Annotated in this window: 195 protein-coding genes and 1 tRNA gene (1 of these 196 cut by a window edge); 118 read left to right on the forward strand and 78 right to left on the reverse strand. The window is 43.9% G+C overall.

Annotation, left to right across the window (positions count from 1 at the left end; genetic code table 11):
* Positions 1-55: 55 nt before the first annotated feature.
* The 4 genes from OO016_RS08150 to OO016_RS08165 all read right to left on the reverse strand — a co-directional run bounded on the left by OO016_RS08150 (position 56) and on the right by OO016_RS08165 (position 3,100).
* Entirely contained in the window at positions 56-427 is a 372-nt protein-coding gene (locus OO016_RS08150; protein ID WP_266012298.1) for a VOC family protein, read from the reverse strand.
* Positions 428-470: 43 nt separating this feature from the next.
* Complete coding sequence (locus OO016_RS08155; RefSeq protein WP_266012300.1) at positions 471-1,997, reverse strand: zinc-binding metallopeptidase family protein; 1,527 nt, start codon at positions 1,995-1,997, stop codon at positions 471-473.
* Positions 1,998-2,161: 164 nt separating this feature from the next.
* Positions 2,162-2,674, reverse strand: a complete 513-nt coding sequence (locus OO016_RS08160; protein ID WP_266012301.1) for a GNAT family N-acetyltransferase — start codon at positions 2,672-2,674, stop codon at positions 2,162-2,164.
* A 57-nt stretch (positions 2,675-2,731) separates the two neighbouring features.
* Entirely contained in the window at positions 2,732-3,100 is a 369-nt protein-coding gene (locus tag OO016_RS08165) for a DUF2200 domain-containing protein (RefSeq protein WP_266012303.1), read from the reverse strand.
* Positions 3,101-3,243: 143 nt separating this feature from the next.
* Here OO016_RS08165 and OO016_RS08170 point away from each other — a divergent pair, with 143 nt between their 5' ends.
* On the forward strand, positions 3,244-4,017 hold the full coding sequence (locus tag OO016_RS08170; protein WP_266012305.1) for a hypothetical protein: 774 nt from the start codon (positions 3,244-3,246) through the stop codon (positions 4,015-4,017).
* A gap of 70 nt (positions 4,018-4,087) precedes the next feature.
* Here the strand turns inward: OO016_RS08170 and OO016_RS08175 are convergent, their stop codons facing one another.
* The gene (locus OO016_RS08175) at positions 4,088-4,603 is read right to left on the reverse strand and encodes a RidA family protein (protein ID WP_266012307.1); all 516 of its coding nucleotides are present in this window, start codon (positions 4,601-4,603) and stop codon (positions 4,088-4,090) included.
* Between the two features lie 181 nt (positions 4,604-4,784).
* Between OO016_RS08175 and OO016_RS08180 the strand changes: the two genes are divergently transcribed.
* Positions 4,785-5,588 (forward strand): sugar-binding protein, encoded by an 804-nt coding sequence (locus OO016_RS08180; protein WP_266012308.1) that lies wholly within the window; start codon positions 4,785-4,787, stop codon positions 5,586-5,588.
* An 83-nt stretch (positions 5,589-5,671) separates the two neighbouring features.
* Positions 5,672-6,556, forward strand: a complete 885-nt coding sequence (locus tag OO016_RS08185; RefSeq protein ID WP_266012309.1) for a DUF72 domain-containing protein — start codon at positions 5,672-5,674, stop codon at positions 6,554-6,556.
* A gap of 34 nt (positions 6,557-6,590) precedes the next feature.
* Here the strand turns inward: OO016_RS08185 and OO016_RS08190 are convergent, their stop codons facing one another.
* Both OO016_RS08190 and OO016_RS08195 read right to left on the reverse strand, forming a co-directional pair.
* Complete coding sequence (locus OO016_RS08190) at positions 6,591-6,764, reverse strand: hypothetical protein (RefSeq protein ID WP_266012310.1); 174 nt, start codon at positions 6,762-6,764, stop codon at positions 6,591-6,593.
* Between the two features lie 195 nt (positions 6,765-6,959).
* A complete protein-coding gene (locus tag OO016_RS08195; RefSeq protein ID WP_266012311.1) occupies positions 6,960-8,246 on the reverse strand; it encodes a dipeptidase in 1,287 nt (428 codons plus the stop codon).
* Positions 8,247-8,434: 188 nt separating this feature from the next.
* Between OO016_RS08195 and OO016_RS08200 the strand changes: the two genes are divergently transcribed.
* The 6 genes from OO016_RS08200 to OO016_RS08225 are packed head-to-tail and all read left to right on the forward strand — an operon-like array spanning position 8,435 to position 17,860.
* Positions 8,435-10,168 (forward strand): ATP-binding protein, encoded by a 1,734-nt coding sequence (locus tag OO016_RS08200; RefSeq protein WP_266012312.1) that lies wholly within the window; start codon positions 8,435-8,437, stop codon positions 10,166-10,168.
* 7 nt (positions 10,169-10,175) lie between these two features.
* Positions 10,176-10,547: a response regulator transcription factor gene (locus OO016_RS08205; RefSeq protein ID WP_266012313.1), complete on the forward strand. Its 372-nt coding sequence runs from the start codon at positions 10,176-10,178 to the stop codon at positions 10,545-10,547.
* 3 nt (positions 10,548-10,550) lie between these two features.
* Positions 10,551-12,830, forward strand: a complete 2,280-nt coding sequence (locus OO016_RS08210) for a HEAT repeat domain-containing protein (protein ID WP_266012314.1) — start codon at positions 10,551-10,553, stop codon at positions 12,828-12,830.
* Positions 12,823-14,250 (forward strand): glycosyltransferase family 2 protein, encoded by a 1,428-nt coding sequence (locus OO016_RS08215; RefSeq protein WP_266012315.1) that lies wholly within the window; start codon positions 12,823-12,825, stop codon positions 14,248-14,250. Before OO016_RS08210 ends, OO016_RS08215 begins: the two co-directional genes overlap by 8 nt.
* 2 nt (positions 14,251-14,252) lie before the next feature.
* The gene (locus tag OO016_RS08220) at positions 14,253-16,640 is read left to right on the forward strand and encodes a sulfatase-like hydrolase/transferase (RefSeq protein ID WP_266012316.1); all 2,388 of its coding nucleotides are present in this window, start codon (positions 14,253-14,255) and stop codon (positions 16,638-16,640) included.
* Positions 16,637-17,860, forward strand: coding sequence for a YaiO family outer membrane beta-barrel protein (locus OO016_RS08225; RefSeq protein ID WP_266012317.1), 1,224 nt, complete (start codon positions 16,637-16,639; stop codon positions 17,858-17,860). Before OO016_RS08220 ends, OO016_RS08225 begins: the two co-directional genes overlap by 4 nt.
* Before the next feature lie 442 nt (positions 17,861-18,302).
* On the opposite strand, the gene OO016_RS08230 is transcribed toward OO016_RS08225, so the two are convergent.
* The gene (locus OO016_RS08230; RefSeq protein ID WP_266012318.1) at positions 18,303-19,166 is read right to left on the reverse strand and encodes a sigma-70 family RNA polymerase sigma factor; all 864 of its coding nucleotides are present in this window, start codon (positions 19,164-19,166) and stop codon (positions 18,303-18,305) included.
* A 183-nt stretch (positions 19,167-19,349) separates the two neighbouring features.
* Here OO016_RS08230 and OO016_RS08235 point away from each other — a divergent pair, with 183 nt between their 5' ends.
* The 5 genes from OO016_RS08235 to OO016_RS08255 all read left to right on the forward strand — a co-directional run bounded on the left by OO016_RS08235 (position 19,350) and on the right by OO016_RS08255 (position 24,596).
* Positions 19,350-19,865: a DUF6155 family protein gene (locus tag OO016_RS08235; RefSeq protein WP_266012320.1), complete on the forward strand. Its 516-nt coding sequence runs from the start codon at positions 19,350-19,352 to the stop codon at positions 19,863-19,865.
* A 20-nt stretch (positions 19,866-19,885) separates the two neighbouring features.
* A complete protein-coding gene (locus OO016_RS08240; protein WP_266012322.1) occupies positions 19,886-20,815 on the forward strand; it encodes a 2-hydroxyacid dehydrogenase in 930 nt (309 codons plus the stop codon).
* Between the two features lie 118 nt (positions 20,816-20,933).
* On the forward strand, positions 20,934-22,445 hold the full coding sequence (locus OO016_RS08245) for a DEAD/DEAH box helicase (protein WP_266012324.1): 1,512 nt from the start codon (positions 20,934-20,936) through the stop codon (positions 22,443-22,445).
* Positions 22,429-23,712, forward strand: coding sequence for a glycosyltransferase (locus OO016_RS08250; RefSeq protein WP_266012326.1), 1,284 nt, complete (start codon positions 22,429-22,431; stop codon positions 23,710-23,712). Before OO016_RS08245 ends, OO016_RS08250 begins: the two co-directional genes overlap by 17 nt.
* Positions 23,713-23,756: 44 nt before the next feature.
* Positions 23,757-24,596 (forward strand): 1,4-dihydroxy-2-naphthoyl-CoA synthase, encoded by an 840-nt coding sequence (locus OO016_RS08255; protein WP_266012328.1) that lies wholly within the window; start codon positions 23,757-23,759, stop codon positions 24,594-24,596.
* Between the two features lie 211 nt (positions 24,597-24,807).
* On the opposite strand, the gene OO016_RS08260 is transcribed toward OO016_RS08255, so the two are convergent.
* Entirely contained in the window at positions 24,808-26,142 is a 1,335-nt protein-coding gene (locus OO016_RS08260) for a serine hydrolase domain-containing protein (RefSeq protein WP_266012330.1), read from the reverse strand.
* 91 nt (positions 26,143-26,233) lie between these two features.
* On the opposite strand from OO016_RS08260, the gene OO016_RS08265 reads away from it, so the two are divergent.
* From OO016_RS08265 to OO016_RS08275, 3 genes are read left to right on the forward strand one after another with little or no spacing between them, the layout of a single operon-like run.
* Entirely contained in the window at positions 26,234-29,764 is a 3,531-nt protein-coding gene (locus OO016_RS08265) for a VCBS repeat-containing protein (protein ID WP_266012332.1), read from the forward strand.
* Complete coding sequence (locus tag OO016_RS08270) at positions 29,761-30,423, forward strand: N-acetylmuramoyl-L-alanine amidase (RefSeq protein WP_266012334.1); 663 nt, start codon at positions 29,761-29,763, stop codon at positions 30,421-30,423. Before OO016_RS08265 ends, OO016_RS08270 begins: the two co-directional genes overlap by 4 nt.
* 8 nt (positions 30,424-30,431) lie before the next feature.
* On the forward strand, positions 30,432-31,919 hold the full coding sequence (locus OO016_RS08275; RefSeq protein WP_266012336.1) for a M14 family metallopeptidase: 1,488 nt from the start codon (positions 30,432-30,434) through the stop codon (positions 31,917-31,919).
* A gap of 396 nt (positions 31,920-32,315) precedes the next feature.
* On the opposite strand, the gene OO016_RS08280 is transcribed toward OO016_RS08275, so the two are convergent.
* Positions 32,316-33,401, reverse strand: coding sequence for a vWA domain-containing protein (locus OO016_RS08280; protein ID WP_266012338.1), 1,086 nt, complete (start codon positions 33,399-33,401; stop codon positions 32,316-32,318).
* Positions 33,402-33,541: 140 nt separating this feature from the next.
* Between OO016_RS08280 and OO016_RS08285 the strand changes: the two genes are divergently transcribed.
* The 18 genes from OO016_RS08285 (at position 33,542) to OO016_RS08370 (ending at position 54,928) form a co-directional block, all read left to right on the forward strand.
* The gene (locus tag OO016_RS08285) at positions 33,542-34,477 is read left to right on the forward strand and encodes a polysaccharide deacetylase family protein (RefSeq protein WP_266012340.1); all 936 of its coding nucleotides are present in this window, start codon (positions 33,542-33,544) and stop codon (positions 34,475-34,477) included.
* 106 nt (positions 34,478-34,583) lie between these two features.
* On the forward strand, positions 34,584-35,045 hold the full coding sequence (locus OO016_RS08290) for a (2Fe-2S)-binding protein (protein WP_266012342.1): 462 nt from the start codon (positions 34,584-34,586) through the stop codon (positions 35,043-35,045).
* Positions 35,046-35,065: 20 nt separating this feature from the next.
* Entirely contained in the window at positions 35,066-37,297 is a 2,232-nt protein-coding gene (locus OO016_RS08295; RefSeq protein ID WP_266012344.1) for a xanthine dehydrogenase family protein molybdopterin-binding subunit, read from the forward strand.
* Positions 37,298-37,543 carry a MoaD/ThiS family protein gene (locus OO016_RS08300; protein ID WP_266012346.1) on the forward strand — a complete coding sequence of 82 codons (246 nt, stop codon included), beginning with the start codon at positions 37,298-37,300 and terminating at the stop codon, positions 37,541-37,543.
* A 13-nt stretch (positions 37,544-37,556) separates the two neighbouring features.
* Entirely contained in the window at positions 37,557-38,540 is a 984-nt protein-coding gene (gene moaA, locus OO016_RS08305) for a GTP 3',8-cyclase MoaA (RefSeq protein WP_266012348.1), read from the forward strand.
* Between the two features lie 19 nt (positions 38,541-38,559).
* On the forward strand, positions 38,560-39,168 hold the full coding sequence (locus tag OO016_RS08310; protein WP_266012350.1) for an NTP transferase domain-containing protein: 609 nt from the start codon (positions 38,560-38,562) through the stop codon (positions 39,166-39,168).
* The gene (locus tag OO016_RS08315) at positions 39,165-40,238 is read left to right on the forward strand and encodes a HesA/MoeB/ThiF family protein (RefSeq protein ID WP_266012351.1); all 1,074 of its coding nucleotides are present in this window, start codon (positions 39,165-39,167) and stop codon (positions 40,236-40,238) included. The genes OO016_RS08310 and OO016_RS08315 overlap by 4 nt, the downstream gene beginning before the upstream one ends.
* A 20-nt stretch (positions 40,239-40,258) precedes the next feature.
* Complete coding sequence (locus OO016_RS08320) at positions 40,259-41,446, forward strand: molybdopterin molybdotransferase MoeA (protein ID WP_266012353.1); 1,188 nt, start codon at positions 40,259-40,261, stop codon at positions 41,444-41,446.
* Positions 41,447-41,457: 11 nt separating this feature from the next.
* Positions 41,458-42,468 carry an XdhC family protein gene (locus OO016_RS08325; RefSeq protein WP_266012355.1) on the forward strand — a complete coding sequence of 337 codons (1,011 nt, stop codon included), beginning with the start codon at positions 41,458-41,460 and terminating at the stop codon, positions 42,466-42,468.
* Positions 42,468-43,064, forward strand: coding sequence for a nucleotidyltransferase family protein (locus OO016_RS08330; RefSeq protein ID WP_266012357.1), 597 nt, complete (start codon positions 42,468-42,470; stop codon positions 43,062-43,064). The genes OO016_RS08325 and OO016_RS08330 overlap by 1 nt, the downstream gene beginning before the upstream one ends.
* A 131-nt stretch (positions 43,065-43,195) precedes the next feature.
* On the forward strand, positions 43,196-44,284 hold the full coding sequence (locus OO016_RS08335; RefSeq protein WP_266012359.1) for an amidohydrolase family protein: 1,089 nt from the start codon (positions 43,196-43,198) through the stop codon (positions 44,282-44,284).
* Positions 44,285-44,400: 116 nt separating this feature from the next.
* Positions 44,401-46,569 carry a carbohydrate binding family 9 domain-containing protein gene (locus tag OO016_RS08340; RefSeq protein WP_266012361.1) on the forward strand — a complete coding sequence of 723 codons (2,169 nt, stop codon included), beginning with the start codon at positions 44,401-44,403 and terminating at the stop codon, positions 46,567-46,569.
* Positions 46,570-46,662: 93 nt separating this feature from the next.
* Entirely contained in the window at positions 46,663-48,546 is a 1,884-nt protein-coding gene (locus OO016_RS08345) for a CocE/NonD family hydrolase (RefSeq protein ID WP_266012363.1), read from the forward strand.
* Positions 48,547-48,610: 64 nt separating this feature from the next.
* Positions 48,611-49,258 (forward strand): class I SAM-dependent methyltransferase, encoded by a 648-nt coding sequence (locus OO016_RS08350; RefSeq protein WP_266012365.1) that lies wholly within the window; start codon positions 48,611-48,613, stop codon positions 49,256-49,258.
* Positions 49,259-49,343: 85 nt separating this feature from the next.
* Positions 49,344-50,039, forward strand: a complete 696-nt coding sequence (locus tag OO016_RS08355; protein ID WP_266012367.1) for a protein-L-isoaspartate(D-aspartate) O-methyltransferase — start codon at positions 49,344-49,346, stop codon at positions 50,037-50,039.
* 942 nt (positions 50,040-50,981) lie between these two features.
* The gene (locus OO016_RS08360) at positions 50,982-53,087 is read left to right on the forward strand and encodes an elongation factor G (RefSeq protein ID WP_266012369.1); all 2,106 of its coding nucleotides are present in this window, start codon (positions 50,982-50,984) and stop codon (positions 53,085-53,087) included.
* Positions 53,088-53,155: 68 nt separating this feature from the next.
* A complete protein-coding gene (locus OO016_RS08365) occupies positions 53,156-54,637 on the forward strand; it encodes a membrane dipeptidase (protein WP_266012371.1) in 1,482 nt (493 codons plus the stop codon).
* Positions 54,638-54,706: 69 nt separating this feature from the next.
* Positions 54,707-54,928, forward strand: coding sequence for a hypothetical protein (locus tag OO016_RS08370; protein ID WP_266012373.1), 222 nt, complete (start codon positions 54,707-54,709; stop codon positions 54,926-54,928).
* Between the two features lie 21 nt (positions 54,929-54,949).
* Here the strand turns inward: OO016_RS08370 and OO016_RS08375 are convergent, their stop codons facing one another.
* Positions 54,950-56,212, reverse strand: coding sequence for a mechanosensitive ion channel family protein (locus OO016_RS08375; RefSeq protein WP_266012375.1), 1,263 nt, complete (start codon positions 56,210-56,212; stop codon positions 54,950-54,952).
* 209 nt (positions 56,213-56,421) lie between these two features.
* On the opposite strand from OO016_RS08375, the gene OO016_RS08380 reads away from it, so the two are divergent.
* From OO016_RS08380 to OO016_RS08400, 5 genes are all read left to right on the forward strand, one after another.
* Positions 56,422-56,943: a hypothetical protein gene (locus OO016_RS08380; protein ID WP_266012377.1), complete on the forward strand. Its 522-nt coding sequence runs from the start codon at positions 56,422-56,424 to the stop codon at positions 56,941-56,943.
* A gap of 10 nt (positions 56,944-56,953) precedes the next feature.
* A complete protein-coding gene (locus OO016_RS08385) occupies positions 56,954-57,322 on the forward strand; it encodes a GerW family sporulation protein (RefSeq protein ID WP_266012379.1) in 369 nt (122 codons plus the stop codon).
* A 145-nt stretch (positions 57,323-57,467) separates the two neighbouring features.
* Complete coding sequence (locus OO016_RS08390; RefSeq protein ID WP_266012381.1) at positions 57,468-58,220, forward strand: SDR family NAD(P)-dependent oxidoreductase; 753 nt, start codon at positions 57,468-57,470, stop codon at positions 58,218-58,220.
* A gap of 83 nt (positions 58,221-58,303) precedes the next feature.
* A complete protein-coding gene (locus tag OO016_RS08395; protein WP_266012383.1) occupies positions 58,304-61,093 on the forward strand; it encodes an alpha/beta hydrolase family protein in 2,790 nt (929 codons plus the stop codon).
* A 226-nt stretch (positions 61,094-61,319) separates the two neighbouring features.
* Positions 61,320-62,240: a nuclear transport factor 2 family protein gene (locus OO016_RS08400; protein ID WP_266012386.1), complete on the forward strand. Its 921-nt coding sequence runs from the start codon at positions 61,320-61,322 to the stop codon at positions 62,238-62,240.
* A 50-nt stretch (positions 62,241-62,290) separates the two neighbouring features.
* Here the strand turns inward: OO016_RS08400 and OO016_RS08405 are convergent, their stop codons facing one another.
* Complete coding sequence (locus OO016_RS08405) at positions 62,291-64,483, reverse strand: amino acid permease (protein ID WP_266012388.1); 2,193 nt, start codon at positions 64,481-64,483, stop codon at positions 62,291-62,293.
* Between the two features lie 218 nt (positions 64,484-64,701).
* Between OO016_RS08405 and OO016_RS08410 the strand changes: the two genes are divergently transcribed.
* Together OO016_RS08410 and OO016_RS08415 are read left to right on the forward strand one after the other, a co-directional pair.
* Positions 64,702-65,607: a DUF4382 domain-containing protein gene (locus OO016_RS08410; protein WP_266012390.1), complete on the forward strand. Its 906-nt coding sequence runs from the start codon at positions 64,702-64,704 to the stop codon at positions 65,605-65,607.
* 494 nt (positions 65,608-66,101) lie between these two features.
* Entirely contained in the window at positions 66,102-67,145 is a 1,044-nt protein-coding gene (locus tag OO016_RS08415; protein ID WP_266012392.1) for a zinc-dependent alcohol dehydrogenase family protein, read from the forward strand.
* Positions 67,146-67,147: 2 nt separating this feature from the next.
* Here the strand turns inward: OO016_RS08415 and OO016_RS08420 are convergent, their stop codons facing one another.
* Positions 67,148-67,672 carry a 5' nucleotidase, NT5C type gene (locus OO016_RS08420; protein WP_266012394.1) on the reverse strand — a complete coding sequence of 175 codons (525 nt, stop codon included), beginning with the start codon at positions 67,670-67,672 and terminating at the stop codon, positions 67,148-67,150.
* A gap of 354 nt (positions 67,673-68,026) precedes the next feature.
* Between OO016_RS08420 and OO016_RS08425 the strand changes: the two genes are divergently transcribed.
* The 9 genes from OO016_RS08425 to OO016_RS08465 all read left to right on the forward strand — a co-directional run bounded on the left by OO016_RS08425 (position 68,027) and on the right by OO016_RS08465 (position 78,227).
* Positions 68,027-69,211, forward strand: coding sequence for a PQQ-dependent sugar dehydrogenase (locus tag OO016_RS08425; protein WP_266012396.1), 1,185 nt, complete (start codon positions 68,027-68,029; stop codon positions 69,209-69,211).
* Positions 69,212-69,245: 34 nt separating this feature from the next.
* Positions 69,246-71,051 carry a glycoside hydrolase family 2 protein gene (locus tag OO016_RS08430; protein WP_266012398.1) on the forward strand — a complete coding sequence of 602 codons (1,806 nt, stop codon included), beginning with the start codon at positions 69,246-69,248 and terminating at the stop codon, positions 71,049-71,051.
* A gap of 190 nt (positions 71,052-71,241) precedes the next feature.
* Positions 71,242-71,433: a cold-shock protein gene (locus OO016_RS08435; RefSeq protein WP_266012400.1), complete on the forward strand. Its 192-nt coding sequence runs from the start codon at positions 71,242-71,244 to the stop codon at positions 71,431-71,433.
* A gap of 97 nt (positions 71,434-71,530) precedes the next feature.
* On the forward strand, positions 71,531-71,980 hold the full coding sequence (locus OO016_RS08440; RefSeq protein WP_266012402.1) for a cold-shock protein: 450 nt from the start codon (positions 71,531-71,533) through the stop codon (positions 71,978-71,980).
* A 275-nt stretch (positions 71,981-72,255) separates the two neighbouring features.
* On the forward strand, positions 72,256-73,320 hold the full coding sequence (locus OO016_RS14465; RefSeq protein WP_266012404.1) for a helix-turn-helix domain-containing protein: 1,065 nt from the start codon (positions 72,256-72,258) through the stop codon (positions 73,318-73,320).
* Between the two features lie 91 nt (positions 73,321-73,411).
* Entirely contained in the window at positions 73,412-74,689 is a 1,278-nt protein-coding gene (locus OO016_RS08450) for a pepsin/retropepsin-like aspartic protease family protein (RefSeq protein WP_266012406.1), read from the forward strand.
* 283 nt (positions 74,690-74,972) lie between these two features.
* Positions 74,973-76,433 carry a PQQ-dependent sugar dehydrogenase gene (locus tag OO016_RS08455; protein WP_266012408.1) on the forward strand — a complete coding sequence of 487 codons (1,461 nt, stop codon included), beginning with the start codon at positions 74,973-74,975 and terminating at the stop codon, positions 76,431-76,433.
* Positions 76,434-76,704: 271 nt separating this feature from the next.
* Positions 76,705-77,574: an alpha/beta fold hydrolase gene (locus tag OO016_RS08460; RefSeq protein WP_266012410.1), complete on the forward strand. Its 870-nt coding sequence runs from the start codon at positions 76,705-76,707 to the stop codon at positions 77,572-77,574.
* Positions 77,575-77,768: 194 nt separating this feature from the next.
* Positions 77,769-78,227, forward strand: coding sequence for a hypothetical protein (locus tag OO016_RS08465; RefSeq protein ID WP_266012412.1), 459 nt, complete (start codon positions 77,769-77,771; stop codon positions 78,225-78,227).
* Between the two features lie 11 nt (positions 78,228-78,238).
* On the opposite strand, the gene OO016_RS08470 is transcribed toward OO016_RS08465, so the two are convergent.
* Positions 78,239-78,814: a DUF4251 domain-containing protein gene (locus tag OO016_RS08470; RefSeq protein ID WP_266012414.1), complete on the reverse strand. Its 576-nt coding sequence runs from the start codon at positions 78,812-78,814 to the stop codon at positions 78,239-78,241.
* A 168-nt stretch (positions 78,815-78,982) separates the two neighbouring features.
* On the opposite strand from OO016_RS08470, the gene OO016_RS08475 reads away from it, so the two are divergent.
* A complete protein-coding gene (locus tag OO016_RS08475; RefSeq protein WP_266012416.1) occupies positions 78,983-79,177 on the forward strand; it encodes a hypothetical protein in 195 nt (64 codons plus the stop codon).
* On the opposite strand, the gene OO016_RS08480 is transcribed toward OO016_RS08475, so the two are convergent.
* Both OO016_RS08480 and OO016_RS08485 read right to left on the reverse strand, forming a co-directional pair.
* Positions 79,171-81,495: an FdhF/YdeP family oxidoreductase gene (locus OO016_RS08480; RefSeq protein ID WP_266012418.1), complete on the reverse strand. Its 2,325-nt coding sequence runs from the start codon at positions 81,493-81,495 to the stop codon at positions 79,171-79,173. The genes OO016_RS08475 and OO016_RS08480 overlap by 7 nt on opposite strands.
* 4 nt (positions 81,496-81,499) lie before the next feature.
* Positions 81,500-81,868, reverse strand: a complete 369-nt coding sequence (locus OO016_RS08485; protein WP_266012420.1) for a DUF7009 family protein — start codon at positions 81,866-81,868, stop codon at positions 81,500-81,502.
* Between the two features lie 306 nt (positions 81,869-82,174).
* Between OO016_RS08485 and OO016_RS08490 the strand changes: the two genes are divergently transcribed.
* Positions 82,175-83,386 carry a multidrug effflux MFS transporter gene (locus tag OO016_RS08490; RefSeq protein ID WP_266012422.1) on the forward strand — a complete coding sequence of 404 codons (1,212 nt, stop codon included), beginning with the start codon at positions 82,175-82,177 and terminating at the stop codon, positions 83,384-83,386.
* A gap of 6 nt (positions 83,387-83,392) precedes the next feature.
* On the opposite strand, the gene OO016_RS08495 is transcribed toward OO016_RS08490, so the two are convergent.
* Positions 83,393-85,063 carry a S41 family peptidase gene (locus tag OO016_RS08495; protein ID WP_266012424.1) on the reverse strand — a complete coding sequence of 557 codons (1,671 nt, stop codon included), beginning with the start codon at positions 85,061-85,063 and terminating at the stop codon, positions 83,393-83,395.
* A gap of 169 nt (positions 85,064-85,232) precedes the next feature.
* On the opposite strand from OO016_RS08495, the gene OO016_RS08500 reads away from it, so the two are divergent.
* Together OO016_RS08500 and OO016_RS08505 are read left to right on the forward strand one after the other, a co-directional pair.
* On the forward strand, positions 85,233-86,183 hold the full coding sequence (locus tag OO016_RS08500) for a TerC family protein (protein WP_266012425.1): 951 nt from the start codon (positions 85,233-85,235) through the stop codon (positions 86,181-86,183).
* Positions 86,184-86,263: 80 nt separating this feature from the next.
* A complete protein-coding gene (locus OO016_RS08505; RefSeq protein ID WP_266012428.1) occupies positions 86,264-86,770 on the forward strand; it encodes a YceI family protein in 507 nt (168 codons plus the stop codon).
* A 4-nt stretch (positions 86,771-86,774) separates the two neighbouring features.
* Here OO016_RS08505 and OO016_RS08510 read toward each other — a convergent pair whose 3' ends face one another.
* The 11 genes from OO016_RS08510 to OO016_RS08560 form a co-directional block, all read right to left on the reverse strand.
* On the reverse strand, positions 86,775-87,218 hold the full coding sequence (locus tag OO016_RS08510) for a hypothetical protein (RefSeq protein ID WP_266012430.1): 444 nt from the start codon (positions 87,216-87,218) through the stop codon (positions 86,775-86,777).
* Positions 87,218-87,472: an acyl carrier protein gene (locus tag OO016_RS08515; protein ID WP_266012433.1), complete on the reverse strand. Its 255-nt coding sequence runs from the start codon at positions 87,470-87,472 to the stop codon at positions 87,218-87,220. The genes OO016_RS08510 and OO016_RS08515 overlap by 1 nt, the downstream gene beginning before the upstream one ends.
* Before the next feature lie 5 nt (positions 87,473-87,477).
* Positions 87,478-88,752, reverse strand: coding sequence for a beta-ketoacyl-[acyl-carrier-protein] synthase family protein (locus tag OO016_RS08520; protein ID WP_266012436.1), 1,275 nt, complete (start codon positions 88,750-88,752; stop codon positions 87,478-87,480).
* The gene (locus OO016_RS08525) at positions 88,745-89,191 is read right to left on the reverse strand and encodes a 3-hydroxyacyl-ACP dehydratase FabZ family protein (protein ID WP_266012439.1); all 447 of its coding nucleotides are present in this window, start codon (positions 89,189-89,191) and stop codon (positions 88,745-88,747) included. The genes OO016_RS08520 and OO016_RS08525 overlap by 8 nt, the downstream gene beginning before the upstream one ends.
* 2 nt (positions 89,192-89,193) lie before the next feature.
* Positions 89,194-89,988, reverse strand: a complete 795-nt coding sequence (locus OO016_RS08530; protein ID WP_266012442.1) for an SDR family oxidoreductase — start codon at positions 89,986-89,988, stop codon at positions 89,194-89,196.
* Between the two features lie 19 nt (positions 89,989-90,007).
* Positions 90,008-91,063, reverse strand: coding sequence for a type III polyketide synthase (locus OO016_RS08535; protein WP_266012444.1), 1,056 nt, complete (start codon positions 91,061-91,063; stop codon positions 90,008-90,010).
* Position 91,064: 1 nt separating this feature from the next.
* Positions 91,065-91,781, reverse strand: a complete 717-nt coding sequence (locus OO016_RS08540; protein WP_266012448.1) for a methyltransferase domain-containing protein — start codon at positions 91,779-91,781, stop codon at positions 91,065-91,067.
* Positions 91,778-92,899, reverse strand: coding sequence for an NAD(P)/FAD-dependent oxidoreductase (locus tag OO016_RS08545; RefSeq protein WP_266012450.1), 1,122 nt, complete (start codon positions 92,897-92,899; stop codon positions 91,778-91,780). Before OO016_RS08545 ends, OO016_RS08540 begins: the two co-directional genes overlap by 4 nt.
* Positions 92,900-92,972: 73 nt before the next feature.
* Complete coding sequence (locus OO016_RS08550; protein ID WP_439649317.1) at positions 92,973-93,659, reverse strand: YiaD family glycine zipper/OmpA-like lipoprotein; 687 nt, start codon at positions 93,657-93,659, stop codon at positions 92,973-92,975.
* Between the two features lie 14 nt (positions 93,660-93,673).
* Positions 93,674-94,156, reverse strand: coding sequence for a lipocalin-like domain-containing protein (locus OO016_RS08555; protein WP_266012454.1), 483 nt, complete (start codon positions 94,154-94,156; stop codon positions 93,674-93,676).
* A gap of 103 nt (positions 94,157-94,259) precedes the next feature.
* Positions 94,260-96,236, reverse strand: coding sequence for an alpha-ketoacid dehydrogenase subunit alpha/beta (locus tag OO016_RS08560; protein WP_266012962.1), 1,977 nt, complete (start codon positions 96,234-96,236; stop codon positions 94,260-94,262).
* A gap of 123 nt (positions 96,237-96,359) precedes the next feature.
* Here OO016_RS08560 and OO016_RS08565 point away from each other — a divergent pair, with 123 nt between their 5' ends.
* From OO016_RS08565 to OO016_RS08585, 5 genes are all read left to right on the forward strand, one after another.
* Entirely contained in the window at positions 96,360-97,310 is a 951-nt protein-coding gene (locus tag OO016_RS08565) for an isopenicillin N synthase family dioxygenase (protein WP_266012456.1), read from the forward strand.
* 2 nt (positions 97,311-97,312) lie between these two features.
* Positions 97,313-97,645, forward strand: coding sequence for a translation initiation factor (locus tag OO016_RS08570; protein ID WP_266012458.1), 333 nt, complete (start codon positions 97,313-97,315; stop codon positions 97,643-97,645).
* A 141-nt stretch (positions 97,646-97,786) separates the two neighbouring features.
* Positions 97,787-98,719 carry a DUF1835 domain-containing protein gene (locus OO016_RS08575; protein ID WP_266012460.1) on the forward strand — a complete coding sequence of 311 codons (933 nt, stop codon included), beginning with the start codon at positions 97,787-97,789 and terminating at the stop codon, positions 98,717-98,719.
* Position 98,720: 1 nt separating this feature from the next.
* The gene (locus tag OO016_RS08580) at positions 98,721-99,593 is read left to right on the forward strand and encodes a nucleoside phosphorylase (RefSeq protein WP_266012462.1); all 873 of its coding nucleotides are present in this window, start codon (positions 98,721-98,723) and stop codon (positions 99,591-99,593) included.
* Positions 99,590-100,438, forward strand: coding sequence for a substrate-binding domain-containing protein (locus OO016_RS08585; protein ID WP_266012464.1), 849 nt, complete (start codon positions 99,590-99,592; stop codon positions 100,436-100,438). Before OO016_RS08580 ends, OO016_RS08585 begins: the two co-directional genes overlap by 4 nt.
* Here OO016_RS08585 and OO016_RS08590 read toward each other — a convergent pair.
* From OO016_RS08590 to OO016_RS08600, 3 genes are all read right to left on the reverse strand, one after another.
* On the reverse strand, positions 100,428-101,093 hold the full coding sequence (locus OO016_RS08590) for a uracil-DNA glycosylase (protein WP_266012467.1): 666 nt from the start codon (positions 101,091-101,093) through the stop codon (positions 100,428-100,430). The two genes, OO016_RS08585 and OO016_RS08590, sit on opposite strands and share 11 nt — an antisense overlap.
* Before the next feature lie 83 nt (positions 101,094-101,176).
* Positions 101,177-102,238 (reverse strand): DUF6340 family protein, encoded by a 1,062-nt coding sequence (locus OO016_RS08595; protein WP_266012470.1) that lies wholly within the window; start codon positions 102,236-102,238, stop codon positions 101,177-101,179.
* Positions 102,239-102,257: 19 nt separating this feature from the next.
* On the reverse strand, positions 102,258-103,307 hold the full coding sequence (locus tag OO016_RS08600) for a DUF6340 family protein (RefSeq protein ID WP_266012473.1): 1,050 nt from the start codon (positions 103,305-103,307) through the stop codon (positions 102,258-102,260).
* 226 nt (positions 103,308-103,533) lie between these two features.
* Here OO016_RS08600 and OO016_RS08605 point away from each other — a divergent pair, with 226 nt between their 5' ends.
* Positions 103,534-105,705 carry an endonuclease MutS2 gene (locus tag OO016_RS08605; protein WP_266012476.1) on the forward strand — a complete coding sequence of 724 codons (2,172 nt, stop codon included), beginning with the start codon at positions 103,534-103,536 and terminating at the stop codon, positions 105,703-105,705.
* Positions 105,702-106,109: a thiol-disulfide oxidoreductase DCC family protein gene (locus tag OO016_RS08610; RefSeq protein ID WP_266012478.1), complete on the forward strand. Its 408-nt coding sequence runs from the start codon at positions 105,702-105,704 to the stop codon at positions 106,107-106,109. Before OO016_RS08605 ends, OO016_RS08610 begins: the two co-directional genes overlap by 4 nt.
* Here the strand turns inward: OO016_RS08610 and OO016_RS08615 are convergent, their stop codons facing one another.
* Genes OO016_RS08615 through aroC form a run of 5 tightly spaced genes read right to left on the reverse strand, consistent with a single transcriptional unit; the run spans position 106,110 to position 111,593 of the window.
* Positions 106,110-107,282: a peptidase MATCAP family protein gene (locus OO016_RS08615; protein ID WP_266012481.1), complete on the reverse strand. Its 1,173-nt coding sequence runs from the start codon at positions 107,280-107,282 to the stop codon at positions 106,110-106,112.
* The gene (locus tag OO016_RS08620; RefSeq protein ID WP_266012484.1) at positions 107,279-108,106 is read right to left on the reverse strand and encodes an N-formylglutamate amidohydrolase; all 828 of its coding nucleotides are present in this window, start codon (positions 108,104-108,106) and stop codon (positions 107,279-107,281) included. Before OO016_RS08620 ends, OO016_RS08615 begins: the two co-directional genes overlap by 4 nt.
* Positions 108,099-109,130 (reverse strand): glutathione synthase, encoded by a 1,032-nt coding sequence (gene gshB / locus OO016_RS08625; RefSeq protein ID WP_266012486.1) that lies wholly within the window; start codon positions 109,128-109,130, stop codon positions 108,099-108,101. Before gshB ends, OO016_RS08620 begins: the two co-directional genes overlap by 8 nt.
* A gap of 15 nt (positions 109,131-109,145) precedes the next feature.
* On the reverse strand, positions 109,146-110,468 hold the full coding sequence (locus tag OO016_RS08630) for a dicarboxylate/amino acid:cation symporter (RefSeq protein ID WP_266012488.1): 1,323 nt from the start codon (positions 110,466-110,468) through the stop codon (positions 109,146-109,148).
* Between the two features lie 60 nt (positions 110,469-110,528).
* Positions 110,529-111,593, reverse strand: coding sequence for a chorismate synthase (gene aroC, locus OO016_RS08635; protein WP_266012490.1), 1,065 nt, complete (start codon positions 111,591-111,593; stop codon positions 110,529-110,531).
* Between the two features lie 232 nt (positions 111,594-111,825).
* Between aroC and OO016_RS08640 the strand changes: the two genes are divergently transcribed.
* Positions 111,826-112,698 carry a UDP-2,3-diacylglucosamine diphosphatase gene (locus OO016_RS08640; RefSeq protein ID WP_266012492.1) on the forward strand — a complete coding sequence of 291 codons (873 nt, stop codon included), beginning with the start codon at positions 111,826-111,828 and terminating at the stop codon, positions 112,696-112,698.
* Here OO016_RS08640 and OO016_RS08645 read toward each other — a convergent pair.
* A complete protein-coding gene (locus OO016_RS08645; protein ID WP_266012494.1) occupies positions 112,684-115,593 on the reverse strand; it encodes an FAD-binding and (Fe-S)-binding domain-containing protein in 2,910 nt (969 codons plus the stop codon). The two genes, OO016_RS08640 and OO016_RS08645, sit on opposite strands and share 15 nt — an antisense overlap.
* A gap of 87 nt (positions 115,594-115,680) precedes the next feature.
* On the opposite strand from OO016_RS08645, the gene OO016_RS08650 reads away from it, so the two are divergent.
* Both OO016_RS08650 and OO016_RS08655 read left to right on the forward strand, forming a co-directional pair.
* On the forward strand, positions 115,681-116,175 hold the full coding sequence (locus tag OO016_RS08650) for a hypothetical protein (protein WP_266012496.1): 495 nt from the start codon (positions 115,681-115,683) through the stop codon (positions 116,173-116,175).
* 100 nt (positions 116,176-116,275) lie between these two features.
* Entirely contained in the window at positions 116,276-117,382 is a 1,107-nt protein-coding gene (locus tag OO016_RS08655; protein ID WP_266012498.1) for a TlpA disulfide reductase family protein, read from the forward strand.
* 38 nt (positions 117,383-117,420) lie between these two features.
* On the opposite strand, the gene OO016_RS08660 is transcribed toward OO016_RS08655, so the two are convergent.
* Together OO016_RS08660 and OO016_RS08665 are read right to left on the reverse strand one after the other, a co-directional pair.
* Positions 117,421-119,067 (reverse strand): hypothetical protein, encoded by a 1,647-nt coding sequence (locus tag OO016_RS08660; RefSeq protein WP_266012500.1) that lies wholly within the window; start codon positions 119,065-119,067, stop codon positions 117,421-117,423.
* 108 nt (positions 119,068-119,175) lie between these two features.
* Positions 119,176-119,823 (reverse strand): rhomboid family intramembrane serine protease, encoded by a 648-nt coding sequence (locus OO016_RS08665; RefSeq protein ID WP_266012502.1) that lies wholly within the window; start codon positions 119,821-119,823, stop codon positions 119,176-119,178.
* 59 nt (positions 119,824-119,882) lie between these two features.
* Here OO016_RS08665 and OO016_RS08670 point away from each other — a divergent pair, with 59 nt between their 5' ends.
* On the forward strand, positions 119,883-120,779 hold the full coding sequence (locus tag OO016_RS08670) for a lysophospholipid acyltransferase family protein (RefSeq protein ID WP_266012504.1): 897 nt from the start codon (positions 119,883-119,885) through the stop codon (positions 120,777-120,779).
* A gap of 12 nt (positions 120,780-120,791) precedes the next feature.
* Here the strand turns inward: OO016_RS08670 and glmM are convergent, their stop codons facing one another.
* Positions 120,792-122,174: a phosphoglucosamine mutase gene (glmM, locus tag OO016_RS08675; protein ID WP_266012505.1), complete on the reverse strand. Its 1,383-nt coding sequence runs from the start codon at positions 122,172-122,174 to the stop codon at positions 120,792-120,794.
* Between the two features lie 99 nt (positions 122,175-122,273).
* Between glmM and OO016_RS08680 the strand changes: the two genes are divergently transcribed.
* Positions 122,274-122,867 carry an acyl carrier protein phosphodiesterase gene (locus OO016_RS08680; RefSeq protein WP_266012507.1) on the forward strand — a complete coding sequence of 198 codons (594 nt, stop codon included), beginning with the start codon at positions 122,274-122,276 and terminating at the stop codon, positions 122,865-122,867.
* Positions 122,855-124,537 (forward strand): gamma-glutamyltransferase, encoded by a 1,683-nt coding sequence (ggt, locus tag OO016_RS08685; RefSeq protein ID WP_266012509.1) that lies wholly within the window; start codon positions 122,855-122,857, stop codon positions 124,535-124,537. Before OO016_RS08680 ends, ggt begins: the two co-directional genes overlap by 13 nt.
* Before the next feature lie 4 nt (positions 124,538-124,541).
* Here the strand turns inward: ggt and OO016_RS08690 are convergent, their stop codons facing one another.
* Positions 124,542-125,294 (reverse strand): XRE family transcriptional regulator, encoded by a 753-nt coding sequence (locus tag OO016_RS08690; RefSeq protein ID WP_266012511.1) that lies wholly within the window; start codon positions 125,292-125,294, stop codon positions 124,542-124,544.
* Between the two features lie 178 nt (positions 125,295-125,472).
* Between OO016_RS08690 and OO016_RS08695 the strand changes: the two genes are divergently transcribed.
* From OO016_RS08695 to OO016_RS08725, 7 genes are all read left to right on the forward strand, one after another.
* A complete protein-coding gene (locus tag OO016_RS08695; RefSeq protein WP_266012513.1) occupies positions 125,473-126,090 on the forward strand; it encodes a DUF4130 domain-containing protein in 618 nt (205 codons plus the stop codon).
* Between the two features lie 175 nt (positions 126,091-126,265).
* Entirely contained in the window at positions 126,266-129,127 is a 2,862-nt protein-coding gene (uvrA, locus tag OO016_RS08700; RefSeq protein WP_266012515.1) for an excinuclease ABC subunit UvrA, read from the forward strand.
* A gap of 50 nt (positions 129,128-129,177) precedes the next feature.
* Positions 129,178-129,864 (forward strand): LOG family protein, encoded by a 687-nt coding sequence (locus OO016_RS08705; RefSeq protein ID WP_266012517.1) that lies wholly within the window; start codon positions 129,178-129,180, stop codon positions 129,862-129,864.
* Between the two features lie 7 nt (positions 129,865-129,871).
* Positions 129,872-132,712, forward strand: coding sequence for a gluzincin family metallopeptidase (locus OO016_RS08710; protein WP_266012519.1), 2,841 nt, complete (start codon positions 129,872-129,874; stop codon positions 132,710-132,712).
* A 156-nt stretch (positions 132,713-132,868) separates the two neighbouring features.
* Positions 132,869-135,280 carry an alpha-ketoacid dehydrogenase subunit alpha/beta gene (locus tag OO016_RS08715; protein ID WP_266012521.1) on the forward strand — a complete coding sequence of 804 codons (2,412 nt, stop codon included), beginning with the start codon at positions 132,869-132,871 and terminating at the stop codon, positions 135,278-135,280.
* A 96-nt stretch (positions 135,281-135,376) separates the two neighbouring features.
* Positions 135,377-137,632, forward strand: coding sequence for an aminotransferase class III-fold pyridoxal phosphate-dependent enzyme (locus OO016_RS08720; RefSeq protein WP_266012523.1), 2,256 nt, complete (start codon positions 135,377-135,379; stop codon positions 137,630-137,632).
* 45 nt (positions 137,633-137,677) lie between these two features.
* Complete coding sequence (locus OO016_RS08725) at positions 137,678-138,061, forward strand: DoxX family protein (protein ID WP_266012526.1); 384 nt, start codon at positions 137,678-137,680, stop codon at positions 138,059-138,061.
* Here OO016_RS08725 and holA read toward each other — a convergent pair.
* Positions 138,056-139,060, reverse strand: a complete 1,005-nt coding sequence (gene holA, locus OO016_RS08730) for a DNA polymerase III subunit delta (protein ID WP_266012529.1) — start codon at positions 139,058-139,060, stop codon at positions 138,056-138,058. The genes OO016_RS08725 and holA overlap by 6 nt on opposite strands.
* 27 nt (positions 139,061-139,087) lie before the next feature.
* Here holA and OO016_RS08735 point away from each other — a divergent pair, with 27 nt between their 5' ends.
* The 3 genes from OO016_RS08735 (at position 139,088) to OO016_RS08745 (ending at position 141,514) form a co-directional block, all read left to right on the forward strand.
* Positions 139,088-139,534, forward strand: a complete 447-nt coding sequence (locus OO016_RS08735) for a type I restriction enzyme HsdR N-terminal domain-containing protein (RefSeq protein WP_266012532.1) — start codon at positions 139,088-139,090, stop codon at positions 139,532-139,534.
* Positions 139,535-139,546: 12 nt separating this feature from the next.
* Positions 139,547-140,548, forward strand: a complete 1,002-nt coding sequence (locus OO016_RS08740; protein ID WP_266012533.1) for a glycosyltransferase family 2 protein — start codon at positions 139,547-139,549, stop codon at positions 140,546-140,548.
* Between the two features lie 99 nt (positions 140,549-140,647).
* Entirely contained in the window at positions 140,648-141,514 is an 867-nt protein-coding gene (locus OO016_RS08745; protein ID WP_266012535.1) for an OmpA family protein, read from the forward strand.
* Positions 141,515-141,564: 50 nt separating this feature from the next.
* On the opposite strand, the gene OO016_RS08750 is transcribed toward OO016_RS08745, so the two are convergent.
* Complete coding sequence (locus OO016_RS08750; RefSeq protein ID WP_266012537.1) at positions 141,565-142,188, reverse strand: L-threonylcarbamoyladenylate synthase; 624 nt, start codon at positions 142,186-142,188, stop codon at positions 141,565-141,567.
* 45 nt (positions 142,189-142,233) lie between these two features.
* Entirely contained in the window at positions 142,234-144,570 is a 2,337-nt protein-coding gene (locus OO016_RS08755; protein WP_266012539.1) for an ATP-dependent helicase, read from the reverse strand.
* A 204-nt stretch (positions 144,571-144,774) separates the two neighbouring features.
* Between OO016_RS08755 and OO016_RS08760 the strand changes: the two genes are divergently transcribed.
* From OO016_RS08760 to OO016_RS08770, 3 genes are all read left to right on the forward strand, one after another.
* Positions 144,775-146,052, forward strand: coding sequence for an amidohydrolase (locus tag OO016_RS08760; protein WP_266012542.1), 1,278 nt, complete (start codon positions 144,775-144,777; stop codon positions 146,050-146,052).
* A 107-nt stretch (positions 146,053-146,159) separates the two neighbouring features.
* Complete coding sequence (locus tag OO016_RS08765) at positions 146,160-146,930, forward strand: hypothetical protein (protein ID WP_266012545.1); 771 nt, start codon at positions 146,160-146,162, stop codon at positions 146,928-146,930.
* An 85-nt stretch (positions 146,931-147,015) separates the two neighbouring features.
* The gene (locus tag OO016_RS08770; protein WP_266012546.1) at positions 147,016-147,543 is read left to right on the forward strand and encodes a DUF7935 family protein; all 528 of its coding nucleotides are present in this window, start codon (positions 147,016-147,018) and stop codon (positions 147,541-147,543) included.
* 6 nt (positions 147,544-147,549) lie between these two features.
* Here the strand turns inward: OO016_RS08770 and OO016_RS08775 are convergent, their stop codons facing one another.
* Positions 147,550-148,464, reverse strand: coding sequence for a patatin-like phospholipase family protein (locus OO016_RS08775; RefSeq protein WP_266012549.1), 915 nt, complete (start codon positions 148,462-148,464; stop codon positions 147,550-147,552).
* Positions 148,461-150,554 carry a M1 family metallopeptidase gene (locus OO016_RS08780; RefSeq protein ID WP_266012552.1) on the reverse strand — a complete coding sequence of 698 codons (2,094 nt, stop codon included), beginning with the start codon at positions 150,552-150,554 and terminating at the stop codon, positions 148,461-148,463. Before OO016_RS08780 ends, OO016_RS08775 begins: the two co-directional genes overlap by 4 nt.
* 72 nt (positions 150,555-150,626) lie before the next feature.
* On the opposite strand from OO016_RS08780, the gene recG reads away from it, so the two are divergent.
* The 5 genes from recG (at position 150,627) to leuB (ending at position 157,639) form a co-directional block, all read left to right on the forward strand.
* On the forward strand, positions 150,627-152,732 hold the full coding sequence (gene recG / locus OO016_RS08785; RefSeq protein WP_266012555.1) for an ATP-dependent DNA helicase RecG: 2,106 nt from the start codon (positions 150,627-150,629) through the stop codon (positions 152,730-152,732).
* A gap of 246 nt (positions 152,733-152,978) precedes the next feature.
* Positions 152,979-154,388 carry a 3-isopropylmalate dehydratase large subunit gene (gene leuC / locus OO016_RS08790; RefSeq protein WP_266012558.1) on the forward strand — a complete coding sequence of 470 codons (1,410 nt, stop codon included), beginning with the start codon at positions 152,979-152,981 and terminating at the stop codon, positions 154,386-154,388.
* 10 nt (positions 154,389-154,398) lie between these two features.
* Complete coding sequence (gene leuD, locus OO016_RS08795; RefSeq protein WP_266012561.1) at positions 154,399-154,995, forward strand: 3-isopropylmalate dehydratase small subunit; 597 nt, start codon at positions 154,399-154,401, stop codon at positions 154,993-154,995.
* Positions 154,996-155,046: 51 nt separating this feature from the next.
* Positions 155,047-156,564, forward strand: a complete 1,518-nt coding sequence (locus OO016_RS08800; protein WP_266012564.1) for a hydroxymethylglutaryl-CoA lyase-like TIM-barrel protein — start codon at positions 155,047-155,049, stop codon at positions 156,562-156,564.
* A 19-nt stretch (positions 156,565-156,583) separates the two neighbouring features.
* Positions 156,584-157,639: a 3-isopropylmalate dehydrogenase gene (gene leuB, locus OO016_RS08805; protein WP_266012566.1), complete on the forward strand. Its 1,056-nt coding sequence runs from the start codon at positions 156,584-156,586 to the stop codon at positions 157,637-157,639.
* 5 nt (positions 157,640-157,644) lie between these two features.
* On the opposite strand, the gene OO016_RS08810 is transcribed toward leuB, so the two are convergent.
* The 5 genes from OO016_RS08810 to ilvD are packed head-to-tail and all read right to left on the reverse strand — an operon-like array spanning position 157,645 to position 164,785.
* Complete coding sequence (locus tag OO016_RS08810) at positions 157,645-159,237, reverse strand: NADP-dependent glyceraldehyde-3-phosphate dehydrogenase (protein WP_266012567.1); 1,593 nt, start codon at positions 159,235-159,237, stop codon at positions 157,645-157,647.
* A gap of 51 nt (positions 159,238-159,288) precedes the next feature.
* A complete protein-coding gene (gene ilvC, locus OO016_RS08815; RefSeq protein WP_266012569.1) occupies positions 159,289-160,764 on the reverse strand; it encodes a ketol-acid reductoisomerase in 1,476 nt (491 codons plus the stop codon).
* 27 nt (positions 160,765-160,791) lie between these two features.
* On the reverse strand, positions 160,792-161,319 hold the full coding sequence (gene ilvN, locus OO016_RS08820; RefSeq protein WP_266012571.1) for an acetolactate synthase small subunit: 528 nt from the start codon (positions 161,317-161,319) through the stop codon (positions 160,792-160,794).
* A gap of 4 nt (positions 161,320-161,323) precedes the next feature.
* Positions 161,324-163,057: a biosynthetic-type acetolactate synthase large subunit gene (gene ilvB, locus OO016_RS08825; RefSeq protein ID WP_266012573.1), complete on the reverse strand. Its 1,734-nt coding sequence runs from the start codon at positions 163,055-163,057 to the stop codon at positions 161,324-161,326.
* Between the two features lie 51 nt (positions 163,058-163,108).
* Complete coding sequence (gene ilvD, locus OO016_RS08830) at positions 163,109-164,785, reverse strand: dihydroxy-acid dehydratase (protein WP_266012575.1); 1,677 nt, start codon at positions 164,783-164,785, stop codon at positions 163,109-163,111.
* Between the two features lie 281 nt (positions 164,786-165,066).
* On the opposite strand from ilvD, the gene OO016_RS08835 reads away from it, so the two are divergent.
* Complete coding sequence (locus tag OO016_RS08835; protein WP_266012577.1) at positions 165,067-165,792, forward strand: nitroreductase family protein; 726 nt, start codon at positions 165,067-165,069, stop codon at positions 165,790-165,792.
* A gap of 3 nt (positions 165,793-165,795) precedes the next feature.
* Here OO016_RS08835 and OO016_RS08840 read toward each other — a convergent pair whose 3' ends face one another.
* From OO016_RS08840 to OO016_RS08855, 4 genes are read right to left on the reverse strand one after another with little or no spacing between them, the layout of a single operon-like run.
* Positions 165,796-166,638 carry a 5-oxoprolinase subunit C family protein gene (locus tag OO016_RS08840; RefSeq protein ID WP_266012582.1) on the reverse strand — a complete coding sequence of 281 codons (843 nt, stop codon included), beginning with the start codon at positions 166,636-166,638 and terminating at the stop codon, positions 165,796-165,798.
* Complete coding sequence (gene pxpB / locus OO016_RS08845; protein ID WP_266012585.1) at positions 166,631-167,368, reverse strand: 5-oxoprolinase subunit PxpB; 738 nt, start codon at positions 167,366-167,368, stop codon at positions 166,631-166,633. Before pxpB ends, OO016_RS08840 begins: the two co-directional genes overlap by 8 nt.
* Positions 167,368-168,102, reverse strand: a complete 735-nt coding sequence (gene pxpA / locus OO016_RS08850; RefSeq protein ID WP_266012588.1) for a 5-oxoprolinase subunit PxpA — start codon at positions 168,100-168,102, stop codon at positions 167,368-167,370. The genes pxpB and pxpA overlap by 1 nt, the downstream gene beginning before the upstream one ends.
* A gap of 5 nt (positions 168,103-168,107) precedes the next feature.
* Entirely contained in the window at positions 168,108-169,304 is a 1,197-nt protein-coding gene (locus OO016_RS08855; protein WP_266012591.1) for an Nramp family divalent metal transporter, read from the reverse strand.
* Between the two features lie 213 nt (positions 169,305-169,517).
* Here OO016_RS08855 and OO016_RS08860 point away from each other — a divergent pair, with 213 nt between their 5' ends.
* The 4 genes from OO016_RS08860 (at position 169,518) to OO016_RS08875 (ending at position 173,699) form a co-directional block, all read left to right on the forward strand.
* A complete protein-coding gene (locus OO016_RS08860; RefSeq protein ID WP_266012593.1) occupies positions 169,518-169,961 on the forward strand; it encodes a hypothetical protein in 444 nt (147 codons plus the stop codon).
* 24 nt (positions 169,962-169,985) lie between these two features.
* A complete protein-coding gene (locus OO016_RS08865; RefSeq protein ID WP_266012595.1) occupies positions 169,986-170,282 on the forward strand; it encodes a hypothetical protein in 297 nt (98 codons plus the stop codon).
* A gap of 105 nt (positions 170,283-170,387) precedes the next feature.
* A complete protein-coding gene (locus tag OO016_RS08870) occupies positions 170,388-171,500 on the forward strand; it encodes a pyridoxal phosphate-dependent aminotransferase (protein WP_266012597.1) in 1,113 nt (370 codons plus the stop codon).
* Between the two features lie 474 nt (positions 171,501-171,974).
* Entirely contained in the window at positions 171,975-173,699 is a 1,725-nt protein-coding gene (locus OO016_RS08875) for an energy transducer TonB (protein ID WP_266012599.1), read from the forward strand.
* 30 nt (positions 173,700-173,729) lie between these two features.
* On the opposite strand, the gene OO016_RS08880 is transcribed toward OO016_RS08875, so the two are convergent.
* Entirely contained in the window at positions 173,730-174,785 is a 1,056-nt protein-coding gene (locus OO016_RS08880; RefSeq protein ID WP_266012603.1) for a class I SAM-dependent methyltransferase, read from the reverse strand.
* A 248-nt stretch (positions 174,786-175,033) separates the two neighbouring features.
* Between OO016_RS08880 and OO016_RS08885 the strand changes: the two genes are divergently transcribed.
* Positions 175,034-176,167, forward strand: a complete 1,134-nt coding sequence (locus tag OO016_RS08885) for a DUF819 family protein (RefSeq protein WP_266012606.1) — start codon at positions 175,034-175,036, stop codon at positions 176,165-176,167.
* Between the two features lie 34 nt (positions 176,168-176,201).
* Here the strand turns inward: OO016_RS08885 and OO016_RS08890 are convergent, their stop codons facing one another.
* Entirely contained in the window at positions 176,202-176,618 is a 417-nt protein-coding gene (locus OO016_RS08890) for a hypothetical protein (protein WP_266012610.1), read from the reverse strand.
* A 294-nt stretch (positions 176,619-176,912) separates the two neighbouring features.
* Between OO016_RS08890 and OO016_RS08895 the strand changes: the two genes are divergently transcribed.
* Together OO016_RS08895 and OO016_RS08900 are read left to right on the forward strand one after the other, a co-directional pair.
* A complete protein-coding gene (locus OO016_RS08895; protein WP_266012613.1) occupies positions 176,913-177,428 on the forward strand; it encodes a hypothetical protein in 516 nt (171 codons plus the stop codon).
* A 132-nt stretch (positions 177,429-177,560) separates the two neighbouring features.
* Positions 177,561-179,261, forward strand: a complete 1,701-nt coding sequence (locus OO016_RS08900) for an AMP-binding protein (RefSeq protein WP_266012616.1) — start codon at positions 177,561-177,563, stop codon at positions 179,259-179,261.
* 49 nt (positions 179,262-179,310) lie between these two features.
* Here the strand turns inward: OO016_RS08900 and OO016_RS08905 are convergent, their stop codons facing one another.
* The 4 genes from OO016_RS08905 to OO016_RS08920 form a co-directional block, all read right to left on the reverse strand.
* Positions 179,311-179,685 (reverse strand): hypothetical protein, encoded by a 375-nt coding sequence (locus OO016_RS08905; protein ID WP_266012619.1) that lies wholly within the window; start codon positions 179,683-179,685, stop codon positions 179,311-179,313.
* 10 nt (positions 179,686-179,695) lie between these two features.
* Positions 179,696-180,058 (reverse strand): InlB B-repeat-containing protein, encoded by a 363-nt coding sequence (locus OO016_RS08910; protein WP_266012622.1) that lies wholly within the window; start codon positions 180,056-180,058, stop codon positions 179,696-179,698.
* 111 nt (positions 180,059-180,169) lie between these two features.
* On the reverse strand, positions 180,170-180,529 hold the full coding sequence (locus tag OO016_RS08915; RefSeq protein ID WP_266012625.1) for a hypothetical protein: 360 nt from the start codon (positions 180,527-180,529) through the stop codon (positions 180,170-180,172).
* Positions 180,530-180,632: 103 nt separating this feature from the next.
* Positions 180,633-181,925: a serine hydrolase domain-containing protein gene (locus OO016_RS08920; RefSeq protein WP_266012628.1), complete on the reverse strand. Its 1,293-nt coding sequence runs from the start codon at positions 181,923-181,925 to the stop codon at positions 180,633-180,635.
* A gap of 620 nt (positions 181,926-182,545) precedes the next feature.
* Between OO016_RS08920 and OO016_RS08925 the strand changes: the two genes are divergently transcribed.
* A complete protein-coding gene (locus OO016_RS08925; RefSeq protein ID WP_266012631.1) occupies positions 182,546-183,349 on the forward strand; it encodes a LuxR C-terminal-related transcriptional regulator in 804 nt (267 codons plus the stop codon).
* Positions 183,303-186,344: an outer membrane beta-barrel protein gene (locus OO016_RS08930; protein WP_266012634.1), complete on the forward strand. Its 3,042-nt coding sequence runs from the start codon at positions 183,303-183,305 to the stop codon at positions 186,342-186,344. Before OO016_RS08925 ends, OO016_RS08930 begins: the two co-directional genes overlap by 47 nt.
* 98 nt (positions 186,345-186,442) lie before the next feature.
* Here OO016_RS08930 and OO016_RS08935 read toward each other — a convergent pair whose 3' ends face one another.
* Complete coding sequence (locus OO016_RS08935) at positions 186,443-186,793, reverse strand: hypothetical protein (protein WP_266012637.1); 351 nt, start codon at positions 186,791-186,793, stop codon at positions 186,443-186,445.
* 324 nt (positions 186,794-187,117) lie between these two features.
* Between OO016_RS08935 and OO016_RS08940 the strand changes: the two genes are divergently transcribed.
* The gene (locus OO016_RS08940) at positions 187,118-187,516 is read left to right on the forward strand and encodes a hypothetical protein (RefSeq protein WP_266012640.1); all 399 of its coding nucleotides are present in this window, start codon (positions 187,118-187,120) and stop codon (positions 187,514-187,516) included.
* A 156-nt stretch (positions 187,517-187,672) separates the two neighbouring features.
* Entirely contained in the window at positions 187,673-190,354 is a 2,682-nt protein-coding gene (locus tag OO016_RS08945; RefSeq protein WP_266012644.1) for an outer membrane beta-barrel protein, read from the forward strand.
* A gap of 98 nt (positions 190,355-190,452) precedes the next feature.
* Here the strand turns inward: OO016_RS08945 and OO016_RS08950 are convergent, their stop codons facing one another.
* The 5 genes from OO016_RS08950 to OO016_RS08970 all read right to left on the reverse strand — a co-directional run bounded on the left by OO016_RS08950 (position 190,453) and on the right by OO016_RS08970 (position 198,400).
* Positions 190,453-191,991 carry a YifB family Mg chelatase-like AAA ATPase gene (locus OO016_RS08950; RefSeq protein ID WP_266012647.1) on the reverse strand — a complete coding sequence of 513 codons (1,539 nt, stop codon included), beginning with the start codon at positions 191,989-191,991 and terminating at the stop codon, positions 190,453-190,455.
* A 75-nt stretch (positions 191,992-192,066) separates the two neighbouring features.
* Entirely contained in the window at positions 192,067-194,457 is a 2,391-nt protein-coding gene (locus OO016_RS08955; protein WP_266012649.1) for a penicillin acylase family protein, read from the reverse strand.
* 42 nt (positions 194,458-194,499) lie between these two features.
* Positions 194,500-196,506: a protein-disulfide reductase DsbD family protein gene (locus OO016_RS08960; RefSeq protein WP_266012652.1), complete on the reverse strand. Its 2,007-nt coding sequence runs from the start codon at positions 196,504-196,506 to the stop codon at positions 194,500-194,502.
* Positions 196,503-197,813, reverse strand: a complete 1,311-nt coding sequence (gene tilS / locus OO016_RS08965) for a tRNA lysidine(34) synthetase TilS (protein WP_266012655.1) — start codon at positions 197,811-197,813, stop codon at positions 196,503-196,505. The genes OO016_RS08960 and tilS overlap by 4 nt, the downstream gene beginning before the upstream one ends.
* A gap of 50 nt (positions 197,814-197,863) precedes the next feature.
* On the reverse strand, positions 197,864-198,400 hold the full coding sequence (locus OO016_RS08970) for an NADPH-dependent FMN reductase (protein ID WP_266012665.1): 537 nt from the start codon (positions 198,398-198,400) through the stop codon (positions 197,864-197,866).
* A gap of 114 nt (positions 198,401-198,514) precedes the next feature.
* On the opposite strand from OO016_RS08970, the gene OO016_RS08975 reads away from it, so the two are divergent.
* Positions 198,515-199,678, forward strand: coding sequence for an acyltransferase family protein (locus OO016_RS08975; RefSeq protein WP_266012668.1), 1,164 nt, complete (start codon positions 198,515-198,517; stop codon positions 199,676-199,678).
* 3 nt (positions 199,679-199,681) lie between these two features.
* Here the strand turns inward: OO016_RS08975 and lpdA are convergent, their stop codons facing one another.
* Both lpdA and OO016_RS08985 read right to left on the reverse strand, forming a co-directional pair.
* Positions 199,682-201,085: a dihydrolipoyl dehydrogenase gene (gene lpdA / locus OO016_RS08980; protein ID WP_266012671.1), complete on the reverse strand. Its 1,404-nt coding sequence runs from the start codon at positions 201,083-201,085 to the stop codon at positions 199,682-199,684.
* 133 nt (positions 201,086-201,218) lie between these two features.
* Complete coding sequence (locus OO016_RS08985) at positions 201,219-201,677, reverse strand: Lrp/AsnC family transcriptional regulator (protein WP_266012674.1); 459 nt, start codon at positions 201,675-201,677, stop codon at positions 201,219-201,221.
* Between the two features lie 150 nt (positions 201,678-201,827).
* Here OO016_RS08985 and OO016_RS08990 point away from each other — a divergent pair, with 150 nt between their 5' ends.
* The 8 genes from OO016_RS08990 to ribB all read left to right on the forward strand — a co-directional run bounded on the left by OO016_RS08990 (position 201,828) and on the right by ribB (position 211,278).
* Complete coding sequence (locus OO016_RS08990) at positions 201,828-203,048, forward strand: aminotransferase class I/II-fold pyridoxal phosphate-dependent enzyme (RefSeq protein ID WP_266012677.1); 1,221 nt, start codon at positions 201,828-201,830, stop codon at positions 203,046-203,048.
* A gap of 76 nt (positions 203,049-203,124) precedes the next feature.
* Positions 203,125-204,609, forward strand: a complete 1,485-nt coding sequence (nhaC, locus tag OO016_RS08995; protein WP_266012679.1) for a Na+/H+ antiporter NhaC — start codon at positions 203,125-203,127, stop codon at positions 204,607-204,609.
* An 88-nt stretch (positions 204,610-204,697) separates the two neighbouring features.
* The gene (gene tpx / locus OO016_RS09000; protein WP_266012682.1) at positions 204,698-205,204 is read left to right on the forward strand and encodes a thiol peroxidase; all 507 of its coding nucleotides are present in this window, start codon (positions 204,698-204,700) and stop codon (positions 205,202-205,204) included.
* On the forward strand, positions 205,197-205,562 hold the full coding sequence (locus OO016_RS09005) for a diacylglycerol kinase family protein (RefSeq protein ID WP_266012685.1): 366 nt from the start codon (positions 205,197-205,199) through the stop codon (positions 205,560-205,562). The genes tpx and OO016_RS09005 overlap by 8 nt, the downstream gene beginning before the upstream one ends.
* Before the next feature lie 64 nt (positions 205,563-205,626).
* On the forward strand, positions 205,627-207,987 hold the full coding sequence (locus OO016_RS09010; RefSeq protein ID WP_266012688.1) for an FtsK/SpoIIIE family DNA translocase: 2,361 nt from the start codon (positions 205,627-205,629) through the stop codon (positions 207,985-207,987).
* Positions 207,984-208,628, forward strand: coding sequence for an outer membrane lipoprotein periplasmic chaperone LolA1 (gene lolA1 / locus OO016_RS09015; protein ID WP_266012690.1), 645 nt, complete (start codon positions 207,984-207,986; stop codon positions 208,626-208,628). Before OO016_RS09010 ends, lolA1 begins: the two co-directional genes overlap by 4 nt.
* Positions 208,629-208,700: 72 nt before the next feature.
* A complete protein-coding gene (locus OO016_RS09020; RefSeq protein WP_439649312.1) occupies positions 208,701-210,149 on the forward strand; it encodes an LptF/LptG family permease in 1,449 nt (482 codons plus the stop codon).
* Positions 210,136-211,278 carry a 3,4-dihydroxy-2-butanone-4-phosphate synthase gene (gene ribB, locus OO016_RS09025; RefSeq protein ID WP_266012692.1) on the forward strand — a complete coding sequence of 381 codons (1,143 nt, stop codon included), beginning with the start codon at positions 210,136-210,138 and terminating at the stop codon, positions 211,276-211,278. Before OO016_RS09020 ends, ribB begins: the two co-directional genes overlap by 14 nt.
* An 11-nt stretch (positions 211,279-211,289) precedes the next feature.
* Here the strand turns inward: ribB and OO016_RS09030 are convergent, their stop codons facing one another.
* The 7 genes from OO016_RS09030 to OO016_RS09060 form a co-directional block, all read right to left on the reverse strand.
* A complete protein-coding gene (locus OO016_RS09030; protein WP_266012694.1) occupies positions 211,290-212,480 on the reverse strand; it encodes a DegT/DnrJ/EryC1/StrS family aminotransferase in 1,191 nt (396 codons plus the stop codon).
* 8 nt (positions 212,481-212,488) lie between these two features.
* Complete coding sequence (locus OO016_RS09035; RefSeq protein ID WP_266012696.1) at positions 212,489-213,133, reverse strand: NAD(P)H-dependent oxidoreductase; 645 nt, start codon at positions 213,131-213,133, stop codon at positions 212,489-212,491.
* A gap of 203 nt (positions 213,134-213,336) precedes the next feature.
* Entirely contained in the window at positions 213,337-213,966 is a 630-nt protein-coding gene (locus tag OO016_RS09040) for a response regulator transcription factor (RefSeq protein ID WP_266012701.1), read from the reverse strand.
* A gap of 233 nt (positions 213,967-214,199) precedes the next feature.
* Entirely contained in the window at positions 214,200-214,346 is a 147-nt protein-coding gene (locus OO016_RS09045; RefSeq protein ID WP_266012703.1) for a hypothetical protein, read from the reverse strand.
* Positions 214,347-214,577: 231 nt separating this feature from the next.
* Positions 214,578-216,233 carry a PorP/SprF family type IX secretion system membrane protein gene (locus OO016_RS09050; protein ID WP_266012705.1) on the reverse strand — a complete coding sequence of 552 codons (1,656 nt, stop codon included), beginning with the start codon at positions 216,231-216,233 and terminating at the stop codon, positions 214,578-214,580.
* 143 nt (positions 216,234-216,376) lie between these two features.
* Complete coding sequence (locus tag OO016_RS09055) at positions 216,377-217,636, reverse strand: TolB family protein (protein WP_266012708.1); 1,260 nt, start codon at positions 217,634-217,636, stop codon at positions 216,377-216,379.
* 315 nt (positions 217,637-217,951) lie between these two features.
* The gene (locus tag OO016_RS09060) at positions 217,952-218,704 is read right to left on the reverse strand and encodes a sulfite exporter TauE/SafE family protein (protein WP_266012711.1); all 753 of its coding nucleotides are present in this window, start codon (positions 218,702-218,704) and stop codon (positions 217,952-217,954) included.
* Between the two features lie 107 nt (positions 218,705-218,811).
* On the opposite strand from OO016_RS09060, the gene OO016_RS09065 reads away from it, so the two are divergent.
* The 4 genes from OO016_RS09065 (at position 218,812) to OO016_RS09080 (ending at position 221,280) form a co-directional block, all read left to right on the forward strand.
* Positions 218,812-218,899 (forward strand) — tRNA-Ser (locus OO016_RS09065).
* Between the two features lie 485 nt (positions 218,900-219,384).
* Positions 219,385-220,140 (forward strand): DUF6090 family protein, encoded by a 756-nt coding sequence (locus tag OO016_RS09070; protein ID WP_266012713.1) that lies wholly within the window; start codon positions 219,385-219,387, stop codon positions 220,138-220,140.
* Positions 220,141-220,156: 16 nt separating this feature from the next.
* A complete protein-coding gene (locus tag OO016_RS09075) occupies positions 220,157-220,291 on the forward strand; it encodes a hypothetical protein (RefSeq protein WP_266012715.1) in 135 nt (44 codons plus the stop codon).
* Positions 220,292-220,350: 59 nt separating this feature from the next.
* On the forward strand, positions 220,351-221,280 hold the full coding sequence (locus tag OO016_RS09080) for a TolB-like translocation protein (protein ID WP_266012718.1): 930 nt from the start codon (positions 220,351-220,353) through the stop codon (positions 221,278-221,280).
* Positions 221,281-221,422: 142 nt separating this feature from the next.
* Here the strand turns inward: OO016_RS09080 and OO016_RS09085 are convergent, their stop codons facing one another.
* On the reverse strand, positions 221,423-223,219 hold the full coding sequence (locus OO016_RS09085) for a pectate lyase-like domain-containing protein (protein ID WP_266012720.1): 1,797 nt from the start codon (positions 223,217-223,219) through the stop codon (positions 221,423-221,425).
* A gap of 389 nt (positions 223,220-223,608) precedes the next feature.
* Between OO016_RS09085 and OO016_RS09090 the strand changes: the two genes are divergently transcribed.
* The 7 genes from OO016_RS09090 (at position 223,609) to OO016_RS09120 (ending at position 228,651) form a co-directional block, all read left to right on the forward strand.
* Positions 223,609-224,001 (forward strand): DUF302 domain-containing protein, encoded by a 393-nt coding sequence (locus OO016_RS09090; protein ID WP_266012723.1) that lies wholly within the window; start codon positions 223,609-223,611, stop codon positions 223,999-224,001.
* A gap of 219 nt (positions 224,002-224,220) precedes the next feature.
* On the forward strand, positions 224,221-225,231 hold the full coding sequence (locus OO016_RS09095) for a cyclase family protein (protein WP_266012726.1): 1,011 nt from the start codon (positions 224,221-224,223) through the stop codon (positions 225,229-225,231).
* 38 nt (positions 225,232-225,269) lie between these two features.
* The gene (locus OO016_RS09100) at positions 225,270-225,776 is read left to right on the forward strand and encodes a hypothetical protein (RefSeq protein WP_266012729.1); all 507 of its coding nucleotides are present in this window, start codon (positions 225,270-225,272) and stop codon (positions 225,774-225,776) included.
* 94 nt (positions 225,777-225,870) lie between these two features.
* The gene (locus tag OO016_RS09105) at positions 225,871-226,341 is read left to right on the forward strand and encodes a YybH family protein (RefSeq protein ID WP_266012730.1); all 471 of its coding nucleotides are present in this window, start codon (positions 225,871-225,873) and stop codon (positions 226,339-226,341) included.
* A gap of 137 nt (positions 226,342-226,478) precedes the next feature.
* On the forward strand, positions 226,479-227,912 hold the full coding sequence (locus OO016_RS09110) for a YfcC family protein (RefSeq protein ID WP_266012732.1): 1,434 nt from the start codon (positions 226,479-226,481) through the stop codon (positions 227,910-227,912).
* Between the two features lie 8 nt (positions 227,913-227,920).
* Positions 227,921-228,172, forward strand: a complete 252-nt coding sequence (locus OO016_RS09115) for a DUF6090 family protein (RefSeq protein WP_266012735.1) — start codon at positions 227,921-227,923, stop codon at positions 228,170-228,172.
* Between the two features lie 14 nt (positions 228,173-228,186).
* A complete protein-coding gene (locus OO016_RS09120; protein WP_266012738.1) occupies positions 228,187-228,651 on the forward strand; it encodes a hypothetical protein in 465 nt (154 codons plus the stop codon).
* A 73-nt stretch (positions 228,652-228,724) separates the two neighbouring features.
* On the opposite strand, the gene OO016_RS09125 is transcribed toward OO016_RS09120, so the two are convergent.
* Positions 228,725-230,686: the 3' portion of a WD40/YVTN/BNR-like repeat-containing protein gene (locus OO016_RS09125; protein ID WP_266012741.1), read on the reverse strand. It continues 1,323 nt past the right edge of the window; 1,962 of the gene's 3,285 nt are visible here — the last part of the coding sequence; the start codon falls outside the window, past its right edge; its stop codon occupies positions 228,725-228,727.

A 230,686-nucleotide genomic window follows, 5' to 3' on the forward strand; every position in this document is an offset into this window, starting at 1 on the left:
GTATTGTGCCTTAGAAATTCCAGTGGATTCCCCTCAAATTCTTTCGAGTAACCCCCTAGACGTGCTGGTCAATCAAAATGGGATTGCCATCGGGATCCTGTAGCACTATACTGCCAGGTCCTTCAGTATCAGGAACAACCTCAGTTGTTATGGGTACACCCTGTGATTTCAGAGCCGACTGAATTTCCCGTACATCAGTAAAGCTATCCAGGTTTTGGGCAATGGCATCCCATCCTGGATTGAATGTAAGCATGTTTTTTTCAAACATGCCCTGGAATAGCCCCAGGGTGCAGTTGCCGTTTTTAAGGATCAGCCAGTTCTGTTCAATATCCCCGTGAAATTTGGTAAAACCCAGTTTCTGATAAAACGCCAGGGAGGCATGAATATCCTTTACAGTTAAACTGAGCGAAAAAGTTCCGAGTTCCATGTTGTTAGTTATTTGTTGTTAGTTAATGGTCCTTGATTAATGGTTACATGCCCTCACTTGTATTCTTGTCCACCCTTAACGTGGGGTATTCTATTCCCAGTTGTTCCAGGTAGGAGTCGTACTTCTTTTCGTTATAGTAAAAGGGCTTCAATTTTGGGGCATATTCCTCCATGATATCTGCATTCAGGTAGGTAGCGGGCTTATCACTTTCCGAGATCATGGGTTCATAAGTCTGGTTGGCTGTCTGTACATTTTTATAATAGTCCCAGGACTGGTTAACCAGTTCGGGCTTAAGAAGAAAATCCAGTATAGTCATGGCCTCCACCTTTGCTCCCGCAACAACACCTTTATGGGCAATGGGGGTGGCCATAGCAATGGCATTGGACCAGTGGTGCCCCTGTAGGCCAGGAATGTTAGAAGGGAACCGAAGGGTTATGGTAGGTACTTTCCAGCTGATATCACCAATATCGTCAGACCCTCCACTTACCGGGTTTTTAACCGGTAAACCAATAGTATCCAGTTTTACTTTTAGGCCCGAGGTGTCTCGTTGGGAATTAACCTCCCGCTGAACTGCTTTCGCAAGGGTCTGATCTGCCTCACTCCATTGGGGCAGGCCAACCGTTTTGATGTTTTCGTACATGGTTTCGGCCATTACCTTGTTGAAGTGCCTGGGCCAGGCTGTACCCAGTATGCGTTTGCTCATCTTGGTGCGGGTCATCATGGCAGCCGCTTCCGCAATTTCGTTGCCGCGCTCATAGGTAGCCATGATCTTGGGATATGTAATTTCCCGGAAATAGTACCAGATGGATGCCTTTGAAGGTACCACATTGGGCTGGTCGCCCCCGTAATTGATTATGGAATGCGATCGGCCCAGCGGGTGCATATGTTCACGTGCGTAATTCCAGCCTATATTCATCAATTCTACAGCATCAGCGGCGCTGCGACCCCTCCAGGGGGAGCCTGCAGAATGTGCTGATTCGCCTTCAAAAGTATATTCTACAGAGATCAGTCCGGTACCGCTTGCCTGGCCGTAAGACACATTCATGTTGCTGCTTACGTGGGTAAAGATGCACATATCTACTTCGTTGAAGTAGCCATCTCTGGTGTAATAGGCCTTGGTTGCCACCAACTCTTCGGCTACGCCGGGCCACAGGATGAGGGTGCCCGAAAGTTTTTCACGCTTCATGATGTTTTTTACGGCCAGGGCAGCCATTACGTTCAGCGGGACCCCGGCATTATGCCCTTCCCCATGCCCCGGTGCCCCTTCTACAATGGGGTCGTGGTACGCAACTCCCGGTTTTTGGGAAGCTCGTGGTATGCAGTCTACGTCACTACCTATAGCGATAACCGGTTTGCCGCTTCCCCAACTGGCCCACCATGCAGTTGGCACGCCTGAGATGCCGTGTTCTATTTTAAAACCGTTCTTCTCCAGTATACCGGTGATGTATTTGGCGGTTTCTTTTTCATGGAAGCCCAGCTCGGCAAAACTGAATACCTTGTCTACCATTACCTGGGCCATTTTGGCGTTTTTGTCAATTTCCTGCTGCACTTCCGTTTTTAAGGCTTGCAAACGCTCCTCGGAGGTTTGAGAGAAGATCAATGTTGAGGGTAGTAGGCATGTTAGAATTAAACAGAGAGTAGTGTAGTGTTTCATATAGCGTTAGTTAGCGGATCATTAAATGTAGCAAAAACCATTGTGGATAGAAAGCACGGTAATTCTAATTCAGTAATTGGTTAAATAACTATGGCATAATGATGTTCATCATGGATTTGCCCGTTTTTTATTACAGCCTTTCGCTTTATTCCTTCCTTGAGATATCCGTTTTTCTCCAGAACCCTCATGGAAGCCTGGTTAAAATCGAAGACACCGGCGTAGATACGATGTAATTGCAACTGTTCAAATCCGTATTTCGTGATCAGAGCTACGGCTTGACTAGCAATGCCCCGACCCCAGTAAGCTTCCCCAATCCAATAGCCCAGCTCGGAACCGATGCGGTAAATCCCTTCATTGGGCATAAGGCTGATAACCCCGCAAAGCTGGTCTTCCGGGTTAACTATGGCAAAGGTATGTGCCGGGTCCTCTTCCTCAGTCCTCCTGATAAAAGACTGCGCATCTTCAAGGGTATAGGGATGCGGAAAGAGGTCGCGGACGCAATCCCAGATCTTTTTGTTATTAGCCAGGAGGGAGAGGGTTTCTGCATCGCCATGCCGTAATTTTCTCAGTGAGATTTCAGAAGTACTACGCATTAACGCTTTTGTTTTTGAAGAGTTTATGGGCACATAATTTCTTAAGGAAAACCTGGATTAGCTCTCTGAACGCAATATCTTTTCCATCTTGCGCCCCCTGGCCAGCTCTTCAACAAGCTTATCCATGTATCGCACTTTCTGTGTCAGCGGGTTTTCAATATCCTCTATGCGATATCCACAAATCACGCCCTTGATTAAGTGGGCATTGGGATTCAGTTTAGCTTTTTGAAAGAACTCTTCGAAGCTGGCCTTCAACCTCAGTTGTTCTTTAAGCTGTTCCTCATCAAATCCGGTTAACCATTCTATTACCTCATTCAATTCCTCTTTAGTGCGACCCTTCTTTTCCACTTTGCTAATGTAATGTGGGTAAACAGAAGCAAAGGACATCTTTGCAATGCGCTCATCGTGGTGATTTGTAGATTTCATGATAAAATTTGTTTTTGCTTGAAGGTTGATTGTTTTAGGGAAGATAACGGCTGTATTAATGCCTTCCTAAGATAAGGAAAGGATCTAAACTTAAGGCAATAGTTTTTAGGTAGTTACGTTTCTATAGGACAAACCTGCTTATCATGAAACCAAAGACCAATCTTATCATTTTACTTCTGTTCCTGGGAGTACTAGTTACATCAACCGCTTCCGTCAATGAGCCTGAACCCTGTTCCGGCTATGAAAGGGGTACAATAACCCTGAAAAATGGAAAGACCCTGGAGGCTTATATCTACATAGATTATTGCAACTCCCACCTGTTTCAAATGGCCCTTCGTACCATAGATGAAAAGACCTATAAGAAGTATGCCAAAGGCAAAAAAATCAAGAAAAAGGCAATTGAGAAATATAAGGTAAAGGAGATAAGAGGCTTTGTTCTGGAGAGTGGTAAGGAGTTCCGACAGGTGAAATACGCTAACCTGTTTTCCCAGAAGAATACCGATAAACTCCCGAGAAGGCAGCTTCTCGAGGTGGTGGCCGATGGTAAGATAACCATATTCAAAAGGGGTTATCGCACCCAAAACGGTTTTATCTACAAACCTGTAATGGACGCTGTTCTCGCGGGAGGGCCCGAGCATGTGGAGTTTATGCGAAATAACTTTGAGATCCTCTACCAGAAGGACAGGTCTAAAAACCCGAAAAATATCCGTAACGCCAATTTGAAAAACCTCTTTGGCGATAACCCGGAGGTGTTGCAGAAGTTCCAGAATGGGGACTACTCCTTCCGAATAGAATTCCAGAGGGAGGCCAGCTTTTCTGCGAATTGCGACAGAGCATTTTTAGATGCTTTACTGGAAATGGTTCAGGATTACAACGGTACAACTCAGGAAGTCCTGGTAAGCTACTATCAAAATTAGATGGCAAGAAGATAAAAAATCAAAGGCCGCTTCAGAACTCTGAGACGGCCTTTTTTAGTTTTCTTTTCTGTTACTCCGATTTATGGACTTCCAGTTCAATCTCGATCATAAACTCAGGCAACGCTAGTTCCTTTACCCCTAGCCAGGATCCTGTAGGGAATTGTTTGGTGTAAATTTCAGTGCGATAACCGGCATTTTCCAGGAATTGTGGCATATCGGTTGTAAAAATATTCTCCACAACAACATCGTCAAAGGTGCAGCCATAATGGGCTAAAACCTTTTCCAGGTCTGCATAGCAGTTCTTCATCTGCTGGGCCAGATCGCCCACAGCAGTCGGGTTTCCTTCGTCGTCCATGCTTACCGCTCCGGATACTTTAATACTATTTCCAATCTTTACGGCATGGGAATAGCCATAAGCCTTTTCCACTTCAGGGCGGAGCAGGAAATATTCAGGCGTTTCGGCTTGGATAACTATTTCTTCTTCTATCTCCTCCGTTGTATCTTTTACCTTTTGTTGGCAACTGTGGTATGTAAAGGCTATTGCCAAAAGCATAGTAATGAGCGAAAGGTTGGTTAGGTTTTTCATGTGATGTATACTAAGTTAGATTATTCATGGTCGATTTACTGATAACCAAGATAGGGATTTGATGATTTTTAATTGATAGTTTATAGTGTTTTGTTTAATCTAAATGATAAAATGGTCAATATTCCTGTTATGTCATAGAACATTGTTTTATTTTAGAAATATGAACTTTTCAAGAACAAATTTGACTCAACTGCTATTTATCACCCTGCTATTGGGGATCACAGCTTGTAAGGATAAAAAAACCACGCAGCCAAGATCGGATAGTGCTTTGGTTTCCTGCCAGTCGGACTTCGGCCCATCTAAAGTGATTGACAGGGAGGAAGGGAATTTTAAGGCCTTTAAGACACCAACTCCTATTGAAATTGATGGATGTAGTTTGGATGCCATTTGGGATAAACTGGATTGGTTCGGAATGAATTACACATGGATGGGAGATGTTGCAGATTCCACGGATTACCAGGGTAAATTCAAACTGGCCTGGGACAGAAATTACTTATATGTCCTGGTTTCGGTGGTGGATGAGCATCTGCAACCCACCCTGGCAGACGGCCAGGAAAATTACTGGAAGGGAGATTATGTGGAAGTGTTTATAGATGAGGATCAATCCGGAGGTAACCACCAGTATAACCACCAGGCATTTGCCTATCATGTTTCTACTGAAGGCCATGCTATTGATAAAAGCACTACTGAGGACACCGTATTTTTTGACGACCATATTCAGGTAGCACGTTCTCAGGAAGGGAACCACTACCTATGGGAATTGGCCATAAAACTTTACGACAACACGTTTGACGAAAATGCCATGGACAACACCTCAATTGAGATTCTTCCCGGGAAACGCATTGGGTTTTCAATTGCTTATGGCGACAATGATGGCAAGGCTAGTCGTGAAAATTTTATGGGATCAAAAAAGAGGCATGGGATTAATAATGATGAAGGCTATGTGAATGCCGATGTATTTGGGAGTTTGACATTTTTGGAGTAGGGAAATGGCGTATTTGCCTGTTGGTGGTTGACCGCGTTGTTTGTTGCGTTGGAGATTGAATTAATCCTTAATTTCGCCCAGCTATGAAGTTTGGGAAAGTAGAACATCCGGAGTTAATTGATTTTACCCTGCCCCCGGACCATTCAGGAACCACAGTGCTCCTGGAACATCTCAAACCACAGGATCCCTTGATAATACATGTTGGTGCGGCTAAATGGAGCAGGCAGGCGCTGAAGAATTTTTATCCAAAGGGCACCAGGGAAGAACTGGTTTACTACGCCTCCCAGTTTAACAGCATAGAACTCAACGCAACCTTTTACCGGATCTTTCCCTCGGAACAATACGATACCTGGTATCGTTCCGTCCCGGATAATTTCCGTTTCTTTCCCAAGGTGGTACAAAATGTAAGCCATTTGAGGCGCCTCAACGATATGGCCTATCCTGTTCTGGAAAATTTTCTGCTGGCTACAGCCGGTTTTCAGGACAAACTGGGGACTTTATTTTTGCAGATGCATCCCAATTTCAGCCCCAAAAACTGGGATCGTGTTGTTCGTTTTGTGGAATACTGGCCTAAAGAGTTCCCTTTGGCACTGGAATTCCGCCATTCAGATTGGTATAAAGATGTTAAGGTGTCCGGAGAACTGTTTCATTTGCTGGCAGCTCATAGGGTGGCCAATATACTTACGGATACGCCCGGCCGTCGAGACATGCTGCATATGCGATTGACCAATGATGAGGCCTTTATTCGTTTTGTAGCAGCCAACCACTCTTGTGATTACGACAGAATAGACGACTGGGTGGCAAGGATACGTTTATGGCACAAGCAAGGGCTGAGAAAGGTCAATTTCTTTGTGCATCAACAGATGACAAGTGATGATCCTTTACTGGCGAGCTATCTAATTGACAAATTGAATAAAGGTCTGGGTTTGCATCTACATGTGCCAAAAACCCTGGCCAAAAGCAAATGAACCCATTTTCTAGCTGAACCCCTGTTCATATGCGCTATGAACAGCGTGTAAACCGGTACTCCAGCATAACCTTCTGAGCTGGAGCTTTCTGAACCTCTTTCTGAGGTTGGTATGCATGGTGTTTTTGATTTTCTGATTCTGAATCTCCGACGAAGTTGGTGACTAAAACAAGGAGGAAGGCAACGAAGTAACGACTGAGTGTTTGCATGATGAATTGGATTAGGTTACCTCTAAGCTATCCCAATTAAATCTTTAACCCAAGGCCCTTAAGAAAAGTTTAGGGGAAGATTAACAACCCTTATTAAAACATTGATATACTCTTAACATTAACCGCTGTCAGAGCCCATATCATGCGAAAACACAATTAGTATTGATGCTAAAGTCAGCAATACCAACAGTATCCTCAGGATCCCTGAAGTGTTTTGGCAACAGCCTCTACCTCATCCAGGACACGAAGCAGGTTGCCACCCCAGAGCTTTGCGATTTCTTCCTGGTTATATCCCCGCTTAACCAGTTCAAGGGTAACATTAAAGGTTTCCGAGGCATCGGACCAGCCTTCAATGCCACCTCCTCCGTCAAAATCAGAGCTGATACCTACATGATCAATTCCGATCAGTTTTACCATATAATCTATATGGTCTACAAAATCAGAAACGTTTGTAGGTTCTGGCGCATCTGTTCGGTTGGCTGCAAGTTGATTTCCCAGAGCCCTTATCTTAGGCCTGTTTTCCATGTATTCCTGCTGTTGCTCTCCGGTCAGGCTACGGAATTGGGAACGATCGTAATAGGTAAGGCCCAACGAATCTGCTGCCTGCATGTATATATCCCTCATATAGTCCTGTCTTGCCTTGCTCTTTTCCTCACTAACATAAGCAGCCAGGGCAACAGTCTGAACTACCCCGCCATTTTGCTTGATGGCGAGTAGTTGTTCATCATCCAGGTTCCGGCTGTGGTTACATAAGGCACGTGCAGACGAGTGGGAGGCTATAACAGGGGCTTCTGATATTGCTAAAGTCTGCATGATAGATTTTTTGGAAGGGTGGGAGATGTCTATCATTATTCCAAGTCTATTCATCTCTTTTACAGCTTCTTTACCTAGTTTACTTAAACCATTATGTAACCAAATACTATCACGCTCACCTGTATTAGAATCACTGAACTGGCTATGTCCGTTATGTGCCAGGGAAATATACCGGGCACCAAGCTCATGGTATTTTTCAAAGAGGGAAAGATCCTCCCCGATGGGATAGGCATTTTCTACCCCGATCATGGCTGCTTTTTTTCCGGATTTCGATATGCGTCTTACATCATCAGAATTCCTGGCAAGTTCTATCCGATCCGGGGCAATCTCCTCACAAAGCCTGTGGATGGCATCGAACTTAGCCATGGCATTTTCACTTGCTTTTTCATATCCGGCAGCAGTAAGGGAGTCCTGACCAGTGTAGACAATAAACCAGGCCACGTCCAGTCCGCCCTCTTCCATTTTTGGCAAATTCACCTGTGTGTCCAGGTTTTGGGTGTAGTTGACGCTATCTGTGAAGTTCCTGACATTGATATCGTTGTGGGTATCAATGGTAATGACTTCCCGATGGATCTTGCGTGCTTTTTCCTCAAGAGACAACACCTCCTTTTTGGAATCAGCACAGGAAAACAAGCATATAGAGATAAAAAGTAATACGAAATAGCGCATTTGGTTCAAATTTTTAGACCTACAAATAAAGCATTTTGACAACAGAATCCATAGGGTAGGTAACATTTAATTGTCCGATCAACGGGAAATAAGGAGTTTTAATCGATTATGAACCTTTCAGCGGAATACCAACCGGAAAGGAAATCCAAAGAAACTAAACCGTACAAGTAACCTCAAAACCAGACTCGTTGGACTCTAAGAAATTACTATCCAAACTTACTGACATTGAAGCCTATCTCGACGATTTCTCATATGAAGAACTTAGCGTAGCTGCGGCCTCTGAACTTAAAAAATCCTTTGAGAGTTTTAAAAAACAACTCGAAGGAAGCCTGTGGGAAGAACCTCAGGGGAGTTTGCCGGAATCTTCCAAAAAAACGTCTTCAGATCGTACTGAGGAAATGCTTATAGCTACTGTAAGCCATGAGATCAGGACGCCTTTGAGCGGTATTATCGGCTTTACTGACCTGCTGCGGGAGAGTGACCTGAACGAAGAGCAACGCTACCAGGTCAATGCCATCCAATCGGCTTCAAATGCCCTGATGGATATCATTAATGAATTGCTGGAATACTCCAAATTATCAGCCGGGCTGGAGCTCTTTGAAGAAGTGGATTTCAATTTCTACAGCATTATCCAGGATGTCTCGTACCTCTGCAAAACCCTGATGCTGGGGAAGGATGTTGAACTGGATGTTGATCTGGACCCTGATATTCCCATTGATTTACTTGGGGACCCCTCTAAACTGACCCAGGTGTTGCTTAACCTCCTTGGCAATTCCATCAAGTTTGTGGAAAAGGGTAAAATATTACTCAAAGTAAAATGTCTTCAGGATGGCAGGAATGATGTTTTGCTGCAATTTGAAATTGCAGATACAGGCATTGGGATTTCAGAAAACGACCTGAAACACATTTTTAACTCCTTTAAGCAGGCCAATCAGCACACTTTCTCTAAGTACGGGGGTACTGGTCTTGGCCTGAGTATAGTAAAACAAATAATCCAAAAACTGGGAGGTGAAATCCAGGTTAGGAGTCAGCTTGGCAAGGGTACCACATTTACTTTTTCCATACCATACAGGAAAGGCAAGGCAACTAATAAGAACATAGACGGCGGTATGATCCTTTCGCCTGAAAAGGTCAAAGGCATGCGCATTCTCATTTTTGAGGATAACCCGATGAACCAGCGGCTGATTGAGCAACGATTGCAATCCTGGGGTTGCAGGGCATATATTACCGAAAATGCTTCTTATGGTCTCCGGATACTGGAAACCAAGGTTGTGGATATGGTGCTCATGGACCTGAGAATGCCACTTATGAACGGTTTCGAAATTACCCGTATCATCAGGGAACACAAAAGTGAGGCCATCAGAAGTTTACCAGTAATTGCCCTGACCGCCGATTTTACAGCTGAAGACAAGGTAGAATGCGATCAGGAAGGCATTAACGATTACATACTCAAACCCTACACTCCGGAAGAGCTGCTTCAAAAAATAATCATCAATAAAAAAGCAGAGCAAAGGACTTCGGCTGTTATTCTTGAACCCAATTGCAATCAGGTAAAAAGCACTGCTGAGAATTTTGACCTTGGTCAGGTGCTGAACAGAGAATGCATGGGGGATATCGGCATGCTGGAAGAACTCATAGCGCTTTATCATAAAAACGCCCTGGAGTTTATTGGCAAGGTAAGACTTCATTTAAAGGGTGAGAATTATGAGCAAATAGCCTTCGCCGCTCATAAAATCAAATGCGGACTCAAAATGCTAAAAACGTATCAATTATGCACACTGGTAGAGGAATTGTACGATTTGGCAAAGCAACAACGCAACCCTGGACGGATGAACGACCTGTACGATAAGTTCGTCATGACCTATACCCAGGTAGAAACAAAACTTAATGAGGCGCTGGAAGAACTAAAGAGTGGCAGATAAAAAGATCATGGTTAAAAAACACCTTTTACTCGCAGAAGACGATGAATTACTGGCCTCATTGCTGGAATACCGCTTAAAACTGGCGGGTTTCGAAGTAATCCTGGCCCAGGATGGAAAAGAAGTAAAGGAGTACCTGTCAAAAGAAACCCCTGATATTATTGTTAGTGATATCATGATGCCCTATTTCTCAGGGATAGAACTGGTCGATTTTTTGCGCAATACCCTGCATTCCCAAATACCGGTTATTGTTATTTCTACAGCGGGCAACGAGGAAAATGTACTGAGCGCCTTTGAACTTGGAGCAAACGACTTTATTGCCAAGCCGGTGAATCCATCAGAATTGTTGGTGCGCGTAAACAGAGAACTGAATAAAGCTTAAACATTGTATAAGGTACTGAGCACATATACCGGCCCTCTTCAATGGAACACAACTACTGTTCCTGAGGATCTTCTTTGGTATATGACGGCAACATTCCTGTTCCTTACGCTGGCATACCTGAGTTCTGTATTTTATTTCCGTAACCGCATAAATAACAAAACATCCCGGGAAGCCGGGCGAAAAAAGGAGCTCGCTCCTATGATCAGTAAATTCCTGTTCTACACCGAAGAGGATCCGCTTGAGGCCAGACAGGAGTATGTTCAGCTCAAAATCCAGATTCGGCAGTTGCTCAAGGATGGACTAACCCGAACCGTATTGAGCGAGGTATTGCGGGATTTGAAAAAAGATGTCTCCGGTAGTGCACGAAAGGAACTGCTGAATCTTTATTCAGACCTGGGGCTACAGGAAAATGCCATTAAGAGGCTAAGGAGTAGCAAGTGGCAAGTCTTGTCCGGAGCTATACTGGAACTTACCCAAATGGAGATAAAGGAAGCTTATGGCCTCATAAAAAAGCACATTAACCACCGAAGGAGCGTTGTCCGAAAGCAAGCCCAGATTGCCACGGTATCCTTGAAAAATGAAGGCATTAACTACTTCCTGGATTCCAACAGATACCCCATTTCAGAATGGCAGCAATTGAAATTACTGGATGTGATACGCCATTTGGAAGGGTTTGAGCCCCCTAAATTCAAGAACTGGCTTACCTCAAAAAATACTGATGTGGTGCTATTTGCACTTCGGCTAATCAAATACTACAAGCAGAATGATGCCGCAAAGGCGATTATCCGGCTGGTAAACCATAAGAACCAGCATATCAGAATAGAAGCTATACAGTGCATAAGGGAATTCAATTTACAGGAAGCTGTAGATACACTTAAAAAGGCCTTTTCCAAAGGGAATGAAGAAGTAAAGCTCTTAATACTCGATTCGATTGGATTGCTCGGAGACCTGAGCGATATTCATTTTTTGCAAAACATTGCAAATAATAGCTCTACCCATATCATCTCCGGTAAAGCATTAAGCGTTATAAATACATTAAAACCAGAAACAATCCTTCCCGATGAAGGCATTGAAACCACTAAAGAAATTATAAACACCGCACCCCAGGACAAACCTGAAAACATGAAGCAAAAGGAAAAAGAAGCACTTTCTGTGCATCTCCCAAAACCGGATCTTCCAAAAAACCCCGAACAATGGGAGGATTTTCTGGACCCGGATTTTGAAGACGAGCTAATCTTTAGTCAATGTTGCCTGGAAGAATTCCGGGACCTCATTCAGGAAATTGGAGAACCCTTGTTGAAATCTGGTGATCCCGGTACACTTCCCCTAGATTTCCTGCCCCTGGTTATTTCCGAGGCAAAAGAAGAAATACAGGAAACTGCCACACCAAAACAACCAACAACCGAAAACTCATCAGGGCCCACTTATAATTGTGATTACCCGCTGCATGCTGAAGAACGCATTACCCGCGAAATTGAGGCATTGCTAGAAATAGAAATCGAAGGCAAACCAGAACAGGAAGAAGATGACGCTTTTAACCTGAATTTCCTTCCCATTCTTGTTGATGATCCCGGTATACCGGAAGAGGAAGACATGGGTGATCCTGATTTAAGATCTATTGAGGTCATTGCTGAGACACTCAGGTACAAGGTTCCGGAAGCATTTGACAGAGCAGACAAACCAACTGAAAACTATAGCCTTCAGGTACCACCTGAAGAGTCCTTTGAAGCGGTGAAGGCCATAGACTGGTCCGCTATTGCAAGCAAGAACCTGGAGGTTAGCATGGAGAAAAAGGAAAAAGCTGTGATAAGCGGGAAGCTTGAAGATCAGGAAGAACTTTACGGGTTTAGCATTTTCCAGGAACTTTTCCGCACTGCCGATACAGAATCCAAGCTCATACTTTTAGATGAAGTGCTGGCTGTAGGGGACGAAAAGGAGGTGTACTTTCTGAAAACTTTATCGGACGACCCCTCAGAGCTCGTACAAAAAAAAGCCTCAAAAATTCTTGCAGATTTAAGTAAACAACTGGAACAGCAGAAATCAAAAGAAGAACCGGTAGTGGTCAGTGGAGCCCGGGTAAATGAGCAGGCTGTTCCCGATGTCCTGTTTGAGCTTAGCTTTGAGCCGGAAGAGGATTGTTTCCGGGACCCTGATGAAGATGAACCAGAACTTATAGCAAGGCGATCCAAACAGCCGGTAGAGAAAAAAGCTGAAAATCCGGGAAATTTTCTTGGCAACTTTATCTCCCTAACGCATAAAATATTGGAAAAAGTCTATGGATAGCGGGATGTTCCATATGATCCTGGATTACATCAATATTGTATTTCTGATATTCAGTATCATGCTGGTATTGCTATTTACCGGCATGGCCTACCTGTCTACTCTCAATTCTATACATTACCGAAAGAAGAACAGCTTTGGTGATTTTTCTAAAGTAATGGCTTCGCCTATTTCACCTGGTATTACCATAATAGCCCCGGCCTACAATGAAGCACTGACCATAGTGGAAAATATCAGGTCTTTACTATCACTGCAGTATGTGAATTACGAAGTGATGGTAGTCAATGACGGAAGCAGGGACGATACCCTGAAAAAAATGATCGACGCTTACGATCTGGTGAAGGTTGATAAGAGCATTGACCCCAACTGGCCTTGCAAACCCATCAAAGGTATCTATAAATCACGCCAGCGTTCCTTTTCCAGGCTCACCGTTATTGATAAAGTTAATGGGGGTAAATCTGACGCCCTTAATACAGGGATGCGACTTTCTGAAAACAGGTATGTTGGATGTATCGATGTAGATTGCCTCTTATTGCCAGAGGCCTTGCTTCATGTGGTAAAGGCATTTTATCAGCGTTCAGAAAAACGAGTGATAGCTGTGGGAGGCGTTATTCGTATTGCTAATAGCTGTAAAATATCAGGGGGACAACTGGAGAAGATCCGACTTCCAAAGAACTGGCTGGCTAAATTTCAATTGCTCGAGTACACGAGGTCCTTTCTTCTGGGAAGGATGGCCTGGGGACGCCTTGACAGTCTCCTGATCATTTCGGGAGCATTTGGTTTTTTTGACCGGGAAATTGCCCTGGCTGCAGGCGGCTATAATACCAAAACAGTAGGGGAGGACATGGAGATTGTATTTCGAATGAGGCGCTATATGCACGACCGAGATCTTCCTTACACCGTTGAATACATTCCGGATCCACTTTGCTGGACAGAGGTGCCCGAAAGTACCAAAATATTAATCAATCAGCGCGATCGATGGGCTCGCGGTAACCTGGAGACCCTGTACCAGCACAAGGACATGTTCTTCAACCCACGCTATGGCCGACTGGGTATGATGAGCTATCCGTACTGGTTTTTTTATGAATGGCTGGCTCCCATACTGGAATTCTTCGGATTCATTTCAATCCTGCTCTTTTATTACCTGGGTATTCTGAACTTAGAATTCTTCATCGCCATTACGCTGACCATTTATACCTTCTCAGTAATGTTTTCGCTTTATGCTATACTTTGGGAGGTATATACCTATAACCAGTATACCCGTATCAGGGACCTTGTAACCCTAATATTTTGTGCTTTGGTTGAACCCTTTGTTTTTCATCCCATAGTGGTCTGGTCATCTATTCGAGGAAACTACAAGAAATTATTTAAGATTAATGCCGGCTGGGGATCCCAGGTGCGTAAAGGCTTTGTAAAAGGATAGTAATGGGTTTTACAGGTCAAATAAAAGTGAAAAATGGTAAAACAGGGCTGAAGGAGTATATTCAGTTGGCCTTGGCTTTTTTCCTCACGCTATCCCTGCTGTCCCTTTATCAAAATGTTCGTTTATTCAGTGAAGGTGTACTGGATGGGATATTCACTAAAAGCCTGTTCCTGTCATTCTTGCATCATTCCGGATTTGCATCCCTGGTAGCCCTGATCGGGGTTGTTGTCTTTAATCTCTACAGAAAAAGCAAGCCTGAAAAAGGATTTAGGCTTATGGGCTATGCCTTCTGGGTTTTGCTGGTGATTGAAGGTTTGCTGATGGAGTTTTATCTGCAGCATTACGAAATACTAGAGTCCGGGTTCTGGGGACGCTATTTCACCTTAACGTCTTTAGGCAACTTTATGCTATTGCTACTGGCATATACCATTGCATCTGCCATATGGTTTCACCTTTTTTACCGCCTGACTTCTTCTGTATATCGGGCAATTAGCAGGATGTACCCTTTTACCATCATTCTGCTCAGCTTGTTCCTGGCCACGCTGGCCACAAACAAAAAGCCTGTCAACGAAAATAAAACACAACACCTGCTTGCTGCAGTCATCAATGAAGCATTTAGCTGGGATGAGTATGAAGGGGAAGAAGAATATCCCCTGTCCAGGCCATTTGTTCCGCTGGACGGACTTGGGGATTATTTCAATTTACTTGGCGAAAAACCCAACCTGGTATTTATAGTTGTAGATGGCCTGGGTGCTGAATTTATAGGGCATAATGCCATTTATGAAGGATTTACGCCTTTCCTTAATTCCCTTGCACATAATTCGCTTTTCTGGCCCAATCATTTGAGCAATACCGGAGAGAGTCATGCGGCTTTACCAACAATACTGGGCTCCCTTCCCTTTGGGGAAAATGGTTTTACCAAGCTTGAAAACCCCGTTAACCGGCATACCTTGTTTGGTGTCCTCAAAAAGAGCGGTTATCATACTTCTTTCTATTATGGGGGCAATACTGCTCTGCATCAGCTGGACAGGTTCCTGTTTGAAGAACATGTGGACCTGGTTGTGGATCAGAAAAATTTCGGGGATAATTTCACCCGACAGGAAGAAGACAGAGCTGGAATTTCCCTGGGATACCCAGATAAGGAACTTTTCCGGAACTGGGCCTCCATGCAGAAACCAGCTGCAAAGCCTCGTATCGAGGTTTTCCTGAATCTGAGTTCTCAAAGTCCCTACCTGATCCCGGAGAGCCTGAAATATCAATCCCGGGTAGACGAAATTCTGAAAAAGGAAAAATTTCCTGATCAAATCGCCAGGAGGATCAGGAAAAGCAAATCTCTTTTTGCGAGTTTATTATATACAGATGAAGCCATAAAAGAACTGATACGCAATTATAGCAGGCTACCTGAATACCAACGCACCCTTTTTGTGATTACCGGAAGCCATAATGTAACTGAATTGCCTGGTGCTGACGAACTGAACCGCTATAGGGTGCCTTTGTTCATTTACAGCCCTATGGTAAGGGAGCCAAAGACAATGAAACCTCTTGTTTCACATGCTGATATTGCTCCTGCGTTGTTACAGATGCTCCATAAACACTATGCCGTAAAACTACCGGAACAGGTTTCCTGGCTGGGAAATCAGCTCACGGGGAATCGGGTATTTGATGCCGAGAAAACGGTGCCCCTGTATCGATACGGGAAGGGAATCAAGGACTTCATTTCCGGCAGATACTTTCTTTCAGGTAACAAATTATTCAGTCTGGATGGAGCCTTACGTCCAATACAGGTTAAAGACGGAGAATTGAAGGATTCTATCCGTGAGAAACTAGATTACTTCCGGTCCGTAAACAAATACGTCACCCGGGAAAATAAATTAATACCAGAGGCTTATTGCTTGTTTGCTAATAAAATTGATCCTCCTTCGGCAGAGGAACAGGTTTGGATCAACAGTGTATTCCACGGTAAGGATTATGACAATGCCTACGAAACCGCAAGAGACCTGGCTCTGGATGGAGACAGGGAAAGAGCATTGCTCTTATGCAGATACATCCTGAATAAGGTACCCGGGCATGTGGATACAGAAGTCCTCATGGGTCGTGTTTATGGATGGCAGGGTCAGTATAGCAAAGCGGTAGAATTGCTGGAGCGTACAGTGCAGAAGTACCCGGTATATACCGATGCTTATTCTGCCTTGCTCGATATTTACTTCTGGTCTGGACAGAACAACAAAGTCCCCTTATTGGAACGGCAGATTGAACTTCATGGACTAAAGTCTACTCAGCTAAAGATCAAAATAAAAAGGGCATATAACCGGTTAAAGGAACAGTCCGGGCTAAGGGCAATGATAGAAGGTAATGGACCAGTAAGCCAAAATGATAAAACAGAACCATGAAGAACTGGGTTTACATAATTATTACAGTAATGTTCAGTTGTTTTGGTCTGATTGCCCAGGAGTACGCCTTTGATGGAGATCCGGACAAATCCTTCTCCATAGCGCGGGAGATGGCTTTTTCAGGAGACCATCAGGGTGCCAGGGATACCCTGCAGTCTATTTTGAAAACCTATCCCGAATATACTGATGTGCGAAGCCTCCTGGCGAAGACTTATACCTGGGATGGGGCTTATTCGGAGGCAAGAGCTCAATTCAACCGCATCACTTCAAGGGAACGGGAAAACAGAGAAGTCTGGATGGCAGCGGTAAAAAATGAGATCTATGCCGAAAATGAGCATATTGCTCTGGGCCTTGTAAACAAGGCATTAGTATACCTGCCTGATGAAGCCACATTGATCAGTCTTAAGTCTGATATCATTCACCGCATGAAACGAAAGCAAAAAGCTGCGAGTATCCGGTCTGAAGCAGAAAAGGAAACCGATGTAAACATTGCCAAAAACAGCATGGAATTTGGCAATGCTGTAGACGTGTTTGACGCCTTTTACGAGCCCATGGTTTACGCCTCCGTTGCCTATACTCGACAGACAAAAATTGGTAAACTTATCCCCCGGATCAACTATAGTAACAGATTCAATACTAACGGCTTACAATATGAAATTGATGTTTACCCCAGATTGTCCAAAAAACTTCACGGGTATATAAACTATGGCTATTCTGCCGATGTGATCTACCCCACACACAGGGCAGGAGCAGAGCTCTATTTGAATTTGCCCAGCGCCCTGGAATTATCAGCAGGTATGCGTTACCTCGGTTTTACTAACAGCTCCACGACCATCCTTACGGGTTCTGTTGGGTTGTACCGGGGAGATTATTATTTCTCACTAAGGCCATACATTACCCCTACAAACAGACAAACCGGATTTTCGGGTAATTTACTGGGCAGGAAGTATTTAAGGAATAAATACCATTACCTGGGTGTTAATTTGGGAATAGGCTATGCGCCGGAACTCAGGCAGCTGAGTGCCAATAACATCTTACTGGCAGAAACACTGTTTTTTATTGAAAGTCAGCAGCTTCTGCTGGAATACCAGTTTACTTCCCGGGATGAGGCGCATCGCTACAGGGCTAACCTGGGAATTACAAGGCAGGAGTATGTTCCGTCTCCGGGTAATTTCTTCTGGGCTTTATCTGCTGGCATGACCTATCAGGTGGCATTTTAGCTAATTTTTCATCACATTATAGCAAACCACAAAAAAGCCAGCGTACACCACATTTTTTTGTAGCCACATACTAAGAAGCTTAAGTTTAAGTTATGTAATAGGAGATTTCTCCTAAAGCATACCTAAACCCAGACTTATCATGTTATACGATACCTACGGGGAGGAGTACTTGAATTTCCTCCGCGAATTGAATGAAATTTTAAGTTTAAACGAATTAGCTGAGTTGGACTACCTGTAGTCCAACCGGCTATTTCCAATTCCAAATCTTATGGCGACACACAACGACAATGCCGATTACGTAAACTTTATTGAAAGATTGAACGAGATCCTTATGGATTACGATATTAGCCGTTTAAACTATTCTTAGCGGTTTATTTAGTGTACAAATGAAATGGTAATGCCCCGGAGTCCGGGGCATTATTTTTTATGAGTACTGTGGGGATTATCCCAGGTAGTTTTTCAACAATTTACTCCTGGAATTGTGCCTTAGTTTGCGTATGGCTTTTTCACGAATTTGCCTCACTCTCTCCCGGGTCAGATCAAATGTCTGGCCAATTTCTGCCAGTGTCATGGAGGGCTGATCACCTATACCGTAATATAGTTTAACCACATCTGCCTCCCTTGGCGACAGTGTGTCCAGGGCACGGTTGATTTCCGTATTCAGCGATTGCTGCATTAAGCCGCGGTCTGGCCTTGGAGATTCGGCCGAATTCATCACGTCATAAAGGTTCACGTCTTCACCTTCCTTAAGCGGTGCATCCATGGATATGTGCCGACCGGAATTCTTAAGCGATTGTTTTACCTCTGTCAGGGTCATGTCCAGTTCCTGGGCAATTTCCTCAGCTGAAGGAGGGCGTTGATGCGCCTGCTCCAGGTAGGAAAAAGTCTTTTTGATCTTATTAATGGATCCGATTTTGTTGAGGGGTAGCCTCACAACCCTGGATTGCTCTGCCAGTGCCTGCAATATGGATTGTCGAATCCACCAGACGGCGTAGGAGATAAACTTGAATCCCCGTGTTTCATCAAACCGTTTGGCAGCCTTTACAAGACCCACATTCCCTTCATTGATAAGGTCGGGTAATTTAAGGCCTTGATTCTGATATTGTTTGGCAACGGAAACCACAAATCTTAAGTTGGCATTGGTTAGTTTTTCCAGGGCGGCCTGATCTCCCTCTCTTATGCGCTGGGCAAGTTCAACTTCTTCTGCAGCCGTGATCAATTCAATTTTACTGATGTCCTGCAGATATTTGTCTAAAGATTTGGATTCCCGGTTTGTTACCTGCTTGACGATCTTAAGTTGCCTCATATGTATATCTTGGAGTTAAAGGTTACAAGCATTCATTATACACTTTTATTATTATTTTTCCAAAAGGAATTGAAATTTCTTATACATGAGTTATAAGAAAGGTATCCAGAGCCCTAGGTTACCCTTGTCCTGTTCTCGATTGTTTTACATGCTGACCTTTCCAGATATGCGTATATTCGTTGTGTGAGTAAAAGGGCCCTCAAAAAATATCTGGCCAGTCTTCCCAAACCAGCCCTGGAGGAACAGGTTATGGACCTGTATGAGCGCTTTGCTCCAGTCAAGAAGTACTATGATTTTGCTTTTAATCCAAAGGAGGATAAATTGATTCAGGAGGCTAAATCCCGTATTTCCAACGAATATTTTCCAGTTAAGCGAAGGCGACCCAGGGCGCGCAGGTCTGTAGCTCAGAAATATATCAGGCAGTTTCGCACCCTTGGTATGGCACCTTTCCTTATCGCCGACCTCATGCTGTTCAACCTGGAGATAGCACAGACCTTTTCCCGGGAAAAAAAGGTTCCTGAGGCTTTTTACAGGAGTATGTTGAATTCTTTTACAGAAGCTACACAGTATTTGGTACAGGAGGCACTTTTATCCGATTTTAAGGATCGAATTCTTTCTATTTATGAAGAAATCAGTATTCAGGAATGGCCACTAAAAGATGGTTTTAACAGGGCTATTGATATCCTGGACCTGGATTAATAAATAAAATAAATCGTTTTATGCCTATTGTAATTATTCGGAACGATCACAAAACCATGGCCTGGAAAGAAGCCCTTTTAAAGGCAGACCCGGAGCTGGAAATATATGCCCATGACGAGGAGCATGATCCCGAAAGAATAACCATGGCCATAGTTTGGAAACCTCCCCATGGGGTATTATCACATTACCCCAATCTTGGAGCCATAGCTTCATTTGGAGCAGGAGTGGATTTCCTGTTTGAAGAAAACAGCTTACCAGAAGGTGTGCCTATTACCCGTGTTGTTGATCCGGTTCTGGCAGCCGATATGTCTGAATTTGTGACTGCGGTTATCCTGGCACAGCTGAAAAACTTACTGGTCTTTAAACATATTCAGCCCAATAAAAAATGGTTGCCTATGGAATACAGGCGTATAAGCGAAGTTTCCGTAGGCATTATGGGATTGGGAGAATTGGGTTGCCGACTGGCTGTAGATCTGGTTAGATTTGGTTTTAAGGTCAGGGGATGGGCCCGTTCGGAAAAAGATATTGACAAGGTTTCCTGCTTTGCTGGTGAACAGGGCTTGACCTCGTTTTTGTCGGGCACGGATTTGCTGGTTTGCCTGTTGCCACTTACCCCTGATACGCGTGGAATACTGAACAAAGGACTTTTTATGAAGTTGCCCGAGGGAGCCTATGTTATCAATGTGGCCAGGGGCGGTCATTTGGAAGAGGATGATTTGCTTGAGGTGCTGGAACAGGGACACCTTTCCGGTGCTTTCCTGGATGTATTTTCCCGTGAACCACTTCCTGAAGATCATCCTTTCTGGCAACATCCGAAAATAGATATGAGTCCTCATGTTGCCAGTGTATCAGATGTCAATTCAGTAGTTCCTCAGTTGCTGGACAACTATTATCGCCTGCAAGAAGGGCAGCCCCTGAAAAATCAGGTATCCACATCCCGTGGATATTAATTGATAACTTTAAGAATCGAAATTTCGTTAACGGACAAAAATCGGCTAGTTTTGCAAAATTGGAGCGGTGAGAGCTCTGCAAATCACGTATTAACTTAACCCTACAAGTCGGCATTTTTTGCGAGTTCAGACGGAAAATATAGAAAAAAAGCTGTACGATTATCAGCTGCAGGATCTCAATGCCATCTTCAAGGTCCTTGAAGAATCACCAGAGAACTTAAACCTTTTATACCAATTGCCCACCGGCGGTGGAAAGACAGTAGTTTTTTCTGAGATTACGAGAAGGTATATCGCCCAGAAAAAGAAAAAGGTAGTGGTCCTCACGCATCGCATTGAGCTCAGTAGGCAAACCTCCCGTATGCTGGATGGATTTGGAGTGCAAAACCTGATCATCAACAGTGATGTTAAAGAATTGCGCGATCAGGATGAATATCAGTGTTTTGTGGCTATGGTGGAAACCCTGAACAACAGGCTGCAGGAGGAAATGGTGGAATTAAAGAACGTGGGGCTCGTTATCATCGATGAGGCGCATTACAATTCCTTTCGAAAACTCTTTAAATACTTTGAAGAAGCCAATATCCTTGGAGTAACCGCCACCCCACTGAGTTCCAATATCAAGCTCCCCATGAAGGATCACTATAAAAAGCTGATCGTAGGGGAGTCCATTGCCTCATTAATTGAAAAGAAATACCTGGCCAGGGCCAAGGTCTATTCCTATGATGTAAGCCTGAGGTCGCTAAAACTGGGTATTAGCGGAGATTATACGGTAAAGTCCTCTGACGAGCTCTACAGCACCCAGAATATGCTCGGCAAGCTGATGGAGGCTTATGAGGAAATAGCCAAAGGCACTAAAACACTGATATTCAACAATGGTATCAGTACGTCCCGCTATGTATACGAGGTGTTTAAAAAAGCGGGATACGATATACGGCACCTGGATAACAAGAATACCCCATCCGAACGACAGGAAATATTGAAATGGTTTTCGGAAACCCCGGATGCCATTCTGACTTCTGTGAGTATACTCACCACCGGTTTTGATGAACCAACGGTTGAAACCATTATCCTGAACCGTGCTACACGCTCTCTTACGCTTTATTTCCAAATGATAGGAAGAGGCTCACGCATACTTCCCAATAAGGATGAGTTTACGGTGGTAGACCTTGGGAACAATATGGCGCGTTTTGGAAAGTGGGATGCTCCCATAGATTGGCAGGAAATATTCCACTTCCCTGATTTCTTCCTGGAAAACATCAAAAACGACGAGGAAATTGAGCGGGAATTCGTCTATGAAATGCCACCCGAGCTTAGGGATGAGTTTGCCAAATCGGAGTCAATAGACTTCGATATAAAAGAAGAATATAAGGCGGCTTTCGCCAAAGGTATCAAAAGTAAAACCGTCCTGGAGCGGAGTATAGAACAGCATGCCCGGATTTGTGTGGAAAACAGCGAAGATGTTTTCGACGCCCGCATCCTTGCCAAGAAACTCAAAGAAGAAATATCTTATCGCGTGAGGCAATATTGCTACTGCATCATGAACAACACCAAGAACTACAAGGATTGGTTGGAGGAAGATTACGAAAGGAAATTGCGGCTTAAAATCTCCCAAATGTTTGCCGCCCGGATGTAATGAAGATATGGGCAGGCAAAAACTACTGATTATAGGGCATTCCTGGCCAGAACCAAAGGCAACTGCAGCAGGGGTCCGAATGATGCAGCTCATCGATTATTTTTTAGAATTAAAATGGGAGCTGACCTTTGCGTGTACTTCCGCAAAATCAGACAAGGCAGCAGACCTCAATGCCCTGGGTGTAAGTTTTGTACCCATCGGGCTGAACGATGAGCAGTTTGATGTTTTTCTAAAGAACCTTAATCCTGATGTGGCCCTGTTTGATCGTTACATCACAGAAGAACAATTTGGCTGGAGAGTAGCAGAAACGCTGCCTCATTGTGTTCGTGTTTTGGATACAGAGGATTTGCATTCTCTGAGGATAGCAAGGGAAAAGGCTGTGAAAGCTGACCGGGCATTTGCTTTAGCCGACTGGTTTAAACTGGATCAGACCAAAAGGGAACTTGCCAGTATCTACCGCTGTGATTTATCCCTCATCATTTCAGAAGTGGAGATGCAGCTGCTGCAGGAGCAGGCTGGTGTCCCATCAGAGCTATTGCTTTACCTGCCATTTTGGATCAATAGAGAAAGGCAATCTGCTGTGGAGCGCCCCGGATACGCATCCCGGCAGGGCTTTATGTTTATAGGCAATGGCAGGCATCAGCCCAATACAGATGCTATTGCATATCTGAAGGGCAATATTTGGCCAATTATCAGGGAACTTATGCCTTTTGCCCATATTGATATATACGGAGCCTATCTGCCGGATAAAATTTTGGCACTTCACCAACCCAAAGAAGGCTTTCTAGTAAAAGGGTATGTTGAAGACGCGAACAGGGCAATGCAACAGGTCCGGGTTAATCTTGTACCACTCCGGTATGGGGCCGGTCTGAAAGGAAAATTACTCCTGGCACTGGAGAATGGAACGCCCTCTGTGTCCACAACAGCCGGGGTAGAGGGATACTGGGATCCCAATGATGCTCCTGGATTTACCTTTGATGAACCCCGGGAATTTGCCAAAGAAGCCGTTCGGCTATACACCAATGAAAGTGACTGGACATCAAAACAGCTTGAGGGAGATAAACTTTTAGTCAGAAAATTCAGAGGCGATAGCTTGCGAATGGAATTATCAAAAACCCTGAAAAACCTGATAAATCAGCTTGAAGCGCATCGTTTGCGGAATATCTTGGGAGCCATGTTGCATCATCACAGCATGCAGAGCACCAAATATTTATCGAAATGGATTACTTTAAAAAACCAGCTAAAAAGTCAGCATCCAGGAACCTGAAAACAGCATAAGTCAATATCTTTAACGGCATAAAATAAAATATAATGAAAGCGGATTGGAAAACGGTAAAGGAATTTGAAGATATAACCTACAGAAAAAGCAACGGGGTGGCCCGTATAGCGTTTAACAGGCCAGAGGTACGCAATGCCTTCCGACCCAAAACAACCAGTGAGCTTTACGAGGCATTTTATGATGCTCAGGAAGATACCAGCATTGGCGTGGTATTGCTTTCCGCCGAAGGACCTTCCCCTAAGGACGGCGTATACGCCTTTTGTAGCGGAGGGGATCAGAAAGCAAGGGGACATAAGGGATATGTTGGCGAGGATGGCTATCACCGGCTGAATATACTGGAAGTACAGAGGCTCATAAGGTTTATGCCCAAGGTGGTTATTGCCGTGGTTCCCGGCTGGGCCGTTGGGGGAGGTCATAGCCTGCATGTAGTATGTGATCTAACACTTGCCAGTAAGGAACACGCCATCTTCAAACAAACAGACGCCGATGTAACTAGTTTTGATGGAGGTTATGGATCTGCCTACCTTGCCAAGATGGTAGGACAAAAGAAAGCGCGCGAGATCTTTTTCCTGGGCAGGAATTATTCCGCTGATGATGCTTATGAAATGGGCATGGTCAACGCCGTTATTCCCCACGATGACTTGGAGGAAACTGCTTACCAGTGGGCTCAGGAGATCCTTGAAAAATCCCCAACATCCATAAAAATGCTGAAATTCGCCATGAACCTCACCGATGACGGGATGGTTGGGCAGCAGGTATTTGCCGGCGAGGCAACTCGTTTGGCTTATATGACCGATGAGGCCGTTGAAGGCAGGAATGCGTTCCTGGAGAAACGCAAACCCAGCTTCGGCAAGGACAAATGGATTCCTTAGGAGCGGGCAGAGGGGTCTGAAACTAAAAAGAGCCCTGTCTTTTACGATCAGGACCCTTTTACGAGAACACTATATGAAAATGAAAAAATTAACTCCTTGATTAAATACATAGTAAACTTACCCGCTTTAATCAGGGAAAGGAAATTATTGTTGTCAGCAGGGCCTTTTTTGTGGTGAAGCACCTATTTTCTGTTATTAGTTCCTTTTTCAACTAGGGAAAGGCTGCTACTATTTCTGCAAGGAAGGTATGTAAATCAAATTCCGGGTATTCTGCCAGCCCGGTTCTGACGATCACAAGGTCCTTGGAAGGAATGATAAAGACATGCTGCCCCTGGTAACCGTTGGCCATATATAGGTCGCGAGGTACTCCGGCGTACATGCCACCAGCATTTAACCAGAAATGCGCTCCATAGGTTCCATCTGAGTGATCTGTAGGCCTGGTAATGTATTCCACCCAGGTTTCATCGAACAGTTGCTCTCCATTCCAGTTTCCATTGTGCAGATAGAGCAGACCGAACTTACCCCAGTCCCGGGTACTGGCCCAGGCATAAGAGGAACCCACAAAATTGCCGGCCTTGTCTGTTTCGATCAGCATGCTGTGCATCCCTATTTTATCTGCCAGTTCGCGATAAGGCAAATTGAGGTACTCCTGGTAACTGCCAGAATGCTTCCTAAGTATGCCGGAGAGCAGGTTAGTAGTGCCGGAGGAATAGTTCCAGATATCACCGGGTTTGCCCAGGGGTTCTTTGGTTTCCTGGGATTGGGACATATCCTCAGACATAAAAAGCATGCGGTTTACATCGGAAAGGGAATTGTAATCTTCATCCCAGGCCAGACTACTTTGCATACGAAGCAGATGGTTCAGGGTAATGTTTTTACGACTGTCCTGCTGCCAGCTCATTATGGGTGCAGGACTGTTCAGCTCAATCCTACCCTGGTACTCCAGTATTCCATACAGGGTGGCCAGAACACTTTTGGACATTGACCAGCCCAATACAGGCGTATCCGGTCCAAAACCATCCACATAACGCTCTGCAACAACGTGATCCTTGTAAATTACCAACATTGTCCTGGTTTTTTGTATTTCGGGATCTTTAAAAGCCAGGTCTACAGCAGCCTCCAGTTTTGGGTAATCTATTTCTGAAAAGAGAGAATCCTTTTCTGGCAAATGACCCAGAGGATAGGGTAGGGAATCAAATTTTATGTCCCGAATGGGCTTCGGGTAATCATCCTCCAGTTCATAATCATCATTAAGGAGCAGCCCTCCCAAACCATCCCTGAATATGGCTCTGCGCTTCTTCAGTCCAAAAACACTTGCCTCAGCACCTTTGCTATCCAGGTCAATTTCTGCATTGGCAAGTTTAATCAAGGGAACACTAAGGTCTGCTGCTTTCACGGATTCGGCCTGTCTTCCGGAAATAAAAACCTGTGAAACCAGGTATTTGGATGAATATCCGGAAATGATGTTCAGTTTGGGGTATTGGAAAAATACGGTAATTGCTAAGATAGCCAGTAGAACCAGCAGGGTAATTTTTAGCTTTTTCATATGATGATGTTTATTTGCAACCAAAAGGTGTTTTGTAGCTTCCCTACAACGAATTTTTAAAGGTATATTTGGAAATCGAGAAACAAAAATAATGGCAAAAAATATTGGTGGAAATGTAATGGCTGACAAGAAAAGCCTGCATCCTGTATTTACTTTTTTACTTCTTGGCCTGTTATTCTCCTGTGCTAAACCCAAGCAGGACCAATTGTTCCGGGAAGTTTTACCTAAAGATAGCGGCATAGTTTTTACTAATACCCTTACGGAAAGCTACGCACATAATATGCTGATGTTTTCCAATTTTTATACCGGTGCTGGAGTAGGTGTTCTTGATGTAAACAATGATGGATTGCAGGATCTGCTCTTCGGTGGAAATCAGGTAAGTAGTAAATTGTTTCTCAATAAAGGAGGTCTGCGTTTTCAGGACATCACTCAAAACGCAGGGCTGGAAACAGATCGCTGGATCACTGGAATCTCTGTCGTTGATATTAATGCAGACGGCTATGACGATATCTATCTTTCGGTTTCGGGATTTATAAATTCGGGCAATACGGAAAACCTCTTGTTTGTCAACAATAAAGACAACACTTTTACGGAAAAGGCTGCTGTCTATGGATTAAATGAAAAAGCGCAAACTACGCATACCAGCTTTTTCGATTATGACCGGGATGGAGATTTGGATGCCTTTATGGCCATTAACCCTACAGATTTTACACTCTATTATATGAACCGGGTTAAAAAACCGGCTGTAAACGGGGAGGCCACAAGCACTGACAGGCTTTACGAAAACCTTGGAAATGGAAAATTCAGGGAGGTGTCCAGGAAAGCCGGAATTCTCTTTGAAGGTTATAGTTTGGGACTCAACACCTCAGACTTCAATGGAGATGGCTGGATAGATATATATGTTACAAACGATTTTATCACGAACGATATCCTTTACCTCAATAAAGGCGATGGCACCTTTGAAAATGTATTGAAAACGTCCTTAGATGTGACCAGTTACGCTAGCATGGGCAATGATGTTGCCGACATTAACAACGATGGTTTGCTGGATCTTTATACATTGGATATGCTTCCTGAAGATAGCTACAGGGAGAAGACACTGGTAACAACTACCAATTACAACTTCTACCAGATGGTCCTGAATATGGGATATCATCCGCAGTTTAGCCGAAACGTTCTTCAGCTCAATAATGGTGATGGGACATTTTCTGAAATAGGGCACCTGGCAGGAATTTCCAGGACCGACTGGAGCTGGAGCCCGCTTTTTGTTGATTTTGACAATGACGGTTTAAAGGATTTGTATGTCACTAACGGTTTCAGGCGTGAACTGGGTAACCTGGATTACATTAATTATGACGAGTTTTCCCCCTTTGTTAACCCTGGATCAGACATCAAAAGACAAATTGAAGAGATCAACAACACCCCTGGCATCCCATTAGCCAACTATTCCTTCAAAAACCAGGGTGATCTTAACTTTGTGAATACCACTAAGGAATGGGGGTTCGACAAGCCAACATACAGTAACGGTAGTGCTGTTGGGGATTTCGACAATGATGGGGATATGGACCTGGTGATTAGCAACATTGACATGCCGGCTATGTTCTATGAAAATCTGAGTAACGGTAAAGACAATCATTTTGTCAAGGTGAAGCTGCAGTATCAGGGTGAAAATTTAAATGGAATAGGTGCCAGGGTCTATCTGGAGGGCAAAGATGATCAACAACTAGTGGAACTAAATCCGTACCGTGGTTACCTCTCATCCTGCGAACGAACTATACATTTTGGATTAGGCACCGCTAAAGGGGAAAAGAGGTTAAAAGTTGTTTGGCCTAATTCAGAAATCAGCTATCATGAAATTTCCCAGGCAGATAGCTTGTTGTTCATCGCCTATAGCGACATTGTCCCGGTTATGGAGCAGAAGGAATTACCTCTGACTGAGCCCCTTTTCACAGATATTACCGATGCTTCCGGCCTAAATTTTGTCCACAGTGAAAACACCCAGGTAGATTTCCATCAACAATTTCTGTTGCCACATCAGCATTCCAAACTGGGTCCGGGTCTTGCCGTTGCCGACGTTAATGGAGATGGCATTGAGGATTGCTTCATTGGAGGTGCTAAAGGGCAGTCGGGCAGGCTTTTCCTGCAACAGCGGGACGGCACCTTTAAAAATGCAGGAAATAGCTTTGATATCCAATATGAAGATATGGGCTGCCTGTTCTTTGATTTTGATGGAGACGGCGATCAGGATCTTTATGTGGCCTCCGGTGGTGCTTCAGCTCAGGGGGAATCCGATAGGTTCCAGGACAGGCTCTATGAAAATGATGGAGCCGGGAATTTCAAAAGACATCAAACTGCCCTCCCTGAATTCAACTTCAGTACGGCTGCTGTAAATGCTGCTGATTTTGATGAGGACGGAGACCTGGACCTGTTTGTTGGAGGTCGTGTTATACCAGGTTCATATCCGCTTACACCTCCAAGTTTTATTTTGGTAAACGAAGATGGCAGATTCATTGATAGAACAAGCGAAGTGGCACCGGAATTATCAGAAATAGGTATGGTTAGCCAGGGGATTTGGTCTGATTTTGATGCAGACAATGATCTGGATCTGATTGTGGTAGGGGAATGGATGCCCGTTACGGTTATGGAAAACAGGGATGGGAAATTTGTCAATAAAACAGAAGAGCTGCAATTGGGTAAGACCAATGGGTTTTGGAATAGCATTACGCCATCGGACCTGAATGCCGATGGCCGAATTGATTATCTTCTCGGAAATCTTGGCGCTAACAATCAATACAAAATTGATGAGGATACACCCCTGGTTCTAAAAGCCAAAGATTTTGATCAGAACGGTTCTGTAGACCCAATTCTATTCAAACAATACATAGACGGTTTTCGCCCTGTACCATCCAGAGATGCATTTCTGAGTCAATTGCCGAATATGCGCCTAAAATATCCCAATTACGAAAGTTATGCCCTTGTTGATCAGGAAAACCTGTTCGAAGACCCGGAAGCCTGGGAAGCCGATATGGAATTAAAGTCCTACACCGCTCATCATTCGGTTTTGCTCAATCATGGTATGGATAGCCTAATACTCAGCAAACTTCCCAACAATTCGCAGTTTGCTCCCCTGTTCGGAGCATTGGCAATAGACGTCAATGCAGATGCTTCAGATGAGCTATTTATGACAGGGAACCTATTCTCTAACAATGTTATAGATGGTCCTTTTTGCAGTTTTATAGGCGCCTACATGGAATACAGCAGTGATGAGATAAAGGTACATCGCGGCAACACTAAAAATGGATTTGTGCTTAAAGGCGATCGAAAGGCCCTTGGATTAATACAAATGGCAAATGGCAGCCTGGCAGTGATTTCAACCCGCAATGACGACAGTTTAAACTTGTTGCAGATAAATGTGCCTTTCAATACGCGAAAATTTCGCCCTGAGGAATCTAAAGCAATTATCAGGCTGGCCAATGGTAAGGAAATTGTAAGGGAGGCCTATTACGGATCCGGCTATCTTTCCCATAGCAGCCGCGTATTGCTGTTACCTGAATCATGGGTGGAAATCCGCTTTTTTTCAAGAGAGGGTCTTACCCGTACAATTAATAGAGAAGACTCATGAAAGAAAACTTCTTTCTTGTACTTTGTTTTTTGCTGATTAGTTTTTCCTGTGCAACTCCAAAAAGAATAATAGTTGACAAACCTATTTTATTCAACTCTGAGAGGGAGGCACTAACCCTGGAGTACCTGAAAAATCGTTATGGCCTTGATCAGGATACCCCTGATATAGCCCCCAGGATGATTGTGCTGCACTGGACGGCTATACCAACTTTGAAAGAATCCTTCGATACCTTTAATTCCTCTCAATTGCCGGGGGCGCGTTCGGATGTACAGCAGGCCGGTTCCCTGAATGTGTCTTCCCATTTTATGGTAGACCGGGATGGAACTATCTACCGCCTTATGCCCGAGACTACCATGGCCAGGCATGTCATTGGCCTGAACCATTGTGCGATAGGAGTGGAGAATGTGGGAGGTACAGCCGATACACCCATGACCAAAGCACAAATTAGTGCTAATATCTTCCTGGTTAATTACCTGGCTAATAAATATGATATTGAGTACCTCATAGGCCATCACGAATACACCCGCTTTGAAGGGCATGAGTTATGGCTGGAAAAAGATGCCGGCTACCGCACCGAGAAGGAAGATCCGGGACCTGATTTTATGCGGAAAGTTCGCCAGGCTACCAAAAATTTAAATTTCAAACCGATACCGAATTAAATCGTCTTATGAGAAAAATAACAGTATTGTTTTGCCTGAGTTTGGGTCTTAACCTCTCCTGGGGACAAAATGAAGCATTTACTTCCTCCCTGTACGAAACCTATGAAGAGTTTAAGGAACCTACCCTCGATAAAAGGAGAATAAAGCACAGGGACATTCAGCCCTTGATATCTAAATGGAAATCAGATCCAGCTATTAATGTTACACAGGTAGGTGCCTCCATAGAGGGCAGGTCCTTACAACTGATCAGTATGGGAACTGGAACTACAGATGTTTTCCTCTGGTCTCAAATGCACGGAAATGAACCCACAGCTACCCAGGCGATCTTCGATATATTGAATTTTTTCGCAGGATCTTCCTTTGAGGCTGAAAAACGGGATATCCTGTCCCAATTGAAAATCCATTTCCTGCCTATGCTCAATCCGGATGGGGCCGAGGTATTCCAACGGAGAAATACCCTGGGTATAGACATTAACAGGGATGCACTGAGGTTGCAATCGCCAGAAGGACAAACCCTGAAACGAGTGCGTGATAGCCTGGAAGCGGATTTTGGATTTAACTTGCACGACCAAAGTACGTATTACAATGCAGAACGTACGGAAAAACCGGCGACCATATCTTACCTGGCACCTCCATTTAATTACGAGAGGGATGTGAACGAGAGCAGGGGGGCAGCCATGCAGGTAATCGTCTATATGAATAACATCATACAGAAATACGCCCCGGGTCAGGTTGGTCGGTATAGCGATGAGTTTGAACCTCGGGCCTTTGGGGATAATATCCAGAAATGGGGCACAAGCACCATTCTGATCGAATCAGGGGGTTATCCATCAGACCGCGAAAAACAAGAGATACGGAAATTGAACTATGTCTCCATAATTTCCGCACTCTATACCATTGCCAAAGGCAATTACAAGGATATCCCACTGGAGGATTACGAAAAGATCCCTGAAAACGACAGGAAACTGTTCGACCTGAAAATTGAAAACGTGACCTATCCTTTATTGGGTAATGATTATATCATGGATATTGGGATCCACCGACTGGAAGTAGACCTGGAAGGCCACGATGATTTCTGGTACAGCAGTCGGATTATAGACCAGGGCGATCTATCGACGTATTATGGTTATGAAACTTTTGATGGTGAGGGGTATACCATTGTTCCGGGCAAGGTTTACCCGGAAGTGATGACAGCTAATAACTGGTCTACAAAAAATGTATTAAATTATTTAAAGCAAGGGTATACCTACATCAAGGTTAAAAGAACGGATGCAGACCAATTGTATTCCATGCTACCATTGCATATGGTCAAAGAAGGCTATGAACTTCCTGAATTCCGGCTGGAAGTAGGTCGAAATCCAACTTTTATACTCGAAAAAGAGGGTAAACCGGCTTATGCGGTGGTAAACGGATTTTTGATAGATCTATCCCTGGATACTACGAGACTGTTTATCCGCTGGAAAGCAGGCAAGGCCAATGCAATGATTTTTCGTTAATTAAATTAAAAAAAAGGCACCGGACTAGAGATGGCGCCTTTATTTATTCCTTACTAATTTTACTTACTAATAGCCAAAGCTAAAGTGGAGGTCATGCGCATTTTTCAACATGAATACCAGCATGGCAAAAAGGGTCAGTACAATTGATGAGAATAAAGAAAGTATTATACTTTTTGACATTTTCGACAAGGACCCTATCGGACTCTGTTTGATTATTTCGTTTAAAACATCCATAGCGATTTTTTTATTTGTTAAACAATTCTCTTTTTTAGGATGTATATAGTTGTTTTGTTTTGTTGTTGTGTATATAAAACAACGCACAAATAAAAAACCCTACTTCAAAAAATAAAAACAGGAGGCTATAAACCTCCTGTTATCCGTGCAAAACTTTGATGTTTATTCGCAGCCCGAAGTAAATCCTGTGGCGTCGAATTTGGTTTGAACAGCTCCCTGCAGATTGTTGTTGCTCACCTGTATAGCCAGGTTGTTTTCACCGCTGCCATCGCGTTTTGGGCTGCAGTATTCAAAGAGGTAAAAGCTATTAGCCTGTTCAGATACCCGCTGTGAAATATCATTAAAGGTGGTTTCCAGTTCTTCCTTATTCCCGGCAAAAACGCTGAATGTTTTGCCTATGTCGGTCAGCACCTCTGTGTCTATTTCAGCCCCCAGGCCGATGCTAAAAAAGGATATGTTTGGATCTGCCCGGTTTACCTTGTCAAGCGCGGCACTTTTGGAATACCTTGAAGCCTGATCCGTTCCATCCGTGAACAGCACCACGGACGCAGCGCTGATGAGATCTTCTGATTGTCCGTCTGCCAGCAGGTCTTCAGCAATATCAGTAGACTTGATTACGGCTCCGTAGAGGTCAGTGGAAGGATCATTGCTGATATCCGGGGTTATACCGTTGACTGCGCTGATCAGCTCCGCTGTGGAATTGGTGAGTGGATTCAGCAAATGCAACTTATCTTCCCCATCAAACCAGTAAATGGCCATATTGAAGGAAGGAGAAGCGACCGATGGCATTACGTTTTCAATAAAGCTGATGGAAGCCTGTTTCAATTCATCCAGGCTGTTGCTCAATACACTATTGCTGAGGTCCAGTACCAGCAAAGTGTTATTTCGGAATACCTGGGAATTAGGCGATATCCTGGCGAAGGATTCCGAGGATGAAATTGTATTGAAACAATCGTCATTTCTGCCCTGCTCATAAATGGTGAATTGCGATGCCTGTAATCCGGACACCGGATTTCCATTGGTGTCTGACACTTTAAAGAGTATGGATACCTTGCCCGGAAGTGTTGTAAATTGTTCCTGTATGGATAGGATGAGTTGATTGTCGCCCAGGTTCAGGCATTCATCAACAGGCTGTCCCTTGCCGAGTCCATCCAGGTTAATGTCAAACCGCACATCGTCATCGGCGTTGCTGCAGGAAAATAAAAGGAATATACAAAGCGTAATGCTGAGGGAAAGGATAGATTTCATTTTCTTAGGTTTTCGTTTCTTCCAACAGAACGCCCGAAATCCCATTTAAGTATGAGGGAGGAAAACTTTATATAATTTCCTGCTGCTGATCTTTAAATTGTCGTAAATTGGAAAGGCACTATCACTAATTTACATAGACTATGGGTTACAGAATCATGATGTTGGTTGCTGTTTTTTCAGCAACCTTGCTTTCCCTTCAGGCACAGGATAAACTTCTCGCAAGACTGGGATATCCCGAAGGCACTCGCCTGTTGATTGTCCATGCCGATGACCTGGGGGTATCGCATTCGGAGAATATGGCAAGCATTAAAGCTCTGGAAGGGGGAATTGTCAATTCGGCCAGTATAATGGTACCCTGTCCCTGGTTTCCTGAAATTGCATCCTATGCAGGCCAGAACTCCGAAGTAGACCTGGGGCTGCATCTCACCCTGAACAGTGAATGGAATTCCTATAAATGGGGACCCGTTTCCTCAAAGGACTTGGTCCCCAGCCTACTTAATGACAAAGGGTATTTTTATTCATCGGTAGACAGCCTCATGGCCGCTGGACAACCTGATGAAGTGGAATTAGAACTCACCAACCAGGTAAAGAAAGCCCTTGAAGCCGGAATTGATGTAACCCACCTGGATGCACATATGGGCGCAGCGGTGAGTAAACCAGAGTTCCTTGTGGCTTATATGCGCGTTGGGCGTGCTTTTGAGCTACCCGTGCTTTTGGATAAAAGGGTTTATGAGTCCGGGATTCCGGAAGTCCAAAACCTGATTGATGAGAATACTGTGATAGTAGATAATATATTCACCATGGGACCTCAGGATTTCGAAGCCGGCGTGGCTAGCTACTATAACAGAATACTCAGGGAATTACCTTCGGGCCTTAATTGCCTGCTGATTCATTTGGCTTACGATAACGAGGAAATGAAAGCAATGACTACCGGACATAGGTACTGGGCTTCAGACTGGAGGCAGGCAGATTTCGATTATTTTACCAGTGAGGCCTATAGGAAGCTTCTGGAAGAGGAGAATATCAAACTCATTACCTGGCGGGAATTAAGGGACAGGATAACCAGCAATAAATAGGAATTTTAACAATAGATTTTCACAAATCCCTGAGGCAGAGCGCTTTTTTTTTGATAATTTTAAAGGGAATCTGTGATTGTATATCTTTCATCTAAAATCAACACTTATGCCAACTTATCAATTAACGGTCAATGGAAAGTCACATTCTGTTGATGTCAGTGAAGATACCCCCCTGTTGTGGGTATTGAGAGATCATCTGGATCTTGTGGGAACAAAGTATGGATGCGGCATCGCACAATGCGGTACTTGCACCGTTCATGTGGATGGTACTGCCGTGCTTAGCTGTGCGCTTAAAATAGATCAGGTAGGGGGAAAGTCTGTAACTACTATTGAAGGGCTTTCCGAAGATGGATCCCATCCGGTACAACAAGCCTGGAAGGAAGTTGACGTACCTCAGTGCGGATACTGCCAGGCAGGTCAGATCATGAAGGCTTCTGCCTTTTTAGAAAAAAACCCTGACCCGAGTGAGGAAGATATTAAGAGAGCCATGAACGGCAACCTATGCCGTTGTGCCACCTACAATAGAATTTACAAGGCTGTTGAAATAGCAGCTGAAAAAATGAAATAAACCTTTTAAAAATAAGAACAATGGCAAATCAAAAACCTTCTTTACAATTTAGTAGAAGAGCATTCATGCGCACCAGTTCTTTGGCCGGTGGAGGCCTTTTAATTGGTTTTAACCTTTTCCAGGCTTGCAAACCAGAAGCAAAAGCACCAATGAACCTTGCAGCACTGGATTATAGTAATTTCAATGCATTTATAAAAATCGCAGAGAACGGGGCGATCACTATCTTCTCACCAAACCCTGAAATAGGGCAGGGGGTTAAGACCTCAATGCCAATGATCATCGCCGAGGAACTGGATGTGGCCTGGGATATGGTCCATGTGGAACAGGGCATTCTGGATACTGAAAATTATACCCGCCAGGTAGCTGGAGGAAGCCAGTCTATCCGACTGGGTTGGGAACCGCTGAGGCAAACAGGGGCAACTGCCCGTCAAATGCTCGTCAATGCCGCAGCTGCCCGTTGGGGTGTGGAACCATCAGAATGCACCACTAGCGAAGGTGTGATCACCAGTCCTTCTGGTGAAACCCTGGGATACGGTGATGTTGTAAATGAGGCTGCACAGCTTGAAGTTCCTGAAGAAGTGACATTAAAAGACGTAAAAGACTTTACCATTATTGGAACGGATGCCAGCAATGTGGATATAGATGAGATTATCACAGGCAAGCCATTATTTGGCCTGGATTACAAAGTGGACGGAATGGTTTATGCTGCCGTGGTCAGGCCTCCTGCTTTCGGTCTGAAGCTGAGTTCCTTTAACGCAGATAAGGCTAAGGCCATGCCGGGGGTGCTCGACGTAATTACTATTGGAGAAAAGGCCAGGAAATTAATAGGTGAAAATCCGGGAATTGCTGCTATTCTGAATGGTACCGACAAAGTTGTGGTAATTGCAGAAACAACCTGGCAGGCCATGAAAGCCAAAGAAACTATTGAAGCCGATTGGGCAGAGGACACCAAACTTGAGAGCACTGAAGAGCACGATAAGATACTGAGTGACCTTCTGGATGGGAATAAGTTTAACACCATGCGCTCTGATGGTAACATCAAAAAGGCCTTTGCTGAGGCCGATGAGATCCTGGAGCGAACCTATGAATCGCCTTTCCTGCCGCATAACACTATGGAACCCATGAACTTCTTTGCGGATATCAGTGATACAAAAGTTCATCTGGTTGGTCCTGTCCAGACACCGGAATGGAAAGCAGGGGCAGTTGCTCAAATGCTTGGAAGGGAACCTTCTGAGATATTGCTTGAGATGACACGACAGGGGGGTGGTTTTGGGCGCAGGCTTTATGGTGATTTTGTACTTGAAGTGGCCGAAATAGCCGATGCGATCCGTAAACCTGTTAAAGTGGTATATACTCGTGATGATGATATGGCTGATGGCATTTACCGTATGGCTATCAAATATCGCATTAAGGCCGGGGTTAAAGATGGCAAATTAACCGCCTACCACCTCAAGGAGGCTGCGGTGAATTCAAACATGTATGGATTGATACCCAACTTTTTCCCAGCCGGGGCCATCGAAAACTATCAGGTGGACGTAGCCAAATACGATTCTAATATTACTACCGGTGCCTGGAGGGCACCATACACTAACTTCCTTGCCTATGCAGAGCAAAGCTTCTTCGATGAGCTGGCGGAGATGATGGAAGTAGACCGCGTAAAGCTGCGATTAGACCTCTTGCAGAAAGTTAAGGGAACTACAGACGACAGGATTCAGTATTCCCCGGAACGCATGGAGAAAGTAATCAATACCGCTGTGGAGAAATCGGGCTGGGGCAAACAACCCGAAGGTGTATACCAGGGATTTGTTAATTATTATTGCCATAACAGCCATGTGGCAGAGGTTGCCGATGTAGTCATCGAAAATGGCACTCCGGTAGTTAAAAAAGTAACATGTGTAGTGGATTGCGGTATCGTTATCAATCCCCTAGGAGCCAAAAACCAGGCTGAAGGTGGCGTAATAGACGGTATTGGGCATGCAATGTACGGAGAACTGGCGTTTGAAAATGGACGGCCTACGGCTACCAATTTCAACAATTACCGGCTGATTCGCATGATGGAAGCACCTGATGTTGAAGTGCATTTTATCAAGAATGATTTTGCACCTACAGGATTGGGAGAGCCTACATTACCTCCTGCTGGTGGAGCCATAGCCAATGCATTCAAGGCTGCAACCGGAAATAGAATTTACAAACAGCCCTTTAGCAAATTCCCCGAACTGCTGAAGGTGCCTGAAAAGGAAATTTTAGGATAAATGACCATTTTATTGTTTGGAATAACCAAGGACATTGTAGGACAGCCTACTTTGTCCTTGTCTCATTCTGAGGCACAAGGCTTGCATACTGCAGGTGAACTCAAGGAATTCCTGAAGGATAATTATCCCGATATGAAGAAACTTAGTTCTCTTGCCGTGGCTGTGAATAGTGAATATGCACAGGATGAACATGCTATAAAAGAGGAAGATGAAATTGCTATTATCCCTCCTGTAAGCGGAGGATAAAGAAAAATGGACTATGCTTATTGATAATCACAATCGGGTTATAAATTACCTGCGTCTGGCCGTAACCGATCGCTGTAACCTGCGCTGTAACTACTGCATGCCTTCTGAAGGTATTGACTTCGCAAAACGTGAAGACCTGCTAACCATTGAGGAACTCAAAGCAGTAGGCCGCTCGATGGCAAGTATGGGAATTGATAAAATCCGGATTACCGGGGGAGAGCCTTTCGTGAGGAAAAACCTGATGGACCTCCTGCGTTCGCTCGCTGAAATCGATACATTAAAGGACATTTCCGTTACTACCAATGCTACCCTGATCGGACCCTATATAGACGAGCTCAAGACCCTGGGAATTACCAACGTTAATGTGAGCATGGATGCTATTAACAGGGAGACCTTTGAGCGCATTACGAGAAGAGATGCCTATGATACCGTACACGGAAATCTTATCAGGCTGATCACGGAAGGATTTAATGTTCGCATTAATTTTATAGTCCTTGAAAATCAGAATATACAGGATATTATTCCTATGCTCGAATTGCAAAAACGCTATAATGTCTCCGTTCGCTTCCTGGAAGAAATGCCGTTCAATGGTGGCACAAAGGGCTTCCAAAGCCTTAAATGGAATTATAAGGGCATCCTGGACTACATTAAAAACCACTATCCTGAGGTGCAAAAGCTGGTCGATCCTCCAACCTCTACCTCCCTTAATTACAAAATTCCGGGCCACAAGGGTAGTTTCGGGATAATCCCTTCGTTCAGTCGAACCTTCTGCGGAAGTTGCAACCGCTTGCGCATAACGGCCACCGGTGATGTAATTACCTGCCTCTATGGTAAGCCAATGATGAACCTGAGGGGCATTTTGCGAAATCCGGGACTCGATACAGATATGGAAACGGCTATCCGTGATGTAATCGGGAAACGGGCTAAGACTGGCCATGAAGCACAACAGGAATACAGCAAAGTATTCTCCAATTCCATGACCTCCATAGGGGGATAATCAGTAATTTTTTCGCACTATGGAGAATAAATCGAACTCTAATATTCCGCCACTTTATGGTTTGGTGCTGGCAGGAGGCAAAAGCACCCGGATGGGTCAGGATAAAAGCCTGCTGGAGTATCATGGCATACCTCAGGCCGACTATCTGTATTCCCTGCTGGAAAAAATATGTAACAAGACCTTTATGAGCCTCAGGGCTGATCAGCAAAATGGCAATAAGGGTGTAAATGCTATTCTGGATGAGGATCGTTACCGCGGGCCGTTTAATGGAATTCTAAGTGCGCATAACAGCCACCCTGAAGCGGCCTGGCTGGTTCTTGCCTGTGATTTGCCACTGATAGACGAAGCCAGCTTAAACCAGCTCATTGAAGCGAGGGATCCTGAGTTCGTTGCTACTGCTATGGCAACCCGAAAAAGTGGACTTCCGGAACCTTTGGTGGCCATTTGGGAGCCCAGGGGGCTCAATGCAGCCAGGGAATATTTGAAAACGGCCGAAAGTAGTTGCCCTAGAAAGTTCCTTATTCGCAATAATAGCAAGCTGGTCAACCCGGAAAAAGACCAGGTCCTGCTTAATGCCAATAATCCGGAAGAATATCAGGAAGCTTTAACCATAATTCAATCTATTTGAAATCGAACCGATACATACGGCAGACACAACTCAGGGAATTCGGCCCCCTTGCCCAGGAGAAACTGCAAAATGCTTCTGTTTTGGTAGTGGGCCTTGGCGGACTTGGTATTCCTGTTTTGCAGTACCTGAATGCAATGGGTATAGGCCGACTCGGATTGGTGGACAATGATATAATAGACGAGACTAACCTGCACAGACAGGTGCTGTACAATGAGGCAGAAATAGGGCAATCCAAAATAGAAGTGTGTCTGGCCAGATTAAAAGAGCAGAATAGCCAGACAATAATAGATGTGCATGAAACTTTTTTAAACAGGGATAACGCTCTGGGGATCATAGGAAATTACGACCTGGTTGTTGATGCATCCGATAATTTTCCAACCCGCTACCTGATTAACGATGCCTGCATAATTCAGAATAAACCCTTTGTGTATGGTGCACTTCACGGTTTTGAAGGCCAGGTTTCTGTTTTTAACTACAAGGGTGGACCCACTTATCGCTGTTTGTTCCCTGTAATGCCCGCTGCGTCGGAATTGCCCAGCTGTGATGAAAATGGTGTCCTTGGCGTTCTTCCCGGTATTATTGGGAATTTACAGGCACTGGAAGTGGTTAAAATGATTGCCGGAATAGGGGAGGTATTATCTGGTCGTTTGCTGGTATATAACGGTTTGAATACTACCATGCATAATATTCGATTTTCTAAAAATCCAAAGCATAGTAATATCTGCATTCTCCAGGAATCCTACCAGGTGCCATGCAGTAGTGATCTGGAAATAGATGCACTTAAATTGCAGGACCTGCTGCAGACTGATCAGCCACATTTGTTAATAGATGTCAGGGAACCCGGAGAATTTATGGAAGACCGTCTTGAGTCTGCCGTGAACATACCAATAGGTGAGTTAGAGGACAGGCAGATAGTATTTGATAATACCGATAAGGTTTTCCTGATTTGTCAGAGCGGTATACGGAGTATGCAGGGAAAATACATACTTCAAAAACGCTTTCCCGACGTAAAATTTATAAATGTACATGGTGGACTGAACCGCATTCGTGCTTCAGAACCCCTGGTATAAGAGAAAAGGCTTTAACTAAGATGATTCATTACAGCGAAGCTCTTGAACTGGTACTGCAGCATGCCCGAGACTACGGAATAGAGCGTGTACACCTGAAAAAGGCAGTTGGCCGGGTGCTGGCTGAAAACATCCAAGCAGACCGGGACTTTCCTCCATTTAACAGGGCAACCAAGGATGGCATTGTCCTGAATTATTCAGCTGTCGAAAATGGTAGAAGGGTATTTGAAATTAGCGGGATTTTGCCTGCTGGGACACCTGCTTCAGTACTGGAAGACCAGGAAACATGCATGGAAATTATGACTGGAGCTGTGGTTCCCTTTGATGCTGATACGGTTGTGATGTACGAACGCCTGCAAGTGGAAAATGGAATCGCTACTTTGCAATCCACACCAGAAAAAGGACAGAATATCCACTATCGTGGTAGTGATATAGGTAAGGGAGATGTTATACTCGAAGCAAACAAACGTATTACTGCTTCTGTAATTGGTGTACTTGCTTCTGTTGGTGTCTATGAAGTTCCTGTCAAAAAACTTCCGCGTGTAGCGGTCATCTCCACCGGGAATGAGCTCGTAGAAGTGGATATTATTCCGGAGGCACATCAAATCAGGAAATCTAATTCGTATGCATTGCATGCGGCACTGTCATCAGAAAAGATTGAACCGATGATGCTTCATTTGCAGGACGATAAGGATATTATCCGGCAGAAACTTAACTATCTGGTAGATGAGTTTGATGTCCTTTTGCTTAGTGGAGGAGTTTCAAGAGGTAAATACGATTTTATACCAGATGTCCTCCAGGAAATCGGGATTGAAAAAAGTTTTCACAGGGTATTGCAACGACCAGGAAAGCCATTCTGGTTTGGGATTCACCCCGAAAAAGGCACTGTGGTTTTTTCTTTTCCGGGGAATCCGGTTTCTACTTTTGCAAACTACCATTTGTATTTCAAACCGTGGCTGTTTAAGGGAATGGGACTTCCTGGGCAAACCAGGACTGTGGTACTAGGCCAGGCTATGGAAAATACGGGCCCACTTACCCTTTTTATAAAGGTCTCCGTATATTGGGAAGATGGTGTATTGAAAGCTACACCGGTTAAAACAAATGGATCCGGGGACTTGGTTTCCCTGGCCAAGGCAGATGGCCTGGTAGAACTCCAATCAAAAGCAAATGGCTTTAAGGAAGGCGAAGTGGTCCCGTATCATCCAATTTAAAATAATGAAATATGACACATGAACTTAAGAGAATAGTAAAGGCATTTGAAGAAGCGAATGGCAATAAAAAAAAGACCGTTCTTGCCACTGTGGTTCATGTGGATGGCTCTTCTTACAGGAAACCCGGGGTTCAGATGTTGATTGAGGAAGATGGAACAATGACCGGAGCTGTTAGTGGAGGGTGTGTGGAAAAAGAGGTTAATCGCCAGGCACAGGAAGTTTTCCTAACCGGTATTCCTAAAATCATGACATATGACGGTAGATACCGTTTGGGTTGTGAAGGTATTCTCTATATCCTCATTGAGCCCTTTATGCCCGATGATATTTGGATAGGGGAATTCTGGAAAACGATCTCAGAAAGGAAAAGTATGGGTTTCAATTGCTATTATCAGCTCAAAGAAGGAACACATCACTCTTACGGAAGCACCTTAAGGTTTCCTTTCGGTGATAGGGAACTTAGGCCTGGTTTTGCTGTTTCTGAAAGTTTAGAACATTTTGAATTTGCCTTAAAGCCCTGTTTCAAATTGCTCATAGTTGGCACAGAACACGATGCCGTAAAATTATGCGCTTTTGCCTCTCTGATGGGCTGGGAAGTCACTGTTGTTGCTGCTCCATCCGAACAGAAGTCCGTTCGGGATTTCCAGGGAGCTGGCCAGTTTTTGAACACAGTGCCGGAGGAGTTTAAGACCGATGCTATAGATTCTGAGACGGCAGTAATTTTGATGACACATAATTTTGCCAAAGACCTGGCTTACCTGCTGGCACTTAAAGATACAAAGCCAGCTTACCTGGGCCTCCTGGGGCCCGCTAACCGGCGTGAAAAATTGATGGAAGCCCTTATCGAGCGTTATCCGGAGGTTTCCGAATCTTACCTGGATCGAATCTGTGGCCCGGCTGGGTTGAATATTGGAAGTGAAACTCCGGAGGAGATCAGTGTTTCCATACTGTCTGAGATTCTGGCTGTTGTTCGCAAAAAAGATCCTATCCTGCTGAAAAATAAAAAAGGGACCATTCACAGCTGATGTCGCCAAGTATTCAAATCCTCATACTTGCAGCTGGCAGGGGCAGCCGTATGGGCAGCACAAAACAATTGCTCCCCTATTTGGACCGCACCCTTTTGGGTAGTGTAGTTGAGCGCGCCAATTCACTTTCCCTTGGTAAACCCATGGTTATTCTGGGGAATAAGGCAGATAAAATCAAAAAGTATTTAGCTGAGGAACAGGCAGATTTGGTAGTTAATAGCAGTTGGGAAAGAGGGATGGGCAATACCCTATCATATGGTGTAAAAAAAGCCGCTGCTACTAAACCTGAATTACAGGCTGTGCTTATAATGCTGGGAGATCAGCCTAAAATTAGCAAGACCCATTTATTGCAATTAATTCAGGAGTACAAGAATAAGAAATCACCCATAATTGCTACAGCTTATGCCCATGGTGGAGGTGTTCCGGCAATATTCGATAAAGCTGTATTTCCCGATCTCATTGATCTGGATGGAGATCGCGGAGCCCATAAAATAATCAGGAATTACCCCGCTACAAGACTATTGGTCCCTGATAAAAAAGAAGTATGGGATATAGACTCCCCGGAAGACTACCAGAGATTGCTGGACGGGGAATAGTGTCTTGAACATAGTTTGCAATTTCTTGTGGCAGATCAGCATAATCCCTTCATGAATCGGCATTATTGTTTTTGAAATAACGTACATTTATTATAGGGATTAACCTTTAGCAGAGTATAAAACTAAACTATATGCACTTTAGAATCCGCTTTTACGTACTGCTCTACTTCTTTACAGCTATTGGATTTGGACAGGAAATGTCCTTTGAAGAATACAACCCGCCCAGTACGCTGGTAGTGCCAGGTAAGGAAGTGCCCCGGGCCAAATACCCCTTTGTGGATATCCATAGCCATCAATTCAGGATGGCCACACAAGACCTGTCTGCCCTGGTCGGTGATATGGACCGGATAAATATGGCGGTTATGGTTAACCTCAGCGGACGCTCAGGGGAACAGCTTAAACAGGCTGTTGATAATGTGAGGCAAAACTATCCCAATAGGTTTGTGGTTTTTGCCAATGTTGATTTTGATGGTATTGGCAATCCCGGATGGACGGAAAATGCGGTACGCCAATTAGAAGCAGACGTAAGAAATGGTGCCAGGGGCTTGAAGATATATAAAAGCCTTGGCCTGAGATACAAGGATGTAAATGGAAAAAGAGTAGCGGTAGACGACCCACGCATAGATCCCATCTGGGCCAGGTGCGGTGAACTGGGGATTCCGGTCTTGATCCATTCTGCCGATCCCAAATCATTTTGGGACCCGATGGACAGCAATAATGAAAGGTGGCTCGAATTGAAGACCAGGCCCGGTCGCAAACGATCCGATACAGATCCGGCTCCATGGCAGCAAATCATTGACGAACAACACCGCATGTTTAGAAAACACCCGGGAACAAAATTCATCAATGCCCATATGGGCTGGCACGCCAACAACCTGGGAAAACTTTCCGATTTTATGGAAGAAATGCCTAATATGTATGTAGGCATAGGGGCTATTATAGCCGAACTGGGAAGACAACCCAAAAATGCACGCAAATTCTTTATAAAGTATCAGGACAGGATACTTTTTGGTAAAGACGCCTGGAACCCGAGTGAATTCCCAACTTATTTTCGGGTTCTGGAAAGTGATGATGAATACTTTCCCTATTACAAGAAATACCATGCTTTCTGGGCCATGTATGGGATGGATTTACCCGACGAAGTACTCCGCAAGGTCTATTATAAAAATGCATTAAGCCTACTACCTGGAATTGATAAGAGCCTTTTTCCAGAAGAATAAGGCAATATTTTATTCAGCCCAGAATATAACGGAGTATTAATGAAATTGGAATCCTGCTACAACAGCCTGTCAAAACCTGTATTCAGGTTTGATGGTGCACTTGCAACCAATAAAGCATGCAAAAAATACTTTGTCTAATACTATTTTTTGGTCTCCTGGGGACAGCAATTGCCCAAAAAAAGAATGCTGACTTCAGGCTTCACATAAGGAAAACCAACAGCCCCATTGTTATTGATGGTGTTGCCAATGACAAAGCCTGGCAGGATACCGATACTGCGGATGATTTCTATATGGTTTTACCCATGGATACCGGTAAGGCTACTCAGAAAAGCGAAATTCGCATGACCTATGATGAGGAATTCATTTATCTGGTAGCAACCTTTTACAATAATACTCCGGGTCCTAACTACGTGGAATCCCTCAGGCGTGACTTTGAATTTGGGAAGAATGACAATTTCCTTCTTTTTCTGGATCCGTTTAATAACCAGACCACAGGATTTACCTTTGGTTCCAATGCAGCCGGCGCCCAGTGGGATGGGACCATGTTCGCAGGAAGTTCGGTAGATCTCAGTTGGGATAGCAAGTGGATCTCTGCGGTAACCAGGGATGAAGAGAAATGGGTTTTTGAAATGGCCCTGCCCTTCAAATCTATTCGTTATGAGAAAGGGGTGAAAGAATGGGGGATCAACTTTAGCAGGCTGGACCTGAAAACCAGTGAGAAATCCAGTTGGACCCCCATTCCCCGACAATTTCCCACCGCTTCGCTGGCACTGGCAGGAGTACTGGTTTGGGATCAGCCTCCACCAGCCCCCAAAGTTAACCTCTCGGTAATACCCTATATACTTGCCGAAAGATCACAGGATATTGCCGATGTAAATAGTACGGATATAAAGGCTGGTGGTGACATAAAATTCAGCCTTTCTTCGTCTCTGAATCTGGATCTCACCATAAACCCTGATTTTTCACAGGTGGAAGTGGACAGGCAGGTGACCAATCTGGATCGATTTGAACTCTTTTTTCCCGAAAGGAGACAGTTTTTCCTTGAGAATGCCGACCTGTTTGCCAATTTCGGTTATGACAGGATAAGACCTTTCTTTTCGCGCAGGATAGGGCTTGGTGTACCTATAGATGCCGGTGCGAGGGTAAGCGGTAACCTAGACGAAAACTGGAGGCTGGGCATAATGGACATTCAAACAGCTTCTGTAACCGGGACAGGGAGACCAGCCCAGAATTTCGGCGTTATATCCCTTCAGCGTAAAGTGTTCAGCAGGTCTAACATAGGCCTGATGTTTGTGAACAAAGAATCTTTCCGTTATCCCGAGGAGAACGATTCGTTAAGGACCGTTTTCCCAAAGTTTAACCGGAACCTGGGGCTGGAATACAACCTGGCCTCAGCAGACAACCTGTGGTCCGGCAAAGCCTTCGTGCTGCAATCCTTTGCCCCAAATGAGGAGGATCGGGGCCTGACCCAGGCTGCGAACATCACCTATCAGAACAGGCAATGGTCATGGGGAATACAGGAAGAATCCGTAGCCAGTACCTATTCGGCTGAAGTGGGTTTTGTTCCCAGGGACAGCTATATACGGTTGAGTGGCTTTGGGGGGTACCTGTTTTTTCCTAAGAAAGGCCCAATAGTAAGCCATGGACCTAAAATAAGTGTGAGTCACTATTTTAATCCGAATTTCCGTAGCACTGATTATCAGAATACCGTAGGATATTCCCTCAATTATACCAATAGAAGTGTTCTGACCCTTGAAGTAATCAATGAATTTGTTGAATTGCTGGCGCCTTTTGATCCTACACAAACTGGGAAGGACTCCCTGCAGACAGGTACCAGGGGAAGGTGGAATACATTGAAATTGAGCTATGGCTCCAAACCACAGGCATTGTTCAGGTATTCCTTCGATTCCAGTTTAGGTGGTTACTATGAGGATGGCACAAGATTCAACTTTACTTCTGAAATGGGATATCGGTTTCAACCCTATGTCAGCTTGAGTTCTAATATCAGCTATAATAACATCAGGCTTCCGGCTCCATGGAATACAACAGAATTTTGGCTGATTGGGTCCAAAGTTGATGTTACACTGACCAATAAGCTCTTTTTTGCCACCCTGTTCCAGTATAATGAACAATCGCGGAATTTTAATTTAAACTCCCGCTTGCAATGGCGCTATAAACCGGCTTCTGACCTTTTCTTAGTCTTCACAAGGAATCAGCGAATAACGCCTTTTATAGGTGACATATGGTCGCTGACGCTCAAACTGACCTACTGGTTCAATCCCTGACCTAAGGAAAATTGACCGGAAATCATAGCAGGGCCATACAAAGAACCTAATATTTGAATATTTTTAGGAACAAATCAAATTAAACACACTTAGATGAAAATCGGTTTTAAATTTTTCGCATTATTTCTAATTGCCCTATCTATCAACCCTCTTCTTGCACAGCGGGATATACTTGCCGAGCTGGAAGAAATTGCCATAGTGGACCAGAAGGTAATGATGCCTATGAGGGATGGGATTCGATTGGCAACGGATATCTACCGGCCCAAAACGGATAAACCTGTTCCGATCATTTTTTCCAGAACCCCGTATAATTTTAATTCATGGGGAGACGGAGAGCGTCGAACGCGAACTGCCCGCAGGGCCTATGAAGCCGTTAAACGAGGTTATGCCTATGTTGTTCAGAATGAACGCGGCAGGTATTATTCGGAAGGGGAGTGGGATATACTTGGAACACCACTTACCGACGGATACGACGCTTTTTCCTGGATGAAGGACCAGCCCTGGTCCAATGGAAAAATTGGTCTGATTGGATGTTCATCCACTGCAGAATGGCAGATGGCAGTGGCCGCACTTGATCATCCTTCCCTGGCAGCTATGGTGCCTCAGGGTTTTGGTGCAGGTGTAGGCCGGGTTGGTGACTACTTTGAACAAGGTAACTGGTACCGGGGAGGTGCCGAACAGCTTTTATTCTTTGCCTGGCTTTACGGAGTAGAGCACGATAAATTCAAGCCCCGGATCCCCAAAGGAGCTACACAGGAAGACCTTATCCGGATTTCCAGGTTTTATGACCTGGCACCAGAGAATCCCCCTGTTGACATGTCCGAGGCACTTGCCCATCTACCGATACAGGATATTCTGAAGAATATTAACGGGAAAAGGGAAATATTTGATAAAATGGTAAGGCGTACACCCAATCATGAGGATTGGTATAAAGGCGGACTGTATCATGACAATATGGAGATACCTGTTCCCAGCTTTTGGTTTGCTTCCTGGTATGATGTTTCCATAAGTCCAAATCTGGCCTTGTTCAATCATGTACGTAATAATGCAAAAGACCCTGAGGTAAGGGATAACCAATACCTGGTCATTGCACCCACGTTGCATTGTGCCTATACCCGGGCCTCCGAAAACACCATCGTTGGGGAACGAAGTGTAGGGGATGCCCGCCTAAACTACGATGAGCAGATCTATGCCTGGTTTGACCTTTGGTTAAAGGGCGTCCAAAATGATTTTAAGGAAAAAACACCCCGTGTGCAGTACTACACCATGGGAATCAATAAATGGCAATCTTCGGAAACCTGGCCTCCAGAGGGAGTTCAGAACAAAACCTTTTACCTGAGCAGTGAGGGAAAGGCAAACAGCCTGTACGGTGATGGGAAGCTGGAAACAAGAAAGCCCGGAAAGATTGATGCTCCTGATGGGTTCACCTATGATCCCATGAATCCCGTGACCAGTTATGGAGGTAATGTTTGTTGCACAGGCAATGCCGTTAAAGGTGGGTCCTTTGATCAGCAGGTTATGGAAACCCGCAACGATATCCTGGTATATACCTCGGAGCCACTGGAGGAGGGGATTGAAGTATCCGGGTTTATTGAATCTACTCTTTATGTGAGCTCGGATGCAAAAGACACGGATTTCACCATCAAACTGATTGATGTATACCCTGATGGCAGGGCTTATAACCTGGATGAAACCATACAGCGTGTGCGCTACAGGGAGGGGTATGATAAGGAGGTCTTTATGGAAGAGGGAGAAGTTTACGAAGTTGAGCTTACCCCTATGGCTACCAGCAATTACTTTAAAAAAGGACATCGCATCAGGATTGAAGTATCCAGCAGCAATTTTCCAAGGTTTGCCAGGAATTTAAATACCGGTGGACGTAATTACGATGAAAAGGAAGGAGTGGTTGCCCATAATAAGGTACATCACTCCAGGAAATATCCTTCCCACATTGTTATCCCTGTGGTGAGGAAGTGAGAAAGATCATATAATTATGAAAACATTAAGGCCCTGCAAAGGGCCTTATTAGTATCTTAAGATCATGAAATATTCCTCAAAGACATTGCTAATACTATTACTGCTTTGCACAATTGCCAGTGGGCAATACCAGGAAGCGGACTGGGACTACCGTGACCAATGGATGGATGTGGACAGGATCTTCAGAATGGCTGGTATTACTCCTGGAGATCACGTTGCAGATATTGGATGTCACGAGGGCTATCTCAGTATGCATTTGGCCAGGACTGTGGGAAAATCAGGCCAGGTTTACTCGGTGGATGTAAGGCAGGACAGACTGGAAACCCTTGAGGAAAATGCTCGTAGCAGAGACCTCACGAATATACGGACCATACTGGGTGATTATGACAATCCGCATTTGCCAAAAGCAATCCTTGATGTTGTTTTGATTGTAGACACCTACCATGAAATGAAATCCTATATGACCGTACTGGAGCATGTAAAAAAGGCCCTGAAACCGGAAGGGCGCATACTGATTCTTGAAAAGCTTAAAGCCCATGCCCGGAATAAAAGCAGGGAAGAGCAGGTTCGCTCACATACGCTGTCCAGCAAGTATGTAAAGCGGGAGCTTAAAGAAGCGGGATTTGAAATTGTAACCGAAATCGGGGATCTGGGTAAGTGGGAGGAAGAAAATGATAAGACCATGTGGCTGGTGGTTGCTTCAAAAATGTGACGGTTGTAAACCCCACTGATCAGGATCATTGTAAAATAGTACTTAATACTGCATTTTAGGCTTATTGATCAACAAATTAAAAGATATGTTGCTGCGCCTGTTTGCCATAAGCCTTCTCTTTTGTCTGCCTTGCCTTAATGCGCAGGAAGACTATACACGATTGCGTGAATCCATGGTTAATACCCAGTTAAAGTCGCGCGACATCCACCAGAAAGCGACCCTGGACGCCATGTTAAAGGTTCCCAGGCATGCCTTTGTGCCTGATAATGTAAAACCATATGCTTATACAGATGGTCCGCTTGGTATAGGGGAGGGGCAGACCATATCACAACCTTACATCGTGGCCTTTATGACCCAGGCACTAAAACTGAAAAAGGAAAGCAGAGTATTGGAAGTGGGCACGGGATCCGGTTACCAGGCAGCTGTACTTGGGGAAATAGTAGATTCTGTTTTCACTATTGAAATTGTGGAGCCCCTGGGATTAAGGGCAAAAAGTACATTGGAAAATCTAGGATATTCCAACGTTGTGGTGCGCATTGGAGATGGGTACAACGGATGGAAGGAGAAATCTCCCTTCGATGCTATTATGGTTACTGCCGGGGCTGAAGAGATACCGGGACCGTTGCTGGAACAGCTTAAGGACGGGGGCAGCATGATAATACCTGTTGGACCGCACAGGGGAGTGAGACAACTGGTTTTAATAGAGAAAAAGGGCGATAAGCTTAAACGCAGAAACTTGATGGCCGTGCGTTTTGTTCCATTTACGCGTGCTGAGGAATAAAAAAAGAGCAACGATCGTTGCTCTTTTCTACAAATCATCCGGATTCCTGTTTCACGGATCGTATCGTTTAGTAAACGTACTGTCTGTTAGCGGTCCAATATACCCGCTTGCTGTCTTTGAATTGCGAGAAGTAAGAAACCCGTCTGGATGTAGTTGGTAGTTGGTTGCTATGATTTTTCATGTACTTGGTTTATTAATTGGTTTATCGACATTTACTTTTTAGTGAACATATTGCCGTACTTCTGTCCATTTTACTCGCTTGCTATCCCTGAAATTGGAAAAAAAGCTGAATCTTCTTGTTTCCGTAGGTGTTCGTTTCAATAATGCTTTCATGATTGTTCGTTTTTTGATTGATGATGGGGCCGTTTAATGATTGATGATTGATGTTTTCTAGTGGACGTAATGTCTAACTTCTGCCCATTTTACACGTTTGGTATCCTTAAAATTGGAAAATAATGTGTGTCTTCTTGATTCTGTCGGTGTGTGATTAGCAAAAATTCTCATGTCTGATATTTTATAGTTGTTACTTTATTTTTTGTAAAGTCAATCCTGGTTTCTTATTCTTTTCTTTTTGTTCTTGTTGGTTGTGAAACCGTGTTTTGTAATTGACTTACACTTAATAGACGCCTCAGAATTATTTTTGTTACAGTACCTTGTATAAAAAGGTACCGTTTTATGCATTTTTTAACAATTGTAGAAATAGCCTATTACACTATTACATTGTATATCAGTGTAATAAAGGATATCAGTGGTAAATGTTAAAATTATAAGGAATAAAGAAAAACAGTGATTTATATGTTTTTTACTTGCTAATTACATATAAGCAAATAGTAAAAAGGGTAGTAAATTGACAACAGGATTATTTTATAAAAACTGACAAATATCGTATTTTAGAAGACTATGCCTGCATAGCTTTACAAACAATCTGATAAAACCTAACTCATGAAAGTATACGACGATAAACACATAAAAAATGTGGTATTTGTAGGGGCGCACAACAGTGGCAAAACCACTTTGGCCGAAACCATGTTATTTGAAGCAGGATTAATTAATAGAAGGGGTACTGTTGAAAACAAGAATACAGTATCGGACCACCATGAGATTGAACATGAAAGAGGCACTTCCGTTTTTGCCACACCACTGCACACAGAATGGCGCAACTACAAGATCAATATAATAGATACTCCGGGGCTGGATGATTATGTAGGGGAAATTATATCATCTATAAGAGTTGCAGACACCATTGCTGTTGTTGTAAATGCACAGAATGGGGTAGAGGTAGGTACTGAAATAATATGGAATTACATTGACACTTACCATAAGCCTACCTTGTTTGTGGTTAACCAGATCGATCATATGAATGCCAGCTGGGAAGATAGCATTAAGAGTATTAAAAGTCTTGTGGGCAATAATATGGTGCTGGTACAATATCCTTTAAAGATAGATGGAGCACAGTGCATCATAGATGTCCTGAAAATGAAATGCTATAAGTTTGGAAAGGATGGGGGAAAACCTGAAAAACTTGAAATTCCAGAAGATCAGAAAGAACTGGCAGACCACCTTCATAATGAACTGGTTGAAAAGGCTGCAGAGAACGACGAGGAACTGATGGAGCTATATTTCGACAAAGGCACACTCAATGAAAATGAAATGCGACAGGGAATCAGGGCAGGTATGCTGAACCACGACCTTTTCCCTGTTTTCTGCGTTTCCGCACTTATGGATATGGGTAGTGGCCGGCTTATGGGATTTATTGATAATGTAGCTCCTGCTGCGGCTGACCTGCGTCCGGAACAAACCGTGGAAGGCGATATTCTGGTAAGGGAAAGCAATGCACCTACGGCACTCTTTGTATTCAAAACGCTGTACCAGCCAAGCCTGGGCCAGATCACCTTCTTTAAGGTTAAATCCGGTGAGGTAAACTTAAACGACAAACTCGTTAATTCCCGCAATGGTGAAACTGAGGTGCTCAACCAGCTGTTCATCATGGATGGAAAAAAACGGGAACCCGTTTCCAAACTGGAAGTAGGCGATATCGGCGCTACCCTAAAACTCAAGCATACTGAAACCAATGACACGCTTCATGAGGAGGGCAAAAAGATTACCATAAAGCCCATAAAATATCCACAATCGAGGACTCGAAAGGCCGTTAACGCAGTTAACCAGAAAGATGAGGAAAAACTCAATGATGCACTGCGCAAGATCCACAGCCAGGATCCAACGGTGGAGATGGAATTTTCCAACGAACTGAAACAACTCATCATTGGGTGCCAGGGAGAGCTGCACCTGGCCACCATAGACTGGACCCTTAAAAACATCTATGGTGTGGAAGCAGAGTTTAAGGAACCAAAAATAGCTTACCGGGAAACCATACAGCGGTCATCAACTGCCAACTACAGGCATAAGAAACAGTCCGGTGGTGCCGGACAATTTGGTGAAGTACATATGAAAATTGAACCCTGGTATGAAGGGATACCAGAACCGGAAGGTTTTAATATCCGTGGCAAGGAAGAAGTAGACCTGCCCTGGGGCGGTAAACTGGTTTTCTACAATTGTATTGTAGGTGGCGTAATTGACGCCAGATACCTACCATCCATCAAAAAAGGAATCCTGGAGGTTATGGAAGAAGGACCGCTTACCGGTTCTTACATACGTGACGTACGGGTAATGGTTTACGATGGCAAAATGCACTCTGTGGATTCCAATGATATTTCATTTAAAATAGCAGGGGCTCATGCGTTTAAGGAGGCCTTTTTGAACGCCAAACCCAAACTACTGGAACCCATAGAAGAACTAACGGTGAAGGTTCCGGAGGAAATGGTAGGTAATGTGATGACCGATCTGCAATCCAGGCGCTCTGTAATTCAGGGCATAGACAGCGAAGATCATTTCCAGATACTGCGTTGTTCCGTGCCGCAGGCAGAACTTGCCGGGTACTCTACCAACCTGAGGTCCCTCACTCAGGGCAAAGGAACGTTTGTATCGGCATTTTCTTCTTTCCAGGCTGTTCCCCGAAACGTACAGGAAACCCTGGTAAGCAGCAACTAATAAATACAACTGTTAACTGAGGGCCACTTAATAATCATTATTGGGTGGCCCTTACTTATATCCATTGCATGAATCACCGGGACCAATATGTAGACCTTCACTGCCATCCTTCCCTTAAGCCTTTTGGTAAAAGCTTTAATTTCGACCCTCCTGGCATACAGGCTGGCCGCAGGAGCAGTAAAAGAAACCTCTGGTATTATGACCCTCCATCCGTCCTGGATAAATTGCTGAACTATTTCACCGGATTAACCAAATTTTCCCAAAGCAACTTTAGTAGTCTGTCCAGAGGTGATGTAGGGATTGTATGTGTATCCCTCTATCCTCTGGAAAAATGGTTTGTGCGAAATAAAATAAAGAATGAGCTCATCCTGGACCTGGCATCAAATTTTGCCCTTGGGATAGGGGATAAGCGAATAGATTATATACAGGGAATAGAAGACTATTACACGGATCTGGAAAACCAGTATCAATTCTATCTTCAACTGGACGGGAAGGAAGTTAGTCTGCCGGAAGGAAGGTTTCGCTACAAGCTCGTCCGGAATTATCAGGAGATCGAGGATATTCAGGAATCAGAACAAGAGGGAAGGGGCAACAGAACCATATGTGTGGTAGTATCTATTGAAGGGCTGCATGTATTAAATACCGGGCTGGGAAAAGCCCATGATGAAAGTGAGGTGCTGGCTAACCTGGAGAAGATCAGGAACTGGGAATACCGTCCATTCTTCGTAACCTTTGCACATCATTTCTGGAACCATCTCTGCGGGCATGCAGAAAGCCTGTCTGGCATAATCCTTAAATACGCAGACCAGTCGGAAGGTCTGGATACAGGCTTTACCCCGCTGGGGCTAAAGGTGCTGGAACGTTTACTTGATAATAATGAGGGCAAAAGGATACATATAGATATTAAACATATGAGCCCTGTTGCAAGACGGGAGTATTATGCATTACTGGATTCAGGCAATTCTGCTTATCAGGGTGTTCCACTTATTATCAGTCATGGTGCCTGCAACGGGCTCGCCTCACATATGAATCAAACCATTTCCTTTGAAGAGACCGGTTCCAGGCTAAATCCGGTTAGGATTAACTTCTATGATGATGAAATCGTCCGTTTGGCCAGAAGTGGCGGGATCATTGGGCTGCAACTGGATGAAAGGCGAATAGCCCATCCTGAAACACTTAAGGCCACTAAGAAGTCCGTAAAAAGAAGTAAGATAATGCATTATCGTTCTGCTTTGCTCTGGAACCAGATCGAACACATTGCTACCCTCCTCGATTCAAATGGGTTGTTTGCCTGGGATTGCATGGGAATTGGTTCTGATTTTGATGGTATAATTGATTCTCTCAACGGATTCTGGACGGCCCGGGAGCTTCCATTTTTAGCAGATTTCCTGGAAAGGCATGCATACAACTACATGCAGAACCCCGAATTGAAACTTCCGAATAACCTAATTGACGCCGATGAGATTGTCGCCCGCATTTGGGCGGAAATGCCATTTCCTTTATGCAGAAGTTCTTCAGATGATTTAATCTATAGTGTATCTAACATTTAAACTTTAGTTAAATATGTGGTATAAGAGAGCCCGATATGTATATTAGGGGTTTAAAAGACAAATCTCATAATGGATCTACTTAAAAGAGCAGAACAATTTGAAAGTCGTAAATGGTCTAACCTGACAACCAGTGACAGGATAGAAGCCAGTCGTGAAGCTAAAGATTTAATACTCTCGATAAACGAAGTCTATAAAAAAACCAATGATTCTTCATTGATGGACCTGATGAAGCGCCTTACCTTACTAAAACAAAAGGTAGAGAAGCGACTCAAGGGCAGGCCCATGGTTTAAAACAGGCTGAACGGACAACTATTAAGTTGTATTGCCGGCTTTGCTGAAACCTAGGGAAGAAGGCAGTTCAAATATCTCCAGTCCAAAATACGGCACTGCAGAAATGAGATGGTCAAATATATCGGCCATTATAAATTCGTAATTCTGCCACCTCTTATCCTTGCTGAAAACATAGATCTCAAGTGGAATACCCTGGGGAGTTGGTGCTAGCTGCCTGGTCATCATAGTCATTTCCTTATTGACCGCCGTGTGGTTTTCCAGGTAAGTCTCCACATATTTGCGAAATACCCCAAGATTGGTCATGTTGCGCCCGTTTATCATCAGCGATTTATTGGCATTCTGCTCCTCATTGTACTTGTTGATCTTCTCGCTGCGATCTATCAGGTAGTTTTTGATCAGGTCTATTTCCTTAAGGTTTTCAATTTCCGATTCATTCAGAAAATGTACCGATTCCTGCTTCAGGATTAGAGCACGCTTGATACGCCTTCCGCCACTTTCCTGCATTCCCCTCCAGTTTTTGAAGGAATCGGCTATGAGTGCGTAGGTGGGTATGGTAGTAATGGTCTTGTCCCAGTTCTGCACCTTTACCGTTGCAAGGTTGATCTCGATAACGTCACCATCTGCGCCATACTTATCAAAACTGATCCAATCTCCAATTCGGACCATATCGTTAGCACTAACCTGAATGCTGGCCACAAGACCTAATATAGTATCCTTGAATATAAGTAAGACTACAGCCGATGCAGCACCTAAGGCAGTCAGGAATTTCCAAATGGTAGTATCTGTAATGATGGCAAAAATGGTCATGATCCCCGCCAGCCATGCAAATATCATAAACACCTGAATGAAGCTGTCAACAGGTTTGTCTTTAAAGCGAGGCAGGGTTTTAAGGTAGTCCTTGATACTCAGCAGTAGGCTTTTGGATATACGAATAACCAGTATTACCGCAACGATCAATACCGTTTTAGTGGAAATTGTTTGAGCGTATTCAAAATCCGTGAAGACCCAGGGCAGCAATTCGTAGATCAGCAGCAAAGGGACTATGTGCGCAAGCTTTCGAGGTACCCTGTTGGTAATCAGTATATCGTCGAAATTGGTCCTTGTAGAGCGCGCCATTCGCGTGGAAACCACCCGTAAAATACGCCAGAGGACAAAGTCGACCAGAAAAGCAATCAATAGCATTGCCATGAAAAGCGTTCCGAAGTTCAGGTATGCTGCAGTGGTATCAGGAATACCAAGGCCAACAAAATAATCGTACAGGCCGTGATTGGATTCAGGATTCATAATGTTCATTTTCAATACAAAAATACGCCTTGTTAACCTATTTTCTCCATGAAAATGCCTTCACAGACTTAAACAATTCAAGTATACAGAAACCTTAACGGTAATAAGCCGGGTATTCATGTTATCCTAACATTAATTATACCTTGTTATGATCTTCGTCATTGCGTTCGTTACATGGCTGGATGACCTTTGCAGAAATTATCAATAAAATGCTCTGGATTACACTCGGCTTACTGGCCCTGATTGTTCTTTACGTCCTTTTTGTACCGCTGATCCTTTACATCGATACAGACGAAAGAAGGGCATACCTCCAGATTAAAGGCCTGGCAAAGGCCAGTATTGAGGCTCATGAAACAGAATTGATCCGGATAAGGCTCGATACATTGTTTACGCATTTTTACTTCTATCCCATTAGAAAAATCTTTGAGTCTAAAGAGGGGGAAAAAACAAAAGCAAAGGACAAAAAAAGGAATAGATCAAAGAAAGACACCTCAGATTGGATGCGCTACGGGAAGATCGGCAGGAGATTACTACAATCCTTCCAGGTCCGGAAGTTCAGGGTGGCTATTGATACGGGCGACTGTATTCAGAATGCACGTTTGTTTCCTGTTGCGGCCTTTGTAGACCGGTATTTGTTTGATTTTCAAGTGAACTACCAGGATCGTAATTATCTAGGTGTACACCTGGCAAACAGACCAGTAAACATTTTAAAAGCATTTATTAACCCATAAAAAATTTATAATGGAATTACACTTTGAAGAATTGTTGACCAGAATCACAGACTTTATGAAAACCGAGGCCAAAACTGAAACAGTTGTTGGCGAACCTTTTGAGTTGGGAGCATTTAAATGTGTACCGGTAATTAAAGTAGGAATGGGATTTGGATCCGGAGGAGGTGAAGGAACTGAAGCCAAAACCCGAAAAGGAGAAGGCCTTGGTGCCGGAGCCGGAATGGGTATAGAGCCTATTGGATTCCTGGTGACCAAAGGGGATGAAATTTCCTTCCTGGAAGCCGGGAAAGCACATGGCCTTGCAGCCGCTTTTGAAAAAGTACCCGAATTGATCGATAAGTTCTGGGAATCACGCAAAAAAGAAGAAGAACTGGTATAGCCTACTAGTTATTCAAAGCCAATTTGATTGGTGACTGAGTGGGGCCGGCTAAGCTGAGTGTTATGGCCCTGCTCAGTTTTTGTATTTGGAAGAATATTGCAATTCTGGCAAATTCTCGCTACTTTTTAACAAACGATATTAACCCATGGACCTGAAAGGACAATGTATACTGCTTACAGGGGCTTCCCGGGGTATAGGTGCTGCTATTGCACGTGACTTGTTAAAGAAGGGAGCTACAGTTGCACTGCATTACAATAGAAACCCGGAATCGGTAAAACAACTGGAGTCCAAGTATCCCGATAATACGAGGGGGTTTAAAGCCAACCTGGAATTTCCTGAAGACACTATCCGGCTTGTAAAGGAAGTAATCAATACCATGGGGCCAGTGCATAGTATCATCCTTAATGCAGGGGTCTTTATCCCTCATCCGGTTGACCTGCCCGAAGAAGAATGGCTTGATATTTGGCGTAAGATCATTGCTATAAACCTGGAATCCTGTGGACTTATGACAAAAATGGGAATCGCACATTTCCGGGATAATGGAGGGGGCCGGTTTATTTATATAGGAAGCAGGGCAGCTTTCCGGGGAGAAACCCAGGAGTATCTTGCCTATGCTGCATCTAAGGGCGGACTAACTTCTCTGGCGCGTTCGGTGGCCAGGTCATTTGGCAAGGACAATATTAAGTCTTTCGTAGTGGCTCCTGGTTTTACCCGTACTGAAATGGCCGAGGAATTCATTGCCAAATACGGGGAGGAAAAAGTATTAAAGGAAATCGCACTTCCGGAACTGACCAGACCAGAGGATATTGCACCTCTGGTAGCCCTAATGTGTTCCGGTCAAATGGACCATGCAACGGGGACTACCATTGATGTCAATGCCGGGAGCCATATCCGGTAAATAGCCTGCTAAAAGCTCGGAATTCCATATTGACAAATCCCCTTATATATGGTATCTTCGACCGACTTTCTAAAATCCAATTCATGAGATATTCTATTCTTACCGCAGTAATGTTTTGCGTTACTGCAATAACTGCGCAAAAGAAAATTCTGGATCACGGCGATTTTGATATCTGGAATACCATAGAAAATGAAACCATAAGTACTGACGGTGCCTACGTGATGTATGATCTGGAACGAGGGGAAGCAGACCATTTCCTCAAACTCCGGAATACAAATGGCAATCTCATATTTTCCTATGACAGGGCTGAAGGCGGTGTTTTTACCTACGATTCAAAATATGCAATTTTTAAAATTAAGGCGTGGAAAGACAGCGTGATAGAAATGAAGAGGCGAAAAGTCAAGAAAAACAAGCTTCCTAAAGACAGCATCGGCATTTATCATATTGAGACCGGTAAACTGCAAAAGATTGCCGGACTTAAATCCATGAAGCTCCCTGAAAAATGGTCGGGTTTTCTGGCCTATCAGATTGAAACTTCCCCGAATAAGGAGAAATCAAAGGATACCACCTCCAATAAGAAATCCAAAGCAATTAAGAAAGAAAGCAAGAAAAATGGCTACCACTTGATATTGCGTGAGCTCGCTACAGCTCAACAGGACACCTTCAAATTTGTTACCGATTATTCCTTTGCCAGGAAAGGCCGCGTACTCGCGTTCACAACAACAGGAAAGAATAAGGAAGATGACGCAGGGGTATATGTACTGGACCTGCAAACCCGATCCCTGAAAAAGGTTCATCAAGCCAAAAAAGCCAAATATAGTCAGCTAGCGCTGAGCGAATCCGGAAGCAAACTGGGGTTCATTGTAGATCCGGATACCACCAAGGCACAGGTAAGGCCTACGGAATTATACTTCTGGAACAAGGGGATGCAAATGGCAGAGGCTTTAATTGATAAGGCAACCTCCATTAATAGCCTGAGGCCTTCTTCCTATGCCAGCATAGACTTTTCAAAAGACGAGAGCAAGATGTTCTTTGGCCTTGCCAAGCCTAAGGTTATCAGGGATACTTCACTTTTAAAGGAAGAGATTGTCAACGTAGAGGTGTGGACTTATGATGAACCACGGCTTTATACGGTACAGGAAATGCAGTTAAAAAATGACACCGTGAAGGCTTACACTTCAATTGTGCATCTTGATAAGGATAACACAATAATGCAGCTGGCCAATATGGATTATCCCGAAATACAGATGACTGAGGACATGAATTCTAATTTTGCCCTGGTTAGCAATGGGGAGCCCTATATGCTGGAGTCTCAATGGACGGGAAGGCGCGCGAGGGATTATGCTGTTATGAATGTAAATACAGGACAAACAGAGGAAGTAGCAAAAAAGCTAAGCGGCAGGGTTAGGCTTAATCCAGACGGAAATTTTGTGTATGGCTATGATAGCATGGACCGCAGCTGGTTCATTTATTCAATGGCAACTAATGAATACAAGCCCCTTACCAAAGGCAAGGTATTCTATAATGAACGCCACGATTCCCCCAGTCAACCATCTCCTTATGGTGTAGCCGGATGGACAAAGGATAACAGGCATCTGCTGATCTACGACCGTTATGATATCTGGGCTTTTGACCCCAACACAGGTAACTCGGAAAGGCTTACCCGGGGAAGGGAAAATAGGATAGTATATCGCTATCTGGATTTGGATAGGGAAGAAGAATACATCGATACCAAAGAAAACTGGCTGCTGTCTATGTTTGATGAAAAGGACAAGAGCAGTGGGTATGCTTCCTTCAATTTCCGGAGGAAGAAGTTAAACACACTCCTCTCCGGCCCATACCGCTATTCAACTCCGGTGAAAGCAGAGAAAGCAGATCAGCTTCTCTTTACCCGTCAGTCTTTCCAGGAGTTTCCAGACCTCAGGACTGCTCGTTTAAACTTCAAGAATCAGAAGAAAATCAGCAATGCGAATCCCCAGCAGGCAGAATACAACTGGGGTACAATAGAAAAGTTCACCTGGACTTCCCTGGACGGGATTGAGCTGGAAGGGATGCTTGTAAAGCCAGAAAATTTCGATCCCAACAAGAAGTACCCTATGATTGTCAACTTCTACGAAAAAAGCGCAGATGGCCTTCACAGGCACAGGGCACCATCACCGGGCAGGTCTACCATCAACTACAGCTTTTACGCGAGCAGAGGGTATCTTATTTTCAATCCGGATGTGCATTATCGTATAGGATATCCTGGCGAAAGTGCCTTTAATTGTGTGATTCCGGGAGTAACAGCCCTGATAGAAAAAGGATTCGTGGATAAGGATAATATAGGCGTACAGGGCCATAGCTGGGGGGGCTATCAGATAGCTTACCTGGTAACTAAAACAGACATCTTCAAGGCAGCAGAATCCGGAGCACCTGTTCCGAACATGATCAGTGCCTATGGTGGTATTCGCTGGTGGACCGGCCTTAGCAGGCAGTTCCAGTATGAGTACACCCAGAGCAGGATAGGAGGAACCCCATGGGAATATCCTGCCCGTTTTATTGAAAATTCTCCAATATTTAACATAGACAAGATAAACACCCCATTGTTGATTATGCATAACGATGCCGACGGACATGTGCCGTGGTACCAGGGGATAGAATTCTTCGTAAGCCTGAGGCGCTTGGGCAAGCCTTCCTGGTTCCTTAATTATAACGGAGAACCCCACTGGCCGCTAAAACGCCAAAACCGTGTGGATTTCAATATCCGCATGGCCCAGTTCTTTGACTACTATTTGAAAGGCGCTCCTATGCCAGCCTGGATGGACAGGGGGGTACCGGCAATGGAAAAGGGTATCAATCTGGGTTATGAGCTCTTATCCGGAGACAGGGAATAGGCTTCGGAATTCTATTAAGAGTATTCTTACATTTTAAAAGGGGTGATATCACCCCTCTTTTTTGTTGATTTCATTATCCGAAAAATAATCCTGTACCTTGGGACAGTTTTAAGGCACTTTCATCCTTTTTTGGTTGATCATTACTATCAAAGCCTCGTACTTAACCCATTACTATTTCCTGTGTAGGGAAACCTGTTAAACACGTAATCAACCTAAACTATTTAAAATGAAAAAATTATTTCTTTTTGCCTGCCTGATGGGTATGGCAGCTTCCTTTGGACAAACCAAGAAAAACGGAACTATCTTTCAGGAGCACCCTGCAATCACTACGGTTAACTCGATGACTGAGGCCTTTGTGGCCGGCGACAGTGAAAAAGTGGGAAGCTACCTGCATGAAGATTTCAGGGGATACAATGGTTCTGATCCCAACAAAGATGCGGAAGGCAGTACAAAAGAGCAGTTTATGAACCAGGTTAATTTCTGGAAAAACAATATTTCCTACCTGAGCATTGAGCCATCACCTGGTGCTTACCCGGATGCCTTAGAATATAAAGATGGACAAATATGGGTGCAGACCTGGAACCATCTGCGTGGAGTACACAATACTACTGGAGTAAAAATAGACGTTCCAGTCCACCGTATGTATCGTTTTAAAGACGGAAAAATAGATATGATGGTGAGCTACCACAACGAACGTGTCTATTGGGAGATTGGCCAGAGTTTTGAGGATAGGGAGAACGGCACTATTTATAACCATCACGACAATATCAACAGCGTAAGGAGGCTTATGCATGCCTTTGAGCACGGTGATATGGAGACTGCCTACAGTTTTTTTGATGAGAACTGCAGATTTAATAACCTGGAAATGGCAAGAGGTGAAAGCCTTTCTCTGGACGAAGTAAAGAGCCGCAACCAGGAAATGATGGATAATTTTGAAATCAACAGCATAGACGTTGTAGGTTATCCGGATTACCTGGAGTATGATCTAAGGGATGGCAAAACCGTACAAAGCTGGTGGAATATCCGCTTAACGAGGAAATCTGACAAAAAGAAAATCGTTATGCCTGCCCTTTACATACATGATTTTAATGATGACGGCAAGATCATAAGGTCAAGTGCGTACGTAAGCTCAAAGTGGTTGGATTAGCATTTTTAAGGAAATCACTATAAAAGGGGGTGTCCATGACATCCCTTTTTTTATGCCAGTATACTTTCATGCCCCGAATCCTTTACGAACAGGCAGGAGCTACCAGTCTTTTCAGTCATTTCCTGAACGAACTCAAATCTAAGGTCTCCATCCATTCCAAATATATTGAGGTCTGCCGGCGGGGCTTTGGATACCACCGAATGAAAATCTTCTACATAAACTGCAGTAAGTGTTTGCGGCAACCGTGCCAGGCTAATCAGCGAATCCAGGAATTCCCGTGCATTTTGTTCTTCCTGGGGATCCCTGATGGCAATAATCAACCGAATAGTGGCCTGCCAGTTGCGCTTCAGCTTGTAGGCAATTAAAGTAGATAAGTCAAGGTTGCCAATATCCCAGCCCAGGTTCCAGTTGTTGCTGCGATCACTTACCCACACGTTGATCATGTTGCGTTTTCCAAGAAGAGCCGTGGGGTGTGCGGAATATAACAAAACACCGATCTCAAGGCGAATGCATTCCCGGATAACAGGACGAATCTCGGTTTCATAGTTATCGTGTTGCTGCAGGTTCAGGAAAACTATGTTGGGTTTAAAGAAAGCCCCACGGAGGGCCTGGTTGCCATAATTTACTCCCTGAGCAAAATCTTCACTGTGAATGATGGTCCATGAAGAAAACACTCCCTGATTGCGAAAGGCCTCGGATAATGTATCCAGATCCTGTACAAGGGGAGAATTTTCCACGAAGGGTTCAATGCCCAGCAACTTGATGGAACCTTTGGGACGTGCAATATTTCTCAGAAACTGGAAATTACCCTTAGCTCCATGAATATCCCGGATAGGTACCATAAGGTTAGGTTTCCACGCACGTTGCTGCATGCTTTTCATACCCCAGGTATGCTTTGCAGCCCATTCTGCAAAGGAAACAAACAGACCGGAACGTACATCTTCAAAAGGAGTTTCAATATTTGCCCGTGAAAGGAACCAGTAGACTATAAAAACAATACTGAAAGAGGCCAGGCTTATGGTGGGGTTGATGATGAACATGGCGAGAACAGATGAGACCAGTCCTACCCAGGGAATCCAGCGATTTACCTTAAAGATGGGTCTGTAGCTGATAAGACCCAGGTTTTGTTCAATTATAACCACAATATTGATCATAGCATAGGTGATCAGGAAAAACAAGGTTACCAAAGGAGCCACGGCATTTAGGTCGCGCAACAGCATGGTAATAAAGATCATGATACCAGTAACGATCATAGCATTCCGGGGCTGTCCGTTTGCACTGGTTCCCGCCAGGAATTTTCCATAGGGCAGCACCCGGTGTTCTCCCATGGCATAAAGAATGCGAGATGAACCGATGATGGAGGCCAGGGCAGAGGAGAATGTTGCGCCAAGGATTCCCGCAATAACCAGGGGTCCAAAATAAGCCTTGTCTATCAGAATATTGTAGTTGGATATAAGTTCTGCCTCACTTGCACTTCGGGCGATCCAGAAGGCCAGGAGAATATAGATCACAAAGCTCACCCCGATTGCCCACAAGGTTCCAACGGGAATACTTTTTCGGGGTTCCTTTAATTCACCGGACATATTAGCCCCTGCCATAATACCTGTCGATGCCGGGAAGAACACTGCAAATACCAACCAGAAGTTGCTTCCGCCGAAATTGTTTTCGGGCGAGCCCTTAAAGGTTCCCCATTTCAAGGCTTCATCGGTAGGGATGTACATTGAACCGTAATAGGCAGCCATCACGATCGAGATCAGGGACAGGATGATAATACCCATAATAATGTATTGGGTCTTAATAGCCAGGTCCGCACTGATATAGGCAATACCGATCAGCACGGTAAAGACTATGATATCCACAAGGAAGGGATTGTGATCCGGAAATATGCCTAGCCAGCCTTCCCTGAAACCAAAAATATACATGGTTACCGCCAGGCCTTGAGACACATACCTGGGAATGCCCAAACTTCCACCCACCTCGAGTCCCAGTGCCTGGGAGATAATCGCATAAGCACCTCCGGCACCGATGCGGATATTCGTGGTAATCGCACTCATGGACAAAGCGGTGGTAAGCGTGATAAGAAAAGATATAGCAATAATGAGCCATGCTCCTAAAAGTCCTGCATTGCCAACTACCCATCCCATACGCAGGTACATGATCACGCCGAGTATGGTGAGCAGAGTAGGGGTAAATACCCCACCAAAGGTGCCAAATTTTTTTAGGTTGTTGGTTGGATTTGCCATGCTCAAGTTAAAGCTAGAAAAAAAATGTGAAATCCTGCCATCTTGGAAAAAATGAAAGTAATGTCTGACAAATAAGTCCCGGGTACAATAGCTTATATGCAGTTCATCGAAAAAACCGCATCTTATTTCTAATAAAGCAGGGTAATAATGATCTTAGAGGCTTGTATTACACGTATAACTAATATGTTACGATAATCAATCTTGTAAATTGGATAAATATGAAAACGAAATTAACAGCAATTTTCCTGGTATTAATGGGAATCATCCTATGGAATTGTACCGATGAACCCGGCACAAGTGAAAATGGCCGCATGCGCTTGCAACTTACGGATGCTCCTTTTGCCTACGACCTCATTTCAGAAGCTAATGTTACTATTTACAAAATAGAGGCTCGATATGCAGGTGAAGATGACGATAATATGGACGATGGGATGGATTCCCGTCCATCCGGAGATGATGATGACGATGGTAAATCCTTTGTAACGCTTTTTGAAGAAGAACTGGACGTTAACCTTCTGGATCTGACCAACGGTGTAACAGAGACTTTAGTGGATACTGAAGTACCGGCCGGAGAATACGATCTGATCCGGGTTTATGTGAAGGGAGTAAATGTTGTTATGAAGGACAGCACGGTTTTTGACCTGAAGGTTCCCAGTGGGGAACAGACCGGGATCAAGGTTTTTATAGATCCTCCTTTGGTAGTGGCCGGAGGGCTTTCAGCTGACTTGCTGCTTGATTTTGATGTAAGCAGATCTTTTGTGGCCCGTGGGAATATCAGAAAGCCTGGTTTCAATGGATTTATCTTCAAACCTGTGATCAAGGTCAGTAACCTAACTACTGCAGGGACCCTGGCTGGTAATGTATTTACTACTGTCACAGACAGTACAGGAACTACTACAACACCAGGACTGGAAGGTGCGCAGGTGGCCTTGATTGTGGCAGATACGGTGAATACTTCGACTTTAACAGATGCTGATGGAAACTATATGGTCATGGGACTTGAACCAGGTGCCTACAACGTGGAGGTACAACTTGAGGGCTATGAAACACAGACCGCGGAAGGTGTAACTATAGTGGTGGGAAACAAGACCATTCAGGACTTTGAATTAGTGCCTAATCCATAAGGGCATACAAGAATATAAAATCATAAAAGCAGGTCTTAAAGGGCCTGCTTTTTTTTATTGTAATTACAAAAAAAGCGTCTATTATTTTACTAAAATGGACTCATTTGCCAGCTTTCTGAGTTAATGGTTTGGCTGATGGGTATTTCAACGATCAGCCGTTAGCAGAATGGTAGCTCATCGACCAAAAGCCCAGTAAATACAAGGGTTTTCAAAGGTGTAGTTCATCGAAAAATTCAGATATTTAATCGGTATTTTTCAGAAAATAAGCATATTGCAGTCCCAAATCGATTCTAGTTCTAGTTTTTAGGACGGTTATTTTAAGTGTAATGTAACCAATATGGCGGGGAATAATTTTCATGTAGTTGATTTGGTTCCTGTGCCATAAGGAACTGTGGAGTTAAATCCGACAAAGCAGGGTAGTAATACCCTGCTTTTTTTGTTTATATAAACACCAACATTTCCCTACTTTCGTAATAATAATTTGAATCTTTCCTTTGAGAGCGGTTTATTACGAACAGTTTAGAGGTCCTATTTCCATAAGGGAAGTACAAGACCCTGTGCCTGGAGAACAGTCAGTAGTAATCCAGGTTGAAGCCAGCGGCCTCTGTTTATCCGACTGGCACGGCTGGATGGGGCATGACCCTGATATATTACTCCCTCATGTTCCAGGTCATGAACTGGCCGGTACCGTAGTGGAAGCAGGGAAGGGGGTAAGGAAATGGAAAACGGGCGATCGGGTTACCGTTCCATTCGTTGGGGGATGTGGTAAATGCAAGTATTGCACTGAAGGCAACCCCCAGGTATGTGACCATCAATTCCAGCCCGGATTTACTGCTTGGGGTTCTTTCGCAGAATATGTTGCCATTGACTATGCCGATCAGAACCTGGCCTTATTGCCGGAAGATATGCCATTTGAAGAGGCGGCTAGCCTCGGTTGCCGTTTTATTACCGCCTTCCGCGGTGTAGTCCTTCAGGGCAGGGTAGAGGCTGGTCAAAGCATTGCAGTCTTTGGTTGCGGTGGTGTGGGCTTGTCGGCCATACAAATAGCCGGTGCAATGGGAGCAAAGGTCTTTGCAGTAGATATTACGGACGATAAGTGCAACCTGGCCAAAAACTTAGGGGCAGATTTTACTATAAATGCCAGCCGGGAAGATCCGGTTGCCGCCATTCGGGAATACAGCAAAGGAGGTGTTCACATCAGCGTGGATGCACTGGGGCATGTGGATACCTGCTTGCAGGCAATCCATAGCTTGCGCAAACGTGGGAGACATGTTCAGCTTGGCCTCATGACCGGCAAAAACGCTAATACTGCCATCCCTATGGATAAGGTAATCGCCCATGAACTTGAAATACTGGGAAGCCACGGCATGCAGGCAGCGAAGTATACTGAGTTGTTCCGTTTTATAGAAGAAAGGGAAATTGATCTCAATAAGATGATCGGTAGAAGAATATCGCTTTCCCAGGTGCCCGATCTGCTACCCCGGCTAAATAATACGGCACAAGCCGGCATTACTATTATTGATAATTTTAAACAGTGATATTAAAGGAACTTGGCAGCGATATCTTCCCAATCCATTGCCCGTTCAAAACCATTAGTATGCACATTGTGGGGGGAGGTAAAGAGTAATGGCCTTTCTCCAGTAAAGCGTTGTAGATTATAGCTCCTGTCGTCAATAAGCACATCGCCCTTAAGGATATGCTTTTCCCCGCACAGGATTCGGTTCTTCCAGTGAATAAAAGGGAAATGTTCATCAAGCCAATCCGATTTTTCCTGCAGGGAATTGGGAAACTGCATAGCGGCAGAGGCGATAAATACCTCATATTTATTATTCAATTCTTTCAAAACTTCCCGGCTGTTGGCAATAGGATCGAGAGTTCTGAAGAATCCGGGGCGAGTAGCATGCAGGCGTACGCTTTGCTGGTGTTTCTCAGGCACCATTTGCCAAACCTCTTTCCCATGGCATTCTTCCAGAGTCAAGGCAGCATTAAAATCCTTGTTGTACCATTCCACGTGGGCGCCATAAGTATCGGCGATCACTTCATCCATATCAACAAATAGGGTCATTGCATTATTTTTTGCGAAGTACGCAAAAAGAATGGGATTTCAGAAATGCGCTGTCAATTGATAAATACATGGCAACCTGCCATTAACTATTTACTTGACCATGTATTCCCTCTTCATGGACAAACCTCGGTCCTCATTGTAATAAAGGCTTCGGGTGTTGTATTTCATTTTTAGTGTTCTCATGATTGATGTTGGTTTATTAATAAGACGAAATTTTGAAAGGGTTGTTACAATTGTCATTGTGCGAAACGAAACGGGGATATCTGATACGACTTACCTGTTCTGAAACAAAATAAGCAGTTGTACTTGCCATTAAAAAGGGGTATATTTCTATAAATAAAAATCAGAGTAAATATGAAAATTACGGTATCCAATTCACTACATCAGATAATTCTCATTTTATTAACATCACTTTTCGTATTCTCCTGCAAGCAGGCCAAACAAGAGAAAAAAGAAATCACTGCAATGGAATCAGCGGTTGAAGATTCCACCCGTCTGCCCATTGAACGACTGAATCTTCCGGAAGGATTCAAAATCAATCTTTACGCTGAAGGTATAGACAACGCCCGATCCATGGCTATGGGTGATAACGGCACCTTATTTGTCGGAAACCGCCGGGGTAAGCGGGTATATGCTATACAGGATACGGACGGGGATTACAAGGCAGATAATATTATTGTACTGGATACCACTTTCCAGGTTCCTAATGGGATAGCCTTTCGGGATGGATCACTTTACGTTGCCGAAGTGAACAGGCTCTTACGCTATGATGATATAGAAGCCAATCTCAATAATCCACCCGAACCGGTAGTTGTTTATGACGATTACCCTACGGAATTCCACCACGGGTGGAAGTATATCGCTTTTGGTCCGGATGGGAAACTTTATGTGCCTGTGGGTGCGCCCTGTAATATTTGTGAAAGTGAGGACGAACGTTTCGCCAGTATAACACGAATGGACCCGGATGGCTCCAACAGGGAGATCTATGCCAGGGGTGTACGTAATACCGTTGGATTTACCTGGCATCCGGATACCGGAGAACTCTGGTTTACTGACAATGGCAGGGATATGATGGGAGATGACATCCCCCCCTGTGAATTGAACCGGGTAACGGAGGCTGGTCAACACTTTGGATACCCCTACTGCCACGGAGGAACTATCAAGGATCCGGAATTTGGGGATAAATTTCCCTGTGAAGACTTCGTTTCTCCTGCCCAGAACCTGGGACCTCATACAGCGCCCCTGGGAGTAAAATTCTACACAGGCACTATGTTCCCCGAAGAATACCGTGGACATGCCTTTATTGCCGAGCACGGCTCCTGGAACCGTTCCTCCAAAATTGGTTACCGGATTAGCCTGGTAAAAGTGGAAGACAATAAGGCTGTTAGTTATGAGACATTTCTAGATGGATGGCTTGATGAAGCTTCACAGGAAGTGTTCGGACGGCCTGTGGACCTCCTTCTCCTGGATGATGGCTCTATGTTAATATCTGATGATTTTGGCAATGCCATATACCGGGTGAGTTATGAAAAGAGTTAAATTCCTGACCTGATAAAAATTGCCTTATACTTCATTGAATAATTTAAAACTCAAAAAAGCACTTTTAGTTTTCCTGCTGTTGCCGGCTTATATGGGAACGGCCCAAATAGAGGAGGGGTTATTCCTGCAAAATGTCAATGCACGAAAAGTGGAAAAACTTGATGGACTCTGGCAGGTAATTGTAGATCCCCTGGAAAATGGGTATTACAACCACCGGTATCAACCCAGGGATGATGGATATTTCAAAAATTCAAAAATGAAATCGCCTTCAGACCTCATTGAATATGATTTTGATACAGACCTGGAATTAATGGTTCCGGGCGACTGGAACACCCAATCGGATAAATTGTACTATTATGAAGGCACGGTATGGTACAAGAGAGATTTTGATTATTTGCCAGAAGAAGGCCAACGGGTCTATGTGCATTTTGCAGGAGTAAATTATGAGGCCAGGGTTTATCTCAATGGGGAGTATCTGGGGAAACACACGGGTGGATTTACATCCTTTATGTTTGAAATAACGGATATAGTCAGGGAGAAAGATAATTTCCTGGTTGTAAAAGTAGATAATACGAGGAAACGTGAGGGCATTCCAACGGTAAATACAGATTGGTGGAATTACGGCGGCATAACGCGTTCGGTGCAGTTGGTCAGCGTGCCTCGCAAGCATATTGTGGACTATAATGTCAGCCTTTCCAAGGTTTCAAAGGGGACAATAGAAGGCTGGGTCAAAGTGAGCAGTGCAGGAGAGGAAGAACGGGTAAAGCTCACTATCCCGGAGCTGAGCATCAGCCAAAGCTTTGCACTGAACTCTCAGGGTGTAGCCCAATTTCGAATTAAGGCAGATCCCAGGCTATGGTCGCCTTCATATCCCAAGAGATATGAAGTTCAATTTACCTTTTTCTCGGACAGTATTGAGGATCAAATCGGCTTCAGGAAGATAGAAACCAGAGGGGACAAAATTCTATTAAACGGAAAGGAGATCTTCCTGAAGGGCATTAGTATACATGAGGAAGCACCTTTTAAAACAGGCCGTGTCACCTCTCGGGAAGAGTGCATTACCTTGCTTAACTGGGCCAAAGAACTGGGTTGCAATTTTATCCGATTAGCCCATTACCCACATAGTGAACAAATGGTTCAGGAGGCTGAAAGGATGGGCTTGATGGTATGGTCCGAAATCCCTGTGTACTGGACCATTCAATATGACAATAAGTACACCTACACACTTGCCGAACAGCAACTTACAGAGATGATCTCGAGAGATAGGAACAGGGCTGGAATAGTGCTATGGTCCATTGCTAATGAAACACCGGTCAGCTTTATGCGGAATGATTTTCTTAAGAAGCTGGCCAAAAAGGCAAGGGAACTGGATGACGGTCGGCTTATAACAGCCGCTTTAGACACCCATTCAGGCGACCAGGGGGTTAGGGTAATTGATGATCCTCTGGGTGAAATAGTTGATGTTATCGGGATTAACAACTATTGTGGGTGGTACAGCCAGGAAACAAAGAGCTGTGCGGCCATTAGATGGAAGAATAGCTATGGCAAACCTGTGATCGTCAGTGAATTTGGAGCCGGGGCCTTGCAGGGATACCACGGCAATGCCAACGAACGCTGGACGGAGGAATACCAGGATGCGGTTTATAACTACAATATTGAAATGCTGAAGAATATGGATTTCCTGGGCGGCGTATCTCCCTGGATATTAATGGATTTCCGGTCGCCAAGGCGCCATTTAAAGAAAATACAGAAAGATTTTAACCGCAAAGGCCTGATATCCGAACAGGGACGAAAGAAAAAGGCTTTTTATACCTTACAATCATATTACAACAAGGGATAAGGTAGCTAGTACAAGAAACTGATCCTAAATAAGAATATGAGAATCATTACCCCATCATATATATAAAGACTGTATTGGAGATGTCTGAGTAGTCTTTTGCTAAATATTTGAAAATAAATGAAATAAATAGTCCAAAAACCAATTAATAGCACCACCTTTGCCACAATTAGTAATATTTAAACAATTTAAAATGAGTATTGGAACAGTAAAGTTCTTTAACAGCACCAAGGGATTTGGATTTATTGCTGAAGAAGGTGAGGAAAAAGAACATTTTGTACATGTTTCTGGATTGATTGACGAAATTCGCGATGGTGATGAAGTTGAGTTTGATTTAGAACAAGGAAGAAAAGGATTAAATGCAGTAAACGTAAAAGTTATATAAGACATTATTTTTCTTAATGAAAACCCATCTCAAAAGGATGGGTTTTTTTGTACCCCTGATTAGGGAGTTTTTTAAAAGTAACACCTAACATAAATCTATGGCGAGATCGCAAGAATCATATAGTAAGCGAGAGAAAGAAAAGAAACGATTAAAAAAACGGGAAGAAAAACAAAAGAAGAAAGAGGCCCGAAAGGAGGAAGCTAAAGAAGGGGGTGGGGGAATCCCATTTGCCTATGTGGATAAATTTGGGAATTTGACCGAAACCCCTCAGGATCCTGAGGAAAAAGAGGAAATCGACGCCTCAGAAATTGTACTGGAAGTACCCAAAAGGGAAAAGGCGGAATATGATCCGGTGCGGAAAGGGAAAGTATCTTTTTTTGATTATTCCAAGGGTTTTGGATTTATAGTGGATCAAGAAAACCAGGAAAAATACTTTTGTCATATCAGCGGCTTGCTTGATGAAATCAATGAAAACGACAAGGTTAGTTTTGAACTTGAAAAAGGCCTTAAAGGACTAAATGCTGTTAGGGTGAAACTACTGGATTAAACTAATACATTGTTGTATTCAACCCTACCAAACACTTTAGGTAAAGCGCTTTTTTTCAATGTGTTGTATTTATTCATTATCTTTCATATGATATATAACAGCCAAAATTGTTACTCAGGGGATGCAAAACCGGTCCTGTCACTGCCATTTAAAGTAAACTCCATATTAATAAGCTTTTTATAACTTACGTGCTTACTACAAAAGTTAAAAGTGTGGTTTAAATATTCCGATCTCATTGTAAGTTACTTTAGGCTATGCTTATAAAGTACATTCTGGTGATTACAATTGTTCAGGCATGGTACTTTTCAGGTACAATCTGGCTGGCCAATAAAAATAAGAAAACCTCAGATCTTATTATGATAGGGTGGTTACTGGTTATCGGTATTCATGCGCTATTTAGTTTTTTACAAATCAGTGATTTTAGAGTAAATACCTATATTTCTTTTATTAATTCATCCATTCCGTTCCTGCAGGGGCCATTTTTATTTCTTTATATATGTGCCCATAGAAATGAAGCTTTTACACTGAAATGGAGTCATGCGTTACACGCAATCCCATTTGTGGGTTTATTTGCCTATCAATCTTACTCGTATATCAAAACACTTATTGCAGCTCAGGGCGAGGAACAGATTGTTTATGTGCACTTTCTGGAAGGGATCAATTATATTCAATTGTTCTTCGTGGGACTTCTGACCATCTATTTGGTCTCCAGTTATATCCTGACCAGGGATAAACAATTTTACGCGAAGAATAAGTTAACCTGGATACGCACTTTTATTGCTTTTGTTGGCAGCATATGGCTGCTTGCCCTGTTGTCTATATTTACCCCATCATCTGTAGATCACTCTATTCAATCAGGATTGTCTCTGGGGATATTTGTGATGCTGACGGGTGTAGTATATCTTTCCAGTTATTTCGGGATCCGGGAATCTGTGAAAACAGATGTGCCAAAAGTCTTTGCTCCTAAATACGAAAAATCTTTATTGTCAACAGAAGAGAGCCTGGAGGTATGGACTAAGTTAGAAGGTCATATGCATAAAACAAAGGCGTTCATCAATCAGGAACTTTCGCTAAATGATCTTTCTGTACAGCTTAATATACCTGTTAATAAATTGTCTCAAGCGATAAACAGGCATGCCGAAATGAAGTATACTGATTATATAAACAGATACCGCGTAGACCAGGTTAAAGAGCTTATGTCTGATCCTAAATATGGGCACCTCAGTATATTAGGAATGGCATTGGAATCCGGTTTTACCTCCAAAGCCACATTCAATCGGGCTTTTAAAAAGTTCACTAACGAAACACCATCGCAATATATGAGTTCTATCAATTTGTAAATCCAAGTGGTATCATCCTGAAGGATGAGTCGATTTACATTGATTATATCCTGATGTTTGAGCTAATTATTAATCAAATAAATCAAACATCATGAAACTCAAAAATCAAATCAGCCTGATCTTACTTTCTTTAGGATTAGTATTATTTGTTCAGTGTCAGGAAAGAACTACTTCAGCTTCTGCTGATCAAACCGTGGCTATTCTGGTAAAAACGGTCAACACCAGAGATTTTTCAAAAATTGAAGACTTACTTGCAGATAATTATCAGTACCAGGAATATGGCAATCCCATGGCCTCGAATATTTTAAAACAAGTTATCATCCAATATCCTGAAATCAGAGACTATGAAATAATTTCAACCTCGTATAGGGATAATGAGATAGGGGTAGAGGTTAATTTCACTACCGAAAAAGGAAGGGAAAAGAAACTAATACAACTGGACAAGGATCATAAACTGTTAAGGGCAGATATTGCCAGTATTACTTTAGCGGGTCATCCTGAAAAAAAGGATAATCAATCGTCTTCAGAGAACATTTCAAAAGAGCCCTTTGAAGAAATATCATTTCAACTCACTGGAACAGGTCATATGATCGTTGAAGCATCTGTTAATGGTAGAAAGGCAAATTTTATTGTGGATAGCGGTACAGCTGGTCAGCTTATGCTTAATGCTGAGTATTATGATATGGCGGGGAGCACCAGCCAAAACATGCCCATGGGGGTGACCGGTAAGATGCAGGGTGTCCGGGAACTAATCGTTGATCAATTCGTCTGGAATAATATGGAATTCAAAGAATTAGATGCACACATAGCAGAAATTTCACACCTGGGGAGGAATATAGGAGTTGAAAATTTTGGCGGCACAATAGGTTACGGCATACTGAAAGATTTTGCAATGGATCTTGACTATAAACAGGGCATCCTGAAATTATGGAGGGATACAGAGGCGATGCGCGGTACTTATGGTATTACGAAAGATCGTACTCTGCCAATGAGTATGGCAATGCATATTCCGATAATTGAAGTTAATATTGCTGATAAGATTGTCAAACTTGGTATCGACAGTGGTGCGGAGGGTAATATGCTGAATAAAGAATGGGAAGTAAAATTAAATGGTTCCTATAATAATATCCGCAAGGACAAACTTGGTGGTGCCGAAAATAATTATGTAACCGTAACCAAGGTCTCTCTCAATGATATACAGATATGTAAAAATGAATATGAAATGGACTTTATTTTCGCTGATTTATTTGGAGGAAACCACAAGGTAAACCTTCTGGATGGACTGATTGGCTATCCATTCCTTTCTGCTCAGCAAACTATACTTAATCTAAAGGATAATGAGATCTGTTTATTGAATAAACCCCTCTAGCACCTAAGTTTTAAATTCTTTATAAAGATTCTGATTTTCTTTTTTAATATTGAAAATTGGGCTCAATATAAAAGGACGAAAAATGTGGTCAAACATTAATTACTGTTTATTTTTGCTATAATTTTCCAACGTTAGGCTTCTTAGTTTTGATACCGAATACCCCGTCGAATTTTCAACCTAATAATTTATTAAAAAAAACAACGTTAATTTATTTAGCGTTGATGTACACTTTGTTATGGCCCCAATCACTTCAATTCAGTTTGCTCATTTAAATTTCAATCTAATGCAAGCCTTCAAATGGTTTAAAACAACCCAATTTTTGTTGCTGCCTTTAATATTCATACTGTTAGGCTGTAACAATGCAATGGATCCTGAGTCGCCCGAAGAAGGAATTGATTCAGAAAATGAAATTGTTGATCCTGAAAATATAGCCCTAACGTATCGAAATGAATGTGGAGGCTGTCATGGACAGGACTTGTCCTCCTTTGTTGAACGCGACTGGGTTTATGGCAATTCTCTGGAAGATGTTATAGAATCTATAACTAATGGATATCCAGGCAATGGAATGCCAGCTTATGGTTCTATGTTGAGTGAGAAGGAAATAGAGGATCTGGCCAACTATATACTTACCGATATTGAAGGAAAAACCAAAGAGATGTTGGAAGAGGACAACCCCGATTTGTCTGGTTTGATCTCATCCGATGACCTGAATTTCCGATTGGAAACCATTACCGATGAGATTCCCGGAATTCCCTGGGGGATTGAGCAACTACCCAATGGTGAAATTTTGGTGACCGAGCGTGGAGGACGACTGTTTTTAGTAAGTACCGATAAGCAATTGACGGAAATTACCGGTGTTCCAGACGTTGTTTCACTAGGGCAGGGTGGATTGTTGGATGTACTTATACATCCAGATTTTGAAAACAATGCATTTGTTTATTTGTCTTATTCCCGTGCCAACCCCAATAATGCATCTGAATACACCACAGCAGTGGCAAGAGCCAGGCTTGAGGGAAACAGTTTGGTCGATGTGGAGAACATATTTACGGCACTTCCCTATCTCAGCAGCTCCAAACATTATGGATCCAGACTGTTGTTTGATGGTAATGGCTTCCTGTATGTTTCCGTTGGTGATCGCACATTTAGGGATGTTTACCCTCAGGAATTGGACAATGCACTAGGAAAAATACACCGTATCCATGACGACGGTCAAGTTCCTGCTGACAATCCATTTTATAACACATCTGGAGCGGTTAATTCAATTTTTACATACGGAACACGCAATCCTCAAGGAATGAGCCTGCATCCAGAAACTGGAATGGTTTGGGAAGGCGAGCATGGACCTCGGGGTGGTGATGAAATCAATATCTTGGAAGCAGGGAACAACAATGGTTGGCCTGTGATTTCATATGGTATTAATTATGATGGAACTACATTTACGGACCTTACCGAGGCGGATGGTATGGAACAACCAGTATATTACTGGACCCCTTCCATTGCTCCCTGTGGAATGACATTTGTGTCCAGCGATTTTTATGGAAATTGGAAAAATGACCTCTTCGTCGGTTCACTTAAATTTGAATACCTCCATCGTTTAAAGATGAATGGCAACCAGGTCGTTGGCCATGAAACACTATTGGAGGGAATCGGCAGGGTTCGTGACGCCCAAATGGGTACAGACGGTTATCTTTACATTGCGGTTGAGGGCCCCGGCAGACTTATACGCCTTGTGCCTGAGCAATAGTGCCATACTTTATTTAAAGTAAGAGTCAAATTAATTAGTACAGAAAGGTAATTTAACTTTAAGGTGATTTCCAATATAATTTTACATAGGGACTCATCGGCTATCCATTCCTTTCTGCCCAGCAAACTATATTTAATCTAAAGGATAATGAGATCTGTTTATTGAATTAACCTCTTTAACAATACAATTTATAATATACTTTATATCAATATGTTAGCCCATTTTATCCATTAATTTGCTATCTTACATGTGAATAACAAAAAGCATTAGGATGAAAGCAATTTATGAACGATTTAGCCCTTTGATTTTCCTCTTATTTTTCCTTATTGGCGGATGCAAAAGTGAGCCTGTCACTGTTATAGATTCTTACGATGGGGTGAGCATCCGCTTTGATAACGAGGGTAGTGGAGAAATCACCCTAATACTGGTTCATGGGTGGGCTAATGACCGAAGCATCTGGGATGCCCAGGTAGCACACTTTTCTGAAAATTATCGGGTAATAGCAGTCGATATGCCGGGTTTTGGTGAATCCGGCAACAATCGTTCTGATTGGACAATTTCTTCTTATAGTCGGGATATTTCTGAAATTATTAAGCAGTTGGATCTTAATAATGTAGTACTGGTAGGATTTTCAATGGGTGCGCCAATTGTTGTGGAAGCGGCAGCTTTGGCTCAGGATCAGGTCAGCGGTGTAGTACTGGTTGATGCATTGCAGGAAGTTGAATTGAAATATCCTCCTGAAACTGCCAAGTTTATGGATAGTGTAATGATGGACCTGGTAAATAACCCAACAAAGGAAAAGTTAGTAGCAGGAGGTTTTTTTAAAAAGAATATCGATTCCGCCCATCAACGCGTTATGTCTTTTCTAGAAGGAAGCTCACAAAAAGGTTGGAGAGAATCGTTAAACGGGGTTATGAATTGGCAAAATGAGCGATGTATTGAGGTGCTTCGTGCGGTTAATACTCCCATTATAGCCATAAATTCTGATATGCAACCGACGAATGTTGAATCCTTTAGAAAATATGCTCCTGATTACAAAGTCAAAATTGTGCAGAATGTTGGTCACGTTATTATGTGGGATAAGCCCGAAACTTTTAATCTATTGATGGAAGAAAGTATACAGGAGTTTAGAGCCGATTAATTGTACTTCATGTTTTACATCAAATTATATAGCAATACAGAATAATCTACATTTGTTCTATAATTTATATTATGTAAAATAGAATACGCCTAGCCACATGATAATGGTCATAATATACCCTATTTAAAATTTCTTTATTGCTAAAACTATTTTAGCGAAAATATCCCTAACTAAATTCCCTAACTAATCTCTAAATGAAGCAGCTAAAGCATTCTTTGAAGTTTATGATGATATTATCCACTCTCCTTTTAATGCAAAGTTGTTATGTATCAAAACCGGTTTCTGCTTCAGAATTAAGGTATTCATACAGATCTAGCAGTATTTCCATGGGGAAAACTAGTAAACCTGTGAAAATTATTTACGATTCCAATAAATACATATTCAGATACTTAATCAATGTAGATGGAACCATTTATGGAGTTGCAGGTAAAGAATCTAAAACGGCAAAACTACTCTCAAAACAAATTGTAAATTCCAAGAGTTTCATTAACAGCAGGTTAATTAGAAGGAATGAAATAGCGATACTACTTACTGAAGAACAGGCAAATGAGGTGTATCCTCACTCATATATAAAATCTGTTATAGTTGCACTGCCAATTGCATTTGGTGTAGCTTATGGCCTTTTTTATTTAACTATCATCAATAATATTTGAGTAATGTTTTTCTATTCCGATTGCGGATTCTCCGCTACTCCTTCGTAACGTATGGGATTTCTCTGTGTGCTATAGAACATTAATACAGCCTTTTGACCGGGAAATAATTTAACCATTATATCAAACCGCTCTGTTCCAAAAGATGCATCAAAATTGATTCGGTATGAACCCTCTTTATCTAAGAATTCAGATTTGTAATTTTCCATGGGTGCTTTAAAATCAATTCCGCTGACTCCCGGATATCCGGAAACTATCCTTCTTTCCCCATAATACGGAAGGTCGGCATAAATAGTATCCCCACGGATTTCGAATGAATTAGGGGTCTGCATAAGGTTTATGCGTGAAACATTGCTGCCAGGTGGCAATAAACCAGAATTGTACACACTTGCCATAGCAGTTGTTGTGAGGGGAATTGCCCACTCTGCCCTTACCTTTATACTGCGGGAATCTGCCTGCTGTTTTAGTTCCTTTATGGTTTCATCGCTCACAGCTTTTTTAGTACCGCTGCAACTACCCAGGGCCCATATGATCCCGGCGATCCAAAGGGCATAAAAAAGCACAAACCTGATGTGTTTTTTCGTTCTCATATACCTATAACTCAAGATACTACATTTGAGTACTCCCATTTTCCCAAAAAATCCCTAAAATGTCACAAAGTTTTCTCAAAAATCAAGTGCCAAATAAAAGCTTATCCTGATAAAAATCATTTTTGTTAACCCCTGCCCTGCAGATATTTGTCTGTAAATAAAGGGAATATGACAACTACTAATCCTTCAACCCGTACAACACACGTTTCCAATGCCGTATATGGCCTGGGGTTAATCGGGGCTGCCGTTTATTATATCCAGGTAGCAACAGGCTTCTGGGCGGGTATAATTGGCTTGCTCAAAGCCATTGTATGGCCGGCATTCCTGGTATATGAAGTGCTACAACACCTGGCCGTTCAATAAAGATGGTCTTCATGAGCATATTTTCGATGTACGCGTATCCTCAAAGACTTACTAATGGGTGTCCTGCTTTTGTCGGCAAAGTTGTTATGCGGAACTAAAACGTTTGTCTCCGGAAAATATGCAGCCGTATTGCCTCTTGGTATTTTATAGGAAATTACCCTGAAATTATCTGCCTTTCGGGTAACCCCATCATAGCTGCTGCTCAGATCCACAATTTCGCGGTTTTTCAAACCTCTATCAGCCATATCTTTTTTATTCATCAATAAGACCCTCCTTTCACCGTAAATACCACGGTAACGGTCGTCCATACCATAAATGGTAGTATTAAACTGATCATGAGAACGAATGGTCATCAACATCAATTCATCTTCGGCCAATTCATGGTCAGGAAGTTTATTCAGGCTAATCTTTGCTCTTCCTTTTGGTAATTTGCTGAAATCCCCTGCTCGTGCGTTGTTTGGCAAATAATATCCGGTTCCTTTTGAACGCTCCTCCGTATTTTCAAAACCTCTTGCGACCAGGTCTATAAGTTCGCGTATAGCCCTGTAGTCCTCCCCCAGTGATTTCCAGGGAACAACGTGGTCCTTTCCAAAATAAGCCTCTCCCAAGTTTCCAATGATCTCAGGTTCACTCATAAGGTCAGCAGAGGCAGGTTTTAAAATGCCTTTAGACCAGCGTACCCTTCCCATGCTGTTCTCGGTAGTAACAAACCGGGATTTACCGTTTTTGGTATCCTTTTCCGAACGACCATAAGTTGGCAGGATCAGGGCTTTTTTGCCCGTTACCAAATGGGATCGGTTGAGTTTGGTGCTCACTTGCACTGTTAATTCACAATTCTGAAGGGCCCTACCTGTGTAGCGCGTATCTGAAGCAGCCATTAAAAAGTTCCCCCCTAAGGCTACAAATACCCTGGCCTTTCCCTTGTGCATGGCTTCCGTGGCCCCTACCACATCCACTCCTGGGATATCCGGCGCTTTAATACCCATATACCTGTCTAGACGTTCGTTGTATTCCTCATCCACATAATGCATGATACCCACACTGCGATCGCCCTGAACATTGCTATGCCCACGAACCGGGCAGGTTCCCGAATTAGGTTTTCCAAGAGCACCCTTAAGGAGGAGCAGGTTTACATATTCCCGAATCGTTTCCACCCCGTTCTTATGTTGAGTAAGGCCCATTGCCCAGCATATAATGATTTTTCTGGCCCGCGTGAGGTAGTCCACCGCTGCATTGATTTTTGCCTCCTCTACTCCCGTTAATTCAAGCAAATGGTCTTCTGAATACTGCTCAAGATCCATCATCAGTTTTTCATATCCCTCCGTTTTGGTGGATATGAATTCCCGATCAAAAACCCCTCCCGTCTCCGCCTCTTTCTGGGCTAGCTTCCTCATGATAAGTTTTAACAGGGGGATATCCTGGTTGATTTTTACCGGAAGGTGCAAGTCGGCCATAGGCTCCCCTTTTCCAATCCAACCCTTAGTTCTCTGGGGATTTCTGAAGTTAACAAGACCCGCCTCTTCCAGTGGATTTATGCTGATTATACGTCCCCCGTTTTCCTTGCATTTTTCCAGGGCAGACAGCATACGGGGGTGGTTAGTGCCGGGATTTTGACCGGCAACAATGATTACTTCAGCGCCATATAGATCCTCGAGGGTAACACTCCCCTTCCCTATTCCCAGGGTTTCCGAAAGTGCTACACCACTGGATTCATGACACATGTTTGAACAATCCGGAAGGTTATTGGTGCCTAATGCCCGGGCAAATGAACCGTATAAAAAAGCAGCTTCGTTGCTGGAACGACCGGAGGTATAAAATATAGCTTCGTTAGGATCTTTTAATGCCCTGAGCTCTTCAGCAATAACCTCAAAAGCTCCTTCCCAGCTTACAGGCTCATAGTGACTACTGTCTTCCCGAAGGACCATGGGCTCTGTAAGCCGACCCAACTGATTCAATTCAAGATCCGACCAGTGCGAGAGTACCTCTACCGAGTGTTCTTTAAAAAAATCCGTATTTAAATGATTCCTTGTAGCCTCATCTGCCAGGGCCTTAGCACCGTTTTCACAGTACTCCCCTACTCTTGAGGGATTTTCCGGGTCTGGCCAGGCACAACTGGGACAATCGAATCCCTGCTTCTGATTAATTTTCAGCAGGGAAGTTGTAGACCGTAAAACACCCATTTCCTTCAGGCTGTGCTTCAGTGTGCTAAATACTCCCGGCACACCGGCAGCATAAGAAGATGCTTCCCTGGTTTTTAGATCTGATAAATGAACAGGACCTTCGTAAGAAACATTTCTTTTGTAATGTTTTTTGCTCATTTATTTAAAGTAAAGCTTTAGGGTTAGGATACTGGTCCGATTCGTCTTCAGAGCGTGCTTCAAGACACTGAAAATCCTTTTCCAGAAGCAGGTGTAATGTAGAATCATTTGTCAAGGGCAACCATTCTTCAAAGCCAACCGTTTCATTGTCGGGCCAGTTCTCAGAAAGCTTCCGGGGAAGGTAAAAACAGATACTATTATCTTCTAAAGCGGCATTCAGGGTATTGTGCACTTCCGAAATCATCACCTCATATCTGAACAAGCCCGACGGAAATCGGGTGGTTTCCCTAATAAAACCTTTTGTACACAAATCAGCTACTTCATTACGAGTTAAGCGTAAGCGGATGGAATTTCCTTTGATCCTTATTTTCATAGGGTTTACCTTTCTTATTCTTAAAAATACGACTTCTATGGGAATGTCTTGGGATTTTATCAGACTCACCGTGAACAGCCAAAATTTTAGTTAGCTTTAGCAGATCAAAGAAACTAATCACGAAAAACCTGGTTCGTGCAGTTGTAGCGGCCATTGGGGCTAAAAAAATAGGAGGGGGACGTTGTGGATGCATCGGCACGGTATTCGTTTTCATTATCCCCTATTGGCTTTTGGGCTACGTTTTTGAACTGTTTTAGTATTGCCTGCCCCTCTATTAATATGGGCTGAATACCCTACTTTTGCCGAATGTCTGTTTCGCGTAGCTCCCAGATCGAATTTGTAGCCCTGATGGCTGCTCTTATGTCCATTGCCGCACTGGCCCTGGATGCATTGCTACCTGCCCTGGAACCTATTGGGCAAACCATTCAATCCCGTTCAGCGGCAGACAACCAGCTTTTAATTACCCTTTTCTTTCTCGGTTTGGGTGTAGGTCCTCTGGTTTTTGGCCCTATTTCCGATAGTATCGGGCGCAAACCTGTAGTTTACATGGGATTTGGCTTGTTTATTCTATCGAGCATGATATGTGTTTTTGCGCGTAGTGTGGAAGTTATGATCATCGGCCGAATACTTCAGGGTATTTCCCTGTCGGCCCCTAGAACCATTAGCGTAGCTATGATCCGGGATACTTACAGCGGGGATTATATGGCCCGGGTGATGTCTTTTGTCACAGTGGTTTTCATCCTGGTTCCGGTAGTGGCTCCGGCGCTAGGCAAGTATATTCTGGACCGGATGGGCTGGCAGGCTATTTTTCATGTGCAGGTAGGATTCAGCATACTTGTGTGCTGGTGGTTCTGGAAGCGTCAGGCCGAAACTCTTCCGCAAATACGTCGTAATAGTTTCAGGGGCCGCATTTTCATCGATGGCTTTAAGGAGTTGCTGAATTACCGCCAGACCGTCGCATTTACCTTTATCTGGGGATTTATTACCGGATCTTTTCTGGTTTATTTAAGCACTTCACAGCAGGTCTTTGAGCAACAATACGGATTGCCGGACGCATTTCCCTACCTGTTTGCTGCCCTTGCCATAACCATAGGGGCTGCCACACTGCTCAATGGCACCCTTGTAGTTAGATTGGGTATGCTGCGACTGGTAACGGCAGCCATTATCCTTTATGTACTCACTTCTCTCGTTTATATTTTGCTTTACTTCAATAGTGGTAATCCGCCAGTTATTGTGCTTATGATATTTTTTGCTGTCCAGTTTTTTGCAGTGGGATTCATTTTCGGAAACCTGAGATCCCTGGCCATGGAGCCCCTGGGTCATATTGCGGGCATTGGCGCAGCCATAACCGGTTTTGTAGCTACAGTAATGGCCGTTCCCATCAGTTCCTTCATTGGTAAATTTGTTCTGAACTCGGTACTCCCCATGTTTGTAGGATTCCTCGTTTGCGGGACTATTTCCTGCCTTATCCTGGGCTATTACTACTTCACCAAGAGCGGTATCAGGAATCGATACTAAAAAGGATTATTCACCGGATTCTATCCGCTTTAACATCCGCATGGAGTTTGCAGCAACGTTGCCTTCAATATCCAGCGATATTGCCTTTTTGTAATATTCTTTGGCCTTGTCCAGAGCTCCTGATTTCCAGTAGGCTTCTGCCAGGCTGTCCCAGGCATTCGCAGACTCCGGAAATAACTGAGTATTCATGCTGAAAACATAAATGGCTTCCTCAATCCGATTCCCTTTGAGAAGATCGTAACCAGCTGAATCAAATTCCCCTTCGAAATCAAAGAACCGGTAAGTCGGATCCTGCATCATGCGCACAACTTCGGATTGAAGCTTTTCAACTTCTCCGGATACAAAAAGATTCCGGAAATAATTCATTGGGTCCAGTACAAAATTATCATCAGAAAAGTCCAGGGCGGCCTGTAAAACAGGATCTTCGTTGTTGCGATACTGTTCAAAACTCATGTCTACCGCAATGTGCGGTGTAGTCCAGTCCGCATTCTCCCATTGTGGTTTATCCTGCCACCAGGCAAACGATAAATAGGCATTTATCTGGGTGTTGGGTAATTGTACAGGGCGATTATCCCCGTAGAAGTTTATGTTCTCTCCGGTTGGCTCCCCAACGAATACTGCGTTGGTATAGTTACTCAGCTCATTTACAAGGTTCTGGCAGGCAGAGAATGTACGCCTGCCGATTATGACCATGAACTTGCCTGGTTTATTGATCTTTTCTGATTTGATGATGCCGGTAACTATGGGTTTGTTTTTGTAGTTATTGCCCCCTCCGTTCAGCCTTACATCCAGGATTAGCTTCTCCACATCATTCTTTTCGATGAAATCAAAAACTTCGGCATAAAATGCAGGGATATCCTGTCCTTCCTGATCCTGGATCTGGCTATGCCTTACGTAAACGGTTTTCGAATCCGGGAGATATTCATAGAAATATATCCTGTCCAGGTTTTTTAAATAAAGTGGTGTTTTGCTCAGGTCTCTGGACTCTAACCAGGTTTCACTGGGCACTACCATTCCATAGCGCCTGGGGAAGCGTTCGGCCTTTACTGCCTGTATTGTTTTTTCAAATTGACGTCCTTCTTTTTCCAGTGTAAGGCTAATGTTATTCTTCAACACAGGCATCACTTTCTGGGCATGCAGGAATTCCGGATGGGTCAGGTAGTTAACGAGATAGGCTTTTACAAATTGATCATTCTCAGCAGGAACCACAGGTCTCATCAGTTCCAGCACCTCCGCGATGGGTTTCCCTTCAATTGCAACAACTTTTGCTCCAAGTATGTCCTTATAATCTTTATGGGCCCCCTGGATAAAAATCCCATCATTGAAATTATAAAGAACTACAGGTAATTGATGATAAGGTATAATACCTTCCCAGAATCCAAAAACAGTGTGCCCATATTCTATGGATGATACAATGCGGGCAAATCCAACCATAATCTCATGTTCCTGTAATTGAGGGATTTGTTTATATAAGTTGTTCACAGAGGCATCGAAATCCTCAGCTGTAATTTTCTTAAAAAGAAAGGGGTAGTCCTCGTGGATAGTTTTTTGTAGAAAACGAAGGTCCTCCTGCCATTGCTCAGAGGTAAATTTCGATTGCGCCTGAAGGCTGCAGGCACAAACGAATAACAAACATATCAACAGGGCTTTTAAAGTTGCGGGAAATAAGGATTTCATCAGATCAGATTTTGCTTAATGGATGATTTTGCTTTTATATGACGTGGTTTTAATTTGTTTGTTACTCTTTTATTAAAAAATGCGATTAATAATTCTAAAACAAAGTGCCTGCAAAGTAATATGCCGCTTTTGGCAAACGATGCTTATCTTAGCATAAAAACTGCCTTTGATGCTGATTTGGGCAACCTACCTCCTTCTTATCGGATTTTTTCTGGCCCTGGACCTGGGGATACTCAACAGGCGGGATCATGTTATCCGGTCCCGGGAAGCCGCCTTGTGGACCTCGCTCTGGGTTAGTGTAGCCCTGGCATTTAGTTTTGTCATTCACTGGCTCTTTACCTCTGGATTGATCGATAATCCCACGGAGCTAACACCGGGCAATGCGGTTTTAAAATACATCACCGGATACCTTATAGAACTGTCGCTCAGCATTGATAATGTTTTTGTGATAGCAGTGATTTTCGGAGCTTTTGGCATTCCGCCCAAATACCAGCACCGGGTTCTTTTTTGGGGAATACTTGGGGCCATTTTCTTCCGTGCATTTATGATACTTTTCGGGGTTACCCTAATCAATCATTTCGACTGGATTATTTATGTTTTCGGGATTTTCCTTTTGTACACTGCATACAAGATGCTGAAATCGGATGAAATCAAATACGATCCCGAAAAATCCTTCGTATTCCGGCAAATAAAAAAGATCTATCCGTTAACAACACGGATTGACGGCAACCAGTTTTTCATTAAAAGGATGGGAATTACAGCAGCCACTCCCCTATTTATCGCCCTTATTGTGATAGAACTGACAGACATCCTTTTTGCCCTGGACAGCATTCCTGCTATCCTGGCGATTACTGCAGATCCATTTATTGTATTCAGCTCCAATATTATGGCTATTCTAGGGCTAAGGTCGATGTATTTCCTGATTTCCCGAATGCTGGCCAAGTTCCGTTTTATCAATTACAGCCTGGTAGTGATCCTTGCTTTTGTAGGTATAAAGATGTTGATGTCCCACTATGTTGATTTTCCGGAATGGCTTTCCTTATCGGTAATTGTTGTGTCTCTTTTGTCCGGGGTACTGGCATCCCTCTTTATACCGGAAAAGGATAAAACGGTAGAATAAGTTTATTAATACTTTTATTCAAAAGGATTAATAAATTACCATACAATATTACTTACGTTGTTAATAAAACCATAATATAAATGTTATATAGAATAATATTCATTGCTTTATTTAGCCTCCTTCCAGTTATTTCCTATGGACAATCGAAGCTGATCTTGAAAGAAATCAGCTTTGTGTTCCAATACAAAGATGTCTCCGGAACTGTGGGGGATTTTCGTTCCTCCTCGGAAGTAAACCTTGAAGATCCCAGCACTTCTTATTTTGAAGGGTCTGTTGGAGTAAGCAGCCTGAAAACCGGAAATTTCCTCAGGGACTGGGCTTTAAAAGGGCGTAAGTATTTCAATGAAGATGCATACCCGCGGATCTATTTTAAGAGTGATGAAGTGGAGGATTTAGGGGAAGGAATTCGGGTAAAGGGTCAGCTTACTATTAAGGGCACCACCAACCCCCTTATTATCAATTTTAAGACAACAGAAAGGGGTCTTTCCGGTAAGACCGAGCTTTATACTTCTGACTACGGGATCTTCATCAAAAAAAATCGCGAGGAAAACAAAGTATTAATCAGTATGGTATTTGAGCTGGAATAAAAGGTCAATCCTTCACGCTAAAAATGGTCCTGTATATCTTCTCAACCAGCCAGTTTCCCAAAGGAAAATAGAGCGCAAAGAACAAAGACATAGCAAGACTGAAATTGCGTATCCCAAGCCATTGGTCCAAAATATTACCCGGATAGGCATAGGATGTTTCCAAAAGATAACCCCAAAATTCTAGGAATGCCATAGCCACGAGACCGTAGGCATACTGTTTAAAGAATGGATAGGGCCTCAATACCAGCGAAACAGGCACCATATATAGCAAATAGACCGTTATAACCTGCCACCAGTACGTAAAGCGTGCAATTTCAAGTGTTTTGCCAACCTCATTCATGCCTACACCCCACAGGAAGTAAACGATAAGATAAATGGCTAAAAGGCGCTTATCTGCCTTTAAACGGGATTTTATGCGGGCTAATATAGAACTGTCCGGAGCGCACATCAGGCCTTCCCTTCCAGTTTATTGTTAATTATGGCCAGAGCGTCTGATACGGTCTGCATATTCTCCATGTCCTCGTTTTCCAGGACAATATCATAGGCATCCTCCACATCCAGAATAATATCCACCAGGTTGGCAGAATTGATGTTCAGTTCATTGATAAAATGACTGTCTTCTTTAATGTCCTCCACCGTTACGTCTTCGGGGAGGTAGGGCTTGATTATCTCCTGCAATCGGGTGTAATGTTCTGCTGGCATTGGTATTATGGGTTATATTGACTAAAAATAACACAAGCATTGACATCGCCAAAACCGAAACTTGCTTTTGCAATTATTTTTGGAGGGTAATCCACGCTTTTTGATGGTACTTTTTCGGGATCCACAACTGCTCCTATATCCGGATGAAGGTCTTCACAGTTGATATTCCCATAAATTTGCCGGTCCCTGAATTGCAAAATTGTCCCTACACTTTCCAGGGCACCTCCCGCGGCAAGGCAATGGCCCATATGACCTTTAAACGCATTTACATAAGGAAATTCAGAACCTTTCAATCCAAGAGCAACACTCCAGTTATGAATTTCCACGGGATCCTTGGATGTTGCGGTAAGGTGTCCGTTAATCGCATCAATTTCTTCTGGCATGATAGCAGCATTGCTTACGGTCTTGCTTATACAGCGCTGAACAGCCTTGCTGTTTGGGGCAGTCATGCTGCCTCCATTTCGATGTCCGCCACTATTTACAAATCCTCCAAGTATTTCGGCATAAATCCTGGCACCTCTTGAAAGGGCAGATTCCAGTGATTCCAGTACCAGCGCCCCTGCCCCACTCCCGGGAACAAATCCCGATGCACTAGCGCTCATGGGCCTGCTGGCTTTTTCAGGATCGGTATTGTATTTACGGGGAAGTATTCTCATGGCATCAAATCCACCCCAAACATAAGGTCCGCTATCGCTGGCGCTTCCCACCAGAATGCGTTCGGCTTTGTTGGCCTGGATCCGATCGCAGGCCATCATCAGTCCTTCCGTGCCGGTGGTGCATGCAGAGGAATTGGTTGTTACCTGGTTGCCACATCCCAGTTTTCCACCCAGATAGGCGCTAATGCCACTTGCCATGGTCTGTATGACCGTAGTGCTTCCCAGTCGCCTTACCTGCTGTTCATCTACCTTGTAAATAGCATCCCTGAACTTGTCCACACCAAGTATTCCCGCCCCAAAAATGATACCGCTATCCCAGTCGGGTTCGTCTTTTTCGTCAACCTTCAAACCTGCATCTTTCCAGGCTTCACAACCTGCGATTACACCGTAAACCAGGCCAGTAGCTTTTAAATCCCTAAGCTCTAAAGAAGTGAAGTATTTATTTAATAATTCATCATTAACTATTGGTTTTCCAGCTATTTGACATCCAAAATTTAGATCAGATAAAAGTGGTTGAAAGCGTATTCCGCTTACACCGTTCTGCAAGGCTCCGGCAAAAGTATCCAGGTCATTCCCAATAGGAGAACAAACCCCCATACCCGTGATCACTACCCTTCTACTCATTGCCCTTACAGGTTAACATGCCGGCTATCTCTCCTTTACAAACCAATTGTTCTTTTTCATTGTATAGATAGACTTTGCATTTGAGTTTCTGGAATCGAAAATAGATTTTCTCTGACTTTACAGTAACTGTTTCACCGGGATAAATCGGAAGTAAAAATTCCATACTGGAACTGCTCAGGGCAACCTGTGTGTCTCTAAGGCTGTTATCCTTGCGCATCAGGAATATACCCAGGCAAACCAGGCCTATTTGCGCACAGCATTCAGTCAATAATACCCCAGGGGTTACCGGGAAGGATTTAAAATGTCCTTCATAAAAGTGGAGATCTTCGGAAAACGTATAGCTTCCGGTTACACCATCCTCGTCTACATGCTCAAGGCTGTCCACAAACAGGAAAGGCATGGAATAAGGCAATTGGCTGATGATATACTGATACTCCATAATTATCTCAAACTTTCTCCTCCATCTGCTTTTATTACAGTTCCTGTTATCCAGGCAGCTTCCTTCCTGGAAAGCAGGTAAACTACATTGCCTACATCCTCTGCCCGGGTTATCCTCCTATTGGGGTTGCGCTTCCTTGCCGCCTCAATAAGTTTTTCACTACCCGGGATCATTCGCAATGACGGGGTGTCTGTTACACCAGCCTGAATACAGTTGCATCGGATTCCCAAAGGAGCAAATTCAACTGCCATTTGTCTTACCAGGGATTCCAGGGCTACTTTAGCTGCTGATACCGCTCCATAGCCTTCCCATACTCTGGTATTTCCTTCACTGGTAAACGCAAGTACTCGCGTATCTGAATCTAACAGATCCGCAGCGATCAGGTCCTTTATCCAGTCATAGAGGCTTAACGCCATGGAATTAATGGTTACCTGGAGGTCTGATGTGCTCAGACTATCTCCGGTACCGCCCATAGGCTTTAAGTTGCCCCTGGCTATGCTGTGAACCACTACGCTGATCTTTTGATCACTCCTGAGGCGATCTGCAAGCTTTGCCACCAATTCTTTTCTGTTTACTTCCTGAATAGCGTCCTGATTAAAGCTGATCAGGGGGCATCCTGTAGCTTTAATGGATTCAAAAGCATCCTCAATACCTGGCATATCGGCCCTCCGGTCCCTGTGCACTAATAACAAGCCATAACCCTCGCTGCCCATTTTTTTCGCTGTAGCAAGCCCAAGACCTGAACTCGCCCCAAGGATGAGGCACCAGTTTTTCTTGTTGGAATTTTGATCAGACATATTCAAACTTCAAGACTAATTACCACTCCAGTAGTACCCTTTGGGCAGAGAAACCTGGGCCAAAACTAAGGATCAAGCCCTGGGTGCCGGCATCAGTTTCCTTATTCATAAAGCGTTCCAGCACATAAAGCACGGTAACACTACTCATATTTCCATATAATCGTAAGGTTTCCCGGGTATCATCTATATTTTTTCCCAGCTCCCCGAAAAGAGATTCCACGGTCTGTACGATCTTCCTGCCTCCCGGATGAAAGATCAGGTAATCTATATTTTCTATTTGTGTTTGATATTTTTCCAGAAAGGGGTGGATAATTTCAGGAAAATGATTTGAAATGGTTTCGGGAACTGAAGGGTCCAGAATCATTTTCAGGCCTGTATTGGTGAGATCGAATCCCATTAGATGCGTAGCATCCTTAAAATGGTACATTTCCTCACCCAGTACTTGGGGGCCGTTATCTGTGCTTTCCGAGCTCATGAGGACACAGGCTGCTCCGTCACCGAATATGGCTGCACTGACCATGTTGGCCATGGAAAAATCATTTAATTGAAAGGTGGCGGTGGGACTTTCAACCGCAATAATAGCCGCCCTTTTTCCCGGTTGCGCCCTCAAGAACTGGGAAGCGTAAATAATACCAGAGACTCCGGCTGCACAGCCCATTTCAGTAACGGGAAGCCTGATTACATCTGGCCTCAAACCCATTTCGTTTATAATATAAGCATCCAGTGAAGGTATCATTATACCCGTACAGCTAACAGTTATAATGATGTCAAGGTCTTCCGGGTTCCAGTCGGCTTGCTTTAAAGCTTTCTTCAGGACCTTATTTCCTAATCTTTTGGATTCCCTGGAATAGATTGCGTTCTTTTCCTCAAAGCTGCTAGCAGTAAAGACTTCTTCAATATCCATTATGCCATAGCGTTTATCCACGCCGGCACCTTCAAAAATTTTAATCACCTTTCTCTGAAATCGCTCTTCCTGTCCACTAAGCCATAGTGAAACCACCGGCAGAATTTCTTCCGTTTTACGGGAATAATCCGGAAGTTGCCTGGCAACTGTAACTATTCGGGCTTCACTCATTTTATATACGATCAGCTGGGGCTAATATCAGTAAATAGCGAAAAGCCCACTTCCATTTAATTTCTGGGATAAATGCGGGAACCTGCCTGGAAAACGCCATTAACTCACTACGTTTAAACCCCCTTTTTATGGAGACCAGGCCATCGTGCCTAGCAATTTTTGTTTTAATAAAAATAGCACTAAAGAACTTAAATAAACAATATGCCAGGGGGCTTCTTTGCAAATCGTTCACCACCACTGCTTTACGGGCCATAGCCGCCAGGCTTTTTATAAATTGAGGTATTTGACCAGAGGGTATGTGGTGCAAGGTAAGCGTGCATAAAACAATGTCTGAAGAAAAACCATGGTTAGGATCTTTCATGACATCTGCCGTATGGTAGGTGATTTCAGGAAAATCCCGGCTATTTTCCTGCGCAAGACGTATTGCCATTTCATTAATATCCAGGCCTATAAACTTTACCCTGTATTTCATATTTCTGCATATTACGGCCAGTTGCCTGAGCATTGCTCCATCACCACAACCCACATCCGTAATGCTGTAGTCACGGTCCTGCTCACTCCTGAGGATACTAAAGACAGCCTTCCGGGTTATCCGATCTCCCCCCAAAAGCCTGTTGGCCCTGCTTACATCCCGGAGTACCTTATCCAATATAGCAGAATCCAGGGATAGGTCGTCCATGAGTTCTGCTTCCGTGCTCCTGTTCTTAAATACCATCATACAGCAATGGGCTTACCGTGGGTTTTTTGAATTATTCTGCGGGCAAGTGAAGGAAAGCGGGAAAGTCCAGCCATCAGCGCTCCGGAAATGTTTTCACGAAGTAAAAGGTGCTGAAGCTTTCTCCCCAGACGCATACGTTGTTCAAAGTGCTGTTGCCAGTTTTTTTGGTACTCCTGCTCCAGGGAAACCCTGTCAAAACCTGAAACATTGTAATACCTTATAATGCCCTCTGCAGCCATTTTGGCGCTGTGAATGGCCATAGCCATGCCATTGCCACATAAAGGATGTATCAGTCCTGCAGTATCTCCACAGAAAAGTATGTGATTGGTAACTACGTTCTTTTTTTCAAAGGACACCTGTGCAATGCTTAGCGGACTTTTCCAAAGGGGTTGGGCTTCTTTGAGGAAATCCGAAAGGAAAGGATTCCTGCTCAGCACATTTTGGTTAAATTCCTCAATATTACGGTACTTGCTAAAGTTGCTGTATGAGGCGAGATAACACATGTTGACCGCCCCAGTTTCGGTTTTGGACAACCCGCAATATCCACCTTCAAAATTGTGCAGCGCCACCTGATTGTCAGGGAAATCTGGAAAGGTGTAATGCGCTTTAACGGCCAGCCATGGAGATTTTTGATAAGCAAAGGGGCGTTTAAGGGATTTGTCCAGGTTGCTGCGCTTGCCATAAGCGGCAATAACAAATTGAGAGCGATGTGAGGAACCGTTCGTTCTTTTAACTTCAAACTGACCCCCGAGATAATCCAGTCCGATAGCAGTATCAAAAATAAACCCCACCCCTTCTTCAACACACCTCTGGTATAGTAAATGATCCAGGGCATACCTGCTAATCCCTATACCTCCAAGCGGTAATTGGAAAGAAAAGGAACGCCCTTTTTGCGTACTAAGCACAAAGTGATCAATAAACACCCCTTTGTCAAGCGCTACTCCAAGATCCTTCAGGTAGGGAACCACCTCTCTTGAAACATACTCTCCGCATACCTTATGTCGCGGATATGCTGTTTTTTCTATTACCGTCACCGCTACGCCGTTTAGCGACAATTCCAGAGCCGCAGTTAATCCGGCCAGCCCGCCTCCTAACACTAAGACATTACAATCGCTCACCTGCTCAAGTTAGTACTTTAGAAATAAAAAAACCCGGCTTAAGAGGCCGGGTTTTTATTCAATAGCACGCTACTTATCCTTTGGTATTCTGAATTGCTTCTTCTTTCAGGGCCTCGCTGGCAATGATCCCTAATTCTACCCTTCTGTTCTTTGCCTTTCCTTCTGCAGTGGCATTGTCTGCTTTAGGCTGACTTTCCCCATACCACCTGGTGGTAAATCGATCAGCGGAAATTCCCTGGCTAATCAGGTAGTTGGTCACTGACTCAGCGCGCTGTTGTGACAATTTCATATTGTACTCATCAGATCCGGCACTGTCTGTATGCCCTTCGATCAGTATAACCGATTTGGGATATTCCCTGAATATTTCTGCCAGGCGGTTTAGGGTCTCAGCCGATGTGCCTTTAACGTTGGATTTATTGGTGTCAAAATAGACGCCGGCTTCTTCATTAAAGGTTACGTTAATCCCCTCTCCAACTCGTGTTACTTCAGCCCCTGGGATCTCCTCTTCAATACGTTCTGCCTGACGATCCATCCTATCGCCTATATAACCTCCGGCTACTCCGCCTATGGCACCGCCAATTATGGCACCAAGCACCGTGTTCCCTTTTCCAACATTATTGCCAATTACTCCGCCTATCACAGCCCCTCCGGCTGTTCCTATTACTGCACCTTTTTGCTTGTTATTGGCATTTCTTATAGCTGAGCACCCGGAAAGAAGTGCAGCAACCATGATCAGTATCGAAAATTGTTTTATTGTCATTTTCATCAGTGCTCTTATTTTTTTACAAATTCATAAACAATGGTAATGGGTGAACCATCTACAGATACATTTGAACGAAGTATCATTTCTCCTTCGGTAAGGCTGCTTATTTCGAGGCGATAACCCAGTCCGGAGTCAAGGTCCTTAAATTTTTCATCAATAAATTTAAATTGCAACTGGGATTTATAGTTCTCAGGGCGCTCTACAACCGACCATCGGATAAAGCGATCACCTCCATCACAAAGGCTACCGCTTTTAATGGTGTATCTGCCCGTGCTGTTGTTATCCCTGAAAAACCAATCGCTTCCTTCAAAGCAAACTGCTGTAGCATCATTGAACAGTACCGCATTAAAAGTACCTGTATTGTTCTCGTATTTAATATTTTCAAGTGACCAGGTTCCACTTATGAGGTTTCGCTGGCTCCTTACGGATTTAGTAACTGAGCAGGCGCTCAAAGCAAAGAAGATCGCAAGGTAAAAAAGTGCTTTACTTTTCATATAGCAGGTGAATTGTTTACTGTTGGTATATACGTGAAAATTGATCCTTTGGTTTCCCTGATTGCACAATATTTAAGGATTTTGCTAACAAAAAAACATCTTTCTAGTATGCCAGAAGCTCGTTAAGTGCTATCACAAATCTTTCCTTTGGCAGGAAGTGATTTTCCAGGCTTCTGGCAAAGGGAACCGGGGTTTCCAGGCTTGCCACCCTTCTTACTGGTGCATCCAGGGATTCAAAGCATTGCTCACCCACCAGGGCGGCAATATCGCTGGCTATTCCGCCAAACAAAGTGTCCTCCTGAAGTACAAGCAGTTTTCCGGTTTTACATACGGACTTGTATACGGCCTCCATATCCAAGGGCTGAAGCGTCCGGAGATCCAGCAGGTCTGCCTTAATTTCGGGCTGGTTTTCCAGGGCATCCAAAGCCCAGTGTACCCCAGCTCCATAGGTGACTATGGTAACATCATTACCTTCTTTTAGTAATGAAGCCTTGCCCAAAGGAAGTGTATAATAGTCTTTGGGAACATCTTGATAGATGCTCCTGTAAAGTGCCTTGTGCTCAAAAAACATAACGGGGTTGGGATCCTCGATGGATGTGGCAAGCAATCCTTTGGCATCATAAGGAAACGCCGGGTAAACAACCTTTAACCCTGGTGTTTTCGTAAACCATGCTTCATTTGTCTGGGAATGGAAGGGCCCGGCTCCTACTCCTGCCCCACAGGGCATCCTAATGACTACATCTGCCTTTTCGTTCCATCGATAATGCACCTTGGCGAGATAGTTAACAATAGGGTTAAATCCGCTGCTGACAAAGTCGCCGAATTGCATTTCCATGACCGCTTTCATCCCGTTTAAGGACAACCCCATTGCCGCAGAAACCACAGCCGATTCACAAATGGGGGTGTTACGCACACGCTCCTTGCCAAAAAGTCCGGCAAAGCCATCTGTAATCTTAAATACTCCACCGTATTCTGCAATATCCTGCCCCAGAATTACCAGGTTATCATGCCGCTCCATACACTGCCTTAACCCTTCTGAAATAGCATCTACCAATCGGACATTATGATCATCACCTTTAGGTATAACTTCTTGATATAAATTTTTTTGATAAACATCTCCTAATTCAATACTTTCAGTAAAATCAACTTCCCCTTCTTCAAAGGCAAGTTTCAGGTTATCATCAATTTCGTGTATGTATTCCTTTTTAATAGCTACCTCCTCCTGTTCCAGCAAAAAGCCCTGTTCATGGAGGTAAGCCAGGTAGTTTTGAATAGGATCCTTTTCAGCCCATTCTTCCAGAAGTTTTTTGGGAACGTATTTTGTACCGCTAGCCTCTTCATGCCCCCGCATCCTGAAGGTTTTGAATTCAACCAGTACAGGCCTGGGATCTTTACGCATGCTCTTGCAAAGGGAATTTACCTTCCGGTATACTTCCAGGATATTATTGCCATCAACTATATGTGATTCGATGCCATAACCCACGCCTTTATCAGCGATATGCTCACATCGATACTGTTCGCTTACTGGTGTGGATAGCCCGTAACCATTGTTCTCTACACAAAAAAGAACCGGCAGGTCCCAGACTGCAGCCAGATTAAGTGCCTCATGGAAATCCCCTTCACTGGTTGCCCCTTCCCCGGTAAATACTGCCGTAACCCGTTTTTCCTTTCTCAGTTTATGTGCCAGTGCAATACCATCGGCCACCCCCAACTGTGGCCCCAGATGGGAAATCATACCCACTATACGGTATTCCTGAGTACCAAAATGGAAACTCCTGTCTCGGCCCTTGGTAAAGCCGCTGGCTTTGCCCTGCCATTGAGAAAACAACCTGTTCAATGGGATTCCCCTGCTGGTAAAAACTCCAAGGTTGCGGTGCATGGGAAGAATATATTCATCGTCCATGAGTGCAGAAACAACGCCAACAGCTATTGCTTCCTGCCCCATGCCGCTAAACCATTTGGAAATTTTCCCCTGGCGCAGGAGAATGAGCATTTTCTCCTCTATCATCCTGGATTTCAGCATCCGCCTGAACAATTCCAGCTGCATTTCTACTGAAATGCCCTCACCGTTATATTTCATGTACGATACGCTATCCATATATACCGGATGTAAATGTAACAAAATTGGAATCACCCCTTTCAGGAATCTGTATTCGTACCTCCAATTTTTTTACCTTTGGCTTAATAAAACACAAATAACAATATGAGTGGCATACCCAGTGTGGATTTAAGGGATTTTATCTCCGGGGATGAAGTCAGAAAGCAAAAATTTGTTCGTGAAATTGGAAGGGCATTTGAAGAAATTGGTTTCGTTGCGCTTAGTGGTCATTTCCTTTCGGATGAGCTTGTAGAGGAATTGTACGCTGAAGTCAAGGCCTTTTTTGAATTGCCGCAGGAGACTAAAGATTCTTATGAAATTCCAGGAATAGGCGGACAGCGTGGCTATACTTCTTTCGGAAAAGAGCACGCAAAGGGAAGAAAAGAAGGAGATCTTAAGGAATTCTGGCATTTCGGACAGTACGTAGAGGACAACCCCGAACTGGAGGCAGAATATCCGGCCAATGTACTGGTCGAAGAATTGCCCAGGTTTAATGAAGTAGGCAAAGAGACCTATAAAATGCTTGAAAAAACGGCTCAATATGTCCTGCGTGCCCTCGCGCTTCACCTGGATCTGGAAGAGCAGTATTTTGACGAGTTTATAAAGAACGGAAATTCCATACTAAGGCCCATACATTATCCCCCTATAACTGAGGAACCTAAGAACGCAGTGCGTGCAGCCGCCCATGGAGACATCAATTTGATTACCCTGCTCATGGGTGCCCATGGAAAAGGGTTACAGGTTCAAAATCACGAAGGGCAATGGATCGATGCCATAGCCAAACCAGATCAACTAATGATCAACGTTGGGGATATGCTATCTCGTTTAACGAATAATAAACTCAAGTCCACCATTCACCAGGTAGTCAATCCCCCAAGGGAATTATGGGGTACTTCTCGTTATTCCATACCGTTTTTCATGCACCCTATAAGTGAAATGCCCCTGAATTGCCTTGAAAATTGTATTGATCAGGAACATCCAAAGGGGTTTGAAGATGCCACAGCAGGGGAATATCTCAACGAACGTCTCATTGAACTGGGCTTAATTAAAAAATAGCAGTGGATTTACAGGATCAGCTAAAGAAGCTTTTTCCGGACCATGAACCGGAGAAAACAATGAATGAAAACAATTCCAAAAAACCAGATTTCTGGTTGCAGGATGCTCCAATACTGTGCAAGTATGAAAAACGCAAAGGCAAACCGGTAACGCTACTGGAAGGTTATACTGGTGCAACGGAAGATTTTAAAAAACTGACCGGTCTCCTGAAAAACAAATTACAGGTTGGTGGATCTTTTAAAAACGACATTATACTGATCCAGGGCAACAACCGGGACAGGATTATGGAATTGCTCAAAGAACTGGGTTTTAGCACTAAACGCGTTGGTGGCTGATGTGAAATCTAAATTGTTGAGTTACTGATTTCTAAGTAAATTTTCACTTCTTTTGTTGATATTTTAGCTGTTAAAATGTTTTTGTTTTTTTCGATAAAACGTTACTTTTAAACGTTATAACCTAATCAACACACCTAAATAATGAGTTCCCTACTACATATTACGAACGGTGATAGTTTTACCCAGAGGTTAACGAAACTTAAGTTAAACGGGGATATTATTACCTGGCGGGAAATGCTCTGTGAAGGAAAAACTGAGACTGATGTTGGGAGCGAATCTTTCTGGAAAACACGTTTCGATTTTTTACACAAAAACTATAACGTAAGCAAATCCTGGTTCGTTGAAAAGACCCTCAAGGAATACAGATCTTTATGCAACCACAAACAGCAGGATCAGATAGTTCTCTGGTTTGAATACGACTTGTTTTGCCAGATCAATATGCTTGCAGTCATCAGCTGGCTGAAAAGTCACCGGCGTTATGCAGACATATCCCTTGTCTGCAGTGGCAACGAAGATGAGACTGACAAAATGTACAGTCTTAATGAATTAACGGACGAACAACTGCTTGATCTTTATAAAAATCGCGTTCATTTATCCCAGAACGATATTGAATATGCCGATTATGTATGGCAACTTTATTGCAGTGATAACCCAATCCGTCTGGAAAACCTGATGGATTTTGAGAATTATCAGTATGAATACCTGTCAGATGCCATAAAAGTACACCTCAAAAGGTTCCCTACCATCAAAAATGGCCTGAATGAAATTGAGAACAAGGTACTGGAATTGTCATATAATGAGAAGCCTGCTTCTAAAAAAGCCCTGCTGGGCGCGGTTATGAAAAACCAGGGGTATTACGGTTTTGGGGACAGCCAGTTCCAAAGGGTAATCACAAACCTCAAACCACTGTTCAGCGGATTTAATCCTGTAAAGCTAACCAAAAAGGGAAAGGAAATCCTGGATGGTCAAACCAGCTATTACGCTGAGCTGAGGGACGAATCGGCTTATCTTGGAGGTGCCTTGAAATATAACTTCCTTTATAACACGGAATCTGATCGTATCCTAAAATTGTAGTATGCCCCTGAAGGCTTCTGAATTAATCCTGAACGCCGACCAGAGCATTTACCATCTCAACCTGTTGCCGGAAGACCTGGCTCCTATCGTAATTGTGGTTGGTGATCAGAACCGTGTAGCGCGGGTTTCTCAGCATTTTGATGAAATTGAGGTCCAAAAATCCAGAAGGGAGTTCATCACGCACACAGGCCGCTTAAGAGGAAAACGTATTTCTGTGGTTTCTACAGGAATTGGCACGGACAACATTGATATTGTCCTGAATGAGTTGGATGCTCTTGTGAACATAGACTTCACCACCAAAAGCATTAAAGAGGATATAACTCAATTAGATATAGTTCGGATAGGTACTTCAGGGGCAGTACAGGCAGATATACCCATAGATTCCATGGTTTTAAGCGATTATGCTATTGGATTTGACAATGTGCTGCATTTTTATCACAACAAAGGCCTGGGAAATTCAGAAATTGAAAGGGCTTTCATTACTCACACCCAATGGCCAGCCCACAGGTCCAGACCTTATGTAATTGCTGCCAGTACAGCACTGGCAGACAGCCTTCATTCCCCTGGGGTGATACGTGGCTTTACAGGTACCAATACCGGATTTTATGGTCCTCAGGGTCGCCAATTGCGTTTGAAGCTGGGAGATCCACAGCATAATGAAAAACTCACCTCATTTGATTACAACGGATTAAAACTCACCAATCTGGAAATGGAATCTTCAGCTATATACGGACTTTCCAGGTTAATGGGTCATCGTGCAGCTTCCATGAATTGCATACTTGCCAACAGGGTTACCGGTGAGTTTTCGGCAAATCCTGCAGCTGCTGTTGATCGGTTAATTGAATATACCCTCAGTAAAATAGTCTCCATATGATTGAAGTCCGCATTGCAGGGGTGCCTGAACATTTTAATTTACCCTGGCATATGGCTATAGAAGAAGGCGCCTTTGCCGATAAGGGAATAGATCTGCAGTGGGAAGACGTGCCGGAAGGAACAGGTAGAATGTGCAATATGCTGGCCAATGAACAAACTGACCTGGCTATCACTCTTACTGAAGGTATTGTCAAAAGCATAGCGGAAGGGAATAAGGTTCGGGTTTTACAGGAGTACATCTCCACTCCCCTACTGTGGGGAGTCCACGTAGCCTATAATAGCCCTTTTACAGACCCCTCTGAACTGGAAGGAGGCAAAGTGGCTATCAGCAGGTATGGCAGTGGAAGCCATCTTATGGCTTTTGTGCATGCCAGGGAGAAGGGATGGGATACAGAGGACCTTCAGTTTGAGGTGGTCAACACACTGGACGGCGCAGTCGATTCCTTGCAATCCGGATGGGCAGATTACTTTATGTGGGAACATTTTACCACCAAGCCGCTGGTTGATAATAATACGTTTAGGAGGCTGGAAGATTGTCCTACCCCCTGGCCCTGTTTTGTCATTGCGGTACGACAGTCCTTCCTTAATAAAAACGAGCAGCTGGTGAAGGAAATCCTGAATACAATTAACGGCTACAGCAGGGAATTCAAACAAATACCCAGTATAGACAGGACTCTTGCTAACCGCTACGGGCAACAACTGGACGATATCAGGGAATGGCTTTCCAAAACCAGATGGAGTCAAAAACAATTAGACGTCCTTACAGTTGATAATGTGATAGATACCTTATTTGGTCTTAACTTAATATCTAACAAGATAAAACCAGGAGATATCCTCACCAATTGATCGGTTCATGCCCGTTTTGGCTTAAGATTTCATTGGTTTTACTGAAGTGTTTGTTTCCAAACCAAAGTCCGCGGTTAGCGCTGAGGGGTGATGGGTGCCCCGAAGTTAGAATGTAGTGCCTGCTTTCATCTATCAGGGCAGCTTTCTTTTTGGCAAAACCTCCCCAAAGAAGAAAAACAAGACCCTCCCGTTTTACTGATAATTGCCTGATCACCGCATTGGTAAATACCTCCCAACCTTTGTTCTGGTGGCTTCCCGCCTGTTTTGCACGAACAGTAAGGGTAGCATTCAGTAAAAGGACACCCTGGTCTGCCCAGGGAGTAAGATCCCCGCTTTCAGGGTAAGGCTTGTCCAGGTCTGATTGTATTTCCTTGAATATGTTGATCAATGAAGGGGGATGTGCTACTCCTGCCCTAACAGAGAAGCACAAGCCATGTGCCTGTCCCGGTCCATGGTAGGGGTCCTGACCAATTATAACAACCCTGGTCTTTTCAAATGGACTATGTTCAAATGCATTGAAAATATCTTTACCCCTGGGGTAACAGGTATTTTTCGAGTATTCCTCTTTTACAAAAGCAGCCAATTGAGCAAAATAAGGCTTATCGAACTCTGGTTGCATCTGCTCCTTCCAACTGGGATGTATATCTACGTTCATGAAACTGCTACCTGGGCATGGAAGACAAAAATAACCATTCGTTTTAGCAGGGCAATAAGGAAATTGACACGAAATGTGGAGGATCAGCGACCGAGGAAAGATAGTTGTTCTGCAACTTCAAGATTTTGAACAATACGCTGCTCAAGTTCACTGATATAGTCCCGGGACTTTTTACCGGGCTTATACTCGTATGCTTTTTCTGCCCATGACCTGGCTTCCTCAAGATCATCCAGGTATTCATATACCACTGCAAGATTATGGCAGGACATAGCTTTTAGCTTTTTCTTTATGTTGCCGAGCTCTTCTTTCCAAAGCACAATAGCACCTTCCCAGTCCTCTTCCTGTATCTTTTTTTGGGCAGCAACAAAAGCTTCGGATCCTGTGGAGTAATAGCTCCGATAAATGGTTCTTTCAGATGGTTGTAATCGCGAACCCAGTGCATCACCAGATCCCCTGCTTTTTACAACAAGGGAGTCCCGTAGGGTACCTATGCTATGATATGCCCTTATAGGACTGCTTCCTGTTCCACGGGCAATAATCTGGTCTTTGAAGTAAAATTCATCCAATACTAGCTCTTGAAAGGGATCATATATCTTCCAGCCGTTTTCTATAAGGGTTTCCAATGTAAGCTCATGGCCTTTTTTAGCGACCTCTGCGCGCATCAGGTCACGTTCGTGGATTCTGGTCTTTCTTAATGTTAATCGTGTGTCTGCCTGATAATAGTCCAGGGAGAACAGAGCATCCAGCCCAAAGCGTTCACAAAAAGAACGAATATTATCCCAGGAGGCTTCGGTTGGCTTACCACCATCTAACATAATAAACTCACCGATTTGAGGAAGTCTGAGAATAGTATCGAACCTGGGGTCTTCCAGGAGTTTATTCAAAAGTCCGTCCATGGCGGCATCCACACCTTTTTCAGTGAGAAAATCATCATCCCTGGAAACAAGCTTTGCAATACCGGAGGAAAATGCCTCCTCCTCAGACAAAGAGGAAATGCTCTTAACCACCCCTATTCGTTTCATATTCTGAGGCACCTGAACCCGGGCTGGTTCAACAACACCTATAGCCAGTTGTTTTGTACTACTGCAACTCATCAACATAGAGACAAGCAGACATGAAACAAATATGAGTTTTAAACTTTTCAAATTGAAAATAGATTATTTATCACCTGGAATTCAGTTGCTCTTCAAGCAGGTTGTTCTGCCTCTGCCTGAACCTGAGGATGTTCAGGTAACGCAGCGCGTCATTAATCCTGTAATCTATATAAGATCTGGAGGCCCACTCAACTGCTGCATCCAGGTTGCCATTGATCTCATTGATTATAGCCATATTGTAACAGGCCCTTCCGGCGATCTTTGGCTTGGGATTTCCTACCTCGAGTTCCCACAATTCGGCAGCACCCTGCCAGTCACCGGCCTGGGCCCTACGTTTTGCTATTTCAAAGTTACCACTGCCCCGGACGAAGTAATCCCTGGCAATTCTTCTTCTTGTCGGTATCAAGCGGTTACTGTAGTTTTCCCCGAGCACTGCGCTACGATCCATTATAGCTTCTTTCCTGTTTAAAATAGCTTCATATGCCTTAACAGGGTTAATGCCCTTGCCCGAAACCATCACCTGACCCTCGCATAAGAATTCATCCGCCAGGAACTGATCCCTTGCATCATAAATTCTCCATCCATTGCGGATGAGAGTGTTCAGGTGCAGTTCATGCGCAGGAACGTTAACCTTTATGCCCAGATCATTTGGAAGTTGCAGTGTAGTCATATTGTAAGAAACCCTGGTATCTGTGTCATACAGGGCCAGGGAGAATATGGCATCTACCTGCTGTTCTTCACAAAGCCTGTCTATTTCGTCCCAGGAAAGCGCAGCCGGAAGTACGGCAAGGCCTTTCTTAACTGCCTCATCATCTATGATCTTGATTTCATCGAAAGTAACATGTCGGTCCAATGCCCTGAACAGGGCATCCACAGCAGCCTGAGCTCCCTCCTTGTCAAGCATTTTCCCCTCCGCTGATAGAATCTGGTCTATTTTATCGACGTTCTTGTTTTTCTCTGAAGGAAGGCTCCGGTTTATGATACCTATTCTTTTGACATCAGGAGAAAGTGAAACAATAGCTGGTTCTGTAATCCCCATGCTCAGCCGGTTAGTAGCACTACAGCTAACCACCAAACTGGCCAGTACCGAACTTAAGAAGAGTATTTGCAATCTTTTCATGGGCAGCAATTTTAGTTTTAACCATAAACTTCCCATTTTCAAGACCAGGTTCCCTTCTACAAAACACTTATATGGACCGATTATTGCCCTTTATCACGAAATTCACAGTGCGAGCAATACCCGTTTCAGGCTACTAATATGTCCGATTACGCTCACTGATTTGTGGAATAAAGCAGGTTTTGGGTATCCCGGCTATTGACTACCTTTGCTGGGCAATAAAATTCCCATGAGCGGTATACTCAAAAAAACCTTGCAGGATCTGGAATTCCCCCTGGTATTGGAACAGGTTTCGGCCTATTGTAATACGGAACTGGGAAAGGAAATGGTATTGCAAATCAGTCCTGTAATGAAAAATGATGAGTTAACCTTTAGCCTGGGAAAAACTTCGGAATATTTATCGTCATTCAGCAATGAGAACCGCATCCCAAATCACGGTTTCGATTCAATTGCGCAGGAGCTGCAACTACTTGGGATTGAAAATACCGTGCTGGAAATTGCCGGGTTTCGCAAGATTGCCGACATCTGTGGGTCCATAAGCACCCATAAAAAGTTCTACAAAAAATTCGAGGAGTACTACCCATTGCTACACCAATCGGCTGATGTGATTCTTGAAAACAAGGAGATCCCTGAGCAAATCGGACAGGTTATTGACCGGTTTGGGGAGGTGAAGGACCGGGCTTCCGAAGCACTTTTTCGAATAAGGCGTGAGATCAACCAGGTAAGGGGAAAGATTAACCAAAGCTTTAACGCGGCCCTTAATCGTTATCACGCCTCTGAATTTCTTGACGAAATACGGGAATCTGTTGTTGAAAATCGCAGGGTACTTGCTGTTAAGGCCATGCATCGTAAAAAGGTGAAAGGTACTGTGATGGGCAATTCAAAGACCGGTAGCATTGTATATATTGAGCCTGAGGCAGCCCTCCGATATAGCAGGGAGCTTAATAACCTTGAGTTTGAAGAGCGGGATGAAATACAGCGAATCTTACGTGAATTGACGGCTACCATAAGGCCTTACCGCGAATTGCTCAGTATCTATCAGGGTTTTCTCGCAGACATTGACCTAACTGCTGCAAAGGCAAAATATGCAAGGGAAATAAATGCCTTGCTGCCTGAAATCAACAATGAACAAAGGCTGTATTTGCGCGATGCCTACCATCCGCTTTTGTTTTTGAGCAACAAGAAACTCAAACAAAAAACCTGGCCGCAAACCATTGAACTCAGTCCGGAAAACAGAATAATTGTCATTTCCGGACCCAATGCCGGGGGAAAGAGCATTACCCTCAAAACAATTGGGCTGTTGCAATTAATGCTGCAATCCGGTTTGCTAATACCCGTCCATGAACGCAGTAGTCTCTGCCTTTTCTCCAAGATCCTTACGGACATAGGAGATAACCAGTCCATTGAAAATCATTTAAGTACTTATAGCTACAGGCTTAAAAATATGAATAGCTTCCTGAAAAAATGTGATGCCAATACCCTCTTCCTGATAGATGAGTTCGGAACCGGTAGTGATCCCGAGCTGGGAGGCGCACTGGCCGAAATATTCCTGGAAGTATTCTATGAAGCCCATTCCTTTGGGGTAATAACCACCCACTACGCCAATCTCAAAGCCCTGGCAAACGAATTACCGCATGCTGCCAACGCGAACATGCTCTTTAATTCCAGGACTTTGCAGCCCACCTTTCAGCTCGAAATGGGGCAACCCGGAAGCTCCTTTACCTTTGAGGTAGCGCAGAAAAATGGAATTCCGTATAGCCTTATTAACCGGGCCAAGAAAAAAGTTTCCCGTGGAAAAGTCCGTTTTGATGCCACCATTGCCAAGCTTCAGAAAGAACGCTCTAAAATGGCCGAAACGGGGAGTAGACTCCAGGAAGAGGAGGTTAAAGCAAGAGATGAAGCCAAGAAGCATAAAACCCTTAGTGCTAAGCTTAAAAGCAAACTGGAAAATTATCAGGAATTGTATGATCACAACCAGCGGATGATTCATCTTGGAAACAAGGTGAACACCGTTGCAGAAAGGTACTTCCAGGATAAGAAGAAAAGGGTTTTGGTTTCAGAACTGCTTCGGATCGTTGAGACTGAAAACAGTAAGCGTAAAAAGAAAACAGCAAAAGAAGCCAAGGCTGACAGGGAAAGAAAAACAAAGGTCGCTCAGGAGCTGCAGGAAGAAGTTAAGGTGGTCAGGAAAGCGAAAAAGGAGGCCCTGAAAATTGCTGAACAGACTGAAAAGAAAAACCCCCGCCCTGTTTTTAAAGTTGGAGACAGAGTACGGTTATTTGATGGTAAGGCAGTGGGTAGCATTGACAGTCTTGAAAAAGGAAAGGCTGTAGTAAATTACGGGGTCTTTACGACTAAGGTGAGCGTGGAACAGCTGGAACTGGTAGAGAAGCATAAATGAACGGCGGGCATGATATCATATTATTCGATGGGGTATGCAATTTATGCAACTCAGCGGTGCGATTTATAATTAAGCGTGATAAGTCAGATCGTTATCGTTTCGCAGCCTTGCAGAGTTCCCTGGGCAAAAAGCTTACTACCGAAAGAAATATAGACACAAATAAAATCGATTCCATTGTCCTTATAGAACCCGGCAGGGCCTATTTTATCAAGGCTCCTGCAGCATTGAGGATTGGCAAGCAATTTGGAGGTTTCTGGAAATTACTCGCTGTATTTGAATGGGTTCCACCGGTAATCAGCAACTGGGTTTACGATATTGTGGCAAAAAACCGGTATCGGTGGTTTGGACGGAGGGATCAATGCATGATACCGACTGCAGAGCTAAAGGAAAAATTTATCGACTGATTACTTCAGGTTATCCAGGATGAAGTCCAGGGTCTGATCATGGCTATGCTTCTTCAGGAAGGCGTCGTTGCCATAGGTAATCTTATTGGCCAGGCCAAGTTCATACAGATACTCCACCATTTCTTCATATTCAAGAGCCACCTTTCCGGTCAGCAATACGTCCATGGGTTTCCCTTCACTGTAGCGGCGGTAAATCTTGCGCAATCCACTAAGATAAAGACGATCCTTGGTAAAACCCCCTCCTCGATGCGCCCTCAGGGTTATGGAAAAGGCGTCGTGCTTATTTAGCTTGTGCTGGTTATGGATGAGGTCAAAGGTGTCAGAAAAACTATAGCCTTTGATCAGGCTGTCTGATGCAATAACACGGTAAGCCAGTTCTTTAAGCCGCTTCAAGGTAAGGGCCCCACTCATGTACTCACTAAAGACTGCCAACCCTTCCTGGGTTTCAACATTTTTAGGGAAACCATGAGAAAAGATCTTCAACGGCTGTAGGAGTCCATTAAAAGTGGTTACCAAATGAACCCCAATCTCATGGTTGGCCAAAGTGAGCAATTGGTTTTTACTAAACAGCGCATTGCGCTTAATAAGCAAGGTCTGGGTGGCATTGCTCACCATAGCGTCAGCTGCTATGTGGGTAGAGAACCTGATATTCAGGGGAAAATCGTATTTGCTGGAAAAATCTTCAAAATAATCCCGTGCATCTTTAGCAGTAAACACCTTTTCCATTTCACTGGAAGGGTTTTCATCTGAAAAATGGAGGATGAATTTGGCATTTTCAACATCCCGTTCCCTGGGGGTACCATAAATTCGAAGTGAATTGTAGTAAAACTCCCTGCCCCGGCCAATGGTTTCAATGCTTTGAACCATATTGGCATAATGGTATAGTACATCCCTGAACAACTGATAAAGTCTGGGGTCTGTAATCTTTTCCAATGGCTGTGCGAAAAACAACCGATGCAACTTATACGGGTTGAATTTCAGCTTGGGATATTTAAAAACAGGTTCGTACAGGTATTTTGAGGCGAAAAACCGTTGCTTTTCCTTTTCAACATTGAGGGGGTTGACATAGCTGAGCAATTCAATGCGGCGAACCAAATGGTCCAGGTTCCTGTCTATTTCAAATAAGGCGGGGTGCTTATCCTGCTGTACGGCCAGTAGCTCTTTTCTGCTCATAATTCGGCTTTCACAAATTCCTCAGCCTGCAAAGGTATTAATTCTTTTAGTTGCGTTTCCACTGCCCTTACTACTTCCGGGAAAATTATCGCGGCATACTCGTCACAGTACACCTTGGCTATCTCCGTTGCCAGGACAAGAGTATTGGGGAAGGTGGTTGTTATGTATTTCAGAAAAAAGCCATTGCCCTGAAATGTGTCGTTTATCAGGGAGGTGGATTTGATCCCATGCGGCAAAACCATTTCACTGAGTTTCCCGCGCCATGATTCTACTATGGTCCCAAAGCGGTCATTGTCTATGTTTGCAGTTCCCAGGTTCCATGTTGGCACCTCACGATCCCAGCGTTTCCAGTTATAGCTGTGCATATCAAACACAATAACCTTCCGGTGCAACTCTTCCAGCTTTCCTATCAGAGCATGGACAACTTCGTAAAAAGCGGTGTGCTTCTGCAGACTATGGTCGTATTCTTCTTTGGGCAGGGGTTCTCTCCAGAGCTTTTTCCCCCAGGCATCGGAATAGATGGCACCATCGGGAGCCCGGTTCAGGTCGTATTCAAACCTACTGTCGCAACCCGCAATTACTATGGGATGCGAGGCAACCATTTCCCTGGTGCAGGGATCTTCTTCATACCACCTTTCGTACTCGGTATGCAGGCAATTATCCCATAAAGACTGGCGAAATTGATGGCCGTCGTGTACGGCACCACAAACATATGGGACATACGCATCAATTTTAAGGGTAAAGGAGTAATCTTCGGCAACGGCTTCAAAGACCGCTTCCTTTTCTATGAGATCAATTATTTCCGAAACTGAAAGCCTAAGCATTTTCTACTTCATTGCGCAGGCGTGACCTGCGGTCAAAGGCCTGAAGCTTGTCTAAAACCTTGCTCTCAATAAAATCGATGACCCTGGATTGAATTTTGGTTTTGTAAACCTTGTTCATGTAGGTAATCCCTCCGGGCGACATTACATTCACTTCAACCAGTTTACCACCAATAACGTCTATACCGACAAAATACAACCCGTCATTGACCAGTTTTGGTCCAATTTGTTTACAAAGGGCTTTTTCTTCCTTGCTCAGCTGATGTCTGGCTACGGAACCTCCCGCAGAAACATTGGAGCGATGGTCATCTGACCCGGGAATCCTTCTCATGGCACCGATAGGCTCTCCATTCAGGAGCAGTATCCTTACATCTCCCTTATCTGCCCCTTCAATATAGTCCTGGAGGATTACATAGTTTGATGATCCATCAGCATTAGTTATGTAGAAATCGAGCAATGACTTAATATTAGACATGGCGTTCTTTTCAATCAGGATCACGCCAGAACCTCCAAAACCGTTCAGCGGTTTCAGGATCATTTTCTCGGCCTTGGATTCCTTTATCATGCGAACCAGGTAGTTTTTATTCTTGGATACATGAGTAGCCGGGATAATATTGTTGTGGCTGTCACCAAAAGCGGCAGTGTACAGCTTATTGTTAGCCTCCCTCAAGCCCTGCAGGGAATTGATGATAAAAACATCGTCCTTTACGGAATCCAGGAAGTTGAGCATAATAGGGTCCAAAGGTGGATTGGCCCGCATAAACAATACATCAAAACCGGCCAAAGGGAGCATATCTTCACGCAACTCGGCTTTTTTATAAAAGGTCTTGAGATTAGAAGGCACCTTTTCCATCCTTTTAATAACCGTGCAAAACGCATTGGTTACACTGTTCCGGATGGTCAGGTTTGCTGGAGAGCACAGGGCCACACCATGGTTGCGTTTAACACATTCATGGATCAGGGCTAAACTTGTATCGTTTTCGGGATCAATTTGCTCCCAGGGATACATGAGAAAACAAATATTCATGAGAAATGTCTTTTATTATTTAACTTCATCGTAGTGATCGTCCCACTCTTCAATGTGAGGCTCACCCAATTTACCCACGGATTTTGCCACCACCATGGAAACGGTTGCATCGCCAGTAACATTTATAATGGTCCTGCACATATCAAGAGGGCGGTCTACCGCAAAAATGAGCGCCAATCCTATCGCCAGTTTTTCCGGCGGGAACCCAATAGATTCCAGTACAATAACCAGCATAACCATACCTGCCCCAGGTACCGCTGCAGATCCAATGGAAGCCAGCAATGCCGTAAGAACAATTTTAAGCTGGTCTACCAGAGCCAGGTCAAAGGCCAGAGCCTGAGCAATAAAAACTGCCGCAACTCCCTGATAAAGACTTGTGCCATCCATATTTATTGTCGCCCCTACAGGAAGCACAAAACTGGACACTTCCTTATCCACCCCAATATGCTCCTCCACACGCTCCATTGTTACGGGTAGTGTTGCCGCACTGGAACTCGTTGAAAATGCAAGCAACTGGGCCGGGCTTATCTCCTTTAGAAACCAAAAGGCGTTCTTTTTGGTATAGGAAGATACTACAAGACCGTAAAAAATGATCATCAGGAAGAGGCCTAGTACCACTACTCCGGCATATTTAAGCAGGGCCAGCAAAAGATCCGGATCACCTGATGAAGCAACCACATTCGCCAGAAGGGCAAATACGGCATAAGGTGCAGTAAGCATTATCAGGTCTACCATTTTAAGGACAACAAAATTCAAAGAGTCAAAGAAGTGTTTGAGGGGTTTGGCCCGTTCCTCCCCTATTAACAGCATGGAAATACCCAGGAAAATGGTAAAAAAGATTACCTGTAGCATGAGGCTGTTATCGCTCATAGCCCCGATAGCATTGTCCGGTACCATGTCTTCCAGGAAGCCCAATGGCCTTTCTTTCTGTTTGGAGGCCTCCTCAATCTTGGAAACTACACCGGAGTCTGAAGCATAGGTCTGTGTTAGTTTGGCAATGGTATCATCTGATATCCCTTCCCCGGGTTGCAGTATATTGACCAGCACCAGACCAATGGTAATGGCGACAACGGTAGTGCATACGTATATCAGGATAGTCCTGAGCCCAATCCTTCTGAACTTGGAAATATCTTTTAAATCTGAAATTCCCTTTATCAGGGAAGCCAGGATTAAGGGTATAGCAATGAGTTTAAGCAGCTTTACGAATATGGTGCCGAAGGGGTTGATCCAGTCCTGGACAAAGCCTCTTCCTCCCGAAACATAAGTCATGGCAAACCCGAAAAGAAGCCCCAGGATCATACCGATCAAAATCTTCCAGTGTAAATCCAGTTTCTTCATGAAAAAGTTCTTGATTTTGTGAGTAAGATAAGGCTTTGTATGCAGATCGCCCAAAAGAATCTACCCCATCTTATTGGTTCGGGCAAGTAAGCTGAAATCGGCCAGTACCAGGGCGGCCATGGCTTCCACAATTGGCACTGCTCTGGGCACTACACAGGGATCGTGCCTGCCTTTACCCTGAACTTCTACTGTATTGCCTTCCTTATCGATGGTTTCATACGCCTGTATAAGTGTGGCTACTGGCTTAAAGGCAACTTTGAAATAGATATCCATCCCATTGCTGATCCCGCCCTGCACGCCACCACTGAAGTTGGTTCGGGTAGTTCCATCGGAGTTATAGCGATCATTGTGTTCGCTTCCCATCATGGTTACACCCTGGAACCCTGATCCATATTCAAAACCTTTTACCGCATTGATCGATAGCATTGCTTTACCCAGTTCTGCATGGAGCTTATCAAAAACGGGTTCACCAAGACCTGGCGGAACATTCTGTATCACGCAGCTGACAACACCCCCAATGGTATCGCCCTGTTTACGGACCTTTCTGATAAGTTCCTCCATTTTTTCTGCTGTATCCGAATCAGGACATCTGACCGGGTTGGATTCGGTCTTACCGAAGTCTATGTCACTGGGGGGCGTTTCAAGGGCTACATCCCCTACCTGTGAAACAAAAGCATTTATTCCAATATTCTTTAAGAACTGTTTGGCTATAGCGCCGCCCACAACCCTGCAAGCCGTCTCGCGGGCAGAACTTCGCCCACCACCTCGATAATCCCTGAAACCATATTTCTGGTCGTATACATAGTCTGCATGGGAAGGGCGATAGGAATCCTTGATGTGTCCGTAATCCTTTGATTTCTGATTGGTGTTTTCAATAACAAAGCCTATGGGTGTTCCTGTAGTGCGACCTTCAAATATCCCGGAATGGAAGACTACCTTATCTGCCTCTTTGCGTTGTGTTACAATGGCCGACTGGCCGGGCTTTCGCCTGTCCATCTCATACTGAATTGCATCCATATCCAGTTCCAGTCCGGCAGGACAGCCTTCCAGGATACCACCGATGGCCAGGCCATGCGATTCTCCGTATGTGGTGAGTTTAAATAATTTTCCAAAGGTGTTTCCCATAACTAAAGCAATAAACGTAATCAGAAGTAAGGATTTGCCCTGTTTTATCTGAGCCCGATCAAAGGTAAACGGAATTACTTAGCACACCAAAAACAGCTCGCTTAATGTTAGCTTAACAAATAACCACCCCTATTAATCAAAGCTTAACCATCCGGTCAATAATTGATGACGTCAGCATAATCTTTTTATTATACCTATGGGTTTAATTTTGCTCCATACAATTCCTGTCCACTTGAAAAAAAGAAAAATAGACATTGCGGTTATTTCGGATGTACACCTGGGAACCCATGGATGCCATGCAGATGAACTGATTGCCTACCTCAGTAGTATCAGGCCAACGAAGCTTATTCTAAATGGCGATATTGTAGATATTTGGCAGTTTAGCAAACGCTACTTCCCAACCTCCCACCTGAGGGTCATCAAAAAAATTATCAGCATGGCCTCCAACGGTACAGAGGTCTACTACATAACCGGGAACCACGATGAAACGCTTCGCAAATTTGCGGGTACATCCGTAGGGAATTTCCATGTCATGAATAAGCTGGTTTTGGAACTGGATGGAAGGAAAGCCTGGTTTTTCCATGGAGATGTTTTTGATGTATCCATCCAAAAGGCCCGCATTCTGGCGAAACTTGGAGGTTATGGCTATGACTTGCTAATCCTGATTAACCGTTTTATAAACTGGTGCCTGAACAAGATGGGCAGGGAAAAATATTCCATTTCCAGGCGCATAAAAAATGGGGTTAAAAGTGCCGTCAGGTATATAAATGATTTTGAACGAACAGCTGCTGACCTCGCCATCGAGAATGGCTACGATTATGTAATTTGCGGTCATATCCATCAACCCAAAAAAGAGATATATCAGAATAAGAATGGGAAAACCATTTACCTCAATTCCGGTGATTGGGTAGAAAACCTCACCGCTCTCGAATACTCCTTCAAGAGGTGGAAAATATATCGCTACAACCATGACAAGCTCTCTCCTTTCTTTGCGGATGAAGAGCTTAAATCCATGAATATGAACGAATTGATTTCCTCCATAATCGATCTGAAACAGGAAAAGGCAGATACCAGGGAAAAGGACGAGGAATCAATCGGAGATTAAGGCTTCCCTGAGGATGCTTACAGGATGCTTTGCTTCTCTGCCGGTTCCATCCTTTATCTGATGCCTGCAACTGGTACCGTTTGCCGCTATCACGGCATCAGCTGAATTGCGTATTGCGGGGAACAGCTTCAATTCTCCTGTTTTCATACTCACCTCATAATGCTCTTCCTCATAACCGAAAGAACCAGCCATTCCACAACATCCTGAACTAATAATGCTTACCTCGTAATTTTCCGGAAGGTTCAGGATATCAAAAGTGACTTTTTGATTGGACAATGCCTTTTGATGACAGTGGTTGTGGATCTTTATCTGCTTGCTTTCCCTGGTGAAGGAGCCGGAATCTATACGGCCAGCAATGATTTCCTCTGCCAGAAACTCCTCGATCAGGAAAGCTTTTGAAGCCAATTTGCCAACCTTCTCCTGATCCATACCCATGCGCTTGTATTCATCTCGGAATGTTAATACGGCGGAAGGCTCGAGGCCCAGTACAGACATGTCTCTGCTTACATACGGGTATAAGCCTTCAAGATTCTTTATGGCGAGTTTTTTCACCTGCTTCAGGAATCCTTTGGAAAGCTGAGCCCTTCCGCTCTGGCCAAAAAACAAGTGCACCTTGTAACCAAGACCATGTAAAAGATCGATAGCATCCTTTCCTATTTGAGCATCCATATTCTCTGTAAACTCATCAATAAAAAGAACCACATCAGAAATTATATCCTCTTTATTATCAAGACTTTTAAGATGCTTTTTGTAATTAAAGCTTGAAACTTCCGGCAAACTTCTTTCCCGGGCAACCCCAGAAATCTTTTTTATCAGATTTCCGGTAATGGGATTGGCATACAACCAGTTTGTTAACCCCGGTACCATGCTACCCCATTTGTTAAGGGTATAATTATTTGCAAACAAACGGCTCCGAAATGAATATCCGTGTGTTTCCTGATACTGATATAAAAACTCAGCCTTCATAGAAGCGATATCCACATTGCTCGGGCATTCTCTGCTGCAGGCCTTACAACTCAGGCAAAGGTCCAAAACGGTCTTAAGCTCATCAGAGTCGAAAGGGTTTTCCCTTGAATTGTGCGTTAGTATTTCCCTCAGGGTATTTGCGCGGGCGCGGGTAGTATCCCGCTCATTTCGGGTAGCCTGGTAACTGGGGCACATGGTCCCGGCAACATTGTGTGTTTTCCTGCAATCCCCACTTCCATTGCATTGTTCCGCTGCACGCAGGATTCCCTGCGTATCCGAAAAGTCCATTAAGGTAGCTATAACCGGCTCTTCACGATCGGTTTCGTAGCGAAGCGATTTATCCATGGGAAAGGCATCTACTATCTTCCCCGGGTTGAATATATGCTGAGGGTCAAAATAGCCTTTGATGCGCCTGAGCAATCCGTAATTCTTGTTTCCAATCATCATGGGTATGAACTCAGCCCTGACTATTCCATCGCCATGCTCTCCGCTAAAAGAACCCCTGTATTTTTTGGTAAGCCTGGCCACATCTGTGGTGATCTCCCTGAAAAGGGAAACGTCCCCGGACTTTTTCAAGTCCAGTATGGGCCTGAGATGCAGTTCCCCGGCCCCGGCATGTGCATAATATACCGCCTTCTGATCATATCCTTTCATAATGGCTGTGAATTCCCCTATAAAATCTTTGAGGTCTTCCAGAGCAACGGCAGTATCCTCTATGCAGGCAACTGCCTTTTTATCGCCCACCATATTACCCAGTAGGCCGAGTCCGGCTTTTCTGAGTTCTATGGCTTTGTTGATATCTTCCCCATACAAAACGGGATGTGCATAGCTAAAACCTGATTTGCCTATGGTTTGAATCAAATCCGCAATCTGCCTTTCCAACCCCTCCCGGTTACTGTCACTGAGCTGTAACATCAGAAGGGCTTCCGGATCACCCTGAACAAAAAACCGGTTGGCTAGCTGCTGACGATTGCTTTTTGTACAGTCCAGGATCACCTTATCCATCATCTCACACATCTGTAGATTGTGGCGCATAACCGGTACCACGTCAGACAGGCAGTTTTCCAGGCTGCTGTAATGGGTTACTACCATTGCTGATAATGGTGGAGGCAGATCATCCAGTTGCAGGGTAATTTCCGTTGTAAATGCCAGGGTTCCTTCACTTCCACAAAGCAATTTACCCAGGTTAATATCCCTTTCATGACCCCCGAAAATTGAACTTTTAAGCAATTCATCAACCGCATAACCCGTATTCCTCCGGTGTATAGTGGGTTTTGGAAAACCGGAACGAATTTCTTCTCTTATTTCTTCCTGGGAAAGCTCATCAAAAAGATTACTGTATAATTTTCCTTCCAGCGTAGGCAGCTTGCATTTTTCAATAAATTCCTCCTCATATAGTGCCTTGAATTCCACTTCAGATCCGTCTGACAGAACTGTTTTCAGGGCCACAACCTTATCGCGGGTTACGCCATATTGAATGGATGTGGTGCCACTGGAGTTATTACCCACCATTCCACCTATCATACAACGGTTAGAGGTAGAGGTATTAGGTCCAAAATAAAGTCCGTAAGGAGCAAGGTACTGATTGAGTTCGTCCCGGATAACGCCGGGTTGGACCCTTATCTGTTTCTTATCCAGGTCAAGATCCAGGATACTTGTCATATGCCTTGAGACATCGACCACTATACCTTCGCCAACACATTGTCCGGCCAGTGAAGTTCCGGCGGTCCTGGGTATCAGACCTATCTTATGTTCGGAAGCAAAATGGACCAGCAACTGAATATCGGCCACTGATTTAGGATAAGCAACTGCCTCAGGGACCATCCTGTATACCGAAGCATCTGTGGCGTAAAGTTTCCTGCTAAGATCATCCCAATGGATTGTGCCTTCGAGCGCATTGCTTACCTTTGTGAATAAATTTTTTTGCAAACTGAGACAATTTTGACCCCTAAATTAAGTTTTTATTGACTGTATACTTAGCAGAGGTTAAGTAATAATTGTAAACTTTTAGAACCTATGAAAATTTTAAGATTAATTCCCGTACTTTTTTGTTTTGTTACGGTATCCATGAGTGCACAGGATATTTCAGAGCATGCCTTAGGCCTCAGGTTAGGAGATAGTGACGGTTTCGGCGCCGAAATCTCGTATCAAAAATCAATTGCAAGGTATAACCGACTGGAAGTCAACCTGGGTTGGCGGGACAATCGGAACTACGACGCATTCAAACTCGCCGGAGTCTATCAGTGGATACATGTACTCGATGGCAATTTCAACTGGTATTACGGTGTAGGTGGTGGATTGGGAAGTGTTGATTTTGAACCAATTCCAGATGGGGATCCTGATGGCGGACTGTTTATTTTCGGAGCCGGTAATATAGGTGTTGAATACAACTTTGACATCCCCCTGCTACTTTCGCTCGATTTTCGTCCTGAAATTGGCCTGGTGGGCTATGACGATTTTTCGGATAATTTTGACTTTGATATTGCACTGGGAATACGTTACCAGTTCTGATAATCAGCATAAACCCTTAGTAGCCCTTAGCATAAGAAATGTTAAGGGCTTTTTTTATTATGTGTGATATGAGTATTTTTGAACTTTCAAACAAACAGATATGAAGAAAATAGTTGCTGCCTTAATTACTGCAGTTGTGATCATGAGCTGCTCCCAGAAGCAGGAAGGATTTGAAATTCAGGGAACCCTGAACGGAGAGTTGGAATCTGGTGTACAGGCATTTCTCAGGAAAAGAAGTGAAGAAGGACGGTTTTTTACCCTGGATACCACCATTGTAGTTGATGGAAAATACAGTTTTAGCGGACAACAGGTAGACCCTGAAATCTACTACATATTCTTCGATGTAACCCGTGGTAATATTCCTGTTATTATTGAAAACGGGACTATTGAAGTAACTGCACAGAAAGATAGCCTTCAATATTTTAAATTAAAGGGGACCCTGCAAAACGAACTTTTCCAGGATTTCCTTGATGGATCCAGGACCATGAGCTACCGGGCAAGGGCCATGAACGCTGACATGCGAAAGGCTTCAGCAGATATGGACACGGTACAGATGAATTCCCTGAGGCAGGAATATACCGAACTACAGGAGGAAGCCAAGAATTTTGAATTGAATTACATCAAAGAGAATCCCAATGCTTACATATCTGCCTTGATTGTAGAAAAAGTACAGCAACAAAAACTATTACCAGAAGGAGAAATCAAAAATCTGTTCGAGACATTGACTCCTGAAGTGCAGAATTCTAATATCGGAAAAAGGATAAAGGAAAGGATTGAAAAAAGTGAGAACGTCACTATTGGATCAAGGGCCCCTAATTTCTCTGCGCCTACCCCTGCAGGTGAAGAACTTGCACTCAATGATGTGCTTGGAAAAGTTACCATAGTTGACTTCTGGGCAGCCTGGTGCCGTCCCTGCCGGGCAGAGAATCCTAATGTGGTTAGGATCTATAACAAGTATAAGGATCAGGGTTTAAGCATTCTTGGGGTATCCCTAGACCGTAAAGCTGAGGATTGGAAACAGGCCATTGCTGATGACGGCCTGGAGTGGAACCATGTATCCAACGTGGAATATTTTGATGAAATTGCCGAGCTTTACAACGTAGATGCCATTCCTGCCACTTTTATTTTGGATGAAACCGGGACTATAGTAGCCAAAAACCTCAGAGGTCCGGCTCTGGAAGAAAAAATTGTAGAGCTTCTTCAATAGGCTAAAGCACAAGTCACGTCAAATCACGGTTTATTTAATCAGAACTTGTTTCGAACATCTTCGAAACTGCCACTGATCTGTACATTAGCTCCCCGTATTACCTGACCGAATATATTTGCGCGGGAAGCATCTCCCAGGAATTCAAGGCTGGCACCATCTTCCAGGATAAGGTCCCCATAAATAGTAAGGCTACCCTCCACCCTTAAGGTAGCATTTTGACCTACCCTAACCTCTTTACGAGCGCTGTTCTGACCTGTAAACAAATGCCCTCGATATTCAAACAGTCCACCTTCATTGATACTAACATTGTTTAGTACTGTCCAAGTTCCGCAGAGCAGCAGACTGCCACTGACGTTTATATTGTTAAACCTTTTAGCTCCTTTGTATTCTAATTGCTGTCCTTCAGGAACAAACAATTTAGAACTTCCGGAATACATAGGAAGGTCGGAACATCGGCTCTCCAGGCTTTCAGAGGGTCTGTTTAGTTTGATAATCTGCAAACCTTCCCTCCCGGAAGCGGCAATGATATAATCGCCCTTGGATTGTACATAATTAATGGAGCCTTCCAGTTGTACTACTCCATAAGGCCTTAGCGCTCCATCCTTTTCTTCGTTCAGACAAAGACCGGCACCCCCATTGGCCATAAGAACAACATTTTCATTGGAAACCACAGCATTGGTTACGCGTTCATCAGCTGTGATTCCATCCGGGTTTATGGCAATCGGCAGGTACTCTATTAAATTACCTGTAGATTCACTATACACCCCTGCTCCTTTACCTGCTTCTGCTACAATAATCCGGTCGCCCTGGAAATCAATGGTCTTTTTTGAAGCCAGCCCAAGGTCAGTGCTAATAGGGATCTCTTTTATCAACTGAAATGATGCATCGAGAATTTTTAGTCCGGAACCGGCGTCCAGCAGTGCTACTCTGTCTTCACTAAGCGCAATTGAACGCAGGTCGAAATATGGAAACTCGTTGACTATGCTTAAGTCTGATTTATTGTAAATGGTCAGCGAACCTTCCTTTCCACTGGTTACCAGGAGCTTATCTCCACTAATCCGCAGGTCATTGGCATTGAATCCTTGTTGAAACCCATAGGTTATCCCTGCGCTGACATCAATCTTTCCATTGGGTGCTGGTATTTTAGCCACAAAGGAATTGGAAGTTGCAGTTACAGATACTTCGGCATCCAAACCTCCGGCAGCATAGACGTAACCATTTTCCGAAATGAGTGCATTAATATCTGCATTTGGAAACAATAGCCTGGAAACCAGCCTGGGTTTGGCAGGGTCTTTAATATTTATGATATCAACGGCACCAAAATATTCTTCCCCTACTGTATTGTACGAAACAAGGGCATAATCATTCTCAACAAACACATGGGAGGAGGTTAAAGGACCTCGCGAAGGATCATCAGGGGGCCTCACCTGCGCTACCAGATTCAAGGGGTAATCACCTGCCTGTTCCTCACGGCCGGCCGAAGCAGCTTTGGAGCCAAGCCCTGAGTCCTCATAGATATCAAGCACCCCGGATGAAGCAAATGAAATACTGCTGCTAAGCGCATCTTCGCTATTTTCTACCCAAAGGTCTTGCTGTAAATCGTCATTGAAGATGGTGGTTTCATCGCTACACGAAGTAGCCAGTAGCATTGCGAACAGCAACACTGTTAACCCTTTGCGGTACATAGGTAGGTAGTTAAACGTTAAATTGGATTATTATAACGATAAAAACCGCTAAATCTTATACTTAAAGAGATACCTTTTCCAATAACCCAGAAGTGTAGAATAGCAACTCTAGAGTTTTCCCAGTTTTTCCATCACAAAGAGAATAACAATTGGGATAGCCAGCAGAATAACCATGAGGGTTTCTGTAACGAAAAGATCCGGTTTAAACAGCAAGCTTACGATATAGCCTCCAACTGCCCCTCCAAAGTGTGCTGTATGCCCAATATTTCCCAATCTCTTTTTCATTCCGTAAATGGAATAAAGCATGTAGGCAATTCCCAGGATATAAGCAGGTATGGGAATAGGGATAAACATAATGCCTAATTGCATATTTGGCTGTAGTAATATGGCCGAATAAAGGATTCCCGTCACAGCCCCACTTGCCCCAACAGCACTGTAAAAGGGTTCCTGTCGGTGAAAAAACAGTGCAAGCAAGCTTCCCGAAACCAGGCTAACCAAATAGATTATCAAAAATTTAACGGGCGCAAACCAGCTGATCACCACCGGGGCGAAAAAATAGAGGGTGAACATGTTCAGAAAAAGGTGCGGGAAATCCACGTGGAGGAATCCGGAGGTAAACATGCGGTCCTTCTGACCGGCCTGTATGGCACCAATGCCGAATTTGTATCGTTCAAAAAAATGGATATCATTAAAGCCGCGCAATGAAACGACGACATTTGCCGCAATAATTGCCAGGGTAGCCCAATGTATATTCATGCGGAATCTGCTTATTATACCTGCCAAATATAGCTATATTTGCGCTTAGTATTTTCACCATGCAGCTGCTTGTTTACGTACTGACCTACCCGATTCTAAGGCTGGTTTCCTTCCTTCCGTTTCCACTGCTTTATTTGGTGTCGGACTTTGTCTTTTTCCTGGTATACCGGGTTTTTGGCTACCGAAAAAAAGTTGTCAGGGACAATCTGGAACTTGTCTTCCCTGAAAAATCAACAGAAGAGCTCAGGACTATCGAAAGGATCTTTTACGGACATATGTGCGATATGTTTCTGGAAATGGTCAAAACAATGAGTATATCTGTTCCTGAAATCCAAAAACGCTATTCCTTCACCAATATTGACGAACTACTACAATTCGAAAAGAATAATCAGTCTGTGATGCTGATGCTTCCCCACTACGCAAGCTGGGAATGGGTGTTTTCATTAAATATGGAGATCACAGCCAGGGCTTTCGGGATATATCAGCCAATAAATAACAAGTATTTCGACAGGCTTGTCCGCTCCATACGGGCTAAGTGGGGTACCACACTGATCACCACCAAGGAAATCTGGGATGTTGCCGATAAAAACAACAAGGAGGGAAAGCTAGCTATTTACGGGATAATCAGCGATCAATCGCCCATGATCAAAAAAGCTCATTATTGGGCGCCATTTATGGGCATTACGGTCCCCATGCATACCGGGGCGGAATATCTGTGCAAAAAGTTTGATCTGCCCGTCGTTTATCTTAAAGTTGAAAAAGTGAAAAGGGGTTATTACCAGGGAACCTTTACAGTCCTGGCTACCAAGCCAAATGACCATCCGGATTACGAACTTACAGATGCGTATTTCAGGGAAGTAGAGCGATCCATTTATGAATCTCCGGAATATTACTTCTGGACGCATAAACGTTGGAAACACCGTAACAATGTTCCCCGGAAATTCCGGGAATCCTGAATTTTAAGGGCATTATACTATAGCCGCTATCTCGTCTATGATTTTTTGTGCCAGTTGGTCCGCAGCCTCCTGTGAACCTGCCTCCGTATAAATCCGTATAATGGGTTCCGTGTTTGATTTGCGCAAATGAACCCAGCTGTCCTCAAAATCGATTTTGACCCCATCAATGGTTGATGGGTTGTAATCCGCATACTTGGCAGCCATAGCTTCCAATAGCGCATCCACATTGAGTTCCGGGGTGAGCTGCATCTTTTTCTTGCTCATAAAGTAAGCCGGATAGGAATCCCGCAATTGCTTAACGCTGCCTCCGTTTTCAGAGAGCAGCATCAGGAACAGAGCTGTACCTACGAGAGCGTCTCTTCCATAATGACTCTCAGGGTAAATAATCCCACCGTTGCCTTCTCCTCCAATAATAGCCCGGGTTGCCTTCATTTTGGAAACCACATTTACCTCACCTACAGCAGCAGCCTCATAAGTGCCACCATGCTTGTTGGTTATATCCCGCAAGGCCCGGGTAGAAGACAAGTTGGAAACCGTATTTCCAGGGGTTTTGGAAAGTACATAGTCTGCACAGGCCACCAGAGTATATTCTTCACCAAACATAGACCCATCATTGCTGATAAAAGCCAGACGGTCTACGTCAGGGTCTACTACAATACCAAAATCTGCACCGGATTCCGGGACTAATCTGCTGATCTCTTCAAGATGCTCCTTCAGCGGTTCAGGATTGTGAGGGAAATGTCCCGTAGGATCACAATACAGTTTAACCACTTCCACACCAAGGGCCTCCAGCAACTTAGGTATGGCCAGTCCGCCTGTGGAATTCACCGCATCTAACACCACCTTGAACTTTCCTGCACGGATCTTCTCTGCATCTACCAGCCGCAGATTGAGTACTTCCTGTACATGAATATCCAGGTAGTTATCATTCTTTGTAATGGTTCCGAGCTCATCTACCTCAGAAAATGTAAAATCTTCTTTTTCCGCCAGCTCGAGGATAATAGCTCCTTCCTCCGCATTAAGGAATTCCCCATCTGCGTTAAGCAGTTTAAGAGCATTCCATTGCTTGGGGTTATGGCTTGCCGTGAGGATAATACCCCCATCGGCCTGCTCTTTAGGAACGGCGATCTCAACAGTTGGGGTTGTGGAAAGGCCCAGGTCCAGGACATCAATTCCTAGACCGCTAAGCGTGGACATAACCAGGTTTTGAACCATTTCGCCTGATATGCGGGCATCCCGGCCTATTACCACGGTTAATTTTGTTTTTTGGGTTTGTGATTTGAGCCAACTACCGTAGGCCGCTGCAAATTTAACTACATCAAGTGGGGTTAGGTTATCTCCGGTTTTACCTCCTATGGTCCCCCGTATTCCGGAAATGGATTTAATTAGTGTCATTTTACTCTTGAACTATTTTAGTGCAAATATAATGGACTTGCCCTTTTCCCTGCCGTGGCAATTTGTATTTTAGTTGCTCACAATGACCATAAGGCATATATGAATTTTTTAGCACATATTTATCTTTCCTTTGGTGATGATGAAGTGTCTATTGGCAATTTTATTGCAGACAGTATCCGAAGCCAGCAATTTACCCACCTGCCGGATCGAATCCAGAAAGGGATACAGTTACATAGGGCTATTGATACCTACACAGATTCCCATAAGCTCCATAAACAAAGCAGTAAAAGGCTATACCCTACCTACAGTCATTACAGCAGGGTGATTATCGACATCTTTTACGATCATTTTCTGGCCAAGAACTGGCTTCAATATTCCGATACCCCGCTGGAGGTTTACGTTGATGATTTTTACAGTCTTCTGGAAAGGAATTATCGGCTATTGCCCAGGGGTGTTCAGCGTATGATGCCGTATATGATCACTGACAACTGGTTACTGAACTACAGTAATATTGAAGGGATCTCAAAAGTCCTGGATGGGATGAACCGAAGGACCCAGAATAAAAGCAAAATGAATCTGGCGATTTTTGAGCTCGAAAGTTATTATTTGGATTTCGAGGATGATTTCACCCTCTTTTTTGATGATTTAATATTCTTTTCCAAAAAGAAATACGCCATGTTATGCGAAGATTGATTCTCATATTTGCGGCTTTGCCTCTATTCCATTGCAGACAAGCTCCTGCACCTCCCACAGGTCTGGTAACAGATAATGCCATGGTGGTCTCGGCTCGAAAGGAAGCCTCGGAAATTGGTGTTGCCATAATGCAAAACGGAGGAAATGCCTTTGACGCTATGGTAGGTACGGAGCTGGCCCTTGCCGTGGCTTATCCGTTCGCCGGTAATCTTGGAGGGGGTGGCTTTATGGTATACCGGATGAACAATGGCGATGTGGGCGCCCTTGATTACAGGGAAAAGGCACCGCTGGCAGCACATAAGGATATGTACCTCGATTCATTGGGAAACGTCATTCCCGGTATGAGCACAATAGGAGCTACAAGTGTGGGGGTTCCGGGGACTATCGCAGGTATTTTTGAAGTCCATGAAAAGTTCGGTGCCCTACCCATAGAAGACATCATCGCGCGGGTTATTGAACTGGTTGACCAGGGTGTGGAAGTTACAGAAAAACAATCTCGCAGGCTGGATGCCTACTGGGACCAGATCGTAGAGGTAAATGGAGACCAGACACTCTTTTACAACAAATGCATGCCGGGAGATACCCTGAGATATCCTGCACTGGCCAATACCCTTCAGCGTATTGCTAAAAACGGTCGGGATGAATTTTACAAAGGTGAAACAGCAAAAATTCTGTCACGGTTCATTCAGGAAAAAGGCGGCTTTGTGACCGAAGAAGACCTGGCCAGGTATGAGGCGAAGTGGCGGCAACCGATTATTTTCCGATACAAGGACCTTAAGATCATCTCTATGAGTCCGCCAAGTAGCGGTGGTGTTACCATCAACCAGATCTTTAAAATGATCGAACCTTATGATATAGGACAATACCATCATAATTCGGCTGAAGCTGTGCAATTGTTTACCGAGGCTGCCAGAAGGGCCTATGCAGACCGTAATTATTACCTGGGTGACCCTGATTTTGTTGACATACCGTTGGATGTGCTTTTAAGCAGAGAGTATGTGAAAGGACGGATGGAATCCTTTTCATTTAATGAAGCCACCACTTCATCGGATATTGAGCGGGGCACGGTAGAAATTTTGGAAAGTTCCGAAACCACACATTACTCCATAGTCGATGCGGAGGGGAATGCCGTTTCCGTAACCACTACTCTGAACGGGGCTTATGGGTCCAAACTCTATTGTGATGAACTTGGATTTTTTCTTAACAACGAAATGGACGATTTCAGTGCGAAGACCGGCGTTCCCAATATGTTTGGCTTAACTGGGGCAGAAGCTAACAGTATAGCTGCAGAAAAACGTATGCTCAGCAGTATGACACCTACTATAGTTGAAAAGGACGACAGGCTCTGGCTGGTTGTGGGCACTCCCGGCGGTTCAACTATTATTACAGCAGTAGCGCAAACAATTTTAAACGTTTATGAGTTTGACATGAGTATGCAGGAGGCGGTCAATGCTGCAAGATTTCATCACCAATGGCTTCCGGATAATATCCGGTTTGAACCAGAAGGCTTTTCGGAAGAGCTTAAACAGCAATTAAAGAGCAAAGGATATCGGATAAATGAAGGACGCAATGGGTTTATTGGAATGGTAGACGCCATACGCGTGCTTGAAGATGGTCGATTGGAAGGGGGCGCCGACAAGCGCGGGGATGATACAGCCGTTGGATTTTAGACGTTTAGCTCTGGATTTGCCGCTTTAGATCTTCCATGGATTCTTGTAATTGCCTTAATAATCCTTTTTCCGTGGTGGCATCCACCCCAAAGGTAAGTTTACTGCTAACCATCCACATTTCCTGGATATCTTCCGGACTTATTTCATAGGGAGGGTAGTTTTCATTGAGTGAAATGAGGATCAACCTGCCTGAATTTGGGTGTCGTTCTATTTTCTTAACCAGTACCGCATCCTGAAGTACAATAACATACATCTTATTGGGGCTTACGTCGTCCAGGTCTTCTACCGCACGGGCGAGCACCCAGTCGCCCGGTTTTAAATTGGGCAACATACTATCTCCTTCAACCTGGAAACCCCGGTAGGTAGCATTTCTGAATTCCGGAATTGGCAGGTCAAATGCCGGTAATTGCCTATACCAGCTGGTGTCATGAATATTCTGGGGATAGCCCGCTGCAGCTTTAGCATTTACCAGCACCATATTTTCACGGTCTGCCGTATCCACAGTCACTACTTTTGGTATAACGCTGGTAGTGGAGGGTTCCAGGTATTTAGTATCACTTGCCCCATATAACCACAAGGGATTTATTTTGAATTGCCGAAGCAACTCCATAACGAGTTTACCGGAAAGTTTGGTCCTCCCCCTTTCTATATCCGCAGTAGTATTGGCAACGCCCAGTAATTGGGCAAATTCGGTTTGTGTGAATCCCAGATCCCTGCGAACTTCAATAAAACGTTTGATTGTTTTCTGCTGTTCCATCCGTCTTTTTCTTTTGTCCGGGCCCTTAGCTAAAAGCAAACTTGCTTATCAGGCTCGCAATCAAATATACAAAAATTGGATTATTTCCAAAATATTATTGGATATATTCCATTTTTAGGATATTTTCCATATATTTGGAAATAATACATATAGCGATCTAATTGAAATTGGAAATATTATGGAACATGGTGTAACTTTAATTTATGATGGGAGCTTTAATGGTTTTTTATGCGCTGTATATAAAGCCTATGAAAGCAAGCTCTTCGTTACCGGTATTTTAAAAGAAGATCAATATCAGGAAGACATGTTTTCAAACGCCATTGTAACAAAAACAGAGCTTAACAAGGCCAAAAGAGTTTGGTATAAATTACAGGACAAACACTATGAAGCCCTGAAGAACATCTACTTTGCCTTCCTTAGCGAAACCCCGGGTATTGAAATCCGGTTATATCGCCAGATCGTGAGGCGTCTAGGGCGACTGCCTATTACCAGTGATGACGATGTTCAGAATGGGTTTAATTACCTGGAAGGAATAGTGAGCAGGGTATCCCGTGAGAAAAGAAAATGGGAAGCTTCTATAAACCTGAATTTTGCTCAGGGTAAACCTGCTATAGTAAGGATCAGACCAAAATACAACATCCTGCCCCTGATCTCAAGGTTCTTCAGGCTGACCCATCACAGCAATCCTTGGATTATTTTTGATCAGCAACGGAATTACGGTATTTATTTTGATGGGGACGTTACCCAAATGGTTACGGAAATCCCCCGCCAATTCAATTGGGTTGATGCTGCCTGATACTTTCGCATATACTAAACAGGGCCTATGTGATTAGTTTTCCTTACATGCCATTTTAGTTATTTTAAATGGCTTATATAGTACTGATAAATAATCCCTTTAGTGCTCTTTTGTTAATATAGTCGACTTCCTTATTACTCGCCAAAGCCTTACCTTTGCCACTTTCTTCTGCAGGATGATAGATTTCGAGGAAAACATACAGGTTCAGGGCGCCAGGGTTCACAACCTCAAGAATATTGACCTGACTATCCCCCGGGAAAAGCTGGTGGTTGTCACAGGCCTGTCTGGCAGCGGTAAATCATCACTGGCATTCGATACTATTTATGCCGAGGGTCAACGGCGCTACATAGAGACCTTTTCTGCCTATGCACGCCAATTTCTTGGAGGACTGGAGCGTCCGGATGTTGATAAAATAGACGGGCTTTCACCGGTTATTGCTATTGAACAGAAGACTACCTCCAAATCTCCGAGATCTACTGTAGGGACAATCACCGAGGTTTATGATTTCCTGCGACTGCTTTTTGCCAGGGCCGGGGAAGCCTATAGCTACAAGACAGGGGAAAAAATGGTGAGCTATAGCGATGAACAAATTAAAAATCTGATCCTTACCTCATTTGCCGATAAGAAGATCAACATCCTTGCACCGGTGGTTAAATCGCGAAAGGGACACTACAGGGAACTCTTTGAGCAGATAGCCAAACAAGGGTTTGTAAAGGTCCGGGTAGATGGCGAAATCCGGGATATCATACAGGGGATGAAGGTAGACCGTTATAAGACTCATGATATTGAGATCGTTGTAGACCGTTTACTGGTTTCTGAAGGAGAGGAAACCGAAAAGAGGCTTGCTGAATCCATCAATACAGCCATGTACAGTGGCAGCAATGTGCTAATGGTACTTGAAGAAGGGCAGGAAGAGCCGCGCTATTTTAGTCGGGATCTTATGTGCCCAAGTTCAGGAATATCCTATCCCGTGCCAGAACCTAACACTTTTTCTTTTAATTCCCCCAAAGGCATGTGCCCGGATTGTCACGGACTGGGTCATGTTTATGAGATTAACGAGCAAAAGATTTTCCCGAATAAAAAGCTATCCATCAAAGCCGGGGGTATTGCTCCATTGGGCGAATACAAGAAATCCTGGGCATTCCGACAGCTGGAAACTATAGCCCGGCGCTACGATTTTGACCTGAATGATCCTATAGCAACCCTACCAGAAGATGCGATGGAGGTAATTCTGTACGGCGGTGAAGAAAATTTCGAAGTAGACTCCAAAACCCTTGGGGTAAGACGTGAATATAAAATAGATTACGAAGGCATAGCCAATTTCATAAAGGCACAGCATAAGGAAGCAGACTCCAGCAGCATCAGGAGATGGGCACGGGAATATATGGACCGTATTAGTTGTCCGAGTTGTAAGGGATCCCGACTTAAGATATCCTCCCTGTACTTTCGGATTAATAACAAGAATATAGCCGAACTCTCCGAGATGGACATTGGTGATCTGGCTGCCTTTTTCAGGGAACTAAAGCAGGTACTGAAAGGTGACCAGAAGAAAATTGCCGAAGAAGTAGTCAAGGAAATCGGTACGCGTTTGCAGTTTCTTTTAGATGTAGGACTGGACTACCTGTCCCTGAACAGGAGCTCCAAATCCCTGTCCGGAGGGGAAGCGCAGCGCATAAGGCTGGCCACCCAAATTGGCTCACAACTGGTAGGGGTCCTCTATATTCTGGACGAACCCAGTATTGGATTGCACCAGAGGGACAATAACCGACTCATACACTCACTTGAGTCATTGAGGGATATAGGAAACTCTGTAATTGTGGTAGAGCACGATCGTGATATGATCGAGCATGCAGACCATGTGATCGACATCGGGCCAAGGGCGGGCAAGCATGGGGGCGAGATTATCTCAGAAGGTCCTCCGAGCGAATTAGTTGGTCATCATACTCTAACCGCAGACTACATCTCCGGCATAAAATCTATTCCCGTACCCAAGAAAAGGCGGAAAGGAAATGGAAAATCCTTATTGCTCAAGGGTTGCACAGGAAATAATTTGAAAAATGTGGATGCACTTTTCCCTTTGGGCAAAATGATTGGCGTTACCGGGGTTTCCGGCAGTGGCAAATCAACTCTTATCAATGAGACCCTCTACCCTATTCTAAACGCCTACTTTTTCAATGGTGTCAGGAAGCCCATGCCATACAAAGACATCAAAGGCTTACAACATATAGACAAGGTAATAGATATTAACCAGTCGCCCATAGGCCGAACACCACGTTCCAATCCGGCTACGTATACTGGAGTGTTCAGCGAGATTCGTTCCCTGTTTTCCAAAACACCAGAGGCCTCTATTCGCGGATATAAACCCGGACGTTTTAGTTTTAATGTGAAGGGCGGGAGATGCGAGACTTGCCAGGGAGGCGGTTTGCGCGTTATTGAAATGAACTTTCTGCCCGATGTTTATGTTGAATGCGAAACCTGCAATGGGAAACGTTTCAATCGGGAAACTCTTGAAATCCGTTATAAGGGAAAATCCATTGCCGATGTGCTGGAAATGACTATGGATGAAGCCGTAGCCTTTTTTGAGCATATTCCAAAGATTTATCGAAAACTTAAGACCATACAGGAAGTGGGCCTGGGATACATTTCGCTGGGTCAGCAATCCACTACCCTATCCGGTGGGGAAGCACAGCGGGTGAAACTGGCCACCGAACTTTCCAAAAGGGATACCGGGAACACCTTTTACATTCTGGATGAACCCACTACAGGACTGCATTTTGAAGATATCCGTGTGCTTATGGAAGTGCTCAACAAGCTGGTAGACAAAGGAAATACCGTACTGGTCATCGAACACAACATGGATGTGATTAAAATGGTTGATCATATCATAGATATTGGATATGAAGGAGGGCGTGGAGGTGGAATGATTGTTGCGGAAGGAACTCCGGAGGAAGTGGCAAGGGACGAACGAAGCTATACTGCTCAATTCTTAAAACGGGAACTTCCGGAATATTCGGATGATTTTCAAAGTAGTAATTGAAAATATTAAGTGATGAGTATACGTTACTCATTTGGGTTAAATATAATTCCATGAGAAAAGAGAAACATCCAAAAGGCTGGAATGAAATTAAAACCAATGATTCCTGGGCAATCTTCAAGATTATGGGGGAATTTGTAAATGGTTTCGAAAAAATGAGTGCCATTGGGCCCTGTGTTACTATTTTCGGCTCTGCTCGTACAAAGCAGGAAAATGAGTACTATGAACTTACCGTTAATATAGCAAGGAAAATTGCCGAAGCCGGTTATGGAATTATTACAGGGGGTGGTCCTGGAATAATGGAGGCCGGGAACAGGGGAGCACACCTGGCAGGTGGCACCTCGGTAGGACTAAATATCGATTTGCCTTTCGAACAACACGATAACCCCTACATAGATGATGATAAAAGTCTGGACTTCGACTACTTTTTTGTCAGGAAGGTCATGTTCGTTAAATATTCGCAGGGGTTTGTGGTTATGCCTGGTGGTTTTGGCACCCTGGATGAATTATTCGAAGCAATTACTCTTATTCAAACAAATAAAATAGGTAGGTTTCCAATAATCCTGGTGGGATCCCGGTTCTGGAAAGGCCTGATAGACTGGATAAAGGAAACTATGCTTGGAGCCGGAAATATAAGTGCCGGCGACCTGGATCTTATTCGTATTGTAGACTCGGCTGAAGAAGTAGTTGAACTTATTGATGCCTTCTATAAAGGCCATACCCTGAGCCCCAATTTCTAATACAGCAATGCCGCAAAATAAACGTATTTCGCTCATATTCGCCTTTCTGGTCTGCATCTGTTTGCTGCAATCATCCTATTTAAAGGCTCAGCACGACAATACTTTAAAGGCTACACTTGAACGGGGAACCAGCACTGTAAATATCCAGCAGGAATTCACTTACAAGAACTCCTCCGCAGACACCCTGTCTGTTTTATACTTTAATGACTGGGCACATGCTTATTCGGATAAAAACACTGCTCTCGCCAGGAGATTTGCCGAAGATTTCAAAAAGGCACTCCACCTGGCCAAGGATAGCAACCGCGGATCCACAGAAGTATTAAGTATGCTAGACGAAGATTTTCGTTCCCTGACCTGGAAACGAAAAGAGGGGCAAATAGACCTCATAAGAATTGAGCTCAACGAACCTATACCCCCTGGTGGAGAGCAGCGTTTTATATTTACATACACGGTTAAGCTTCCGCCTAACCGTTATACTCCTTTTGGATACGGTGCAGATGGGGGATTTTATTTGAAGGACTGGTATCTGACCCCTGCTGTTTACGATGGAGAATGGCATTTATACTCCAATAAAAACCTGGAAGATCTTTATACCGACAACACCGATACAAATATCTTCTTTACCTATCCGGCAGGGCTGGATATGGGCACTAACTTTAACGAGGTTAATATCATGCCCTTCCCGGATAAGAACTATGCCACCCTGAGCGGTGTAAATCGCAAATCCTGTGATATAATACTCAATGCTCAATGGGAATTTATCAAGCATGTGACTTCTAATCTTGTAGTGGCAACGGACATCCGGTCTAATAAATACGACAACATTTCCCAGGGAGTATCCATTAACCGAATTACCGACTTTATTACTGAAAACCTCGGCAAATTCCCTTATGAACAGCTCCTTGTGAGTGAAATTGATTTCAATAAGAACCCGCTTTACGGCCTTAGTCAGCTGCCTTCCTTTGTGCGTCCTTACAAGGAACAGTTCCAGTTTGAATTGAAATTTCTCAAAACCGCGTTGCGAAGTTACATGAGGGAAACCATTTTTGTAGATCCCAGAAAGGAGCAATGGCTCACCGACGCATTGGTCAATTACATGATGATCAAGTATGTTGACACATTTTATCCTGATCAGAAATTATTAGGTAAGCTATCAAGTATTTGGGGGGTTCGCAACTACCATCTGGCTGAAATGGGATTCAACGAGCAGTATGCCTTCTTTAATATGCTCACTGCCAGGAAGAACCTCGATCAGGCACTGACTACCCCCAACGATTCCCTGATTAAGTTCAACCAGAAAATAGCAAACACCTACAAGGCCGGGCTCGGGCTGGCCTATCTGGCAGATTACCTGGGGAATACAGTAGTTGATAAAAGTGTTTCGGAGTTTTATGAGGAGTACAGCCTTAAACAGGTTAGTCCCCTGGATTTTATCCGGATTCTGGAACAAAACACGGAAAAAGACATCAGCTGGTTTTATGATACATATGTCAGTTCGGACAAGCGTATTGACTTCAAGATATCCAATGTAGTCAAAGCCCAGGATTCGCTTTACGTTACCATCAAAAACAAGACGGGAACAAACGTGCCCATCTCCTTATTCGGAATCAGAAATGATACCGTGGTATCCGAATATTGGTTAACTAATATTGAGGATGAACGGGAATTTGCTTTACCCAGGAATACGGAGAATCGATTGGTTCTAAATTACGATCAGAAAATCCCTGAATTCAATCAAAGGGATAACTGGAAAACACTCAAAGGATGGTTTTCCAGCAATAAAAAACTCAAGCTCCAATTTTTTAAGGACTCTGAGGATCCCTATTACAACCAGATTTTTTACATGCCTGTTGCTAACTTCAATGTGTACGACGGACTTAGCCCGGGCATCCGATTTACCAACAAGACTTTGCTGGAAAGGCCTTTTATTTACGATTTTTCACCCAGCTACGCCATGCGTGAAAAATCAATGGTGGGCTTTGCCAAGCTCAATTACAGGCAGTACCTGCAAAAAAGTGGTCTGTACGTTATCAATTATGCAATGCGTGCCTCTACGGCACATTTCCAGACCAACTCCCGCTACAGCACCATCACCCCTTCTGTTGGCATTGGCTGGAGGCCAGCTGACCTGATTGCTAATAAGAGGAGTTCTTTGGTTTTCCGCTATGTCAATGTTTTTAGGGATATAGATCCCTCATTAGACCTGCAAACCGATCCGGATTACAGTGTATTTAACCTGCGGTTTAATAGTATTAATAACGGGATTATCGATTACTTCTCCTGGTTTGCAGATGCGCAGCATTCCGCTGATTTCACCAAATTGGCGTTAAATATGGAATACCGTAAATTATTCCAGAACAATACCCAGGTAAACCTCAGGTTCTTCGCCGGCAAGTTCATCAGGAATCAAACCAATTCCGATTTTTTCAGTTTTGCCCTTGACCGCCCGACAGACTATCTGTTTGACTATAATTACCTGGGTAGATCCGAGGATTCAGGCATAACAAGTCAGCAGATCATAATAGCAGAAGGAGGGTTTAAATCGCAGTTGGAGAACCCGTTTGCCAATGACTGGATAGTGACTACCAACGCTAGTTTCAATCTATGGAAATGGATTGAGCTTTACGGAGATGCAGGGTTTATCAAAAATAAAAACACCAATTCACGCTTTGTATACGATTCGGGAATCAGGTTAAATCTGGTAACGGATTACTTTGAATTGTATTTCCCGCTCTACTCCAATAACGGCTGGGAAATAGGCCAGCCGAATTATGAGGAGCGTATTCGTTTTCTGGTCACACTAAGCCCCAGAACACTTATCGGCTTGTTTACCCGCAAGTGGTTTTAATTGCATTATTCGTAATTTAAAGCTGTTATTTTGATAAACCTTAAATTTAACTCCATAATACATCACATTTTTTATTAAATACTTAATAAAAATCACGGGTTGAGATTGCAAAATTCAACTGTAATTGATATTTTTGCGTTAAATCCATAGTGCCTGATGAGCGTAAAGTACCAGACTAGTAACGACATATCTTTTGAGGATTTTAAGGCACAAATTCTATTTGATTATAAAATAGCGCTAACCAGCCGGGAATGCAGTCTTCTGGGAAGGAGAGAAGTGCTTACCGGTAAGGCTAAGTTTGGCATTTTCGGCGATGGGAAGGAATTGCCGCAGCTAGCAATGGCGAGAGCATTCAAGGATGGTGATTTCAGAAGTGGATATTATCGCGATCAGACATTCATGATGGCCATTGGCGAACTGACTGCCAAGGATTTCTTTCACGGACTTTACGCCACTACAGACCTGGAAAAGGAGCCCATGAGCGCCGGCAGGCAAATGGGCGGGCACTTCGGCACGTACAGCCTTAACGAAGACGGTAGCTGGAAAGATCTAACCAAACAAAAGAACAGTAGCCCGGATATATCTCCTACAGCTGGGCAGATGCCAAGGCTTTTAGGACTGGCACAGGCTTCCAAGATTTACCGTCATGTTGAAGGGATCAAATCTGCCAAGTTTAGTCATGATGGCAATGAAGTGGCCTGGGGAACCATCGGGAACGCGAGTACAAGTGAGGGTCATTTTTTTGAAACTATAAACGCTGCAGGCGTACTACAGGTACCTATGATCGTTAGTGTCTGGGATGATGAATACGGCATATCGGTTCCTGCCAAATATCAGACCACCAAGGAAGATATTTCAAAAATTCTGGAAGGTTTTAAAAGGGAGAAAGATTCACCTGGCTATGAGATACTGAAGGTTAAAGGATGGGATTATACTGCACTGATCCATACCTATGAAAATGCCTCGGATATGGCGCGTGAAGAACATGTGCCTATTATAATCCATGTGGTGGAACTGACCCAGCCACAGGGACATTCAACATCCGGCTCTCATGAGCGTTATAAAAGTGAAGCGCGCCTGGAATGGGAAAGGGAGCACGACTGCAACAAACGCTTCCGGGAGTGGATCCTGGCCAACAATATAACAGAGGAAGACACACTTGCTGAAATGGAGAAATCCATTAAACGCGAAGTACGTGCTGCGAAAAAAGAAGCCTGGGAAGAGTTTCTCGCACCTCACAGGGAAGCTAAGCGCGCCCTAATTTCCTTAATGGACCAGGCAGCTAACCATAGCCCTAATAAGGCATTTATAACAAAAGTGAAGAATGACCTTATTGCTATTGAGGAACCCCTTAAAAAGGATGTTGCTTCCAAAGGAAGAAAAGCATTGCGGTATTTGCTAGGTGAAAGCACTCCACAAAAACAGGCTCTCTTGCAGTGGGTGAACCAATTCCTGCAGGAGTGTGAGCCAAAATTCAGCTCTCACCTCTACAGTGAACTTCCTCAGAATGCTCTGACTGTTCCGGAAATAAAACCTACGTATTCCGACAAGTCTGAAAAGGTAGACGGAAGGATTGTTTTACGAGATAATTTTGACCAGATATTCGGCAATTATCCAGAGGCCCTCATCTTTGGTGAGGATTCAGGTGCAATAGGCGATGTAAACCAGGGGCTGGAAGGATTACAAAGCAAATACGGTGAACTGCGAATCGCGGACACAGGGATACGGGAAGCCACTATCATTGGGCAGGGCATAGGGCTCGCACTGCGAGGTCTCAGACCCATCGCAGAGATACAGTACCTCGATTACCTTATGTATGGCCTGCAAACCTTAAGCGACGATCTAAGCACATTGCTTTATCGTACCGTAGGTAAACAAAAAGCGCCATTAATTGTAAGGACTCGCGGACATCGCCTGGAAGGAATTTGGCATTCCGGATCTCAGATGGGTGCTTTAGTACACCTTTTAAGAGGGATGTACATACTCGTTCCCAGGAACATGACCAAGGCGGCTGGATTTTACAATACCCTGCTCAAAAGTGATGAACCGGCACTTGTGGTAGAGAGCCTTAACGGATATCGGCTTAAGGAACCCTTGCCCAATAACCTGGGCGAATTCTGTACTCCTATTGGTGTAGTAGAAACAGTAAAAGAAGGCACTGATATTACTCTTGTTTCCTACGGATCAACCCTTCGAATTGTAATGGAAGTGGCTCAGGAACTAAAAGAAGTGGGCATTGATGCTGAAGTAATCGACGCACAAACACTGCTTCCTTTCGATAGAAGGCAGGATGTTCTGCAGAGCGTAAAGAAAACCAACCGTCTTTTGGTTATTGATGAAGATGTACCAGGCGGTTGCGCAGCCTATCTTATGCAGGAAATCGTGGAAAAACAGGGTGGTTACCAATATCTGGACAGTCCTCCTCAGACACTTACCGCCAGGGCGCACAGACCTGCCTACGCCAGTGATGGGGATTATTTCTCCAAACCAAACGCCGAGGATATTTTTGAAAAAGTGTACGACATAATGCACGAAACTAACCCGGCTGACTTTCCGAAATTAAGGTAGTCCTCACCACTGCTTGCATTTAACACCAGAACACTTACCGGATATCCCTGATATCATCAGCAAATACATTAAGTTTACAGGGAGAACATTAGAGGCATGGACATTCCGGGATTGCTGCAATCACATTTTGGACTGGAAGCTGAGGAAATCAAAACCCTGGAGGGTTATGGCAGTTCTAATTTCCAGATAGACACTACCGAGGGGCGCTATGTGCTGAAATGCTATGAGGACACTACATCGAGGCAAGGCCTGTTAGCGGTGGAAAGCAAAGTTCTGGCCGCGCTAGCCAATCTATCGCCCTATTATTTCCCAGTTGTAATGACCGGCCTGCGGAAAGAAGACATAGTCCGGTCTGATGGTAAAATATTTCGCCTGCACAAATTCGTTTATGGTGATTTCCTGGCCGAAGTCCCGCATACTAATTTGCTTTTGCAATCTTTTGGCAGATTACTGGGTGAAATGGATGTGAAAATGGGACTTATAGATCCCCATCAACTCGGGATCAGGGAAATCCAATGGGACCTTCGACACTTTTTAGACAACCGGGAGTTGCTCTCCTATATTGAGCAGCCCGAAAAAAGGAGCCTGGCAGATTATTTTTTCCTTCAATACGAGGAACAGGTTCTTCCCATCGCCCATACACTAAGGAAATCACTCATTCATAACGATGCTAATGACTGGAACGTACTTACAAAGAATGGTCTGGTTACGGGAATAATAGACTTTGGGGATATGTGTTACAGTTGGCTTATTAATGAGCTGGCTGTGGCCATCACCTATGTAATGATGGGAAAAGATGATCCTCTTGAAGCAGCCTCCCAGGTGATCTCAGGGTACCAGAGTGTTCAGAAAATGTACAAGGAAGAACTGGATATTTTGTATTACCTGGTAGCTGCAAGGCTGTGTACCAGCGTTTGTAATTCGGCTTACTCCAAAACCCAAATTCCGGATTCGGATTATATCACCATAAGCGAAAAGCCGGCATGGGCATTGCTAGATAAATGGATATCCATTAACCCCTTAAGGGTTGCGCAAAAGTTCCGCCAGGCAGCAGGTTATGCAGCTATAAAATTTCCTTCCAGGGATCAACAGATCAAAAGGAGAAATGCTGTCCTTAGTAAGTCGCTTTCCGTTTCATACCAGGAACCAATACAGATGTATCGGTCGGCATTCCAGTACATGTACGACACAGAAGGCAATACTTATCTGGATGCCTACAACAATATTATGCTCGCTGGCCACAGCCATCCGTATATTGTCCGCGCCGGTCAGCAAACCCTGGCCCGCCTTAACACCAATACCCGATATCTTTACGATGAAATTCTTTCGTATTCCGAGCGTCTCCTGAAAACTTTTCCAAAAACGCTCAACAAGATCTTCCTTCTGAATTCAGGGAGTTCGGCCACTGACCTGGCAATCCGGTTGTCCAGGTCATTTAATTCACGAGAGAAGATTGCAGTTCTTGAGCATGGATACCATGGAAACACTCAGATCGGGATTGGGATCAGCCACTATAAATATTCAGACAAACAAGGAATAGGCAAACCCGAATCTGTAATTGAGCTTCCCCTGCCAAAAGCGTTCGGATCCGGATACTCAGACAATGGTTCGGCCGGTGCTTACTTTGCTGAGCAAGCTATAGCCCTGCTTAAACCCTATGAACAGGAAATTGCTGCTTTTATTGCTGAACCTATTGTTGGCTGTGGCGGACAGGTACCCCTGGCAAAAAATTACCTGAAGGACATTTATCCCGTTATACGACAACAAGGTGGGGTGTGCATAAGTGATGAAACTCAGGTTGGTTTCGGTAGATTGGGCAGGCACTTCTGGGGGTTTGAAATGCACGGGGTAGTCCCGGATATCGTTATCCTGGGTAAACCGATGGGCAATGGGCATCCAATTGGTGCAGTAATCACCACGGAGCATATTGCTGAAAAGTTTGAACAAGGTCCCGAATTCTTCAGTTCGTTTGGGGGCAACCCCGTATCCTGTGCTATTGGTCAGGCAGTCCTTGAAGTAATTGAGCGGGAAGATTTACAGCGTAAAGCACAGGAGGTAGGAGATTATCTGTGTGAGCGTTTAAGGGAATTGCAAAGCCAATTTAAATGCCTGGCAGATGTCAGGGGAACAGGGCTTTTTATTGGTGTTGAATTTCAGGATCATAAGGGGGGTCCCGGCACTCAACTTGCCAGCAGGATCAAAAACCAACTAAGGCAAGAACATATACTTGTCAGCACCGATGGTCCCTTTGAGGAAGTCATAAAGATTAAGCCACCCCTTTATTTCAACAGGGAGGATGCAGACATCCTATGTGCGGCCATGCATGGTATACTGGCAAGAGAATGGCCTTGATTCCAAAAAAAAACCTAACTTTACCATGCACCAATCTTGTTATGAATGTCTAAAAAGCTTCGCATAAACGCGGGCATCGCCCTGCTGCGCATATTTGCCTCTGCCATGATGATGGTTCATGGCTTCTCCAAATTGCAGAAACTGATTAATGGTGATTTCCAGTTTGCCAACCCTATAGGTATTGGGGAAACACCTTCCTTATTCCTTACGGTTATCGGTGAGTTTATCTGTCCGGTATTTATTATTATCGGCTTTAAAACCCGATGGGCTTCTGCCATAACGGCTATAACCATGGGTGTTGCCGGATTTATTCATCACAGGGCAGATCCTTTCTCAGACAAAGAACTGTCCCTGGTGTATTTTACAGTATTTGTTGCCCTGGCATTAGTTGGCCCGGGTAAATACAGCGTGGATAAGTCTGCCTTATAAAATTCTTGCGAGAAGCTCCTTCAGGAGTTCACCCTGGGGCATATTGCTGGCTCCTACTCCTTTACCCTTTAAATCCAGTTCACGAAGTGCTGAAATAATCTGGCTTGCCCTTTTCATAGGATAGTTACGGGCAGCCGTCTGGAATTCACCCACAAAATAAGGGTTGATGCGCAAGGCACTGGCCACGTTCTTAGGGGAATGATCCTTTAGCCCGTGGTACTGCAACAACTGAGAGAAAAAGGTATGTAAAAGTGTTACTGTAACTACAAAGGGGTTATCCCTGGGGTTGCGCGTAAAGTAATTGATGATCTGGGTAGCCTTTTTTACGTCCTTCTCCCCAATGGCTTTTTTAAGTTCAAAGTTGTTGTAATCCTTGCTGATGCCAATATGTTGTTCAATGTGGTCTGGCGTGATCTGGCTGCTTTGGGGCAGGACCAATTTTAGTTTTTCCAGTTCGTTGCTAATCCTGCTCAGGTCAGTGCCCAGAAACTCAACAAGTAAAATGCTCGCTTTATGGGAGATGGTATACCCCTGGCTCTTGAGGGTCTTCCTTATCCATTCCGTTACCTGATTCTCATAGAGTTTTTTGCTTTCAAAAATTACCGCATTAGATGAAAGGAGGGATTTGTACAGCTTTTTGCGTTTGTCCAGCTTTTTGTACTTATAACACAGCACCAGGACAGTTGAAGGCTGAGGGTTGTCTGCATAAGCGGCAAATTGATCTATGGTGCGGGACAGGTGCTGAGCCTCCTTTACAATGACCACCTGCTTATCTGCCATCATAGGGTAACGTTTGGCCTGTGAAACAACATCGTCTACCGCCACTTCTTTACCATACAGGACTACCTGGTTAAAGCCTTTCTCCTCCTCTGTAAGTACTGTATCACTGATGAAGTCTGCAATCCGGTCAATATAATAGGTTTCATCTCCCATAAGGAAATAAATGGGCCTGGGTTGCCCCTTTCTAATCTCCTCAACGATCTGTTTTACTTCATCCATAGGAAAATTTTTGTCACTTTTGCAGGTATGAAGCCTTTATGCTTTCCGCAATACGATTTTCGATTTAAAAGTAGCGAAAATACACGCTACATTTTTGATGTCATCCGTAAAAAGTTTGTGGTTTTACAACCGGAAGAATGGGTGAGACAGCATCTGGTTCACTACCTGATTAAAGATAAGGGATATCCCAAAAGCCTTATCAATGTGGAAAAGATTATTCGTATGCACGGCTTGAGCAAAAGGTATGACCTGGTTGTATTTTCGCCCCTGGGGGAGATCGTTTTGTTGGCCGAATGCAAGGCCCCGAATATCCCGATTACGCAAGAGACCTTCGACCAGATAGCCCGTTATAATATGGCGCTGCAATCCAGGTTGCTTGTCTTAACCAACGGTGCGAAGTTGTACTGCTGTGAAATGGACTTCGATAAGGAAAAATATATTTTTTTAGAACAAATTCCTGAATTTAGCCGTTAATTTGCAAGCGTTTTGAGACTTGCTGTTGTTATACTTAACTGGAACGGACAATCCCTCCTTGAAAGATATCTCCCCGGTGTTCTGGAACATTCCCGGGGTGCGGAAGTTTATGTGGCCGATAATGCCTCCACAGACAATTCTATAGACTACCTGAAAGCCAGCTACCCCGAGGTAAAAATCGTTTGCAATGCAGAAAACTGGGGTTTTGCCAGGGGTTACAACGAGGCGCTGAAGGCGGTAGATGCCGATCTGCTTTGCCTGCTAAACTCGGATGTGGAAGTAACCCCGGGATGGCTCGAACCTGTTCTTCAATTTTTTGAGGACCACCCGGAAGTGGCCATTGTTCAACCCAAGATTCTCGACTTATTGAAAAAGGACCACTTTGAATATGCGGGGGCTGCCGGGGGTTTTCTCGACCAGTTGGGGTATCCGTTTTGCAGGGGGCGTATCTTCCAGTCATTGGAAAAAGACGAAGGGCAATATAATGAGGCCTCCGAAATATTTTGGGCAACCGGTGCATGTATGTTTATCAGGCGCGAGGTTTTTCAAGAACTCGGCGGATTTGATGAAGATTATTTCGCACACCAGGAAGAAGTAGACCTGTGTTGGAGAGCTCACAACAAAGGACACAAGGTCTACTATGTTCCAGATTCCCATGTATTTCATCTGGGAGGTTCTACGCTCAGCAATATGAACCCGAAAAAGACTTACCTCAATTTCAGGAATTCGTTGTTCTCCATTACCAAGAATTTGCCCAGAAGAGTTGCTTTTCTCATTATTTTTTGTAGATTATTACTGGACGGAATAGCCGCTCTGCGGTTTGTATTCCAATTGAAATTCAAGCATTGTATAGCTGTTCTGAGAGCGCATCTGAGTTTTTACAGACGTTTTAGTTCCATGTACAGCAAACGTGAGAAGACGGAATTTGTAACAAAGTACTATGCTACAAAATCCATTGTATGGTCTCACTACGTAAATCATATTAAGAAATACACTGATTTAGTAAAACATTAACTAATTTTGGAATAACAAGGAATTACGATTCCATAATTTTGTTAAATACGATCATTACGATTTCATTTGTTCACTATATAATCTTAGCATTTAATTATTATGAAAAGAATTGTTTTATTAGGCACGTTGGGAATGATGGTTCTGCTTTCCTCCTGCGTATCTCAGAAAAAATACGCTGAATTAGAAGCAAAGCACAAGGAAACCCAGGATTTGCTCAACTCCGCAACGGTAAAATTAAATAGCTGTCTGGAAGACAAAGCAACAGCTATGGCGCAACTCAAGACCCTGGAAGATCAAAACGCCTTCTTAAAGGCCAACAACCAGGAGCTTATCAACAACATGGGTAACCTGACCACCCTTACAACCAAGGGAGCTGAAAACCTAGAAAAATCCCTGGAAAGCCTTCAGGAAAAAGACCTTACCATCCGCAAACTTCAGGATGCTATTACCAGAAGAGATTCTGTAAACCTTGCCCTGGTGCAAAGCCTTAAAGGTGTGCTGGGCAACCTGGATGATGAGGATATTGAAATTAGTGTTGAAAAAGGTGTTGTTTTTGTATCTATTTCGGACAAACTATTGTTCCGAAGCGGAAGTTACACCGTAACCAATGCCGCCAAGCAGGTACTGGGCAAAGTTGCCAAAGTGGTTAACAACAAACCTGATTTCGAATTCATGGTAGAAGGCCATACAGACAATGTACCTTACAGAAGTGGTGTGTTGCTGGATAACTGGGACCTGAGCGCCAAGAGGGCTACATCTATTGTACGCATCCTACAAAATGATTTTGGTGTAGATCCAGCAAGAATGACCGCTGCAGGAAGAAGCTACTACGTTCCATTGATGGATAATAATTCAGCTGCCAACCGCGCTAAAAACCGCAGGACACGAATTGTTGTTTTACCAAAACTGGATCAGTTCTACTCAATGATCGAAGAAGGAATGAAAGATCCTGCAATCAACGATTAGGGAAAGCTTTCATCGACAGTATAAAACCGCAGCCAAAAGCTGCGGTTTTTTTATAGTATGTCCAGGGAACCCTTCCCTTCGCGCAGGATTACGGGTTCTTCCTGAGAAAGATCGATTACCGTGGAAGGTATATTTCCCCCATATCCACCATGGACCACAACGTCTACCAGATCTTTCCATTTCTCATAGATTAGTTCCGGATCTGTAGTATATTCCAACAGGTCATCATCATCCTTGATGGAGGTAGACACAATTGGATTGCCCAGTTGCCTTACGAGTTCCTGGGCAGTTCCATGATCCGGCACCCTTATACCCACTGTCTTCTTTTTCTTAAAATCCTTGGGAAGGTTCCGATTGCCCGGGAGTACAAAGGTATACGGACCTGGAAGGGCCCGCTTAAGCAATTTAAATGTAGTAGAATCTATTTGCCTAACATAATCCGAAAGGTTGCTTAGATCGGCACAGATAAAAGACCAGTTGATCTTATCCAGTTTAACCCCTTTTATTCTCGCGAGACGGTGCATGGCTTTGGAGTTGGTGATATCACAGCCCATTCCATAGACGGTATCGGTGGGATAAATAATGATGCCTCCTCTTTTGAGAACTTCAACTACCCTACTTACCTCCCTTGGATTGGGGTTTTCCTCGTAAATCCGAATAAATTCTGCCGCCATGTCTTTTTCTTTATTAGCATGCCTTAGAAGAAGATGCTCCCTCTGTTAATCCAAAACCTCAAGCTTGGCAAAGCGCAGTAATAGTTTTTTTACTTCTCCGCGTTCAAAACGCACTTCTGCTTTCTTATCCACCCCTGTCCCTTCTATTTTAAGCACAGTACCCCTGCCAAAACGGGAATGATTTACTGTTGTGCCTTCGCTCACATCGAGATTTATTTCAGCCCCGGGGGTGCTGGGAGTACCCAGGTTGGGCTTAAGCCTGCGCAGTTTTTTTAACTCGGAAGACCTGGCCTTTCCAAGGCTTTGCAACTTATTTTTCTGTGGTTGTGTGCGGGTGCCCCTGGATGGAGTTGCTTCTCCAAAAATATCCGTATTGATCAGAGGCTTAAATCTATAATTGTCCTTTGGGGTGAGGTCCTCTATAAAGGACTCATCAATCTCTTCTATAAACCTGCTGGGTTCTGCATCTATCAGTTTTCCCCATCGGTATCTATTCTGCGTATAAGTTAGGTAGGCTTGCTTTTCAGCCCTGGTCAGGGCAACATAGAACAGCCTTCGCTCCTCTTCCAGTTCACTTCTGGTATTCATGCTCATGGCTGAGGGGAATAGATCTTCCTCAAGCCCCACAATATATACATAGGGAAACTCCAGGCCTTTGGCCAGGTGTATGGTCATAAGGGCGACCCTGTTCTTATCTCCCTTTTCATTATCCAGATCCGTAGCAAGGGCCACGTCTTCCAAAAATTCCGTGAGATCTCCTTTGGCATCTGCCAGTTCCTTCTGGCCCTCTACAAAATCCTGAATCCCATTGAGCAATTCCTCAATATTTTCCATGCGGGCGATTCCCTCCGGGGTACCATCTTTCTTGAATTCCATTAGGATACCGGTTTTCTTGGCCACATGTTCAGCTACAGTAAAGGCATCACTTTCCCCGTTCAGTATCTCAAAGCTTTTAATCATGTTGACAAAATCCTCAAGTTTAGATTTGGTTCCCGAATTGATCTTAAGCTCTACCTTGTCCAGGTTTTCCATGATCTCAAAAACCGAACGCTTGTAATGGTTGGCCGCTACGGTAAGTTTGTCTACCGTGGTCTGTCCTATGCCCCGCGCGGGGAAATTTATTACCCGCTTCAGGGCTTCCTCGTCCTTTGGGTTTATGATTAACCTCAGGTATGAAAGTAAATCCTTGATCTCCTTGCGCTGGTAGAAAGAAACACCCCCGTAAATCCGGTAGGGAATATCCCGTTTCCTCAGGGCGTCTTCTATGGAACGCGATTGGGAATTGGTACGGTACAAAACAGCAAAATCGGAGTGTTTCAGCTGCAACTGCATGGTGTTCTCGAATATAGAACCGGCTACATAGCGGCCCTCATCTGCATCTGTGGGACTCCTGTGCAATTTGATCTTAGGACCTTCTTCATTAGCGGTCCAGACAACTTTCTTGAGCTGGTCTTTATTGTTAGCTATTATGGAATTAGCCGCATTGACGATGTTCTTGGTGGAACGGTAATTCTGTTCCAGGCGGTAGACTGCGGCATCGTCATAGTCTCTCTGGAAATTGAGTATATTAGAGATATTGGCCCCTCGAAAAGAGTAAATACTCTGAGCATCGTCCCCTACCACGCAAATATTGTGGTACCGGTCTGCCAGTGCCCTGACAATCAGATACTGGGAATGATTGGTGTCCTGATACTCGTCAACCAGAATATAACGGAAACGGTCCTGATACTTCATTAGTACGTCAGGAAATCTGCTAAGCAATTCATTGGTGCGCAGCAACAAATCGTCAAAATCCATTGCACCAGCTTTAAAACATCGGTCTACGTAGTTTTGGTAGATCTCACCCATTCGGGGGCGTCTGGCCATAGCGTCTGCCTCCATAAGCTCCGGATTCTGCAAATAGGCCTTGACCGTAATCAGGCTGTTTTTATAGGCAGATATCCTGCTCTGTACCTGTTTGTACTTATATACATCTTTATCAAGCCCCATTTCCTTAATAATGGAAGCAATAAGCCTCTGGGAATCCTGGGTGTCGTAAATAGTAAAATTACTGGGGTAGCCTAACTTCTGACCATCAAATCGAAGCAGACGGGCAAAGACCGAATGGAATGTACCCATCCATAGGTTCTTGGCTTCAGCACCTCCTACCAATTGTTCAATCCGTGCTTTCATTTCCCGGGCAGCCTTGTTTGTGAAGGTAAGGGCCAGAATATTAAAAGGATCTATACCCTGTTTCATCAGGTGAGCAATGCGATAGGTAAGTACACGGGTTTTCCCGGAGCCAGCACCGGCGATAACCATGAGTGGCCCTTCTTTATGCACAACGGGGGCTCTCTGCGCTTCATTCAACTCCCCCAGAAAAGTATTCAATTCACTAGACATTTTCGAAGCGTGAAGTTAGCCATATTTCAGGTCCGGAAAAAGACCCCTCTGAAATATTATGAACATCCTGAAGCCTATTAGTACATTTTGGATATATTTAGGGGCCAAAATTGGGAAGAAGCAGCAGTACAAAATAAGTTTGATAACTGTATTGTTGCTTCAAATATTTGGATTAACCAGCGAATTGAAATTATTATAGTCTTTATGAAAAAGTTTTTTGTTTTCTCCATATTACTGAGCAGTCTAACCGTATTTGGACAGGGGTACGATCTGAGTTCTGATTACGAGGCCATAGAAGATAAGGTAATCACCTGGAGGAGAGATATTCACAGGAACCCGGAGCTGTCTAACCGCGAATTCAAAACAGCTGAAAAAATAGCAAAACACCTGAATTCACTTGGTATGGAAGTACAAACCGGGGTAGCCCATACCGGAGTGGTTGGGGTATTAAAAGGCGACCTTCCAGGTAAAGTGGTAGCCCTAAGGGCAGACATTGACGCCTTGCCGGTTACGGAGCGAAATGACCTCCCTTTCAAATCTGAGGTAACTTCGGAATTCCTTGGTGAAAAAGTCGGGGTTATGCACGCCTGTGGTCATGATACCCATACGGCCATACTCATGGGCGTTGCTGAAATCCTGTCCAACAACAAGGATAAGATTCGGGGTACCGTTAAGTTTATCTTTCAACCTGCAGAAGAAGGTCCGCCGCCCGGGGAAGAAGGAGGGGCATTCCTCATGGTCAAGGAAGGCGTGCTCAAAAACCCCGATGTCTCAGCGATCTTTGGTCTTCATATCAATTCCGAGACTCCTGTTGGGGTAATACGATATAAGTCCGGTGGTACAATGGCTGCAGCTCAGGAGTTCAATATCAAAGTGAAGGGAAAGCAATCTCATGGCTCCCAGCCCTGGTCTGGTGTGGATCCCATATTAATCAGTGCTAAAATCATTGACGGTTTACAAACCATAATCAGCAGGGAAGCCAAGCTAACCCAGGAAGCTGCAGTAATTACTGTAGGAAAAATAAAAAGTGGAGTGCGCTTCAATATTATCCCGGAAAGTGCCGAGATGATCGGTACAATCAGGACCCTTGATTATGGTATGAAAGACCAAATCAACAAAAGGATGATGGAAATGGTGCCCACTATTGCCAAAGCATACGGGGGTGAAGCTGTGATTACAATCAAAGATGCGACTGACATTACCTTTAACGATCCGGAATTAGTGACCCAGATGTTGCCTACCCTGGAACGTGTAGCCGGTAACTCCAATGTTCAAACGCAAAAAGCAGTCACCGGTGCAGAAGATTTTTCATATTACCAGCGGGATGTCCCCGGATTTTTCTTTTTCCTTGGAGGGATGACCCCTGGTAACAATGAGGCCTTTCCACATCATACGCCGGACTTCCTGATAGACGACAGTGGTTTAATTCTTGGTGTTAAAGCATTGACCGAAATGAGCCTGGATTACCTTAACAGAAGTTAAAACAAGATATTCCATTCATAATGGAAGCATAAAAGGCCGAATGTGAATGTTCCGGAATCAGGAATTCAATTATTTTTGTTCCGAAATTGATCAATAAATACCTCTACATGAAGAAATCTTTACTATTGCTTGTATTGATTGCCCTATCATACTCCCTGAATGCGCAGAGCAAGAGGGAGCTATTTGCCGAAATAGACCAGCTCAGGGCGGAACTCTCACAGAAAGACAGTGTAATAGCCAGTGCGCAGCAACAGGAAAAGATCAGCACTGCCAGGGCGGCCGTATTTGAGCGGCAGGTTAGTGAGCTGCAGGATGCCAATGCTACCCTGCTTAAAAACCTGAAAATCTTTACCGAGGCCTCCAGCCGGAGATCAGAGAGCATAGGGGCAACCCTGGAAAGCCTGCGGGAAAAAGAATCGCGATTAAAAATAATCAACGACCAGTTTAGCAAAGGTGATTCCATCGCGTTGCTAATGGTAACCGACTTTAAAAATACGCTTGGGGAAGGTGCTCAGATAAAAATTGGACAGGGAATGCTGGCACTACCGTTATCTCATGAATTCCTTGTTGGGGAAAATGAAAATGCGGACACCCTCAGTCTGGAAGCCAGTGATTACCTGAAAAAGGTAGGGCAGGTATTAAAACAATACCCCACCTGGCAGCTTGGCCTTATTACCCAGGATAACGGAATGATCGACGAAGAAAACCGGGATGCCCAGATAACTGCAGTCCTGGATATTATAAACCAGGAAACCGGTATCCCGGCCTGGCAGATAACCCAAAGAAAACTGGATGGGTTGATAAACGCCCTGGAAATCCGATTGCATCCCGATTACGCAGATTTCTATCGAACCATAAGGAAAAGCATGAAGAATTAAAGGGGGTTGATCCTGCTATTTGTAACCTGATATACTTTTTTAAATCGGCATGCGTTGTAAAACCGTTAACCAAACCTAATATAAAATGACCGGAGACGGAATTTTCCAACTATTCGCCTACCTCTTGCCAGCCGTGGTAACCGGAGCCGTGGCGTTTTATTTTTTCAGATTACACACCAGAAATGAAGAAGGCCGGAGACGGTTCCTATTGCATAAGGACTCTCAAAAAAATGCGATGCCTATACGCCTACAGGCCTATGAGCGAATGGCATTGTTCCTGGAGCGTATCGCAATTCCAAGCCTTGTGGTTCGCGTTGCTCCACGTTCGGCCGACAAGAATGAATACGAAAATCTGTTGATCAAAACCATAGAGAACGAATTTGAACACAACCTTTCCCAGCAGATTTACATGAGCGATGAATGCTGGAATATCATCAAGGCGGCCAAAAACGCCACCATACAAACCATCCGAAAAGCAGGCATGAGTGAATCAGACTCTTCAGATAAGCTTAGGGAAGATATCCTGAATGCCACTATGGAAAAACAATCTCCTTCGGCCACGGCATTGGCTTATATCAAAAAGGAGATCAGCGGTCTTTGGAAATCCATTTAGGGGGTTTTACTCTTGTTGCTCAGGTTCAATTTCACTGATTTCCTGGTTTTTCTTTTTGGCAAACTGATAACCGCTATGCCACCATTCAGTCATCTTCTCCTTGTCGAATATCAGTGAGTTTGTAGTTAATACAGACGGGGTGTAATAGAAATTAATAATGGTATTGTGGTTGTTTGCTACAAATTTCCCGATACGAATATTCTGCCTTTCTATTCGATCCAGCATAAACCCAAACATACTGGTCAAAAGCGAAAAGGCATTCTTGGATGGCAGCCGGTTGACATGTGTGATTTCTGTATGAAGGATAATAGCATCAACCACGGTTGCCCCTCTTTTAATAGCTTCTTCAATAGGCACCATACTTCCAAGGCCGCCATCGGCATATTCACATCCCTCCTTGCGAACCAGGCTCATAAAAGGCGTATAGTTGCAGGATATCCAAATCCATTCGCAAAAGTCCTCATAGGAGAAATCGCGAATCGATTTGTATTCAACGGTGTTAAGCGAAAGATTGGAAACTGTAACGACAATCTCTTTCGAACCGGATCTGAGTTTATGGAACTCTTCCGGGGTAAAGGTCTCCCGGATAAGGTTGAGGAGGTTGTAACTTTCTCCAAAGGTCTTACTGCCTCTGTAAAAGTTCTTGAGTACATTCCAGTGGTTGATGGCAATGTTGGCCACACCATGTTTGTTCTGGATCAGAAACGGGCAGTTGCTAAAAATCTTATCCTGGTTAACTGAGGTGTATACCCCCTTGATCTTCTCAATTTTCTTCAGGGCCAGATGAGAGATTAAGAGACTTCCGGTAGAAGTGCCCAAATACAGATCATAATTATAGCCCAGGCCTTCCATAAGATATTGCGCAACTCCTCCGGCAAAAGCTCCTTTGCTACCTCCTCCAGAAATTACCAGTGCTCTCATGATCCCAGGCTTTTATTTAGATAGACCCGCTCCTTTTGCCCCAATTCGCTGAGCATGCCTTGTACGCGATGTCTATAGACCTCGTCCCGTAATAGTTCTTCCATTAAATTTCGGGCAAAATTTCGAAACTGCCAGACATGATGTACGCAGGCCTGTGCCAAATCTTTCAAATTCTGGTCATTCAGCCCCAGCACATCGTGAATAACAACAAAAGCAGTTTGTCTCACCTCAAAACCGTTGTAATTTGCAGTATAACCCCTTAGCTCTTTTTCCCAATTAGCTTTGGTTTCAGGCGTTCCATAATCCGGTGTTAGCAACGATAACAGCAGCCATGTTAAACGAAAACTCCTGTTGGGTAATCCGAAAACACCACTGGTAGCATTGAGATATTGCTTCCGCTTATCCGGAAAACTTATCCATAATTTATAGAGTGCATTCTCCCTGGTGATATAACTCGGGGTTTCCAAAAAGGATTCAAAAGTAGTCTGCATTTCAGGTGTTACACTGGGAAGGCTAACCGCAACTGCCTGATTGACTTTTAAAAGGTCTTCCCTGGCTACATTTTTGAGGAAGTGTTCGGACAAGGAGGTTGAATAACCCTTTATGATTCTGCCTTTCAGTTCAGGGTCATCTATATCATTCCAATATTCCTGTACAATATCCTCATTGGTTTCCGGACGAACCATTAGTTCCTGCTGCAATTTCAGGAACGATCCAACTGAAGGGCTTTTTTTCCTGAGATGATCCTCAGCTTGTTTATACGGAAAAGTGGCGGAATCAAACCAGGTTTTGCGGAAATCTTCCAGGCTGCACCGGCATTGCTCTTCAAAAACTGTAAAGAACTGGGACAGGGTGGCATTATTAAATGCGTATTCCTCCAGAAACTCCCTGATACTCTTTCGGAATATCTCTTTGCCCACAGCTTCATTAAGCATCAAAGCTGCCCAGGCCCCTTTTTCATAAAATGTAAGGCTGCCTGCTTTTGGATCTGTGAGTGCTTCGCCTTGTCCCCTGGCATCCTGTTGTTTTAATTGTTGAGCCGTATCCCAGAGTTTCCAGTAAAAGTAATCTTCCCCAAAAATTTGCTTTTCTGAAAGGTAGGCATAATAGGTAGCTAGCCCTTCATGCAGCCAGTGCTGGCCTGCATCCGTTTCGGTTACCATATTACCAAACCATTGGTGTGCCAGTTCGTGTGCATTTACATTTACATAGTTCAAATCCCTGAAAGCGGTAGAATCGACAACATATCCATCAGAATAAATCGTAAGGCCAGTATTCTCCATGCCAGCGTACAAAAAATCGCGCACAGGAACCTGCTTGTAGTTTTGCCAGGGATAGGGGACCCCAATTTCCGATTCCAGAAAGTTGAATATCTCCTCAGAGTAACGATAGGTAGGTTCACTTTTTTGATGGTCTTTCCTGTAGGAATATAGGAAGATCGGTATGCCACTACGACTACTGCTGGTTGAAGAAACGTAATCCCCAATAGCAAAGGCGAGCAGGTAACTGCTCATGGGCCGGTCCATTTTATACTTCCATATTTTTTGACTTCTGGCAGTCCTGGCATTGCGTAGCCTGCCATTGGCAATTACCTCATAACCCTTATCAAAACTTATAGCCAAATCAATTATGATCTTTTCATTCATATCATCTGGGGCAGGCACCCAATTGCTTGTGTATTTACCCTGGCCTTGTGTCCAGACTTGTTCATTCCGTGGGATACTATCCTGCCACCCAAGGAAATAGACGGCCTGCGCTGGTTGAGTACGGTATGAAATTTCCAGGCGGTAGCGCTTACCCCTCCCTAGGCTTTTGCCGACAACAATCTTCTTTCCATCATATTTATACGCAACTTCTTTACCATTCAGGCGCACTGTGTTAAGTTCCATATCCCTGGCATCCAGATAGAGAGAATCAAGGTGGTCCAGGGCAGTTAATTTATACCTTACCTTACCTCGAATCTCCTCTTTGAAGGGATCAATTTTCACCTCTATAGATCCCTTAATAAAATCATAAGGCCAGTTGGTCTGACTTATTAGCTGAACTCCTATTAGCAGGAAGGCAAGAGAAGTTATTAACTTTTTATACATGAAGTACTTTCTCTTTCAAATTTAGCATTTTGGATCGTTGCACTTCAATTCTGTAACTAGTATTTTAGTTGCATGATGAGCAGCAGCCTACAAGCTCCGGTAACCTATTTGAAAGGTGTTGGTCCCAACAGGGCTGATCTACTCAAATCGGAACTTGGCATTCACACCTATCAGGATCTGCTCCAGCTTTTCCCCAACCGATATATTGACAAAACGCGCTACTATAAAATCAGTGAGTTGCAGCGAACCCCGGCAGAAGTGCAAATCGTAGGGAAAATCACCCATATAGAGCTGATAAAACAAAAAAAGGGGAGTCGGTTGGTGGCCTCATTTATTGATGAAACCGGTTCCATGGAATTAGTATGGTTCAGGAGTCAGAAATGGATTCGGGAAAACCTCAAACTGAATACACCCTATGTAATCTTCGGGCGAACCAACTGGTTCAATGGTAAATTCTCCATGCCGCACCCTGAGATGGAGCTCTGGGAGGAACACAAGCAGGGGGTTCGCATAGCCATGCAGCCTATCTACCCTTCCACGGAAAAACTATCGAACAAAGGGGTAACCAACAGGGTAATCAGCAAATGTATACAACAGCTTTTTATGGAAACGGGGAGCAAATTCCCGGAGACGCTCCCACCCTATCTCTGTGATGAGTTGCGGTTGCTACCAAAAAGCGAGGCCCTCTACAACATACACTTCCCCAAAAATCAGGAATTTCTGGCCAGGGCAGAGTTCCGACTCAAGTTTGAAGAGTTATTTTACATTCAACTGCAATTGCTTACCAAAAAGATTAGCAGGAAGAAAAAGATCAAAGGGTTTCCTTTTGAACAGGTAGGCACATATTTCAATGAATTTTATGAGCACCACCTCCCTTTTGAGCTTACAAAAGCCCAAAAACGGGTTCTCAAGGAGATACGTGCAGACCTTGGGAGTCAGGCACAAATGAACCGCCTGCTACAGGGCGATGTAGGATCTGGAAAGACCATTGTGGCCCTGATGTCTATGCTTCTGGCTATGGATAATGGCTATCAGGCCTGCATGATGGCCCCAACAGAAATCCTGGCGATTCAGCATTACCAGAGTTTAAAATCTTTGCTGGGTTCCATGGATGTAAATGTGTCCTTACTCACCGGTTCGGTTAAAAAGAAGGATCGTACCCAAATTCACCAGGATCTTGAATCAGGTAAGCTGCATATCCTTGTTGGCACACACGCGGTTCTTGAAGAAAAGGTGGTTTTCCAGAATCTGGGACTGGCGATTATTGATGAGCAACACAGGTTTGGAGTAGCGCAACGATCCAAGATGTGGCACAAAAATGTGATCCCACCACATATCCTGGTAATGACTGCTACCCCAATCCCCCGCACCTTAGCCATGAGCCTGTATGGAGACCTGGATATTTCAGTAATCGATGAATTGCCCCCGGGCAGAAAACCCGTTAAGACGGTACACCGATATGACCAAAACAGACTCAAAGTTTTTCGTTTCATTCGCGATGAAATCAGGAAAGGGCGACAGGTCTATGTGGTTTATCCACTGATCAAGGAGTCAGAAGCCCTGGATTACAAGGATTTGATGGACGGATATGAAAGCATCTCCCGGGACTTCCCAATGCCAGATTATCAGATTTCCATTGTTCACGGCAGGATGAAAGCCGAAGACAAGGATTATGAAATGCAGCGCTTTGTGAAAGGGGAAACCCAGATCATGGTAGCCACAACCGTAATTGAGGTAGGTGTAAATATTCCAAATGCCTCGGTAATGATTATCGAAAGCGCAGAAAGGTTCGGTTTGTCTCAATTACATCAATTAAGGGGACGTGTGGGGCGTGGTGCAGAACAGAGTTACTGTATCCTGATCACTGGATCCAAACTATCCAATGACGCACAAACGCGTATACAAACCATGGTGCGGACCAATGATGGATTCGAAATAGCAGAAGTTGACCTTCGGTTGCGCGGACCTGGTGATCTTATGGGAACCCAGCAAAGCGGTGTATTGAACCTCAGGATTGCAGATGTAGTTCGGGACAGGGATATCCTTAAGACGGCCCGTTTCTATGCGCAGGCTGTTCTGAGGGAAGACCCGGAATTGAAACTTGAAAAGAACCGGGCGGTTAAGGCCACTTACGCCCGACTCAAAGCACACAAGGAAATTTGGAATTATATCAGCTAGTCGTCCGGTTGAACCAATTAGACCTCATTAAAGTGTGCTGATCTCAGGATAAGCTGTTTACCATACGGGATAAACGTTCAATTGAACTTTGTTCATTAGCATTGTATTAATTTGATTATGTGATGTTTACATAGGCTATGTAAGGCTTGAACATCGTAATTTCAACTGGCTTTTTTTGGCCTGCCCTATTGTGTATGGCTATTTTTGAATGTTTGAAATTTTTAGACAAAAATCGGAACCGTCAATATGAGTGATACATTATTCGACAAAGTATGGGATTCCCACGTGGTACAGAAAGTTGAGGATGGCCCGGATGTACTTTTTATAGACCGCCATCTGGTACATGAGGTGACCAGCCCGGTAGCCTTTCTTGGGCTTAAAAATCGCAATATCAAAGTACTTTATCCGGAGCGTACCTTTGCTACGGCAGATCACAACACCCCTACCCTTAATCAACATCTACCCGTTCAGGATCCCCTTTCTGCAAAGCAGCTACAGGCCCTTGAAGAGAACGCGGGAGAACATGGGATTCCCTACTGGGGGCTCGGTCATGAAAAAAACGGGATTGTCCATGTGATTGGTCCCGAGAATGGAATAACATTGCCTGGAGCTACAATAGTCTGTGGCGACTCACATACATCTACCCACGGTGCTTTTGGGGCAATTGCATTTGGAATTGGAACGTCCGAAGTGGAAATGGTTCTGGCTTCACAGTGCATTATGCAGCCTAAACCAAAAAGTATGCGGATAACCATTAACGGCCAACTTAATCCGGCCGTTACACCTAAGGATGTTGCCCTCTATATCATTTCAAGGCTTTCTACTTCCGGGGCCACGGGTTACTTTGTGGAATATGCCGGAGAGGTATTCCGCAATATGAGCATGGAAGGGAGGATGACGGTTTGCAACCTCAGTATAGAGATGGGAGCCCGGGGAGGAATGATCGCCCCTGATGATAAGACCTTCGATTATATCAAAGGCAGGGAGTTTGCTCCTAAAGGAGAAGCCTGGGAGAAAGCAATGAAGTACTGGCAAACCCTCAGGACCGATGAAAATGCTGTTTTCGACAAAGAAATTGAATTCCAGGGGGCAGACATTGAGCCCATGATTACCTATGGAACTAACCCTGGAATGGGTGTTGGCATATCCAAGGGCATTCCGGCGGCTGATGACGTGGAAGGCGGTGTTGCTACTTATAAGAAGTCGCTGGCCTATATGGATTTCAACGAAGGTGAAGACATGCTTGGAAAAAAAATCGACTTCGTTTTCCTGGGTAGCTGTACCAACGGCAGAATCGAAGATTTCAGGGCATTTGCCAGTTTGGTCAAAGGGCGAAAGAAAGCCGAACATGTTACTGCATGGCTTGTTCCCGGATCACACAAGGTTGAAGAAGCGATTGCCAAAGAAGGAATTCTTGATATTCTTGAGGAGGCTGGTTTTCAATTAAGGGAACCCGGATGTTCTGCCTGCCTTGCCATGAACGACGATAAGATTCCTGCCGGTAAATACGCCGTAAGCACTTCCAACAGAAATTTTGAAGGTCGACAGGGTCCAGGGGCGAGAACCCTGCTGGCCAGTCCTCTAGTAGCCGCAGCAGCGGCAGTCACTGGAAAAGTAACTGACCCCAGAGAATTACTCCAAACACAAACCGCATAAGACACGAGCAATGGCATACGATAAATTCAATATCCTGAAAAGCAAGGCAGTTCCACTACCTATTGAAAATGTGGATACAGATCAGATAATCCCGGCCCGTTTCTTAAAGGCTACCGAACGAAAAGGGTTTGGGGATAACCTGTTTCGAGACTGGCGGTATAACCCCGATAATACCCCTAAAGAGCATTTTGTACTCAATAATCCTATCTATTCCGGTAAGATTCTGGTTGGAGGGAAAAACTTTGGGTCTGGTTCTTCACGGGAACATGCTGCCTGGGCCGTTTACGATTATGGCTTTCGCTGTGTCGTTTCCAGTTTCTTTGCCGATATATTCCGGAACAATTGCCTCAATGTTGGTGTATTGCCTGTACAGGTAAGCCCAGAATATCTCCAGAAGATTTTCAGCGCAATTGAAGCAAATCCAAATACAGAGTTCGAAGTAAACCTACCTGAACAAACTATCACTATTGGTTCAACAGGTGAAAAAGAGTCCTTTGCTATAAATGGATACAAAAAAGAAAACCTCCTGAACGGTTTCGACGATATCGATTATCTGCTCAACCTAAAGGAAAAAATAAAGGGCTTCGCCGAGAACACGCCACTTTAGCCGTCATCTGGGGGGGGTGATAATCCGGATTTCCTGTTAATAAGAGAGAAAATGAAGAAAAGAAGGGTTGAAATAATGGACACCACGCTGAGGGACGGGGAACAGTCGTCCGGCGTATCATTTTCAGCCTCGGAAAAGCTGACCCTTGCCAAATTACTGTTGGATGAACTCAAGGTAGACCGCATCGAAATTGCATCGGCAAGGGTTTCAGAAGGAGAGTTTGAATCTGTCCGACAGATAACCTCCTGGGCGAAGGAACAGGGCTACCTGCACAAGGTTGAAGTACTGACCTTTGTAGATAACGGGCAGTCTCTGATATGGATGGAAAAAGCCGGAGCCCATGTACAGAACCTGCTCACCAAAGGTTCCTTGAACCACCTTACCCATCAGCTAAAGAAAACTCCTGAAGCCCATTTTAAGGATATCGAAAGTATAATTCAACAGGCTGCCAAGAAAGGGATAACTACCAATGTGTACCTGGAGGACTGGAGTAATGGTATGCGCAATTCTCCGGATTATGTGTTCCAGTTCATTGATTTCCTTAGCAGGCAACCCATCAAACGCATCTTGTTGCCAGACACTTTGGGCGTGCTTACTCATAACGAAACAGCTAGATTCCTGTCCGAGATAATTGCAAAATATCCGGATTGTCATTTTGATTTTCACGGCCACAATGATTACGATTTAAGTGTTGCCAATGTCATGGAGGCGCTAAGAGCGGGATGCCATGGTTTACACCTGACAGTTAATGGAATGGGAGAACGGGCAGGCAATGCACCCCTCGCTAGTGTAGTGGCCGTTATAAACGATTTTTTACCTGAAATAAAAGTAAATGTAGCCGAAAAGAAGCTGTATAAAGTGAGTAAACTGGTCTCTGCTTTTACCGGGTTTGGCATACCTCCAAACAAACCTATCGTTGGAGATAATGTATTTACACAAACTGCTGGTATTCATGCAGATGGAGATAATAAAAACAATTTATACTTTAATGATCTCCTTCCGGAAAGATTTGGACGGAAGCGACAGTATGCGCTTGGAAAAACTTCCGGAAAAGCCAATATTCAGAAAAATTTGCAGGAGCTCGGACTTACCCTTAATAACGATGAGATTAAACGGGTTACGGAAAGGATAATTGAGTTGGGCGACAAAAAAGAAAAAGTGACCAAAGAGGATCTCCCATTCATCATTTCCGACGTTCTGGACAGTGAGAAATTCCAGCAGAAGGTGTTTGTGCGCTCCTTTGTACTCACCCATTCCAAAGGCTTAAAACCATCCACAACGGTGGCCATTGAAATAGAGGGCGAGACCATGGAAGAAAATGCCCAGGGAGATGGACAGTTCGATGCCTTTATGAATGCTTTGCGGAAAGTTTACAAAGCAAAGAAAAGGCATTTACCCAACCTTATTGATTACGCTGTCAGGATTCCTCCGGGAAGCCACTCTGACGCTCTTTGCGAAACCATTATTACCTGGGAAAGCAACGGCCGTGATTTTGCTACCAGGGGCCTGGATTCTGATCAGACCGTTTCGGCTATCAAGGCCACTGAAAAAATGCTAAACATAATATAATACTACTGAATACCACCCTATGAAACTAACAATTGCACTCCTCCCGGGCGACGGAATTGGTCCTGAAGTAATTGAACAGGCTGTAAAAGTTTGTGATGCAATAGCCATTAAATACAAGCATGAGATCCACTGGAAAAAGGCACTTACCGGTGCTGCAGCGATTGATGCCGTTGGCGATCCTTATCCGGATGAAACCCATGAGGTATGCAGCACCTCAGATGCCGTATTATTTGGCGCTATCGGAGATCCCAAATACGACAATGATCCTTCCGCGAAGGTAAGGCCTGAACAGGGTTTACTGCGCATGCGCAAAAAGCTGGGATTATTTGCCAATGTAAGACCCACCTTTACATTTCCATCATTGATCGATAAATCGCCCCTTAAACGGGAGCGAATTGAAGGGACAGATCTGGTTTTCCTTCGGGAACTTACAGGAGGCATCTATTTTGGCAAGCGCGGGCGGGAAGATAATGGCGATACTGCCTATGATACCTGTACCTATACCCGGGCAGAAATAAAAAGACTGGCCAGGAAAGGTTTCGAACTGGCAATGAAACGATCCAAAAAGCTCTGCTGCGTTGATAAGGCAAATGTGCTTGAATCCTCGAGGTTGTGGCGGGAAACTGTGCAGCAAATGGAAAAGGAGTATCCGGAGGTAACGGTTTCCTATGAATTTGTGGATGCTGTGGCCATGCGTTTGGTTCAATGGCCCAATGATTACGACGTACTGATCACAGAAAACCTTTTTGGGGACATCCTGACCGATGAAGCCTCAGTAATATCCGGATCAATGGGCTTGATGCCTTCCGCTTCCCTGGGCGAATCTATAGGTCTCTACGAGCCTATTCACGGATCGTATCCACAGGCCGCCGGCAAAGACATCGCTAATCCTTTGGCAACTGTGCTTTCTGCCGCCATGATGTTCGAAGACCTGGACTTAACAGAGGAAGCCGGGGCGATACGGGATGTAGTTAATGCTTCGCTGGCCCAGGGTGTGGTAACCGAAGACCTTGCAGAAGGCGGCAAATCCTATAAAACCAGTGAAGTTGGTGACTGGCTGGCCCGGAATATTTAATTGGTTTACAGTAAGTAATCAGTACTGATAAAATTGGAAAGCTTGGTTTCCAGCAACTTCTCCAGTATCTCGTTGTTGAGCTCAGTATCCTTTGAGGCAACGAAGGTCCTGATGGAAAAAGACCGCAATGCATCATGCACGCTCAGTGTAGCCACCGCCGAGTCTTTCCTTCCGGTAAATGGATAGACATCAGGTCCGCGCTGGCAGGAACTGTTCAGGTTTACCCTGCATACCAGGTTTGCCAGTGTGTCGATAAGCGGAGATAAGGCGTAGACATCCTTACCAAACAGGCTTACCTGTTGTCCGTAATTGGATTCGGCCATATCATCCAGGGGCTCATCAATATCTTCAAATGCAACCACCGGTATAATTGGGCCAAACTGCTCTTCTTCATACACCCGCATATCCTTGGTTACCGGATACATTACCGCTGGCCAGATATAATTTTCAGAACGCTGCCCGCCTTTTTTATTCAAAATCTTAGCCCCCTTTTCAATGGCGTCATCAATGAGTTCCTGTATGTAATCAGGTTTTCCCGGTTCAGGCAATGGAGTCAGGTCTACCCCTTCCTCCCAGGGATTCCCAAATTTAAGGGCATCTACCCTATCCGAAAACCGCTTGTTGAACTCCTGTAGAATATCCTTGTGCACGTAGACCACTTTTAAGGCTGTACAGCGCTGACCGTTATAAGAAAGTGTACCATTTAAACACTCGGATATTGCAAGGTCAAGGTCTGCATCAGGAAGGACTATCGCCGGGTTCTTGGCTTCCAACCCCAGAACCAGCCTTAATCGGTTGCTTTTCGGGTGCTGGTTTTGCAATGCGTTTGCCGAGGAACTATGCCCAATAAGGGCCAGTACATCAACCTTGCCTGTTTTCATTATTGGGCCAGCAATGGCACGACCTCTTCCGAAAAGGATATTTACCACGCCTTTGGGGAAGCATTTCTGAAAGGCTTCAATGAGTGGTGTAATTAACAGAACCCCGTGTTTGGCCGGCTTGAAAATAGCGGTATTCCCCATAATAATGGCCGGGATCAGAAGAGCGAAGGTCTCATTTAACGGATAGTTATAGGGTCCCAGGCAAAGCACCACTCCCAAAGGGCCACGACGGATGTGTGCGTGTACTCCGCTGTGTTTGTGGAATTTAGCTGAATCCCGGTCTAACTGCTTATACTCTTCTATGGTGTCATAGATGTATTCCACGGTACGGTCAAACTCCTTTTGAGAGTCCGGCAGGGATTTTCCTATTTCCCACATCAGCAGCTTAACCACTTCATCCCGCTTGGTTTCCATCATTTTAACGAACTTCAGCATGCACTCAATCCGGTCCTTCACCTTCATGGTTGGCCAGGCGCCTTTACCCTGGTCATAGGCCTTTACCCCCGCATCCAAAGCATTAAGGGCTTCTTCCTCACCCATGGTGGGAATGCTTCCCAATAAGGTCGGGGCATAGGTTTCAGTGCTGGATATGGTGGAATAGACGTCTGAAACAGGTCCATCCCAAACCTTTATTTCCCCATTTATCAAATAGTCTTTCTGATGAATTACCTTACTGATCTGAAATTGTTCAGGGATTGGTTTAACTGCAGTTTCCATAATGTATGTGTTCTCTTAAACAGCACTATAAAGGTAGCGCTTTAATCCAGGCTAGACAATTGGCTTCATGGCCGTCATGGAAGCTCGAAGTCGGTCTCCAACCACTTCTACGGGATGGTTTCTTATAGCCTTGTTAACTGCAATCAAACGGGCATTATCCACACTATTATCGCGATTAGCACCATATGTTTCCCCTATGACGTCAGTTTCTATTCCTTTCATAAAATCTGCAAGCAGGGGCTTACAGGCATGGTCGAATAAATAGCAGCCATACTCAGCTGTATCTGAAATAACCCGATTCATTTCAAATAGTTTTTTCCTTGCGATTGTATTGGCAATCAAGGGGGTTTCGTGCAGGGATTCGTAGTAAGCAGATTCCCCTATGATACCGGAATCGGTCATGGCTTCATATGCCAGTTCTACGCCCGCTCTTACAAAGGCAACCATAAGAACTCCGTTGTCGTAGTATTCCTGCTCAGATATGGATACGTCTGCGGCGGGTGTCTTTTCAAATGCCGTTTCACCTGTGGCCGCTCGCCAGGTAAGCAGGTTTTTATCGTCATTGGCCCAGTCTTCCATCATGGTTTTGGAAAAATGACCACTCATAATATCGTCCATATGCTTTTGGAACAAAGGCCTCATGATATCTTTTAATTCTTCAGACAATTCAAATGCCTTTATTTTAGCTGGATTGGAAAGCCTGTCCATCATATTGGTAATACCGCCGTATTTAAGACCTTCGGTAACCGTTTCCCAACCGTACTGTATGAGTTTAGAAGCATAACCCGGGTCCACTCCTTTTTCAACCATTTTATCAAAGCACAGGATGGATCCCGTCTGAAGTAAACCGCAAAGTATGGTTTGTTCCCCCATAAGGTCTGACTTAACCTCTGCCACGAAGGATGATTCCAGAACACCTGCCCGGTTCCCTCCGGTGGCAACTGCATAAGCCTTGGCCTGATCCAGTCCAACCCCTCTCGGATCATTATCCGGGTGTACGGCAATCAGCGTAGGGACCCCGAAACCTCTTTTGTACTCTTCCCTCACTTCTGAACCGGGGCACTTTGGAGCCACCATGATTACCGTAAGGTCTTCACGGATTTTCATTCCTTCCTCCACAATGTTAAAACCATGAGAATAGGAAAGCGTTGCGCCCTGCTTCATCAAGGGCATTACTGCCTTTATTACCGAAGTATGCTGCTTATCGGGAGTAAGGTTTATGACCAGGTCTGCGCCAGGTATAAGTTCTTCGTAAGTTCCCACATTAAAGGCATTTTCTGTAGCATTCTGGTAGGATTGCCTTTTCTCTTTAATGGCAGATTCCCGAAGGGTATAAGAGACATCCAGGCCAGAATCGCGCATATTCAGCCCCTGGTTAAGGCCCTGAGCACCGCATCCTACAATAACTATTTTTTTTCCTTTCAGAGCGCTTACCCCATCCGAAAATTCCTGTGCTTCCATGAAGCGACATTTCCCTAATTGATTAAGTTTATCCCTCAGCGAAAGGGTATTGAAATAATTGGCCATAATGGTCTTTTATTATTTGAGTTTAAGTTAATCGTGATACATTTTGTTCAACAAGGCGGTTATTGGCATTTCCGCCTTGGTTACCGTAATCCTGCCCGATCGTACAAACTGCAAAATCCCAAAGGGCTCCAGCTTGTCGTGCATATCGTCTATTTCATGTCTGCGTCCGGTTTTGGCCAGGACAAAAAACTGCCGATTTACGGTTACTATTTTTGATTTGCTTGCAGCAATGATATTCTGAATCTGTGGTTCGTCAAAAAGGAGATGAGATTCAATTTTAAAAAGGGCAGATTCCTGATAAATGGTTTCCTCATCCGTATGGTAATAGGCTTTGATTACCTCGATCTGCTTTTCAATCTGTGCTACGATTTTGCGGGTCCAGTCTTCTGTAGTAAAGACAACAATTGTAAATTTAGAAACTTCCTTTATCTCTGATTTAGAAACATTTAAGCTTTCTATATTAATGTGGCGCTTTAGAAATATACCGGATATTCGGTTAAGCAATCCCACATTATTTTCCGAGTATACGGAAATTGTAAACCACTTTTTTTCCATCTTATTATTTTAGTCTGATATCGGATACTGAAGCACCTGATGGGATCATAGGAAATACGTTGTCTTCCTTTTCTACCCGCACTTCCAGGAAGTAGGGTTCTTTGGATGCCATCATCTCCTCCACCTTCTCCCTTAGGTCCTTCCGTTCGGTTACTCGACTGGCCTTGATATAGTAGCCTTCTGCTATTTTTACAAAATCAGGATTGGTCATTACTGTTGAGGCATAACGACTTTCAAAGAACAATTCCTGCCATTGCCTCACCATCCCTAGATGGTCATTGTTTAACACAACTATTTTAACCGGGGTCTGATTCTGATAAATCGTGGCCAGTTCCTGTATGGTCATCTGATAGCCCCCGTCTCCAACAATGGCGACAACTTCCCTATCCATGGCACCCATTTTAGCGCCAATAGCTGCCGGTAGTGCAAATCCCATAGTACCCAGTCCACCGGAGGTGATGTTGCTTTTAGTTTGATCAAATTTTGCATATCGACAGGCGATCATCTGATGTTGCCCGACATCAGTAACGATAACCGCCTTGTTCTTGGAAGCCAGATTGATTTCTTCAACAACCTCACCCATGGTCAGGCCCGGTTTGGTGGGATGAAGATCGTTTTCAATTACCGCCTGGAATTCTTCCTCATATTTTTTATCGAACTCCTTTTTCCAGGCTTCATGGCTGTTTTTCCTGATCAGTGGCAGTAATAATCCGAGTGTTTTTTTGGAATTGCCCAAAACGGCAATATCCACCTTTACATTTTTGTTTACCTCTGCCGGGTCTATTTCAAAATGGATAATCTTGGCCTGTTTGGCATAGGTATCCAGATTGCCCGTAACACGGTCATCAAATCGCATCCCAATGGCTATAAGTACATCACACTCGTTAGTGAGAACATTGGGGCCATAATTGCCGTGCATACCCACCATACCTACATTTAGCGGATGGTCAGTAGGTAATGCTGACAGCCCCAGGATGGTCCATGCAGCAGGAATACCTGCTTTCTCCACCAGTTTCTTTAACTCATCTTCCGCTTCTCCCAGGATCACCCCATGACCAAAAACGATATAGGGTTTCTTAGCATTGTTGATTATTTCTGCTGCTGCTTCAATAGCGGACAAGTCCGGTTTGGGTTCGGCATTATAACTTCGAATTCGGGTGCAGGGTTGATAAGTAAAATCCATTTCCTCAAACTGCGCATTCTTGGTTACATCGATAAGGACGGGTCCGGGCCTCCCTGATTTGGCAATATAGAATGCCTTGGCCATTATTTCCGGGATTTCCGCAGCCTTAGTAATTTGATAATTCCATTTGGTTACCGGTGTGGATATACCTATGATATCGGTTTCCTGAAAGGCATCAGAACCCAGTAAATGCCTGGGTACCTGCCCGGTAAGGCACACCATCGGTGTTGAATCGATCTGGGCATCGGCAAGTCCGGTTACCAGGTTGGTTGCACCGGGGCCTGAAGTAGCTACAGCCACTCCAACCTTACCTGTAACACGGGCATATCCCTGAGCGGCGTGGGTAGCCCCCTGCTCATGTCGGGTAAGTACGTGCTGAAGCCTGTCCTGAAATTTGTACAATTCGTCATAAACCGGCATTATAGCTCCACCCGGGTACCCGTAAATCAGGTCAACCCCTTCCGCCAGGAGGCAATGGATCAAGGCCTCAGCTCCGGTTATCCGAAGACTTTTTGATTCCTTTTGCTCTCCCTGTTTTTTCTTCAAAGTTTCCATACAAACTTTTTAATATTGGCCTGTCTTTATTCACAGCAGGCAGCATTTCTGCTAAATTTCATCCGTGACACATCCCTCAGAAGCCGAAGAGACCATCCTGGCATACTTGTAAAGGCTACCCCTGCTCACTTTAAGCGGAGGCTTCTGCCACAGGCTTTTTCGATTATCCAATTCTGCGTCTGATAAGTCTACGGAAATGGTATTCTTTTCCGCGTCTATCGTAATAATATCTCCATCTTTAACCAGGGCAATAGCCCCTCCTTCCTGGGCTTCAGGCGAAACATGTCCTACCACAAATCCATGGGTGCCTCCGGAGAAACGACCATCAGTTATCAGGGCCACATCTTTGCCAAGACCAGCTCCCATAATTGCAGCCGTTGGCTTTAACATCTCAGGCATACCGGGTCCGCCCTTGGGTCCTTCATATCGTATGACCACCACATCACCTTTTTGGACTTTTCCGGCTCCTATCCCCTTATTGGCGGCAAACTCATCCTCAAAGACTTTGGCCGGCCCTGTGAATTTTAATCCTTCTTTACCTGTAATCTTGGCAACGGCTCCTTTTTCTGCAAGGTTACCGTACAATATGCGTATATGTCCTGTTTCTTTAATAGGGTTTTCAAGGGGATGAACCACATCCTGCCCTTCAGCCAGGCCTGGAAGTTCCGCGAGGTTTTCAGCAACGGTTTTACCCGTCACGGTCATACAATCGCCGTGAAGCATGCCATGTTCTAACATAAACTTCATAACAGCAGGTGTGCCTCCTACCCTGTGAACATCCTCCATCAAATAGCGACCGCTAGGTTTTAAATCTGCCAGGAAAGGGGTGGAATCACTTATTCGTTGAAAGTCGTCCAGGGTAAAGTCTACTTTTGCCGCCTTGGCAATAGCCAGGAAATGGAGAACCGCATTAGTGGACCCACCCATCAGGGTTAGAAAGCGCACTGCATTCTCCAGGGATTTGTGATTAATGATATCGCTTGGCTTCAAGTCCTTTTCCAGCAAATACCTCAGGGCCCTGCCGGCATTTAAGCAATCCTCTTCCTTGTCTTTTCCAATAGCCGGATTGGAGGAGTTATAGGGCAATGCCATTCCCAGGGCTTCAATTGCCGAGGCCATGGTATTGGCTGTATACATACCGCCACAGGCCCCTGCACCCGGACAGGCATTTTCAATTACCTCCCTGAACTCCTTTTCGTTCATGGTACCCGCTACCTTTTCACCCCAGGCTTCAAAAGCTGAAACGATATCCAGTTTTTTACCGCGTAAACAACCGGAAGCAATAGTACCTCCATAAACCAGGATAGAAGGCCGGTCCAAACGGATCATAGCCATCAATGCCCCGGGCATATTCTTATCGCAACCCACTACAGTGGCCAGGGCGTCATAATTCATTGCCTGAACTACAGTTTCCATGGAGTCGGCAATAATATCCCTGGAAGGAAGGGAATACCGCATACCGTAAGTTCCCATGGAAATACCATCACTTACTCCTATAGTGTTGAAAACCAATCCTACCAGATCTTTCTCAATAGTCCCTTTTTTGACCAGCTGTGCCAGATCATTGAGATGCATATTGCAGGGGTTACCCTCGTATCCTGTACTGGCGATGCCTACGAGGGGTTTTTTCAGATCTTCATCGGTAAGCCCTATTGCATGAAGCATGGCCTGGGCAGCAGGCTGGGTAGGATCCTGCGTAACGTTTTTGCTGTGTTTATTTAATTCCATATAGTGGCCTGTACTCAGAGATGCCCATTTTGAAGGGCTATGCTTAGTTCAAAGATAATTCTTTGACTATCCTATGAATGGATTTCAGACATTCATACACAAAGTCAAGCGCCGGGATAAACAATTATATTGCTGTTTTACAGATATTTAAGTATATTATTTATATCATATTCATATTACTGTACGCCCTTTCTTAAAGGTTTCAATAGATTCAGTTAGGATGTACTATGCCATCATTTTTCCTGTAAGAAGCCTTACCTTTCCGTAAAATTGTATTCAACATGGAAAAATCGGTCAGTGATGCCATAGCCTATAGAAGGTCGGTGCGTATTTATAAAGACGAGTCCATTGATACCGAAAAAGTCAGGAAATGCCTGGAGAACGCTGCTTTGGCCCCTACAAGCAGTAATTTGCAGCTTTGGGAATTCTATCACGTGGTTGACCCGGAAGTATGCAGGCAGATAGCCAAAGCCAGTTTTAACCAGCCGGCTGCGCGTACAGCAAAGCAACTTGTTGTAATGGTAGTTCGCAAAGACCTGTGGCGAAAGAGGGCCAAAGCCAACTTGGCCTTTCTAAGGGATAGTTTTGGTCATAAAGCCAAATCAGAATACAGCAAAAGAGAAAAATTTGCCCTATCCTATTACCAGAAACTCATGCCTTCCATATACTCAGATTTTCTGGGGGTTCTTGGTATGATACGCTACCTGTTTTTTAATGTAGTCGGATGGTTTCGCCCGGTTTACAGGCAGGTCAGGGCCTCTGATATGCGTGTAGTAGCCCATAAAAGTGCCGGGCTTGCAGCACAGAACTTCATGATATCTATGGCTGCCATAGGTTACGACACCTGCCCTATGGAAGGATTTGACAGCCTCAGGGTTAAAAAGATACTGGGATTGCCTGCTTCAGCGGAAATAAACATGCTTATTGGTTGCGGGATCAGGGATGAGTCCGGCGTTTACGGCAGAAGGTTCAGAGTTCCCTTCGAGACGGTTTACAAGAAGATCTGAGAACTACTTCTGAATTACAAATTCTATTTTGTCCCCATGCTTTTTCTGGGCCAGCAGATTAATGGAACCTTCTGATAGCTGAAGAATCCTGGGGTAACCACCGGTTGTCTGCCCATCTACCATCAGGATGATAATCTTACCAGCCGGTGTTAATTGCACCGTTCCCGGAAGTGTTGCTGAGGTAAGCATAGAATGGATGTTGGGGCTCAAATGTTCCTCGAGCTGATACGCCATCCTGTTGTTTTCCTTCGCTATAGTAAACGACCTCACAAATAAACCTTCCAGTTGTTTGTCGTCCAGCAAATCGAATTCCGGGCCGGGATAGACCTGCAGCTGATTGCGCTTCCAGAAAGTATCCGGCTTTACCTGCATGATCTTGGGAACATAACTATCACAAGGTGTGTAAGGCAATTCCATATGCTCCCTGATACGGTTCATCTCCGTGATCGGTTTGTAAAAAGAACGACTATTCAGTATGGATGCAGTTTGAAAACCACCTTTGATTGCCAGATACACCCGTAAACCCTTTTTTAATTGTCCAAAACTCAGGATATCCCCGGGTTCTATTTCGTGTACCTCATTAATCCCAATGCTTTCACCGTTTAATTTGGCCGACATATCTGCACCGGCAAGGGCTATATAGGTAGGCTCGTGGAACTCCAGTTCCGGCCCGGTCATGGTAATTTCTAGCAAGGCATCTCCTTTCTGGTTTTCCAGCAATGAATTAGCACGGCGGGCTGCATAGCGATCCATAACACCAGAAACGGGCACCCCAAGATGACGGTAACCAAACCTGCCTGCGTCCTGCAGCGTAGTAAAAAACCCGCTTTTCCTTACGCTAATCATGCCATTCCTTTTTTTCAATGCGATATATCCCTACCTCTGCCTCAATTTGATGGAGGTCGTATTCCGCTTTGCTAATTTCATAAAATTGAACCCTGTCCCCTACACTGATAAAACACGGAGGATCCTTGCTCACATTGAAAACAGGAACAGGACAGTTCCCTATAATGTTCCATCCTCCGGGCGATTCCTGCGGATAAATCCCTGTTTGCTTAGCAGCTAAACCCACTGAACCCTTTTGCACATCCAGCCTGGGAGTTGGTTTCCTGGGTACTTCAAGGGATTTTGGCAAACCTCCGAGATACATAAAACCCGGAAGAAACCCAATCCCGTAAACCAGGTATGGCTGTCGGGTATGCATGTGGACAACCTCCTTCACGGACATCTGCAGTCTTCCGGCTACTTCTTCCAGGTCAATGCCGAAAGAGAGATCATAACAGACCGGTAATTTCCAGAGCCATCGGGTGGCAGGCTGACTGCCTTTTTTACTTTGATAGGCCCCGATCAATAAATCTTCATACTTATCTAATTCAACATTATTGAGATTATTGATCACCGTAAGGGAATTGTATGCAGCAACCAGCTCCCACTCCCCCTTAGGAAAAGCAGTGTTTATAAGGTGTTCTTTAAAATCAATTATATCCTCTAGTATGGCTTCCTCTACCCTGTCCGGCCAGGTAATTATTATTGCCCGTTCCCCAAAAGGTTTTATGTTTATTTTGAATGCTCCCACTATTTAACCTGAACTGCTCTTTTAGGTAATTCGCGGGAAAGATACATCAATATCTGCAAAACATATGGGGTATCGCCATGAAGGCAAAATGTTTCAGCCCTGATAGGTTGTATATCGCCGGATATTGTCTTTACCTTACCGGTATCAATAATATTTAAAATGTGGCCCATAACCTTTTCAGGATCGAGGATCAGTGCATTGGGCTCATTCCTTGATACCAGGCTCAGATCATTATTGTAGTTGCGGTCTCCAAAGGCTTCATAAACCAGCTCCCATTCCTGTTTTTGAGCCTCTTCTGCAATTACCGACCCAAAGGGCACATATAGTTTAACTCCGGACTTAAAAGGAGATACAGCATCGAGAAAAACCTTTGAAAGTACCGGATCATTGGCCAAATCATTGTAAAGCGCCCCATGGGGCTTGATATGGTTCAGGGAGGCTTTTTGTTTTTCAAGTATCTCACAAAAGGAATTCAATTGTGCCCGAATACTTTCTATAAAAGCATTTCGACTCATCTTTACGGATTTCCGTCCAAAATTTTCCCGATCCGGGTAAGACGGATGGGCGCCAATCTTCACTTTATGGCGCATGGCGATGCCAATCACCTCCTCCATGGTCTGCACATCGCCAGCATGCCCACCGCAGGCAATACTGCAAGATGATATCAGGGGCAAGAGCTCGTTTTCGTTTCCCACACCCTCCCCTACATCACAATTCAAATCAATTTGCTTCATACCAACTATGATAAAACACCAAAAACACCCGCTATGCTTTTCAAACCAAGTAGTAAAACCAGTACTAATATGATCAGTGCCAGCCCGTTTTGCCACCTCTTATTGGTATAATTTCCCATCACATCTGATTGATTTACAATCCACAACATCAGTCCGGCTACGGCGGGTAATAAAAGCCCATTAGTCACCTGGGCAAACTTAATAATCTCTATAGGTTTAAATTCCAGGGTTAAACTTAGGGCTCCCATAAGCAACACAAACATCCATACCCCCCTGAAACGATAGTCTTTTAATCCCGCCTTCCATCTAAAGCAGCTGTCGGCTACATACGCAGCTGCGAGTGGAGCAGTAATGGCTGATGTAACGCCAGCAGCAAACAATCCGATACCCATGAAATAACGTGCTGCGTTACCATAAAGGGGCTCCAGGCCTTTGGCAAGGTCCAGGGCACCACTAATGTGCTTTTCAGGTATGGCCACGGCAACTATCACAATTGCCATAGAAATAAGCCCTCCAATTCCTATGGAAAGTATAGCATCCCTCCTTACATGGACCAGGTCATTTTCTTTACTCCATTTCTCTTTTACCAGGCTGGCATGCAAGAACAGGTTGTATGGGACCACAGTAGTTCCAATGAGTCCCACCACAGTTAAGAGTCCTCCCTCCGGAAGTTCCGGGACTAAAAGACCCCTGAATATTCCTGAGATATCCGGTTTGGTTATAATGGCAGTGAGCAGAAATGAAATGCTCATCAGTATAACCAGGCCTACAAAAACCCGTTCCAGAAATTTGTAAGAGCCTCGATACAGCAATAAGAAGGCAAGTAATCCTATAATCCACGGATACCAAACCAGGTATTCCCGGCCAAAGAGGGCTTCAAGACCTAATACGGCACCACCAATATTACCGGCTTCGTATGCTGTATTCCCAATGACTATGGCGCCAAGTATCAGTATCACTACAACCACCTTCTTCCAGGGGGTTTTCAATGCCCTGAAAAGTGAATCAGCAAGACCCTGCCCCGTGATTATCCCAAGTCTTGCTGCCATTTCCTGCAATACAATAGTTGCAATGACGGAGAGAAGGAGTGCCCATAACAAGGTAAAGCCAAACCTGGCGCCGGCCAGTGTACATAAAGTAACTGTACCCGGCCCGATGAAGGCTGCAGCCACAAGAACCCCGGGTCCTAATTTTCTAAACATCAATTGTTTTTACCATCGTTGCGCTTGTTAAAGATACGAGTTTATGCTACTCAGCGTAATGATCGGTTTTTCAATTTTAAATCGCTCTTAAGGTGCAGTTCGTCTAAAAAAATGCAGTTCGTCTAAAAGTTGGGTGTCATACGTCGATTAAACATAATAATCAAAAAATATCGCGGTTATTAAATCCCCAAACCTACTTTTACCTACTTACGAATGACCTGTTTAGACTGTAAAAAAGAGCTAAGCTACCTGGACCATAAAAATTCCATGGATACCCTAGGGGTAGAACTTTGCCATCAACATAAAACCCGATTGGATAAGCTGATAAGGCTCAACAATACTCCCATTGAGGCTATACAGCTCTACTACGGACTTAAAAATGCCGGCGTGAGCCCAATGCTGGAATGGTGGGACGGAAATAAATCTATTGACATCGCCATTTCCAGGGTAAAACTCAACATCGAGATAGACACCGATTACCAGATGATGACTCATGAACAGGCCATGAACAACCTGGAAGAGGCCATGCATTCCTTCAGAAATGGATTCACCACAATTCGGATCCCCCATACGCTGATCCGCCACTACCTGAGTGAGACCGTCAACAGCGTACTGGGTATTATAGAGGGGTTAAGATTGAATATTAAGGTAGTATAATCCGGGGCCCAAAAACAAATTATTATGGAACCAAGCAGCCAATACACGGAACAGTCTTACAAACTAAGTAAACTCATACTTTGTTTACTAACCTTTGCTGCTGTTGCCATTATGGTAAACAGCAAGGCTGAATTTTCCAGGTACATCTTTGGCTTTCCCATAATCGTATCCGGAATCCTGGGTATTATTGGCTCCTATATCCTGTACAAGGGAAGGCATGAGCCTTTTAATGAGAAAAAGGTCATTGCTGTAATAGTGAATGTTGCTATGGTACTCTTAATACTTACTATCCTGATATCCAACACCCTGTACCGCCTATAACAGTGGCTATCACAACTGACCGGAAATCATACGTTCAGTTGCTGATTTAAATTATCAGATTTCATTTGCCGGTTTTTCGTATCTTCTTCTCATATTCATTGCACTATGAGAAATGTAGACCGACGACAATGGTTAAGGACTGTTGGACTTTCCGGAAGCTTTGCTTTCCTGGGAGGGCTTGAAGCCCTCGCCCTGGACTTTCCCGAACGGCCAGTCATTAATGACCAGCCCGTTAGGCTTAGTTCTAATGAAAATCCCTATGGCCCTTCTAAAAGGGTGCGGGAGGTGATGTCCAGCACCTTTGACGAAGCCTGCAGATATCCATTTAATGCCCTCAGGGGTTTGGTGCAAATGATTGCCGAGAAAGAAGGGGTGAGCAAAGATCATGTTGTAGTTACAGGAGGTTCAACGGAAGGCCTGAAGGCAACAGGGCTGGTTTATGGGCTTGGTGGTGGTGAGATCGTTGCCGCAGATCCCACTTTTCAGGCCATGCTGCAGTATGCAGAAACATTTAATGCACATATTCACCGGGTTCCCCTGGATGAAAATATGCAACACGACCTTGTTGCCATGGGCAAAAGGGTCAACAACAAAACACGGTTGATATTTATATGCAATCCCAACAACCCAACGGGAACGCTTCTCGATGCCTCAGCCCTCAGGGATTTCTGTACAAGTTACGACAGGGAAGCCCTGATATTCAGCGATGAAGCGTACTACGATTTCATTACGGAGCCAGACTATCCATCCATGGTTGAATTGGTAAAGGAAGACCGGAACATAATTGTTTCCAAAACGTTTTCGAAAGTCTACGGGCTGGCCGGACTGCGAATAGGCTACCTGATCGCAAGACCGGATATTGCTTCAAGACTTAAGGCTGCCGTAATGGCTAACACCAACATGCTCGCCATTGAGGCTGCCAAGGAAGCACTCAGGGACACGGACTTCTACAAATACAGCCTGTTGAAGAACGAAGAAGCCAAATCCTTAATCTATCAAACCCTGGATGGTTTGGGATTACCCTATGTACGTTCTCATACCAATTTCGTCTTCTTTAAATCAGGCAGGCCCATTCAGGATCTGATTTCCGCTATGCAAAAAGAAGGAGTGCTTATAGGCAGGCCATTTCCTCCGATGTATAACTGGGCCAGGATCAGTACCGGAACTGTACAGGAAGTAAGTGCCTTCAATAGTGCTTTGAAGCATGTAATGGGTTAAAGGTATTTTTTATCGATAAACGGTATTATTTTACCGATAAACCATTAAAGTGTAGGAGAATTACGATGTAGTTCATCGGATTTTCGGTTATAAGTCGATAAAATATTCCTTACGTGGAGTTAAATTAGGAAGGACTTTTTCGTTTTTGTTACTTGCTTAAGCAATTCAATCCCATGAAAAAGAGTACCACAACCACTTACATCCTCTATGCCTTTTGTGCTTTTTGCATCCTTTGGTCGTGGTATATTTTTATGTTTAAGACCCTCTGAAACGGTCAATTCCAGATTCATTCCCACTTAAAACTATATGCGCCAAGAACTTAAGCGCAGATATAATTGGCTTCTTGTATAATAAAACAAGGGGTTCAGGAGTTATTTATTAGGATATTCCAATGGCTAGAACGGCATATTGCTTCTAGCTTCAATACTTCCCGGAAGTTGCGGGAAATATTGAGATTCGGATTAACCCTGATACATGAAACATCGCTTACTGATAGCCCTATACTACCTGTCGGTGTTGCTTGTACCTGTTTACGGTGCAGGACTATTCCCTATTTCCACAACTGAAGACCCTATTGCGCTTTGCAAACAAATACTGGATCAAAAGCCAGAACCCTGGCAGCCTGACTCCAGGCAAAATTTGCTGGAGCAGTATGGGGATGCCTATGGCCTTGCAGAGAACGAAGACAAGTACATTCTTCTGGAATCCCCCACCCTGGCCTTCAGTTATTTCCAGGGAGGCTCATCGGTTATTGGCCAGTCCATATCCAGGGATGTGCTTATCCATATGCTCAAGCAGGCCATAACCGCTCCACAGGAAACTACTAATATCCTTGCCAGAGCCACAATACAGCAGGGAATGAAGGAGTACCTCAAAGCCTATGAAATTGCTGCGAAATACCGGGAAAGTCAGGAACTTAATTATGCAGATGCCCTACAGTTCCTGGACAATCGCTTTGGGTATTCCAAGCTGAACCATGCCGAACGACTAAGCGGACGACAAGTAAGTAATTCACAGGCTTTTAATGCCGATAAAAACACCAAAAAAATACTATCGGAATTAGAGAAGATCGGAAAACGCTATCCAAGCTCAATTCCCCTGGTCAACGCCCTTCCAATATTTGAGGATATCTACCAGCAACTGCTGGCTGCCAATGTAGGCATAGCCAGTTATCAGCCCTTCCGCGAATTCAGTAGTGAAATGCAACGCCTGAACCAGACAAGGATCAATGAACGGATCAAGTTCAGGTCTGAGATTCGTATTACTTATCCTGATTCTGGTACAGTCTGGACTATTCCGGAGCCTGTGGAATTGAAATGGACAACCGAAAAGATAGACCCGGACAAGACTATCCGGTTTTTCCTCGTCAAGGACGATATGGTGGTCCAGGACCTAGGAATTTTTAAGAATGAATCAGTCAGGAGCGACATTGTCCTGAGAAGGGGTTTGCCCGCCGGAGATAACTATAAAGTAATGGGAATAGAGCAATTCCCGGCCAACAAATACCACGTCGCAAAATTTGCAACACCTTTTTTCAGTATCCGCAAAGCGCCCCGCCCTCAAAAGAAACCTGAACCCGAGCCCGAACCTGAAATAGTGGTCGAGGAAGCTGCAAAACCAGAGCCTGCTCCTGTGGTTCCTGAAATACCCGAGCCTGTAAAACCGGAAGAGGTTGCAGTTGAAAAGCCCATTGTTACCGAACCTCCTGTTGCTGAAAAATCTGCTGGCGAAGAGCAAGTCCCAGTAGAAATCATTAAGGAAGAAACCCCGGTAGCGGAAAAGCAATCAGAAGTGCCCGTGAAAATACCTGAGAAAAGACCTGAAACTGAAGAAGAAATTGCCTTGAGAAACTTCTTTGATGGCAGGAGTATTTCCTACACCAAAGAACTGGTTGTGGAGACCGACAGGATCCAAATCAGCCTCTGGGATCACGGCCGACAGGATGGCGACATCGTTTCCATTTACCTGAATGGGGATCAGGTGGTTTCCAAGCATACACTTACCTACAAGAAGAAGGTCTATGAGGTGACACTGGATAAATCAAAGCCCAATGACCTCTTCCTGTACGCACATAACCTGGGTCGCTTTGCCCCCAATACCGTGTCTATTGAGATCAATGATGGCAGTAATGCCGAAAATATAATCCTCAATTCGGACCTTAAAAGCTGCGAAGCAGTGCTGATCAACGTTAAGCAGTAGGCTTCGTGTTGGCAATAGTGTTTGAAAACACTAGGGCCTGGCCTCCAGAATAAGATTGAACGGGGTTTCGGTAGCTCTCCTAAACCGCGTAAACCCACCTCCTGTCACGGCTTCTTTTATCTTTTTTTCTCCAGCCTGTGCACCCAGTGCCAGTCCAACTTCCTGATTCAGCGAGCAGGGAACACATAGTTGCGTAGAGAAGGCATAAAATGCCCTTCCTACCGGATTCAAGTTTTTTGACAGACTGTCTTCGGCATAAGGTTCCACTACCATACAGGTACCATCGGGCTTTAGAATCTCCTTCACATGAGAACATGCCCCTGCAGGGTCTCCCATATCATGAAGACAATCGAAAAATGCAACAAAGTCGTAGTCGCTGCCGGGTACATCTTTAGCTGCACACACCTCGAAGGAAACGTTTTCAACGCCCGCTTCTTTTGCCTTGGCACGGGCATGCTCTATTGATTTGTCATGGTAATCATAACCAAAGAATTGCGATTTTGGAAAGGCCTTAGCCATGATTATCGTAGAAGCTGCATGTCCGCAACCAATATCAGCTACCTTGGCTCCATTTTCCAGTTTTTCGACTACCCCGTCCAGTGCCGGCAACCAGCTGGAAACCAGGTTGCCCTCATATGAAGGACTAAAGAACTTTTCCGTACCGCAGTAAAGGCATTTGTTATGGTTGCCCCATGAAATACCCTCTCCAGTTTTGAAGGCTTCCATCATCTTAGGCTCATCGTGGTACAGGGAGGTAATAGCGTAAAACGCACCGGTCATAAAAACCGGACTATTTCTATTTCCGAAGGCCATTGCCTGTTCAGGTGTCATATGAAAGGATTCAGAAGAATCATCGTACTCCACATAACCTGATGCCGCTTGTGCAGCCAACCATTCTTTAACATAGCGTTCCGCGGTTCCTGTAGCCTTTGCCAATTCAGCCGGCGACATAGGCCCTTTTTCAGATAGGGTGGTGTACAGTCCCAACTTATCACCAATTGTGATTAAAGGCCCATTTGCTGCTGCGCCCATCTCCACTACAATCTTACCTAATAGTTCATGTAGCTTTTCCTCATTAATTTCCATGACTTTCTTTGCTTTAGTTAATTGTTCTGCTTGTTTTTGTAATTTGATCAATTATTATTGATCTTATTGAATATAAGCTACTTACGATTTTTAGTCGTGCTAATTTGGACGAACCTCGGGCTTTTATGTCCGAAGTAGATGAAATACTTATCGAAGCAATTACCCATACGGATATGTTTTGGAAGAATCCAATCTGATATGTTGTGTCTCAATTCTTTATCTTCGGTTTTTATACCAAAAACAGACCTATGCCTTTTACCGAAAACCCTATCTATGTTCTGATGGTCCTGGCACTATTGGTGCTGCTTTCTGTTTACTCGGCCAAAACCTCCCTGGGTAAAAACCTGGGCGCCGCCCTGCTAGTTATCCTGTTTGCGGCGGTCCTGGCCAACCTCAAACTCATTCCCTCTGCATCCAATAGCATTCCCCTGTACGATGGGATATTTACCTACGTGGCCCCTATTTCAATCTTTTATCTGTTACTGGATGTAAACCTGGGTACCCTGAAGAAAGCAGGTATTCCCATGATTGGATTGTTCCTTATTGGTTCCTTCGCCACCTTGGCAGGTATCCTGCTCAGCTGGTGGTGGCTAAGTCCTTCTGAAACCCTTGGAGAAGCCGGCAAAATCATCGCAGGCATGCTTGCCGGAACCTATACAGGGGGAAGCATAAACTTTAACGCCATTGCGATCGCTTACAATTTCCAGGAGGAGAGTGTTCTCTATGCAGGTACCATCGCTGTGGATAATGTGGTTACCACTATTTGGATACTGGCTACGCTTGCCTTTCCGGTGGTATTGCGGAAGATTAAAACAGATAAAAAGATAATTGTTACCCAACAGGACGAAGAGGTATCTTATAATAATCCTATCGACCTGAGTTCCCTCATGTGGTTGCTATTCCTTGGAGTGCTGGCGTATTATTTATCCGATCTTTTATCTCAGCTTGTTCCTCAAATCCCATCTATTCTCACTATTTCCACCATTAGCCTTGTGCTGGCACAGTTTAAGTTTATAAAGCGTTTAAACGGCAGTCATTCACTGGGTTTGTATATGGTATTTCTATTCCTGGCGGTTATCGGTGCCTATTGTGAGATCAGTGCCGTGGTAGCCCTGAAGGATGTGGGGGTTACACTCTTGCTTTTTGCACTGGGCGCTGTATTGATTCACGGTGCGCTCATTATCCTGGTGGGAGGACTGTTATTCCGGGATTGGGACATGCTCGCTATCGCCAGCCAGGCAAACATTGGCGGTGGCACCTCGGCTATAGCACTGGCAGAGAGTTTTGACAGGAAGGAACTTATCCTGCCCGCTATCCTGGTTGGAACCCTGGGCAATGCACTTGGCACCTACCTGGGATTTCTGGTAGTTTGGATGCTGTAGGAATATAAAAAAGGAAATTGATAAAAGGGGAAGGTTAAGCCTCAGAAAATGCTTTAACTACCAGGTAAATCAGGTAGATCCCCCAGGCAAGACCCCCAATAAACAAGATGTATTTGGCAAGGATAAGGAGAAACCGCAGCGGACCTTTGAATAGCCAGACTACAAACAGCCCAGCCAGTACGCCTCCAATTAACGGCCAGTACCATTCTAAATCGGTTCCGGTTACCCCGTAATAAGTCACAATTCCCCAGGAAGCAAGCCCCAACATAGAAGCCGCCCAATCCTCAAAGGATTCCGAACCGGATGTACCAGGTCCGGGTCCCCCAATAGGTCCAGGCTTTGGATTGCCGGGAACCCAGATCGTCCCCATCCCGTTACATACCACACAATCGCCCCCAACTCCACTTCCACGGCCGGTTCCTCTGCAAGCCACACAAGTCTCTCTTGCCATTCTTTTCTAACTACGATTGATCAATTCAAGATACAAAAAAGAGGATTGCCCAAAGACTGTCAATAAAACGAAATAGATAAGCACAAAAGGATTTTATGTTATCACATGCCTATGGGATTCTATAACCAGGGTGCTTAAGTGCTCTAGTAAATGATCAAGGTCATTGTATCCTTTAGCCTGTATGCTGAACTTGCGCATTGATCTTAATACCTGCTTCTTTACCAATCTGTTTGTAAAATGCCAGGGTTGTAGCAGGTACTCCAATTAAACACATTAACTCAAATCAATATCATTATGTATCCAATTGAAGTCGGAAAAAAGAAGGATGAACAAACCCAACATAAGGGAACAGAATTGCTAATTACCCTTAGAGTAGATGCCGCTAAACTTTACAAAATAGAACATACGTCAAGGGAAGATATAAATGCTTATTGCCATTTATCAGATACTAATCCGCCAGAGTCCCACAAGGAAGAACACATTGAACATTTTGAATCCTTGGTAGAGCCAGGACAGCAGGTCCGATGGATTGCAAAACCAGGCGACCCGAAAAGTGAATTTACCGTATCTGTTGAAAGCGTTGTGCATGCACACTACAAGAAAAATAAACTGGACAAGGCCAGGGAAGAGAATTTCTTCAATGCCATTGCCATTTGCAGTTCGGACGGGGAAATAGTTCGGGCAAAAGTGAATGAAGGATTTGAATCCGGTACCTGGGTCTACATTTATGACCTGAATTTCAATATTCGTAAAGAAGGAAAAAAACTGAGGTCTTACAGCATTGACCCGAGGTTGAAAATAGAATTGTAACCCAAAATAGCACATTGGCTAGCCTTGAATTGAGCAATCATCATTTCAAACCGTATATTAAAATTTCCAACCCTGTTTCTGGAATTTACAGGGTGGGTTATCTTTGAATGAAATCAACTACGAAGAAACCATATGACTGCATTAAGTTATGCCTCAGGCACAAGCAATGAACCTTTACTGGGCATTACCATCGGAGATAAGTTTGATGAAATAGTAAGCCAATATCCCGACAATGATGCGTTAATCGTACACCACCAAAAGGTAAAATGGAGCTACCGTGAATTACAGCAGCAGGTTAATGATTGTGCCAAAGCGCTCATAGCATCGGGCATCAAAAAAGGCGACCGGGTAGGGATCTGGTCTTCGAACCGATCTGAATGGACAGTACTGCAATTCGCCACTGCCAAGGCAGGAGCTATACTGGTCAACATCAACCCTTCCTACCGCATCCATGAACTGGAATACGCCCTTAATCAGTCCGGTTGCAAGATGCTGGTCCTGGCAGACAAGTTCAAGTCTTCCAATTACGAAAAGATGATCCTGGAACTGGCTCCGGAAATATCCCATGCGAAAATCGGGCAGCTGCATGCCACCATACTTCCTGAATTGACTACAGTTATTTCCATGTCGGACAACCCACCCAAAGGAATGCTCCCCTGGTCGTCTTTTATGGGAAGAGCGAAGGAATGTCTGGACGAAATCCTGGAAAAAAGGCAGGGGGAGCTGAGCTTTGATGACCCTATCAACATACAGTATACCAGTGGCACAACCGGCTTCCCCAAAGGTGCCACCCTGAGTCACCACAACATCCTGAACAATGCCTATTTTGTGGCCAGGACCATGCAATTTACGGATAAAGACAGGGTGATAATACCGGTTCCTCTCTACCATTGTTTCGGGATGGTCCTGGGCAACCTGGGCTGCCTTACCCATGGAGCCTGTATGATCTACCCCTGCGAAGGTTTTGATCCGTTGGCTGTATTGCAGGCCGTAGAAAAGGAAAAGGCAACTGCCTTATACGGGGTGCCCACCATGTTCATTGCCGAACTGGAACATCCTGAGTTTGATAAGTTTGACCTGAGCAGTTTACATACCGGTATTATGGCCGGATCCCCCTGCCCTATTGAAGTCTTGAAGAAGGTTCACAGCCTGATGCACATGAAGGATGTGCAAATCGCCTATGGGATGACTGAAATAAGTCCGGTTTGCACCCAGACCCGGATGGGTACGCCCCTGGAGAAACAAATCAGCACGGTAGGGCAGATCCACCCACACCTGGAAGTGAAGATCATTGACCCGGAGACCGGACTGACTGTGCCTCTGGGTACCACTGGTGAACTTTGCGCCAGGGGCTACAGCGTAATGCTGAGGTACTGGAACAACGAGGAACAGACAAAGTCTACTATTGATTCCGCCCGATGGATACATACCGAAGACCTCGCGACCATGGATGAGGACGGCTATGTCAATATTGTTGGCCGCATCAAGGATATGATAATCCGTGGCGGGGAGAATATCTACCCCAAGGAGATTGAGGAGTATTTGTTTACCCACCCCAAGGTCAGTGAGGTAAAAGTGATTGGAGTGCCGGATATTAAATACGGAGAAGCGGTTATGGCCTGGGTAAAGCTCAAGGAAGGGGAAACCTCCAGTGCAGAGGAGTTAACGGAATACTGCAAGGGCAATATCGCCCATTTTAAGGTGCCTAAATATTTTAAGTTTACGGAGAGCTTCCCCATGACGGTTACCGGCAAGATCAGGAAGATCGAAATGCGGCAGATAAGCATCAGGGAACTGGAGCTGGATGCGGCGAGTAAAATTGAAACGGCTTAGAGGTTAAAAGTATTACCTATGGAGTATAGAATTCAATTGGAATAATTTATCACACACCATAACAATCACCCGTGCTCAAACAATAAATTGATGCAACTATTATATATGCTCCAATCGCAATAAGTCCCCAAGCCCACCAGGGTAAGCCTTTTTTTATCAGTACCTCTTCTACTTCTTCTACCAAAATTGGGAACTTGACATCCTCTCCTGGATTATCCTTGACCCCGTAAAACTGCCGATTTTCATAAACAATGTACTTGTTCTTATAGGTGTCGTCATCAACGGTAATAATCTTGACCGCTTTTTCTTCCTGTGCTGCTTGTTGCATTGTAACCCGGGTTTTGTAGGCAGAACAGCTTTGAAGCAAGATTAATCCGGATAGGAAAAGCACTAAAACTCTGAATCTAAGTTTGAACTTTCTCATCACCATGTTACTATTCTATTGCCTCAAATACAGCAGTGGCGTTTACCGTATAGGGAGACTCTTCATAATAAGTAAAAATACTTCTACTACAGGGATTGATTGTACTGATACAAAAATCTCCTTCCCAATGTGAAAAAGAGAATCCTGCAGAAGGAATGGCATTTAGTTCAATTCTATAAACAGAATACTCAACGTAGTAGACATAGGTTTCCACTCTTCCCGAATCTTCAGGAGATACTGTAACATTAAAAACAAAATCGAAACCACCACCACCATTATTTTCATTGCTATCTTGGTTGGAGCATCCATCCAAAACAAAACAGGAAATTAAAAGTATTATCATCATCCCCAGACTTTTCTTGATCTCTTTCATGACCTCAGAATTTCCAATAAAGGTATTCTGCAGGTGGGTGGTGGGCAATGATGCAAGTCAGATACCTATGACAATATTTCCTCCTAGGAATTTATTATGAGTAGTTTAATATTAACAATATGCTAGACAGAATATTCCAAGAAAGATAATTGCAAGGAAGGCTAATCCAGAAAGCGTTCCAACCCACCAAGGTTCTTTTTTCATTAATACCGTAGCAACTTCTTCTGTATCAATGGGAAATTTCACATCCTCACCAGGGTTATCCTTTACCCCATAGAACTGTCCATCTTCATAGACGATGTACTTGTACTTATAGGAATCGTCATCAACAGTAATAATCTTAACCGCTTTTTCTTCCTGTACCGCTTGTTGCAGGGTAACCGGGTTTTTGTAGGCAGAACAACCTTGCAGCAGAATTATCCCTGTCATAAAAATTGAAATAACTCTCAGGCTTTCCTTTAGTTCTCTCATAACGGAAGTATTTCCACTAAAGGTATTGCCAGGAAGAAAGGTGGGCAATGATGTGGGTCAGCCCTCCAAGAAACACAGAAAGCTATGGAGAAGTGTTGGTAAGCTATTCTCCGGATAATTCCATTGAGGCAAACTGAACGTCGGTCTTCGAGTAAACTTCCTTGACGATCTCGTACAGGTCAGGAATAACCTTGCTTGCCAGCCTGGAATGGCTGTTTAAAAGGACACAAATCCCCATATCCTCTTCGGGAAAGATGGCTATTTCATTGCGGTAGTTGTTTACACTGCCACCGTGGTGCCACATGGTTCTTTCCTGATCTGTTTGATCCCCTTTGAATTTGTGTATTCTCCAGCCAAAGCCGTACCAGGAAGATTTATGCCCGGACCAGCGCTGGTAGTACTTGGCGCGCCCTTTAATCTGAACAACAGGCTGGAAAGCTTCCTCAATGGCCTGCTTATCCATGACCTCGGGGTTATGGCCGAGTACAAACCGCATCCATCTACCCATGTCCATGGCATTGGCACTAATTCCCCCTGCCGCGATAGCGTTGAAATAGTGATCATTCAATTTCCTAGGCCTCCAGCTCCTTCGCCATCTGGTATGGGGCAAGGCAACGTTTTCATTCTTCACCAGGGATTCATAGTCCATACTTGTGGAACACATTTCCAGCGGATTGAAAAACCTTTGCTGCAATGAATTACGGATATCCTGTCCGGTAGCTCTTTGCACAATCAGGCCTGAGAGGGCAAACAAAGCGTTCTGATAGCTATAGAGCGACCCGGGGGCACTTATGGGAGCAACTTCTTTAAATCTTTTGGCTATTTCTGGGAGCGACAGTCCGGCTTCTACCAGGTTGGTATAGCTGTGATAAGGGGTCCCGGCGGTATGTGAAAGGATATTGGCTAAAGTAATCTGCTCAGCATGCTGAGGATCTCCGAGCTGAAACTCAGGGATATACTCCCTTACTTTATCCTGATAGTCTAATTCTCCATCATTTTTTAAATCGGCCGCAAGCAGTCCTGCAAAACCTTTTGAAAGGGATCCCAGCCTGAAAACAGTATGGCCGTCAACAACTTCATCAGTACGGATATTCCTTTTCCCAAATCCTTCTGAAATGACGATGGAGTCTCCTTTGACTATACTTACCCCGGCCCCCACTATGGTGCCCGAGGAAATGGCTTTTTTGAAGTAAGCATCCAGGGCGTGCTGAAGCTCTTGTTGTTTCTGTCGGTAAAGTGCGACCTCGATAGGGTCGGCGGGTTCATTCTCCCCCTGTTTTAAGGCACTATCCCGGGCAGGTGCATTGGTTTCCGGCCTGGTGAAACTGCTATTCGTGAGGCCTACAATGGCGATCAGGAATACAAAGGCCAGTATGAGTATCTTAAAACGCTTCACAGCTTCACTTTTTTTTCAATTTGCGTGAAAATAACAGAATATGAGTAAATAACCCATTTATATCGGGATTATTATGCATTTCATCGGATTTTTAGGCTGAAATGCAGGGGTCCTAAGCAGTGTAATGATAGCAAGTCTTATCTCATAATTTAATAAAGTAACGGTGCCAATTTTGAGAAACTAAGGGTAGAACAGAATAGATGGTCATCCGTACTAAAACCTTACTACCACGCACAAATTAGCATATTAAATGGACCATGCTGTGTATTTTGCCGGAAATTTATACTTGCATAAAAAAACGCGGTGTTCGGACATTGATTATGCCTCTTCGTCCTGAAGCATGCGGAATCAAAACGCGCGAAGCTTATCTTAATTCATATAAAAGGTATTGGGAAAATCATCTTTCATCTTTTTTCCCTGACTAACATGTATATTGATATTGATACAACTCAGAGACATTAGAAAACAGGACACAGAAGCCGATATTGCGATTTAATTCCTATTTGTAGAAAACTACCTCCGATGACTAAAATTTCAGCCTGATAAAAATCATATTAAATTACAAATAGATTTTCCATATTCGTTCTGCATTCTGTAAAGAAAATTTACACTTCTCAATCATGGACCAGCCTTTGTTTTCAAAAAACTATGAAGCCTTTTTAATTAAAACGAAGGCTTTTTTTAATGACCTGATTAAAAGCCATAACAATAATTTAAAGTATATCCGGATTAAAAATTTAATTGATTCAGATCAAGTCACTCCTTATCATTCTACCTTCTTTTATGTTATTAATGCCAATACACTGTCTTTTGAATATATCGGGAGTAGTTTAGAATATGGAATAGGTCTCAAAAGCGACGTGATAAGGAAAAATGGATTGCATTTCTTTTGGAAAAGAATTCATCCGGAAGATTTGGATGATCTGTTGCTTGTCTGGAAAAAGTTGACAGATTATTTGTTAAATCAGGAGGGGGCAGAAAACGGTGAACACATAACATATACCTGGAATTACAGATTCAAAAACAAGAATGAAACTTATGTCAATATTGTTGAAAATGTAACCCCGGTAAGATGCGATGCTCTTCACGAAACAGTCTGTATGTTATCGTACTGTACTGTAATAAATTCTGAAATAAACATGAAGGTGACGGCTACAGCCAACATTATTAATAATAATACCTATGAAAAAATAAGTTTTTCCAATACTCCAGATAATCAGATATCCAGTAAGATCAGCCGTAGAGAAAAGGATATCATTAACTTACTCGCCTTACACCTCTCAAGTAAAGAAATAGGCGATAAACTATGCATTAGTACCAATACAGTAAATACACACAGGAGAAATATTATAAAAAAACTCAATATAGCTTCCACAGGTGAGCTCATTGGCATACTTAGAAATAAGGGGTATTGGAGTAACTAAATTTCTCTTAATGGTTTTAAAATATCCTTTTTTAAAGTATTTGCTGATTATTTGCTTTCTGGCACCATTAATTAATTGGTCTCAAAATATTCGCGGTAAAATAGTCAACAGCGACGATTATCCTTTGGAGTTTGCCTATGTATCTATTGTTACTCCGGAGGATTCCGTATTAATAGATGCAACCAGTACCAATAAGCGAGGAGAATTTGAATTGACCCTTCTAAACAAAATTTCAAGTGAACATGAATCACAGGGTTTTGAATTGGAGAATCTCAATAAAGAAGCACATGAATATAAAATTATTGCAGGAACGTTTGACAATCCTGAAGAGGCCAGAAAAATGGTAAATGAGCTCAGCAAAATAGGCTTTACAGCGAAGGTTGCAGGGATGAATCAATCCGGATTGACACGGGTTTATATTGATAGTATTAATAACAGCCTGGAGGCAAATAATAATCTGGAAAGGATAAAAACCGTGGCTCCGGATGCCCGGCTGTCAATCGAAGAAAAGCCATCAAAATCTGGTCAGAATCTGTCTGAAACCGGGTATATTTTTCAAGTTCATTTAGTGGGTTACAAAAAGTATCAGAAGCTCATATACTATAAAGGCAAAACAATAAATATGGGCAGTATAGCGCTTGAAAATTGGAATGCCTTAGATGAGGTTACTGTAACTATAGTAGTTCCAATTTCAATTAAAAAGGATACCATCTCCTATAACACTGAAGCTTTCAATGTTAAAATTGAAGATTCAGTAGAAGATCTGCTAAAAAAATTACCCGGTATTGAAGTAGACGCTTCGGGATTGATCAGAGCCCAGGGAGAAGTGGTAAGCAAAATTTTCATCGATGGTAAAGAATTTTTCCATGGAGATCCGGCCTTGATAACCAAAAACCTGCCTGCTTACAGTATTAAACGGGTTGAAGTTATTGACCAAAAAAGTGAAAAAGCCAGAATTTCAGGTATAAGCGATTCCAAGGGAAAAAAAGTAGTTAATCTGAAATTAAAAGAGGAGAATAAGGTAAATGATTTTGGTAAACTTCATGTCGGTTATGGTACTGACAATCGTTATTTAACTAGCTTAAATTACAACAGGTTTTCATCAAAAATGCAAGCTTCTGTAATAGGAAAATACAATAACGTAAACAGCTCTGGTTCAGATATTTCAGATCTGATAAATTTTAATTCCAATGGAAATATGAGTTCGGTAAACAGGCCTGGTTTTTTAACTACCGGAATTGGTGGCTTTAACTTAGGTTATGAATTAAAAGAAGGGCAGAATATGAATGCCGATTATTTTTACAACTATACCCTGGCAACATCCGGAGACATAATTACGAACAAGACGGAGCTTGTTGGTAACGATGAAATAAACTCGATAAGAAAAAGTAGCAATGAAAATATTTCTCAGAACCACAACCTGAATTTTATTTATACTGATAGGACTAACGATTTGAGTTCAACATCCTTTAATGGCAGTTTTTATAGTGACAACAATCAAAGAGACGGTAACAGCTCATTCGAGAGGTACAACGGACAAAATGAACTTGATCTGCAAAGTGAAACCAACACCAGCAGCCAGCGTACAAATAATTCAATGAATTTATCGGTTCAGTATACAAGAAGGCTTACTGAAAGAAGTAAAAGAAATTTTTCTGTCTCAAGTAACCTAGATGTTTATAGGAGTACTGATATCAGTTTGCTTAATCAGGTTAACAGCTTTAATATTTCCAATCCGGAGGTTGCTTTTAAAACTTTGGAAAGCACGGACAGGGATGAGTCACGAACTAATTTAAATTTTGGAGTTAACCTGGATTACGTGGAACCCCTGGGTAAAAATAATTATTTAGTTTTTCAAAGTAATATGCTCTTTGCTGCTATTGATGAAAATGTCAATCAGACGAAATATGAAAATGACAACCTGCTGGAACCGCTGATTTTTGAACAGTATTATACCGTAAACAGTACCGAGGGAGGGCTACTCTATAAATTTGACAACGACAGAACAATGCTCTCTTATGGAGTTTCAATCCTTAATCAAAATCTAAAATTTGGTTTGTTAAAAGAAGAGGAGTATAGTAAACGGTATACCAATTTAAACCCGCAAGTCACTTTTATTTACAGGCCAAAAGCAGGGGAAAGCTGGAGTTTAAATTTAAAAAAATCAGTAAGGCTGCCCCGGATAGATCAACTGAGCCCAGTTATCAATAATTTCAATACGATTTATATTCAGACGGGAAATCCCCTGTTAACCCCGGAAAGAATTGTATCCGTATCCGGAATTCACAATAGTTATAACTTCAAAAATGGGTTCAATTTTTTTTCAACCGTAAATTACACCCGCATATCCAATAGCATTGTCAATTCGGAGTTTTTAGACCAATTAGGTATTCTTACATCAAGCTATGAAAATTTTGGTGCTAAAAACAACTTCAATATTGGTGTTAGAATAGGCAAAAGAATAGAATCACTGGGTTTGAGGTATAGTATTTCTTTAGATAGCCTGTATAGTGATTACCTGTCAATCATTAATACTGAACCCAATGAAACCCAATCTAAAATTGGCTCTTTAGGGTTTTCACTTGAAAACAACGATAAAGACAAAATTGATATATCATTAGGAGCTAAGTGGAATAAAAATTACACCACATTTTCCAAGGATAGTAACACAACGGATCGTGACTTTTTTCAACAGTCTTATTTCACGAAAGTCGATTGGGCTATTGCCGACAGATTAAATTTAAGTTCACAATTCAAATATGACATCTTTACGGATAGCTTTTTCGGAACGGACCAATCCGTTCCTATCTGGAATGCCACTGCTTCCTGTTCTCCCCTAAAATCCAAGAAACTAACCCTGCTCTTTACCGCTCTTGATATATTGAACAGAAATGTTGGGATTGTTAGGTCTAGTACTGTCAATTATTTTGAAGAAATACAACAGGAGGTGTTGGGGAATTACTATTTGGTAAGTTTAACCTATAAGTTCAATTAATAGATTATATCTACTAACTTTTGATTAACATAATTGATTAAAAATAAAGGCCCACCTAATTAGGTGGGCCTTTATTTATTTTTAGCCAACGGAAACTGTTAGTTGTTGATAAATTTCGCAATCAACTGTCCACCTGGTGTAAAAGTAACTTCAAATGGACCAAGAAAAGTTTTATATGCGGTATCCGGGATACTACAATGCCCCTCGGGAAGGGAGAAAACTAAAGTTGCTACATGAGGTACACCATCCTTATATTGAATTGTAGTTTTATCAGTAAACACTTCAAGACCATCACAAGCAGTGAAAACCCAGATTTGGCCTTTAACTACTTCGACAATGGTTCCATTACCAGGGTCATCTAAAGGCTGGGTGGAAGTAAAGGAACTGAGTGTCCAGGAAAGAATAGCTAACATGGCTATTCCACTAATTATTTTAATGAAACTTTTCATAATAAATGGTTTTATTGTTATCAGTATGTTAATTTAACCATTGAAAAATGCTCAAACAATACTTAAAATGAGCAATTTTCTCAATATCAGTGCTTAAATATCAGGCCAACCAACCTTCCCGGCCCAGGATTTGGTATTGGCCGGCTTCCACAATGCACTCTCATTAATAGCATTGAAATTGTCCCGTTGGCAATTCTACTGAACAACTTTAATATACGGTGAACTCCCCTCGATGATCATAGTTAATCTACCTGATCAAAATCATTGCGCTTTACAAATCGGATTTTCACCTTCGCATAAATTTCTAACTAAATATTATCTATTATGAAAACATTAAAAATATTATTGGCAGGTTTTGTTGTTTCCTGCTTCTGTTTAACAACAAATGTGTACTCCCAGGAAAAATGGGGAAATTCCGGGAAATGGGAAGAAACTCATAGATTCATATGTCCTTGTTCTGGTGAGTATTTAGAAGGAACTCTTGTTTTTCAAATGAATGCCAAAGGGAAAGTTGGGCTTGTGACGATAAAAGGCCATCTCATTGGTGTTGATGAGTACGGAACCCCTTCTGGGGACAGATATATTTTTAATAGAGTTGATCATTGGAATGCTGAAACAGCACAGGAGAGTATAAGAGTTCGCACTGTTAGAAAGAAAGATGGCTTAGTCACAAATTTCACGATCTTTTACCAGGATGGAGAAGTTTCGTCTAGATGCTTCTAGAGAAAGTATTGATATGAACAAATCAGATCATTTCGATTTGTTTTTTAGAAATGTTTAGAATTTTAAATCGCTTTTATTTTTTCAAATATCACGTTAAAAAATAAAAGCGATTTAATGTTTTATTGTGGTCCTATCAGCAATAGAAATAACAGTGTTTTGATCAAACTAATTAACAAATGTTTTCTAACTAAGATATTCTTCTTTTTATTAGTGCTGCTCCCAGCCATTCATTGGTCACAAAATATTAAAGGCAAAGTGACTGATAATGAAAATAACCCTTTAGAATATGCTTCTGTCTCTATTGTAAATCCAAAAGACTCAATTTTAATAAGTTACGCTAATACTGATAAAAATGGCGTTTTTATATTAGATGACATTATCATTGGGAAGCACCTAATTTTAATCCATTTAGTAGGTTTCAAAATTTACCAGAATACTATTGATTATAGCGGCGAGTCTATTGATATGGGGGTTATTATACTTGAAAGTGACACCGATTTGGAAGAAGTAGTACTTAGTTTGGTAACTCCAATTTCTATTAAAAAAGACACAGTGATCTATAATGCGAAGGCATTTAAAACTAATACGGATGATACCGTTGAAGATCTATTAAAAAAATTACCGGGAATAGATGTTGATATTTCCGGTAAGATTACCGCTCAAGGAGAAGAAGTTATTAAGATATATATTGATGGTAAGGAGTTTTTTAGTAGAGACCCTGCCATTGCTACAAAGAATTTATCAGCTGATTTCGTAAAACGCATAGAAGTTATTGACGAAAAAAGTGAAAGATTCAGAGTTACAGGAATAAATGATTCAGAGCGTAAAAAGGTGATTAATTTAAAAATAAAAGAAGATAAAAAAGTAAATGATTTTGGTAAGTACCAAGGGGGATGGGGAACGGATGATCGGTTTTTAACCAGTCTGAATTACAATCGGTTTACGCCAAAGTTACAGACAGCAGTCATCGGGAAGTACAACAATGTGAATAGCGCTGGTTCAGATATTTCGGATATTATGGTAATTGAGATTGGAGGAAGAACTATTTCCGGAGATGCTCCGGGTTTTCTAACAACCGCTATTACCGGTTTAAATTTGGGTGTTGAAATAAATGAAAATCAAAATCTTAATACCGATTATTTTTATAATTATACCAATTCCTCTTCAGGAGAAGAAAACATAAAAAAAACGGAGTTTATCGGAGCACTTGAGCTAAATACTGAAAGTAAAAACATCTATGAAAATATTTCAAACAATCACAGCTTAAATATTAGTTATAGAGATCAATCTGCTAAATTCAGCTCGCTATTTGTAAACGGTAGTATAGCACGCAATGATAATAATGGGAATGGCATAAACACATTAACCCGGTATAATGGGCAAGATGAATTAGCCCTGGAGAGTATTGGAAAAACAAGCAGTAATAGCAAAAGTAATTACGCTAATTTCTCAATTGAGTATACGAAACGATTAAATGAAAAAAGCAGAAGAAATTTTACTGTTTTTGCAAATTTTAATCGCTCTGAAAATGAGAACTTCAGCAGTAACAATCAAATTAGCAGATTTAACGTAGCTGATCCTGACAGCACCTATGAAATTGTAGAGGATATATCAAGAGAGCAGCAACTTCAAAACTCAATAATGGGTATAAGTTTGTACTATACGGAGCCTTTAGCTAAAACACATTTCATTGAAGTTAAAAGTACTATTGGATATGTTTCTACAGAAAATGGGGTTAATCAATCAAAATTTGAAAATGATATCGTTCAAAATCCTTTAATATTTAATCAATATTATAAAAACACAGATTTAATAGGAGGAGTATTTTACAAATACGATAAGGAAAAAATCACCTTTACTATTGGCAGTAATTTTGCTAGTCAAACACAGGTATTTGGGTTACAAAATGAGAATGAATACAATAACAGATATAACAATTTTAATCCTGAAGTAAGTTTACAATATAGACCAAAAAGGGGGAATATCATGAGTTTCAATTTAAGGAAAACTCAAAGATTAGCGAGTTTGTCACAGCTCACTCCAGTTGTAAATGATTTCAACTCATTATACATTAAAATTGGAAATCCTAACTTATCACCTGAAAAGCACTATTCAGCCACTATCATGCTTGTTGATAACGGTAATATTGCAAAATCATATAACTTTTCCTCAAGATTAAGATATACCTACATAACCAATAGTATTGTGAATTCAGAGTTCACAGATCCATTAGGTATACAAACATCGACTTTTATGAACCTGGGAAACAGAAACAACATAAATTGTAGTGTTAAACTAGGTAAAAGATTAGCATCATTGGGGCTTAGATATAACGTATCTCTTCATGGAGGTTATCATGAATATTTATCGATGATTAATACAGAAATCAATGAAACCCAATCTAAAAATGGAAGGTTTAATATTTTATTAGAGAACGATAAAAAGGAAAAAATAGATGCTCTAATAGGGGCAACTTTGAATAAAAATTATACAACTTTTTCTTCTGGAAATAATGCCGATAGGGAATACTTGCAACAATCCTATTATACGAAAATAGACTGGAACATTGCAGATAGGCTAAATTTAAATTCACAATTTAAATACGATATTTACACAGATAGTAACTTTGGAACCAACCAATCAGTACCAATTTGGAATACCTCAATTTCTTATTCCATATTAAAGTCCAAAAAATTGATCTTTATGATTACCGGTCTGGATCTCTTAAACAAAAATATTGGTCTAATCAGAACTAGTTCTGATAATTATTTTGAAGAAGTGCAACAAGAGGTGCTGAGCAATTATTACATGTTTAGTTTAGTGTATAATCAATTTTAGGAATATAATTCGGAAGTGTTTTCTTATATGTTTGAAAGTCTTAATGACTCTCATAACAGACAGGTGCGCTCCTAAAAAGGTTTTATTGAAACTTCAGTTTATGCCAACCAGCCTTCCCGGTCCAGGCTCCTGTACTGTATGGCTTCTGCAATATGATCTCCCTGAATGGTGTCGGAATGAGCGAGGTCGGCAATGGTCCGGGAAACCTTAAGTATCCGGTCATATGCCCTGGCAGAAAGGTTAAGGCGGTCCATGGCGCTTTTCAAAAGCCTCTGTGATTCCGGACTCAAGCTGCAGTATTTCCGGATATGTCGCGTGTTCATCTGCGCATTGTAATGTACGCCCTGCTCCTTTTTTAATCGTTGGGTTTGCAATGCCCGGGCGGCCACTACCCGCTTGCGAATAACCGCGCTCTCCTCCCCTTTTCGGGTTTCTGCGAGTTTTTCAAAGGGCACAGGGGTAACTTCAACGTGCAGGTCGATCCTGTCCAGCAAGGGACCTGAAATCTTACCCAGATAACGCCTTACTTCGTTCGGGGAATTCATCCCTTTGGAATCCCCGTCTATAAAATAGCCGGCTGGACTCGGGTTCATGCTGGCTACAAGCATAAAGCTGCAGGGATAACTAACGGTAAAGCGGGCCCGGGAAATGGTCACTTCCCGGTCTTCCAGGGGCTGTCTCATCACCTCTAGTACGCCCCGCTTAAACTCGGGCAATTCATCTAAAAACAAAACCCCGTTGTGGGACAGGGAAATCTCGCCTGGCTGGGGATAGGAACCCCCTCCCACCAGGGCGACATCAGAAATGGTATGGTGGGGACTCCGGAATGGGCGCTGTGTAATCACCCCGGAACTGCTTATTTTACCAACCACGCTGTGGATCTTGGTGGTTTCCAGTGCTTCGGACAGGGTCATGGGTGGCAAAATAGAAGGCAACCGCCTCGCCAGCATGGTCTTTCCGGATCCCGGCGGACCAATCAGAATGATATTATGTCCCCCTGCGGCAGCCACTTCCATGCATCGCTTGATAGTTTCCTGTCCCCGCACTTCTGAGAAATCAAAATCGTGCTCCTTTTGTTCCTCGTAAAAGGTCTTTTCCAAATCTACCACCTCTCTTTGAACACTGCCTTTTCCCTGCATTAGCCCTACCACTTCCTCCAGGTTATTAACACCGTAAACATGCAGTCCTTCTACAATTGCCGCTTCCTGAGCATTGGCCCTGGGCAGGATGAAACCAGTAAACCCCATTTTCCTGGCATTTAACGCAATGGGCAAGGCGCCTTTGATGGGTTGTACGCTTCCATCCAGGGATAATTCTCCCATAATCATATAAGAATCCAGGGATAAAACAGGTTGTATTTGTCCTGAAGCGACCAGAATACCTGTAGCCAGGGTAAGATCGTAAGCAGAACCTTCTTTTCTTAGATCTGCCGGGAAAAGATTTATGGTGATCTTTTTTCCTGGTATTTTATAACCATTATTCTGTAAAGCGGCGGCAATGCGGTAATTGCTCTCCTTTATGGCGTTATCCGGCAAACCAACAAGGTGATAGCCTATGCCAATGTCTACATTTACCTCTATCCCTATAGTTCTGGCTTCCACCCCCAGGACCGCACTGGCAAATACCCGGCTTAGCATAATAGAATGATTTAACCGGGAAGATAAGAATAATTTTATTAATATAGAATATATTCTCTATATATAGATAATAATCTATTTTTGTGGCCGGAACTTAAGCACTGATCCAGCCTGGTCCTGAATCTCCTTCTTATTCATCATCATTTTCCTGAACTGCCCATTCACATACATTTCGGCCTGATCTTCATAATGATCACTAAGTGGGTTGCCCGATTGTCCGGTTGGAAGGATACTCATGCTATTTTCAATATCTGAAAAGTCGATAATCCTTCGGGTAGAAGGTCCTGCGTTAACCCTGTACAAAAAATCATCAGTATAGGGAAAAGCCAGGTTGTTGATCACCTCTCGGGTACCGTGTATAGGGAAAGGTCCAACATTGAAAAAGTCCCTCAGCGAAGGAACCTGCCCTATCGGATGCTCATGCTCCAGAACGTGCAGCCTGTCCCATGTCCATGAGGCTACATCAATGCCCAGATCAGCTTCCAGTGAGCTCCAGGCATCCTCAAAGGACTTCAGGACAATATCGGACCGTGTTTCTTTAGTTTCATCAGTCCCTACGTTATCCCACCAAATGGAGCTATTATTCTTGGTTAGCGGTGCAATGGCGCGCTTCAGGAAATGTGTGGACATTACCTGCTTAAAAAGCTCCTCCCCCAGTTCATCTGCGAGTGTGTTCTTCAATATATAATACATCCATCGATGGTATAACGCAGGCTCTACACTCTTTAGTTCACTGTTTCCATCCCATTTCAATAATTTTTCCAGCATTCCGGATTGAGCTTCGTCCATCTCCTTGTCGGCCACAAGCCCCACCAAGTCCTGAGCAATTGTAGGATTTACAGGGGAGGTAACATCCAGGATCATCTCACTCACACTTTCCCTGTCCCAGTCGTTTTTAGGCTCCAGCAATTCAACGATGCGCCTGGCCCTGTTCTCAGGCAGGTAATAGCCCGGGATTTTCAGACCAGAAACGGAATCTGGCTGGTTATTGGCAGAATATACATAGCCCCAGGGTGGGTTTACTGCACTTGGGTTTTCCCTGAAATCCAGGTACCGGATAGGATCCTGCCCGGCATTCGCTTTTAAGACCATCTTGGTATTGGCCTCTTCCGGCATTTCATAAAGCCTGGCTGTTGCCCACCAGGCAACATTGCCCTCGGCATCGCCATACATAACATTAAGCCCGGGAGCATGAATGTCTGGCAAGTGCGACTCGAATTCAGAAATATTTGTGGCATGACTTATCCCATACAAGGCGTTTAAAACCCGGTTATCCAGCCGGGTATAGCTCCAGGACATACTCACCGGCGGTAAGCTGTCTAAAGGTTCAAAAACCCCGTTTAGCAGGGGGCCACGACTGGTTTGTGCATAAGTATAGTTTACCGATGAGCTATCCTTGACCTTAATAGTCTTGTTTAGCTGTATTAACGCTTTCCATTCTTCTGCATCCCTGTATTGCAAAGGATTGTCCGGATGGATCTCTTCCTCATAAAAATCAATATCGTCATTTTCGAACATGGTTAGCCCATAGGCCAAATTGCGGTCATGTGCCAGCAGGGGAAAAGGGACACCAGCCAGGTGATAACCGTATTTTTCGTATTCTGGAGTAACTACATGAGCTTCATACCAGACCGACGGTTGTGCAAACCCGATATGCGGGTCATTGGCAAGAATCACTTTGCCGCTTTTTGTTTTGCCAGGACCCAGCACCCAGCTATTGCTCCCAATAAACTGCGGCACTGGCAGTTTATCCAGTGCATTGTGAACAGCCGTAACCGCAACTACGGGAATGACATCGGAATGGGCCTTATAATTCTTGATCCACACCGTATTTGAATCCACATCAATGGATAAATCCTTTACGTATTCCGGGCCCAGTTTATTCTGGATATTGGATAGTAGCGGATCCGTCTTATGGGCCATGGCAAAGCTGAAACTCATGTATCCAATGGTATTGAGCACATCTTCGAGGGTAAACGGCTGCTTTTCCAGGCTTGTCAGGTGGAATTCTATGGGGGTGGGGCCCTCTTCCACAAAGAGGTTTACACCATCCAGATAGGCCTGTGCTTCCCGGACCATTTTGGAATCGTAATCCAGCGTCGTCAACGTTCTTTTGGTGGCCTCATCAATGCCAAGGGAGAGCATAAACTTATCAGTATCCACCAAATCCCTTCCAAAGACCTCAGAAAGGCCTCCACGGGCTATCCTCCTGAGCAGTTCCATTTGCCAAAGGCGATCCTGTGCATGTACATAACCCAGTGTCCTGAAGGCATCCAGTTCATTTTTGGCATAGATATGGGGGATTCCGTAGGTATCGTAGTAAACAGTAACCTCTGTCTTCAATTCAGGGGTATCAACAACTCCGTCATAACTGGGTTTCAGGATCTGCGCCAGGCTAAAAACCGCAACTAGTGCAATGGCAATCAGGGCCAGTAATGCCCATCCCGCAATTTTAAGTTTCTTCATTTCAGCTTTCTTTGGAAATAAAGATAGCGGTTAAAAAGACAATTAAAAAGGATTGGCAATGCTAAGGGACTCTTCTGTTGATCCTTTTCTGAATTGAGCAAGGCCAGATTCCAGCCATTCCCTGTAACTGTTGCTGTCTGTATTCTGAATGGAAGCATTCAGCACTTCGAGATCAGGGGATAATTGTACATAATAAGGCTGGGATGCCGTGCTGAAATTAAGGGTTTGGAAGGTACCCCATTTTTCTCCCACTGTTTCTATGGTCTTTACCCTACCTGAATCGAACTGGAAAAGAAACTGCTGATCTTCCGGCAGCGGCTTACGATCATCTATATACAGCGATATCAGCACGTAGTCTTCGTTCAAAATCGAAAATACCTCGGGTACGCTCCAGACGTTTTCCTCCATTTTTCGACAATTGACGCATGCCCATCCCGTAAAATCGAGCAGTATGGGTTTATTAACCGCACGGGCGTATTCCAGGCCTTCCTCAAAATCCTTAAAACAGTTGATTCCGAGTGGACAATCGGACTCCTTATCTGTAAGGGAATAGAAATCCGGCGGAGGGAAACCGCTTAAAAGCTTGAGGTTTCCGTAATTACTCAGGCCAAGGATCAGATAAACCGTAAAACCAAGGCTGATCATTGCAAAACCAAGCCGGGTAGCCGTGAGCTTCCTCTTTGGTCCTTCATCCTTAAACCGGAAGAGGCCAAACAGGTACAGGCTCATCAGCAAAAACAAAAGGATCCAGATACCCAGAAATATTTCACGCTTGAAGATGCCCCAATTACCCACTAAATCCGCATTAGAGAGGAACTTAAAGGCCAGTGCCAATTCGAGAAAACCCAGTACCACCTTTACCGTATTCATCCAGCTTCCAGATTTGGGCAAACTGGATAGCAGGCTTGGAAAAACAGCAAAAAGTGCAAATGGCAAAGCCAGGGCCACACCAAAACCCGTCATTCCAGCGGAGAGGTTGGTAGCTACATTTCCTTCTGCCAAGGCCGTTCCACCCAACAGACCTCCAAGAATAGGTCCGGTACAGGAAAAAGATACGATAGCCAGGGTTACCGCCATAAAGAATATCCCGAGCCCCCCTCCTGCCCTGGTTGAAATGGCATCCATCTTGTTCCCCCATGAACTGGGAAGGGTTAATTCGTAATACCCGAAAAACGAAAAGGCAAAAAACACAAAAATGAGGAAGAAGAATACATTGAGCCAGATGTTGGTGGCTATGGTATTTAATATCTGTGAATCAACCGAATCAAACAGGTGGAAAGGAATGCTGAGCAGGAAATAAATCAAAACAATGAAAAACCCGTAAAGTATCCCATTCCATACCCCTTTGGTCCTGTTTCCGGATTGCTTTGTGAAAAAAGACACTGTCAGAGGGATCATGGGGAACACGCAAGGGGTCAATAACGCTATAAGTCCACCGAGGAATCCAAGCACAAAAATTCCCCAGAGACTAGGATTGGCATTGCCGGAAATCTGTGCGCCGGCTTGCAGGCGTTCTTTGTTTTTAAGGTTGAGCCTGAGGCCTTTTGAGAGCTCGGCACTCCTCTGGTCAATTGTTACGGTTTCAGTGACAACTGCCCCCCCGTCCAGCGCTATCTGGAAAACGACTTCCTTCGGGATACAAACCTCCTTACATATTTGATAAAAAAGTTCTACTTCCAACTGGCGCACCTGAGGGTCCAGTAAACGAATCTTCTGGGTAAATACGGCCTTTTCTTTGAAAAATGTTTCCTCAACTTCAAAGATCTCGCTGAATTCCTTTATCGTTTTGCTTTCCCCGGTAGTACCAAGCAACTCATAGTCTGTCCCTGCTTTGGTGTAAGTAAATTCGCTGGGCAAACTTCCCCCTTCTGCCGTAAATTGGGAGTAAATATGCCATCCGGGAGCTATATCTGCGGAGAATACCAATTGGTACTCTCCATTGCCAAGACTCTCAACCTCGTGCGACCATAAGGCTGGTTCTTCATCGGTCTGGGCCATTGTAACTCCTGAAAAAAGAACTAAGAGTAAGATTATAAGTTTTGATTTCATCCCAGATAGGTGATCTTGATTATTTTTTTAGTCTTTTCAGTTACCCTGAAACGCTCATCGGACCTGCGCCCGACAACCCATGCGATTTCATTGTCTATGCAAAGAAGCCATTGATTCTCTTTGGCAATCAAATCCATCTTTTCATCCTTGAAATACTTGGACAGCAATTTCCTTTTTCCCGCCATTCCGAAAGGGTAAAAATAGTCCCCTTTTTTCCATTTTCTAAGTGTAAGGCTATGCTTTAACGTTTCTTTATCCAGGTATAGTATGCTTTCCGAAAGCTCCCCAAGATTATCCACCTCTTCAATTTTCAGGGCAACAGGATCCTCAATATCCCCTGTAGTAAAGGGATATTGATACACTTTGCTATCGGTTGGTTCAAGCTCCTGCAACAAGAGGTCATTTCTGTCTTTAACTATTCTATAGTTATTGGAATATAGCACTTTACCTGAATTTGATTGGAGTAATAATTCAATATCATCCCACTCCCTGAAACCGTAGTCGGACAGCAAGCCATGAAGGTATGCGCGCAAAGGATTAAGCCCTTCAAGTGCTTCAAGGCTGATTCTGATAACCCCTTCTTCTTCAGTAAATGCCTCCTTTCTTATTTCCTGTAAATGGTTTTGCAGCATTGCCTGACTTTCGCGCAAATGACTTTGGGTTCTGGCAAAATTCTGCATGAAAGAAGGGTGCGTCTCCTTAATTCGCGGAAGCACCCTGTGGCGTATTTGATTGCGCAGGTATTTAAACTCCCTGTTTGAAGAGTCTTCACGCCATTGCAAACGCTGCTCGAGGGCATAATCTGCAATCTCATCCTGACTAAAAACCAGCAAGGGCCTTGCCACGTTGGCAGTTTTTTCCGGAATACCCATCAAGCCTTTAATACCTGTCCCCCTGGAAAGGTTGATCAGAAACGTTTCCAGATTGTCATCCGCATGATGTGCTGTAATGCAAAAAGGCAGGTCATTTTCCTTTTGAATTTCTGCAAACCAGGTATAGCGCAATTCACGCGCAGCTATCTGAACTGATACTTTATTTATTTTAATATAACTATCTGTATCAAAGTTTTTTACAAATACTTCTCTGTTAATTTTTTTGGCTAATTCTTTTACCCAGACAGCGTCCTCATCACTTTCGGCTCCGCGTAAACCGAAGTTGCAATGCGCTATTGCAAAATCCATATTCAGGCTGTGGCACAGCCATAACAATACCGTGCTGTCCATTCCGCCACTGCAGGCAAGCAGGAATTTTTGATCCAGTAGCTCTGGAAAATTTACCTGAATATGTTCACGGAACCTGGATAGCATATAATTAACGGTTTGATAGCAAGCAGCAAAGTTGTGAGGCAGGGGCAGGACTAGCCAATCGATTCTTTAAAGGCAGACAAGGCCTTTTTGTGCTCTTCCGATAAGTCAGCATCCGTAATTCCCTCATTTGCCGTAAAGTTACTGTGAAAAGAGGGTAAAGAAAAAGTAGCTGTAATCTCCGCTCCAAACCGTGGCAGCATTTTCTCGATCACACCATGCGATCCTATTCCGCCGCGCTTGCCTGGAGATGCAGACATAAGGAAAACGGAAGTTCCCTCCAGGAAATTCCGGTTAATACGAGAGCACCAGTCCAGCAGGTTCTTGAAATAAGCAGAGGGATTCCCATTGTGCTCGTTTACGGATAAAACCAAAGCATCCGACTCCTGTAGGGCTTTGCAAAAGTTCAGCAATTCTTCAGGAAAACCCTGATCACGCTCAAGGTCCTCGCTATACATAGGGAATGGGTGTTCAGCCAGGTTGAGCAACTCAACATCGTGACCTTCGAGGGATCCCACGGTGTGTTTTACCAGTTTGAAATTTATAGACCGGGAAGAATTGCTGCCTGCAAAGGCGATGATTTTTGCCATAAGTAACGGGATTTAGATTGCGAAAATATTACAAAAGAAGCGGTTTTGGGAGTTATTTACCTAATTTTGCGGGCATTAACATCCAAAAGGACGCTGTAAAGAGTATATACCCATATGAGTAGTAAAACAACCCGTTTGTTTTTTATAGATGCTATGCGTGCCTGGGCGATCCTGATGATGTTGCAGGGACACTTTGTGGATGGACTGCTGGACAATGTCTTCCGGGATGCCAGCAGCACCCCATACCAGGTCTGGAAATACTTCAGAGGCATTACGGCTCCTGTGTTTTTTACGGTTTCCGGCTTTATTTTTACCTATCTGCTCATCCGGGTACCCCAGAAGGGATTTCACAATCCTCGTGTTAAAAAAGGCCTCAGGAGAGGCTTGCAGCTTATATTGATAGGATATTTGCTGCGCCTTAATATTTTTGGCCTTTTCAAAGGACAACTCTACGGCTCTTTCTTCCTGGTTGATGTGCTGCACATCATTGGCCTGTCCCTGATTGGAATTATTACTATTTATCTGATTACGTATAAAAATCCCAAGTACCTCTTTCCTGGCATACTGATTACCACAGCCTGCCTTCTTTTTGCCTTTGAACCCGTCTATAAAACCTGGGAATATTCATTAATCCCGGATATGGTAGCCAATTATTTTACCAGGGCCAACGGATCTGTATTTACCATTATCCCATGGTTTGGGTATACTGCTCTGGGTTCAGTGCTATCCATTGTATTTACGAGGTTTAAGGACCATAAGTACGTTTATACATGGGCAATTCCCTTGTCTGCCCTAGCGGGATTTACCCTGATTTTTTATTCATCACCTCTATTTGTGTTTCTGTATAAACATACCGGGCTGGCCCTTTTCAATCAGATCTACTCAAACAACTACCTGTTTATACGGATGGGCGATGTCCTGGTTGTTTTTGCTGCATTTATGCTTATACGCAACTGGGTAAGGAGCAGAACCGTACTCAGGATAGGCCAAAATACCCTTTCCATTTACGTGATCCACTTTGTGATTTTATATGGAAGCTTCACAGGAATGGGGTTATACCGGTTCTTCCACCATAGCCTGAACCCGACAATGACAATCACCGGGGCGCTGGTATTCATGGTGGCATGCTCATACAGTGCATTGCTATATGAGAAACACGAGGCGGTAATAAAACGAAAGATAAACCAGCTGGGCTTCCTGGCCTGGACAGCAGTGGAAGCTTCTTATTTCTTTTTAAAAGCTTATATCCTGCGGGTAATTAAGGCTAAGCGCGCTTAAAACCTATACATGCAATGCCCTATCTTCGGTTGCTGCAAGGGCAGCTTCCTTGACCGCTTCTGCGTAGGTGGGATGCGCATGGCTCATGCGGGCAATGTCCTCTGCAGAAGCCCTGAATTCCATAGCAGTTACGGCCTCGGCAATAAGGTCGGCACAACGCGCGCCTATCATATGAACCCCCAGCACCTCATCCGTCTCCTTATCGGCCAGGATCTTGATAAAGCCATCAACATCCATACTGGCCCTGGAGCGCCCAAGTGCACGCATGGGGAACTGACCCGATTTATAAGCAACACCCGCTTCTTTTAGTTCTTCTTCCGTTTTTCCTACAGCAGCCACTTCCGGCCAGGTGTAGACCACACCGGGGATCAGGTTGTAATCGATATGGGGTTTTTGACCTGCCAGTATTTCAGCAACCATGGTACCTTCTTCTTCTGCCTTGTGTGCCAGCATAGCCCCACGAACCACATCGCCTATGGCGTAGATATTGGCCGCAGAGGTCTGCAGATGATCGTTTACCTCCACACGACCGCGTTCATCCATCTTAACACCTGCTGCTTCAGCATTAAGGCCATCCGTGTAAGGCCTTCTTCCTACGGAAACCAGGCAGTAATCGCCAGAAAAACTTATTTCCTTTCCTTTTTTGTCATCGGCTTTTATCACCACCTCATCTCCTTTTCGCTCCACCGATTTAACCTTATGTGACAGGTAAAACTTGACTTTCTGTTTTTTCAACACTTTCATCAACTCCTTGGACAAAGCCGCGTCCATGCCGGGAATAATACGATCCATATATTCTATCACGGACACTTCTGCGCCAAGACGACGGTATACCTGGCCTAGTTCCAGCCCAATAACCCCTCCACCAATAATGACCATGTGTTTGGGGATTTCCTTTAGTTTAAGCGCTTCGGTTGAAGTGATAATCCGCTCCTTGTCTATAGTAATAAATGGAAGGGTAGCAGGCTTGGAACCGGTAGCGATAATGGTGTTTTTGGCTTCAATTACCACTTCCTCCTTTTCCCCGGCTATTGCAATATGGGTTGCATCCTGAAAGCTGCCCATTCCCTGGTAGACATCGATCTTGTTCTTATCCATGAGAAATTGTATGCCTTTGGTAGTCTGATCTACAACAGCCTGTTTACGGCCAATCATTTTCTCCAGATTAACCCTTATTTCCCCTGGAATTTCGATCCCGTGCTCTTCAAAATGTTTTACCGCATCCTCGTAGTGGTGGCTGGAGTCCAGCAAGGCTTTTGAAGGGATACACCCTACATTGAGACAAGTTCCCCCCAGCGTGCTGTATTTTTCAACGATTGCTGTCTTCATCCCCAATTGGGCACATCGGATGGCTGCAACATATCCTCCAGGGCCTGAGCCTATAACGGCAACATCATATTGATTCATAAAATCTTGGCTTTCTATCTTGATTTACAAGCTTATTTTTACTTTCGGAAAGCAAAAATACGAATGTTTTTGCTCATCGGAATGAGCATATGTTAAAAAGAAAAGTTTATGCAAATTTGGACCTTTTATTGAATTACAGGGAGATTGCCGTGGTTTGTTTAACTTCACTAATCACGAATGAACTCTGTGTGCTGCCAATATTCTGTATGGCAGTTAACTTAGTGACCATAAATTCCCTGTAGGCCTGCATATCCCGTACATGAATTTTAAGGATATAGTCATAATCTCCACTCACATGGAAGCATTCTGAAACCTCTTCCAGTTTGAGTACTTCCCTTTCGAATTGCTCCACGTTTTCCTTAATATGCTGAATCAATTTCACATGGCACAGCACCGTAAAATCACGATCCACCTTGCTTTTATCGATCAGGGCTACGTATTTGCGAATAACCCCGTTGCGCTCCAGTCTTTTAATCCGTTCATAAACCGCAGTAGAAGAAAGCCCCAGGGTGCTGGCGAAAGCCTTGGTGGTCTGCTTACTATCTGCCTGCAACAAATTCAACAAGTTAACATCTACCTGGTCAAGTTTCATATAGAATAGTTTTCATTAGAACTCCTAATTTACAAATAAGTTCAGTTTTTTTATCATAAATATTTAATTATTACAGAATATTTTACGCGATTATAAAATTATCATTGATATTTAATCACCATATCCGTAATTTAGATTAAAAATAAAGAAATGGCACACAAAGCATCAGACCGCATCCTCGACCTGCACAACTTTGGGGAATTTGGAGGCGTAAACCCATCCATATCCGATTCGTCTACCTATACCTTCCTGTCGGCCAAAACCATGTTCGACACATTTGAAGGGAACACGGAAGGGTGTTACCTGTACAGCAGGCATTCCTCTCCTTCCAACCTATACCTCGGTGAGGCCCTGGCTGCTCTGGAAGGAACGGAAACGGCAAACGTGACTGCCAGTGGTATGGGAGCTATTACCGCAGTGATCATGCAACTCTGTAATGCAGGTGACCATATTGTGAGCAGCCGGACCATATATGGCGGAACTTATGCATTCCTGAAGAATTTCATCAAAAAGTATAACATCAGCACTAGCTTTGTAGATATAACTGACCTGGAGTCTGTTGAGAACGCCATAAAAAGCGGCACTAAAATGATCTATTGCGAATCTGTAAGCAATCCCCTTTTGGAAGTTGCCGATATCAAAGCGCTTTCTCGTATCGCAGACAAACACGGAATACCCCTGGTGGTAGACAATACTTTCTCTCCCCTTTCTATTGCCCCTGCCAAACTTGGGGCACATATTGTGGTCCATAGCCTTACCAAGTTCATTAATGGGACCAGTGATTGCGTTGCCGGAGCCGTCTGCGGCACCAAGGAATTCTGCCTGGCCCTGAAAGATGTAAACAGTGGTGCGGGAATGTTGCTGGGGAGCACGCTCGATAGCCTTCGGGCTGCTTCAATCCTTAAAAACATGCGCACTTTGCACATTCGCATGCAAAAACACAGCTTTAATGCACAATTCCTTTCCGAACGATTTGAAGAAGACGGCCTCAGGGTGGTATACCCCGGACTTCCCTCCCATTCCGGACATGAATTGATGAAATCCCAGATGGTGCCTGAATACGGCTTTGGTGGCATTATGACCATTGATGTGGGGAGTCTGGAAAAGGCAAACGCGCTTATGGAGCTCATGCAGAAGGAAAACTTGGGGTACCTGGCTGTTAGCCTTGGATTCTACAAGACCCTTTTCAGTGCTCCGGGCACTTCCACATCATCAGAAATTCCTGTGGAAGAACAGGAAACCATGGGGCTATCAGATGGATTGATTCGTTTTTCCATTGGACTGGACGACGACATACAGCGCACCTATGACATGATGAAAAACTGTATGCTTAAACTGGATATTCTTGCACGGGATAAGGTAGTACTTTAACCATCCCTGAACTGTGGGCCTGTTTGCAGAACCGTCTTCAATGTCGTAATATTACCTGCAAACTAAAACCAACCACATGGCCAAGGATGCCTCTAAAAAGAACAGGGAAGACGAGCATATTGTAGAAAACCGGGAGCTGAATATCTGGGAAGCCCTTATTCCCGTTTTTGCCCTTATTGTAATGCTCGCATACAACGTATATGTTTTTGGTGATGACGCCATAGGAGGGTCTAACCAGTTTATACTTCTGATGGGCGGAGCCGTGGCGGCAATTGTGGGCTTCTTGAACAAGGTAACTTATAAGCAGATGCTGGCCGAAGTAGCGGAGAACGTTAAATCGACTACCGGCGCCCTGCTAATTTTACTCATGGTTGGCGCCCTTGCCGGCACCTGGCTGATTAGTGGGATAATCCCGGCCATGATCTATTACGGTTTGCAAATTCTAAACCCTACTATTTTTCTGGCAGCCTGCGTGGTGATCAGCGCCATCATATCTGTCGCTACTGGCAGTAGCTGGACTACTGCCGCAACGGTGGGTATAGCCCTGATAGGGATTGGCGATGCGCTTGGTATCTCGCTGGGGATGACTGCCGGGGCGGTGTTATCCGGTGCCTATTTCGGGGACAAGATGTCGCCCTTAAGCGATACCACAAACCTGGCTCCGGCCATGGCAGGGGGGGAATTATTCGGGCATATCCGTTATATGACCTATACTACAATTCCTACTATAACCATTACCCTCCTGGTTTTCCTGATTATTGGTTTCAACCTGGATACCACTGGAATCGCTGATACGGAATCCATTTTGGTCTCCATAGACAAGGCATTCAACATAAACGGCTGGCTTTTTATTGTACCTCTGGTGGTTATATTCATGATCGTGCGCAAAGCCCCTCCTTTGCTGGCTTTGCTGATCGGAACGCTGCTGGGAGGCGTATTCGCCCTTATTTTTCAACCCGCCGTGGTTGCCGGTATTACAGGTGCAGGCTCACTGGATTTTGAATCGGGATACAAAGGTATTTTAAATGCCATAACCATTAACACATCGGTAGCTACAGACAATCCAGCCCTGAATGAACTGTTTTCAGCCAAGGGCATGGCTGGCATGCTGGGTACCATATGGTTAATTGTTTGTGCCATGGTATTTGGAGGAATAATGGATGGGATCGGGGCCCTGTCCCGAATAACCAAAAGCCTCCTGGGCCTTGCTAAAACCACCCTGGGCCTTTTTGCCAGTACGGTTGGGAGTTGCCTGGCCCTTAATATTACAGCATCAGACCAGTATCTGGCCATTGTGGTCCCCGGCAAGATGTTTGCCCAGGCTTATGAAGACCGCGGGCTGGCCCCGGAGAACCTGAGCCGTACCCTGGAAGATTCCGGAACGGTCACCTCCGTGCTGATCCCCTGGAATACCTGTGGAGCCTATCACAGCGGTGTACTGGGCGTTAGTGTAGCCGAATATTTCTTCTTCGCCATATTCAACTGGCTGAGCCCGATCACCACCCTTTTCTTTGCTGCTTTGGGGATCAAAATCAAGCAACTAAAAACGGCTATAGACTAAACCAAAACAGGGCAGTAATTTTCACGCAAAAGTGATTCCTTTTTCCCTTGATATTTTATAATTTCACGGCAACAAAATCTATGATACTATGGCAACAGTTACTTTAAAAGGAAACGCAATAAACACGCTGGGTTCACTGCCCGCAGTAGGCAGCATGGCCCCTGAATTTACACTGACCAAAGGAGACCTTTCCGATGCCCGTTTATCCGATTACAGGGGGAAAAAGGTAGTCCTTAATGTTTTTCACAGCCTGGACACCAGCACGTGCGCACAGTCAGTACGGCAATTCAATGAGGAAGCAGCTGAACTGGATAATACAGTTGTTCTGTGCATTTCCAACGACCTTCCGTTTGCCCAGAATCGATTTTGCGCAACAGAAGGAATTAGCAATGTGGAAACCCTTTCCGATTTTAAAGACGGTAATTTTGGAAAATCCTACGAACTGGTTTATGTGGATGGACCTATTCAGGGATTACTGTCCAGGGTTGTTATGGTTATTGATGAAGCAGGAAAAGTAGTTTATTCCGAACAGGTTCAGGAGACCGTTGACGAACCCAATTACAAAGCTGCATTGGAAGCCTTAATGGATGCCTAGGGAAAGTTTTCTCAAAAACCGTATTAAAAGTGTTGGATTTGCGCTCAGGGGAGCCTGGGTTTTAATCAGGACCGAAAGGAGTATTAAGATCCAGGTTTGCATTGCCCTGCTGGTAACCGCGGCTGGATTTTATTACGAGATCAGCACTACGGAATGGATTCTTCAAACCCTGGCCATCGCCCTTGTCCTGGGAGTTGAAGGATTGAATACTGCAGTAGAGAAAATAGCTGATTACATCCAGCCCAGATACGACAGGAAGATAGGTTTTATCAAGGATGTGGCTGCAGGAGCCGTAATGCTTGTGGCTTTAGGGGCAGCGATCGTTGGGTTGATCATTTATGTTCCCAGGGTATTTTGAGGCTGTACCAAACCCTCCGAAGGGGTGAAATTTGTATTTTAGCGTAACAGAAGCGCAGGATTGCATGGCAAAAAAGAGAAAAAAGTCGAAGACATCATCAGCCGGGAAAAAAGGCTTTTCTTTGACCCTATCTACTCAAAACAAGATTATCCTTGGAAGTCTGCTGATCCTCTTCAGCATTGCACTGTTTTTCTCATTTGCTTCCTTTTATTTCAGCTGGCAGGCCGATCAGAGCCTGCTGACGGAATTTTCCAACCGCAATGAACAGGCCGAAAACCTCCTGAACAAGTTCGGAGCCAGCGTTAGTCATTTCTTTATGTACCGCGGATTTGGCCTGGCCTCCTTTATATTACCTGTTCTACTGTGTATAACAGGGCTTTACCTGTTTCTCGGGATTGATCGCAAAGGACTGCTCAGCAAATGGATCTGGGGCCTGGTATTCCTGATCTGGATATCCATTGCCCTGGGCTTCTTCGCGCTTGAAAAACCATTGCTCGGCGGACTTATTGGTTACGAAATGAACGATTTCCTTCAGGATTATACAGGGAAGATCGGAGTATTGCTCTTGTTATTATTTGGCCTGACCATTATCCTGGTACGTTTGTTTCGTTTTTCACCTCAGGGAATCGCAAAGTACTTTCGCACCAAGGCCAGGGCCGTTAAAAAGGAATTTGACACCCCGGTTACGGAAACCAATCTTTCTTTAGAGCCCGAACCGGAAACAGAACAGGAAATTCCAGATCCGTATACACACAAAGAGGACATCCCTGTTTTAGAATCTGAAAAATCTGAGTCCTCTTTCCTTACCGAGGATGATGCTGGTTCGGACATTAAAATTGAAGTGGAGACCGTACAGGAAGAAAAGGAAGAAACCGACATCCTGGCCGAAAAACTGGTTGAGGATTTCGGGGAGTATGACCCAACCCTGGAACTGGGCAATTACAAGTTTCCGCACCTGGAACTGCTGGATACCCACGGTGCAGCTGGTGGGATTACAATCAATCAGGAAGAACTCGAGGAAAACAAGAATCGCATTGTCAACACCCTCAGGAATTACAAAATTGGCATTTCCCAGATAAAAGCTACCATAGGGCCTACGGTAACCCTTTACGAAATAGTGCCGGAGGCTGGCATTCGTATTTCCAAGATCAAAAACCTGGAAGACGATATTGCCCTGTCCCTCGCAGCATTGGGTATCAGGATCATAGCGCCTATCCCCGGAAAGGGAACCATTGGTATTGAGGTGCCCAACAAGAATGCCACCATTGTATCCATGCGTTCCGTTATTGCTTCCTCCAAATTTCAGAATGCGGAAATGGAACTGCCCATTGCCTTTGGTAAAACCATTAGCAATGAAACCTTTGTAGTAGACCTGGCTAAAATGCCCCATATGTTAATGGCGGGTGCCACCGGACAGGGTAAATCCGTTGGTCTCAACGCCGTATTGACTTCCCTACTTTACAAGAAGCATCCGGCCGAAGTAAAATTTATCCTGGTAGACCCCAAAAAGGTAGAACTTACGCTGTACAACAAGATTGAAAGGCATTACCTCGCAAAGCTGCCGGATGTCCCGGATGCCATAATCACAGATAACCAGCAGGTAATCAATACCCTGAACTCCCTTTGCATAGAAATGGACAACCGCTATGAGCTGCTAAAGATGGCCATGGTGAGGAACATAAAGGAATATAACACCAAATTCAAGGCCCGCAAACTAAATCCTAACGACGGGCATAAATTTTTGCCCTACATAGTTCTGGTGATTGATGAATTTGCAGACCTGATCATGTCTGCTGGTAAGGAAATTGAAACGCCAATTGCCCGTCTGGCTCAACTTGCAAGGGCTATAGGCATACACCTGGTGATTGCCACCCAGCGTCCTTCCGTAAACGTAATTACGGGCCTTATTAAAGCAAATTTCCCAGCCAGGCTTGCTTTTCGAGTTACCTCAAAGATCGATTCAAGGACTATCCTGGACACCCAGGGAGCGGAACAGCTCATAGGCCGAGGGGACATGCTTTTCACCCAGGGCAATGATATTACCAGGCTGCAATGTGCCTTTGTAGATACCCCTGAAGTGGCCAAGATCACCGAATATATTGGTTCCCAGAGAGCCTATCCGGAAGCGCATCTCCTGCCGGAATACGTTGGAGATGAATCTGGCACAAGTATTGATTATGCTATTGAAGACCGCGATGCTATGTTCCGGGAAGCTGCTGAAGTGATCGTAACCGCCCAGCAGGGATCTGCCTCGTTGATTCAGCGCAAACTTAAACTGGGCTATAACCGGGCAGGCCGGATCATCGACCAGCTTGAAGCGGCAGGCATTGTGGGTCCCTTTGAAGGCAGCAAAGCCAGGCAGGTCCTGGTGCCTGATATGTATGCTCTGGAACAATTATTGAACAACGAAACCCAACAAACATGAAAAAGTGGATAATATACTTGCTTATAGGCATATTGCCGGCACTGGGCTGGGCACAGGGATCTGACAAGGCCAAAGCTTTGCTGGACGAAGTCTATAACAAGGTTAAGAGCTATGATAATATTGAAGTCGATTTCAAATATTCCCTGGAAAACAGCGAGGCTAACATCAACCAGGAAACCCGAGGGAATGTGACCCTTCAGGGCGACAAATACCTGCTGAACTACCTAGGTGCCATACAGCTTTACGACGGACAAAAAGTATATACGGTTGTGCCTGAAAACGAGGAAGTAACCATTGAGGATCAGAGTGATGAAGAAAACACTATTACCCCATCCAAGATGCTCACTTTCTATAAAAAAGGGCATAACTACAGCTGGGACATCCTTCAGAACGTGCAGGGGAGGAAAATTCAGTTTGTAAAGCTGATCCCCATTGATACCAATTCCACAATTGAGAGTATTTTGCTGGGAATTGATGTGGAAACCAAGCACATCTACCGGCTCATTGAGACTGGGGCCAATGGCACAAAGACTACCATCACTGTTAATTCTTTTAAAACGAATCAGCCCTTGTCCAAAACCTTATTTACCTTTGATGAAAACAAGTACAAAGAAGAAGGGTACTACATCATAAGGAATTAGACCTTGCGGATTCTAGATCAATACATTTTAAAGAGGTTCCTTTACAATTTTTGCAGCTCGTTTGTAATCCTGATGTTTATTTTCATCTTTCAAACGATCTGGCTCTTTATAGATGACCTCGCAGGTAAAGGCCTGGATATAATTATTATAGGTAAATTTCTTTTTTACCTGATGCCAAACCTGACGGAAAAGGTCCTGCCTTTAACCGTATTGCTTTCATCCATTATTACCTTCGGGACTTTTGCGGAAAACTATGAGTTTGCCGCCATGAAAGCTTCGGGAATTTCCCTGCAGCGCTCCATGCTCAGCCTGATCATTTTTGTAACGTTCCTGGGCGGGTTAACCTTCTACTTTGCCAATAGTGTTATCCCCGCTTCGGAACAAAAGATCTATAATCTCAGGAGAAATATCGCCAAGGTAAAACCTGCAGCGGCTATTGAGGAGGGAGTTTTCAGTGACCTCGAGGGTCGCAACATCAAGGTAGACCGAAAATACGGGGAGAACGACCGTTTTCTTGAAAAGATCATCATCCACAGTAAATCCAAAGCACAGAAAAATATAACGGTAATCAAGGCAAAAACAGGTGAATTGATCAGCAGTGAACGCTCAGATATTATTCAGCTGGTCCTGAAAGACGGACATTATTATGAAGATATAGAAGCAAAGACAAATCAAGACCAGAAGAAATTTCCCTTCGCCAAGGCCGTCTTTGATACCTATACCATAAACATAGAGCTACCGGACAACCAGCAGGACCTGGAAGAAGAGCGTAATGTGCGCACGGACAAGATGAAGAACATCTACAGGCTTGCTAAAGATATCGATTCCCTAAAGGAAAATAACATAAAGGTTGTAACGGCTTTTTCCAAGAACATTTCATCCCGGATGGGTGCGTTTTTACCCCTGCGACCCCGTGATACCATTAGCGACACGACTAAGATTAATGAAGATCTGATAGAAATAGAATTCCCCGAAAAGGTCGTTGCAAAGGATTCAGCGGAGCAAAAGGAGCCGTTTACCGGTGAGATTATCCCTCTTTTTAAGGAATGGCAGGAAGGACAGATTTACGGTTCAGCCAAAAACTCAGTAAGCAATATCCTGAGTTCAATCAAGGGCAAAAAAGAAGAGCTTCAGCGGCGCTATAAGATTTACAATATGCATATTTTGTCGCTCCACAAAAAATATGCACTGGCCTTTTCCTGTATTATCCTGTTTTTCGTGGGGGCCCCCTTGGGAGCCATTATCCGGAAGGGAGGATTAGGCCTGCCCATGGTTATTGCTATTGTGCTTTTCCTGGCCTATTATTTTATTGGGGTCTTTGCCGGCAATTATGCCAAAGAAGGAAATATCCACCCCATACTGGGAGCATGGCTATCTACCCTAATAATGTTACCTTTGAGCATTTATTTGACCAAGCGGGCCACGGCAGACCGGGGGCTGATGGATTTTGGGCATTTAACAGACCCGATTAGGAAATTTTTTAAAGGAATTAAGCAAAGGTTGCGTAATGATGGTGAGTAAGGAAACTAAAATTCAGCTGAATACCATAGAAGAAGCCATAGCCGATATCAGGCAGGGCAAGGTTGTTATTGTGGTTGATGACGAAAACAGGGAGAACGAAGGAGATTTCATTGCCGCAGCAGAAAAGGTAACCCCGGAAATGATCAACTTCATGGCCAAGCACGGCCGTGGCCTGATCTGCGCTCCCCTTACCGAAGAAAGATGCAGGGAACTGGACCTGACTATGATGGTTGAAAACAACACAGTTCTGCACCATACCCAGTTCACAGTCTCGGTAGACCTAATTGGTCATGGTTGCACAACGGGGATCTCCGTGCATGACAGGGCTAAAACTATACAGGCACTTGTAAGGCCCGAAACACGGCCTGAACACCTGGGAAGGCCTGGGCACATATTTCCCTTAAAGGCCAAAAATGGCGGTGTGCTTCGCAGAACCGGACATACCGAAGCTGCTGTAGACTTTGCCAGGCTGGCAGGCTTATCCCCTGCTGGTATTTTGGTTGAAATATTGAATGAAGACGGGACTATGGCCCGCCTACCCCACCTGGTAGAAGTTGCCAAAAAGTTCGATCTCAAGCTGGTTTCCATTGAAGACCTGGTTGCCTATCGCATGCGTCACGACAGCCTCATCAACAAACGCGAATCCTTTGAAATAGACACCCGTTTTGGTCGGTATACGCTGCATGCTTACCAGCAGACAACAAACGACCAGGTGCACCTGGCACTTACCAGGGGCAATTGGAAACTCGACGACCCAGTGCTTACCCGAATCAACTCTACCCTGGTTAACAACGATATACTCGGGACACTTACCCACAACGTGGACAAAAAGCTGGACGATATGTTCAAGGCACTGAATGAAGAGGGCAAAGGCGCCATTGTTTTTATCAACCAGCAAAGCCAGTCATTCAACCTGTTGAAACGCATTGTTGGATTAAAGGAAAATCAGAAGAAGGGCATTAAGAAGGCGCCAAAAATTGAAATGGATACACGCGATTTTGGTATCGGCGCCCAGATACTACACGACCTTGATATCAGTAAAATGCGCCTGATGACCAATTCCAAACAAGCAAAAAGGGTAGGTATTGTAGGTTACGGCCTGGAAATCGTGGAGTACGTTCCTTATTAATCCTTAACTGCTTATAGCCCCTTCAGCACCTTTTGCAAGCGACTTGCGCGAGTGGTTACCTCATTCTCAGACCAGCCAATTTTGATGAGTACAGAAATAGCCTTTCCCATCCATTGATCGGAAAGGGAAAAATCCTGATCTTCCATTCCGCTGAGCCTGTCCTGAACTTCCTGCGGCAATTTGCCCAGGGAAACCTGATTTTTCAGGTGCTCCCATTTCCTGTGGTAATGCCAGTTATTATCAAACCAGTAAAAGCAACCATCTACTCCAGCTTCTAATAAAGCTTTATGGGCCTTGCGCGCCATGGCCCCAGTATCCATAAAGAAATTAAGGAAGGAATAGTTCTGAATACCACTTTGGGGCACTCTTCTCAAAGAGACAGTAGGAATATCCCGTATGGCTTCTTCCAGGATGCGATAATTTTGTTCCTGTATCTCTAAAAAAGAATCCAAACGCTTTATCTGGGCAACACCAACGGCCGCATTTAATTCCGAAATGCGATAGTTATATCCTAAGAACGGATGGCCCTCTGCTCCCCTGTCACTGCCTTTGTGGTCATGCCCATGGTCTGAAAAGTGATCCGCATGCCGGTAATAGGTTTCATTATTGGTGATTAGGGCTCCACCTTCCCCGCAGGTTATGGTCTTTACATAATCGAAGGAAAAACAACCCAGATCACCTATACTTCCCAGGGGCTTTCCCGCATAGCTCCCTCCTATGGCCTGACAAGCATCTTCAATGAGCAGCAGGTTGTGCTCCCTGGCAATTTCGGAAAGTGCGCCCAAATCGGCCATGGAACCGCACATATGCACGGGCATAATTACTTTGGTTCTCGGGTTGATGGCCTGCCTTACCGATTCCGGGTTTAGTGTCAACGTATCGTCAATATTTGCCAAAACGGGAACAGCGCCCAGGGCGAGTACGGCTTCAAAACTGGCTACAAAGGTAAATGTGGGCAGGATTACCTCGTCTCCGGCTCCAACCCCAGCGCTTGCCATGGCTACTGTCAGTGCTGCCGTACCGCTGCTCACCAGCTGGGCATGCCGTGTTTGCATGCGTTCGGCAAGGGCCTTCTCCAACTCCCGTGCTTTCCATTGCCCGTTTCGCATACCATCAAAACCATAGCGCATCAACACACCAGAGTCCAGGACTTTCTGCACTTCCCTGCGTTCCATATCGCCAAATAATTCAAAGCCAGGCATAGATTAATTTATTGGGAATTATTGATTTCAATTATGGATTTGGACATCTTCCTCCTGACTTTCTTGAAATCGGCGAACATATCATCCTGGGCGCGGTAACCTACCGGCATCACCAAAACCGCACTCAAACCTTTTTCTTTCAGGCCCAGCAACTCATTGTACGCCTCAGGTTCAAACCCTTCCATGGGGCAGGCATCTATTTCTTCCAGGGCACATATGGTTAAAAGGTTACCCATGGCAAGGTAAGCCTGACGGGTAGCCCATTCCTGTATTTCCTTCTGATCTTTATTGCTGAATTCTCTGACCAGGTATTCCCGGAAGGGATTTAGGATCTGGTCGCTGGTGCCCCGGATCTCCTTAACCCTTTCGAAATAACTTTTTACGTAGTCCCCATCCACATTAGTTTCAACACAAAACACGAGCAAATGGGAAGCCTGGGCTACTTGTTGCTGGTTATAGGAATGTGAAAGCAATCTATTCTGAAGATCCTGGTCCTGCAGCACCAACATTCTGATGGGTTGCAAGCCGTAGGAGGTGGCTGTGAGATTAAAGGCCCGTTTCAGTTTATCCAGCTGTTCTGTCTTTAACTTTCTGGAGGGATCGAATTTTTTCACGGCATAGCGCCACTCCAATCGATCAATTATATCACTCATATAAATAAGAATTGCCTTAAAAGTAACGGAAATCATGTGCTCTGTTTCCCGTTGCAAAAATAACGCAAATATGCCTTTCCGGGAAAGGGTAAAAAGATAAGGACCGAGGTTTCCCTGAGGTTCTGCCTGCATATATCAAAAAGCAACCCGGACCAAAGCCATAGCTTCAGATCCGGGTCACCGGCAAGAGGATACTTTTTTAATCAGGCAAAATCAAGTTGCCGGATCTTGTTTAAGGCTTCAGATTTGGAATTCACATCCAGCTTCAGGTAGATATTCTGAATATGAAAGTTGATGGTGCTGGTAGAAACATACAATTTGTTCGCAATGGTTTTGTAGGTATCTCCCTGGCAGAGGTGCTCGATGATCTGGTTTTCCCTTTCCGAGAAGAATTTATAAGATTTCCTTCTGAAGGTATCGATTAGCTTTTTCACAATGTCATTGCTCAGGGCCGCACCCTCGTCCTTTATTGAATTGAGTGCATGCAGCAGTCGTTTAACGCTGATTGGCTTGGTTAAATAACCAGCTGCCCCGAATTTAAAGGCCAATTTGATGGTTTCGAAATCATTTTCATTGCTTACCATCAGCACACTGGCCTCGGAGTCCAGTTTCCTGAACGCTGAGATGGCTTCAATACCGGTCATCTCTGGAAGGTTCACTTCAGAAAGTACAATGTCCGGGTTCATCATGAGATAATCTTCCAGGGCTTCTTCGGCAGAATTGTATATGCCGATCAGGTTAAATTCATTGTAATTATGAAAATAATACCTGTAGGTTTCATGAAACTTTGGGTCGTTGTCAATTACCATGACTTGGAGTGTAGAAGTATTCATATTGAATTAATTTGGGATTGTATTACGTTTGAGATTAGTTGATTGGTCCAAAAATCCACTAGCCATAAGATTCCCAGTATCCAATAATACCATATTGAATTTCAGGAAGTTAAATTTATCACACCGGGAAAATGCTCAGGAAGTATAGTATCCGGAAACACGATTACCTCCATCGGGATTATCCGATTGGTAAATTTTGTGAATTAAGGGATTGAAATAAAGATGTTTCTGGTCTAGCCGGTTTGCTGAACTGGTACGGTTAAGCCGGAAACTTCATCCTTAGCCAATGTTGATAATTGCGTATCCTGAAGATGGATACCGCCGGGAGGAGCACCAGATGCTTCCCTTAAAATTGGGGTTAAGTAGAACAATTTATTCATAAAACAGAGATTTGGGTTGTACTGTTATTGGGGAGAAATTACCAAAAACGAGTTATAGGGTCATAGGAAATTTCTGATTTTTCGACGTATAACACCGTAAACGTGCATTTCATCGGGAAAACTGATAAAAACTACCAGTCTGATTTTCAACAAAAAAAGGACCCTAATGCTATCTCTTAGCAAAAGGATCCTCCTTCGAGTTAATTAAGCGGATCTCGCCTGTGCCTCTAATCAGTCATTGAATTCAACACTGGCACTGGCTACCGGGTTATAGACCTCCATGATCCATTTCTCATCCCGATATTGTCCGTCTAGGTTGTTGACAAATGCCATTTTAGCATCGTCTTTAGTATTAAAATCGGCCAGATATACATAATACAACCCATTCTCTGTATTATAAAATTGCTTTGCATTTAAACCTTTCTGGTTCAGCGTCTTAAGGAAAGCATCTAAATACTTTTTGTTCTTGTAAACATTAGCAATTAAGTAATAACCAGATGACACTCCAACGATATCCGACCGATTTTTAGATCGTATTGGTAATTCTTTAAAGTCGCGCTTAGTGGGCCTGCTGGACCTGGTTTTAACAGGAGCAGTCTGCGCCAAAGCGGTAGGGATCTTATGTTCTTTTGTAACGGGTCCCGGGGGTGCCGGTGCCCCATCCCTGATCTCCTTGCGGATCAGGCGAACAAGCATTTCAAATTTCTTTTCAAACTGTACGTCACGGGCGCGTTCTATGGAATCCTGTCTCAGGATCAGTTCGTCCAGGATGAGGCGGTTTTCCATGGCCAGGTCACTCTCATCAACTATGGTGGTTGCTGTAGTGGCCTTATCCTGCTGGGCCTTGAGTTGGAGGATCTGCTCCTCGTAATTGCGCACTATCTGATCAATCTGCCTGTCTTTGCTGTTACTCGCATAACCATCGGAATTGGCATCTTCATCCTTAAATGTATAAGCCAGGGAAAGCTCGTGATTCCACCCCAGGTTTCCTCCGGTTTCCGTGATATCCTTTTCCATCAAGTAGCCTATAGACAGCCTTCGGTTCAGGTTAAAGCCCATCCCCAGGGAAAGGCCATAGGTTTCGTCATAGGTGGTTTGCAACCATCCGTAATTAGGCAGGTCCAGCAGCAGGGAGCCAATATAGGCAAGGCGGTCCTGCTGGTCTTTTCCCAGTTGCAACAAGGGCATAATACGGCCATTTTCAAACAGTCCGGACCTTGCATTGAGGGGATGCGTATACTGCAGGGCCGCCCTTAAATTGTTTGTATTAAATCCTGTTACCAGGTTATTGGTAGTCTGGTTGTAACGGATCAGATCAGTAGCGTACAAGGCTACATCGAATCGTCCCATACTCAGGGCCATTCCGGGTTCTACCACGATCTGGCTTTGTTTCCCTGTTTCTTCCAGGGTAGGATCGTTCGTGGCGGCAATAACCTTGGAACGATCTATCCCCTGGCTGATATAGGTGATGTTGGTTCCAAAGGTAAGGCTGGTTTTATCTCCGAGTTTTACGGCACGTGCGTAATTGGCATTGAAGCCAAACTCCTGCATTACTCCCTCCCATTGTCCGTAAAGTCCAATTCCGAGGGCGGTTCTTTCATTCAGTTTGTTGCTGAATCCCAGATAATAGTTCTGGATATTATCCTCAAAGGAGGCATACTGATTCCTGTGGAGGATGTTGAGATAGGATTTGTTCTCCCTCACCAGTGAAAAAGTAGGGTTAATCAGGAAGCGGTTAAAAAACAACTGGTTGTGGAAAGGGCTCTTCACGCTGCTGAAGTTGGCCGTATTCTCCGTTTCCTGTGCATTGGATTCTGCTGTGACCAGGGAAAAAGCCATAATCAGCAGGGGAATGCAATACGTTGGGTTTAATTTAAAAGCTTTCATCGGGTTGTATTTTTTTATCGGGTGCCAGGCGGAGTTTCCGCTGTTTTACCAGTGGGCCTCCGCAACCGGTCACCAGATAATCGCTGTGTGTTTTTTAGTACCGGATACTTGCTCCGGGTAGGGAACCTAGGGTTCCAGCACTTTTAGTCCTCATATTCAAATACAGTGTTGGAGAGTCCTGTATTGATATCCGCAGGAAGTAACTCTAGGAATTGATTCCTGTTTTCTGCAAGTGTATTCTGCCTATCGCCTTTATAGGAGAAAACGAGCTCCTGCAGTTCTGTAGCCTGCTTGCCACGGTTAGAGACCACATAGGCCAGTCCCTGGTCTGCCTGTATCTTCAGGGCGAAATCGTCGTCCCTGCTATTGAAGGGGGCGCCAATATTCATTGCCAGTCCAACCTGGTTGGAAACCACCTGTACGGCATACAGATCCAGTCCGCCATATCCATCGCGACCGTCCGAGGCGAAGAATAAAAGGTTATCAGCAACCACACTTGGGTACAGGTCATTTTTGCGCGTATTCACTTTAGAACCGAGATTTTTGGCTGTACCCAGGCTTCCGTCACGCTTAATGTCGGATACATAAATATCGTATTTGCCAAAGGTGCCGGGCATATCAGAGGCGAAGAAAAGTCGTTTCCCATCCGGGGATATTGCTGGGTGCATGGCCGAGGCGTATTTTGGGCATACCGCCACTTCTTCCACATTGGTCCATTGATCACCTTCCCTTTCGGCCCTGAATATTTTGGTCAGGGGCTGTTTTTTGGAAAACACACCATAAAGAGGTTTTACATGAACTACTTTGGTAAAATAGGCTGTACGACCATCTGCGCTTACCGCTACGGGGGGTGCGTACGATTTTGCACCTTTCCTGCTGGCTACACTGGCATATGTTTCATGATCGGGGATATCAACTACATTCCTGACCTGGTTGCTCCTGCCAAATTCCGGCATTTGATAATTCTCTGCCAGGCGACGTGTAAATTCGTCTTGAACAGGGCCCTGGTCTATCTGATAATCTTCCTTGATCCTGGAATACCAGTCACGCTGTGCCACCTCTGGTCCGGATTTTTCCAGTCCGGCCTGTTGCCTGGCATAGAGATATCGCTCATGATAGCTTTGGGAGACATTATCTACTCCGCTCAGATCGATCAGTTTCTGATACCAGAACGCCGCTGTTTCATAATTTTCGGACAGGAAATTTACATTTCCGAGATCTTCAAAGATTTCCTGGTCTGTATAACCGAGCCTGATGAGCTTCTGGTAATCCTTGATACGCTTTTCCGCCTCCTTCTTTTTGATGTACTCTGTACTGGCATTCGTCCGCTGAGCGGATACCGTAAAGCACATCAGGAGTAAGAGAGACGCTAGCACTCTGCTGTAGGTTATTATTCGATTCATAATACAAGATATTGGGGGTTTGTCTGGCCAAATTTCGAAAGAGTGTTGAAGTGAGCATTATGAATTTTTCACAGGTTTTGGTCGATTTTGCCTTGTTTTTTGTTAAAAATTAAAGAAAACCCTATGAATTTTTGCCAGTTTCGGGGAAATGTCAATTTTATCCGCCAAAAGAAACTGTTTGGATTTCATTTCAGAACTATGACATGACTTCATGGTTATTTTGCCGGTAAAAATGACAGTTTAACGACTTGCTTACCCAAATAATGGGATAAGAACTGCCGTTTTAGACCTAATAAGAGGAAATAAAATCCAGGTTTAGAAAAACCACAATTTGATTGCCATGAGGACCACCATGATCACCAGGAAGGTTTTGATAAAGCCGTCTCCCTTTGCAACTGAAATTCGGCTGGAGAGCCATGCCCCTGCCCCATTTCCTATGGCGAGTACCAGGCCCACTTCCCAGAGTACTTTATCATTATAAATAAAAACGGCGAGGGCAGACAGGGTATAGATAAAGACCACGGCCACTTTGGTGGCATTGGCACGGACCAGGGTCATATGGTTCACCTGGTTGAGGAACAGCAGGATGATAAATCCTATCCCGGCATTGATAAAGCCACCGTATATCCCGAAAAAGAAAAAGGCAATTACACCAATCCAGAGGTATTTGCCGGTAATCCGTTCTTCAAGGTCGGCCAGGCTTACTTTCGGTTTGAATACGATAAGCAGCACCACGGCGATCATAATGATGGCCAGGATACGGTTAAAGGTTTCACCCCGAATATCCACGGCTATGTAGGCACCCAGGATGGCCCCGAACAGGGCAGAAAGGCCTAGGTACAGATTGTAGGGAAAGGTAGAAACCCCTTTGCTTTTAAACCCGGCTACGCCAATTGCGGTCTGGATAACAATAGCTACACGATTGGTTCCGTTTGCTACGCTGGGAGGTAATCCCAGGAAGATGAGTACGGGCAGGGAGATCAGGGAGGCCCCGCCTGCAATGGTATTGATAAAGCCCACTACAAAGCCTACTCCTATTAACAATAGATAATGGTACCATTCTTCCATGGGCTAAAAATAAGGGGTTAAGCTGTAATAACATTCATGGTAATGGAATAAATACCCGGGAAAGTATTTAGGAAAACGAAAAAGCTTAGTATATTTGCGCCGCATTAGGAGGAATGGCAGAGTGGTCGAATGCGGCAGTCTTGAAAACTGTTGAGGGTCACACCTCCGGGGGTTCGAATCCCTCTTCCTCCGCCATGAAGAACCCGCTGTTAAGCGGGTTTTTTTATTTAAGAGAACAAACCAAACTCGTTTGAGTTTGTTCGAAGAAATGAAAAAATGCAGGGCGAAAGCACTGCGGGTTTTCATGGCAGGACCCCCCTACCGGGATGCACGAGCGAAGTGAGTGAATCCCTTTATAAACTGCTGTTTGAGAAAAAATGCAGGGCGAAAGCCCTGCGGGTTTTCATGGCAGCCCCCCCCCTACCGGGATGCACGAGCGAAGTGAGTGAATCCCTTTATCATTGGATTCTCAGAACAAACAATCCATCGTGCAAGCCCTGCGGGTTCTTCATGGCAGGACCCTCCCCGGGATGCACGAGCGAAGCGAGTGAATCTTCATATAAATCCTAATCCTGAAACTTCGAGGGATAAAATGCTATATTAGATTGCATATAACACGTTTTTCTTCATTATTCCTCCAATGAAGCTTGGGAATAGAAACTATTACCAACCAAAAAACAATGATAAAATTCTTTAGAAAAATCCGACAAAGATTACTTTCTGAAAACAAATTCAGGAAGTATCTAATTTATGCAATCGGAGAAATCATTTTAATTGTGATTGGAGTTTTGCTTGCAGTTGCGATAAATGATCAAATATCAAAATCCAATGAAAGAAAACTGGAAAAACAATTACTGATAAATATTAGAAAAGAGTTGATGTCGAATATTGACCAACTTAAAATAGCAATAAAAAGTCATGAAGAAGGCTCACATGCAGGAACAGAGCTTTTGACAACGATTAGATATAATGCGAATAACCTTGAAATTAACAATTTGGATACTTTAATGTTTTTGATGGATTTTAATTGGTCATATGACCCAGCAATCGGAAGCATTAAATCGACCATAGAATCAGGAGGTGTAAATATAATAAGGAGTGACTCGATTAGGGAATACATCTTATCTTTTGAAGATCGTGTTAAAGATGTAAATGAAACGACCTTGGGCTATAGACGACTTAAACATGAAAGACTATGGCCTCTGATCGATAAAAATATATCTATCCTTAATCGGTGGGATCATATTTATCCAAAAATAGGCAAGAGTAAACATGAACAGGATTATGCAACATTATTCAAAAATCAAGAATTTGAAAATGTAGTTGGACTACTTCTTATTTTTCGCGAAGAAGGGCTTATTGAAGAAAGAGCACTATTGAATTATTGCATAAAGATAGAAGAGTTAATTGGGAAACAACTCGGCCAGGCTGACTAATATTGCGCGCAAATTAATGCTCACTTTTACCGGACAAACCAATTATGCGGTGGTAACCTATGAGGAGAGAGTGAACTATATCCAGAAACTTTCATTTCCCTGGGACGCTTGCAAACTAATTTCATGTGGTGAGAAGAAGGAAGGCCACTAACAACGTAAACCACAATTAAAACTTACGGTTTAGGGGACCGTTAGCAAATTTTTACCACAATGAATAAAATTTTATCGATTTCATTAATCATTGCAACATTTTTTAGTTGTAAAAACAACCCTATTTCATATTTCGACCAAGATCCTCCCTCTACAATTCCTAAATTATTTGCACCATCAATGGTTAATACTGACAATATTGAACTTAATGTAGTTTTTAATTATGACCATACAGAAATGTTCTTTTCAAGAATTGTGGACAGCAGCTTTGTTATTCACCATTCTGAATTAATTAATGGCAAGTGGTCTGACATTAAACCCATTAAAATGTATAACGATAATGTCTTATTTTCAGTTGCTTGTGACCCCACAATTACCAAAGATGGGAAGACCATGTATTTTCTCGGTGTAGACCCTGAACTTTATGAAAATGATGTTACCAGAGAAGAACTTTACAGGATACCACCAGACATTTATAAGAGTAAAAAAGTAGATGGTAAATGGGAATTGGCCTCCAAAGTAGATTTTTCAGTTTCCACCGAATATATAGAAACCTATCCTGTAGTTACAGCGGATGGGAGTTTATATTTTCGCTCAAACAGACCAAGTAGTGAAGGAGGGATGCAGACATATCGTGCACAATATTTAGGAAATGAAAAATTTGAAACACCTGTTATCATAAATACCAGGACAGAGAAAAAAGAACTAATAACATATGTTTCACCAGATGAGCAGTATGCGATTACTAATGGAGAGGGTAAATTTCAAATAACGTTTAATCATGATGGTGAATGGACTAAACCAGAAGAAATACCTTTAAAATATGAAAGCAACTGGCGTTATTACTGTCCTTATATGTCTTCTGACGGAAAATATTTCATCTATTCCAGAAGATATAATAACCCCGAAAAAAAGGGATGGGCTGGTGTTGAAAAAGGAGAAGTTTATTGGGTAAATGCCGATGTACTTTTCAATACAAAATCGAATTAAACATTTGCTAATAATGTGTATATGTATTAGCGGTTCAGGTGATAAAACGAAACTATAAACATATAACAGAGGTCAGGGCAAAATCATCAGCGACGCCGTTAGGTTTCATTTCTATTATATCAACATTCTTTTCGGCTGTAGTTTATCGCCCCCCTTTAAATCCAGTGTAAAGTTTTAGCTCCCTGATCTCAGTCGCTGGCCCGAAACCATTTATGGGATGATTAATCCCCCCGTTTAGTCCGGCAAAAGTGGCGATATGGGTGATAACAATGCCTGGATTATCCGGGACTTCCATTGCGTTTTCCAGCCTTACCTTATTAGAGACCGTAGGCTCTCCACTAAAAAAGCTATAGATGCCAAGGCCGTATGCCTCATGATATTGAACAAAATCCTCCACCTTATAAGAAGCCCAGCCTGGTTTTCCATTATCATTCCACTGCTCAAAGCTGGGTGGATGATAGGGTATTTCAGATTGGTAAAAATATGTACTACCATATTCTCCCCTCCAAAGGGTCTGGTAAGATTGAAAATGCTCGTTGAACAGGCCGTAAATCGTCACATGATCCCCATTTACAACAAGGCCGTGCTTATTTTGACCTTCCATCCATTCAGTTCCCACCCCGTGATCTGCCCGCCATAACCAGAAATGATCACCAATCACGTGGTTGCTGTTGATCGTCAAGGCTGTTTCAGCCTTGCCAACCACTGCACCACCAACCCTGCAATAGATATCGTGAAGGGAGATGGGATTATCAGGAAAACTCACATCGGAGCCTTCAGAGCCAATTTGAATAAGTGTAGGGGATAATACAGGTCCTGCATCTACCATAAAACCCGCCATTATTATTCCGGGCACATCAGCTGTCCTGAGGGCAACCATTCCATTCTGAGGAATAAGTGTAGGTAATCCAAGGCCCAATATTATCGTATTGGGTTTTGTAATGGCAAGTGTTTCATCCAGCTCATATATGCCTGGCGTAAAGAGCATATTTTTGCCAGCTGCCAGGGCCTGATTTATGGAGGCCGCATTATCTTTTTCAGGATCAGTAATATAAAAAGAGGTTATGGGTAGTAGTTCTCCCTTTTCATCGCTGTTTATCCAGGTTGGGCCGGAAGTTTCCCTTTGAAGTGAGGGTACAAAAACTGCGTAATCTCCGGCCCCAGTTAAAGTTAAAAAGGGTTTTTCGCGAATTACTGGTGTTTTGTCAATTACAGTCGTTGGTTTGTCCGGCCATAAATCACCTGGTGCACCTTCCACACCCACAAATACGCGGTTCCAATTTCCTCCTTCCCAGGAGGTTATTTTGGAATTCCTTGTCAACCACTGTTGTCCCGATGTTAATCCAGCACGACCTTCAACCAGGGAATTGGCAAGCAATCCACCACTTGCCCAGCTACCTTTGTCAAAATTAATATCCCCTGCTACATGCATACGACGGTACGGCGCTGCCTGTGATACTGCCCAGTAGATCATTTTATTATCCTTTGGTACAACTTTAAAATTTTCAGCACCCCGCCAAAACATGGTTGTTACCTTGTTGGCTACACCGTTGCCACTGGTGGTTGTAATGGATTGTACAGATCCGTTGATGACAACATCGCCAGGATATCTTCCTAAGCCCAGTGCCTGAACATAATAATCTACAGTAACATCCAGGTCATAGTTTCCCGGCTTGAACAGCAGTGCGTATCGCTCGGATCCAAATTCATTGTACTGTTGCTGCTGGTGTAAAGCATGGAGCGTCTCCCTGATATGATCCATATCCATAGAATTGTCAAACACGAGAACATTTTTCCCAAATACAGAGGTGTATACAGATGTGTCCAGGATGTTTTGACTTTTCTCCGGACTGGAACATCCACTGGCCATGCTCAATATGACAAGAAATAAGTAAGTTAAGGCTATTGGAAGGTAGCAAACAGAAGAATTAGTCCTCATGATAACTAAAGAGATTTATAACTAAAAGTTACAAAATACGCTTATTATATCTCAGGGCAATAGGGCTTAACTCAAAGCCATACGACCTTTCAGTTCTTTCTCCCTTTACAGAAGGGAAGGATTATTCTTTTGATCGCTATTGTAAACGGACTCTTGCACTTTAAAAAGACCGCATAAATTGTACATAACAAAGGCAGTAATCGGCCTTTGCCTGTCGTAAAGGCACTGGTTGCTCCCTATGGCTTCTCCTAATTTCATATCTTAGGTACTTGTAAATAATTCCTGGCCGGTCTTTGCTTTTAGAATAACGGGTATTCTCGTTTTAAGTACCGGTATTAGCTGGACAGGGAGGGCCAGGATGGTTTTGATCCAAAAAAAGTAATGAATCTATGAGCTACTATTTTAATAAGGTTTTGGCTGGCGTCAGTTTTGATGAAGCCATTGAAAAAGTAACCGCGGAATTAAAAAAAGAAGGATTTGGCATCCTCAGTGAAATTGATGTACAACAAACGTTAAAAAACAAGATCGACGTAGATTTCAAGAAATATAAAATTTTAGGAGCTTGCAATCCACATTTTGCTTACAAAGCACTGAAAAGTGAAGATAAAATAGGGGTTTTTCTTCCCTGCAATGTAGTGGTTGAAGAACATGAGAATGGAGACGTTGAAGTTTCACTTGTGGATCCCATAGCCTCAATGAGTTCGGTTGAAAATAAAACCTTGGGAAGCCTGGCATCAGAGGTTCAGCAGAAACTTAAAAATGTAATTAACGCCCTGGATTAATAATCGCTACATTAGCATCTATAGCAGTCCTGTGCCATTTGGAAAACAATCGCATCGTTTCCCCTGGCCTTCCTTATATTTCCTATCTTAGGTGTGATTAAATCAATCCTGGAGGGTACATGCTTATCGCTCCAGGCCTAACTTGTCTGTCATCCTGTCTAAAGCTGTGCAGATGTAGCCAGGAACTTTTGCAATTATCGAATCCCAATATATTGAAACATGAAAAATAGAGTACTTTTTCTGGCCGCGACCTTCATTTTAATTCCTATTCTTATAAATGCCCAGCAATCCCCCGCACAATACTCACATTCTGAAATAAGCAATTGGGGGAAATGGGGAAAAGAGGATCAAAAGGGAGCTGCAAATTATATCACTCCTGAGGTTATTATCGAAGCGGCCCAACTAATAAAAAAAGGCAAAACATTTAGCCTGGCAATTCCAATAGACAAGCTGGGCCCTGTTTGGCCCGGAAGATTGGTACCCCATCATACCATGGATATAGCAGGGGCTGATTATGCAACAGGCATTAACACTGAACCGATCTTAGGGAAAATGAAGTTTGCTGATGACTACATCTACATGGCGCTGCAAGGTTCTACCCAGTGGGATGCATTGTCTCATGGCTGGTACGGAGACCAACTTTACAATGGTTATTCAGAGAAGTCAATTGTAAGCGGAGCTTTAGGAGGTGCGGCAAAACTGGGTATTGAAAATGTGAAAGAGTCCCTGATTGGAAGGGGGGTTTTAATAGATATTTTAAAATATAAAGGGGGTACCCTTTCACCTGGTTATGGCATTACTCGTGCAGATGTGGAGGGTGCCCTGGAACAACAGGGGACTGTAGTGAAAAAAGGTGACATAATAATTCTACGAACAGGCGTGGTGCCTATGTGGTACAATGACCTTTCTTCACGATCAAATTATTTTAATCCACAAACCGGAATTGTAAAAGACGTTGTAAGCTGGATCAAGGAAAAAGAAATATCGGCTATAGCTGCCGATAATATTGGTGTTGAACGAACTCCTAACGAAATAGAGCCCAAGACCGTCTCACCCTTACATGGAAATATATTGAGAGACCTGGGGGTGTATATTGGAGAAATATGGTGGCTGGAGGAGCTCGCTGAAGATTGTGCTAAAGATGGTGTTTATGAATTTTTTCTCGCGAGCCAACCTCTTAACATACCGGGAGCTGTCGGATCACCAATTAATCCCATAGCAATAAAATAGAAACGCATGATATCGAAACACCTGTAATGCCGATTTAAATGAACTATGAACTAATTATAAATACTATTGCCAGCCTCGGCGTTATCCTGTCTGTCTTTTTTCTCGCCTATCAGATAAAGAAAAATACCACTGCTGTGAAAGCCAATTATTCTGATTCGTTGAATACCACTAATATGGAATATTTAAGGCAATTGATTGAAAATCCAGGGTTAGGCGAATTAATGGAAAGGGCCGTAGATTCCTGGGAGGATATGGATGAAGATGACAAAAGAACTGCTAATTTTATGTTCATTCAACTCTTCAGACATTGGGAAAACATGTATTATCAGCACAAGCTATCCGTTTTAGATAAACAGCTTTGGTCGAGTCACTTAAATACAATGACCGGTTATTTCCACCACAAGGGAACCCAGGAATGGTGGATTCACCGCAGAATGGCTTTTGCTGAGGATTTCCGGGATTTTCTTGAAAAGATTGAAAAACCAGAAAACATTTACCCCACGATAAAAGACCTCACTAATCAACCATCAGTAAATAAAAAATAAAAAGTCAGGACAAGGTATATAATCCATAAATGCTCTAAGGTTCATGCGAAATACCATTGCACAAAAGCTTTTATACCAATTAAATTAGACTACCATGCAAAGAATAAACCTCTCCTTCACCGTATTAATCCTTTTGATTTCTTTGGCCAGTTGTGAACAAAAAGGAACTGAAAAGAATATGGAATCTGAACAAACCGATTTGCCTTCTCTTGAAAAAGAAATTGAAGTACGACTTTGGGAATACGAAAATCATTTGCAAAATGGGGATTCAATAGCCTTGGGAAATATGTATACGGAAGATGCAGAAATTATTCCATCTACAGTGGGAAGGGATAATATTATTAGGGTTTTTGGCAGTATGATCCGGGATAGTATTACCGGTTCCAGTTTTAAAACCACCAAATTATGGGGAAATGACCAGTTACTAGTGGAAGATGGTACCGGAACCTGGTCTCATGCAAACGGAACCGTCGTTAGCAGCGGTAGATATCTATTGGTCTGGAAAAAAGACAACGGGAAATGGAAAATCTTAAGGGATACCTGGTTTCCTGATAAGAAAAAATAGCCCAAACTGAAAAGGGCTGCATATTACCTATAATCAACGATATAATTCTTCAGAAAAATTCGACACAGTTTACCTTCTGAAAACAAATTCAGTAAGTATTTTATTTATAATTGTAAAAACAATCTAACCAAACATTCATGAAGCTTAAATTAAGACTGCCCCATGTCTTTATTTTCCTTTTCTCCATTATCGTTGTTTGCTCTGTTCTGAGTTATGTCATTCCTTCTGGTGTTTATAAAAGACAAAAGAAGGTGATTAACAAAATAGAACAAAGTGTGGTAATTTCCGGAAGTTACAATCAAATCCCGAAACATATTTCTCCGAAAGGAGTATTACTGGAAGACAGGGTTGAGGGTCACGCCGAACCAACCTCTGTTTTTAGCGTTCTTACCTCAGTGCCCAAAGGCCTGGAACAATCGGCATCCCTTATCTTCTTCATTTTTATGATTGGAGCGGTATTCAGTGTTATTGTCGAAACCAAGACCATACATGCTTTTCTTTCGGGTTTGATTAAACGATTTGAGCGAAAACCTGTTATCCTGTTTTTTCTTATTTACGTTTTAGTGTCCACCGGGAGTGCATTTATGGGAATTTATATAGAACTCATTCCAATGATTCCCATTCTTATAATACTTGCCAAACAAAATGGCTATGATCGTATGTTTGGCTTTGCCCTTGGGGTTTTGCCCGTATATGTAGGTTGGTCAACCGCAACAACCAACCCCTTCACTGTTCAGATCGCCCAACAAATTGCGGAATTACCGATTGGCAGTGGAATGGGATTAAGGTTTATCGTATTTATTATTGCCATTTTTATGGGGTTTTTCTACCTGCTTAGATATGGTAAAAAAATTAAAAATGGAACAGGAGTTTCCTTGACAGATTCAATGGAAGTAACCAGCGGTGAAAAAATCGAACATGTAAAACTTACAAAAATCCACATCAGGATATTAGTGGTACTGGTAATTGGATATGCAGGCATTCTCTCTGCTGTTCAGTTCATGGGGTGGGGCCTCATTGAGATGACAGCTGGTTTTCTGGCTATTGGAATTGTAACCATGTTAATAAGCGATTTTTCCGGAGATGAGGCTATGGTGCATTTTGTAAATGGCCTAAAGTCAATGATCATTCCTGCCTTAATTGTTGGAGTAGCCAGGGCAATAAGCATTGTCATGCAGGAAAGTATGATCATGGATACTATTCTATACGGGTTTTCATCGGCCTTATCTGCTTTACCAAAATCCCTTGCGGCTATTGGTATGTTGGCTTTTCAATCGTTTCTTAACTTTTTTATTCCTTCAGCCTCTGGTCAGGCCTTAGTATCTATGCCTTTAATGACCCCTTTATCAGATCTTCTCGGGTTATCAAGACAAACGGCTGTACTGGCTTATGTTTTTGGTGATGGCTTTTCAAATATGGTCATACCAACCAATGGGGTCCTCTTGGCCATGCTCGGGGTTGGCAACGTGCCATTTAATAAATGGATACGGTTCGTATTCCCAATATTTACTGCGTTGATGATATTGGCTGTAGCTACAATGATCGTTGCCATATTAATAGGTTATAAATAGAAATTTGGATGATAAAATTCTTCCGACAAATACGCTATAATCTTATTGCTCAAAATCAAACGGTCAAATATCTTAAATATGCCATAGGCGAGATTATATTAGTGGTGATTGGGATATTGATAGCTTTACAGATTAATAATTGGAATGAAAAGAGAAAGAACGATCTGAAGGAATCCCTTTTGATAAAGAACATAATAGAAGACCTCAGGCTGGATTCGATCCATATCAGCCAGTCCATGAATGAATTGAGGACCAGCTAAAAGTGGTCGATGCTTTGATAGCAAGGGCAATTGATGGCAAAAATATAGTGAATGATGTTGCAACGGGGCTTGTTCGCTACTCATCGGATTTCCGGCCCATTTCCCAACGCAACCATTCCCAATCTGTAAGCAATCTGGAAAATGAAGTTACACGTGAATTACTTCAGAACTACTTTTTAAAGGAAGATGGGGTAAAGGACATCTTTCTGGAGTACGAAACAGTTATTCACAACAGGATCAGGCCCTATTTTGCCGAGTTTGGGATGCACGATCTGAAATCTCACTATCTGGGAGAAGTAAATGATACAGGGCCTGTGCTTCTTTATCCTAACATTATTGAAGAGCAACTTCGGCAAACTATATTTCAACAACTCCTCTTTGAAAGACGGCTTAAAACGGGTGCTTTTAAAACCCGACTGACCGAAATAAAGGAAGACAACCATGAACTTATCAGCATCCTGGAGCTGAACAACAATTAACAGAAGCCTAAAACTTATAAAAGCCGCAGGCTAAAACCTACGGCTTTTATAAAAAGTTCAATTCCTTTTTTATCTACTCCAAAAAGTGAAGATTACCCGGGGTATATGGCGCACCGGATTCTTTCAGCCTCTTTCGGAAAGCATCAAATTTGTTGTTCACCAGGTCTTTGGCCTGTGCATATACCGGTGCAAACTCCTCTTTAGCTATAGCGAAAGTCCTCCTGTGTGTCTCTGTAGGGGTACCGGTGGAATTCGACTGCTCATACTGAAGGCTGCCAATCCTGCTCGCAATAGAAGGAGGTGTTCCCTGATCCAGTCTGCCTGCTATGCGATCTCCGTTGAGTTTTAAACGGATGGCCTTCATTTCATCATCAAGCGCTTTCCAGCCTTTCAGTAAATCCCCATGTTTTCCGGGGGTTCTTTTGATCGCCTCTTTCATAAACTTCAGCTCATTGCTGAGTTCCGAAAGGGAATTTTGCACGCTCCTTACCTTGCCAGACAGGGTATTCACTTCCTGCTGGAACTGTGCCAGGGCATCCCGGTCTGTAGCAGGCAGCACAGTATTGTTAAGCGGAGTTACCTCAAAGGAAACGGGGGCCGCCAGAGCTGTTTCTACCTCATCCACTATCTTCGATAAGCTAACTGTATAGGTTCCCGGCTCCACCAGGGCTCCCTTGCTGTCACCTCCAAACGGGTTATAAAATGCGGGCTTTCGGAAATTAATGGGCTCCTGCGTGGCGTACCGCAGATCCCACTTGATCCTTTTCAGACCCTTTTCCGGGGAGGTGAAAAGTTTGCGGACAATCTCACCCCTACTGTTGGTAACCGTGAATACCAATTGGGGACTCATCTCATCCGCCTCGTCTTTCAACGCTTCATAAGTCGGGTAAGGGTTGTCCTTCCCGTCTTTGGTCAGCTTTTTGGAAGCCTCTTTGCGTATTTTTTCCTTAGTGTCAATAGACTCCTTCAGGTACCATGTAAATATGGCCTCTGAGCCCAGGTTGTCCCCAATGTAGAAGTTGTCGCCCATAAAGGCTTTATCTGGTAAGCCAAGCGGGTAAGCCATTTCAAATTGCAGCGCATCGCGAACGCTGAATAAAGCAGCTTCTTTTTGCAGTTCCTGGCTAATACCCCTCAGGCTTGAATAATCGTCCAGTACATAAAAGCCCCTTCCAAAAGTACCCAGGACCAGGTCGTTATGCTCTTCTTGAATAGCAATGTCCCTTACTGCAATAGTGGGCATGCCACCTTTAAGCTGTTTCCATTCCCCTCCCCTGTTGTCAGAGAAGAAAACACCAAATTCTGTTCCCACAAACAACAAACTGGGATCCACATGGTCTTCTTCAATGGCATAGGCCGAACCTCTTTCGGGCAGGTTGCTGCTAATATTGCTCCAGCTTGCTCCTTTATCCCTGCTCATAAAAACGTAGGGTTTAAAGTCACCATTTTTATGGTTGTTAAAGCAGGCATAGACTACATTTTCGTCATGCTTGGAAGCGAATACGGCGTTCACGTAGGTACGCTCCGGAACACCGGGAAACCTTCCCACTTTGCGCCAGCTTTGGCCTCCATCTTCAGTGATCTGTATGAGGCCATCATCTGTACCCACATAGAGCAAGTTTTCATTTTTGGGAGATTCTGAAAAAGCAACAATGGCACCGTAGGGCGAAGTCGACTGGTTCTTCATTACAGCGTCTATACCCCAGATCCTTCCCATTACCGGCAGTTTATTTCGGTCGAGGTTTCGGGTGAGATCTTCGCTGATCACATCCCAGCTATTTCCCTGGTCATCACTTTTAAACAACTTATTTGCAGCAAAATAAATGCGTCCGGATTTATGCCGGCTAACCGCAAGCGGGGCATCCCAGTTCCAGCGATAGCTGTTCTCGCCTTTCCTTTCTTTGGGTTGTATGCCCTTTTCTTCACCGCTCAGTTTATCATAGCGAACAAGTACACCATACTGTGATTGTGCGTAAACAATATTAGGGTTATCAGGATCTACCTGGGATTCAAACCCGTCTCCTCCATGGGTAAT

This window comes from Lentiprolixibacter aurantiacus, from assembly GCF_026241225.1.
Classification (GTDB): Bacteria; Bacteroidota; Bacteroidia; order Flavobacteriales; family Flavobacteriaceae; genus Lentiprolixibacter; species Lentiprolixibacter aurantiacus.

Excerpts from the sequence above, each read along its gene's own strand:
- OO016_RS08150 (WP_266012298.1), bottom strand. The coding sequence starts at position 427 with ATGGAACTCGGAACTTTTTCGCTCAGTTTAACTGTAAAGGATATTCAT.
- OO016_RS08160 (WP_266012301.1), bottom strand. The coding sequence starts at position 2,674 with ATGCGTAGTACTTCTGAAATCTCACTGAGAAAATTACGGCATGGCGAT.
- OO016_RS08165 (WP_266012303.1), bottom strand. The coding sequence starts at position 3,100 with ATGAAATCTACAAATCACCACGATGAGCGCATTGCAAAGATGTCCTTT.
- OO016_RS08170 (WP_266012305.1), top strand. The coding sequence starts at position 3,244 with ATGAAACCAAAGACCAATCTTATCATTTTACTTCTGTTCCTGGGAGTA.
- OO016_RS08175 (WP_266012307.1), bottom strand. The coding sequence starts at position 4,603 with ATGAAAAACCTAACCAACCTTTCGCTCATTACTATGCTTTTGGCAATA.
- OO016_RS08185 (WP_266012309.1), top strand. The coding sequence starts at position 5,672 with ATGAAGTTTGGGAAAGTAGAACATCCGGAGTTAATTGATTTTACCCTG.
- OO016_RS08190 (WP_266012310.1), bottom strand. The coding sequence starts at position 6,764 with ATGCAAACACTCAGTCGTTACTTCGTTGCCTTCCTCCTTGTTTTAGTC.
- OO016_RS08195 (WP_266012311.1), bottom strand. The coding sequence starts at position 8,246 with ATGCGCTATTTCGTATTACTTTTTATCTCTATATGCTTGTTTTCCTGT.
- OO016_RS08205 (WP_266012313.1), top strand. The coding sequence starts at position 10,176 with ATGGTTAAAAAACACCTTTTACTCGCAGAAGACGATGAATTACTGGCC.
- OO016_RS08215 (WP_266012315.1), top strand. The coding sequence starts at position 12,823 with ATGGATAGCGGGATGTTCCATATGATCCTGGATTACATCAATATTGTA.
- OO016_RS08220 (WP_266012316.1), top strand. The coding sequence starts at position 14,253 with ATGGGTTTTACAGGTCAAATAAAAGTGAAAAATGGTAAAACAGGGCTG.
- OO016_RS08225 (WP_266012317.1), top strand. The coding sequence starts at position 16,637 with ATGAAGAACTGGGTTTACATAATTATTACAGTAATGTTCAGTTGTTTT.
- OO016_RS08230 (WP_266012318.1), bottom strand. The coding sequence starts at position 19,166 with ATGAGGCAACTTAAGATCGTCAAGCAGGTAACAAACCGGGAATCCAAA.
- OO016_RS08240 (WP_266012322.1), top strand. The coding sequence starts at position 19,886 with ATGCCTATTGTAATTATTCGGAACGATCACAAAACCATGGCCTGGAAA.
- OO016_RS08255 (WP_266012328.1), top strand. The coding sequence starts at position 23,757 with ATGAAAGCGGATTGGAAAACGGTAAAGGAATTTGAAGATATAACCTAC.
- OO016_RS08260 (WP_266012330.1), bottom strand. The coding sequence starts at position 26,142 with ATGAAAAAGCTAAAAATTACCCTGCTGGTTCTACTGGCTATCTTAGCA.
- OO016_RS08265 (WP_266012332.1), top strand. The coding sequence starts at position 26,234 with ATGGCAAAAAATATTGGTGGAAATGTAATGGCTGACAAGAAAAGCCTG.
- OO016_RS08270 (WP_266012334.1), top strand. The coding sequence starts at position 29,761 with ATGAAAGAAAACTTCTTTCTTGTACTTTGTTTTTTGCTGATTAGTTTT.
- OO016_RS08275 (WP_266012336.1), top strand. The coding sequence starts at position 30,432 with ATGAGAAAAATAACAGTATTGTTTTGCCTGAGTTTGGGTCTTAACCTC.
- OO016_RS08280 (WP_266012338.1), bottom strand. The coding sequence starts at position 33,401 with ATGAAATCTATCCTTTCCCTCAGCATTACGCTTTGTATATTCCTTTTA.
- OO016_RS08285 (WP_266012340.1), top strand. The coding sequence starts at position 33,542 with ATGGGTTACAGAATCATGATGTTGGTTGCTGTTTTTTCAGCAACCTTG.
- OO016_RS08290 (WP_266012342.1), top strand. The coding sequence starts at position 34,584 with ATGCCAACTTATCAATTAACGGTCAATGGAAAGTCACATTCTGTTGAT.
- OO016_RS08295 (WP_266012344.1), top strand. The coding sequence starts at position 35,066 with ATGGCAAATCAAAAACCTTCTTTACAATTTAGTAGAAGAGCATTCATG.
- OO016_RS08300 (WP_266012346.1), top strand. The coding sequence starts at position 37,298 with ATGACCATTTTATTGTTTGGAATAACCAAGGACATTGTAGGACAGCCT.
- moaA (WP_266012348.1), top strand. The coding sequence starts at position 37,557 with ATGCTTATTGATAATCACAATCGGGTTATAAATTACCTGCGTCTGGCC.
- OO016_RS08310 (WP_266012350.1), top strand. The coding sequence starts at position 38,560 with ATGGAGAATAAATCGAACTCTAATATTCCGCCACTTTATGGTTTGGTG.
- OO016_RS08320 (WP_266012353.1), top strand. The coding sequence starts at position 40,259 with ATGATTCATTACAGCGAAGCTCTTGAACTGGTACTGCAGCATGCCCGA.
- OO016_RS08325 (WP_266012355.1), top strand. The coding sequence starts at position 41,458 with ATGACACATGAACTTAAGAGAATAGTAAAGGCATTTGAAGAAGCGAAT.
- OO016_RS08330 (WP_266012357.1), top strand. The coding sequence starts at position 42,468 with ATGTCGCCAAGTATTCAAATCCTCATACTTGCAGCTGGCAGGGGCAGC.
- OO016_RS08335 (WP_266012359.1), top strand. The coding sequence starts at position 43,196 with ATGCACTTTAGAATCCGCTTTTACGTACTGCTCTACTTCTTTACAGCT.
- OO016_RS08340 (WP_266012361.1), top strand. The coding sequence starts at position 44,401 with ATGCAAAAAATACTTTGTCTAATACTATTTTTTGGTCTCCTGGGGACA.
- OO016_RS08345 (WP_266012363.1), top strand. The coding sequence starts at position 46,663 with ATGAAAATCGGTTTTAAATTTTTCGCATTATTTCTAATTGCCCTATCT.
- OO016_RS08350 (WP_266012365.1), top strand. The coding sequence starts at position 48,611 with ATGAAATATTCCTCAAAGACATTGCTAATACTATTACTGCTTTGCACA.
- OO016_RS08355 (WP_266012367.1), top strand. The coding sequence starts at position 49,344 with ATGTTGCTGCGCCTGTTTGCCATAAGCCTTCTCTTTTGTCTGCCTTGC.
- OO016_RS08360 (WP_266012369.1), top strand. The coding sequence starts at position 50,982 with ATGAAAGTATACGACGATAAACACATAAAAAATGTGGTATTTGTAGGG.
- OO016_RS08365 (WP_266012371.1), top strand. The coding sequence starts at position 53,156 with ATGAATCACCGGGACCAATATGTAGACCTTCACTGCCATCCTTCCCTT.
- OO016_RS08370 (WP_266012373.1), top strand. The coding sequence starts at position 54,707 with ATGGATCTACTTAAAAGAGCAGAACAATTTGAAAGTCGTAAATGGTCT.
- OO016_RS08375 (WP_266012375.1), bottom strand. The coding sequence starts at position 56,212 with ATGAATCCTGAATCCAATCACGGCCTGTACGATTATTTTGTTGGCCTT.
- OO016_RS08380 (WP_266012377.1), top strand. The coding sequence starts at position 56,422 with ATGCTCTGGATTACACTCGGCTTACTGGCCCTGATTGTTCTTTACGTC.
- OO016_RS08385 (WP_266012379.1), top strand. The coding sequence starts at position 56,954 with ATGGAATTACACTTTGAAGAATTGTTGACCAGAATCACAGACTTTATG.
- OO016_RS08390 (WP_266012381.1), top strand. The coding sequence starts at position 57,468 with ATGGACCTGAAAGGACAATGTATACTGCTTACAGGGGCTTCCCGGGGT.
- OO016_RS08395 (WP_266012383.1), top strand. The coding sequence starts at position 58,304 with ATGAGATATTCTATTCTTACCGCAGTAATGTTTTGCGTTACTGCAATA.
- OO016_RS08400 (WP_266012386.1), top strand. The coding sequence starts at position 61,320 with ATGAAAAAATTATTTCTTTTTGCCTGCCTGATGGGTATGGCAGCTTCC.
- OO016_RS08405 (WP_266012388.1), bottom strand. The coding sequence starts at position 64,483 with ATGGCAAATCCAACCAACAACCTAAAAAAATTTGGCACCTTTGGTGGG.
- OO016_RS08410 (WP_266012390.1), top strand. The coding sequence starts at position 64,702 with ATGAAAACGAAATTAACAGCAATTTTCCTGGTATTAATGGGAATCATC.
- OO016_RS08420 (WP_266012394.1), bottom strand. The coding sequence starts at position 67,672 with ATGACCCTATTTGTTGATATGGATGAAGTGATCGCCGATACTTATGGC.
- OO016_RS08425 (WP_266012396.1), top strand. The coding sequence starts at position 68,027 with ATGAAAATTACGGTATCCAATTCACTACATCAGATAATTCTCATTTTA.
- OO016_RS08435 (WP_266012400.1), top strand. The coding sequence starts at position 71,242 with ATGAGTATTGGAACAGTAAAGTTCTTTAACAGCACCAAGGGATTTGGA.
- OO016_RS08440 (WP_266012402.1), top strand. The coding sequence starts at position 71,531 with ATGGCGAGATCGCAAGAATCATATAGTAAGCGAGAGAAAGAAAAGAAA.
- OO016_RS08450 (WP_266012406.1), top strand. The coding sequence starts at position 73,412 with ATGAAACTCAAAAATCAAATCAGCCTGATCTTACTTTCTTTAGGATTA.
- OO016_RS08455 (WP_266012408.1), top strand. The coding sequence starts at position 74,973 with ATGCAAGCCTTCAAATGGTTTAAAACAACCCAATTTTTGTTGCTGCCT.
- OO016_RS08460 (WP_266012410.1), top strand. The coding sequence starts at position 76,705 with ATGAAAGCAATTTATGAACGATTTAGCCCTTTGATTTTCCTCTTATTT.
- OO016_RS08465 (WP_266012412.1), top strand. The coding sequence starts at position 77,769 with ATGAAGCAGCTAAAGCATTCTTTGAAGTTTATGATGATATTATCCACT.
- OO016_RS08470 (WP_266012414.1), bottom strand. The coding sequence starts at position 78,814 with ATGAGAACGAAAAAACACATCAGGTTTGTGCTTTTTTATGCCCTTTGG.
- OO016_RS08475 (WP_266012416.1), top strand. The coding sequence starts at position 78,983 with ATGACAACTACTAATCCTTCAACCCGTACAACACACGTTTCCAATGCC.
- OO016_RS08480 (WP_266012418.1), bottom strand. The coding sequence starts at position 81,495 with ATGAGCAAAAAACATTACAAAAGAAATGTTTCTTACGAAGGTCCTGTT.
- OO016_RS08485 (WP_266012420.1), bottom strand. The coding sequence starts at position 81,868 with ATGAAAATAAGGATCAAAGGAAATTCCATCCGCTTACGCTTAACTCGT.
- OO016_RS08490 (WP_266012422.1), top strand. The coding sequence starts at position 82,175 with ATGTCTGTTTCGCGTAGCTCCCAGATCGAATTTGTAGCCCTGATGGCT.
- OO016_RS08495 (WP_266012424.1), bottom strand. The coding sequence starts at position 85,063 with ATGAAATCCTTATTTCCCGCAACTTTAAAAGCCCTGTTGATATGTTTG.
- OO016_RS08500 (WP_266012425.1), top strand. The coding sequence starts at position 85,233 with ATGCTGATTTGGGCAACCTACCTCCTTCTTATCGGATTTTTTCTGGCC.
- OO016_RS08505 (WP_266012428.1), top strand. The coding sequence starts at position 86,264 with ATGTTATATAGAATAATATTCATTGCTTTATTTAGCCTCCTTCCAGTT.
- OO016_RS08510 (WP_266012430.1), bottom strand. The coding sequence starts at position 87,218 with ATGTGCGCTCCGGACAGTTCTATATTAGCCCGCATAAAATCCCGTTTA.
- OO016_RS08515 (WP_266012433.1), bottom strand. The coding sequence starts at position 87,472 with ATGCCAGCAGAACATTACACCCGATTGCAGGAGATAATCAAGCCCTAC.
- OO016_RS08520 (WP_266012436.1), bottom strand. The coding sequence starts at position 88,752 with ATGAGTAGAAGGGTAGTGATCACGGGTATGGGGGTTTGTTCTCCTATT.
- OO016_RS08525 (WP_266012439.1), bottom strand. The coding sequence starts at position 89,191 with ATGGAGTATCAGTATATCATCAGCCAATTGCCTTATTCCATGCCTTTC.
- OO016_RS08530 (WP_266012442.1), bottom strand. The coding sequence starts at position 89,988 with ATGTCTGATCAAAATTCCAACAAGAAAAACTGGTGCCTCATCCTTGGG.
- OO016_RS08535 (WP_266012444.1), bottom strand. The coding sequence starts at position 91,063 with ATGAGTGAAGCCCGAATAGTTACAGTTGCCAGGCAACTTCCGGATTAT.
- OO016_RS08540 (WP_266012448.1), bottom strand. The coding sequence starts at position 91,781 with ATGATGGTATTTAAGAACAGGAGCACGGAAGCAGAACTCATGGACGAC.
- OO016_RS08550 (WP_439649317.1), bottom strand. The coding sequence starts at position 93,659 with ATGACAATAAAACAATTTTCGATACTGATCATGGTTGCTGCACTTCTT.
- OO016_RS08555 (WP_266012454.1), bottom strand. The coding sequence starts at position 94,156 with ATGAAAAGTAAAGCACTTTTTTACCTTGCGATCTTCTTTGCTTTGAGC.
- OO016_RS08560 (WP_266012962.1), bottom strand. The coding sequence starts at position 96,236 with ATGAAATATAACGGTGAGGGCATTTCAGTAGAAATGCAGCTGGAATTG.
- OO016_RS08565 (WP_266012456.1), top strand. The coding sequence starts at position 96,360 with ATGAGTGGCATACCCAGTGTGGATTTAAGGGATTTTATCTCCGGGGAT.
- OO016_RS08575 (WP_266012460.1), top strand. The coding sequence starts at position 97,787 with ATGAGTTCCCTACTACATATTACGAACGGTGATAGTTTTACCCAGAGG.
- OO016_RS08580 (WP_266012462.1), top strand. The coding sequence starts at position 98,721 with ATGCCCCTGAAGGCTTCTGAATTAATCCTGAACGCCGACCAGAGCATT.
- OO016_RS08585 (WP_266012464.1), top strand. The coding sequence starts at position 99,590 with ATGATTGAAGTCCGCATTGCAGGGGTGCCTGAACATTTTAATTTACCC.
- OO016_RS08590 (WP_266012467.1), bottom strand. The coding sequence starts at position 101,093 with ATGAACGTAGATATACATCCCAGTTGGAAGGAGCAGATGCAACCAGAG.
- OO016_RS08600 (WP_266012473.1), bottom strand. The coding sequence starts at position 103,307 with ATGAAAAGATTGCAAATACTCTTCTTAAGTTCGGTACTGGCCAGTTTG.
- OO016_RS08605 (WP_266012476.1), top strand. The coding sequence starts at position 103,534 with ATGAGCGGTATACTCAAAAAAACCTTGCAGGATCTGGAATTCCCCCTG.
- OO016_RS08610 (WP_266012478.1), top strand. The coding sequence starts at position 105,702 with ATGAACGGCGGGCATGATATCATATTATTCGATGGGGTATGCAATTTA.
- OO016_RS08615 (WP_266012481.1), bottom strand. The coding sequence starts at position 107,282 with ATGAGCAGAAAAGAGCTACTGGCCGTACAGCAGGATAAGCACCCCGCC.
- OO016_RS08620 (WP_266012484.1), bottom strand. The coding sequence starts at position 108,106 with ATGCTTAGGCTTTCAGTTTCGGAAATAATTGATCTCATAGAAAAGGAA.
- gshB (WP_266012486.1), bottom strand. The coding sequence starts at position 109,130 with ATGAATATTTGTTTTCTCATGTATCCCTGGGAGCAAATTGATCCCGAA.
- OO016_RS08630 (WP_266012488.1), bottom strand. The coding sequence starts at position 110,468 with ATGAAGAAACTGGATTTACACTGGAAGATTTTGATCGGTATGATCCTG.
- aroC (WP_266012490.1), bottom strand. The coding sequence starts at position 111,593 with ATGGGAAACACCTTTGGAAAATTATTTAAACTCACCACATACGGAGAA.
- OO016_RS08650 (WP_266012496.1), top strand. The coding sequence starts at position 115,681 with ATGAAAATTTTAAGATTAATTCCCGTACTTTTTTGTTTTGTTACGGTA.
- OO016_RS08655 (WP_266012498.1), top strand. The coding sequence starts at position 116,276 with ATGAAGAAAATAGTTGCTGCCTTAATTACTGCAGTTGTGATCATGAGC.
- OO016_RS08660 (WP_266012500.1), bottom strand. The coding sequence starts at position 119,067 with ATGTACCGCAAAGGGTTAACAGTGTTGCTGTTCGCAATGCTACTGGCT.
- OO016_RS08665 (WP_266012502.1), bottom strand. The coding sequence starts at position 119,823 with ATGAATATACATTGGGCTACCCTGGCAATTATTGCGGCAAATGTCGTC.
- OO016_RS08670 (WP_266012504.1), top strand. The coding sequence starts at position 119,883 with ATGCAGCTGCTTGTTTACGTACTGACCTACCCGATTCTAAGGCTGGTT.
- glmM (WP_266012505.1), bottom strand. The coding sequence starts at position 122,174 with ATGACACTAATTAAATCCATTTCCGGAATACGGGGGACCATAGGAGGT.
- OO016_RS08680 (WP_266012507.1), top strand. The coding sequence starts at position 122,274 with ATGAATTTTTTAGCACATATTTATCTTTCCTTTGGTGATGATGAAGTG.
- ggt (WP_266012509.1), top strand. The coding sequence starts at position 122,855 with ATGCGAAGATTGATTCTCATATTTGCGGCTTTGCCTCTATTCCATTGC.
- OO016_RS08690 (WP_266012511.1), bottom strand. The coding sequence starts at position 125,294 with ATGGAACAGCAGAAAACAATCAAACGTTTTATTGAAGTTCGCAGGGAT.
- OO016_RS08695 (WP_266012513.1), top strand. The coding sequence starts at position 125,473 with ATGGAACATGGTGTAACTTTAATTTATGATGGGAGCTTTAATGGTTTT.
- uvrA (WP_266012515.1), top strand. The coding sequence starts at position 126,266 with ATGATAGATTTCGAGGAAAACATACAGGTTCAGGGCGCCAGGGTTCAC.
- OO016_RS08705 (WP_266012517.1), top strand. The coding sequence starts at position 129,178 with ATGAGAAAAGAGAAACATCCAAAAGGCTGGAATGAAATTAAAACCAAT.
- OO016_RS08710 (WP_266012519.1), top strand. The coding sequence starts at position 129,872 with ATGCCGCAAAATAAACGTATTTCGCTCATATTCGCCTTTCTGGTCTGC.
- OO016_RS08715 (WP_266012521.1), top strand. The coding sequence starts at position 132,869 with ATGAGCGTAAAGTACCAGACTAGTAACGACATATCTTTTGAGGATTTT.
- OO016_RS08720 (WP_266012523.1), top strand. The coding sequence starts at position 135,377 with ATGGACATTCCGGGATTGCTGCAATCACATTTTGGACTGGAAGCTGAG.
- OO016_RS08725 (WP_266012526.1), top strand. The coding sequence starts at position 137,678 with ATGTCTAAAAAGCTTCGCATAAACGCGGGCATCGCCCTGCTGCGCATA.
- holA (WP_266012529.1), bottom strand. The coding sequence starts at position 139,060 with ATGGATGAAGTAAAACAGATCGTTGAGGAGATTAGAAAGGGGCAACCC.
- OO016_RS08735 (WP_266012532.1), top strand. The coding sequence starts at position 139,088 with ATGAAGCCTTTATGCTTTCCGCAATACGATTTTCGATTTAAAAGTAGC.
- OO016_RS08745 (WP_266012535.1), top strand. The coding sequence starts at position 140,648 with ATGAAAAGAATTGTTTTATTAGGCACGTTGGGAATGATGGTTCTGCTT.
- OO016_RS08750 (WP_266012537.1), bottom strand. The coding sequence starts at position 142,188 with ATGGCGGCAGAATTTATTCGGATTTACGAGGAAAACCCCAATCCAAGG.
- OO016_RS08755 (WP_266012539.1), bottom strand. The coding sequence starts at position 144,570 with ATGTCTAGTGAATTGAATACTTTTCTGGGGGAGTTGAATGAAGCGCAG.
- OO016_RS08760 (WP_266012542.1), top strand. The coding sequence starts at position 144,775 with ATGAAAAAGTTTTTTGTTTTCTCCATATTACTGAGCAGTCTAACCGTA.
- OO016_RS08765 (WP_266012545.1), top strand. The coding sequence starts at position 146,160 with ATGAAGAAATCTTTACTATTGCTTGTATTGATTGCCCTATCATACTCC.
- OO016_RS08770 (WP_266012546.1), top strand. The coding sequence starts at position 147,016 with ATGACCGGAGACGGAATTTTCCAACTATTCGCCTACCTCTTGCCAGCC.
- OO016_RS08775 (WP_266012549.1), bottom strand. The coding sequence starts at position 148,464 with ATGAGAGCACTGGTAATTTCTGGAGGAGGTAGCAAAGGAGCTTTTGCC.
- OO016_RS08780 (WP_266012552.1), bottom strand. The coding sequence starts at position 150,554 with ATGTATAAAAAGTTAATAACTTCTCTTGCCTTCCTGCTAATAGGAGTT.
- recG (WP_266012555.1), top strand. The coding sequence starts at position 150,627 with ATGATGAGCAGCAGCCTACAAGCTCCGGTAACCTATTTGAAAGGTGTT.
- leuC (WP_266012558.1), top strand. The coding sequence starts at position 152,979 with ATGAGTGATACATTATTCGACAAAGTATGGGATTCCCACGTGGTACAG.
- leuD (WP_266012561.1), top strand. The coding sequence starts at position 154,399 with ATGGCATACGATAAATTCAATATCCTGAAAAGCAAGGCAGTTCCACTA.
- OO016_RS08800 (WP_266012564.1), top strand. The coding sequence starts at position 155,047 with ATGAAGAAAAGAAGGGTTGAAATAATGGACACCACGCTGAGGGACGGG.
- leuB (WP_266012566.1), top strand. The coding sequence starts at position 156,584 with ATGAAACTAACAATTGCACTCCTCCCGGGCGACGGAATTGGTCCTGAA.
- OO016_RS08810 (WP_266012567.1), bottom strand. The coding sequence starts at position 159,237 with ATGGAAACTGCAGTTAAACCAATCCCTGAACAATTTCAGATCAGTAAG.
- ilvC (WP_266012569.1), bottom strand. The coding sequence starts at position 160,764 with ATGGCCAATTATTTCAATACCCTTTCGCTGAGGGATAAACTTAATCAA.
- ilvN (WP_266012571.1), bottom strand. The coding sequence starts at position 161,319 with ATGGAAAAAAAGTGGTTTACAATTTCCGTATACTCGGAAAATAATGTG.
- ilvB (WP_266012573.1), bottom strand. The coding sequence starts at position 163,057 with ATGGAAACTTTGAAGAAAAAACAGGGAGAGCAAAAGGAATCAAAAAGT.
- ilvD (WP_266012575.1), bottom strand. The coding sequence starts at position 164,785 with ATGGAATTAAATAAACACAGCAAAAACGTTACGCAGGATCCTACCCAG.
- OO016_RS08835 (WP_266012577.1), top strand. The coding sequence starts at position 165,067 with ATGGAAAAATCGGTCAGTGATGCCATAGCCTATAGAAGGTCGGTGCGT.
- OO016_RS08840 (WP_266012582.1), bottom strand. The coding sequence starts at position 166,638 with ATGATTAGCGTAAGGAAAAGCGGGTTTTTTACTACGCTGCAGGACGCA.
- pxpA (WP_266012588.1), bottom strand. The coding sequence starts at position 168,102 with ATGAAGCAAATTGATTTGAATTGTGATGTAGGGGAGGGTGTGGGAAAC.
- OO016_RS08855 (WP_266012591.1), bottom strand. The coding sequence starts at position 169,304 with ATGTTTAGAAAATTAGGACCCGGGGTTCTTGTGGCTGCAGCCTTCATC.
- OO016_RS08860 (WP_266012593.1), top strand. The coding sequence starts at position 169,518 with ATGACCTGTTTAGACTGTAAAAAAGAGCTAAGCTACCTGGACCATAAA.
- OO016_RS08865 (WP_266012595.1), top strand. The coding sequence starts at position 169,986 with ATGGAACCAAGCAGCCAATACACGGAACAGTCTTACAAACTAAGTAAA.
- OO016_RS08870 (WP_266012597.1), top strand. The coding sequence starts at position 170,388 with ATGAGAAATGTAGACCGACGACAATGGTTAAGGACTGTTGGACTTTCC.
- OO016_RS08875 (WP_266012599.1), top strand. The coding sequence starts at position 171,975 with ATGAAACATCGCTTACTGATAGCCCTATACTACCTGTCGGTGTTGCTT.
- OO016_RS08880 (WP_266012603.1), bottom strand. The coding sequence starts at position 174,785 with ATGGAAATTAATGAGGAAAAGCTACATGAACTATTAGGTAAGATTGTA.
- OO016_RS08885 (WP_266012606.1), top strand. The coding sequence starts at position 175,034 with ATGCCTTTTACCGAAAACCCTATCTATGTTCTGATGGTCCTGGCACTA.
- OO016_RS08890 (WP_266012610.1), bottom strand. The coding sequence starts at position 176,618 with ATGGCAAGAGAGACTTGTGTGGCTTGCAGAGGAACCGGCCGTGGAAGT.
- OO016_RS08895 (WP_266012613.1), top strand. The coding sequence starts at position 176,913 with ATGTATCCAATTGAAGTCGGAAAAAAGAAGGATGAACAAACCCAACAT.
- OO016_RS08900 (WP_266012616.1), top strand. The coding sequence starts at position 177,561 with ATGACTGCATTAAGTTATGCCTCAGGCACAAGCAATGAACCTTTACTG.
- OO016_RS08905 (WP_266012619.1), bottom strand. The coding sequence starts at position 179,685 with ATGAGAAAGTTCAAACTTAGATTCAGAGTTTTAGTGCTTTTCCTATCC.
- OO016_RS08910 (WP_266012622.1), bottom strand. The coding sequence starts at position 180,058 with ATGAAAGAGATCAAGAAAAGTCTGGGGATGATGATAATACTTTTAATT.
- OO016_RS08915 (WP_266012625.1), bottom strand. The coding sequence starts at position 180,529 with ATGAGAGAACTAAAGGAAAGCCTGAGAGTTATTTCAATTTTTATGACA.
- OO016_RS08925 (WP_266012631.1), top strand. The coding sequence starts at position 182,546 with ATGGACCAGCCTTTGTTTTCAAAAAACTATGAAGCCTTTTTAATTAAA.
- OO016_RS08935 (WP_266012637.1), bottom strand. The coding sequence starts at position 186,793 with ATGAAAAGTTTCATTAAAATAATTAGTGGAATAGCCATGTTAGCTATT.
- OO016_RS08940 (WP_266012640.1), top strand. The coding sequence starts at position 187,118 with ATGAAAACATTAAAAATATTATTGGCAGGTTTTGTTGTTTCCTGCTTC.
- OO016_RS08950 (WP_266012647.1), bottom strand. The coding sequence starts at position 191,991 with ATGCTAAGCCGGGTATTTGCCAGTGCGGTCCTGGGGGTGGAAGCCAGA.
- OO016_RS08955 (WP_266012649.1), bottom strand. The coding sequence starts at position 194,457 with ATGAAGAAACTTAAAATTGCGGGATGGGCATTACTGGCCCTGATTGCC.
- OO016_RS08960 (WP_266012652.1), bottom strand. The coding sequence starts at position 196,506 with ATGAAATCAAAACTTATAATCTTACTCTTAGTTCTTTTTTCAGGAGTT.
- tilS (WP_266012655.1), bottom strand. The coding sequence starts at position 197,813 with ATGCTATCCAGGTTCCGTGAACATATTCAGGTAAATTTTCCAGAGCTA.
- OO016_RS08970 (WP_266012665.1), bottom strand. The coding sequence starts at position 198,400 with ATGGCAAAAATCATCGCCTTTGCAGGCAGCAATTCTTCCCGGTCTATA.
- OO016_RS08975 (WP_266012668.1), top strand. The coding sequence starts at position 198,515 with ATGAGTAGTAAAACAACCCGTTTGTTTTTTATAGATGCTATGCGTGCC.
- lpdA (WP_266012671.1), bottom strand. The coding sequence starts at position 201,085 with ATGAATCAATATGATGTTGCCGTTATAGGCTCAGGCCCTGGAGGATAT.
- OO016_RS08985 (WP_266012674.1), bottom strand. The coding sequence starts at position 201,677 with ATGAAACTTGACCAGGTAGATGTTAACTTGTTGAATTTGTTGCAGGCA.
- OO016_RS08990 (WP_266012677.1), top strand. The coding sequence starts at position 201,828 with ATGGCACACAAAGCATCAGACCGCATCCTCGACCTGCACAACTTTGGG.
- nhaC (WP_266012679.1), top strand. The coding sequence starts at position 203,125 with ATGGCCAAGGATGCCTCTAAAAAGAACAGGGAAGACGAGCATATTGTA.
- tpx (WP_266012682.1), top strand. The coding sequence starts at position 204,698 with ATGGCAACAGTTACTTTAAAAGGAAACGCAATAAACACGCTGGGTTCA.
- OO016_RS09005 (WP_266012685.1), top strand. The coding sequence starts at position 205,197 with ATGCCTAGGGAAAGTTTTCTCAAAAACCGTATTAAAAGTGTTGGATTT.
- OO016_RS09010 (WP_266012688.1), top strand. The coding sequence starts at position 205,627 with ATGGCAAAAAAGAGAAAAAAGTCGAAGACATCATCAGCCGGGAAAAAA.
- lolA1 (WP_266012690.1), top strand. The coding sequence starts at position 207,984 with ATGAAAAAGTGGATAATATACTTGCTTATAGGCATATTGCCGGCACTG.
- OO016_RS09020 (WP_439649312.1), top strand. The coding sequence starts at position 208,701 with ATGTTTATTTTCATCTTTCAAACGATCTGGCTCTTTATAGATGACCTC.
- ribB (WP_266012692.1), top strand. The coding sequence starts at position 210,136 with ATGATGGTGAGTAAGGAAACTAAAATTCAGCTGAATACCATAGAAGAA.
- OO016_RS09030 (WP_266012694.1), bottom strand. The coding sequence starts at position 212,480 with ATGCCTGGCTTTGAATTATTTGGCGATATGGAACGCAGGGAAGTGCAG.
- OO016_RS09035 (WP_266012696.1), bottom strand. The coding sequence starts at position 213,133 with ATGAGTGATATAATTGATCGATTGGAGTGGCGCTATGCCGTGAAAAAA.
- OO016_RS09040 (WP_266012701.1), bottom strand. The coding sequence starts at position 213,966 with ATGAATACTTCTACACTCCAAGTCATGGTAATTGACAACGACCCAAAG.
- OO016_RS09045 (WP_266012703.1), bottom strand. The coding sequence starts at position 214,346 with ATGAATAAATTGTTCTACTTAACCCCAATTTTAAGGGAAGCATCTGGT.
- OO016_RS09050 (WP_266012705.1), bottom strand. The coding sequence starts at position 216,233 with ATGAAAGCTTTTAAATTAAACCCAACGTATTGCATTCCCCTGCTGATT.
- OO016_RS09055 (WP_266012708.1), bottom strand. The coding sequence starts at position 217,636 with ATGAATCGAATAATAACCTACAGCAGAGTGCTAGCGTCTCTCTTACTC.
- OO016_RS09060 (WP_266012711.1), bottom strand. The coding sequence starts at position 218,704 with ATGGAAGAATGGTACCATTATCTATTGTTAATAGGAGTAGGCTTTGTA.
- OO016_RS09070 (WP_266012713.1), top strand. The coding sequence starts at position 219,385 with ATGATAAAATTCTTTAGAAAAATCCGACAAAGATTACTTTCTGAAAAC.
- OO016_RS09075 (WP_266012715.1), top strand. The coding sequence starts at position 220,157 with ATGCTCACTTTTACCGGACAAACCAATTATGCGGTGGTAACCTATGAG.
- OO016_RS09080 (WP_266012718.1), top strand. The coding sequence starts at position 220,351 with ATGAATAAAATTTTATCGATTTCATTAATCATTGCAACATTTTTTAGT.
- OO016_RS09085 (WP_266012720.1), bottom strand. The coding sequence starts at position 223,219 with ATGAGGACTAATTCTTCTGTTTGCTACCTTCCAATAGCCTTAACTTAC.
- OO016_RS09090 (WP_266012723.1), top strand. The coding sequence starts at position 223,609 with ATGAGCTACTATTTTAATAAGGTTTTGGCTGGCGTCAGTTTTGATGAA.
- OO016_RS09095 (WP_266012726.1), top strand. The coding sequence starts at position 224,221 with ATGAAAAATAGAGTACTTTTTCTGGCCGCGACCTTCATTTTAATTCCT.
- OO016_RS09100 (WP_266012729.1), top strand. The coding sequence starts at position 225,270 with ATGAACTATGAACTAATTATAAATACTATTGCCAGCCTCGGCGTTATC.
- OO016_RS09105 (WP_266012730.1), top strand. The coding sequence starts at position 225,871 with ATGCAAAGAATAAACCTCTCCTTCACCGTATTAATCCTTTTGATTTCT.
- OO016_RS09110 (WP_266012732.1), top strand. The coding sequence starts at position 226,479 with ATGAAGCTTAAATTAAGACTGCCCCATGTCTTTATTTTCCTTTTCTCC.
- OO016_RS09115 (WP_266012735.1), top strand. The coding sequence starts at position 227,921 with ATGATAAAATTCTTCCGACAAATACGCTATAATCTTATTGCTCAAAAT.